Here is a 168,482-nt window from a genome sequence, read left to right on the forward strand (position 1 = left end):
TGCTTACTGCCTTTTTTAAGATATCACGTTCCATTTTTACATCTCGTAATTCTTTTTCTAATTCCTTTACTCGTAATTGTTCTGTACTCAATTCCTGTTTTACAGTGAATTTACCAGAGGTAGATTCATAGGATTTACGCCATTTACGGATCATACTTCCATCTAAATCATATTCTGAACTCACTTGCTGTACGCTTTGACCTGATTGTAATAACTCTACAATCATAAGTTTAAAATCGTTACTATGTTTTCGCTTTACCATAATTCAAATATATTTAACATTATGGGCTATTTAAAATCGTCCTAACAAAACTAGATATTCCAATCTTCTTTCTATACTTAAATTAGATTACAGTGAGTAGGACTCTTTTTTTTTCAATTACATTAGTAGCTCAAAAAAAAAGATTATTATGACGCTTACAATGAGTATCCCTGCATTATTGTTTCCTGCTATTTCCCTAACTATGTTAGCCTATAATGCCAGATATTTGGCGATTGCAGCATTAATCCGACAGTTGTATGAGGAGTATTTAGTCTCTTCATCCAAAAATACCGTGCTACAAATTAAAAATTTAAGAAAAAGATTATCGCTAATACAAAACATGCAAGCGATAGCCATCTTAAGTTTTTTAACTAGTGTGATTACTATGTTTTTGCTATATATTGAAAAATTAGTATGGGCAAATCTGGTATTTGGTATAAGTTTACTTTTACTAATGATCTCTCTTTTTTTGTCGTTTATAGAAGTTCAGATCTCTACCAAAGCTTTGGCGATTCGGTTAGATACAATTGAAGAAAATAGGTAATAAATTCTTATCTTGTTGAGATAATTACTTTTCAAAACCTTTTTAATGCTTCAGAATGAACTTTTTAATACTGTAATACAGGATTTCAATACAGGGTATTGGGAACTGCATAAAGATCCAGAAAGAGAAATTTGGTCAGAAAAGTTCTGTAATAGTTTAGGCTATACAATAGAGGAAATAGAAACTACCATCGATTATTTTTTAAAGTACTTAATAGATCAAGAAGATGTTGATGTTTTTAGAGATAATTTTTTTAATTATAGACGTAATGCTGTTGATTTTAAACAGTATATAAAAATTAAATCTAAAAAGGGTAACTATAAACTATTTAGATGTGCTACCAATGATGAATTACCAGTAAATATGAAATTGGAATCTCATCTAATTTTTTTTTTCGAAATAAAAATAGAGCCAGAATACGCTACTACAAAAGACAATTTTTATTATAAAGAAACGGCTCAAATGACAGCCACAGGTAGTTGGCATGTAGATTTTATAGAAAAAAAAAGCTTTTGGGATTTTGAAACCAGACGCATTTTAGAATATCCAGATGACTATATACCCTCTCTCAAAGATTCTGCATTATACTATGCAGAAGAGTCACAAGAAAAAGCAGCAGATTTGTTTTTTAATTGTGCAATGGTAGGAACACCTTTTAATACCGAAATCAAAATGATAACGGCAAATAAAAGAATATTTTGGGTTAAAGCCATAGGGAAACCAGTATATAATGAAAACAAAGAAATAATTGGAGTTAGAGGTGTTTTTCAAGATATAGATGAAATCAAAAAAAAAGAATTAGGATTACAAAAATCTATAGATATAATAGCCTCTCAGAACTCTAGGCTATTTAATTTTGCTCATATTGTATCTCATAACTTAAGATCTCATACTAGTAATCTATCTCTATTAGTACAATTAATAGAAGATATAGAAGATCCAAAAGATAAAATAGAATTTATCGAACAAATTAAACAAATATCCAATAGTTTAAATATAACAATTGAACATCTTAATGAGATTGCAGCAATCCATACTAATAAAGCTCAGGAAAAAAAAGTAATTAAATTTCAAGATGCCCTTAATGTGGTTACCAACGGCATTGGTCAAACAATTTCTATCAGTAAAACTAAAATTAATATAGATTTTAGCCAACTGGATAAGATTAACTATATACCTGCATATTTAGAAAGTATATTGTTAAACCTGATAACCAATGCAATAAAATACAAGCATATAGATAGAGACCCAATAATAGATATAAATACCTATATAAAAAACGACAAAAAGTACTTAAAAATATCAGATAATGGGAGAGGGATCGATTTAAAATTGTTTAAAAACAAAATATTTGGAATGTATAAAACGTTTCATCGTAACAAAGATGCAGTAGGAATAGGGCTTTTTTTAACAAAAAATCAAATAGAATCACTAAATGGTAGAATTACTGTAAAAAGTGAGGTAGATAAAGGAACTACTTTTATAATTGAATTTTAAAATGAAATAGCATATTGATTATGAGAAAAAAAATAGGGTTAACTTGTATAATAGATGATGATACTATGTACGTAAATCTTGTAAAAAAGATTGTAGAAGCAAAAAGTCTTTGTAAAAATTTAATGGTATTCCAAAATGGAAAAGAAGCTCTTACTTATTTTGAAGCAATTTTAACCAATTTAGACAAAAAAACGATTCCAGATATTATTTTTTTAGATTTAAATATGCCTGTTATGGATGGATGGGAATTTTTAGAGAACTTTACTAAAATCAAAAACAAACTCGAAAAAAAAATTATATTATATATAGTAAGTTCTTCTATTAACCCAGTAGATATAGAAAGAGCCAAGAGTATTAATACCGTTAAAGATTATTTGGTAAAACCAGTTACTTTAAAAGAATTAGAATCCATTTTTTTAAAAGAAGCCTTATAAAAAAAATTAACCAGATTCGAAAAATATTTTTCATATCTGGTTAATGAAAGTAAACCTAAAGCTACATTATGGCTTTAAAAGTTATTTTATATTTGAGAAATCCTAAGAGTGTTTACCATTCCTTTTGCAGTAATAGGCATTGCAGCTAAATTTACCAACATATCCCCTTGTTCTACAAATCCACGATCCAATGCAATTTTGTTAATATCCTCTACCGTTTCATCTGTACTTACAAATTTATCATAGAAAAAAGCCTTAACACCCCACAAAAGGCTAAGTTGTGATAAAATCCTATGGTTACTGGTAAAAACTAAAATGTGAGCATCAGGTCTCCAGGCAGAGATCTGAAACGCTGTATATCCACTATTTGTTAATGTACATATAGCTTTAGCATCAATATCATTGGCCATATGTGCAGCATGATAACAAATAGATTTGGTAATAAATCTATTTGTTCTTATGTGCGGTGGGTTTTGAGGAACTGTTATTAAATCCGAATTTTCTACGCTTTTAATAATTTTAGACATGGTTTCGATAACCTGTACTGGATATTTACCTACAGATGTTTCGCCAGATAGCATAACAGCATCAGCACCGTCCATTACAGAATTAGCGACATCGTTTACCTCTGCTCGAGTAGGTGTTAGACTGTCAATCATAGTTTCCATCATCTGTGTTGCTATAATCACAGGTATTCTGGCTGTTTTTGCCTTTAAAACTAATTTTTTCTGAATTAATGGAACTTCATGTGCAGGAATTTCTACCCCAAGATCCCCTCGAGCAACCATTAAACCATCACAATAAGCTACAATATTATCAATATTATCAACTCCTTCAGGTTTTTCTATCTTAGCAATAATAGGTATTTTATGCTCGCTATGTTCTTTAATTAGATCCTGTAATTTAATTAAATCATCGGCATGACGTACAAAAGATAATGCCATCCAATCTACACCTTGCTCACAAGCAAAAATGGCGTCTTTTATGTCTTTTTTTGTCAATGCGGGTAAAGAAATATTAGTATTCGGAAGATTAACGCCTTTTTTTGACTTTAAAGGACCTCCTTGTATTACTTTGGCAGTAACAGTATCTTTTTTATTGGTAGAAACTACCTCAAAGATTAATTTTCCATCATCCAAAAGAATTTTTTCACCAGCTTTTACATCTTTAGGAAAATCTTTATAATTCATATAAACTTCTTCTGATGTACCTTCAAATGGTTGTCCTGTTATAAAGTTTATAGTATCTCCATCATTTACAATAATATCTCCTTTCATAACACCAACCCGTAATTTAGGGCCTTGTAAATCACCAAGTATTGCAGCATTATAACCATGATCTTTACTTAGTTTTCGTATGTTTTGTACACGTTCTTTGACATCTTCATAGTCCGCATGAGAAAAATTTATTCTAAACACGTTTACACCTGCATCGAGCATTTTTTTTAAAATCTCTATATTACTTGTAGCGGGACCAAGAGTAGCTACTATTTTAGTTCTTTTACGTTTAGGCATTATTCGAATATTAAGTTGTTCTTTGATTTAAGCGCTGCATAATCTAAAATGTATGCAGTCATAATTTGAGAAATGTTCAGCATGTTTAATAGTAAAGATTTACTAGAAAAGTTAGATGCTTCCGTTTCAATTTTTAGAAAATAATCTACATTTTTTAATTCTGGGATTAGATATTTTGTTACCAATGTATCCTCTGCCGAAGCAGTAAATAATCCATTTGTGATATTGTTTTTTTGTTCTGTTTTAGCCTGAAATTTATTTCCAAAAAGACTATATGTGGTATATTGAAAATGATCTTCAAATTGATATAACGGAAAACTGGCGATTAGATCATTATGCGAAAAAATAATATCTTCTTTTTTTCTAAAAAGCCTTAAACTTAAGTTTTTATTTAATAGAAATGCTAACCTGTATGAAGCTAATGAACAGTGAATGGCAATAAGTTCATAATCATCATCTGCAAAGGTATCTAATACTAACCGTTGAACAGCCACTTGGATATTTTTGTTTCAAAATTAACTCGAAATATACAAATAAAATCATCTAACAAGTTTAATTAAACATAAAGATATTTTACGAAAACGATTGCGTTAGTATCTTTTTACTCTAAAAAAATACACCTTCATTAAATGAAGGTATATTTTAAGGAATCGGGGTTTTATTTTTTAAGGAATATAAACCAATTTATAAAGGTTTTGATTACGTTTATTTAGTGTGGTTTTTAATTTTTTTATATAGTCTTAATAATGTGTTTTTATAAAATGCAGCTTTACCATCTATAATATCTAATACTGGGTTCATTTCTAAGAGTACTTTGTGGATAATTTCTTTAGAAACATGTGCATACTCTGACAACCTAGTAATAGCAATTTCTTTTTCTTCCGGATTCAATTTTTTGTAATTTTTATTGAGCATAAGCAAGGTGTTCAAAAAATTTGATGAATTAATATTTTGGAGCAGCATAAGTTCTTAAAATAAAAAGACGTCTTGCTCTGTAAATATACTCTATGGTTTCCTCACGATTTTTACCATTTTGATATAACTTATTTATCCAGTTATATATTAAAACTTCATACGGTTCTTTTTGTACAACATCATAGAAAAAAATATTAGGTTCTAAATGAAGTGTTTTTAATACTTCATTCATAAATCTATAATGGGCTTCGTTTTTCTTTATACTCATTTGGATATTGCTGTCTGATATGGTGCAAGTTACAAATTTTTTTATTAAATACGTATTATATGCCTTAAAATTGCGGTATATAAACCGTAATTTTTTAACATGCGAATACTGACTTTTGTGAAGATCGACATTAAATGTCACTGATTATGAACGAACAGAACAAATTACAACGCATTAAGTTAATAGGAGAACGTATCAAACAGTTAAGATTTGATGCTGGATATACAAGCTATGAAACATTTGCTATGGATAAAGGATTAGACAGAAAGCACTATTGGCGTTTAGAGAAGGGTTCTAATTTTACATTAAGTACTCTTATACGCATTTGTGATATTCACAATATTTCTTTGAAGGATTTTTTTAAAGATATTGATTAATTATAGCTTTTTTAATAATTAGGGATTTCTAAAGCACCTAACTATCTATTTTGGCTTGAAATGCAAAATAAGCTCTTTTTGATGCTTTTTCTTCTGCCTTCTTTTTTGATGTAGCTCTTGCTTTAGCGACTACTTTGTCGTTTATCCAAAGTTTTACAGCAAAATGCTTCATTTCATCTTTTCCTGTATCTTCATACACTTCGTAGTTGAATATCTTTTTCTCTTTTTGACACCATTCTATGAATAAGCTTTTGTAGCTAATTATTTGCCCTTCTAAACTTTCAATATCCACATATGGGTCAATTACTGCTTCTTTAATAAAGCGCTCACAATATCCATAGCCACGATCCAAATAAATAGCTCCTATTAAAGCTTCAAAAAGGTTTCCGTGTATATTTATTCCAAATTGAGATTTTGGAATATTAGTTTTTACTAATTCAATTAGTTTTAAATCTTTACCTAACTCATTAAGATGTTTTCTGCTTACTACTTTCGCTCTCATTTTGGTAAGATAGCCTTCATTGCCTTCGGGAACTTCTTTAAACAAGTGTGAAGCAATAACACTACTAAGCATAGCATCTCCAAGAAACTCAAGTCTTTCAAAATTAACAGCATTTCCTTTTTTATCTTTTAGATTTAAAGACCTATGAGTAAATGCTTTTTCGTAGGGTCTAATATTTTTTGGTTTAAAACCTACAATTTTTTGAATTTTAGAAAAAAAATTCCCGTTCTTTTCAGAGCGGGAATTTAATATGTTGCGAATAACATTCATTATTCGTTCAGTTTTTTAAATAATACACAAGCATTATGACCTCCAAAGCCAAAAGTATTACTCATTGCATATGTAATTTCACGTTTTTGAGCTTTGTTTAAGGTCAAATTCAATGAAGGGTCTATGTTTTCATCCACAGTAGTGTGATTGATAGTAGGAGGTACTATACTTTTTTGTATTGCTAAGATAGAAGAAATTGCTTCTATTGCTCCAGCAGCACCAAGTAAGTGTCCGGTCATAGATTTTGTTGAATTGATATTGATATTGGATGCATGATCTCCAAAAACTTTAGTGATAGCTTTTAATTCTGCGACATCTCCTAATGGAGTGGATGTCCCATGAGTGTTTATAGTATCTACTTGTTCTGGTGTTACACCCGCATCTTTTAAACAATTAAGCATCACGCGTTCTACACCTATTCCATCAGGGTGTGGAGCTGTCATGTGATATGCATCACTAGACATTCCGCCACCAACGACTTCGGCATAGATTTTAGCACCTCGTGCTTTTGCGTGTTCATATTCTTCAAGAATAAGAGCTCCACTACCTTCACCAAGAACAAAACCATCTCTGGTAGCGTCAAATGGTCTGGAGGCAGTTTCTGGGCTTTCATTTCTTGTAGATAAAGCGTGCATTGCATTAAATCCTCCCATACCAGCAATAGTTACTGCGGCTTCACTTCCTCCTGTAATAATAATATCACAATGTCCTAAACGTATATAGTTTAAAGCATCGATCATAGCATTAGCAGAAGAAGCGCAGGCAGAAACAGTGGTATAATTAGGTCCCATAAAACCATTTCTAATAGAAATATGCCCAGGAGCTATATCGGCGATCATTTTTGGGATAAAGAAAGGATTGAAACGAGGTGTTCCATTTCCATTGGCATAGCCAATTACTTCTTCCTGAAAAGTTTCTATTCCGCCAATTCCAGCACCCCAGATTACGCCAACTCTAAATTTATCGATTTTTTCCATGTCGATAGCAGCATCTTTTATAGCTTCTTCTGAAGATACTATAGCATACTGTGCAAATTTATCTAGTTTGCGTGCTTCTTTCTTATCAAAATAATCTGTAGGAGAATAATTTTTGACTTCGCAAGCAAATTTAGTCTTGAAATTTTCGGTATCGAAATAAGTAATGGGGGCGCAACCGCTTTTACCATTGATTAATCCATTCCAATATTCATCAATATTGTTACCGATAGGCGTTAATGCCCCTAGTCCTGTGACTACAACTCGCTTAAGATTCATATTCTGTTGTGAAATTATTACTTTGCGTCTTCAATATACGATATTGCTTGACCAACTGTTGCAATGTTTTCAGCTTGGTCATCTGGAATTTGAATATCGAATTCTTTTTCGAATTCCATAATCAATTCTACAGTGTCTAATGAATCAGCGCCTAGATCGTTTGTGAAACTAGCTTCATTCACAACTTCGTTTTCGTCTACTCCTAATTTGTCAACGATTATCGCTTTTACTCTTGATGCAATGTCTGACATAATGTTTAATTTTAATTTTTTAATTAGGTGGCAAAAATAAAAAACTTTATTTTAAAACCCCACAATCCCACAAAAATGTATTTGTATTTTATCAAATATAGCGAAGTATTGCCTTTTTGCTGCCTAAAAATGAATAATTATTATTTTTTTTGTGCTCTCTAATTAACAATTTTATCCTGATTTATTATGAAACGTATTATAATTTTTGCTTCCGGCTCTGGTACTAATGCCGAAAATATAATTAAATATTTCCATGAGCAAAAAATTGCCGAGGTTACACATGTGTTCTCTAACAACCTGCGTGCCAAAGTACTAAAACGAGCTCATCTACTGAAGGTAAAGGCATTACACTTTGACAAAGAGTCATTTTATGATACAAATGAGGTACTTAATGTCTTAAAAGATGCCAAACCAGACATAATTGTGTTAGCAGGATTTTTATGGATTTTTCCTAAAAAAATCATAGATGCTTTTCCTAACAGGGTTATAAATGTTCATCCAGCCTTATTGCCAAAATATGGCGGAAAAGGGATGTATGGTCATCATGTGCATGAAGCTGTAGTGAAAAATAAAGAAAAAGAAAGCGGTATTACTATTCATTATGTAAACGAACATTATGATGAAGGCGCTATCGTATTTCAGGCCAAAACTCCAGTATTAGAAGGAGACACTGCAGAAGATGTTGCAAATGCAATTCATCAATTAGAATATAAACATTTTCCTGTAGTGATAGAAAAATTGTTATTTCCAGAAGTGGATGCTTCCTTATAAGGATGAGTTTTAGGATAAATGAGAGAAAAAATAGTAATGTTTGAAGGGGTATCGGTATTTTTTTAGTATTCTTCGAGAACCTCAGAATATTAAAAAGAGATATTATTACTGTCCTCAACACAAAAATTATCTAGAAGATATATTTATCAATAAATAAACAATAATAAAGTAATGTCAAAAAAAGAAAAATTTTATGTTGTCTGGGAAGGGCATAGACCAGGGGTTTATACAAAATGGGAAGATTGTAAGGCAGCAGTAAATGGTTTTGCAGGAGCTAAATACAAATCTTTTGATTCTTTTGACGTTGCAAAAAAAGCATATAAAGAGGACTATGAAGATTATAAAGGAAAAAGTAGCCCTAAAAAAGCTTTAACAGCAGAACAATTATCAAAAATAGGAGAACCTAACTTGTATTCTATAGCAGTAGATGCTGCCTCTAGTGGTAACCCGGGTAAAATGGAATATAGAGGAGTAGATACCCAAACGTACAAACAACTTTTTCATCAAGGTCCGTTTCCTGAGGGAACAAATAATATAGGAGAATTTTTAGCTCTTGTACATGGGCTAGCGTATCTTAAAAAAATAAATAGTGATCGTATACTATATTCTGATTCTAGAATTGCTATTGGGTGGGTAAAACAAAAAACCTGCAAAACCAACTTAGTAAGAACATCCAAAAACACCGAAATGTTTGTATTGGTAGATCGTGCAATACATTGGCTTAAAAACAATACATACACCACCAAAATTGTAAAATGGGAAACCAAAGCATGGGGAGAAATCCCTGCGGATTTTGGCAGAAAGTAACATAGTTTTTGGATCAAAAATCAATAAACGTAAAAGTATTGTGGTTTTCCATCATTACAAAATAAGAATTTTATTCTATATTGGCATATAAATTATCCTATCCTAAAAGTCAGTATCTAGAGTAATCAATTATCTAATAATTGTCTCAAAATAGATATGTATAAAATCAATGAATACTATTATGTATGAACTATCTTTTATATAAGGATAGAAAATAGTTGTTGCGCAACAATATTTTCTAAAAAACACTACTCAAATTTAGTGTTCTATCTATTATAGTTCTTGTGTTATTATCGTTTTTGATTAATATATTAGTATTGTTGCTTATTGCTTTAGGTTTATGGATCACAGGATCGTTTATAACAATTTTATTAACAGAAATGCATTTAAAAGAGCTACATAAAAAATGAAAAAAAATATTTTGATATTAGTATGTTGTTTAAGTTGTTGTTTTTGTTATGCGCAAGATTTTACAGGGATTTGGGAAGGAGATTTAGAAGTTCAAAATACTAAAATACCATTAGTTTTTAAAATAAAAAAAGATAGTGTTTACACATCTACAATGGATAGTCCAGATCAAGGTGCTAAGGATGTTTTAGTAGATGTAACAACTGTAAAAGGATCTGTAGTTACTTTTTCAATAAAAAATTCGGGTATTTTTTATGAAGGAAAGATAGAAAACGATAGCTTAATTTCAGGTACATTTAAACAAGGGGTTGCTATACTACCTTTGGATCTTATAAAAAAAAAGATAAATCCAAAAGAGTAAACAGACCACAAGAACCAATACCGCCACATTCCTACAAAAATGAAGACGTTACTTTTAAAAATAAACAAGGTGTAAAATTTTCTGGAACCTTATCATTGCCAAATAAAATAGATGGTATTTTTCCAGCTGTCATTTTAATTAGCGGTAGTGGACCACAAAATAGAGATTCAGAACTTTTTGGGCACAAACCTTTTCTTGTTATTGCAGATTATTTGGTTAAAAGAGAAATAGCAGTATTGAGGTTTGATGATAGAGGTGTGGGCCTGTCAAAAGGAAATCATAATACTGCGACAACGCTCGATTTTGCAGATGATGTTGAAGCTGCTTTTTCCTTTCTTTCCAAAAGAAAAAACATTGATTCAAAAAAAATTGGTCTTATAGGACATAGTGAAGGTGGTATGATAGCATCAATGATTGCTTCAAGATTAAAAAATATTGATTTTATAGTTTTACTAGCGACACCGGGTTTACAAGGGGATAAAATACTCTTGTCTCAATCAAAATTATTGTTAACTAAAACTGGAAAAAATAAGGAGGATATTGATAAAATATCTCGCATTAACAAAAAATCGTATAGATTGATTCAAAAAAACAAAAATGTTGATCAATTAAAAATTAAATTGGTATCTCATTTAAATAGTTCTCAGAAAAAGTATAATTTCCTGTTAGATAAACCAAAACAAATTAATAGCGACGATTATGTAAAATCTTTAATTAGTCAAATGATTTCTCCTTGGTTTACTTTTTTTATAAACTATGATCCAAAAAATGCTTTAGAAAGGGTAAAATGTCCTGTATTAGCCATTAACGGTAAAAATGATGTTCAAGTAGCCTCTGGAAAAAATTTGAATGCTATTAGAAAAGCGCTTCAAAAAGGAAAAAACAAAGACTATGTCATCAAAGAATTACCAAAATTGAATCATTTATTCCAAGAAAGCAATACCGGATTTCCACATGAATATTCAAGAATTGAACAAACATTTTCTCCTATTGCCTTGAAAGTAATGGGGGATTGGATAGAAACAAGAGTAAATAAGCCTAAGTTAGATAAGTAATAAAAAAAGCCCTGATATAGATACCAGAGCTTTTTAAAAAATATAAATATTATTTATTTCTTAATTTAAAGGAGGGAACACTGCATTACTTTTTGTTGTTGCAGAAGATGTACCACATGCTCCAAGATTATTCCATGATGTTGCAGTTCTTTGGTATAAATTTCCTTGATAAGTTACCTTAGCACCAACAGAATAAGACGTATTACTATTATATGCAGCTACGCCAGCACAAATGTCATTATTAGGAGTACTGTCACATGCTCCAAGATTATTCCATGATGTTGCAGTTCTTTGGTATAGATTTCCTTGATAAGTTACTTTATCACCAACAGAATAAGACGTATTACTATTATATGCAGCTACACCGTCACAGTTACCACCAGTAGTAGATCCAGGATATATTCTAGCAATAAAAGACTTATCTGTTGTAGATAATTGAGAATTACTTCCTACGGCAACACCGTCTGTTGTATGTGCTGCAGGAATAGGATAATGCATAATAGATTTTGGATCATAGACACTGTAGTTAGAAATATTTGCTTCATAACGTCTGAACAGATTATTATCTACCTGTGCTCTACTCCAGTTATTAGGTGGTCCTGCATAATATGCATACACTGCTTCTTTATCCCAATTAATTCCAGCTACAGGGTTTTGGTGTTCATGAATTAAACCAAGAGCATGCCCAAATTCGTGGATTGTAGTTCTTCTAAATTCGGTTTCTGAGGTATTATTATTGAACCATCCAAAATGCATACTATGGTTATAGTTATTAGAATCTGTTCCTAAATAAGACCAAGATCCACCATCATTTGCAAATTGACCTTCTTTAAAACCAATTTTAATGTTTGCACTGCTATTTGAAGATACCCATTCGAATTTAATATTCGCATGACTTTCCCATGCTACAGCATATTGTTTAACTTTAGATTGTACATAACTATTTCCATTTAAGAATTTTACACGGATAGTTTGTCCAGCCTGCCATTGTTTTGCTTTAAGACTAGCGGCTTTTGAATTGTTATCACCAGTATTCCATTTTTCGACACATACGTGAGCATCGCTTTTTGCATTTACGTCCTGACTTGTTTCGGCTGTAAATTCAGAATCTTTTTCACAGTTGAATAGTAAAACAGAAAGTGATGTAACTAAAAGGAGTTTAGTTAAATTTAATTTTTTCATAATTGTTGTAAGTTTGAGTTTGTATTGAGCAAATAACGTAATTTTTTTAAGTTTATTTTACACATTTATTTTTTTTTAAGCTTCATATTAGGATTTAATCCACATTATGGAGTTTAATTCTCTGAGGCTTTTCTCGAAAGCAAAATATATTTTTAGAAATATACTTTTGTGATATCCAATTTTCTTGGTCAAGATATCTTGCAGAATATAGATTCTTTAATGAGAACAAAGAAGACTTTGATTTTGATGGATTTGCTTGAAAAGTAAAACGTATATTTGCAAAAAAAAATCACGCTATTTTATGAGTAAATTACTTATTGTAGGCTCTATCGCCTTTGACGCTATTGAAACTCCTTTTGGTAAAACAGATAAAATATTAGGAGGGGCAGCACCTTATATAGCACTTTCTGCATCTAATTTTAACGTTTCTTCCGCGATTGTTTCTGTAGTTGGTGAAGATTTTCCTGTAGATTATCTTGAAATGCTTAAGGCAAAGAATGTTGATATTTCTGCTGTAGAAATAGTTAAAGGAGGAAAAACTTTTTTTTGGAGTGGTAAATATCACAACGATTTAAACTCGAGAGATACATTAGATACACAACTTAATGTACTTGCAGATTTTAATCCAGTCGTTCCTGAAACGCATAAAAATTCAGAGATTGTAATGTTAGGAAATTTAAATCCTTTAGTGCAATTAAGTGTTTTAGAGCAGCTTACTACAAAACCTAAGTTAGCGGTATTAGATACTATGAATTTTTGGATGGAAGATGCTTTTTTAGGAGATCTTTTAAAAGTGATTGCTAAAGTAGATGTGATTACTATAAATGATGAGGAAGCCAGACAGTTAAGCGGAGAATATTCCCTTGTAAAAGCGGCAAGAGCGATCGAAAAAATGGGGCCAAAATATGTGGTGATTAAAAAAGGAGAACATGGAGCATTGTTGTTTCATAAAGAACAGATTTTCTTTGCTCCAGCTTTACCATTAGAAGAGGTTTTTGACCCTACAGGTGCAGGAGATACTTTTGCAGGAGGTTTTTCAGGGTATTTAGCCAAAACTGGTAATATTTCCTTTGAGAACATGAAAAAAGCAATTATTCATGCATCAAACTTAGCTTCTTTTTGTGTAGAAAAATTTGGAACAGAACGAATGGAAAATTTAAGTATGGATGAAGTACAAAAACGACTTCGTCAATTTAAAGAATTGACACAATTCGAAATAGAATTATCTTGACATAAAATGTAGCCCTAAAGCGATTGTTTGGGGCTTTTTTAATTATGGTATACGTAACACAACAATATTTAGAATTTTTGGAACACAATGAGTGATGCATTAAAACACGAATGCGGGATAGCATTTATCAGGCTGTTAAAGCCATTAGAGTATTATAAAGAAAAATACGGAAGTGCATTTTATGGGGTAAATAAAATGTATTTGATGATGGAGAAACAGCATAATCGTGGTCAGGATGGAGCAGGTTTTGCAAGTATTAAATTAGATACAGATCCAGGAGAGCGATATATTAGTAGAGTTCGATCTTGTGAATCACAACCTATACAGGATATTTTTGCTCAGATTAATGATAGGATTAATAAAGAGTTAGATGAAAACCCAGAATATGCATATGATGTTGATTTGCAGAAAAAAAACATACCCTATATAGGAGAAGTGCTTCTTGGACATGTTCGATATGGTACATTTGGTAAAAACAGTGTAGAAAGTGTTCATCCTTTTTTGAGACAAAATAATTGGATGCATCGTAACCTTATTGTGGCTGGTAATTTTAATATGACAAACAATGATGTATTGTTTGATAATCTTGTAAGATTAGGGCAGCACCCTAAAGACAAAGTGGATACGGTTACTGTGATGGAGAAAATAGGACATTTTCTAGATTCTGAAGTAGCTAAACTATATAAAAAGTTAAAAAAAGAAGGTTTTAATAAAAACGAAGCCTCTCCACAAATTGCAGACCGACTAAATGTTGCAAAAATTCTTAAAAAATCATCAAGAGATTGGGATGGAGGTTATGCTATGGCTGGTATGTTAGGCCATGGAGATGCATTTGTATTAAGAGACCCAGCAGGGATAAGACCAGCATATTATTATAAAGACGACGAAGTAGTTGTAGTAGCATCAGAAAGACCAGTTATTCAAACAGTTTTTAATGTTGCTTTTGAGGATGTAATGGAATTGGATCCAGGGAAAGCAATCATTATTAAAAAAAATGGAGAAACCTCAATAAATAGAATTATGGATTCTTTAGAACGAAAAGCTTGTTCTTTCGAACGTATTTATTTTTCTAGAGGAAGTGATGCAGAGATTTATGAAGAAAGAAAAGAATTAGGAAGATTACTTATGCCTCAGGTGCTAGAAGAAATAAACCATGATACAGTTAATACGGTTTTTTCTTTTATTCCTAATACCGCAGAAACTTCATTTTATGGTATGGTGGAGGCTGCTCAAGATGAGCTGAATAAGCAGAAGAATGAAACTATACTTTCTGAAAAAGATACGTTGACAGATGAACGACTTTCTGAAATTCTTTCTTCTAGATTAAGAACAGAAAAAATAGCTATCAAAGATGCTAAACTTCGAACCTTTATTACAGAAGATAGTAGTAGAGATGATTTAGTAGCTCATGTTTATGATGTAACTTATGGAGTAGTAAGAAAAGAAGATAATTTGGTAATAATCGATGATAGTATTGTTAGAGGTACTACTCTTAAGAAGAGTATTATTAAGATGATGGATAGATTAAAGCCAAAGAAAATAGTTATTGTTTCTTCAGCACCACAAATTCGTTATCCAGATTGTTATGGAATCGATATGGCAAGACTAGAAGGGCTGATAGCATTTCAAGCTGCATTAGAACTTTTAAAAGAGAATGGAAACTATGATCTTGTAGAAAAAGTTTATGAAAAATGTAAAGCACAAGAAAATTTAGCGGATGCTGAAGTCCAAAATTTTGTAAAAGAAATTTATGATGGATTTTCTGATCAGGAAGTAAGTGATAAGATATCGGAACTGTTGAGCGATACCTCGGTAAAATCTACGGTAAAGATTATTTATCAAACAGTAGGCAATTTACATAAGGCTTGTCCAAAAAACCTTGGAGATTGGTATTTTACAGGAAACTATCCAACAGCAGGAGGAAATAGGGTTGTAAATAAGGCGTTTATAAATTTTTATGAAGGTAAAAATGAAAGAGCGTATTAAAAAACAAAAATGTTTGTTGTTAAAAACGGTTAATTTGTGTATTTCAACAAGTATTTTGACCTTTCATCTAAAACATTTTTTCACTATGAAATAACGTATTATATTAGCAAAGCCATAGCATAAGTAGGTTAAGTTCATGGTAGATTTGGGGCAAAAAAAGGTGGATCTTCCACCTTTTTTTATTTTATAACAATTCGTAAAATTTATATCATAAAAAAAGCGCCAAGTAAATTAATTTACTTGGCACTTTTTTATTTCTATTTTTTTAAACTATTTTCCTTGGGCATATCGCTTAGAAACTTCGTTCCAATCAATTACATTAAAAAATGCAGATACATAATCTGGACGACGATTTTGATAGTTTAAGTAATATGCATGCTCCCAAACATCTAGTGCAAGGATAGGAGTACCTCCGCAACCAATACCTGGCATTAAAGGATTATCTTGATTAGGAGTAGAGCAAATTTCTACTTTTCCTCCTTGATGAACACATAACCAAGCCCATCCAGAACCAAATCGAGTGCCTGCGGCTTTTGAGAAAGCCTCTTTAAAAGCATCAAAAGATTCATAAGCCGCTGTTATTGCATCAGCAAGCTCGCCAGAAGGTTTTCCTCCTCCATTTGGAGACATTATTTCCCAAAATAAATTATGGTTATAATATCCACCTCCATTATTTCTAACACCTCCATTAGACATATCCAGATTAATAAGAATATTATCAATGGTTTTACCTTCAAGATCCGTTCCTTTAATGGCGTTATTTAGGTTGTTGGTATATCCCGCATGATGCTTATCATGATGAATTTCCATGGTACGGGCATCTATATGAGGTTCTAACGCATCAAAAGCGTAGTTTAATTTTGGTAATTCGAATGACATATGTTATTATTTTGATTAATAAAAAATAAAAGTGACACCAAATTTAATAATTAGAGTGGTGAATAAAAATTTATAATTGTTATAAATTAATTAAAACCAAAAGCAGTATAAGATCCACGGTTCTGTTTTGGATAATTTCTGCAAGTAGGTACTATAAGAATCTCGGGTTTTAGTATTTTAGTAAAAAAAAGAATTGAGCGCTACTACTGCATTTACCGTCTATAACGCTGCTGCTGGTGCAGGTAAAACATATACTTTGGTTAAAATGTATTTGATTACTTTGCTAAAAGGCGAATTTAAAGATAGTTATAAGAATATTTTGGCAATAACCTTTACCAATAAGGCTGTTGCAGAAATGAAAACAAGAATCTTAGAAAACCTCGTAGCTATTAGTGCTTCTAATACTCCTATAAAGTATCAAGGATTGTTACAAGAGTTAATTTCTGAAACGGATATAGCAGAAAAAGAACTTAAACAAAAAGCAAATAGAATGCTTAAGAGTATTCTTCATAATTATGCAGCATTTGATATTGTTACTATTGATACATTTACGCATAGGATAATTCGAACATTTGCTCATGATTTAGGAATACCTATGAATTTTGAAATCGAAATGAATACAGATTCTTTAATAGAAGAAGCTGTAGATGCGGTAGTAGCTAAAATTGGGTTAAATGAAGAGCTTACTAAATTGATTATCGATTTTGCAATTAGTAAATTAGAAGATGATAAAAGCTGGGATATTACTATAGAGCTTAATAAGGTGGCTAGGCTTTTATTTAGTGAAAACGATAGAAAATATCTTAATAAACTTTCAAATAAAGAGATTAGTGATTTTGAAAAGCTAAAAAAGCTATTGTATCAAAAAACTAAAGATTTAAAAAACATAATCATAATTTCTTCAAAAAAAATTCTAGATCAAATATATAGTCTAGGATTAGAAAATAAAGATTTTAGCAGAGGTACTATTCCTAATCATTTTCAGAAGCTTAGTGATGGAGTAACTAAACTAGATTTCAAAAAAACGAAATGGGCTCAAAATATTGAGACTGCCGATTTTTATACGAAGACCTTAAAAGAGGATAAAAAAGAGAGGATTGATGGTATTAGATCTGCCATTGAAACCGCTTTTTTAGTAACAAAAGATCAGTTATTACAACTTTCTTTGTTAAACAATATACTTAAAAACATAACTCCATTATCCGTACTAAATGCAATTAATAAAGAATTGATAGAAATCAAAAAAGAAAGAAAAATTCTATTAATATCAGAGTTTAATACTATAATAAGTAAAGCTATTCAGGGACAACCTGCACCATTTATATATGAACGTTTAGGAGAACGATACAGAGATTATTTTATTGATGAATTTCAGGATACTTCAGTATTACAGTGGGATAATCTAGTACCGCTTATAGATAATGCAGTTTCTACAGAAACTTTAACAGGAAAAAGAGGGCAAATTACCATTGTTGGAGATGCAAAACAGGCTATTTATAGATGGAGAGGTGGTAGAGCAGAACAGTTTATAGAGCTCTCTTCAGAAAAGAATCCATTTTCTGCAAAAGAAAAGCAAGTACATAATTTACCCAAAAATTATCGAAGTCACGAGGAAATTATTAAATTTAACAATCAGTTGTTTACCTTTTTGTCAAATGATTTTAGTGATGAAAAGCATCGTGAATTATACGTGTCTGGTAATAAGCAAGAAACAAACTTAAAAAAAGGAGGGTATGTAAACATATCTTTTATTAAAGCTAAAAATGTAGCTGAAGAAAATGAAGTATATCCAGAAAAAGTTTATGAAATAGTAAGGGATCGTGTAGATAATGGATATACACTTAATGAAATCTGCATTATTGTTAGAAAACAAAAAGAAGGAGCTGCAATAGCAGATTTTCTTACTCAAAAAGGATTGTCTATAATTTCTTCAGAAACATTATTGATAAATAATGCTCCTCAAGTAGCTTTTATAGTAAATATACTTACTTGGCACACCTATTCAGATCACTTACAGTCTAAAATAGCAGCACTACACTTTTTAACAGAAAGATTTTCTGTACAAGAAAAACATTTGTTTTTGAAAAAAATGACAGATAGTGCACCAGATGCATTCTGTGCAGAACTAAAAAATTTTGATATTGATTTTAGTTTTACAAAGCTTGTAATAAAACCTCTTTATGATGCGGTAGAGTATATAATAGCAAGTTTTTCTCTGGCAGATAATACTACGGCATATACACAATTCTTTCTGGATGCAGTATTTGCATTTACTCAAAAATATACAGAGGGTATTGTTGGGTTTCTGGCGTATTGGGAAACCAATAAAGAAAAATTAAGTATAGTAGCTCCAGAAACAGAACAGGCAATTCAGATAATTACAATACACAAAGCTAAAGGACTAGAGTTTCCTTGTGTGATATATCCATATGCCAATATTAATATTTATGATGAGATTGAACCAAAGACTTGGTTTCCTGTTGATAAAGAAAAGTATGCTGATTTTGAAGAAGTATTTATTAATTATAATAAGGAGATATCAGATTATGGTATAGCTGCTGAAGAAATAGTTCTGCATAGGCAAGCACAATTAGAACTAGATACATTTAATTTATTATATGTAGTACTTACCAGAGCGAAAGAACAATTGTATATCATTTCTAAACTAGAGTTAAATGCTAAGGGCGAAAGTAACTCTAACACCTTTTCAGGTAAACTAATCTCCTATTTAGATCATCTTGGAATATGGGATTCTGAAAAGACAGAATATGATTTTGGAAGCCCTTTACGACCAAAAATAGAAATTGCTAATTCAGAAAATAAATCAAAAGTCATCAATCTCTCTAAATTTCAGAACATATCTGGAAAATACAAAATAAACATAGTTACTAATTCTGGAAAATTATGGGATACTTCCCAGCAAAATGCTATAGAAAAAGGAAACTTAATACATGACCTTATGGCTTCTATATATGTTTATGAGGATGTTGAAAAAGTTATAGAAGAAGCATATATGACAGGAAAGATTATGTTTTTAGAAAAAGAGACACTCTATAACGAGATAAAAAATATTGTAGACCATCCAGAGCTTTCTCAATATTTTTCTAGAGATAACACCATTTATAATGAAAGAGATATTATTTCTAAAGGAAAATTGTTTAGACCAGATCGAATAATAATTGATAAAAATAATTTAACCACTATATTAGATTATAAAACAGGTATTCATAACGCTTCATATTCTAAGCAAGTAGAAGAATACGCTATTCTTCTTGAGGATTTAGGACATACGATAAAAGACAGGGTTTTAGTTTATTTTAATGAAGCAATTACTTTAAAACATGTATAAATAAACAGTCATTTTTAGAATTACTAAAAGAAATTATAAGATAAAAGATATTTTTATCTTATAATTGTAACATTATTATAAAGATAAACACTATAACTTTTTCTAATATAGCTAAAGTCATTATTTTTTTCGGGATAAAATGATGTTGAATTAGACTGAAATTCCCTTGAAAACTATGATAGATACTGGCTTGTTAAGAAAAATTTATTAGATTTATCTTTGACAGTTATTTTTAACATATTACATTTGCTCTAATTAACACTTAAAAATTAAATTATTGAATATGAAACATCTTAGCAGATTTTTAGTGGCTTCGTTACTAGTACTTGGATTTAGTACGGCGAATGCACAAGATGAAAACAATCCTTGGGCGGTTTCTATAGGTATTAATGCCGTTGACATCTTTCCTACTGGGGGAGACCTTATTAATCAGGGAGAAATTTTCGATGAATTTTTTAATGCTAGCGAACACTGGAACATACTTCCATCTGTATCCAAATTATCTGTTGGAAGATATATAGGAGATGGTTTTTCTTTTACAGTTGCTGGGTCAGTTAACAAGATAGAAAAATTTGGAGAAGAACTTAATGGAGACACAAAGGCAGTTAATGACCTATCTTACTATGCAGCCGATGCAAAAATTGGTTACAGCCTAAAAAACGTATTAAAAACAAAATGGTTTGATCCTTACCTAGGAGTAGGTGGAGGTTATACTTGGATTGATGAAGTAGGAGCAGGAACTTTAAATGGTTCTGCTGGAATAAACTTTTGGTTAACCGAAAACTTAGCTTTTAACGTTCAATCAACGTATAAGCATGTATTTGAAGATTATGAAACTGGGGGTTATATCCCAACACATTTCCAACATTCTGCAGGACTTACTTTCGCTTTTGGAGGTAAAGATACTGATGGTGACGGAATATATGATAAAGATGATGAGTGTCCAGACGTTCCTGGTTTAGCTGAATTTAACGGTTGTCCTGATACTGATGGCGATGGAATCACTGATGCTAAAGACGAATGTCCTGATACTGCTGGTTTAGCTGAGTTTAATGGATGTCCTGATACTGATGGTGACGGAGTTCCAGATCCTAAAGATGAGTGTCCTACTGAAGCTGGATTAACTGGACTTAATGGTTGTCCTGATGCTGATGGTGATGGAATTGCTGACGGTAAAGATGGTTGTCCAAACGAAGCTGGTCCAGCTGCGAACAACGGATGTCCTTACCAAGATAAAGATGGTGATGGTGTATTAGATAAAGATGATAGTTGTCCTGATGTTGCTGGTACTGTTGCAAACAATGGTTGTCCAGAAGTAACTGAAGAAGTGCAAAAAACACTTAATAACTACGCAAAAACGATCTTATTTGATACAGGTAAATCTAGTATTAAAGCAGAATCTAACAAAGTGTTAGGAGATATTATTGGTATCTTAAAAGAGTATCCAAATGCTAAGTTTACAGTAGAAGGACACACAGACAGCGTAGGTAGTGCTACACTTAACCAAAGATTATCAGATTCAAGAGCTAATTCTGTAAAAAATTACTTAACAGAAAACGGTATCGATCAATTTAGATTATCTGCTGTTGGATATGGTGAAGACAGACCTATCGCTTCTAACAAAACTAGAGCTGGTAGAGCAGAAAACAGACGTGTAGAGATCAATTTACTAAAAGAATAAGTAATACCTCTCACAACATAAATAGTAAAAACGTCCCGAAAATTTCGGGACGTTTTTTATTTTTAGAAAATTAACCAATTATTACATTTTTTTGTTTATAATTCCACATCTGTTAATTCCTTTAAAACCCTAACATTTGAAAAGTTTTCTAAAAGAAGTATTATTAGAACTATGTAGTGCTAATGAGGATTTAAGCGATCTGCTTTTTATTGTCCCTAGTAAGCGAGCAGGACTTTTTCTTAAAAAAGAACTTGTAGAAATCTATGCAGATACTACTCTATTTGCGCCTATAATCCTTAGTATTGAAGAATTTATTATTCAATTATCCGGTTTACAACAAATAGATAATACACAAACATTATTCGAGTTTTATGAAACCTATCTAAGTACTCATCCTGATGTAGAGAAAGAAAATTTTGAAACGTTTAGTAATTGGGCGCAGACACTAGTATACGATTTTAATGAAATCGACAGATATTGTATTGATCACAAAAGTTTTTTTACGTACTTATCTGGAATACAAGATTTAAACCATTGGTATTTACAGGAAGAAAAAACAGAGCTAGTTAAAAATTATATTAGGTTTTGGGAAAGCCTTATAGATTACTATAATAATTTTAAAAACAAGCTTTTAGAAAAAAAAATAGGATATCAGGGATTGTTGTATAGGAAAGCCTCAGAAGACATACAGTCGTATATTAAAACCGAAAAGAGAAAACATATTTTAGTAGGATTTAATGCTTTAAATAATGCAGAGCAAATTATTTTCCAATCTCTTTTAGAGGCAGATATTGCTCAAGTCTATTGGGATGCAGATCAGTTTTTTTTCGAAAACACCTATCACGAAGCATCTTTGTTTTTAAGAACATATAAAAATCAGTGGGAGTATTATAAAAAGAAACCTCTTCAATGGATAAATAATAATTTTTCTTCAAAAAAAGATATTACTCTTATTGGCGTTCCTAAAAATATTGGTCAAGCAAAATCTGTTGGACAATTGTTAGGAAAGCTTTCTGGATCCGAAATGGAAAAAACAGCATTGGTACTGGCTGATGAAAGTATGTTACAGCCATTGCTCAATTCGTTGCCAGATGTTGTTAAATCCCTAAATATTACGATGGGATTACCTTTAAAAGAAGTTCCGACAGCTGCATTTTTTGAATTATTATTTAATCTACATAAAACGTCAACTAATCCTAAAGGGTTTTATTATAAACAAGTATTAGAGATTTTAAATAGCTTACCTGCATATAGATTACTCGGTCTTAATGCGAAAAAATTGATTCACACCATATCTAGAGACAATATAATATTTATAACACTAAAAAAATTACAAGACCAAACTACCGAAAAAGAAAAACAAGTGCTTGCACTGCTGTTTGAACCTTGGAAAGATGTTACTACAGCTTTAGATAATTGTAGAGAAATAATACAATTACTAAAAAATAGCCTGGATAAAGAAAAGAATGAATTAGAATTAGAATATGTATATCATTTTCATTTAGTATTTAATAAAGTTTCTACTTTACATACTAAATATCCATACTTAAGTAGTTTAGGATCTTTGTATACATTATATAAGGATATTTTAACGACAGAAACATTAGATTTTTCTGGAGAACCATTTAGTGGATTACAGCTTATGGGTATGTTAGAATCTCGTTGTTTAGATTTTGAAACCGTAATAATCACTTCTGTAAATGAAGGTACTTTGCCAGCAGGAAAAAGCATGAACTCTTTTATTCCTTATGATCTTAAAAGAGCATATAATCTTCCTACTTATAAAGAAAAAGATGCAATATATACCTATCACTTTTATAGATTAATACAAAGAGCCAAGAAAGTGTATTTATTATACAATACAGAAGATGAAGGATTTGGAGGAGGAGAAAAAAGCAGATTTTTACTTCAGTTAGAGATAGATAAAAGACCAAATCATAAACTCTCTAAATATATGGTATCTGCAGAAGTACCCAAATTAATAAAGCAGCCCTTACAAGTTGATAAAAACCAAGAAGTACTATCTAAATTAAAAGATATAGGAGCACATGGGTTATCTCCATCAGCATTAACAACATATATAAGAAATCCAATGGATTTTTATTATAAGTATGTTTTAGGAATTAAAGAAACAGAAGAAGTAGAAGAGACTATTGCCGCAAATACATTAGGAACAGTAATTCACAATACTCTAGAAATATTTTATAAACCTATAGAAAATAGATTTCTTAGTATCGAAGATATTAAAGAAATGAGAGGGCAAATAGATAAAGAACTTAATAATCAGTTTAAGCAAGAATACACAAAACTAGATATTACGCAGGGTAAAAATCTATTGATTTTTGAAGTAGCAAAAAGATATATTTATAATTTTTTGAAAGCAGAAGAAGCGCTTTTACAGAGGGGGTCTCAATTAAAAATTTTATCTATAGAAAGCAATCTAAAAACCAAATTAGAAATCCCGGGTTTAGATTTTCCTATTTATATAAAAGGAAAAGTAGATAGAATAGACTCGCTAGACGGGCAAATAAGGATAATAGATTATAAAACAGGAAAAGTATCTCGTAACGATGTTGTTATTATGGATTGGGATACTATTATAGAGGATTATAAATATAGTAAAGTAATACAGGTTTTAGCATATGCCTATATGCAACATAATGAAAACCCAATATCAGAAGGTTTTCAGGCAGGTATAATTTCATTTAAAAACTTACAAGAAGGGTTTCTTAAGTTTGGAACAAAAGAAAATATAAGAGGTAAAATAAACGATGAAATTACAGATTCTGTATTCGAGTCTTATCTAATCCAATTACATAAGTTAATTATAGAAATTTTTGATATTGAAATTCCATTTACCGAAAAAGAAGTAGGATGATTTAAAGTGAAAATAATATTTATATTTAAGCTTTATAGAGGTTTAGCTCCTGATCAGGCTTATATTAGAATAAGATATAGTTTGAGGAAATAAAGTGATATTAATGAATAAAGTATCAGTTCATGATTGTGAAAAATAAAAATATACAATTAGAAGGAAAACATCAAAAACCTATTTTAACAGATGTTTTTTATAAAGAAGAACAATTTAAAAAACCTGTTGTTATTTTTTGTCATGGATATAAGGGGTTTAAAGATTGGGGGGCTTGGGATTTAGTAGCCACTACTTTTGCAGATGCAGGATTTTTATTTGTTAAATTTAACTTTTCGTATAATGGAGGGACTATACTGCAGCCTATAGATTTTCCAGATCTTGAGGCATTCGGAAATAATAATTACATCAAAGAGTTAGATGATCTTAACACCGTTGTAGATTGGGTTACTTCTCCAAATTTTGAATTCAAAAATCAAATAGATAGCTCTAATATTATTGTGGTAGGGCACTCTAGAGGAGGAGGGATTGCAACTATAAAAGCAGCAGAAGACTCCAGAGTTACTAAATTGATTACTTGGGCTAGTGTTTCTGACTATAAAAGTAGGTTTCCAGAAGGAGAAATTCTCGATAAATGGAGAGAAGATGGAGTTATGTATATAGAAAATGGAAGAACAAAACAAAAAATGCCACATTATTTCCAATTTTACACCTCTTATATACAAAATGAAGAAAGGCTTAATATTGCAATAGCTGCTAAGAAAAATAAAATCCCTCATTTAATCATTCATGGCACAAAAGATCCAACAGTTAATGTGCAGGAAAGCAGGCAGATTAAGGATTGGAGTACTAATAGTGAATTGTTTTTAGTTAAAGGAGCAGATCATGTATTTGGGATAAAACATCCTTGGGAAAATAAAAGCTTATCAACAGATCTTGAGGTAGTATTACAGAAATCAATTGATTTTGCGAGCCTTTAACACTTTATTAATTAAAAAATACAATAAGCAATCCTTTTTTTTCGTTTATTTGTCATAATGAAGTTTAATAGACAAATATTAGCATCTATATTTTTGATACTTTTCGGTATCATTCAATTAGCAGACTTGCATATTGTAAGTCATGATGATAATGATGTAGACTGTTCTCTTTGTAAATTTACTTTAGATAATCATAATACTAATTTTACTTCTCCAGATACGATTACTGTTTCAGATGTAATACTTGTTCCTACAGATGTTGTTAGGATTACTTACGTTAACCAATATTTTGGATCTGGATCTACCCATACATTTTTAAATAAAGCCCCTCCTGTAGCTTAGTTTTTCTAGAGCTATTTTATTAAGGACAATTCAACTATTAGTATAATCTTACTAATCAGTTATTACTTATTATTTTTTATAGATGAAAAGATACACTTGGTTACTTGTGTTTCTTCTCGGGATCAACCTCTTATCTTCTCAAGAATGTGATAAAACACTTTCTGGTAGAGTTATAGATTTTCATGATGGGGTTCCTCTTGAAGCAGCAACAATAACATTTAACAATCGTACAATTGTAACAGATGCAATGGGGGCTTATGCTATTAGTGAGCTTTGTGAAACAGCATATGCTTTTACAGTATCTCATGAGAAATGTAACTCTCAGGTTATAACATTGGATATAGCTAAGGTGTCTTCAAAGGATTTTTATTTAGAACATCATCTTAATGAATTAGAGGAAGTAAAAGTAGCTGGAGCTAATATTAATAAAACAACTTCTGGGGAAGAAGAAACCATTGATTCTGATATTATTGAAAAATATAGTAGTGCTTCTCTTGGAGATGCGTTAAAAGAAATTACAGGTGTTTTTTCGCTAAACACAGGATCTACTATAGTAAAACCGATTATTCAAGGGCTTAGTGGTAGTCGAGTATTGATTATGAATAATGGTGTTCGCATGCAGGATATGGAGTGGGGTGATGAACATGCTCCTAATCTAGATGTTAACACAGCAGGTAATGTTACTGTTGTTAAAGGAGCCTCAGCTTTGCGATATGGAGGAGATGCTATTGGAGGAGTTGTTATTATAGAGCCTAATAAAATACCAGCAAGAGACACTTTGTATGGTAAGACAATGATAACAGGAGGATTGAATGGAAGAGGAGGGTCTTTTTCTTCAGAATTGATAAAAGGTTATCAAAACGGATGGTTTTTTAAGGCGCAAGGAACGATGAAACGATTTGGCGATGTGGAATCACCAGATTATATTCTATCTAATACAGGAGTATTTGAAAAAGGAGTATCTGTATCTCTTGGAGTAAATAAATTTACACATGGTTGGGATGCATATTACTCGTTTGTTGATAACAAAATAGGAGTATTGGCAGCTTCACATATTGGTAACATAGATGATCTCATTAATGCTATCAATAATCAAAATCCTGAAATTATTAGAGATTTTACTTATGAGATAAATAATCCAAAACAAGAAGTTACTCACCATTTAGGAAAATTACGATATTTTAAACGTTTTGAAGAACTAGGGAAATGGAGTACTCAATATGATTTTCAGTATAACCAACGTTTTGAGTTTGATGTTCGCAGAACCGAAGAACTTAGTAAGTTGCCTAGTATTGATTTAGAACTAAAAACACATACAGTAACATCAGATTTTAATTTTGATTCGAACCCCAATTTTTTATGGAATATGGGAATGCTATTTAGGTATCAAAATAACTTTGCAAATCCAGATACAGGAGTAAGAAGGTTGATTCCTGATTATAATAAGTATGATGCTGGTGTATTTATTACTGGAGAATATAGTATAACCAATGACATCATGTTAGATATGGGTATTCGATATGATTATAACCGCATGGATGCCGAAAAGTTTTATCTAAAATCTAGATGGGATGAAAGAGGTTATGACAAAGATTTTGCGGGGTTTATTAAGGAAAATTTTAATTCACAATGGCTTACTAATCCTGTTTTTGATTATCATAGTATTTCTGCAACTACTGGTATGCAATATATTTTTAAAGAAGATTATCAATTTCGATTTAATTATGCATTAGCACAAAGGGCTCCAAATCCATCAGAACTTTTTAGTGATGGTTTACATCACTCTGCTGCCAGAATAGAATTAGGGGATTTGACAATAGATCAAGAAACATCACATAAAATATCTATAGCAGCACAAAAGAATACAGAAAAATTGGGATGGGAAATCGCACCATACGCCAATGTAATAAATGATTATATTTTATTAGAACCTGTAGCTGTACAGCTATCGATACGAGGAGCTTTTCCTGTATGGGAATACAGACAATCCAGTGTTACACTATTAGGATTGGATACAAAGCTTTATTTTAATTGGCATAAAAATTGGAGAACAGATCATAGTTTTTCTATTGTAAAAGGGAGTGAGAATAAAAAGAGTATACCACTAATTAATATGCCTCCTCCCAAGTTTGATAACGGTATTACGTATAAAAATGAAGATTGGTTTGGTTTACAGATGTCTTTAGAGAATCAATATTTTTTTAGACAAAATGAATATCCTTCTAATATATCTGTATTTTCTCCTCAACAAGCCAAAGATGTCTTTTTAGATATTAATACCCCTCCAAAAGCATATCATGTTTTAAATGTAGATACTAGTATGAAGTTTGAGATAGGAGAAAAAAACAAGTTAAAAGTTGGAGTAGCTATAAACAATATATTAAATAATAATTACAGAAATTACTTGAATCGTCAGCGATATTTTGCGGATGATCTGGGTAGGAATTTTTTACTAAGAGTATCTATAAACTATTAAATTATAAAAATAATGAACACACGTAAATTTTTATCAATACTTACTGTAGGAAGCCTTTTATTTGCATCTTGCTCTAATGATGATGATAACCCTGTACCAGTTAATGAAGAAGAATTAATAACTAAAATGACAGTGTCTCTTGTAGGAGGAGGACAAACTATAAATTTGATTGTAGCAGATGAAGATGGAGAAGATGGCCCAACACCACCAAAAGTGACCGTTTCAGGAAATTTAGCTGTTAATACTGTATATACTGGTTCTGTAGAATTACTTAACGAATCTGTTAATCCTGTAGAATTAATTAATGAAGAAATCGAAGCAGAAGCAGATGTACACCAGTTTTTTTATACTGCTAATTCTTCGTTAAATATTGCAACAACCTATAATGATAAAGAGTCTGATTATAATAAAGAAGATGGAACTGCTTTTACCTCTACTAATCCTGTAGGATTAAAATTTACAGTAACGACTACAGATGCAGGAACAGGGACTTTTACGGTTACTTTAAGACATGAGCCTAATAAATCTGCAAGTGGAGTTGCCAATGGAGATATTGCAAATGCAGCAGGTAATACAGATATAACTCAAACTTTTGAGATAAGTGTACAATAATATTAAAATAATGATTGAGACTATATACGTTATGTAAGTTGAGTTTGTGTAAAAATTGCATAATTAGTTTCAATTCTGACCCCTAGGAGTAGTTACCTAGGGGTTTTTTTAATCAGGAAATAAAGAAATATTGGCATAAAATTTGATTCAATAAAGAAATTAATAACGGTCAAATGAAGTTTTATAAAGATCAGATATGAGAATATAGTCATAATAAAAGTTAAACAAATTAAAAAAATATCATAAAAACTGATTTTCAATGCATTAATATCAATGATTTTATCAAGATATTATCACATCATTAAATGTTGATTATTAACCGAAAAAGGTTGTAATCTTTGAGGTATAGGCATTACCTTTGTGGCATAAAATCTAACCTAATAACAATACAATTGAAACTATCATAATTAGTATAAGTTGAGTTTGTGTTAAATACAATTAAGTTTCAATTCAGATCCCTGGGAGTAGTTACCCGGGGATCGCTTTTTTAAATATAAAGAGAAGTTTTTTAAAGGGGCTATCCATTCTTATGAGATAAAAATCGTAAGTAATCTATAATAGGAATCTATATTTATAGATAAGTAACTTCGAGAGCTATATTATATAGAATAAGGCCAGACTAAAAAAATAGAATAAAGGTGTTATATTTTAATACAATAGCTCCATTTGGAGCTATTGTATTAAAATATAGTTTATGTGGAGAAGATGGGATTCGAACCCACGACCTCTTGACTGCCAGTCAAGCACTCTAGCCAACTGAGCTACATCCCCAGAATTTTTAATATAATTCCTTTAAAACTAATAGCGTAATTCTGCTTAGATCTGTATTAAAATCTCTACTATATTTCGCCATTAAAAGTACTTAAAAATTCTTTTAAAGAAGAAAAAGCATTTCTTTTTTTAGTAATATTAGAACTATATTTTCTTAAAGTTTTTTTAAATAGAATGTACTGCTATTATCTACAATATAAAGTTAGTACTTTTGGGTTCTATTCATAAAATATGATTCGAAAAGCCTTACCATCTGATCTTAGTTCTATATACATATTAGTACAGTCCTGTGCCAAAGCTATGATAGCAAATGGGATTTATCAATGGAATGAACATTATCCCACTAAAGAACGTTTTCAAAAAGATATAGAGTTACAAGAACTATACGTATTAGAAGAAGACAATGCTATTAAAGGAGTTATTGTACTAACAGATTTTATGGATAAAGAATACATCCCTATAACTTGGTTAACTAATAATGAAAATAACCTATATATTCATAGATTGGCAGTCCATCCTGATTATTGGGGTAAAGGATATGCACAGCGATTAATGGATTTTGGAGAAGATTTTGCAAAAAACAATGCTTACCAATCTGTTCGATTAGATACTTTTAGTCAAAACAAAAGGAACCAGAAATTTTATGAAATAAGAGGATATCAACGATTAGGAAATATCTATTTTCCAAAACAAAGTGAACATCCGTTTTATTGCTATGAACTCCTTACATGAATAAAGTAATCAGTTTTAAAAATATAAATCGTTTGGCAATACCTGCAATTGTTGCGGGTATTGCCGAGCCGTTACTTTCTATAACAGATACTGCTATAGTAGGAAATATACCCCATTATGGTACAGAATCTTTAGCCGCAGTAGGTATTGTTGGGTCATTTTTATCTGCGTTAATTTGGATTCTTGGACAAACTCGTAGTGCAATTTCTGCTATAATTTCTCAATACCTGGGAGCAGGTAAGATTGAAGAAGTAAAAACATTGCCAGCTCAGGCTATATTTTTTAATGTAAGTCTTAGTATTTTGATATTACTTTCTACAGTGTTTTTTGTAGAAGAAATTTTTAAACTTTACAATGCTTCAGGATTGATTTTAGAATACTGTGTTTTATATTATGATATTAGAGTTTGGGGATTTCCTTTAACATTATTCACTTTTGCAGTTTTTGGTATTTTTAGAGGGCTTCAAAATACATTTTGGCCAATGATAGTGGCAATAATAGGAGCAGTAACTAATATAGTGCTGGATTTTATTTTAGTATATGGTATTGAGGATATTTTGGAACCTATGGGAATTAGTGGAGCAGCATGGGCAAGCTTAATTTCGCAGTTTCTTATGGCTATTATTGCGTTCGCTTTATTAATAATTAAAACCAATGTTAGTCTTAGGTTAAGATTTCCACTAAATAAAGAATTAGGAAGATTGGTAACCATGAGCCTTAATTTATTTGTTAGATCTATCGCATTAAATACTGCATTATATTTTGCAACAGCAAATGCTACACAGTATGGAGACGAATATATTGCTGCGTATACCATAGCTATGAATATCTGGATGTTTACTGCATTTTTTATTGATGGATATGGCAGTGCGGGTAATATATTAAGTGGTAAGCTATTAGGGGCAAGAGATTATGACTCGTTATGGAAATTAAGCAAGAGGGTAAGTGGCTACGGTATTGGAGTAAGTATGATTCTCGCAATTGTAGGATTTATATTTTATTATAAAATAGGAGAGATCTTTACTAATGAAACTATAGTATTAGACACTTTTTATAGTGTATTTTTTATAGTTTTAATTGTACAGCCCATCAATGGTCTTGCTTTTGTATTTGATGGAATTTTTAAAGGCCTTGGAGAAATGGGTTTTTTAAGAAATGTATTGCTCGGCGCAACATTTTTAGGATTTATACCTACGCTTTATATATGTAATTTTTTTGACCTTAAGTTATACGGAATTTGGATAGCTTTTACTATTTGGGCACTTTTTAGAGGAGTAGTATTGGTTATCAAATTTAGGAACAAGTTTTTACCTTTGATTATTTCATAAAACATAAAAAAGCATACATAATAAGGGTATATACATAAGTATTAATAAAACCCCGATTCGTAAGCTGTTTTTTTGAAAAAAATGTTCTAGTGTTCTAATCATAAATTAATAACCTTGGTGTGAACTCTCGAAAAATGTATTTTGTTTTGGACAAACCCTTACTCAGTTAAACCGTAATAAAGGGATTAAAGACTATAGAGTCCTATCTTAGAATAAAGACTTTTTATTTTACCTATAATTACGTTTTTCTTTTGTAAGGCTTATGATTTTATATAATACAACTAAAAATCATATCTTTAAACATGCAAAATAAATGCAGTAAATCTTCTTACTCTAAATTCAAACAACAATGATGCCAAGACCAAACGGAAGTTTATATACCCATATTGAAAACAACATTGCTACTATAGAATTTGGTCATCCCTCCAGTAATTCTTTTCCTTCAGAATTATTAGAAAGATTGGCTAAAGCTTTTGATACCCTTTCTAAAGATGTATCTACTAATGTTATTATTCTTAAGTCTGAAGGAGGTAAAGCCTTTTGCGCAGGAGCTTCTTTTGATGAATTAGTCGCAATAACTAATTTTGAAGAAGGAAAACAGTTTTTTTCTGGATTTGCCAATGTGATTAATGCTATGCGAAGGTGTAAGAAACCTATTATAGGAAGAATACAAGGCAAAACTGTGGGAGGAGGTGTAGGATTGGCTTCTGCTTGTGATTATTGTCTGGCAACCGAAGCAGCTTCGATTAAACTAAGTGAGCTTACTATAGGTATAGGTCCATTTGTGATAGAGCCTGCCGTATCCAGAAAAATAGGATTAGCAGCTTTTGAAACCTTAACTTGGGATGCATCTCAATGGCAAAATGCCTATTGGGCAAAAGAGAATGGTTTATTTGCTCGAGTTTTCGAAACTATAGCCGAATTAGATAACGAAATACAATTATTTGCTGAAAAATTAGCAAGTTATAATCCCCAAGCTACACAGCAAATGAAAAAAGTAAATTGGCAAGGAACAGAGCATTGGCAGGAACTGCTTATAGAGCGAGCTGCAATTTCTGGAGAATTAGTGCTTTCAGAATTTACTAAAAGAGCATTGGCAAAACATAAAAAATAAATAAAGAAGTTGTTTAAAATAAGCTTGCTAAAAATTATTAATTTAAATTCTAGCAAGCTTATTTTTGGTAAAAAAATATAAAGAATAATTTAATGAATATTCATTTATAGAAAATCTCTTCGTAAAACATCTTCTAATGTCTCAGGATCTGTTCCGGTTAGAGTTTTTATGCTATCCTAGTATTCTTAATATTTCCATTTTTGATTAAGCTATATATAGAAATCATATAGTCTGAAATAAAATCTGGTACTCCAGACTCTTTGAGTACTTTACGATACATACCTTGATCGGGGTTAGCATATAATATAGGAGTACCTAAAATAGTGGTAAGTAATTCGGCAACCTCAAAATGAGAATACGCTTTTGGCCTTGTTAAAATATGTGTTTGATATTTTCTGTTTACATCGGTAAGTAATGTAGCAATAGATCTCGCTATATCTCTAGAGGATACAAAAGGTGTTTTTTCTTCTCCTGCTGGGGAAATAATACACTACGTTGCTCAATATTTTCTCTTTCATAATTACCAAAATTTTGCGTAAAGAAACCTGGACAAACAATATTCCAGTTAAGATTAGAAGTCTTTAACTTATCTTCCATTAAACCATGAAAAGGCATTTCTTTTAGAGCATCCATGCCATAACCAGATAGATATACTACTCTGCCTGTATAATTATCTTATAGATAATTTACAAAAGGCTCTAGCAATTAAAAAAACGCTTGGGAGGAATTACTCAAAAAATGTTAACCCAACAATTACGAGAGTTAGAGGCAAATAATATTATCTTGCGTAAGATATTTCCAGAAGTATCACCAAGAGTAGAGTACAGATTATCGGATCACGGCAAAAGCCTTGCGCCTTTACTTAATGAAATGGCAAACTGGAGAGCTAATCATAATAAAACTAAAGAAGAATAACATTAATTTTTTTACTATGGATATATTAAACTTTTTAGGCGGCAATGGATTGTTCTTGATTTTAGGAGTTGTTTTGGTTGTAGTTTATTTTATAAATAAGCGCAAGAGGCGATAATTAATTATCTTGTTTTTAACCATCCTGTAATACTAAGACGTTCACTAGCAGTTACAGGTTTTACCTCATGTTCTATAATTTGACTTTCAAAAATTACCACTCTTCCTGGTAAAGGAAGAATTGTTTTGCAAGTTTCTTTATCGTTATCTTGTAGATATAAAACTAATTCTCCTCCATTATTGGGATCCCAATCTAGATCATTTAGATAACAAACAAAGGATAGTTTTCTTCTATCATCATTCATAAAAGTATCTATATGTCTTTTATAAAAAGTGCCTTCAGGATAAATAGCATAATGAAATTCTTTGTATAAAATACCTAAAAAACAAGTTCTGTTTAAATAAGAAACCAGAGTATTTATTTTATTAAAAAAATAATTTTCGGCTTTATTAGTTTTATTTTCATTAATCCAAAAAATAAAATCACCTCGAATAGATTGTATAATACTTTCATTTACTCTATTACCAATAGCTGCTTTTTTAAACTTATCTTTCTCGTATTTTTCTAGCAAAGAGGAACGAAGTAAATCTACTCCAGAGGGATCAAAAAAAGAATCAATAATACTGTATTTGTCTTTTAAAAGATCATCAATTATTTTTTCGAAAATGGGATTTTGGTCAAAATCAAGTTGCTCATACAAGTAATTATCGGTCATTCACTATTTTTTTTAAGGAGAGCCAAATGTAACTCCTATTTCGACAAGTAGTATTCAAAAAACTCATAATAAAAACAAGTATATTTGTACCCATAAATCTTTATAGAATGAGTAAAATTAGGATCACCAAACAATTCTCTTTTGAAACAGGTCACGCCTTGTATGGGTATGATGGTAAATGTAGAAATGTTCATGGGCATAGTTATAAATTGAGTGTAACAGTAATAGGAACTCCAATTACAGATACTACGCATGTAAAATTAGGAATGGTGATTGATTTTGGGGATCTTAAAAAGATTGTAAAAGAAGATATTGAAGATGTTTTTGATCATGCTACCGTATTTAATAAAAATACACCACATCTGGAGTTGGCAAAAGAACTAAAAGATAGAGGACACAATGTAATTTTGGTAGATTACCAACCTACTAGTGAGAATATGGTAATTGATTTTGCTGAAAAAATAAAAGCAAGACTTCCAGAAAACATAGCATTACATTCTTTAAAACTACAGGAAACCGAAACATCGTATGCAGAGTGGTATGCATCAGATAACGAATAAGTCATTTAGATAAACCTTGAGGATCTCTAAGATTTTTGAGGTTTTCGTGCGTTTTTACTTTTACCTTAAACAAATTAAATATGAACCTTCCTGAAGGGAAAAAAATCTATTTTGCCAGCGATAATCATTTAGGAGCTCCAACACCAAAAGAGAGCTTCCCTAGAGAACAAAAATTTGTACAATGGTTAGATGAGGTTAAAAAAGATGCTGCTGCCATATTTTTGTTAGGAGATCTTTTTGATTTTTGGTTTGAATATAAGACCGTAGTTCCTAAAGGGTTTACCAGAACTTTAGGAAAACTGGCTGAAATAACAGATTCTGGAATACCTGTATATTATTTTGTAGGAAATCATGATTTATGGATGAATGGGTATTTTGAAGAAGAACTGAATATACCAGTATACCATAAACCACAAGAGTTTACTTTTAATACTACTACTTTTTTTATTGGCCACGGCGATGGATTAGGACCTGGGGATAAAGGCTATAAACGAATGAAAAAAGTATTTACCAATCCCGTTGCAAAATGGTTTTTTAGATGGATGCATCCAGATATTGGTGTAAAATTAGCACAATATCTATCGGTTAAAAATAAATTGATATCAGGAGATGAAGATGTAACTTTTTTAGGAGAAGATAACGAATGGCTTGTACAATATTGTAAAAGAAAATTAAAAAGTAAACATAGAGATTATTTTGTGTTTGGTCACAGGCATCTCCCAATGGAGATAGAACTTAATGAGAAATCCAGATATACTAATCTAGGAGATTGGATTGGGTATTATACGTATGCTGTTTTTGATGGAGAGGATTTAAAACTGTTATATTATAAAAAATAACTAAATTCTATGTCTGTTTTTAAGAATTTCATCTGGTATGGTAATTCTAATCATTTCTGGAGCTTTTAGTTTATAAGGGTGATTGAAAAATAAAATAGTATTATCCAGTATCGCTTCCGTAAGGTAATAGTTGCCATTAAAATACGTGTTTTTTACTCGTACTTTAATTGTTGCATTTGGGTCGGTTTTTATTTCATGCGGGTATACTAAGATAGTGTCTTTATTATCTAGTGTAGTAAAAGAAGAAAGTTGTATTCTATTTACTTCTCCAAAAAGAGAAGCTATATAATAATCGGTAGGATTTTGATATAAACTAATAGTGTCTTTTTGAGTTAAAATTTCGCCTCTTTGTATAACTATAGTTTGATCTGTATATGAAAGAATATCTGTTTTGTCATGTGTAGCAGTAATACTTGTGATTTTATTTCGCTTTAAATATCTAAACAAATTTCTTCTTAAAGAACTACGTCTAAAATTATCAATATTACCAAATGGTTCATCCAATAGTAATAACTCTGGTCTTTTTGCTAATGCTTTTGCTAGTGCAACCCTTTGTTTTTGACCACCACTTAAGTTTTCTACCTTAGTATTTGCAAAACTTGTCATTTCTACTATTTCTAGTAGCTCCTCTACTCTACCTTGTTTTAATTCTGGTTCAAAGTTAGATAAATACTGTCCAATATTTTCTGATACATTTCGATAGGGTTGTAACTCAAAACCTTGAGAAAGGTATTTCATGTTTTCTTCACCTGGCACAAGATTAAAAAGTGGACCTAATAATTTTTTAGAATCCCAATATAGTTCCCCTTCCTTTACATTTAAAGTGCCATAAATGATTTTTAATAAAGTGCTTTTTCCACAACCACTGGCTCCAATAAGCGCTATATGTTGGCCTTTTTCGATAGTGAAGTTGATGTTTTTTAAAACAGGTTGTGTATTATAAGCAAAAGATACATTTTGTACTGTTAGCATATGTATTGGTTCTTTTTTTAGTTATCATACCGATAATCAACACCGATTTATATAAATCTAATGTAAAACATTTAAAAAGATATAAATGAGATATACCTTTTTTTTAATAAAAAGGGTAGTACTCCAAAGATATTGAACTTTAATAAAAAAACCCGTTTCTTTTTAGAAAACGGGTTTTTTTAATCCACATTGTGGAGTTTAATTCTCCTAGGCTTACTTCGAAAACAAAATATATTTTTAGAAGCATACCTTGTGAGTTTGCTCCGAGGTTATTGATTTTCCCATAGATTAATCTTTTAAGAAGTATCTTTTATAAACTAGCTTATTAAGATTATTAATTTCTTTTGAGATCAATATGAATACTCAACACGATTGTGTTAAGAATATAATTTGTTTTTCATCTAACTTAGTTTAACGATATTAGGTAAAAACTTAACCTTTTACAGCCTCTGTAATTTTTTCAGGTAATACTTCATACCCCATGTTATATAGAGTAAACCCAAAAATATCAGCGTATTGTTCAATAGTTTTACTTACTGGTGTTCCTGCACCATGACCAGCATTAGTTTCAATACGTATCAATGTAGGGTTATTACCAGATTGTTTTGATTGTAGTTCTGCAGCAAATTTAAAAGAGTGTGCAGGTACTACACGATCATCATGATCTCCTGTAGTGACCATTGTAGCGGGATATTGAACTCCTTCTTTTATATTGTGTACTGGAGAGTATTTTTTTAAGTAGTCGAACATTTCTTTGTTGTCCTCGGCAGTACCATAATCATAAGCCCATCCTGCTCCCGAAGTAAAGGTATGATAGCGTAGCATGTCTAAAACGCCAACCGCAGGTAATGCTACTTTTATAAGGTCTGGTCGTTGAGTCATTGTAGCTCCTACAAGCAACCCGCCGTTAGATCCTCCACGAATAGCAAGGTAATCACTAGATGTGTATTTATTTTCTATTAAATATTCTGCTGCTGCTATAAAATCATCAAAGACATTTTGTTTCTGCAATTTTGTTCCTGCAATATGCCATTTTTTACCATATTCACCACCACCTCTTAAATTAGGTACTGCATAAACACCACCTTGTTCCATCCATACTGCATTAGCAATACTAAAGGAAGGAGTTAAACTAATATTAAAACCACCGTAGCCATATAAGATAGTTGGGTTTTTACCATTTAATTCTATCCCCTTTTTATAGGTAATAATCATTGGTACTTTTGTACCATCTTTAGAAGTATAAAAAACCTGTTTGCTTTCATAATTTTCTGGATTAAAATCAATTTTTGGCTTTCGGTATAATTCTGAAGTGCCTTCAGCAATATTGTATTTGTAAATGCTTCCAGGTGTTTTATAATTAGTAAAGGAGTAATATAGGTCTTTTTCTTTTTTCTTAGCACCAAATCCGCTAGCACTTCCTACACCTGGTAATATCACCTCTCTAATTAATTTACCATCATAATCATACTGCAGCACTTTAGAAACAGCATCAACCATATATCTTGCAAAAAAATAGCCACCTCCTGTATTAGGGCTTAGTACATTTTCTGTTTCAGAAATAAAATCTTTCCAATTTTCTGGAGTAGGATTAGATGCATCCGCAGTTACAATTTTTTGATTAGGTGCATTTAGGTTAGTAACTAAATATAAGGTCGAACCTACATTTTCTATTACATAAGTGTCACTTTCTGTAGAATCTAAAATAGTAATTAGTTTACTTTTAGGGTTTTTAAGGTCTTTAATAAATAATTTATTTCCAGAAGTAGAAACACTTGCTGATATAATTAAATATTGATCATCTTTGGTAACTGTAGCACCTACATATCTGTGTTTTTGATCAGGAGTACCTCCAAAAATCAAAGGATCTTCTTTTTGCGAAGTACCTAATTTATGATAATATACTTTGTGTTGGTCTGTTTTAGCAGAAAGTTCGCTTCCTTTTGGTTTGTCGTAGCTAGAATAATAGAAACCTTCGTTACCTTTCCAGGACATTCCAGAAAATTTAACATCAATAATCGTATCTTCAATTACTTCTTTAGTCTCTGTATTTTTGATAATTATTTTACGCCAGTCGCTACCACCTTCAGAAATTGAATAAGCTACAAGTTTTCCATTTTTAGAAAAATTAATGCCTCCTAAGGATGTTGTGCCATCTTTACTAAAAGTATTTGGATCTAAAAAAACTTCTGGCTCATCACCTTCTGTTTTAAAACGATAAATCACATATTGATTTTGAAGTCCGTTGTTTTTGTAAAAATAATTATAATCTCCTTCTTTAAAAGGAGCTCCTACTTTTTCATAATTCCAAAGATTTGATAAACGTTTTTTTAAATCCTCTCTAAAAGGAATTTTCTCTAGATAATCAAAAGTAGTTTTATTTTGTATAGAAACCCAATTTTCGGTTTCTTTGCTTCGGTCGTCTTCTAACCAGCGATATGGATCCTTAACGGGAGTACCAAAATAAGTATCTACTGTATCTACTGTTTTAGTTTCAGGATAGTTCAATGCTATAGTAGTTTTAATAATTTTTTCTTTAGTTTCATTTTTGCAACCTATTAGTAATGTAACAATAGATAATACAAATATTATTTTTTTCATAATGCAATTTGTTAATATGGTTCACAAATCTATCAAAAGATATAACTATATATGCTAAATAAAATATAAAAAAGACTGCCCTGTAAATTAGTTAGGTTTCTTTGATATTGCTTTGGGGTATAGCAATATGTTGGATTAACATACGAGGACAGTCTGAGTTTTGTTGTAAGAAACAAAAATATATAATGGTTCTGGTTTTTGAAAACCAAGAAAAGGTTTGAGAAGAAAAATTGACTAGGTTTTATATTTAGAAGATATAATATAGTATAAAAAATTATGTTCGTTGAAATAGGCGCAAGTAGTATTTAATAGCTATAAAATACAAAAGGACTAAATTCTTTGTTTTAGAATTTAGTCCTTTTGTAAAAGTTATTGATAGATTATCCTATAAGGTTATTTTCAACCAAATATTCTCCAATCTGTACAGCATTTGTTGCTGCTCCTTTTCGTAAATTATCTGCTACAATCCACATATTTAAAGCATTTTCTCGAGAGTGATCTCTTCTAATCCTACCTACGAATACATCATTTTTACCTTCGGCATATATAGGCATTGGGTAAGTATTTGTATCTGGATTATCTTGTACAGTGATTCCTGGAGTTTCGTTTAAAACTTTTCGAACATCATTTTCATTAAAGTCAGTGTCAAATTCTATATTTACGCTTTCACTATGACCACCAACAACAGGAATACGAATAGCTGTTGCGGTAACAGCAATAGTGCGGTCATCCAAAATTTTTTGAGTTTCGTTAACCAATTTCATTTCTTCTTTGGTATACCCATTTTCTTGAAAAACATCACAGTGTGGTATGGCATTACGATGTATCGGATATGGATATGCCATTTCTCCTTTTTCACCAGCATATTCATTTTCTAGTTGCTGTACCGCTTTTACACCAGTTCCAGTAATAGACTGGTAAGTAGAAACTACTACACGTTTAATCTTATATTTATCATGTAATGGTCCTAACGCCATTACCAATTGTATAGTAGAGCAATTAGGATTAGCAATAATTTTATCTTCTTTAGTTAATGTTTTGGCGTTGATTTCTGGAACTACCAGTTTTTTAGTAGGATCCATTCTCCATGCAGAAGAGTTATCAATAACAGTGATTCCTGCTTCTGCAAATTTTGGAGCCCAGTCTTGAGAAGTACTTCCTCCTGCAGAAAATAATGCAACATCTGGTTTCATTTCAATAGCAGTAGCAAGTCCAACTACAGGAAATGTTTTGCCTTTATAAGTAATTTGTTTTCCAATAGATCGCTCGGATGCTACAGGGATTAATTCTGTTACAGGAAAATTTCTTTCCTCTAATACTTTTAACATAACGGTTCCTACCAGACCGGTAGCACCTACTACAGCTACTTTCATTAGTTTATATTTATTTTCGCATAAGTGCGAGGGTCATGAACTATTTAAACTCATACAAATTTGAGGAATATTTCCTAGACAACAAGTGTTTATATTAAAAATATAGAAATTTACATCAATTGTTAAATATGTAACAATTGTAAAAAATAACCGCCCTTTTTGGGGCGGTTTACAGTTAGAATATGTAGTATAGCGGTAGCTATAGATAATACTATAAAATTTATTAAGAATTCTGCTTTTTAAGTAAATCTCTTATTTCAGAAAGTAATTCTTCTTGGGTAGGTCCCGTTGGTGCTGGAGCAGCAGCCTCTTCTTTTTTCTTAGATTTTTCGTATGCTTTAAGTACAACGAAAATAAACAGACCAACAATAATAAAATTAATTATTGCTTGTATAAGATTACCATAAGTCATAACGGCAGCTCCTGCTTCTTGTGCAGCGGCAAGTGTTGCATATTCTCCACCATCAAGAGCAATAAACTTTTGAGTAAAATCTGTTCCACCAGTTAGGATACCAACAACAGGCATTATAATGTCTGCAACGGCAGAACCAACAATTTTATTAAATGCTCCACCAATTACAACTGCAGTAGCTAATGAAACAATATCTCCTTTTAAAAGGAAAGATTTAAAATCTTTAAAAAAACCCATAGTCAATGATATTTAGTTAGTAATGTACTAATTTAACAAAAAATTAAAATATCAATTAAAATAATTGGAGTTAATACAGTGATTTTTTCGATAAAAATCAATTATCATCGACAACAATACGTTTTACTCTGGTAGAAATAGCAGTAAGTAGTTCATAAGAAATCGTTCCTGTGTTTTCAGCAATCTTTGCAGCACCAGAGTTTGCGTCAAAAATAATAGCCTCATCTCCTTCTTCACAATCAATATCTGTTATATCCACCATAATCATATCCATACAAACATTACCTATAATATATGCTCTTTTATTTTGTATAGTAACAAAGCCTTTTCTATTACCGTATTGTCTACTTATTCCATCAGCATGACCAATTGGGATAGTGGCAGTTTTAGTATAATCGGTAGCTATAAATGCTCTGTTATACCCTAATGAATCTCCTGGTTCTAGTTCATGAATTTGAGAAATTATAGATTTTAAGCTAGCTACAGGTTTTAATTTCGTATCATATTTTACGTCATTACCATATCCATATAATCCTATGCCAGTTCGAACCATATCAAAATGGGCTTCGGGATAGTTAAGAATTCCAGAAGTATTTGATTGATGAAGAGTAAGAGGATATCCTACTTTCTTAATCATCGTATCTGCTATTTTTTTAAAAGCATCAATTTGTTGTATCGTAAACTCTTTTTCGTTACTATCTTCACTGGCTGCTAAATGAGAAAGGAGCGCTATAGGCTTAATTGCTTGGGTTTGACTTAGAGTATCGAGAATAATACCCAATTCATTTTTGCTAAAGCCAATTCTATTTAGTCCCGTATTAAATTTAATATGTACAGGATATTCTTTTTGATTCAGTATAGAGGCTGTTTCTATAAATTGGTTAAGCACTCGTAAACTATATAAACTAGGCTCTAGATTATACTCAATTAGTTTTTTAAAATTTACAGGTTGCGGGTGTAATACTAAAATAGGGAGTTTTACTCCAGATTCTCTAAGTATAACACCTTCAGATACATAGGCAACAGCAAAATAATCGGCTCCAATCTTTTCTAAGTGTTTTGCAATTATAGAGGCATCACTACCATATCCAGAAGCTTTTACCACTGCCAGCATTTTGACATTAGAAGAAACTTTGTTTTTAAGATAGTTAAAATTATGAGTAAGATGAGCCAGATTAATTTCCAGAACAGTTTCTTGTATTTTACTCATTAGGGTTTTCGTTTTTTTTAGATATTATTTTGGGATCTGTAACCTCTATTTGCTTTACTTTTTCTTTAAGCATAGCTTTATAATATGCAGCTCTGCTAAGAGGTTCGTATTCTTCAGTTTCTCCTAATAAAACCAAATTATCATTTGTTGATTTTCTGTAACTAAACTGTGCAAGGTTTCCTGTTCTGGTACAAACAGCATGAACTTTGGTAACATATTCGGCAGTAGCCATTAATGCAGGCATAGGGCCAAATGGCTTTCCTTTAAAATCCATATCTAGTCCAGCTACTATAACCCGAATTCCTTTATTAGCTAAGTCATTACAAACCGCTACAATTTCATCATCAAAAAACTGTGCTTCGTCTATGCCAATTACATCACAGGTATCTGCAAGTATACGAATATTAGCTGCTGCAGGAACGGGAGTAGAACGAATTTCATTAGCATCGTGAGAAACTACCATCTCATTATCATAGCGAGTATCAATGGCGGGTTTAAAAATTTCAACATTTTGTTTAGCAAATTTGGCGCGTTTTAGTCTGCGAATCAGTTCTTCGGTTTTACCCGAAAACATAGAACCACATATTACTTCTATCCACCCAAATTGCTCTTTATGATTTACCGTATTTTCAAGAAACATTTTGTATTTTTCAGCATCAATTAAAGAAATCCCTTCTCCTTACTCTAAAGATGAGGTAAATTTATTAAAAAACTAAAAGCAGTATTAAAAACGAAGAAGAAAGTTATGAAGAAGAAATTAGAAGCGGAACTTATAAGTATTGCACATAGGATCCTTCAACTTAAGGATAAAACAACATTATCCCAGTTACAGGAAGAGGCAAGACAGGTTTATGAAAAGTTAACTATTCTTACCTTTTCTGAATCTTATTTTGAAGGCCCACAGCCTACTATCGGTCAAATCAGATCGATTTTAGATACAGATTTTCCGAAAAAAACAGAACAAGTAGAAGAATTACAAGAAATAAAAGTAGCAGAAGAAGAGATTAAAGAAAGTACTCTTGTAAAAATGACTACTGAAATAAAAGATCCAGAACCAAACATTTTTTCTATTCCTGTACAAGAATCCAATGAAAAAACCGAAAAGATAGTTCATCAAGAAGATAAACCTGAGATTGTTATTGAAGAAATTAATGCTCGTGTTACCGAAGATCTTTTTGTTCCAGCAAATTCTATACCTCCTCCATCATCGTATCTAAAAAATGATATGGAAGATGTTACTCCCACTGTTCAGGATATATCTTTGTTACCTAAAAAAGATACCGACGAAAAACCTAAATCTCTTAATGATCAGCTTAGAAAAGAAATTCATATTGGATTAAATGATAGATTAGCTTTTATTAAATATCTTTTTGATGGCAGTTCATCAGATTATAATCGAGTATTATCTCAATTAAGTACGTTTAGAAGTAAAAAAGAAGCAGAAGCATTTATTGCTACAATGATTAAACCAGATTATAATAATTGGAGAGGAAAAGAAGAATATGAAGATCGTTTTATGGATATTGTTTTAAGCAAATTTAAGCTATAAGAGGAGCAAATAATATAGAGCAATAAATATCCTTATGGTAATGTTCTACGAAGAATTTCGTCTGATAATAGAAAACAATAAAAAACAAAACAGATGAAGATTGTATACTGGATTACAACGGTTGCTATGTGTGCTATTATGTTATACTCTGCTCAAATGTATTTTTTTAATACAGAAATGGTAAAAGGATTTTTTGAGAGTTTTAATTATCCCTCCTATATTGTAATACCTTTGGCAATTGCTAAAGTAATGGGAGTACTAGCTATTCTTATCAATAAAATAAAATGGATTAAAGAGTGGGCGTATGCTGGTTTTTTCTTTGATTTGGTATTAGCAATAGCAGCACATTACTATGCAGGACATCCTGTTGGTTTATCTGTTTATGCAATTTTAATTCTAATTATTTCATATACTGTCGGTAAAAAAATAAGACCTTAATGTCAAAACTATACATTGTACCTACACCTATTGGTAATCTTGAAGATATGACTTTTAGAGCGATAAAAGTTTTAAAAGAAGCAGACCTTATCTTGGCTGAAGATACTAGAACGAGTGGTAAACTTTTAAAGCATTATGAGATTAATACCCATATGCAAAGCCACCATATGCATAATGAACATAAAACGATAGATCGTATTGTGCAAAGATTGCAAAGTGGCGAAGTTGTTGCGCTAATAAGCGATGCAGGAACTCCTGCAATAAGCGACCCTGGGTTTTTACTTACAAGAGCGTGTGTAGAAAAGGGTATAGAGGTAGATTGCCTTCCTGGTGCAACAGCTTTTGTTCCTGCTTTAGTAAATAGTGGACTGCCTAATGATAAATTCGTTTTTGAAGGATTTTTGCCTGTGAAAAAAGGAAGACAAACCAGATTACAACTTTTGGCAGAAGAATCCAGAACGATAATTTTTTATGAATCACCACATAAATTACTTAAAACTCTGGGTAGTTTTGCAGAGTATTTTGGTGCAGACCGACAAGTTTCGGTGTCCAGAGAGCTAAGTAAGCTGCATGAAGAAACCATACGAGGAACGGTAAATGAAGTTATAAAACATTTTGAAAATAAACCTCCAAAAGGTGAGATTGTAATTGTTCTGGGAGGTAAAAAGTAAAGTATGAAGATATCTAATTTTTTAAAAAAACTAAGAACGAACCCAGAAGAAATCTCTTTTGAAGATACGATGAATGTTATTGAAGCAAATTATAATTTTTTGCCAACAGAATTTATAAATGGAAATCAAAATAATGCCGAAGGACAAAATTCTGGTTCTTGTAAACTATTTTATTTTGCTAAGATCCATGACTTAACAAAACAGGAAACTTTACATTGTTTTGGAGCTTATTATAGAGAAGATGTATTGCAAAATCCCAATGCTGAAGATCACCAAAATATTCGAAATTTTATAAAAACAGGATGGCAAGACATTTCATTTAAACAGCAAGCATTAATTGAAAAATAAACCCAAGTATATTATTTTTTTGGTTGCTATTGTCGTATTTGTTATTTGGCAATTACCATATTTTGGATGGGTACAATATCCATTTATATTACTAGGAACTTGGTTTCATGAAATGGGACATGGACTCACTGCTATACTTGTGGGTGGAAGTTTTAAATATCTCGAAATTTATGAAAATGGTGGTGGAGTAGCATATTATACCATAAGCGATAGTTATATGCCTGTTTCTATTGCAAATGCACTAATAGCAATAGGAGGTTTGCTTGGACCTGCAATTACAGGGTCTGTATTGATTATTAGTGGAAAATCACCTAAAATAACAAGGATAGCCCTAAGAGTTTTAATAGGAATCATGATACTGTCATTAATTTTATGGATTCGATCTTTTTGGGGGATGGTTATATTGATATCCTTTATAGTTTTTTTGACAGGAATTACTTTTTTTAAAAACCAAAAACTAGAGGTAATAACCATATTGTTTTTGGGATTGCAATCTGTATTGAGTACATACCTTCAGTTAGATTATCTGTTTACCAAACATTTTGAACGAGATGGTGCAATTCAAATATCAGATACACAAGCTATTGCTGAGAATACTATTGGCACTTATTGGATATGGGCAATATTAATTGTATTAATTAGTGTGTATTTACTTTGGAAAAGTTTTCGATATTATTTAAGAAAATGATCTTATTTTTTTAATTAAATATAACATTTCAAACTTGTAAGGATTTTAAAAGCCTCTCAAGTTTAAAATGTTATCTAAAAACTAAACATGTTTTCCTTTTTCCCAGCCATGTTTGCCAAGATACTGCTCTCCAGATTCAATAGCACCTTCTTCTACCATTGTACCCATAGAGTCGTTCCATCGGTTTAAATATCCAAATAAAGAAATTACACCCAGCATTTCTACAATTTCACCTTCGTCCCAGTATTTATATAATTCTTCTTTAATTTTATCATCTACTGCATTAGGAATTACGGATGCTGCTAGAGAAAAATCGAGTGCTGCGCGTTCTGCATCACTAAAAGCAGGGTGTGTTTTATATTCCCAAATATTATCTAATTGTTCTTGCTCTGCACCATATCGTTCTGCTGCTCTAATCGCATGAGCCTGACAATATCTACATCCTGTAGCATTACTGCTTACCCAAGCAATCATACGTTTTAAAGCAGAGGTTACCTGTCCTTCGTTTGCCATTACTGCTTTATTAAGATTAATAAACGCTTTAGAAATAGCAGGTCTTCTTTGCATAGTAAGTACAGAATTAGGGCAAAATCCTAATGTTTCATTAAAAAATGCTGCCAATTCTCTGGTTTCTGGATCATGATCTGCAGATAATGGAGTAACTAATGCCATGGATATTTGTGTTTTATAGGTTTATAGTAAATCGATAATCTCGAAGCGAGCCTCGAGAAATTAAGTCTCTAGGTTAGAGAATTAAAGTAAAGCAAAATACAAAACTAAAAGCAAATCAGTAGTGGTCAAGATGTTTTTTGTACTTTGGGTTTTTTAAATATTAGAATTTACTACACGAATGAGATGGACACTACAACCTAAGCCAGATGCTTCTATTATTAAAAAGTTATCCCAAGCGCTTAATGTAGACATTATAATAGCTTCCTTATTAGTACAAAGAGGAATAGAAACTTTTGATCAGGCTAAAAAATTCTTTAGACCATCCTTCGAGGATTTACATGATCCGTTTTTGATGAAAGATATGGATTTTGCTGTTTCCAGAATTGAAAAAGCAATTACTCAAGGAGAAAACATCATGGTATATGGGGATTATGATGTAGATGGTACTACATCGGTAGCATTGGTATCTTCCTATTTAAAGACATTATATACACAGATTGCTACCTACATTCCTGATCGATATGATGAAGGTTATGGAGTATCTTATAAAGGGATTGATTATGCCCATGATAATGATATATCTTTGATTATTGCTTTGGATTGTGGTATTAAAGCTATAGAAAAAGTGGCGTATGCCAAGTCAAAAGGGATTGATTTTATTATTTGTGACCACCATAGACCAGGAGATCAATTACCAGATGCAGTTGCCGTTTTAGATCCTAAACGCGAAGATTGTGACTATCCATATAAAGAGTTATGCGGTTGTGGAGTAGGGTTTAAATTAATTCAGGCATTAGCTGTTGGTCAAGGACAAACGATAAAAGATTTAGTGCCATATTTGGATTTGGTAGCTACTGCAATAGGCGCAGATATAGTGCCTGTAACAGGAGAAAATCGTGTTCTTGCGTATTATGGATTACAAGTTATTAATACAAATCCTCGAATTGGTTTTAAGGCAATGATATCTAATGTAAATAAAGAAAGCTTAACGATAACCGATGTGGTATTTATAATTGCTCCCAGAATTAATGCGGCAGGAAGAATGAAACATGGATTGCATGCTGTTAATTTATTGACAGAAGAGAACATGGAAACAGCATTGCAATATGCTGCAGAAATTGAACTTTATAATAGTGAAAGAAAAGATGCTGATAAAAAAATTACAGAAGAAGCGCTAACACAAATACAAAGTAATAGAGAAGAAGGTAAAAATACTACAGTAGTATATGAAGAAAACTGGCATAAAGGTGTAATAGGTATTGTAGCATCCAGATTAACCGAAACGTATTACCGACCAACTTTGGTTTTTACTAAAAGTGGAGAAAAATTAGCTGCTTCAGCCAGATCTGTAAAAGGATTTGATGTGTATAATGCATTAGATGCTTGCTCGGATCATATCGAACAATTTGGTGGACACAAATATGCTGCGGGCCTTACATTATTAGAAGAGCAATATGAATCCTTTAAACAAAAGTTTGAAGAAGTTGTTTCTTCTACGATAGATAAGAAACTCTTGGTTCCCGAAATATCTGTAGATATGCAAATAGAATTAGAGCAAATAACCCCAAAATTTTACCGTATTCTTAAGCAATTTGGACCTTATGGACCAGGTAATATGACTCCTGTTTTTATAACCAAAGAACTAAAAGATACAGGGTATGCAAAATGTGTAGGTGCAGACGAAAAACATTTGAAATGTAGAGTTGAGAAAAATGGAAAGACAATAGGATGTATTGGTTTTAATCTTGGAGAAAAGTATAATTTAATTGCTAAAGAGCAATTTTTTAAAGCAGTATATACGATTGATGAGAATGAGTGGAACGGAGAAGTGTCTCTTCAATTAAAGTTGAAAGATATAAATTAACTTATTTTTATTTAGATTTATTATAAATAGTTATTATTTTTGAATTAAATATGAATTCAGGATGAGCGCTATAAATAAAATTTACAGTAACGATTTAGGTATTTCTTTTTTTTGGAAAAGAGACGAATGTATTTCTACACCCAAAATACAATTGGTATTTAGAGATATTGGATTTTTACTTTCTTTACCTGAGCTTAAGGATTTTTCAGATTCTTGTAGTGCTACAATTAATTCTAGTTGTTGTAGTCAATGTGAAAATCCACAACATTGCAGATCTTTGCTATTACGAACTCCTTCAGATAAAATAGATCTTGCAGTAAATAGACAAGAATTATATCAAATACGAGAATTAATTAATGGTACTATTTATAGGGTTGAGTTAAAGTATTGGACACGAAATTTGTGCCTTAATTAAATATAATTTTATCGTTTAAGATTCTATAAATAATAAGAATTAATTTTCTTTATTTAAAAAATCTATAATCTTATACGAAATTTCTTTTGCTTTTGTTTCTTGTAAAAAATGCTTTTCGTCTATAAAATGGATATCTTCTCCATTTACTTTTAATGCATTAGTTGCTCTGGTTTGTTGGGGTGGCCACTGTAGCATGGTGTCATGTATTCCCCAAATAACAGTAACAGGAACGGTAATGTTTTCAAAAACAGAAGAGTAATCTGGTAGCTCGTTGCATGTTTGACTATAAAAATAGTACATAGCATCTGTTTTACCTTCTAACATTGGTGTTTTGTAACCTTCAATATCCAGCGAATTTAGAGTATTTTCTTTAAGACCTTGATTAAATAGGTTTTTTAAAAGTGTATTGGTTGTAACTCCATTTCTATAGCCCCACATTGCTGTTTTTGCTAGCCCTCCTGGTTTCATGCGTACAGGAGGATAAAATCCTGCATCATAAATGATGGTATTAAGTACAATCAATTTTTCAATCTTTTCAGGAGCTTGTTTCATAAGTTCCCATGTCCATAAACCACCGGCATCATGCATTACATGCGACCATTTTTCTATACCTAATGCTTCCATAAGTAGCAAAAGGCGTTTAGCATGATTTTCTGCATTATAAATTTCAAAACCTTCAGGAGAATCACTAGAGCCATAACCCAGCATATCTGGTATGATAACACGATATCCATTTGCAACCAAAGGGTCTATCATTTTGCGATATAACCATCCAGAAGTTGGTACCCCATGTAGTAGTACAATAACAGGGCCTTTTCCTTTATCTATATATTTTATTAAACCATCATCGGTAGGATATAATCTTTGATCTGCTCTAAAATCCTCGTAGGTGATTTGATTTTTTCTAATCTTGGTGTTCTGATATGGTTTACACGAAAAAAGAAACATCCCCATTAGGGTTAGTATAAAAAACTTCTGCATGAGACTACTGATTTATGTGTTCGCAATTTACTTAAAATCATTTTTGTATGCTACTCCTAAAAGAATTTGATAAAAAAAATGCGATTTTAGAATTTCTAAAATCGCATTTATCTCTACAAAAGAGGTGCTTAAAATTATTTTCTTTTAAAGATAATTTTTTCTGTTACCGTTATATTACCATCATTATAACTATCTGTAATAACCAGCTCTCCTGCAATTATTTCGATTTTTGCTGCTTCAAAATAAACAGATCCGTCAGGATATTCTTCACTTTCTGCTGCATTTATTAAATCCTCATATTTAAAATCTACTACGGTTATAGTCTTTTTTTCATTATCATAAGACCAGTTACCCGAGTATTTATCTTTATATTCATATGTTTCTGTATACACTGCTGTACAATTAAGAGAAGAGGCTTGTGCATCCAATCTTTTTCCTTTTTCATCGTAGGTCTCATAGTAAGTGCCATCTTCATTTAAAACGAAAACCCATTCGTCTTTTTCTTCCATATTATAAGCAACATCTGTAAGAGTGTTTCCATTTTCACATTCGATAGTGGTAGTAGCTCCATTTTCTATATCAGCAGGCTCTTCTCTGTCAAAAATCCACTCGCCTACAATTGCAGAGTTACCTCCCCAGGAATTAACTTGTACACATACTTCTTCTACTTGACTTATGTTACCATTAGCATCATAAATACAAATTGCATAACAAAATTTTCCAACAGGAACAGATTCTTTAAAATCTACGTTAATTTGAAGATCTCCTTCTCCATTAATTTTTGTTCTTAAAGAAACTTTCTTTTTCCCATTAATGGAAGAAATTTTTACTCCATCAGAATTACCAAAAGCCTCCTTTGGGACATCATAATAGCCGTTAGAATTATTACCATTTACATCCTTAAATTGAATGTAAGCTCCTTTAATTTGACCAGTAGATGCAAACGAAATATTGAAACCATTGTTTAAGAAACCATCTTGTTCTGTTTTACTTATTTCAAAGTTTAGCAAACCAGTAGGGCTGGGAGGTGTTCCTGTTTCTAGTTTTGCACCAGCAATAGTAACACCATTTGTAATTTGTTCTATAGAGATTTGATTGTTTTCTGACTCTCCGGAGTTACCGTTATCGTCACTACTACAGGATAACAAAAACGTACTCACTAGAAATACAGTTGTAAACAATAGATTTAATTTTTTCATTAAGGATAATTTTTAAATTTATAGTCCAATTTTTGTTTTTCAACTTAATTTTTAAGTTTTTGAAAGTAGCAAATATATAATTATTATATTTTCTGATATTAATAGATTGTTTTGATTTCTATGGTATTATCTCTAAAGTGGATCTTATCTCCAGCAGCTTTGCCTAAAAGAAGGTTTCCGATCGGAGAGTTTGGAGCTATTGCAAAATAAGAAGTCCTACTAACGATTAGTTGTCCAACAGAAATACTTATAAAATAATTGTTTTGTGTGGTAACAATCAAGCTGCCTAAACATATATGCTCTTTGTGAGATAGAGTAAGTTTCGACAAAACTTCTTGTAGTTTTTGCACTTCGGCTAGTTGTTTTCCTGCTTTTTCGCGTTCTAGTTGTAACATAGCCCGCCCTGTTTCATGTTTATCCCCTGCGGTACTTTTGGTTTCAGAAGTTAAAGATTCCTGAATATCAGAAATAGTATTTTGAATCCTTTGCAATCTTTCATTTACATATTCCTGACATTGGTTTAGTAATTCTTCTTTTATCTGTTTTGGATTCATTATGGGTTTATGATTTAATAGTTTGTAGTATATCTAAGATCTTAAAAGAAAATACAAGGGATACTCCAAAGCGTATGTTTCGTTAAATACTTTAAAACCAAGTTTTTTATAGAAATGCATATTGCTTTCTGTGGTGGTTTCTAGATATATAGGTTTTGTTTTGCCATAATACTCCAATACTTCTTTTAGCAATTTAGTACCAATGCCTTTTCCTTTAGATTTTGGTATGGTACCCATGATCCATAAGTGTAAAAAAGGTATTTTTGGGTGATTTTTCTTTAGAATTTTTTCTCTTAGGATTACTTTATAAACATTTTTAATACCAATGCAATTAATTACTAGATTAATATCCCAAAGAATTGTTTTTAGCGTTATTTTTTTCTTTTCAGGATGTAAAAACAACACACAACTTTCCTGATCATCACTAATAAATACTTTCCCAAATTTTAAAGCCATTTTACATTGATATTGCATCAAATGACGTATCCTTTTGGATCTATTTTTATCTTGCTTTACAACAAAGTTTATAGAATTAGGAAAGGTTTCTGTTAAAAACGAAGAATGTAAGATGGTTATGATTGTGTTTATGTCTTTAAAAGCAGCTATTTTCATTCCTATTCTTTTTTTAGCACTAAAGTACCATAGTTACGCATTTGCGTCTTAATCCATTCTTTTCTTTTTTGTATATATCCAGAGGGTGGATTTGCTAAAAATCGTATAGGGTTAGGTAAAATTGCAGCTATTGCAGCAGCTTCATCTTTGTTTAATGCATTAGCCGAGGTGTTGAACCAGAACTTGGCTGCTGCTTCGGCTCCATAAATTCTATCTCCCATTTCTATACTGTTTAAATATACTTCGAGGATGCGTTTTTTGCTCCAAAAAGTTTCGATCAAAAATGTAAAATAAGTTTCTAACCCTTTTCTAATCCAACTTCGTTGTGGCCATAAAAATATATTTTTGGCTGTTTGTTGCGATATCGTGCTGGCACCTCTTAACCGTTTTCCTAATTTGTGTTCTGCCATTGCTTTTTCGATTGCTTTTTTGTCAAAACCATGATGGCTTATAAATCTTTGATCTTCGCTACAAATTACTGCCAGTTGCAATGCTTTGGATATTTTGGATAGTGGAACCCATTGATGTTTAATAACGTATTCGTTTTTGGATTGTAATTTTCGAATTACCATCATAGGGGTTACAGATACATTAGTATATTTATAAAATAATACCCAAAGGATACTTAACAAAATAAAAGCGAGACAACTTTTAAATATAAAACGAAAGTATTTTTTCAAAGTATAGGATTAAGAGGTTTATAAAAGGTCTGCTAATTCTGTACCAACCAAACTACCAATTGCAATTCCCATTCCACCTTGGCGCACACCACAAAATACATTTTGGGAGATTTGCTTAACGATAGATTTTTTTTGATTCCCAACACCCATAATTCCACTCCAGCGTTGGCTAATTTCAAAATCTGTTTTGGGTAAAATTACGGTTCGCAGGATTTCTTCTAATTTTTTTTGAACTAATTCTGTTTGTCCTAATTCTGCGGTTTCTTCTGCTTTAAAATCCAGATTTCTGCCTCCGCCAAATAAAATTCTATTATCGATATTTCTAAAATAATAATATCCTTTATCTAAATGAAATGTTCCTTTAATATGTAAATCTTTAATTGGTTGTGTGATCAAAACCTGTGCTCTGGCTGGTCGTACCTTTTTAATTCCTAATTGCGAAGCAAAACCATTGGTTGCAATGAATACTTTGTTTGTGTAAAACGTAAAAGTATCCGTTTTTATTTCAACATTCGTATTTGTATCCTGATACTCTTTTACATTGCAGTTGTTTAGAATTTTAATATTAGAAACTTGTGCTTTTTTTAATAAAGCTTCCATCATTTTTCCTGTATCGATTTGACCTTCAGATGAGTTAACGATATATTGGGGTTGAATGTTTTTGAAATTAAAAGAGTTTTTGTGTGCGCTAAAAACAGTATCGTTAAAAATTGGTTGTAATAGATGATTAACTTCTTCTATTTTAGAAAGACAGTATTGGTATAATATATTATCATTTTTGGTAAAAAGTTCATATCCGCCATGTTGAAAATAATCTATAGTTTGGTCTCCTACATGTTTTCGTAGTAATTGAAGCCCATGATGCCTTTTCTTTACAAGTTCTAACACTTCTTCTTCCTGATGTGTACTCAAGTCATCTAAGATTTCAGAAAGACTTCCAAAACAAGCAAATCCTGCATTTTTGGTACTGGAACCATTAGGCAACATACCCCTCTCCAGAATAAGGATTTTAGCAACAGGATATTTATGTCGTAATTTTAAGGCACAGCTAAGCCCTACAATTCCACTACCAATAATAGTAAAATCTATATTAGATAACCAAGTTTTGTGTTCCCAATAGCTTAGCATTTATTTTTTTAATATCTGTGTGAGAGCGTTTATAGTATTCTCTTTAAAAGTAATAATTCCTTTTAAATCTATAGACTGTGCTGCTACTTTTTTTGCTTTTATATCTATACTGGTCATAGAAGAGATATATGGATTAATGATAGGAAAATGATTTTCTTTCAGTAATGGATCTATTAAAATCAGAATTCTAAAAAAGGTAGTAGATATTTCTGTTTTCTGAAAAGATGCCATAAAATCTTTTGAGGTACTTATCTTAAATTCATTTGCTTTTTGTTTTGCATAGTATTGGTATAATGGCATTTGTTTTACAAATCGATTCTCACTAATAATTCCTTTGTTTTTTAGAAAGGACTCTATACTATTAGTGCTATCTGTTTTAAAAGAAAACATCATTTTAGGCACTTTTTTTTCTTTTATAGATACTACTGGTACTTTCTCAAAATCATCGGTATACTCGTATGTTATTATACTATCTTTTTGTAGAGTATGTCCTTTTAACTGAAAAGATAGAAGACCATTATAATTTTTGAATAGAGGAGTTGTGTCCCACCTAAGTATGTTTTCTAATTTATTTTGTAAGTAGACATTATCTTTAATATCTCCAGCAATATACATTTGAATACTGGATTTTTTTGAAAAAGAAGGTACTTCTTGCGTTTCTTTAATATGAATATATGAAGAGTTTTTAATCTTACTTGTAAATTCTATTTTCCCATCTTTACTATCCAGAGAAAGAATACTGTTTTTCTTTTCTAGAATGCTTAAGTGATGTTCTTCTTTTTTTGCTTTCTGTAATAAATCATGAGTTGGCATCATATATTTTTTGTCTACCAAAAGATCTTCAAAAACTTTTGATGTACCTTCTTTTTTATAAGAAAAAGCAAGAATAATAGTTTGATCTAGCTGGGCTAAAGAAATTGTACCTTTTTTATTAGTTCTATGATAAAACTTTTCTTCTTTTATATCTTGAGATAACCCTAATTCTTTGCTTAGATAGGATATAGCTTGCGTAGAGTCTGAAATTTGTAACGTGCAAAACACTGTATTCGAAGCTTTTGGTACAGTGTATAAAAACAGGTTGGCAGGAATATTGATTCCGTTTTCTTTTTTATGGGTACTTTTTATAGAATCTATATCTTTTGAGGAATAATATTTCCAATTTCCCAGATAATCCCATGCTATTGTTTTTCCTAATGCAACCAGATTTATTTTTATGATAGTAGTTGCATCTGTATGTACTGCATCTTTATAGGATTTATTTTGCCAACTAGTATATAAAACAAGCAACACTACTAATACTATTAGTAGTGTTGTTATAATGCCAAGTTTATATTTTTTCATTTAGGTTATTTATTCATCTCTTCTAAAAGAGTAATAAGATATTGTAATCCATTTTTATGCCCAGTAGGCAACTCCATTTTTAAATCGATAGACATTTTATTATTTTTAACTTTGGAGGTTGTTAATTGGATATCTTCTACATTATTAAATAGGTATTCTAATTTTCTCTCTGTTTTTTTACGACTATTATAAGCTTTGGCTACTTTAACTATTTCTTGTGTATTTATAAAAATGCTACTACTACTGTTTTGTAAAATTTGTTTATGTTTTTTAGATACTTTTTTATTTATAGTATTATTTTTAATAACTCTTTCTTTATTGTTACCTATTGTTATTATCTCTTGATTAATGTTAACATAGATTTCTGTTGGTAGTGTTTTATACTTAATACGATATACCCCATTTTCAAGAGAAACTATTCCTTTTTCTTGTCCATAGTCAAATATTTTTTTAATTAGATCTGTATCGCCAGAAGACAATAGTAATAAAAAATCAGGAATGGTTTCGGTTCTGGTTTTTTCTATTTCTTTATAATTATATTCCTCATCATACTCATACGTTTTGTAGGCAACTTCTTTATCATTTAGGTCATACATTAAAAATAATGCATCTCCTTTAATTACTTTACCGATAGCTTTTTCATCTAATACTATAGATAATAGGTCTGCCAAAATATCTGTTTCGGTTTTATAAAGATCTCCAAGAGTATTTTGTATCATTTTAGGATATTCTGTTAAGAATTCTTCTGTATTTATTACATACGAAGCATACCCTAATATCTCCTCTTCATTAATATAATTAAGAAACTTTTTGTTTAAAGAATTGCTATAGATTTTTTTCATTCTACCTCCCATTTCTTTATCCATATGATAAGTAATGTTGGCTTTTATTTCTTTTTCTTCTAAAAACATATGTCCAGAAATATCTTGGTTTCCGTATTTTCCGGAATAGATACCATTTAATAATAATGCTGAATAACGATGTATATTAGATTCTTTTAATATATTAGAATATACTTTCATGATATCAGAAACCCAAATAGAAATTTCTGCATTTTTATTTTGCGCTTTTAGGTAATCTCGATTTGAAAGTATAGATTCTTTACTGGGCAGAGGAGTATTAAAAATCTGATCTATTTTATCTGTGAGATATTGAAAAGTAATATCTTTTTCTTGAGATCTGCTTTCAAAAATATCATAGTACCCATATTTATGTAAATGGTTTTCGTTTTCTATTATAGGTAAGTCATATTGTTTTCTTACTTTATTGTTAGAAAAATAAGATTTGGATACTTTACCATTAATAAAAAGCATCATTTTATCATTCCAAACCATTATAGATGTTTTGTCATACTTTTTATAAAAAGCTTTTTGACCTTTGATTGTTGTTATTTTTTCAGGTCTACTAAATAGGGATTCAAATTGATTGCTGTTTTTTATAGGAACTAATGCGCAATGATATTGTATGCTATCTGTTGCTTCATAAAAATAATACCCAGTAGAAGCAATATCAATGCCTGATTCTAAAAGGGTTTTTGATTTTTCTTTTCTTGAAAGTTCTTTTTCTATTTTTTTTCCAAAAACCGTTTTTCCAAAATCTTGTATAGAAAAAAGCTCGGTAAGATTTCCACCTTTTATAGAAACTACAGCGTTTACTTCTTTAGGTATCTTATTTGCTAAATCTTGCGCATTTAGGGGTGTTATACTTAGTAATATACTAGTTGTTAGTAGATATAGTTTATTCATTATAAAGTAATTATTTTGCTAATTGAATTTTGGTGTTGCTACTAGAAGTTCCTTTTAATAAATCGATTATGTTGATTTTAAGCATTGCTGCTTTTTTTGATTTAGAGATTTTTACTTTTGTATTGGAAACCGATAGGATTTCTTTATAAAATCTATAAATACTGGTATATAAAGCATTTTCGAATACTTTTTTACTATCTAAGTTCAGCTTATTATATTGCTTTAATATTTCTGGATCATAGGTATAACTCTTTGTAAATATTTCTTTTGAGGTGTTATATTGATAAGAGTTGTAAGATTCGATTTTTACTTTCTGCTTACTTAAAACTTCTTTAGTTAGTTTATTAATACTTGTAATATCTTTAAAAGAGCAACGCACAGAAAACACGTAGTTTTCATAATCTTCTTTTTTACTAATATTGTATATCCCTTCAGTTTTTTGCAAATAGGTTACTACATCGTTCATTCCTTTTTGAACCTCTTTTTTTGATGGTATTTTATGTCCACTTACACTATCTAATAGCATAATAGAAGTGATTTTTGATTTACTCTGACTTAAGTTTACGGTAAGAGTAAAATCTCCTGATCCATCTTTATTGAGATTTACTTCTTCAAGGATCTCAAAACAAGAGGTAAGAGATAAGAGGGTTAGTAGTATTAAAAATTTTGCTGTATATTTTTTTAGCATAATTATTTGTTCAAAAATCAATATGGTATACAAAAATGCTGCAAAAAAATGGTAATTCTCACACTATTTTACGTGAAAACACCCTCCCTGTTTTCAGGGAGGGTGTTTTTATTAATTTTAAAAGATTTTGTTTATTATAGTTCTGTTTTCATTTCAAAATCTTCCATAAATTTAGTAGTATAATTACCTGCTACATAGTCTGGATGATCCATAAGTTGTCTATGAAACGGAACGGTAGTTTTTATTCCTTCTACTACAAATTCATCTAATGCTCTTTTCATTTTGTTAATTGCCTCTTCACGTGTTTGCGCAGTGGTAATAAGTTTAGCTATCATAGAATCATAATTAGGAGGGATACTATATCCGCTGTATACATGAGTATCTACTCGAACACCATGACCTCCTGGAACATGTAAATTGGTGATTTTACCAGGGGATGGTCGAAAATCTTTGTGAGGATCTTCAGCATTGATTCTACATTCTATAGAGTGTAATTGCGGGAAATAGTTTTTGCCTGAAATTGGCACTCCTGCAGCGACTAAAATTTGCTCTCTGATCAAGTCATAATCCACTACTTGTTCTGTGATAGGGTGTTCTACTTGAATACGGGTATTCATTTCCATAAAGTAGAAATTACGGTGTTTATCTACCAAAAATTCTACGGTACCAGCACCTTCGTATTTAATATATTCTGCTGCTTTTACTGCTGCGGCACCCATTTTTTCACGTAATTCATCTGTCATGAATGGAGAAGGGGTTTCTTCAGTAAGTTTTTGGTGTCTTCGTTGTATAGAACAATCTCTTTCTGATAAATGGCATGCTCTACCATTGCTGTCTCCAACAATTTGTATTTCGATATGGCGAGGCTCTTCGATAAGTTTTTCCATGTACATACCGTCATTTCCAAAAGCAGCTGCGGCTTCTTGGCGAGCACTGTCCCATGCTTTTCTTAGGTCTTCTTTTTTCCAAACAGCTCGCATTCCTTTTCCACCACCACCAGCTGTAGCTTTTAGCATTACGGGGTATCCCATTTCTTTAGCTAGCTTTTCTGTTTCTTCAAAAGATTCCAGAATTCCTTCACTACCTGGGATTGTTGGCACTCCTGCAGCTTTCATGGTAGCTTTTGCAGAGGCTTTATCTCCCATTTTATCAATCATTTCGGCGCTTGCTCCAATGAATTTGATCTCATGTTCTTCACAAATTTTGGAGAACTTAGCGTTTTCAGAAAGGAAACCATATCCAGGATGTATAGCATCTGCATTGGTGATTTCTGCTGCGGCTATAATGTTAGACATTTTAAGGTAAGATTCACTGCTGGGAGCAGGTCCGATGCATACCGCTTCATCTGCAAAGCGTACATGTAAACTTTCTGCATCTGCTGTAGAGTAGACCGCAACGGATTTAATTCCCATTTCTTTGCAGGTTCTGATTACTCGCAAAGCAATCTCCCCTCTATTTGCAATTAGAATTTTTTTAAACATAACTTCTTAGAAATTACAATATTCAAAAAAAACAAATTCCAGTTTTTGCGTATGTTGGATTTTGAATTTTTGAATTTTTGGGTTTAACTACGATGGGTCTACTAAGAATAGAGGCTGATCAAATTCTACTGGAGAAGAATCATCCACTAATACTTTTACAATTTTACCAGAAACTTCACTTTCGATTTCATTAAAAAGTTTCATTGCTTCAATAATACAAAGTACATCTCCTTCTTTTATAGAGTCACCGACTTCAACAAATGTCGGTTTATCTGGGGATGGTTTTCTATATAAGGTTCCTATAATAGGAGACTTAATAGTGATGTATTTTGAGTTTTCATCAGGTACACTTTCTGTCACTGGAGGCGTACTAGAAGCTGTTTGTACAGGAGTAGCTACCGGTTGAGGTGCAATTGCATTACCTACAGGTATTTGTTGTACAAATGTTGTTTCTTTACTTTCGTCTGATGCGGTTTTAATGGTGATTTTAATATCATCCATTTCTAACTTTACTTCGCTGGCGCCTGATTTGGCTACGAATTTAATTAAATTTTGAATTTCTTTTAAATCCATAATGTTTGGGTATTGTGTGTTTAGTTGTTTAGGAATTATAGGCCCATTTAAAATAAATAGAACCCCAAGTAAAGCCTCCACCAAATGAAGCAAATACTATATTATCTCCTTTTTTAAGCTGTTTTTCATAATCATGTAACAATAGTGGTAAAGTGGCAGAGGTAGTATTACCATATCGTTGAATGTTCATAAGGACTTTGTTGTCATCTAGTTCCATTCTTTTTGCAGTAGCGTCAATAATCCGTTTATTTGCTTGATGCGCAATAAGCCAATTTACGTCGTTACCGGTTAGATTATTACGTTCTAATATTTTGGTGCTGGCGTCAGCCATATTAGAAACGGCATATTTAAACACGGTTTTTCCGTCTTGTCTAACAAAATGAAGTTGTTTAGCAACAGTTTCTTCTGTAGGAGGTAATAAAGAACCTCCTGCTTCGATTTTTAAAAATTCTCTTCCAATACCATCGGTACGCAGGTATTCGTCTTGTAGTCCGAGGCCTTCATAGTTGGGTTCAAAAAGGGCTGCGCCACCTCCATCACCAAAAATGATACAAGTTGTACGATCGGTATAATCTATAATAGAAGACATTTTATCTGCTCCTATTACTAATACTTTTTTATATCTTCCGGATTCTATATAGCTGGCTGCAGTAGACATTCCATATAAAAAACTGGAACAGGCTGCTTGCAGATCATAAGAAAATGCATTAACGGCACCTATTTTAGAAGCAGTGTATGCCGCGGTTGCCGCAACGGGAAGATCTGGTGTAGCGGTAGCAAAAATCACTAAATCTATCTCTTTAGGGTCAAGATTCCTTTTAGCAATTAGATCTTCTGCCGCCTTGATACCTAAGTAAGAAGTTCCCTTATCCTTATCTTTTAGTATTCTACGTTCTTTAATACCTGTACGACTGGTTATCCATTCGTCGTTAGTGTCAACCATAGTTGCTAATATATCATTAGTTAACACATAATCTGGCACGTATGCGCCTACAGCTGTAATAGCGGCTGTGATTTTACTCATATCTTAGTTTTAGTTTCGCAAACTATAGCGCAAAAATGCGCTGAAAAATTCGTTGAAATTACTAAATTCTACACAAATATGGCGCAAAATAACTGGATTTTGACACATATTCAACTAAAAACAAAAAAACTCTCACATTTGTGAGAGCTTTCTTTAAGATTTTAACAGTATCTTTAAGCTACTTCTTCTTCAGTATTATCGATAACGATCTGTCCACGGTAATATAATTTACCTTCGTGCCAGTGTGCTCTGTGATATAAATGCGCTTCTCCTGTAGTAGGGTCAGTAGCTATTTGAGGAACGGTAGCTTTATAGTGTGTTCTTCTTTTATCTCTTCTGGTTTTCGATATTTTTCTCTTAGGATGTGCCATTGCTTAGCTATTATTTATCGTTTAATAAGTTTTTTAATTTATCCCAACGAGGATCTGTTTCCTCATCTTCGTCTACTATTGTTTTTTCTTTTGGACTTAATTCTTCTAGTTTTTCAAGTATGTCGGATTGTAATGTACCGTTTTTTACCCCTGGATGAACTCTTTTGGATGGTATAGCCAAAACAATAAGTTCATAGATATATTGTTGAACGTTTATTTCATATTCTCCATAAGGAAGTATAAGTAGCTCCTCGTTTTCATCATTATATTCTTCTCCAAACTTTACTACTAAAAAAATTTCATTTTTAATAGGCAAGTCAAAGGGTTCATTAGTAAGGTCACAGTTTACATTTACAGTTCCTGTTGCTGTAAACTGAAGTTCTAACATCGTTGTTTTTTTGTTAAACTCCAGAGCAACATTTATTGCAGATGCATTAAATTCGTCGTACTCAAAATGTTCAAAGAACGTATTCTCAATTTGAAACTCAAACTGGTGTAATCCTTGCTTCAGCCCAACAAAAGGAATAGTATACTCTTTAAGTTGTTTCATTTCATCATCAGTTTCAAGGGCCTATCGATTTGATAAAGGCGGGTGCAAAGATAATAAAATTTTGTTACGAAAGTATTTTTGTAAACAAAATTATATCAGATTGTTAGTTATTTAGTTTGTCTGTTTATTTTTGAATGCTTATGTGTTGTAGGTATTTTTATATTTAAAGAGAAAAGTAACCCTGTTCTATACCTTGTTTATACATATTAATGAGCGTCTATAATTTACTCTCTTGCACCTTTATTTTGTACTTTTCTGGGTTGTCTTTTCAAGGGGTTTTTAGTTAATTCGAGGTATTCTTGTCTGTTTTTGTAGATTTTTAATGCGGCAAAAACTGCCTCTTTAAAAGAACTGTTATCAGCTTGATTTTTACCTGCGATTTCAAAAGCAGTACCATGATCTGGAGATGTTCTTACCTTGTTTAATCCAGCAGTATAGTTTACTCCTTTGCCAAAAGAGAGTGTCTTAAAAGGGATTAGTCCTTGATCGTGATACGAAGCAACTATGGCATCAAAAGACTTATAGTTATTGGATCCAAAAAAGCTATCTGCTGCATATGGGCCATATACTAATTTACCAGATTCATTAATTTTTCGAATGGTTGGTTTTAGAATTTCTTCATCCTCTTTGCCAATAACTCCATTGTCCCCGCTATGTGGGTTAATGCCTAGTATGGCTATTTTTGGTTTTGATATAGCAAAGTCTTGTTTAAGTGCTTGGTAAATGGTGTTTATTTTTTGTTCTATTAATTCTGGAGTTATAGTATCTGCAATATCTTTTACAGCAACATGATCGGTAAGTAAGCCTACCTTTAGGTCTTCTGTGATCATAAACATTAAGCTGTTTCCTTCTAGTTCCTGGTTAAGATAATCTGTGTGTCCAGGAAATTTAAATTCTTCGGATTGGATGCTGTGCTTATTAATAGGAGCGGTTACCAATACATCAATTTCGTTGTTTTTTAGAGCTTGAGTCGCAGCGGTAAGAGATTTGATTGCATAGCTTCCTATTTTTTCATCTTCTTGTCCAAAATTAATATTTACAGCTTCTTTCCACACATTAAGAACATTTACTTTACCGTCCAAAATCTGAGAAGTCTTATCTATGCCATGAAGGTTTGTAGTGCTTTTGTAATGTTTTTTTAAAAAAGAAAGAATTTTTACTGAGGCAAAAATTACCGGAGTACAGAAATCTAACATTCGCGAATCTTCAAAAGTCTTAAGCACTACTTCGCTTCCTATGCCATTTAGGTCTCCAATAGAAATTCCTAATCTTATTTTTTCTTCTTTCTTCATTATATAAACTACTTTATCCATATTTTTGAAATCTAAAATCAGACCTCAAAGGTTATGGCTACAAATTTAACTAAATAATTTGCATTTATGTTTACAGGAATCATCGAAGAATTAGGAACAGTTACTTCTTTAGTTACTAATAAAGGAAATCTGGATATAACTATACGTGCTAATTTTACTTCAGAATTAAAGATTGATCAAAGTGTAGCACATAATGGAGTTTGTTTAACAGTGGTGTCTATACATGGGGATACCTATACTGTAACAGCTATTAAAGAAACTTTAGATAAAACAAATCTTAGTGCTCTTACTACTGGTACAGTTGTAAATCTAGAAAGAGGTATGAAATTAGGGGATCGTCTGGATGGACATATTGTGCAAGGGCATGTGGATCAGACTGCGATATGTACTGCTATCAGCGAGGCTGACGGTAGTTGGTATTTTACTTTTAGTTATGACCCTACGTTGTATAATATTACTATCGAAAAGGGATCTATAACAGTAAACGGAGTTAGTTTAACAGTGGTTAATTCTAAAAAAGATTCGTTTAGTGTAGCGATCATTCCTTTTACTTATGCATATACTAATTTTAATACTTTTAAGGAAGGAACAGTGATTAATTTAGAGTTTGATGTAATCGGTAAATATGTAAAGCGAATTACAGAATTAGCATAAAAAAGTAGATCGGTAGTTATACTAATTCTACTTCATTAAATTTAAAAAGTGAAACTCTGTTTGTTTCTATTTTTAAAAGAACTCCTCCTAAATCACTTAAAGTAGCGCAGGATTCGAAATCCAATACTTTGCCAAAATATTGGCTTTTTGCATCAATTACTTTGTACTGCATGGTTTTATATTTTGATTTGTTTTCTCTTTTTTATAACAGTGGTTCTTTCCCCAAAAAACATACTATACTTATATCAAAGATTAAAGTAAATGTAAGAGTCAAATTTGATATCTAAAAATAAACTTATTATGTTTTATTAACAGATATTGTGTTTTTGTAGTTTTTAAATATCTGTTTTTTAGTTGATTGTATATGTTTTTGATAATGTGACATGGTAGGTAAGGTGAGTTGTTTTGAAAAAAACAAGAGCATAAATTCTTTAAATATAGTTGGAATTATTCCAAATTTTGTATTTTTACAATGGAATATTTCCATATGTCTATTTGTTGATTTATCAAAAATTTAAGTCTTTTTGCTTTTTATTAGGTTTATTTTTTAGACTCTTGGCATGTGTTTTGTAAAACCTGAAATAATCTAAAAAAAGCGTATGACTATGGTAATATAAATACCTAATGTAAATGATTCTTATGATATGAGTGGTGTTAATTATGAAATACAAAATAGAAAACTACAATCGTATAAGCATACTTTTGATTATAATTTTTGTAAAAAAAAGTATGATGAATATGCGTGTATGTCTTTAAAAAAATTCAGAGAATGTTTAAAAGATTCTCAAAAATTGGGGGAGATAGGTCATTTATGCTGTTTTATTTTATGGGTAAAAAACAAAGCAAAGCATGAGTATAGGGATAGTCTGGGAGATTATGGTTTAATTCATCTGCTTTTTCATTGTATAGAAGATAAGCATCATGTAGAGGTGCATGCAGAATATATACATATGTTGTTTAAAGAGGATATTAAGTTGGTGTAGTTTTTAATAGGGTCTATTAAAGCCTTCAGAGCCCAGTTTAGAGGTGTAAGAAACGTAGGTTTCTTCTTATTTAGGCTATCAACTATTTTTGCTTAAGTGCTAAATCCCACAACTTTTGGGCTTGATCCGTAATTAGCTTGCAATATTGAGAACGAATGTATGCAAATCGTATGCGCATTAAAAAAGCCTTACATCTCTGTAAGGCTTATAGTTACTTGTGGTCCCACATGGGCTCGAACCATGGACCCCCTGATTATGAGTCAGGTGCTCTAACCAGCTGAGCTATGGGACCTAAAACGAGCGCAAATTTAAACATTTGATATAAACACGCCAAACATTTTTTATATAATTTTGAATATCTTTTTTATACCGGTAAGTAAAATCCTGTAGATGCTTTAGTTTTCTCCTTGATTTACAGGTTTTTCCTGACATAATTCTATCAAAACCCCATTGGTGCTTTTTGGGTGTAAAAAGGCAACTAATTTGTTATCGGCACCAGATTTAGGAGTTTTGTTGATTAATTGAAAGCCTTCTTTTTCTAATCGATCCAATTCTATTTCGATATTTTCTACATCAAAAGCAATATGATGTATACCTTCTCCTTTTTTTGCTATAAATTTTCCGATAGGGCCATCCTCATTGGTGCTTGCCAATAACTCTATCTTACTGTCGCCTACTTTAAAAAAAGAAGTAAGTACGGCTTCGCTTTCTACAGCCTCTTGTTTATATGGGGGTACTCCCAAAAGTTTTTCATATAGTTTATTTGCTTGCTCTATATCTTTTACAGCAATGCCTAAGTGTTCTATTTTCTTGATAGGATTCATTTTTACTGTTTATAACGTATCCAATAAAAGTACAATTATTCTTGTTGGTAGCACAAAACTGCATAAAAACATTTTTTTATATCTCTAAACCCAGTATGAACTCATTACATAGCCTATATTTTATAAAAAAAACAACTCCCGAGGTAACTAATCTCAGGAGTCTAAATTGAAACATAATTGTATTTACACAAACTCAACTTATACTAATCATGGCAGTTTCAATTGTATTGTTATTTCTACAAACTTGTGTTTTTTACTTTAAGTATATTTGTACGTATATAACGTATTACACTTACGGTTACCCTATGCTTTTTAATGATTTTAGCGAATATTTAACATTTTTCATTTATTTTAAGTACCGATAAATAAATTCTTTTTTAAAGCTTTAGCTAAAAAATCCTATGAAACAACAAATGCTTTAATTTATTATCTTTTTTGAAAGGCCTTAATCTATCCCATTTCGAGTGCTTACGACAAAATTCAAACAACAAATGATATAATCTAAGTTTTTAAAAACAAAACCGCTCTATGTCTTAATGATTTTAATATGTATTTTTGTGCTATGGAAACAAACAGACAGAAAAAAATTGCAGGAGTATTGCAACAAGATGTAGCAGATGTAATACAAATTGCGTTGCGAGAAGCAGGAGTGCAAGGGATATTGGTTTCTGTAACCAAAGTAACTGTAACAACGGACCTATCTATAGCAAAAGTGTATATGAGTATTTTTCCGCATCAGGAAGGTGAAAAGGTATTAAAAGAAGTAAATGCGGTAAAATCACAAATAAAACACAAAGTAGCACAGCGCACCAAGCACCAGTTGCGCCGTATGCCAGAGCTATCGTATTTTATAGACGATTCTTTAGAGTATATTTCTAATATAGAAGAAGCAGTAAAAGGTAAAGACGATCCTATAAATAATCCCGAACTTCTGGAAAGACGTAAAAAGAAGTGAATTTTTCGTACTACATCGCAAAGCGATATTTATTTTCACCTGGTAGCAGTAATGCCATTAATATCATTACCATTATTGCAGCTACAGGAGTGGTAATAGGTTCAATGGCTTTGTTTTTGGTACTTTCGGGATTTGCAGGGCTTAAAGATTTTAGTCTTCAGTTTTCTACCTATTTTGATCCCGATCTAAAGATTTTTCCAGAAAGTGGAAAAACATTTACGTTTACCAAAACCCAAAAAGAAAAACTTACTAAGTTAGATGGTGTTGCCCATTTTTCTGAAATTGTAGAAGAACGTGTCTTTTTAGACTATCGAAATAAACAAAAAACTACATTTATAAAAGGAGTAGATGTTAATTACCCTAAGGTTATCTATACCGATAGTATTATAATGTATGGAGAGTGGTTGACCAATAACGATTTTCAGATAGTTGCAGGTAATAGTATTAGTAGAGAACTTAGTATGGTGCCAGAGCAAACCTATACCAATTTGCTTAGCATCTACGTTCCTAAACCCGGAAAAGGTATCCCTAGTGATCCATCTAAAGCATTTAGTTCAGAAAAAGCAGTAACCATTGGTATTTATAGTGTAAACGAGGAGCTGGATAAAAAATATATTTTTGCTACTATAGGTATGGTTCGTAAGTTGCTGGAGTTGTCAGAGAATAAAGTAACCCATATTGAACTTAAATTGTCTCCGCAAGCAAATGAAGAGGAGGTTAGGCAAAATTTACAATCCATACTGGATACTAAAGTGATTATAAAAAACAGGATGCAGCTTAATGATACGTTGTATAAGATGCTAAATACCGAAAATTTGGTTTCCTACCTGGTAATCACCTTGATCGCCGTTATTGCATTGTTTAATGTTGCGGGAGCTATTATAATGATGATTATTGATAAAAGAAGTAATGTAAAAACATTATACAATGTTGGAGCATCTTTGGTAAGTATTAGAAAAATATTTTTGTTTCAAGGTTCTCTTATGACTGTTTTAGGAACTTTACTAGGATTACTTTTAGGATTAATACTCATTGTGTTGCAGCAACAATTTGGGCTATTAATGATCACTCCATCACTGCCATACCCAACTCGCATAACCGTTATGAGTTTTATTGTTGTATTTTTTACAATTACTGTAATCGGTTTTATAGCTTCATTATTAGCATCTAGTAGGATTAATCAAAAACTGGTTAGTTAATATTGATATATGTATTTGGGTGTTCGGACGGGCTATCCGTTTTTACTCCTCGATACGTTGCTCCCTCGCCAAGCTTATTCTGATTTTGCCGAAAGGCTTAGTGTAAATAGTGCTCTGAGGTAACTCGAAGGGCAAGTAAACATTTAACTTTATTATGTTACATTTTCTGGTTTTACATTTTGTCTCCTAAAATAGATTCCATTCTTCAACGGAATGACAATGACTGTGTATTCTTTATTACTTTTTAGTACAATACATTCAATTTTTTGTCATTCCAGCGTAGGCTGGAATCCATTTAGCGTTAGGATTATTAACAATAGATTCCAGCCTACGCTGGAATGACAAAAACCAATAGTGCCCTGAGGTAACTCGAAGGGCAGAATAGTAAAGTGCTTAGGGAAAGGAAACTGAAAGAGCAATGTTTCTATACAAATTCGAATCCTTTAAACGTAGATTCTACTTCATCAAAAGCAGCAAATACATCTTCAGGTAAATCGCTGGTTACCATCTTGGTTCGATGCTCTTTAAAATGCGGAATCCCTTTAAAGTAATTAGTATAATGTCTTCGGGTTTCAAAAACACCTAGTTTTTCTCCTTTCCAGTCTATTGCCATTTGCAAATGTCTGCGTGCTGCAGAAACACGCTCCTCTATGGTCGGAGGAGATAAGTGCTCGCCTGTCTTAAAGTAGTGTTTAACTTCTTTAAAAAACCAAGGATAACCAATGCTTGCCCTACCGATCATAGCACCATCTAAGCCATATTGATCCCTCATTTCCATAGCGCGTTCTGGAGTATCCACATCACCATTGCCAAATACAGGAATATGCATTCTAGGGTTATTTTTTACATCGGCAATAGGCCGCCAATCCGCATTACCTTTATACATCTGCGCTCTGGTTCGACCATGTATGGCGATTGCTTTGGCTCCTACATCTTGTAATCGTTCTGCTACTTCTATAATTTTTATAGAATCATGATCCCATCCCAATCGGGTCTTTACCGTTATTGGTAATTTAGTGTGTTCTACCATCGCTTTGGTAAGCGATACCATAAGATCTATGTCTTTAAGTATCCCCGCTCCAGCACCTTTACTGACCACTTTTTTTACAGGGCATCCAAAATTAATGTCAATAATATCTGGTCCAGAAGCTTCTACAATCTCTACAGATTTTAACATCGAATCTAGATTGGCACCAAAAATCTGAATTCCCACAGGACGTTCTTTTTCATAAATATCCAGTTTCATTACACTTTTTGCCGCATCTCGAATCAGCCCTTCGCTGGATATAAATTCGGTGTATACCACATCAGCACCTTGCTCTTTGCATAATGCGCGAAAAGGTGGGTCGCTTACATCCTCCATTGGTGCTAGCAACAAAGGGAATTCTCCTACATCTATGTCTCCTATTTTGGCCACGGGATTTGTTTTTTTGGCAAAAGTACAAATTCTTTCAGACCTCACAGGTCTTCAAGACCTGTGAGGTCTAAAAATATAGTAGGAGATAGTATAAACCTTCTAAAATCGATTATATTTGCAAGTCATTAAGAGCGTGAATACTGCGTGAGGGATAGAAGCAAGCTACCATGTAGCGCGTATAGCCCGACCTGTAATGCAATGTAAGGTCATGCCCTTAATTATTTTGAAAAAAGATGAATTACCTTTAAACAGGTACTTAAATTAGGATTAGCATACCAAACGAAACGATTATGTAGAGTAGATGGTATATAAGACAAGAGAAACCATACATGAAAAACATTAGAAATTTTTGCATTATAGCACATATCGACCACGGTAAAAGTACGTTGGCAGATCGATTATTGGATTTTACAGGTTCTGTAACTGCTCGCGAAGCACAAGCACAACTTTTGGATAGTATGGATCTGGAACGGGAGCGAGGTATTACTATCAAAAGTCATGCGATACAGATGGAGTATATGTATAAAGGTGAAAAATATATTTTAAACCTTATTGATACTCCTGGTCATGTGGATTTTTCTTACGAGGTTTCCCGATCTATCGCAGCTTGTGAAGGAGCTTTGCTTATTGTAGATGCTGCACAAAGTATACAAGCACAAACCATTTCTAATTTATATCTGGCATTAGAGAATGATCTGGAGATTATACCAGTACTTAATAAAGTAGATTTACCTAGTGCAAATCCAGAAGAGGTAACCGATGATATTGTAGATCTATTAGGGTGTGATCCAGAAGATGTAATTCCTGCCAGTGCCAAGACAGGTATTGGGATCGAAGAAATATTAACTGCAGTTATCGAACGAATTCCTGCGCCAAAAGGAGTAGAAGACGAACCATTACAAGCATTGATTTTTGATTCGGTATACAACCCTTTTAGAGGAGTAGAAACTTATTTTAGAGTAGTAAACGGAGAAATTAAAAAAGGACAACAGATAAAATTTGTTGCTACAGGGAAGAACTATTTTGCAGATGAGGTTGGAACTTTAAAACTAAATCAGGTTCCTAAACAGGTTATCAAAACTGGAGATGTAGGGTATCTTATTACAGGTATTAAAGATGCTCGTGAGGTAAAAGTAGGAGATACTATTACCGATGCTAAAACTCCTACAAAAAATGCAATTGCTGGTTTTGAGGATGTAAAACCTATGGTGTTTGCGGGTATATATCCTGTGGATACCGAAGATTATGAAGAACTTCGTAGTTCTATGGAAAAACTACAACTTAATGATGCATCTCTGGTATTTGTACCAGAAAGTTCTGCAGCCTTAGGTTTTGGTTTTAGATGTGGGTTTTTAGGAATGTTACACATGGAGATTATTCAGGAACGTCTGGAACGCGAATTTAATATGACCGTTATCACTACGGTACCTAACGTATCCTATCATGCCTTTACTAATAAAGATCCAGACGATATAATTATTGTTAATAATCCATCAGATTTACCAGATCCATCTTCGATGAATCGTGTCGAGGAACCTTATATTAAAGCTTCTATTATTACCAAATCTGATTTTGTGGGTTCTGTAATGTCGTTGTGTATCGAAAAACGGGGAGAGATTACCAATCAAACCTATTTAACTACAGAGCGAGTAGAATTAACTTTTGATATGCCATTGGCAGAGATTGTTTTTGATTTTTATGATCGTTTAAAAACTGTGTCCAAGGGGTATGCCTCTTTTGATTATTCTCCTATTGGTCTTAGAGCTTCTAAATTGGTAAAAGTAGATATCTTGCTTAATGGTAATATTGTAGATGCATTATCTGCATTATTACATAAAGACAATGCCTATGATATTGGTAAAAAGATATGCGAAAAGTTAAAAGAATTAATCCCTCGTCAACAATTTGATATCCCTATACAAGCAGCGATCGGAGCTAAGTTTATTGCTCGTGAAACGGTAAAAGCCCTGCGTAAGGATGTAACGGCAAAATGTTATGGAGGAGATATTTCTCGTAAGCGTAAATTATTAGAAAAGCAGAAAAAAGGAAAAAAACGTATGCGTCAAGTAGGTAACGTAGAAATCCCTCAAGAAGCATTTATGGCAGTCCTTAAGCTTAACGATTAAACTATAAATACACACCGTAGTAGATCGTTTTTAATCTGTATTGGAATTATAATTTCATAAAGGTTACATTCAAAAATCAAAATATATTTTTGCAAGAACATTATGTGGTCTTGCAATAAATCAGGATAGGGATTACTATAAGCATATACAAAATCCTTAAAAATAGGAATTGGTTTTTATCCAAACTAAAGATACATGACAGAAAGAGATAAATATTTTATGGGTAGAGCTATTGCGGTAGCCGAACAAGGAATGAATTCTAATACAGGAGGCCCTTTTGGAGCTGTAGTTGTAAAGGATGATCAAATAATAGCAGAGGGATGTAATAGTGTTACCTCTACCAATGATCCTACTGCTCATGCCGAAGTGGTTGCTATACGAGAAGCGTGTAGAAAATTAAAAACATTTCAGTTAGAGGATTGCATCATTTATACTTCGTGCGAACCTTGCCCGATGTGCCTTGGTGCAATTTATTGGGCAAGACCCCAAAAAGTGTTTTATGGTTGTACAAAAGAAGATGCAGCGGCTATTGATTTTGACGATCAGTTTATTTATGATGAATTAGATAAAGGAATAGATAACCGACAAATCAATTTTATTGGGTTAATGCGCGAAGAAGCTGTTGCAGTCTTTAAACAATGGGAAGAAAAAATGGATAAAACCGCATATTAGTATATGTTAATATGCAGTTTTTTGATTAAAAATAATTTATATATTAATCAAAGCTTTTTTGGCTAGAATCATTTTTTCTAACATATATTCTACCCCATTTTCATTATTACTTTTTGTAGTGTAGTTGGCAATAGCTTTAACATTGGGATGTGCATTTTCCATTGCAAAACTGTATGTAGCTCTGGTCATCATCTCTATATCATTATTATAATCTCCAAATACCATAGTTTCTTCTGGGGATATATTATAACTTTCTTGTAGTTGTTGTAATGCATAACCTTTATTGGCAAGATTGTGAGAAAGATCTAGCCAAATCTCTCCAGACACCTTTACTTTTAAACTATTTTCGAGATGTTTAAAAGCTGGATACAGATATTCTTCTGCTCCTTTTTGATTACAAATAGCAATTTTAAGGTATTGATCATCGGTGATATCTGCAAGATTTTCAACTATTTGATAGCGATCATAAAACTCGCTAAACATATCTATAAAACTTTGTTCATGGTTATCGACGTACCCGCATTTTCGCCCACATAAAACAACTTGTGAGCCTTTTAGAGTTTTAATAATCTCTAATAATTCCAGATACGTTTGGCGATCAATCTCTGTAGTTTGCAATTCATTATCTTGTCGCATAGTTAATGCACCATTTTCTGCAATAACATAAATATCATCTTTAATAGGTTTTAGCTTATTGATAATACTATAATATTGTCTACCGCTAGCAGCAACAAAAGTTACCCCAAGGCTACGTAATTCTTCAAAGAGTTCAAAGAAATGTTGACTTACTTCTCCTTTACTATTAAGAAGTGTGCCGTCCATATCTGTAGCAACCATTTTAATCTTAGCTAAATCCATATTGATTTATAATTTATAAGATGCAAAGGTATGTAGTTACCATAAATAGAATATGGTGGCACTGTGAAATTTGTATTAAATTAGCAAAAACTTATAAAATATTATCTTTTATTGAAAATTCTACAATTTGAATAGGTTTTTAAGCCTAATACAATTTGTGAAGTAGTATGTTTTTTTGTTTTTAAGATAGATATATTTATCAATATGTATTTTATACTCACTTAAATTTGGAAATCTTGCAATAATAAACGGTACAGATTCTAAGGGAATAAGAAATACGATAATTTAAAAAATAAAAATAGGAAATGAAATTTTTTCAGAAAGAGATCCAATTCTCTCCTTATCCAAGGGGATTTCACCTTATAACCAAACAGGTAGTTACAGAAATTACTGAAATCAAAGATATTAAAATAGGCCAATTACAGGTGTTTATTAAACACACTTCTGCCAGTATTACTATAAACGAAAATGCAGATGCTACAGTACGTGAGGATTTTGAAAGCCATATGAATATCATGGTTCCTGAGGGAGCACCTTATTATAAACATACCTACGAAGGGCCTGATGATATGCCAGCTCATATTAAAGCTTCATTACTAGGAGCTTCGGTTCTTATACCAATTACGAATGGGAGATTAAATATGGGAGTTTGGCAAGGTATTTATTTGTGTGAGCATAGAGATTATGCAGAAGGCAGAAGTTTAATTTTAACTGCTTATGGAATGGGGTAATTTGTTTCGAAAGCCTAAAAAACCCTTCACAAATCACAATTTTGAGCGTTCTGAAGGGTTTAATGTTATACTTGATTTCAAGATATATGTTACTATTTTAAAACCAATTTGCCCAAGGAATTCTGGATAGCATAAGAATCCATGCAATAGTATAAAAAATAGCTAATATTTTAAATTTTGGTGTAGAGGTAAGCTTTTTCTTGTGTTTAGAATATCCCATAGTGATAAAAACAATAGTTAAAATCATTACCATAGGATGCTCTACATTATATAATCGTAGAGTAGCATCTTTCATGATTTCGCCTACTTTATGAGTTCCTGAGAACCAGACAACAAGGGGGGATACAAAGAAAATAATAATACCTATTAAAAGTTGAATATGCGTTACAATAAGCGCAAATAAAGAAATTCTAAAATCTTTTGGGCCATATTCTTTTTTGGTAAAGAACCCAATAAGTGCATTGATTGTAGCTAAGGTAACAACAAGAACAACAAGATAAGCCCAATAAGAGTGAACGATTTGAATAGCTTCGTACATAATGAGGTGTTTAGTTTATTCAAAGGTACATATAATGCATAAAAAAACCTCGTTTTTAAAAAAACAAAGAATTATGATTATTATGTATTTCTCACAAAACAAAAAGATCTTTTATTGGACTAAAACTATAAACAGATGCTTCTTACTCTAGTGCTTCTTGTGGGACTTCTCCTGTTAAGGTTTGTAAAAACAAATGAATCTCATTTACTTGTTGTGAACTCAATTTTTGGTTTAATTGCGTCTCTCCCATAATAGCAATGGCTTTTCTAAGATTTTGGACACTACCATCATGAAAGTAAGGTGCGGTTTTTTCAATATTACGTAATGATGGAACTTTAAATACATATTTATCTGCTTCATTTTTGGTAAGATCAAATTTACCATTATCAATATTTTTGCTTTTTGTGTGATCCCAATAATTTACGGTAAGTCCAAATTTTTGGTACATATCCCCTCCTAATAATGCTCCAGAATGACAAGTGGTACAGCCAACACTTATAAAGGTTTCCATACCTTGTTTTTCGTATTTATTTAATGCAGAATTTTCGCCTGCTATATAAGTATCAAATTTAGATGGGGTAATTAGTTTTCGCTCAAAAGCGCCAATGGCTTTTTCTATATTTTTATAGGTTATAGGTTGTTTTTCCTTGGGGAACGCTTTGCCAAAAAGCTCGATGTATTCGTCAATTTTAGATATTCGATCTACCACTACTTTTTCGCTGGGCATTGCCATTTCTATAGGGTTTAAGATTGGGCCTCCTGCCTGTGCTTCTACATCGGGTTCGCGTCCATCCCAAAATTGGGATATATGTAGTGCAGCATTAAGAGTTGTAGGAGAGTTGCGTCCTCCTGGCTTACCATCATTACCTATCGAAAAAGATAGGTTGTCTACCCCATACGTTTTTAAATTATGACAGGTATTACAACTTTGTGTATTGTCCTTAGAGAGTCTTTTTTCATAATACAATTTTTTACCAAGAACTACTTTTTCATGAAAAATGGGATTGTTTTTATTTTCGGCTATCTTGGGCAATGCTCCAAAGGTTTTCCGAGCTTTTTTGTCGATTTCTGATGTTGTCTCTGATTTAGTTCCAATAGAAACCGGAACATAGTCTTTGTCTTTTTGTTTGGAATCCTTTTTGCATCCTATGCACAGTGCAAGGATAAGAACCCATTGAAATACGTTTTTCATGTTGTTAATTTTGTGTTAGATATATATGTCAAAGTTGGTTTTCTTACTGTCGTTATACTATAGTAATGCTTACAAAATAATTGCTGTTTTTTTAGAAAAAATATAAATGCTTAAAAAGTAAAGCCTCAAACGATTTTGAAGTAGTTTATTTCTTTTGGTTAAAAAAGAATAATGAGGATTAGAAATTAAAGTATAAAAATGCTATTTTTTTAAGTAGCAATTGGGGGTAGGGGGATAAATAAAAAGCAAAGGAAACAAGCTCGAAGTACTGAGAAACAACCCCAGAGGGCGAAGAAACATACTCGGAGTGTTAGGAAACCTTACAGGAGAGCCAGGAAACATGCTCGGAGTATCAGGAAATATTACAGGAGAGCTAGGAAACATCCTCGGTGTGTTAGGAAATAAGGTCGGAGTCCTGAGAAACTTCTTCGGAGAGTCAAGAAATAACCTCAGAGTCCTAAGATATAAGGTTTAAGTATCAGAAAATATACCGAAACGTTTAAAAAAAATGTAAAAAAGATGGGGTAAAAACACAAAGTTCCGAAAAATGAAACTAATATATTTTAATATTGTGCTGTTAAACATAAAATAATAACTTTTAAAATTTACTTTATTTATGAAACAGACACAAATCAATCGGTTAGAAATGGCTCAAGCAACCGATAACCATCTAAATTTGCATACAGCTATATGGAACACTATTCCTGTTTTTGGAGAAACCAAAAATAGATTAGCACAGCTTATTTCTGAAATCAAAGAAACGGCCAAAGATCAAAATGAAGCTCAGGTATTTATAGGAAGTTCACAGCGTGAAATTAAAAAAACAATTGCAGATAAAATGGATATTATCGATGATGCAATCCAATCGTATGCCGAAGATACCGAAAACGCAGAGTTACTATCCCGATCCAGTAATACCGCTTCCGATTATTTTAAGTTACCTAACGAAGACTTCGAAACCAAAGTGCTTGCTATGATTCAACTTTCTGAAGATACTTTGCCAGCAATGCAAGAGTATGGAGCGACACAAGAAGAGATCGAAGATGTAAAAATCTTGGCAAATAATTTTCTGGAAAAAAGACAAAAACCAAGAGCTTTTCAAATAGCTTCTAAAGTAGCTACCTTAAGCTTGGACGATCAATTTAAAGAAATAACACAAATCTTAAAAAGACTGGATAGGTTAATGAAACGATTTAAATCCTCTCACCCTACATTTTATATAGGATATAATTCTTCTAGATTAGTGGTAGATAAGTGATATCCAAAGGGGTATAAAAGCAAAAAACCTCGTTCGATTATCGAACGAGGTTTTTTTTTAAATATAATTTTTATATCTTAGAAGTTGTAACGTAAACTTACATTCCAAGTCCGACCATAACCAAAACGACCATTGTTTGAAGTATTAACACCTTTATAATTCTCTTCGATATTTGAAGAAGCTTCTTCATTACCAAAAACAGATTCTAAATATACTTCATCAAATACATTATTTAAATTAAAACGAAATTGTATGGAATTTTTATCTTCCTTTCCAACTAAAACTTTGTATGACAAGCCAGTGTCAACAGTGTTATATGAAGGTAATGCTAATGATTTTTTAGTTAAAGATCCTTGAGAATATAGATCATTGTACCAATTCCAATTGGCATCTATTACAAATCTTGGGGCTATTATGTATTTTGAAGAGATTCCAGCAGTAACCTGAGCTGCTCCTCCAACTTTAAAGCCATCAATTTTAATTTCTTCTTTTTCTCCTTTTTCAGTTCCATTTCCATCAAAAGTTCTTTGACTCGCATTTCCATCATATACCCAATCTCCTATAGAAATGAATCCATTTAATCGAAGGTTTTCAAAAGGACTTGTCAGTACCTCTAATTCAACGCCTTTATGTATTTGTTTTACACCTTGAGTTTGGTAAGACTCATATTCCGTGGTTTCTTGATCTTCACCGTTGTTATCTAATACGGTTCTGTTATCCCAGATTGTGTGATAAGCATTTAAGTTTGCAGAGATTTTTTCTCCTTTAAATTGATATCCTACCTCAAGTCCAGTAATAGTCTGGTTGTCAACAGCAGGGTTTATTAAATTTACAGATTCTCTAATATTATCAAATAAATCATCATGAAATGGTTGACGAGAATAATATCCTGCATTAGCAAATACTTTATGGGCATCAGATATTATATAGGCCGCACCTCCTTTTATATTATACCCTATATTAGATACTTTATCGGATTTTGTTTCTTTTTCATAGTTAAAAGAGTCTGTTACTTGATGATCCTGATTAGATATAGATCCTTGAAAAAAAGCAGAGAATGAATCTTTCGAATATTCTAATTGCCCAAATGTACCATAATAGGTTATTATCTCTTCATAGTTATATCCAAAACGTTGGTTATTATCTTTATTTGGGTTAAATACCATATTCCAAGGGTTAATACCTCCATAAGAATTTGTTAGAGAATACTCACCTAAGAGTTCGCTGTTTGCATCGACAGATTGAACCCCGATGAATTCAGTTACCCCTCTAAAGTGGATACCATTATAAGTTCTTACATCTGCACCAAAATTAAATTCAAGATTATCACTTAATTGTCTATTATAATTAGATATAACACCATACCAGTTGTGATTGTTATAAGAACCTCTAGCATATTGAAGTTCCCCTGTATCACGATCTGTTATAGCAGAAGCAAATGCTCCTCTCCCTAATGAACCATATAGTACTGTAGATAAAGAAGATTGTTCATCTATAGTCCAATCCCAAGCTAAGTTTGAAACAGGTTTGTGATATATATTTCTACCACCTGGATATAGTCCTCCTTCAATTTTATTTGGACTTCCAGCAGCATTGAAATTCCATGAATTATATTTTCTGCCATTTTCTAAAAATTCAGCTATGCTGCCTCTACCAGCTGAAGCATGCCATTGAGGAGCTCCAGTAAGAAGAAAGTTAATAGAATGATTTTCATTTGGTTGATATCCTACCGAAAAAAAGTAAGTTTGCCCTTGTCCCGAAGTAAAGTCAACATAACCATCTCCTTGCCAGTGACCAAATAAAGCAGAAAAAGACCATCCTTTTTCATTAACTCCAGTTGAGTAATATGCTGTAGATTTAGTATAGTTATCATTACCTACCATTTGCTGTATAAATCCTCCTTCTTTATTATCAATAGTCTTAGTAACAATGTTCACAGTACCTCCTACTGATGAAATAGCTAATTTAGAAGATCCTAATCCACGCTGAACCTGTACAGCATTTGCTACATCTAGAACTCCAGACCAGTTAGACCAATACATTTTACCATCTTCCATTCCATTTATAGGTTGACCGTTCAATAAGAAAGCAGTATTTGTTTGATCAAAACCTCTTAAAAACATACTTCCGTCACCAAATCCTCCTCCTTTTATGTTTTGAACAGATGGTGTAGATTTTAGAATTTCAGGAAGATCAAAATTCCCGGTTTTTTCTTGAATTTCAGAAGCTTTGATGGTAGAAACTGCAATTGGTGTTTTTCTGTCTTCTGCTAAATCAACTATGCCAGATCCTACAATCACAATTTCTTCTAAAGAATTGTCAAGGTCTAAACTAATAGTTCCAAGATCCTGATTTCCGTTAGTTACATCAAAAGTGATGTTTTTAGACTTAAACCCTACATAAGAAATATTAATTGTTCCTGTTGGATTGTTTACTTTAATAGAAAATTTTCCATCAAAGTCTGCTGTAGTTCCATTAGAAGTTCTTGCTTCTAAAATATTTGCTCCTGGTAGTGGAGCATTTGATTCGGCGTCAAATACCGTTCCTGTTACTACCCCCTGTGCAAACGTCTCCCCAACGATTGCCATAAGGATTACAACTAATAAAAATGTAATCTTTTTCATGAGTGTTGTTTAATTGTTTGTTTTTTAACTTTTAATAAAAAATAACATAATACTACGTACTTCAAAAATTGTTTAGATCGTACCCAGTTTTATGCTAATTTATAAGATGAATACTCTTTGCAAAAAAACGAATCTTTATGCGCGCATAGTTTATCTTAATGTTAAGTTTTTAACGGATTTTTATTAAGGTTTTCGAGTTGATTTTTGCGCATATAATGTTGGCTTTTAGCAAATTAAAAGTAGTAAAAAGTTATCGTTCAAAAAAATATTAACTAATATTTGATGAATTTTTGCAACAATTATAAAAAAAGGGAGTTAGAGGGTTTTGATTAATCTTCCTTATGTGTTGTAAAGGGTATTAATGACAGCCTCCTTATATACAATATCCTTTGTTAACTATCGAGTTCTTAGATTTATTTTACTCAGTAGTATTAACTAGATATAGAAAGAGTATATCATAAAAATTATCTATTACTTTTTTTCATATATCTTTCTAAAAGTGCATTGGTCGAAGAGTCGTGACTTCCAATTTTTTTACTGCTGATTTCAGATAATATAGAAGTAGCTAATTGCTTACCTAGTTCTACTCCCCATTGATCATAGCTAAAGATGTTCCATACTATTCCTTGTACAAAAATACGCTGTTCATACATCGATATTAATGCTCCTAGATTTTTAGGAGTAAGGGTGTCGATTAAAATGGTAGTAGTGGGTTTGTTGCCTGTAAAAACTTTAAATGGGATTAATTGTTTTAATTTTTCTGGAGATAAGTTTTTGGATACTAAATCGCCTACGACTTCTTTTTCTGTTTTACCATACATCAAGGCTTCTGTTTGTGCAAAAAAATTAGCCATTAACTTATCTTGATGTTCTTGATCTTCAAATAAAGAGTTTTTAAAACCTATAAATTCTGAAGGAATTAGTTTAGTGCCTTGGTGAATTAATTGAAAAAAAGCATGTTGTGCATTTGTTCCGGGTTCTCCCCAGATAATAGTTCCTGTTTGATAAGAGATAGGTTTTCCATTACGATCTACGCTCTTTCCGTTACTTTCCATAATACCTTGTTGTAGATATGCTGGTAGCCTATGTAAGTATTGGGAGTACGGTATTATAGCTTCACTTTCTATATTAAAAAAGTTGTTATACCATATACTTAACATCGCTAGTAATACAGGAATGTTTTCTTCAAAAGGAGTGTTCTTAAAATGTTCATCCATTTCATAAGCTCCTTGTAATAGGGATTCAAAATTTTCAAAACCTACCGATAGACTTATGGATAATCCAACCGCACTCCATAAAGAAAAGCGACCGCCTACCCAATCCCATAGAGGAAAGATATTTTCTTGAGTTATTCCAAAGTTGGTGACATTAGGGATGTTGCTCGATACGGCTACAAAGTGTTTGCTGACAGCATCTTTTGGAGCATTTTTGGTAAACCAGTTTCTTGCTGTAGTAGCATTAGATAAAGTTTCTTGTGTAGAAAAAGTTTTGGATACTACTACAAATAAAGTGGTTTCTGGGTTTAGTTTTTTTAGATTTTGATGTACATGATCCCCATCTACATTAGAGATAAAATGTATGTTAAGATGGTTTTTGTAAAAAGCTAAGGACTCGGTGATCATTGCAGGACCAAGATCGGAGCCTCCAATACCGATATTTACAATATCGGTAAAAGGTTTATTGGTATATCCTTTGCGATCCCCCAAAATGATTTGATTGCTAAAGGTTTTTATTTTTTCTTTTACTTCAGTGATTTCTGGAACTACATTTTTACCATCAATTTTTATAGAATTGGTAGAAGGGGCTCTAAGTGCGGTATGCATAACCGCCCGGCCTTCGGTTTCATTAACAATACTTCCATTAAAATAAAGCTGTATGGCTTCATCAAGTTTTACTTCTTTGGCAAGATCTACTAGTAGCTTTTTGGTAGTAGAGTCTATTCTGTTTTTGGAATAATCTACATAAAAATCTTTCCATATAATCGAAAAATCTTGCGCGCGACTAGGGTCTTGTTTAAAAAAATCTTTGAGATGGGTGTTTTTTATTTTTTGATAATGTGTTTTTAGTGCTTCCCAAGATTTTGTGGTGGTAGGGTTAATAGTTGGTAAAGTCATAATGGATTATAAAATTTCTTTTGGTTTAAAAATAATGTTGTCTAACTCTACTTTTAAAGGTTCAATATGTTTGTAAAATGCTGGTCTAAGACTATCGGCTAATGGTTTTGACGCAGGAAGATCTTCTCTAAATGGGTCTACTTCTTTACCATTTTTCCAGAATCTATAACAGACATGAGGGCCTCCAGTATTACCGGTCATACCTATGTATCCTATAACATCTCCTTGTTTAACAAATTGACCTACTTTTACTGCTTGTCTGCTCATATGCAGGTATTGTGTGTCATAGGTAGCATTATGTCTTATTTTTACATATTTACCATTACCACCTTTGCGTTCGGATTTGGTTACAATTCCATCTGAAGTTGCTAATATAGGGGTGCCAATAGGAGCGGCAAAATCGGTTCCTCTATGCGGTCTTACTTTATTGCCATAATATTTTATTCTACGTTTAAGGTTATAGCGAGAAGAAATTCTACTAAATTTTACTGGAGCAGTAAGGAATGCTCTCCGTAAATTATTTGCCTGGTCATCAAAATAATCGAATACTTTATGAATCGAATCATTCATAAATCTAAAGGCATAAATTGGTTTACCTCTATGTTCAAAATAGGATGCTTTGATTTTATCAACTCCAGCAGGAATGGTATCGTCAATAAATTTTTCGGTATATACTACTTTAAATCTATCTCCCGCCTGTAATCTTGTAAAATCTATAGTCCAAGCATAAATATCTGCCATATTATAGGCAACCAAAAAATTAAGATCCATATCGTCAAATGTTTGCATCAAACTACTATTTATAGTTCCAGAGGCAGTTTTTTCTACGAGTTTTATAGGTTTTTTTCTTTTTTTGGCAATAATACTATCTCTAAAATCAATTACGGTATATTCTATTTTATTATTTTGATATACAAACACTTGGGCTTTTTGTGTAGTGTCTTTGGTTTTAAGAAGCATATAGGGTTTTCCTGCTTGGATTCTGGCGACGTTAAATGTATCTTTAATGGCATTAGTAATTTGAAAAACTTTTGCTCTGCTTATCCCATGAGTATCTAGGATTTCACCAAAGCTATCCCCTGGTTCTATGGTGTCTTTTACAACATTGAAATCATCTAGGATATAACCAAATTCTTTTATTACAGGAGGTTTTTTTTTTGCCTTAGTAATTTCGGGAACTATAGTTTTTTTTTCTTTTTTTTCTGTATTACATGAAAATAATACTACCATTATAAGTAGTAGGTGACCAAATTGCTTCAACTGACGACTGTTTTATTTTGTGGTATTAAATTGATGGGTAACCCATTGCTGGCCCCAGTTTTCTTTTTCTTCCACACTCCAAAGTGTAGGAAAAAATTGTATTTTTTGAAAACTGGGAGGTAAGAATTTTTTCCAATTTGTTCCTCCTGTAGCCAAAACTTCTCCTTTCTCTTTATTGAGATACCTAAAGGCGGCACCCATGTGCATTAATAACCAATTAATATTCACATTAGTGTCAAAAGTACGTAATGCTTCGATAAGGTGCACATTATTTTGCTCTTTTTCTGGTAGTTCAAGGTATTTATGATAAATAGTACTACTTTTTACTTGATGAGCAATACGCATCATTCTTGGAGTGTATCGGTATTCAAACTGTTTTAGAGTGAGTGTTTTTTCTCCAGTTTCTTTATCGGTAGCGCCAGATTTCCAGTATAAATGTTCAAAGATATCTTCTAGAGACTTATTTTCTGAAAACAGTTCTCTTTCTTTAGTATTTACAAGATTAGCTAGTGGAGTAGAATAAATTTCGATTAGTCTAAATTGTACAGATTGAAAACCACTAGCAGGTAGGAGAGACATTCTGTATTTAAGAAACTGTTCTTTATCCATCCCTTTAATCATAACATCAAAAGAATTTATGAGTACTTTAAAATAGCGATTTATTCTATGGATCTTTGTAGTAAAAAATTCTGCAGTTTGTAATTTATCATCCACAATTTGTTTTAGTTCGTGGATAATTAATTTAAAATAGAGTTCTGTAATTTGATGATAGGTAATAAATATTTCTTCGTCAGGAAAATGTGTTTTTGGTATTTGTAAACTTAACAAAGTATCTAAATGAATATAATCCCAATAGGTTAAATATCTATCATGAAGTAATCCATCTAGATATGACCCTAGATCCTGGCCAGAATTTTGAAATTTTTTTTCTAGTTGCTTTATCTTTTCAGCAATCTCAGGTTTTATAATATCATTCATTAATCTACTACAATTTTAAATGGATGCTTAAGCCCTTTAAAGGCGTCTAAATCTGCTTTTATAGAACCTACTAATATATCTGCTTTTATTCTTACTGGCATACGATTATCATCATCACTTATCCATACGGTCATACTTTCTTCTTCTTTAAAAACCCTATCTGCCTGAACGTATGGTCTAAATTTTAAACAAGCAATTTTACCCATTTTTGTTTTAATAATTTCTCTACCCAAGAATTTTAACTTAAAAGGATAATTTTCGTTATCAAAAAACATATTTACATATTGTTCATCTCCTTTTTTTAAGGAGGATGTATTGATCTTATTTCTCAAGTAATAAAATGAGGACATCATGTCTTGCACACCTGGTTTTATAGAGAAATATTTTTTGGTATTATGTTTTTTGTTAAATACTAAAGCTTCATTTTTTTGATGATTAAAGTTGATTTCTATGTCTTTAGTATGTCCTCCTTCATTTATTTTTCGAATAAATCGGTATGGTTTGACCAGGTTTTTATCGATATAAGTTTCGTAATAATCTTCTACTTTAAAAAAGACACTTAAAAAGCCAGAGGACTTACCTATACCAACTATATGATGTACAGGAACTCCATTAAGTTTTTCATCTTTAATTTCAAGTGTAGCATAACTTGCGGTAAATAATCCGTAGTGAATCCTGAATCTAAACCATTCGCCAGAATCAAATGCTTTATGGTTTTCTTGTGCTATAGCAGAAATTGAACTTATTACTAAAAGTAATATTAGGATATACTTTTTCATAGTTTAGGGCATTATTATAATTTAACATACATATAATTAATTATGTAATTACAATATCCATTCCAAAAGTACTATTTAATGTGAAGAGATAAAAATGAATATTGTTATCAAATCTAAAAATATAAACAAAAAGAGAGCCACCACAGCTCTCTTTTTTACTTTTATTAACCAACTAAAAACTTAAATTATGAGAATAATTATTGTTTTAGATATAGGTAGTAACCACTCCACCTACATTTGCAAATGTGAACTTTTTTTGCATAATTATCAAACGAAAACGTTTTTTTATTATTGATTTTAACAAAAAATTATATTGATTGCTTTAAAAATTACATTTTTCTCAAATTTTGAGAAAAATGTAATTTAAGTAAAGAGAGATTTTTGTTATTTAGGACATAGGTTTGTATGATTTTACTGTTTGATCTATTTTTCCAAAAATAGAATTACCTGTTTCATTTTTCATTTCGATTTCGATACGATCTCCAAAACTCATAAAAGGAGTAGAGGCTTTACCATTTTTTATGATTTCTAAACAACGAACTTCTGCTAAGCAACTAGACCCATTAGGGCTACCTTGGTTTGCTACGGTGCCAGATCCTATTATGGATCCCGCCATTAGGGATCTTGTTTTGGCTGCATGAGCAATTAATTGTGCGAAATTAAATGTCATATCAATTCCAGCATTAGGAGAGCCTATGATTTTAGAATTTAATGTAGATATTAATGGTAAATGTACTTTGGTATCACTCCAGGAGTTACCAAGTTCGTCTGGGGTAACTACTACAGGTGCAAATGAAGTCCAAGGTTTTGATTGATAAAACCCAAATTGTTTAGATAGCTCGTTAGGGATTAGATTTCTTAAAGAAACATCATTAATAATTGCTATAAGTTTGATGTGTTTTTGGGCATTTTTTACACTTACTCCTGCGGGAACATCGTCTGTGATTACTGCTACTTCAGACTCAAAATCTATTCCCCAATCTTCATTTTCGATTTTAATGTCATCATTTGCACCAATAAATGCATCTGAAGCTCCCATATATATTAATGGATCTGTCCAAAACGTCTCTGGTAATTCTGCATTTCTGGCTTTTCTTACTAACTCAACATGAGTTACATAAGCACTACCATCTGCCCAATGATATGCTCTTGGAATTGCAGCCATTGCCTGTGTAGGATCAAAATCAAAAGTGTTGGATGCTGTTCCGTTTTGTAATTGTTGATAGATTTTTTCTAGCTTAGGAGCGATAGTATCCCAATTATCTATTGCTTCTTGTAATGTTTTAGAAACCTCAGAAACTCTTATAGCTTTGGTTAAATCTCTATTTACTACTACTAATTGTCCGTCTCGGGTGTCGTTTTTTATTGTTGCTAATTTCATTTTAATATTTTTTTTGGAAAGAGATTACCTGTTGTATACCGTTATTAAGTAATTTATTTTACAGAAAATCTTATGTTTTTTTAAATAAATACAGATTTCTTGTTTGTCAATTATTATAATTGACAAACAAGAAAGAGTAAAAAATAAGGTATTTATAGAGTGCCTCTTTGTTGCTGTTCTCTTTCGATAGCTTCAAACAAGGCTTTAAAATTACCTTTTCCAAAGGATTGCGCTCCTTTGCGTTGTATGATTTCGAAAAACATGGTTGGCCTGTCTAGAATAGGCTTTGTAAAAATCTGAAGTAAATAGCCTTCGTCATCACGATCAATTAGAATACCTAATTCTTTAAGGGGAGCAAGGTCTTCATCTATTTCACCTACTCGATCCAAAACAGTTTCATAATAACTGGCAGGTACGGTAAGAAATTCTATTCCTCGATTTTGAAGTATTGAAACAGTTTCTATAATATTATCTGTAGCCAAAGCCATATGTTGTACTCCTGCTCCGTTATAGAAATCTATATATTCTTCGATTTGAGATTTTTTTCGTCCTTCTGCGGGTTCATTGATGGGGAATTTGATTCGCCCGTTGCCATTACTCATCACCTTACTCATTAAGGCAGTATATTCTGTAGAGATATCTTTATCATCAAAAGATACTAATTGGGCAAATCCCATTACTTTGGCATAGAACTCACACCATTTGTTCATTTCGTTCCAACCGACATTACCGACCATATGATCTATAAATTTTAAACCAGTAGGCTCTGTTTTGTATGGTTTGTTTACTGGCATATATCCAGGTAAAAAAGAACCGTTATAATTTTTTCTTTCTACAAATATGTGAACAGTTTCTCCATAAGTGTGAATTCCTGAAAAAATAACGCTACCATTTTTGTCTTTTTCAACCTTAGGTTCTAAATAAGATTTAGCACCTCGTTTAATAGTTTCTTCATAGCTTTTAGTAGCATCATCTACCCAAAGGGCTATTACTTTTACACCATCTCCATGGGCATTTATATGATCATTAATATCCCCATCGGGTTGTAAAGGAGAGGTAAGAACCAATCGTATCTTATCTTGTTGCATTACATAAGACACACTATCCTTACGTCCTGTTTCTAGACCGGCATAAGCTACTATTTGGAAACCCCAGGCTGTTTGGTAGTAATAGGCGGCTTGTTTTGCGTTACCTACATAAAGTTCTACATAATCTGTTCCTAAAAGAGGCAAAAAATCTTCTGCTTCAGGAATGATTTTTTCTAAGTTTTGAGGTGGTATATTAGTGGACATATTATTTTGTTTTTAATGGTTTAATCCCTCACAGAGGGTTTTTAATTGTTCGAGGATTTTCTCGAAAACAAAATGTGTTTTTGAAAACATACCTCAGAGTTTGTTCTGAGATCGTTGATTAAAAAAATGCGATAGATTTTGTTATGAATAATTAGATTCAATACAACTTACCACATAGCTCTTAAGTGTGCAGTAATATCTTTTCTATAATTTAGCATAATAAATATTTTTAGTTAAAATATTTTACGTTTATCATTCCAACCAAGATTTATGATATTCTTCATCTGCTATCTTCATAGCTTCATCGGTAATCATAAGTGGCTTAAAGGTGTCTACCATAACAGCTAATTCATCTGTTTTGGTTTTACCAATGCTTCGTTCTACTGCTCCTGGATGTGGCCCATGTGGGATACCTGCAGGATGTAAAGAAATATGGCCTGAATCAATGTCATTTCTGCTCATAAAATCTCCATCTACATAATACAATACTTCGTCACTATCAATATTACTATGATTATATGGAGCGGGAATGCTATCTGGATGATAGTCATATAATCTAGGAACAAAAGAGCATACTACAAAAGCATCTGTTTCAAAAGTTTGATGGACAGGAGGTGGCTGGTGTATTCTGCCAGTGATAGGCTCAAAATCATGTATAGAAAATGCATAAGGAAAATTAAATCCATCATACCCAACTACATCAAAAGGATGTGTGGCATAGATCATGTCAAAAATTTCATCCTGTTTCTTTACTTTGATTAAAAAATCTCCTTTTTTATCATTGGTTTCTAACTCATATGGTGCTCTAAGATCTCTTTCGCAATATGGAGAATGTTCTAATAATTGACCAAACCAATTGCGATATCTTTTTGGAGTATAAATAGGTCTTCTTGATTCTACAATAAAAAATCGATTATCTGTAGTGTCAAAATCGAGTTTATAAATAGTTCCTCTAGGAATAAGTATATAGTCTCCGTATTTAAAGTCGAGATTACCTAGATGACTTCGGAATTTTCCACTGCCTCGATGCACAAAAATTAGCTCATCTGCATCGGTATTTTTATAAAAGTAATCCGACGTAGATTCTTGAGGTGCAGATAAAATAATGCTAACATCACTATTAGTCAATATATTTTTTCGACTTTGTAAGTAATCTTTTTCTGGAGATACTTTAAAGCCATGGAGTCTATATGATTTAATATTGTTTTTAATAGCTAATTTTGGAGCTATATTATAGCTCCCTTTAATTTCTTTTACCTGTGTTGGTCTATGACAGTGATATAGATTCGTAGACATCCCGTCAAAACCTATTGTGCCAAATAATTGTTCGTAATATAGGTTGCCATCTGGTTTTTTAAAGATGGTATGGCGCTTGGGTGGTATTTTTCCTAGAGAGTGATAAAAGGGCATGTTGTTGTAAATTTAAGGTATTAACTACTTTTTTTTATAAGACAAATACATAACAATTTTATCTTATTCAGTGTTTTCGTTTAATAAAGTAATGTAATAATAGTAAATCCTGCCAGAACAAGTTGATAGCATTACAAATGTCGTAAATTTTTCTCTTCTTTTAAGGATATACTTGTTTTAAAACCAAAAACCTATACTGAAAAACCAGTTACTTTCATCTAGTTCTGGAGAAAAAGAATATTTGACTTGTATCGGTCCTGCAAAAGTTTCTAAACCATAACCAAGGGCATATCCAGAAAACTCTGCACTTTCAAGCCATTTGCCTGTGCTAAACAATTTATTGCCTACATTGGCAAAGTTAGCAGATAGGTTTATATGATTATTTTTAAACATTTCATAGTCTAACGATATTAAGCTTTTAGCAAAGCTTTGCCCTGTGATGGCTAAAAAATCGTATCCATAAAAAGGAATAAAATTGTTAATTGTTTTTGCTCCAAAACCTCCCAAAAGAAAATCAAGGGAGTTTAGAGAAGCATCACCAATTTTTGTACCTGCTTCTAAGCTGATATTCATTGCAAGATTACCAAATAATGGTGTAGCATATCCAAATTCTGCTTTGGCAATAGAAAATTCATTAAAATTATTAGTAAAATCAGTCGAAAAAAGATAAGTATGTATGTCTCCTTCGAATAAAAATCCGTTTTTAGGAAAATATTTATTATCGTAGGTATCTAATTTAATATATCCAAAGGCACTCCAGTAATCACTATCATCAAATATAGTTCTTGGAATTTGATTTTCATCTTCCCCAAATGTTTCAGAAATAATGCTAAGACGTTTGTATTCTGCTCCTAAACCAACAGAGAAATTTTGTTGTAATAATGTTTCTGCATAAGCTTGAGCATTAAGGTTACTGTATTCTATATCTATGGTGTTTATATTTAAATCGGGTATTTCTCTAAATCTTCCGATAAAATCGAAATCAATTGCTTTATTAAATTTAGTATAGCTAGCTTTTAATCCAGTACTCCAATAAAAACCTTTATCTACATAATAATCCAAGTTATATCTTATGTTGTCTCCCAGAACGATATCAGCAGAAAGCACATCGTTATCTACAAACAAACTTTTTCGAGTTACATTTACTAAAGCAGCTGTTTGGTATAGATCATCATAATGAAGTGCAAATCGTAATAACATTTTGCTTTCACTTTCTTTTACGTTAAGAATAAGTTCTTTACCTTGTTTTGTGTCTATTAATCTATGATTTACGCGATCAAAATTTCCTGTAGCGGATAAATTATTGACTCCTTCATTTAATTTTTCATAAGTTGTAATGCTAGGTGTTTTTAGTTTTAATTTTCCTTTAATATATGCTCTTGTATATCTTTCGTTTCCTAAAATAACTAAGCTATTCACGAGTATGCTTTTTGAGCTTTTAGGAATAGTATTTTTTTTTGGATTTGATTTTTGTTGCATTGCAATTTTTTTTAAATCCTCATACTTTGCAAAAGCTGCTTTTTCTCCGTTAGCAATGATTTTGTCGATTTGATCAAAGGATAGTACTGAAAAATCTGCTATCGAAGGTTTGATATATAGGTCTGTTTCAGAAATTTTAGCTCTCATAGCATCATAGGTCTTAAAATTGCTAATTTGTAGCATGATATTAGTTACAGAGTTTAATTGTTCTTTAGACATCAAGCTATCTTGCACATCAATTCCTATTACTATTTCAGCTCCTTTTTCTCTAATTTCTTTTATGGGGTAGTTGTTGGCTACACCTCCATCGGTCATTAAAATATTATTTAATTCGACAGGGTTAAAAACAGAAGGCAAAGCACCACTTGCTGCAACTGCTTCTGGTAAATATCCTTTGTCTAAAAGAACTTGTTTTCCTGTTTCAATATTTGTAGACATACAAAAAAAAGGAATCGGCAAGTCGTTAAAATCTTCTATATCGTTTACATGAGCTGTAAATCTTGAAAATTGGTTATAAAAATTTTGCCCTTTAGATAACCCTTTGGGCAAGTCAATTTTAAATTTATCAAAAGGTAGGCTTACCACGTATTTTTCTGAATCTTCTCGTTCATAAAAAGTTTTTGCGGCTCTTGGTAATTCATCTTGTATAAAAGCGTTAAAATCGACGGCTTTGAATATAGAATCTAATTCTGCGGCATTGTATCCAGATGCATAAAGGGCTCCTACTATTGCTCCCATACTTGTGCCTCCGATATAATCAATACGTACCCCAGATTCTTCTATTATTTTTAAAGCACCAATATGTGCAAGCCCTTTTGCTCCACCACCACTCAATACCAAGCCTACTTTTATGTCTTTTATAGAGGATACATCATGAATTTTTTCTTCATGAATTTCTTTTTCTTGTGACCAAATTATATTTGGAATAAGTAATACTATACATGTTATGAGGCTTAGAAATAATCTTGAGATATTGTGAATGACCACTTTTATTCTTTTTTAGAAAGATAATAATTATATACTTTGGTTGCTCTAGAATCGCCAATTACTTCGGCTAATTCTTGCTTAGAAACCTCACTTATTCTTTTTACAGATCTAAAGTGTTTTAATAACTCTATTACTGTTTTTTCTCCTATTCCTGGTATTGTATCTAATTCTGTATCTAAAGCAGCTTTACTCCTTTTTTGTCTATGAAAAGTTATTCCAAATCTATGTGCTTCATTACGTAGATGCTGTATGACTTTTAGGGATTCTGATTTTTTATCGAGATATAAAGGTATGGAGTCTCCTGGATAATAAATTTCTTCCAACCGTTTTGCAATACCTATAATAGTTATTTTACCCCTTAATCCTAATTCATCCAAAGCCTTTAATCCAGAAGAGAGTTGTCCTTTTCCTCCGTCTACAATTACGAGTTGTGGCAGTGGTTGTTCTTCTTCGGTTAAACGTTTGTATCTGCGGTACACAACCTCTTCCATCGAAGCAAAATCATTGGCTCCTTCTACAGTTTTGATATTAAATTTTCTATATTCTTTTTTGCTTGGTTTTCCATTTTTAAAAACCACACATGCAGCAACTGGATTGGTTCCTTGGATATTAGAATTGTCAAAACACTCAATATGTCTAGGTTCTTCAGGTAACCTTAAGTCTTTTTTCATTTGTGCCATCAATCGATTTGTATGTCGATCGGGATCAATAATTTTGATTTGCTTAAAACGTTCTTGTCTGTAGTATTTAGCGTTTCTTATCGATAAATCTAAGATCTTTTTTTTATCTCCTAATTGTGGAACAGTAATTTTTAGATTTTCACCAACGGCTACTTTAAAAGGCACATATATTTCTTTGGAGGTACAATCAAAACGTTGTCGAAGCTCGATAATAGCAAGTTCTAAAAGCTCTTTGTCAGATTCTTCTAGCTTTTTTTTGATTTCTGTAGTATGGGATCTAATAATTGAACCATATGATAATTGAAGGAAATTAATGTATCCATAAGACTCATCTGATATAATAGAAAAAACATCTACATTACTTATTTTAGGATTGACTACCGTTGATTTTGCTTGATAATTTTCAAGTATTTGTATCTTTTCTTTAATTCGTTGCGCATCTTCAAACTCCATTTTTTCAGCATGAGCAGTCATTTGATCTCTAAAACGATTTAGAGAATCTTTGAAATTGCCTTTTACAATTTGTCGAATAGCTTCCAGGTTTTGAGTATATTCTTTTTCATCCTGCAAATCTTCGCAGGGCCCTTTACAATTTCCTAAATGGTATTCTAGGCACACCTTATATTTGTCATTATTTATTTTTTCCTGAGATAGATCATAAGAACATGTTCTAAGAGGATATAGTCCTTTGATAAGATCTAAGAGAATATGTACTGTTCTTACAGAGGTATAAGGGCCAAAGTATTCTGATCCATCTTTAATAAGGTTTCGGGTAAGGAATACTCTAGAAAAACGTTCTTTTTTAATGCAGATCCATGGATACGTTTTATCGTCTTTAAGCATTACATTAAAACGAGGTTGGTGTTTTTTAATTAAATTGTTTTCAAGAAGCAGGGCATCGGTCTCTGTTTCAACAACAATATGACGTATATTTTTAATTTTTTTTACAAGAACATTTATTCTATAACTATCATGATTTTTTGTAAAATAAGAAGTTACTCTTTTCTTTAAATTTTTTGCTTTCCCTACATAAAGTAATTTATCTTCCTTGTCATAATATTGGTATACGCCAGGACTGGTGGGCAATGTTTTAATCTGTATGTCTAAAGTTGCTTCTTGCATATTATGATGGTAAAGTTAAGAGTTTACCTTAATTGAAAGGCAAATATTAAGAGGTTAAATTTTGTTAAATCCATATTAAAAAGCTGTTTTTTATTAAAAAGAATGGATGTGTTATAATGCTAATTGATTTTTATTACTTTAGTAGCCTTTATAGGAATTTATTTTTTTGAAAAAAGAAAGTAAAAAAGAGCAATAAAACAAAGAGCTATATATTTGGATTGTTTATAATTTTAATATAAGGTAAGTTAACCAATTGTTATATTACCTCTTTTTTGATGTTGTATATAAAAGATATAATAGTAAAATATTTATATTTAATAATTATAGAATATAGTGGTAAGAATCAATATAAAAATTAAGAATACTATTAAAAAGAAAACTATTTTTTTTATAAAACACTATCTTATAAATCCCACACTATCTCTTTATAAGAGAATTTGTAATCTAATATACTCGGATCATAAATTTTTAAGCAGAAAATTTTTAGTGGATTCACAACTATAAAATTAGTCTTATAACCAAAAATCATCATGAATATAAAAATATTGTCGCGAAGTGCGAGTTTGTTTTCTACGGATGCACTTGTTCAGGCAGCAGTAAAACGGCGACATAATGTACAAGTAATTGATCCACTTAGTTGTGATATCGTAATTGAAAAGAAAAAACCCGAAATTTATTATCGAGGTAAAAAGTTAGAGCATGTAGATGCGGTAATTCCAAGAATTGGTTCTTCTATAACTTTTTATGGTACTGCTGTGGTTAGACAATTTGAAATGATGAATGTCTTTACCACAGTCCAATCACAGGCTTTAGTGCAATCTAGGGATAAATTAAGAAGCTTACAAATATTATCTAAAGCAGGTCTAGGATTGCCAAAAACAGTGTTTACTAATTATTCTAAAGATGTTTCTGAGGTTATTTCTCATGTAGGGGGAGCTCCATTAATTATCAAGCTTTTAGAAGGAACACAAGGGCTAGGAGTTGTATTGGCAGAAACAAAAACAGCGGCAGAGTCTGTACTGGAGGCATTTAATGGTTTACAGGCAAGAGTAATCGTTCAAGAGTTTGTGAAAGAAGCTAAAGGAGCAGATGTTAGAGTGTTGGTAGTTGATGGACAGGTCATAGGAGCTATGAAAAGACAAGGAAGGGAAGGAGAATTTCGATCAAACTTGCATAGAGGAGGGAGCGCATCTATTATTGCCTTGACTGATGAAGAGGAGAATGCTGCAATAAAAGCAGTTAAAGCTTTAAAATTAGGGGTTGCAGGAGTAGATATGTTGCAAAGTGCAAGAGGGCCATTGATTCTCGAAGTAAATTCATCTCCTGGCTTAGAAGGCATCCAAACGGCAACAGGAAAAGATATAGCAAAAAGTATTATTCGTTATATAGAAAGAAGCATATAAACTATATGGCAAAGAGAAAAGTAGAAAACATACTTAATATTCTTGGTAAAGAGGTATTGCCAGGAACCAGTACAACAATAAATTTTAATATTGCTAAGCTGTATACATCTACCAAAGTAGAAATACCTATTATTATCGAAAGATCAAAGGTGCCAGGCCCTATAGTGCTTATTACTGCGGGGATTCATGGAGATGAGATTAATGGAGTCGAAGTGGTAAGGCAAATTATTGCAAAAAAAATCAATAAACCTGTCAAAGGAAGCATTATATGTATTCCTGTACTTAATGTTTTTGGTTTTTTAAACATGGATCGTTTTTTTCCAGATGGAAGAGATTTAAACAGAGTTTTTCCTGGAACCAAAAAAGGATCTTTAGCAAGCCGTTTTGCGTATCAGTTTGTTAACGAAATTTTGCCAGTAGCAGATTTTTGTTTGGATTTTCATACAGGAGGCGCCAGCAGATTTAATGCGCCGCATATTAGAGTGGACCCCAAAAATGAAAGATTGGTAGAGATGGCAAAAAAATTTAATGCCCCTTTTACTCTTTTATCTAAAAATCTAGATGGTTCTTATCGTGCTGCCTGTGCTAAAAAAGGAAAAGACATATTATTGTTTGAAGGAGGGAAGTCTCAAAACAGTAGTAAGGAAATTGCTATAGAAGGAGTGAAAGGTACAATGCGTATATTACATCATTTAGAAATGTTGGATACAAAGTTTGAAGTACCAATAAGAGCTTCAGATAGCATAATAATTAAAAACAGTTTTTGGGTACGTGCAAAATACAGTGGTTTACTACATATAAAGATACCTATAAGTAAGCATGTAGTAAAAGGAGAGATTTTGGCAACAATCACAGATCCGTATGGTAAACTTAGACATGTAGTTAAATCTACTAATGATGGATATGTGATTAATCTAAATGAAGCGCCAATTGTATATCAAGGAGATGCTATTTTTCATATAACCAAAGAACTAGTTAATGAATAAAAAACAATTAAGAGCTAAATATAAAGCTTTAAGATCAGACTTAAGTGATACGCAAATTGAGGATTTAAGTATTGATATAGCTAATCAATTACTAAAATTACCAATTTGGGAAAAATCATTTTATCATGTTTTTTTATCAATAGATCAGCATAAAGAAATTAATACAGAGTATATATTAAACATACTTCAAGGAAAGGATAAGAATGTAATTATATCTAAAAGTAATTTTGAGGATAATACATTAGCTCATTTTTTACTTTTAGACACAACAGTGTTGAAAAAAAATGAATGGGGAATTCCAGAACCAGTAGATGGAATCGAAATCCAGGAAGATAAAATAGAGGTGGTTTTTGTTCCATTATTAGCTTTTGATACTAAAGGAAATAGAGTGGGGTATGGTAAAGGGTTTTATGATAAATTTTTAGCAAAATGCGGTTCTGAAACTCTTAAAATAGGACTTTCATTTTTTGAAGCTGAAGCCGAAATCAAGGATGTAAACGATATAGATATACGTCTTGATTTTTGCATTACACCCTTAAAAACTGTGCGTTTTAATCCGCTATAAGAACTTACTTGTAGATTTTTTTTGAAGGTCTCGAAAATAGATTTCAGTACTAAAAATCTATTCTAGATAGCCCTGCTGAGCTTGCCGAAGTATAATTTTCTCCATGTCATCTCAAGCCTTTCGGCAGATTCAAGACAGGATTTGTCGAGATTTTTATTCGTAAATCGTATTAAACCCATTTCATGCAGTAGAACTTCGTAATGAAGCTTGAAGAAGCCATAAATACAGTCATTTTCTTGAGTTTAGCATCGCATCTGGATTTGTAGCAGCTACAAGATGTAATAGATTTTCTACTGCATAAAATGGGTTAAAATAGGCTTACAGTTTTCAAATTAATTTGAAATGCGCCAATTTAAGACATGCAAATAGTAATCGGAACGGAGGGTAATAATTAGCAACCAATTTTTAAAGTTATACCATTTGTAGTTTGAGTTTACTTGAGGCGAAAAAAGAACATTTTATTACGGTAAATTCAAATTGTAAATGGTATTAAGCTGGGGTTATTGTTTAGGAAAAGCTTTTTTGTTAAAAATAATAAGTAGAAACACACCTACACTTATTGCAGAATCAGCAATATTAAATACAGGGTCGAAGAAAGAAAAATGTTCACCACCCCAAAAAGGGATCCACTCTGGTAAAATATCATCATAAAAAGTAAACTGGATCATATCTACAACTTTACCATAAAAAACTCCTTCATATCCTCCTCCTTCAGGTAAAAATGTTGCAACCTCTATAGCTGTACTTTCACTAAATAGAAGACCATAAAAAATAGAATCAATGATATTTCCGAATGCACCTGCAAAAATTAACGCTATACAAAATGTAAGTATTGGGGCGCTATTTTTGCGTACAGAATCATAAAGCCAATAGCCGATACCTGTAATTGCAACCAATCTAAACAGAGTAAGGATTAGTTTTCCATAATTTCCAGGAAGCTCAAACCCCCAAGCCATTCCTTTGTTCTCTACGAATATAATTCTAAACCAATCAAAAACTTCTACATTATCGTGGATGGTAAAATGAGTTTTGATATAAACTTTAGAGATTTGATCAATCAGTAACACTAAAATTATAACCAGAATAGATTTCTTTATAGACATAGATACATTAGTTTGCTTGGATACTAAAAGCGACGGACAAAAATAGTGTTTTATTAGTGAAACTCAAATTCAAAATTCTTACAATATAAATAGACTTTAATTTGGTTTAAAATAACAGATAAACAGCATGAATTTTTCAAAAGGTAAACCTTGTTATATTTACAATATCTTAAGTTTTTGGTTAGTTTCTACTACTAATAATCTGAGTTCGATTCATCTGAAATGTGTCCGTTTTTAATCCATCTTGTGGAGTTTAATTTTCCGAGGTTATGGATTTTACTAATTCTTTGTAAACAAATATAAAGGAGTGAAATTCTGCTAAGAATTTTGTATCGAAAATTAGCATTTCAGTGCTAAAAACCTATTTTTTTTAAATCACAGGTTATTTATATTTTGCTATAAGATAAAAAGCCTCACAAGTTTTGTACTTGTGAGGCTTAGTGTGTATTATTTTATTAGAATTTATCCCTGCATATTTTTTGCTTCAATACTTAATGTAGCATGCGGAACTAGTTTTAAACGTTCTGGATTGATTAATTTTCCAGTAACACGGCAAATACCATAGGTTTTATTTTCAATTCTTAGTAGAGCGTTTTTTAAATCACGCACAAATTTTTCTTGTCTAATTGCAAGCTGTGTATTAGCTTCTTTAGACATTGTTTCACTACCTTCTTCGAATGCCTTAAATGTCGGTGAGGTATCATCCGTACCATTATTCCCATCATTTTTGTAAGCACTTCTTAGCAAATCCAAATCTTTTTTAGCTTTTTCTACTTTGTCAAGGATTATTGCCTTGAACATTGCTAAATCAGCGTCGCTGTACCTTACTTTGATATCGTCTGCCATACTTCTTTAATGTTTTTTAATTATCAATTGGGTTGCAATGTCGTCAAACGCAATTTCTGTACCATTTATTACATTTGCTACAAATTCAATTGTCTCGGTTAAGGTTTCATTTTTAATATAATCCTCATTCGTAGCAATAGCTTCTCGTATAGTTACATTTTCCTGAAATACAATTTGTATTTTATCAGTTACTTCCAAGCCACTATCTTTACGAATATTTTGAATGCGATTTACAAGTTCTCTGGCAATACCTTCTTTTTTAAGCTCTGGACTTATAGTTACATCTAATGCTACTGTTAAAGCACCAGAATTTGCTACTAACCATCCTTCTATATCTTGCGAACTTATCTCTACATCATCGGTACCTAATGTAATAATTTTATCATTAATTTTTACATCAAAACGCCCAGTTTGATCAAGAATTTTGATTTCTTCTTGATTAAAAGAACGTATACTATTAGCAATCAGCTTCATGTCTTTTCCAAAACGAGGGCCTAATGTTTTAAAATTAGGCTTAATTTGTTTTACTAATATTCCAGAAGCATCGTCAATAAGTTCTATTTCTTTGACATTTACTTCGCTTTTTATAAGGTCAGCTATATCATTGATTTCATTTTTTTCTGCATCGTTCAGTACAGGGATCATGATACGTTGCAGTGGTTGGCGAACTTTTATTTTTTCTTTTTGTCTTAAAGAAAGGGTTAAGGAGGAGATAGTTTGTGCTTTTTGCATCTTATGCTCCAATAATCTATCTACAAAATTCTCATTATATTCTGGAAAACTTGCCAGATGAACACTTTCAAAAGCTTCTTTTTTTGTTCCTGCTATTAGATCTTTGTATAATCGATCCATAAAAAATGGGGCTATTGGCGCTCCAAGTTTAGAAACGGTGAGCATACAAGTGTATAATGTTTGATAAGCAGAGATTTTATCTTGTTGATAATCTCCTTTCCAAAATCTTCTTCTGCTTAAGCGAACAAACCAATTACTTAGGTTTTCCTGCACAAAATCTGAGATTGCTCTTGCTGCTTTTGTGGGTTCGTAATCTTTATAAAAAGAATCTACATTTTTAATTAATGTATGTAGTTCGCTTAATATCCAACGATCAATTTCTGGGCGTTCTGCTAATGTAATATCTGCTTCGCTGTAAGTAAAATTATCAATATTAGCATAAAGAGTAAAGAACGAATATGTATTGTATAGTGTGCCAAAAAATTTACGACGAACTTCAGCAATTCCTTCAGAATCAAATTTTAAATTGTCCCAAGGGTTTGCATTGCTTATCATGTACCATCGAGTAGCATCTGGTCCAAACTCTTTTAGGGTTTCAAATGGATCTACAGCATTTCCTAATCGCTTAGACATTTTTTGCCCATTTTTATCTAATACCAGACCATTAGATACTACATTTTTGTAAGCAACATCATCAAATATCATGGTTGCAATAGCATGTAAGGTATAAAACCATCCACGAGTTTGATCTACTCCTTCGGCTATAAAGTCGGCTTTTCTTTCTCCACCTTCAACTTTTTCTTTATTTTCAAAAGGATAATGCCATTGTGCATAAGGCATGGATCCAGAGTCAAACCATACATCAATCAAATCACTTTCCCTTTTCATAGGTTTTCCTGATGCAGAAACCAGAGTAATTTGATCTACTACGTTTTTATGAAGATCTATTTTATCATAGTTTTCTTCACTCATATCTCCTATATTAAAATCTGCAAATATATCTGCTTCTAGAACCCCAGCTTTTATAGCTTTTGTCATTTCAGATTTTAATTCTTCTATAGAACCTATAATAAGTTCTTCTTTGCCATCTTCTGTCCTCCATATTGGTAATGGAATTCCCCAAAAGCGAGAACGAGATAAATTCCAATCATTTGCATTTGCCAGCCAATTACCAAACCTACCTTCTCCTGTAGCTTTAGGTTTCCAGTTAATACCAAGATTAAGTTCGTGCATTCGATCTTTAAAATCGGTAACTTTTATAAACCATGAATCTAAGGGGTAGTATAAAATTGGTTTGTCTGTACGCCAGCAATTTGGATAACTGTGCACATATTTTTCAACTTTAAAAGCTTTGTTTTCTGTCTTAAGCTGTATCGCAATTTCTACATCTACCGATTTCTCAGGAGCTTCTCCTTCATTATAGTATTCATTTTTTACATATTTACCACCAAGATCTCCCATTTGCTGGATAAACCTTCCTTGTAAATCTACAGTTGGTACCAGGTTATCATTTTCATCCATTACTAACATGGCAGGTACTTCTGGGGTAGCTTGTTTAGCTACCAAAGCATCATCTGCACCAAAAGTAGGAGAGGTATGTACAATACCGGTTCCGTCTTCTGTAGTAACAAAATCACCAGCAATTACCCTAAATGCATTTTCGGGATTATGATATGGTTGTACATAATCGATAAGTTGCTCGTAACGAATGTCTACAAGGTCTGTTCCTTTACATTCTTTTAAAACAAGGTATGGTATCTTTTTGTCTCCTTCTTTAAAGGAGTTTACTTCTTCTTCAGTTTCAACAGTACTAAATTTACCAGTAAACTGTTTTCCTACTAAATTTTTAGCAAGAATAACATAGATGGGCTCAAAAGTATATTGGTTAACTGTTTTTACAACAACATAATCAATTTTTGAACCTACAGTTAATGCGGTATTCGATGGTAATGTCCAAGGAGTGGTGGTCCATGCTAAAAGATAAATATCTCCATCTATATCTTGTAAAAAAGATGGTAACGTATCTTTTATGGTTTTAAACTGAGCTACAACAGTAGTGTCTGTAACATCCTGATAGGTTCCGGGTTGGTTAAGTTCGTGTGAGCTTAATCCAGTACCAGCCTTAGGGGAATATGGTTGTATGGTATATCCTTTGTACAATAACCCTTTCTTATAAATTTGAGAAAGTAGCCACCATACACTCTCCATGTATTTAGATTTGTAGGTAATGTATGGATCTTCCATATCTACCCAATATCCTATTTTTTGAGTCAGATCGTTCCAGATATCTGTATAGCGCATTACGGCTTTTTTACAAGCTTCGTTATACTCCTCTACAGTAATTTTTTTACCAATGTCTTCTTTGGTAATTCCTAATTCTTTTTCTACACCAAGTTCTACAGGAAGCCCATGGGTGTCCCATCCTGCTTTACGTTGTACTTGATATCCTTTTTGAGTTTTATAGCGGCAAAAAATATCTTTAATTGCACGAGCCATTACATGGTGAATACCAGGTAGTCCATTTGCTGAAGGAGGTCCTTCAAAAAACACAAATGGTTCTGCTCCATCCCGTTCACTAATACTTTTTTCGAATATATTATTCTGTTGCCAGAAATCTAGTATTTCATTAGCTAATTTAGGTAAGTCAAGTCCTTTGTACTCAGGAAACTTCGTGCTCATTTTGTCGTTCTTTCTATTAAGCTTGCGAAAATAAGGATTTTCTATAAAAAAGAAGACGTAATTTGAATTACGATATAAAATAATTGTTAGAAGAACATCAACTTTTAACTTTTTGTTGAAAAGAACATTCAAGATATATAAATTAAGCTAGAGATGATTTAAAATATGGATATCTAATTAACAACAGGATTTAACTAATTAAAAAAAATATTTTTTAGAGATTAGATTTTAGTATTTTTAAAGATCAATAGTAAAGATGATTAAATGGATATAATATAGAATAATTATAGATGAAAGAAACTTTAGAAATAGCATTAATTCAATCTCACTTGGCTTGGGAAAATCCAGTGCAGAATCGTGCCGCTTTTACTCAAAAAATAAATTCAATTACTCAAAAAATAGATTTGATCATTTTGCCAGAAATGTTTACAACAGGTTTTACTATGAATGTTAATGAAATGGCAGAAACAATGACTGGAGATACTGTTGATTGGATGAGAAAAATGGCTAAAGAAACAGATTGTGCAATTACAGGAAGTGTTATTATAAAAGAAAAAGAAAATTTTTATAACCGTTTGGTTTTTATGCTCCCCAATGGTACTTGTGAGATCTATGATAAGCATCAGCTGTTTACCTTAGCCAAAGAACAAGAAGTGTTTACAGCAGGACAGAGGGAGGTAATTGTGGATTTTAAGGGTTGGAAAATTAAACTTTTAATTTGCTATGATCTTAGATTTCCTGTTTGGGCAAGAAATACTTCGGGCTATGATATGCTGTTATACGTAGCTAGTTGGCCAAAACCTCGTATTAATGCTTGGGATGCATTGCTAAAGGCTAGAGCGATAGAAAACATGAGTTATTGTATAGGAGTAAATCGTATAGGATTAGATGGTAAAGGGTTTGAATACAATGGGCATTCTAATATTTATGATGTTTTAGGAAACACCATTTTAAAAGAATCTCCTGTAGAAAAAGAAACTATTATATACGCCACTTTAGATAAGTTCCATATCAAAAGTAATAGACAAAAATTATCTTTTTTAGAGGATAGAGATGCTTTTCAGTTAATCTAGAATAAAAGTTTGTTTTATTTCCCAGTTTGCTCGCACATCAATGGGTTCAGCAAGATAACGAATCTCTTCAGGTTGTACTCCTTTTAAGAAACTACCTGTGTCCCATTTTCCGTTGTCATTACTATCAAAAATTACTCTTACATAGTATTTGTTAGGGTCGAGATAATCAAAAACTAGAGTTTCTTGGGTTCGAACTATTTTTTCTGAGATTACTTCTTCTTTTTCATTAGTAACTTGAACCAGAACAGGGTAGTTTTCTACATTTTGAAGGGTCAAGAAAATAGTGCCATAGTCGGCTACTTTTTTTGTTCTAAAATTAATGTTTATAGTGTCATTAACATTTCCTATAAAATCTTTAATCGCTTCTGGCAGAAACTGCAATTGATACGCGTTATTTTCTGTTTTTTCGAAAGTAAGTTCTGCTTCGTTTTTATAGGTGTCTAATACTATAGAAAAAGGAATATCTAAAGTGTCTTTATCGGTTAGAGAAATTAGTTTTTCATTAATACTATCCAAAGGAGTATTTGCAGAAAAAATAAAATTTTTATTAGGCGCAAGAATAGATCCTCCAGTAGAGTTAATCAGAAGAGAATCTTTGTACTGATCTTTAAACCTAGCGATTAGGGTATCTTTGTAATTTGTAGAATTACTAACCTCAAATAGTAAAGAATCTGCTTTAAAAAATGGTTTAAACCAATAGTGTAATGTGTCTTTTTCTTTATCTGGAAATATTCTTGTTTCAAAAGTTTCAGGAGTATTACTTAATAATGCTACTTTCATGCTGTCGCGTATTCCTTCATAAGAAAACAGGAACTTGTTTTTTGAAACTTGTTTTGGGTTTAATGCTTTAAATTCAAGAGTTTCTTTAAATAGAGTAAGGTTAAAAACTTTAGCAGTATCTTCAGGAAGAGTAATAATCTCTTCGTAAAATCCTATTTTATCCTGTTTTGGTTCGTATAAATAATTATTAGAAACATCTTTTAGGGCAATTAATTTAAATTTTCCTTCCTTTAGATTGTGTAGGCTAAAAGCGATACTGTCTAAAGTGTTGGTAATATATCGGGGGACAGTTTTGTATACTAATGAGTCAGAGTATTCTTCGTCGATTTCATATAGCGCGACTGTAATGTAAGAATCTGGTTTTTTTTGAGTAGCATCTCCTACAGTGCCTTTTATACTTAGAGAATCCAAAAAATCTCCTGTAGAGAACACGTATCTAAAAAACGGATTAGCATTTCCTTCGTTATTGTCTACTACGCTTTCTCCAAAATTTATACTATAGGTTGTATTAGGAAGCAAAGTATCCAGAAATTCTATTTTTATATATTTACTTGCACCTCCAAGAGGGGTAATAGTTGGTTTAGGATCCATGGGTGGAGAAACAATGATTTGTTTCTGAGGATCTTTTAATTTAATATATTCATCAAAATATATACGGATTTCATTTTTGTTGAAATTTGTAGAAAAATTAGGAGGCAAAGCTTTTATAAAAACCGGAGGTTTTTCATCTTTAGGACCACCAGATATCGAACCCTTTTTGGCACAGCTAATAACCATTACCAATAAAGTTAAAATAAGGAGTATCGTATTTATTCTTTTACTCATAATCTCCAGGATAATTTTTAAGACACAAAGAAACAACTATATTTAAAAAACAAAAAACATAATGAAACTCTATTTAGAAACCATATTAAAACAGAAGTAATATTTAGTTTATAACAGAATTCTAGATCTTAATATAGCATTATCTTTTGTCTCTAACATATATATTATTCTGTTATTGCCATTGTTGCAATGCTTATTTTAATGCCAGGTATATGTTTTAATACATTCACACAAGACTCTATAGTTGCACCAGTAGTTACAATATCGTCAACCAAAAGAATGTGTTTATTTATAAGTAAAGACTCTTTTTGTGTTCCAAATGTTTCAACAGTATTTCTCCATCTATTCTTTAGTTTATGTTTAGATTGTTTTTTATTATAGGAAATTTTTTTCAATACACAATTTATGTACTCGGCATTCAGTGTTTTAGCAATTTCAATTCCAAATTTTTCTACTTGATTATACCCTCGTTGTCGCATTCTTCTTTTGTGTAAAGGAACAGGAATTACTATGTCAATGTCTTGGTATTTAGTAGATTGTTGTAGTTCTTGTCCTAGCCATTTTCCTAATTCAATCCCTATTTCTTCTTGTCCTCTATATTTTAAATTGTGTAATAAGTTTTGAACTAAGCTATCTTTGTAAAAAATAAAAAGAGAAGTGGCATTTTCAATTTTGACACGACCATAAAATACTTTTTCAATTTTTTTTGCGTTTACGTTATGAAAATTCCCTAATGGGAGTTGATGTCTGCAAGAAGTGCAAAGCAATTTTTCGTTTTTATATAATGGGCTGTCACATGCTCCACAACATATAGGAAAGAACAAATAAGCTAAGTCTTTTAGCATTTTGATAAGGAGATTAACATTAATTATTATATTTAGCCATTAAAATAACCATCAAAAATTATAAATTTTAATTATGACAACTCAAAACAATAACTTGACCCTTAAGATTCTAATTGGTGTTTTAGCAGCGCTTTTGCTTATTTTAGGGATATTTACGTATAAGTTTTATAACGAAGAGAAGCAAAATAAAGCAATTTTGCAACAAGAAAAAGATCTTATTGAAAGCGAATTAGGAGAATTAATTACAAAGTATGACAATGCTATTGCTCTTAATGAAGTAATGGACGACCATTTGCTTAAAGCAAAAGAAAGGATTGTAGTCTTATTAGATAGTGTAAAAGACAATGATGCTAACTTAGCATTAATCTCTCGCTACAGAAGAGAAGTTGGTAAACTTAAAAAAGAACGTGAAAGATTATTTAAACTAGCCGATAGTTTAACAGTAGCAAACACTCAATTGACAACAGATTTAGATAGTACTTCTGTAGCTCTTAATCAAAGAATTATCTTATCAGACTCTTTACAAACGCAAAACAGCAAGTTGGCTGAAATCGTTGAAAGAGGAGCTGCTCTTACTGCTGCTAATATAAAAGCAGAAGGAGTAAGAGTTCGTAACAACGGTAAAATAACAGATGCTTCTAAAGCTAGCAGAGCAGAAAAAGTAAGAGTTTGTTTTACGCTTTCTCCTAATAAGTTAACAGAAAAAGGAGATAAAGAACTTTTTGTACAGGTTATTAACCCAGAAAACAATCTTATTGGGGATAAAATATCTGTAAATTTTGATGATGCAGTACTTACTTATAGTGGTCGTAATAAAGTGTTTTATGAAAATGAAGCTTTAGACGTTTGTGTATTAGTAGATGCGGCAGAAGGAGAACTTGTTAAAGGGAACTATGTAGTAAACCTTTTCTCTGGACCAAGAATGATTTCAAATACACAATTTGAATTGAAATAGTATTTGTAGAAAAGTAAAAAACCGTCATGTTTTATAAAAAAAATATGACGGTTTTTTTATGCTTTTATCAGAAATTACTTTTAAAGAACATTAATTCTATAAATTCATTTTCAATTTATTTTAATTCAGTTATTTTTGCGGAATGGCACAACAAGAAGATAAATTTAAAAAGGTGATTTCCCATGCTAAAGAGTATGGGTATATTTTTGGTTCTAGTGAGATTTATGACGGACTTAGCGCTGTATATGATTACGGGCAAAATGGTGTAGAACTTAAAAAAAATATAAGAGAATATTGGTGGAAAAGTATGGTGAATATGCACCAAAATATTGTAGGGCTTGATACCGCAATATTTATGCACCCTACAACCTGGAAAGCTTCTGGGCATGTTGATGCTTTTAATGATCCTCTTATTGATAACAAAGATTCTAAAAAAAGATATAGAGCAGACGTGCTTATTGAGGATTATGCCGAAAAACTATATCAAAAAGCACAAAAAGAAATCGGTAAAGCCAAAAAACGTTTTGGAGATGATTTTGATGAAGCACAATTTATAACCACAAACCCAAGAGTTGTAAAATATCTTTCACAAAAGGAAGAAATAATACAACGTATGGCAAAGTCTTTAGAAAACGAAGACCTTGCAGATGTAAAAGCATTGATTGAAGAGTTAGGAATTGCAGATCCAGAAACTGGATCCAAAAACTGGACAGAAGTGCGTCAATTTAATTTGATGTTTGGTACCAAATTAGGAGCATCTGCAGAATCTGCTACAGACCTATTTTTAAGACCAGAGACAGCACAAGGTATTTTTGTAAACTTTTTAAACGTGCAGAAAACTGGTCGTATGAAAATACCATTTGGTATAGCACAAACTGGAAAAGCATTTAGAAATGAAATTGTAGCAAGACAATTTATTTTTAGAATGCGAGAATTTGAACAAATGGAAATGCAGTTTTTTGTTCGCCCAGGAGAAGAAATGAAATGGTACGAGTACTGGAAAGAAACTAGATTAAACTGGCATTTATCTTTAGGTCTAGGTAAAGAAAACTATCGTTTTCATGATCACGATAAATTGGCACATTATGCAAATGCAGCAGCCGATATAGAATTTAACTTTCCGTTTGGATTTAAAGAGTTAGAAGGGATACACTCTAGAACAGATTTTGATCTTAAAGCACATGAAAAGCATTCTGGTAAAAAACTACAATTTTTTGATCCAGAACTTAAAGAAAGTTATGTTCCTTACGTAGTAGAAACTTCGGTAGGATTAGATAGAATGTTTTTAGCAGTATTGGCTACAGCTTTACAAGAAGAAGAATTAGAAGATGGTACTAGTAGAGTAGTATTAAAATTACCAGCAGTTGTTGCGCCAGTAAAAGCAGCAATACTTCCATTGGTTAAAAAAGATGGCTTACCAGAGATTGCAGATAAAATTGTAGAAGATCTAAAATGGAAATTTAATGTTATCTACGACGAAAAAGATGCAATAGGTCGCCGATACAGAAGGCAAGATGCTAATGGTACTCCATTTTGTATTACTGTAGATCACGATACTATAAAAGATAATACAGTTACTATTAGAGATAGAGATACCATGGAACAGAAACGAGTGCCCATTGCAGATCTAAAAAACATTATTGCAGAAAAAACCGATGTAGAGTATTGGTTAAAATAATTTTCAAACTAAAAAAAGCTTTCTTTTAAAAGAAAGCTTTTTTTTAGTAATAACTTGGGATAAAATGTTTTGTAATTATCATATTCTGAAGTTAAGTCGTATTTTAGACGTAATAAAAAAAATCAGGTATTAAAATTATCACCTATGTTATTTAAGAAAATTATAGTTGTTTCCTTTCTGTTTTTTGTGACAATAGTTTTTTCACAAGAAAAAAAAATAATGAAAGCGAGTAAGGTTACTACCGCTACCTATATGAAAGAAGTGCAACCACTGGCAAAAAGAAAATTAATGCCTGCACAGCCAAGAAAAGGAGATATTAATCCAAGAAGATCAGACGCTAATAAAATTGTTCCTGGTAAAGGATTTCCCAGAGGTACAGATCCATTGCTTGTACGTCAAAAAAATAATCAAAATATAAGAGCAGGAAAAGCACCATCTCTTACATTTGATGCTACTTCTAGCTCTCGATCACCCACAGATCCTACAGGGGCTATAGGGCCTAATCACTATGTTAGTGCAAGAAACTCTGCCTTTGCTATACATGATAGAAATGGAAATACAGAAGTTGCTTCTTCCTCATTATCTAATATTTTTTCAGGCGAAATTTTAGGAGATCCTATTGTCTTTTATGATCATTTTGCAGATCGTTTTGTGATAACACAATTTTCAAATACTCCAGATGGCTTTTTGGTAGCAGTTTGTCAGGGTTCAGATCCAGTAAATGATAAATGGTATACCTATAGATTTAACACAGATGCTTTTCCAGATTATCCAAAGTTTTCTATCTGGTCAGATGGATATTATGTGACTACCAATAAAAATCAAAATGCAATAGGAGATAATGAGGTAGTGTATGTAATGGAAAGAGATAAAATGCTGATAGGCGACGAAAGTGCTAAAATGATTGGTTTTCCTCTTCCAGGAGGAAATACAGGTGGTTTTTATAGTACAGCTGCTTTTAATGCCTTAGGAAACGAATTGCCTCCTGATGGAGATGCAAGAGTAGTTTATTTTCAGGATGATGAGTGGGAGGATGTAAACCAAGATGCATTAAAATTCTGGAAAATAGATGTTAATTGGTCAGCTCCTCGTCAATCAACCATTATAGAGGCAGAAAATATAGCAGTTACACCATTTGACTCTGTGTTTGATGGAGGATCGTTTAGTAATATTCCACAACCAGGTGGTACTGGTCAAGATATAGATGTGCTACAAGGAGCAGTTATGTATGCTACTAATTACAGAAGGTTTTGCGGGTATAACTCTGTAGTGCTTAATTTTGCAATAGATATAGACCCAGTAGCAGATAATATATCAGGGATACGATGGTATGAGTTACGCCAAAATGGGGATGGGCAACCTTGGACTGTTTTTCAAGAAGGAACTTATACCTCTCCAGATGGTAAAAGTGCGTGGTGTGGTAGTATGGCTATGGATATTTTTGGTAATATAGGTATGGCATATACCACAATGGGTACTATAGCAAACGGAGCAACAGCAGATAGCTTTGTTTCTATTCGATATACAGGCAGATTTGCAGAAGATCCTCTTGGAACAATGACTATTTCAGAGCAAACGATTAAAGAAGGAACTGGAGCTCAGGTTAATGGAGGAGAACGTTATGGGGATTATGCACATCTTACGGTAGACCCTTTGGATGACCAAACTTTTTGGCATATTGCAGAATACTTTGAACCTGTAGCAGAGAATGCTAGAAATGTAGTAGGAGTTTTTAAAGTAGCAGAAGTTGTTACAACAGATGTAGGAGTAGTACGTATGGATACCCCAATAGGAGATGCTAAATTTAGTACAGCAGAAACAATTACGGTAACTATTAAAAATTTTGGAACTACTACCCAAAGTGATATTCCAGTTAGTTATTCTGTTAATGGAGCTATAGCGATTAATGAGTTGTTTGCAGGGCCTCTTAATCCAGGACAAACAGCTTCTTTCTCTTTTGTAGCAACAGCAGATCTTAGTGAAAAAATCACACATACTATCGAAGTGCAGACAAATTTGACTGGTGATGTTACGCCAGAAAATGATTGTACTACCAAAAAATTAAGAAATTTATTTCCTGTAGATGTAGGAGTATCAGAACTGGTTACACCAACATCAGATAGTGGGGTTTCGACTGCTCCAGAGCAGGTAACTGTAACTATTTTTAATTACGGTAGTGAATCTCAGTCCAATATTCCTGTATTTTATATTTTGAACAATGGAGATACTATAAGTGAAGTATTTTCAGGAACTGTACCATCACAAGAGTCTGTAAATTATACTTTTACTGTAGACGCAGATGTAACAGGGATTGGCAGCTTTGAATTTAGAACAGGAACAGAATTACGAGGCGATCAGGATACATCTAATGATGTTATTACAACAACGATAGAAAGAGTATTTTGCAGACCAACTTCAGATTGTAATCAATTTGGAGATGGGATTACTTATTTTCAATTATCTAATGTTACGAATGCACCTATTATTTGTAACACTGGGTACGAAGATTTTACTAAAGATATAGATTTCAATATTAAGTTAAATCGTTCTGTTGGAGCATATGTGCTAACCATACAAACAGGATTTGCAAATGCAGATGGGGCAGAACGTTTTTCTTTATGGATCGATAGTAATGATAATACAGTTTTTGAAGAATCAGAACTACTATTAGATAATATAATTGTAAAAAAAGCAAATACAAATCAAGATATTATACTTTCTCTTACTAAAGAAATTCCTTTAGGAAAGCATATTCTTAGAATTCGTGCAGGAGATGTCGATACAAATAATGGTGCGCCTTTAAATGAGCCCTGTGGCTCTATGCAACAAGGTACAACTCATGATTATGCGGTGACTATAGGAGAGAGTAAAAAGGCAAGTACAGAGGTGTTTGTGGTTAATAATTCAGACAACCAGTTTTTGATCACTAAGCAAGATACTGGATTAGAAAAAGAATTACGCGTATATATTTTTAATGTACTAGGGCAAATAATTGCTTCTAATCTGGTTCAAAAAGATGCTAATGACAGATTTGCATATAGTATAGATATGTCTTATGCAAAAACAGGAGTTTACTTTGTTAGATATGGGGAAAAGAAAAAAGGATACTCTGCTAAGTTTGTAGTAGAGTAATTTATTCCTTTCTTTTATGAATTTCTGAAATCGAAACGGGGCGAGCATCATTGCATCTGCTTGGCATTCTAAGGCTGGCAAATTTTATCCAAACTTGTTCAGGGATTTCGGTTTTAAAAAACTCATTAATATTAATAGGATCAAGATTGTCTTTATACGCTTCTACATTTAGGATATAAGGACAATCTTTGGATTTATTAACAAGTATAGTTCCTTTTGCAAACCCTTTTTCTTGCATATCTGTAGCATTTTCGTTTTTAGCGATAACAGGAGAGTTACTAGTATTAGCAGTATCTTTCCCTCCTTTTGAAGGAGCACAATTATAAGTACTAAGCAGCAGTAGTGCACAAGCTATTTTAAGCATATTCTTCATGATTTGTGGTATTATCTATAGACTAGAATTATAAAGATCCTAAAAAATAATTAGAATAGAACAGGATTTAGCAGATTAAAAAATATCGATATAGTATTCATTTTCTTTCATAAGTTTTATTTTTACTAAAAATTAAAATCGAATACTTCCATGAAAATCGCTTCATACAACGTAAACGGAATCCGAGCAGCAATAAACAAAGGTTTTTTAGAATGGTTACAACAAGCAGATCCAGACGTAATCTGTCTTCAGGAAATAAAAGCCAATAAAGAACAATTAGATCTGGATATGTTTGCAGAGGCAGGATACGCTTATAATTATTGGTATAGTGCCCAAAAAAAAGGATATAGTGGTGTCGCTATTCTGTCTAAAAAAGAACCCGATCATGTAGAGTATGGTACCGGGATAGAATATATGGATTTTGAAGGGCGTAACTTGCGGGCAGATTTTAATGGCGTATCTATAATGAGTCTTTACTTGCCAAGTGGTACCAATATAGATCGCTTAGAACATAAGTTGCAATACATGGCAGATTTTCAGACCTATATAAACGATCTGAAAAAAGAACGACCTAACCTTGTTATATTAGGAGATTATAATATTTGTCATCAGGCAATAGATATACACGATCCGGTGCGTAACAAAAACGTATCTGGGTTTTTACCAGTAGAGCGAGAATGGATAGGAAACTTTATGGATAGTGGTTTTATCGATTCGTTTCGACATTTTAATACAGAACCAGACCAATATTCCTGGTGGAGCTACAGAGCAAATGCCAGAGCAAATAATAAAGGCTGGCGATTAGATTATGGTATGGTATCTACGCCATTACAAGATAAGTTAAAAAGAGCCGTTATTTTATCAGAAGCTAAACATAGTGATCACTGCCCTATTGTTGTCGAGTTAGAGGTGTAATTTTAATAAACAAAAATAGGTAGTAAAGTAGATATTAAGCTTCTTTATTTTTATAGTAAAAACAACCCCATAAATTAATAAAAAATGATTAAAAAAATTCTATGTATGATACTTGTAGGAGCGTTAATGACCTCTTGTGTAAGTACCAAAGTATATAAAGAATTAGAAAGTAAATATGCTCGTCTTAAACGCGAAAATCGCAAAACTAAAGATCAGTTAGCAGGTTTAGAAAGAACCAGTGAAGCAGATAAAAAAGCACTGGAGCAATTAGATGCTGAATATCAAAAGCTAAAAGCAGAAAGAGACGATCTGCAAGGAAACTATAATGCTACTTTGGCTAATTATGAAAACCTAAAAGACTCCTATGACGCTTTAGAAAAAAATAGCTCTAATGCCATCGCCGCCAATAGCAAAAAAAATAGAGAGCTGCTGGCAAGGTTAGAAGAAAAAGAAAGAGCCCTTGCCACAGAGCGTAACCGTTTGGATGCGTTAGAAAAAGAAATAGCAGCACGCTCTAAGCGAGTTAACGAGTTAGAAGGACTAATTGCAGCAAAAGATGCCAAAATGCAAGCATTAAAAACCGCGATATCCAAAGCCCTGCGCAATTTTGAAGGAAAAGGACTAACGGTAGAAGAACGTAATGGTAAAGTATATATCTCTATGGAAAACAAATTACTGTTTGAGTCTGGTAGTTGGGCAGTAGGGACACAAGGAAAAAAAGCAGTACAGCAATTAGGAGAGGTATTGGCAGAAAACCCCGATATAGCGGTGTTGATAGAAGGGCACACCGATGATGATCCTTATATTGGTAACACACAAATAGCAGGCAACTGGGATCTGTCTACCAAACGGGCTACGGCAATTGTAAACATTTTGTTACAAAATAAAGATATAGACCCACAAAGTCTTACTGCAGCAGGTAGAGGGGAGTTTGCCCCTGTAGCGTCTAATGAGACTACCGATGGTAAAAGTAAAAACAGGCGTATAGAGGTAATCCTAACTCCAAAACTGGATGAAATTACCAAATTGTTGAATGATATATAGTAGACTTAAAAACCTATACATATAAAAACAGCGACCTATTTGGGTCGCTGTTTTTGTATGTAAAGATTTGTTTTAGTTAAACAAATCTTTCAATATATTTTCTACATCAGCATCTTGATTTTCTGCCAAAGAATTTTTTAGTTTTAGGAGTTTAGCTTGAAAAGTTTCAATTACACGTTCAGCATTCATTTTATCTAATAAGATACTTTTTCCAGCTGTAGTTAACAAAAGATATTGGTAATGATTTAAATCCTTAGGTTTAGATGTGTCTAATTTTTTTTGTACAGATATAGTTCCTTTGCCAGTAATTACAGAAATTACATTACCAGCTGCGACAACTTTATCAGTTTGTTCGCCAAGATCTGTAGCTAATGAATATACTTGATCAAAAACTGTAGTAAGTACTCTCCAGTCTTCTTGAGCTTGAGAAGTTAATCCTGCGCCTAGCATAAATAGTAGTAGAAATAATTTTTTCATAATGTTTGGGTGTTTAATGTATTATAAGTTTATAGGTTAATTACACCGGTTATTTAACGAGACAAAATGCTTTTTATTGTTAAAATAACCTTAAAAATCGACTCAAATTAGGCAATTTATTTCATAAAAACCAAAAAGCATGCCACGAATTTAGTAAACAAAAATAAAATCCTTAATTATGCATCTAGTAAAAAAACAAACTATTTTTACATAAAAGTTTAAAAATAAGGAAAACAGGTAACAAAAGGACGTTCCCAAACGTTTATTATACCCAATTAATTTAAAACTATAGAACAAATGAAGAGGCTACCCATTTTTATAATGTTACTAGTATCTGTGATCAAAGGAGTAAGCCAAGAAAGCGAAGAAGGCTATCCAAATGAAGAAGAAATACAGAGTGAAGAAGAGGTGCAGGAGGATGAAAAAGAAGAAAATAACTACTTTGACATCTATGAATATTTTAATTTTACCAATGATGAATATTCTAATGCTATGGATAAGGTGAATGATATGGATCCAGAAGATCAAAATACCCTATATGCATTGGTAGTAGAGGTTCAAAAAGATAACGTATTAAAAGATCGTTTGTTTGGGGAGTTGATTGCAAAACCCAAAAAAAAGGAGCCTTTCAGTGGTAAAGACAGCCCAGGGTTTACCTGTGTCCTAAAGGGCCTTATAGAAAACAAAACCATATATAATGAGGTTATTAAGGATGGAGGCTCTGAGGATCAGGCCAGAAATGCCGCAGCCCTCGCCGAAAGAACTGTCCGTAGAAAATGTGGTATCGCCAAAAAAGTGAATAAGCCATAACACGAACTGTTTCTATACTCCAGTAAATTTGAGGTCACAGGCGATGTTATATCCATATATTGGCGAAAAGCACAACCTCTCCTGCTACTCCAATCCAAGTATAGCTTAAGTTTTGATAAAATATATACGTTTACCACGTGTTGCACACGTTCTTTGGTAGAGGGTATACTCCATAGTTTTTGAATTTATGTTTAAATCAATAATCTCGGAGTAAGCTCAATGTCATTAAATTAAGAGTTTAAATTATTGATTTAAAGTTTGTTAATAGTGGGTTCCTGCCTTTGGTTTTTCCTGAGCGTAGTCGAAAGGTTAATGACAAAATAACCAAAACACAATGCTTTCTGCTTGTCATTCCAGCGTAGGCTGGAATCCATAATGGAAATAAAGAGGTATTTTGCTTTTACAGATGTTTAATCCACATTGTGGAGTTTAATTCTCCGAGGCTTGCCTCGAAAACAAAATATATTTCCCAGAAGCATACCTCGTGAGCTTGCTCCGAGGTTATTGATTCCTCAAAAAGATACAGCTTAACGTAATGACATTGCCTGAGCCTGTCGAAGCACTAAGGATGAAAACAGAATTATTTTTAATCTGGTAAGAAATCTGTTGCTCTTTTTTAGTTTCTTTGTTAGTACTTATATATCTCTTATGAAACCTATATTCTCATTTTTTAATACTTTTTGTTTAGTCGTTGTTTTTTTTATAACCTCCTTACATACTATCAATGCACAAACAGCAAAGGATACGTTATTAGCATACCAATACTATCAAAAAGCAGATTCTTTATTTGCAGATAGAAAGTTAAATGATGCTATTACATATTATCAAAAAGCATTACCTATATATAAAAAGGCAAAAGCTTGGGAAAGGGTGGCAAGTTGTTATAATCAGATTTCAGAAAACCAATGGAGAAGTAGGAAGTTGGAAGAATCCTTAACCAACGCTAAAAAAGCTTTAGAGATTAGTACTACGTATTTGGCGAAAAATAATATAGAAGCGGCTATTGCAAATAGTAATATGGGATCAACATATTATGAAAAATCCGATTTAAAAACCTCTCTTATATACCATCAAAAATCTCTTGCAATAAAACAAAAAATGTTTCCTGTAGACGATAAAGGTATCGCTGTAACATATAGTAATCTAGGGATATTGTATAATGCTATTTCTGAATATGAAAAAGCGATCAGTTTTCATCAAAAATCTTTAGATATCAATATTAAACTTTTTGGAGAAGAACATACAAGAGTTGGAATTGATTATTATAATCTTGCTAATACTAGTAGTAATTTAGAAAAACATTCTCAAGCCCTAAATTTTTATCAAAAAAATTTAGATATAACAATTAAAAACAAGGGAAGTAATCATATTTTAGTAGGCTATAGTTATGTTGGTTTAGCTAGTTATTTTAATGATTTAAAACAATATGATAATTCTTTAAGTTATTATCAAAAAGCATTATCTATTTTTCAAAAGCACGAAAGTTTATATCCATTATTTGTTTCTTATATAAACATTGGGCTTGTCTTAACCAATAAGGGAGAATATAGTAACGCTTTATTATATCATCAAAAGGGCTTAAATATTGGATTAAAAATAGTGAATAAAAATCATCCCAGTCTGGGTTTAAGTTATTGGAATATAGGTTTTATTTATGACAAAAAAGAAGAAAAAGATATTGCTTTAGACTATTATCAAAAAGCGTTGGAAATAAGCAAATATAATTATGGGGAAAATCATGTAGATATTGGAGATTTGTACATAAACATAGGTAGTAGTTATATGGACAAAAAAGATTATGAAAAATCATTAGCATATTATACGAATGCATTAAATATATATAAGAAAGTTTTTAAAGATGAGAATTCAGAGCATTCAAAATCATATTTAAGTCTTTCAATACTTTACTTAAAGCAAGATAATTATGAAGAAGCACTGGTAAATGCAAAAAAAAGCTTAAAAATATTAGAATATTTATATGGAGAGCAAAACCTTATAGCTGTTGAATCCTTAAATCAAATAGGAACCGTTTATACCAAACTAGAAAATTTTCAAGAAGCAATTGTTTATTTTGATAAGGCCATATTAGCGAACACCAAAAAAGAGGAACGTATAAACCCTAAAAGTGTTTTTGATCCCAATCGATATTATAATGTAAATCAGTTATTAGAAACCTTACAAGGAAAAGCCAAAACATTCCAATCCCGATATTTAAAAACCAAAAACATATCCGATCTGGATCAAAGTCTTTCTATTTATGAGCAAGCAGATACAATTATTAATCATATTAGACAATCTTTTCAGGACTATCAAGATAAAATTTCCTTTGGTAACATAGCAAAAGAAGTATATCAAGGAGCGATAGAAGCACAAATATTACTCTATAAACACAAGGAAAATCAAAAAGCACTAGAACAAGCGTTTTATTACGCCGAAAAAAGTAAAGCCAATACGCTTATAGATTTGTTAAACGATTCTAATGCCAAAAACTATACAGGATTGCCAGCAGACCTCGTAGAATTAGAAAAAAGCCTAAGAGTAGATCGTGCTTTTTATCAATCCAACATTAGTAAAGAGCAATCCAATACAAATCAAGACACTTCTAAAATACAAGAATACGAAAACAAGCTGTTTGACATTAACAGAAAGCAAGATTCTGTAACCAAAATCTTAGAAAAAAACTATCCTAAATACTACCAGCTTAAATATCAAAACAATATTGTAAGTGTTAAGCAGATCCAGAAACAATTAGAGGACAACACAACTTTGTTAGAGTTTTTTACAGCAGATAGTACTACCTATGCATTTACCATATCCAAAAATGATATGGCAGTACACGAGCTGGTTACCCCGCAACTTACCGATAAAGTAGAAGCACTTCGTGCTAGTGTTATCTCTAAAGACGTAGCAACGTATAAAAAACAGGCACACCTGTTATATACTACTCTTATAGCACCTGTTGCTAATACATTAGTAGGCGATAACCTTATCATTATCCCCGATGCCTCTTTATGGCATCTTAATTTTGATCTGTTACTAACAAAAAAGGATGATTCTAATAACCCCGCGCTTTTATCGTATATGCTGCGGGAGTATGCAATTACATACGCCAATTCTGCAAATCTGTTGTTTCAGGATTTTAAAAACGATCTACAAACAAAAACAAATCCAGAGTGCCTTGCCTTTTCTTTTTCAGATAGTACACAAATAACGCAGGCGCAAACCATGCGTCTGGCAGCTCTTAGAAATACAGGAGCAGATCTGCCGGGCACTCGTAAAGAGATCAAAGCAATATCTAATATTATCGATGGGGAGTATTATTTTGGATCCAATGCCATAGAAGCTAATTTTAAAAAAAATGCAGATAGATATGCGATCATACACCTTGCCCTACATGGCGAGGTAGATAACGAACATCCTGAAAACTCAAAGCTGTTTTTTACCAAAACCAAAGACACCCTAGAGGATAATAACCTGTATAGCCATGAGCTGTTTGCTTTGGATATACCAGCAGAATTAGCAGTACTTAGTGCATGTAATACAGGAACAGGCAAAATCGCTAAAGGCGAAGGTATAATGAGTTTGGGTACAGCTTTTCAATATGCAGGCACCAAAAGCTTGCTACTAACCAGCTGGGAGGTATCGGATAAAACTACTCCAGAGATTATGCAGTATTTTTATACCAACCTTAAAGCGGGTATGAATAAAGGAAAAGCATTACAGCAAGCCAAATTACAATACCTTACCACAGCAAATATAAACCGTACCTATCCTTTTTATTGGGGAGGGTTTTATCTGGTAGGAAATCCAGACCCCATGCATTTTGCAGATAATACGCTTGTATACTGGATCCTTGGATTGGGCATTTTAAGTATTCTTGTTTTTGTTGGATGGCAGTACAGGCAACGATTAAAAAACAGATAATTATACTAATTCAAGTTAAATACCTACTTTTGTACCAGTTCTTTGTAAAAACAAACCATACTCCATAGTTTTTGAATTTATGTTTAATTTTAAAACTATATATGATGAATTGGAAAATTCAAAAGCTATTGAATGGCGAGACTATCGTCTCTAAAGAACCTGGTAATTCGATGTTACCTATTTTGAAATCAAAACAACCTGTACTTTTAGAACCAGTAAATTGGGAAGATTGTGAAGCAGGAGATATTGTTTTTTGTAAAGTAAGAGGAAACTGTTTTACGCATTTAGTAAAAGGAAAAAATGTAAAACGAGGACTCCTTATAGGTAATAACCGTGGTCGCCTTAATGGCTGGACCAAAAATGTATACGGCAAAGTAATAGAAATATTACCCGTATCCTAAAAGTAGCGCGAGGAGCGCTTTTTTTGTTTCTACTAATCCCATTTAATTTTCCACATTGTGGAATTTGATTTTCCTAGTCTTGCCTCGAAAATCACTCCTTGACGGTCTTTAGGGTACATCCAAATATTAATCGAACTCGCGATTAATCCTACTTTGTCATCTTAGATTTAAAAATATATCCATCCCAACCTTCCTTCAAAGGAAGGAGTAAAAGCCTCCCTTTGAAGAGAGATTTAGAGGGATGTTAATGGTACATATAAAAATCAAATAAAAGCAGATATAAGATGACAAATTAGGGTTGATAGCGTGCTCAATACCAGTGTCTTGAATTTTGAAAAACATAACATTTTAGTTCTTTTACCCCATACCTGCAAGGGGGTACCCCCTTGCAGGTATGGGGTAAAGCCCACCCAGAGGTGGTTCGAGCCGATAATTTATCGCTTCGAAGGGTCATTGTGCCCCCCTTTGGCCCATAAACAGACCCTTATAAGGGATAATTTTTGGGCTAAAGGGCTTACCAGAAGGGGTAAAAGCGATATATTTTGGGGTTAGAGCCCGCTCCAAGGTACTTCGAACTACCTCTGGATGGGCTAGAAGTACTTCGGTGACCTTTCGAAGAACCTTGACAATCATTACTACCTTAGTTGGGTATAAGAAATTGAAATAAAAAACCGTTAGATTGAGCAATTCTCTGTCAAAACAAGGTTTCCCTAATTCAAAATAACCGTTCCCTCATTCGATATTTTATAAAAAAGGTTTGATTGTTACTTTTGAGTAAACCAATGAATATATGCACACTTTGCTCTAATGCATGACTTTAGAAAAAAGGAATTTCAAATAAAGTAAAGGGATAAGATAAAATTGTAGTAGGTGCAAATAGAGTAAAATTTACATAGATTCTCTAAAATTTATAGGATGGATGTTGGAGGAAATAATTTTAGGTTAGTTAGTTGAAAAGAAACGAATGGGGCAATGGGGTAGTCCTGTTCGTTTTGATCAAAAAGAGCTTCTTTAAGTAGAAGCTCTTTTTTTTAGGTTATAAGTGTAATGAAAAAAACATGTGATAATGGATATGTTTATTTTTTAGGAGTAAACCATTCTCCTCTAGAGTTGGTGTATGCCGTTTTTGTACTGTTATCCATTGTCAAAACCAATTTATAATTACCAGTTTTGTCGGTATAAGCTTCAGAAATAGTTGCCCCCGGAAAATCTTTTTCTACAGCAGCTTTAATAATTTCAGAAAGTTTATCTGTAGGAAATTCTTCATAATCTTCTTGGTTGGTAGTGGCTTCTGTTTTTGTGATAGGCAAAACTTCTTCTGCTTGTTGTGCAGATGTAATTGTAGAGGATAACGATATAGCGCATATAGCTAAAAGAACAGGTATCTTTTTCATAGTATATTAATTAAGTTATTTATTCAGATACTACTACTATAGAAATTATCATTCCAGAATATATAGACAGTTATATCGTGCTTCTAAGTGATTTATATATAGCATATTGAAATCATATGTCAATTTCTAGATATTTTTAGACTGTTGATTTTTCGATGTAAATTGTAGAGATATTCCACAGATAATTTCAATTCAGAAATGGTGTAAAAACAAATAAAACAGAGGAGTATTTATTTTGCTTCTTGTAGTATTATGATAATTTTTGCAATAGTTTACTTCGATAGTTTCTACTTTTGAAAATAAAATAGCAATACTTCAAATTAGATATTCCACTTCAATTGGATATTAACGTAAAGAAAAGAGAAAAATGAAATATACTACATTACCTGATACCGATATAAAAGTTAGTAAAATATGTTTGGGTAGTATGACTTGGGGAGAGCAAAATACAGAAGCAGAAGGACATGAACAATTAGATTATGCTATCGATCAAGGGATTAATTTTATAGATACAGCAGAGCTGTATTCGGTACCCGCAAATAAAGATACACAAGGTAGCACCGAAAAAATTATTGGCTCCTGGCTGCATAAAACTGGTAAACGAAAAGAATTAGTTATTGCTACTAAGATTGTAGGACCAAGAGATTTTGTAGAACATATTCGTACAGGTGGTTTTACCAAAGATGAATTTACGGATGCTATAGATAAAAGTTTAAAACGCCTGCAAACCGATTATATCGATTTATACCAGTTACATTGGCCAGAAAGAAACACCAACTTTTTTGGAGTAAGAGGATATGTGCATGACGAAGAAGAACGGTGGAACGATAACTTTAAGGAAGTACTGGGGTATTTACAAGATTTTATAAAAGCAGGAAAAATAAGACATATAGGGCTCTCTAACGAAACCCCTTATGGAGTTATGCGATATGCTGAAGAAGCTCGAAATGGAATGCCAAAAATGATTACCGTTCAAAATCCATATAGTTTATTAAATCGAAAAGATGAGGTTGGACTTACCGAGGTTTTACATCGCGAAAACATAGGGCATCTACCATATTCTCCTCTTGGGTTTGGACAACTTACAGGAAAATATCTGGACGAAACTCCAAAAAATGCAAGGGTAACCTTATTTCCTCAGTTTTCTAGATATCATAATGAAAAATCATTTGAAGCTACCCGAGCATATAACCAAATAGCCAAAAATCATGGAATTAGTTTAGCACAAATGGCATTGGCATTTGTAAATCAACAACCTTTTGTAACCAGTACTATAATAGGAGCAACATCTATAAAACAGCTAAAAGAAAACATTGGTAGTATAGATATAACTCTTTCTGATGCTATTATAAAAGAGATAGAAGCAGTACATGAAAATAATCCAAATCCTGCACCGTAGGTAAACCAGAATTATGCAGTAGAATTTCGTAATAAATCTTGAAGATGCCATAAAATACAGTCGTTTTCTTGATTTTAGCATCGCATCGCTAAACGAAGCAAAGCATCTGTATTTGCAGTAACGCTACAAGATGTAATGGATTTTCTACTGCATAAATAGGTTTAAGGCGCTTCTTTCTTCAGTAACAATAGATAGTATAATAGATAATATTTAGGCAATGTGGTTAATCCACATTGTGGAGTTTAATTGTCCGAGGGTATTGATTTACTTTCTATTATTTTGGAAGGTATTTTAAAAGAAAGGCTTTTTCTAAAACCCCATCTCTTGTATTTGGGTTAATAAAAGATGCTGATACTCTTGTAATTCTAAAGTGATTGATCTCATATTTTTCACTCCAAGAAATGGTGTCTTCTGGGATATCTTTTAATTGATAATCATATAAAAATAACCAATCTCCATTTTTTAGTGTTTTAGTAATCTCATTAATAGTAACAACTGGTGTAATTCTATTGGTATAAAAATCTAAAGACCAACTTGGTTTTCCTGCAAGTATAAAAACGCTCTCTGGATTAATATTTTCGGTTTTAATAATATTGGCAGCATTGTTTCCTGCTTGATACAACAATAGTTTTGGGTAAAATTGTGTGTTTAAACAAAAATTAATCAACACCATAAAATAAACAGAAATCAATACTAATTTTCTATACACATTCATCTGTTTTGTAACAACATAACACAATCCGGTAATTAAAAACAGATAACATAAAATAATACCGATATCGGGCATAGTAAAACCCCAAAAGATCAAAAACAGAACCAGTATGCTTCCGGATGTTAAAACAAAGTATTGTATACCAAGAATAATTTTTGCTATATTTTTCTTACCTATTTCAAATAATTGCACCATATATCCAGCAACCAATACCGATATCACAGGCAATAAACTATTAAGATAGTGTGGTAATTTAAATTTTGAAAAACTAATAACAATCATTACTAACAAAAATCCAATAGATGTTAGAATTTCAACTCCTTTTATATACCTAAATCTTGTTATAAATACGAGTTTTAATTTTGCAAAAAGCGCCATATATGTTATTAGTGACCAAGGTAAAAATGCCCATAATAAGGTATGGAAGAAAAAAAAATAATCCGAACTTGTTTTCTCAAATCCACTTGCTGTAAGCCTATTAAAGCTTTGATCCCATAAAATAAACCATATTCCCGAAACATTAGATTGCCCATGGATGACTTTTTCTGGATGTAAATCAAACTGAATATAATATGCATATAAAACGGGAGAGATCGAAATCAAAAAGGCAAAAAAAGCGGCACCTATTTTCCAAGACCATAACACCCTCCATTTTCTATTATATGCTAAATAGCTTAGTATACAAACCCCAGAAATAAAAACGCCTAATTGTCCTTTTGTAGAAAAAGCTATCGCTACACCAATAGCACCCAGTATGGAATGTAATAGTTTCTTATTGTTTATATATAATACAAACTGCCAAATGCCAAAAATAGTTGCCCCGGTAAGAACTGCATCTGTTCGTACATCGTGATTAGACAAAAAAATTGCCTGTCCAGATAAAAATACTAAAGATGCTATGTGCGCTGCCTTGTTGCCATAAAACTCTTTTGCTAATCGATTGCATGAATATGCTCCTAAAATAGTAAACAAAAGTGCTGGAACTCGATACGCCCATTGTGATATCCCAAAAACCTTAAAGGATAATGCTGCTAGCCAAAAATGCATATGGGGTTTATCTAAATAATCATTTCCTCCTTTGTAGATATTAATAAAATCATTTTCAAGATACATTCGCATTGCCATAGTTGCATGTTGTGCAGAGTCGTTCTCCATTAACGGAATCCACATTCCTGAAACATAAACAATGGCTAATAATACATATAATAGTATATAATCTCTTTTTAATAAAATGGTATTCATATAGGATTTAAAAAATTCTTGCAATTCGACCAAAAGTAATTTAAGAATAGCATATAAAGTGTTTGAAAATCGGCTCTTAACAATTTTATAATCCTAGAAGTATTCCTTATCAATTTGTTATCAATTACCAAATATTAAATTGATGTGTTACTTCTATTTTTGCAAATTAATACAAGGTACAGTATGCGTATTTCTCCATTTTTATCCATAGTAATTCCAGTATATAACGAGCAAGGAAACACCAGCTTATTAACAGAGGCTATTGAAAAAGCATTACACGATTATAAATATGAAATAATATATGTAGACGACTTTTCTACAGATAATACAAGACAAGAAATTAAAGCGTTAAAAAATCCGAATGTAGCTCTTATTGAGCTTAAAAGAAATTATGGACAAAGTTCTGCTTTGGCTGCCGGAATAGAATATGCAAGAGGAAATTATATTGTTACCTTAGATGGGGATATGCAAAATGATCCGTCTGATATTCCTAGAATGTTAGAAATAGCGATTCGCGAAGAGTGGGATCTAGTAACAGGAATACGACAAAAAAGAAAAGATAATTTTGTTAGAACACTACCTTCAAAAATAGCAAATTATATTATTAGAAAAGCAACCAAATTTCATATTACAGATGCCGGATGTGCTTTAAAAGTAATGACTGCAGAAACAGCAAAAGGGATTCCACTTTATGGCGAAATGCATCGATTTATTGCATTAAACGCCCACATAGATGGCGCACTTATTACTGAGGTTCCTGTAAGGCATCATCCCAGAAAATTTGGAGTATCTAAATATGGATTAGGGAGAACTTTTAAAGTAATGAATGATCTTTTGCTTATTCTTTTTCAACGTAAGTACCTACAAAAACCGTTATATTTATTCGGCAATATAGGAATGTTGTTTTTTGGGACAGGAATGTTAATCAATATATACCTTATTATAGTTAAACTAATGGGTAATGATATAGGAACAAGGCCTTTACTGCTACTAGGTATTTTATTGATATTAGTAGGAATTCAATTTTTTACTATTGGGATCGTCACCGATCTTTTAATGAGAACCTATTATGAATCTCAAAATAAAACACCTTATAATATAAGAAAAATCACCACTTTTGAAAACAAAGAAAAAAAAACTGCTCTCCACGTTTTTTAAAATTGGGGTAACCGTTTTACTACTATATATTATTTTTACTAAAATCCCATTTGATGAGGTATGGAGTACTATTAAAAAATCAAACACTTTATATCTTAGCCTTGCTATACTTTGCTTTATTTTATCACAATGGATTTCTGCCAAAAGATTATTAGTTCTTTTTAAAGCAGTACATTTTTATCTATCTGCTAGAAGTAATTATATTCTATATCTAATAGGAATGTTTTATAATTTTTTTATTCCTGGAGGAATAGGGGGTGATGCGTATAAGGTATATATCCTAAACAAAAAATTTAAATGGTCTATAAAAAAACTATCTGCTGCTGTTTTATTAGATAGATTTATAGGGTTAACTGCTATTGGTATTCTACTTATTATCCTATTAGCATGTGTTCCTTTAGTTATAAAACTAAATCTAATTTGGGCGGCTCCTTTTGTTTTAATACTTGGGGTATTGGGGTCTTACCTCTTTACTAAACAAATGTTTCCTTCCTTTTTATCTGTATATCCAAAAACATTACTATTATCTGTTTGTATACAATTATTACAATGTATTTGCCTTGTATTTATTGTTAAGAGTATTTCTCCCGTAGAAACAGATCAATATATTACTTATGTTATTGTGTTTTTAATTTCTTCGGTTTTATCGGTTTTCTCCTTTTCTGGTATTGGAGTAAGAGAAATGATTTTTTATCAGGCATCTTCTCTGTTTATATTTAATAGTACTACAGCAGTTACTATAGGTGTTTTATTTTCTATTATTACAGCTTTTATTTCTCTATTTGGTTTTATTTTTCATGTCAAAAAACCAGAATTAAAATGTATAAACACAAATTATATTACCAGTTTAACTCGCTTTGTGCAGTAGAACTTCGTAATGAAGCTTGAAGATGCTATAATACGATTTATGAATAAAAATCTCGCATATAATCGCATTCTTTTTCTACTATATTTTCTTCATAAAATGAAACAATAGGCTATGACTATTCTTTAATTTGATTCATCAATCTAGCGAAAAACCTTTGCAATTACTTATACGCAATTCTCATCCGTAAATCGTATAAGATGTAGTAGGTTTTCTACTGCATAAAATGGGGGCAATGGTATAGTCTATACTCTGGAAATTGATAAGGGGTTAAAAATAATTATACCTAGCCAAAATTTATACCAAAAAAAACCCTTGTTAATGGCCATTAACAAGGGTTTTTAATGATAATTATTTAGAAAACTTAGTCTGCTAGAATAATTACTTTATTATCTTTCATTTCAATAGTTCCTGAAGAAATAGAAAGTAGTGTCGATCCATTTTCACCTTTAGTAAATTTATTGTTTACTTCTTCCTCTAGATTCATATCTCCGTATATTTTGATATTTCCTTTTCCTAATAAAGAAATTATAGGTGCATGGTTATCTAACATCTGGAACTCTCCATTTACTCCTGGCACTGCAACTGAAGTTACTTCTCCGGTAAATAATACGGCTTCTGGAGTTACTATTTCTAAATACATATTTTTAAAGTATTAAGTATTGAGCAATTAGTACTTAGGTAATAAATAAGAGAGAAACTAATCTTCTTTCTCAATTACTAACTTCTCGCTACTATTTTATGCTTCTGCTAACATTTTCTCACCAGCTTCGATAGCTTCTTCGATAGTACCTTTAAGGTTAAACGCAGCTTCTGGAAGGTGATCTAACTCTCCATCCATAATCATTGTAAAAGCTTTAATGGTATCTTTAATATCTACCAAACATCCTGGTATACCAGTAAACTGTTCTGCTACGTGGAATGGTTGAGATAAGAAACGTTGTACACGACGAGCTCTTCCTACCGCTAATTTATCTTCTTCAGATAATTCTTCCATACCAAGGATTGCGATAATATCTTGTAATTCTTTATACCGTTGTAATAATTCTTTTACTCGTTGTGCACAGTTATAATGCTCATCTCCTAAGATATCTGCCGAAAGAATTCTAGAAGTAGAATCTAATGGATCTACCGCTGGATAAATACCAAGTTCAGCAATTTTACGAGACAATACTGTAGTTGCATCTAAGTGAGCAAAGGTAGTTGCCGGTGCTGGATCGGTAAGGTCATCCGCAGGTACATAAACTGCTTGTACCGAAGTTATCGATCCTGTTTTGGTAGATGTAATACGTTCTTGCATTACTCCCATTTCTGATGCTAGAGTAGGTTGGTATCCTACGGCTGATGGCATACGTCCTAAAAGTGCTGACACCTCAGAACCTGCTTGTGTAAAACGGAAAATATTATCTACAAAGAAAAGTACATCTTTTCCTTGTCCATCTCCGGCTCCAGCTCCATCACGGAAATACTCAGCTATAGTAAGACCAGAAAGCGCTACACGTGCACGTGCTCCTGGTGGCTCATTCATCTGTCCAAACACAAAGGTAGCTTTAGAACCCTTCATTACTTCTTTGTCTACTTTAGAAAGATCCCATCCTCCATTTTCCATAGAATGCATAAAGTCATCACCATATTTGATAATACCAGACTCTAACATCTCTCTAAGAAGATCATTTCCTTCACGTGTTCTTTCTCCAACTCCTGCAAATACAGAAAGACCACCATGTCCTTTTGCTATATTATTAATCAACTCCTGGATCAGTACTGTTTTACCAACTCCAGCTCCTCCAAATAAACCTATCTTACCACCCTTTGCATAAGGTTCAATAAGATCAATTACTTTAATACCTGTAAATAAAACTTCTGTAGAAGTTGATAAATCTTCAAATTTAGGTGCTTGACGGTGAATAGGAAGACCATCTTTTCCTGCTTTCGGAAGATCCCCAAGACCATCAATTGCATCTCCAATTACATTAAATAGACGTCCATATACATCTCCTCCTATTGGCATCTGGATTGGAGCTCCTGTTGAAACAACCTCAACACCCCTGCTTAATCCATCACTGGAATCCATTGCAATAGTACGTACAGTATCTTCCCCTATGTGAGATTGAACCTCTAACACTAGCTTACTACCGTCTGTTTTGTTAATTTCTAACGAATCATAAATTCTTGGTAATTCAGTACCAGCTACGAATTCTACATCGATAACCGGACCTACAATTTGAGATACTTTACCTGTAACTTTAGACATTATATAACTATTTAATGTTTAGTATTAATTATATTAAAAAAAACTAAGAACTCAACAGTACTGAATACTAGCTTTTTTCAGGCTGCAAATATAGTCTTTTAAAATGAAAAAAATAACTCATTTTCTTTTGTTTTTTGAAAGGATGTATTCTCTTTTGTTTTAAATCAAAAAATATACTTTTTTCTGAGACGAGGCATTGGCTTTTAATCCACATTTCGGAGTTTAATTCTCCGAGACTTGCCTCGAAAACAAAATATATTTTTGGAAGCATACCTCGTAGCTTTCTCCGAGGTTATTGATTCACACTATACATCTGTTTTTGGAATAGACATAATTATTTATCATAGTAGTAAAGAATATAATTTGGTATGTGTGTTACACCAAAATGTTGCAGCAATAGTTTCTTATATATTTATTTATATTGCTTAGTATTGGTACTATTTCAGTAGTAGTATTTATTACTTCTATCCATTTCCTCTCTCAATTTTGGTATCACAGAATACAAGATATGTCTCTGAAAAATTTTTGCTTTAAAGGAAACTTCCAGGAATGAAAATCTCAACAACGGATTAAGTCTCATTCCTTTTGCTCCTCAACTTATATTTATAAATTATTTATAGATAAACCTATATAATACTGAGATCCTATAAACCCTGTTCCAAAAGCTGTAAAATACTCGTCTCCCCCAAGGTTGGTTCCTCCAACTTTAAGGGTAGTTTTTAATTTTGGAATTTTATAATTTATTTGTGCATCAATAACAGAAAAAGAAGGTATATCTCCATCTCCAAATGATGCTTCCCAAAGATAACTGTCACTCCATCTATAACTTGTATTAAAACCAAAATTTTTAAACAAATCTGTATGTCCAAAAGTAGCTTTTACTTTATGCTCTGGAGTATTAAATTCAGCTCTAAAATCTGGGTCTTTCTTTTTATCAAAATCTTGTTTCGAGTACGTATAATTAACTCCTAAATCAAAATCTCCAAGGATTTTAGTATTTACTCCTATAGTGCCTCCAAAAGATTTTATATCTACATCTGAGTTAGTATACGCCTGATATACCTCGACATCATCATTTTGTAAAGCCAGTAAAGACAATGTTCCATCCCCTACCTTACCATATAAAGGTACTAATACACTTTCTGTAGATATAAAATCTTTATATTGGTTGTAATATCCACTTAAATCAATAACAAATCTGCTTATTTTGCTACGATATCCTAGTTCAAAGGCAGTAATTTTTTCTGGTTTTACTATAGCTACATCTGATGCTTCTGGAATCCCATTTCGTACAGAATTTACCGAAAATGAATTTTCATAAGCATCTCTACCTGTAATAGCAACCGAACTAGAACCTATAAGATTTTGCCCATTTCCACTTACATCAAATGTTCTAATATCTCTATCTAGATTATCCTCTGCAGAACCCACTAAGATTGCTCTTCCTACATTTAATCCTATATACAAATCCTGTGTAGTAGGATTTCTAAACCCTGTTTGTACAGAAGCACGAATATTATGATTTCTTTCTGCACCAAGTGTATATCCAACAGATAATCTAGGAGAAAAATTACCATCAAATAATTCTGATTTATCATAACGAACAGATCCAGTTAATTTCAACCTGTCATCCATCATTTTTTTTTGAACTTGAGTATATATCCCATATTCTGCGTATTGAATGGGGCCATCAAAATCAGTAAAAATTGTACCCGAAGAATTTAGTTTGTATTCTCTAAATGATCCTCCTACCTGTATATCTGCAAAATCCTTTGTTATATGTGCGAAATTATAGTTAGCATCTACATGTCGTAGTTGAGTTTCATCCTGAAATTTTGATCCTGTAGCCAAATTAGGGTCGCTGGTAACCTGATTAAAGACCTGCTCAAACTCAGGTGTGCCTGGCAATAATCTACCTGTATCCGCAGTTTGTCTTGCAAGAAGATGTGCTTGTTCTGGCAACTGCCCCGCTAAGGTTGCTTGTACAAATGCTCCTGCATATTGACCAAACCAAGCTTGATCATCTTTCCATTTTCTATTGATATTTATACCTGTAAATCTTGTATCGTATGAATCTCCTGCGTCTTCATCTGTTAAGTATCCTCTTATAAAAAAGTTGTTGTTTTTAAATTCTAATTTATGTTGTTGCAAGAAAAAATTACGGATTGAATATCGGTTTGCACCTTGATAAATAGTTGTTCCTTTTCCTATTTTTCCGTTATAAATAATTTCAAAATCATCTGCAAAAGGTCTATAGTGCATTGCCGCATCAAATTTTATACTTTCCGCTCTATACTCATTTAAATCCTGCTCATCATATCCTGTTCTACTAACACTTTGATTTGGCAATAGATTTTCTGCTCCTGCGGGCAGAACCCCTAAATTCACTAAAGCCACTCCAACTCCTCTAATATTGGCACTAACCTCATCTCCATATACATTTAGCCCATCATAATTAGGATCTGACCTATCTGTATTTGCGTTTAGAACATTAATTCTATTAGATGCAAACCAATCTGTACCTCTTAGGTAAGAGAAATTGGCTTTTGCAGCAAACTTATCTGAAAATTTATGCGCCATTCTTATTCCGTAATCATAAAACTCATTGTCTCCAGCGGCTTCTTGAGAAGTAATACCACCTTTAAAATATGCACTTATACCTGAATGATCAAATGGGTTTTTGCTTGTCATAAACAAAATTCCATTAAAAGCATTTGCTCCATATAAGGCAGAAGATGCCCCTGGTAATAATTCTACACTATTGACATCCAATTCTGTCATTCCTAATAAATTCCCTAAAACAAAATTAAGAGCAGGAGCAGTATTATCCATTCCATCTACCAGTTGAACGAATCTTGTATTTGCAAATGTAGCAAACCCTCTGGTGTTAACAGATTTAAAAGTTAAGCTATTAGTGTTAACATCTACCCCTTTTAAATCTTCTAATCCTCCATAAAAATCTACCGAAGGAGTGCTTTTTATTTCTTTAATCCCAAAACGTTCTACACTTACAGGAGACTCGAAAATACGTTCGGGAGTTCTAGATGCAGAAATAACAACTTCATCCAATTCTGTTCCTTCTTTTAATACAATAATTAAATCACTGATTTGTGAAGTTATATCTGTAAGTGAAGATTCAAACCCTACGCTACTAACTTCTATAGCAAAAGGAGGAGATTCCTGAACAGTTAAAGAAAAAAAACCATCAAAATCCGTTACTGTTCCCGAAGAGGAATTTTTTAAAGTAATATTAGCTCCTGGTATAGGTTGATTATTATCATCTATTACCTTACCGCTAATTGTTGTTTGTGCTGTAGCAACAAAGCAGCTTGCCATTAGCAAAATCACTAATGTAATTTTTTTCATGCCCCAAAATTTTAAATTATTATAATAACAAGATACGTTTTTTTACCATTGCTATAGCAAAAACGTTAAATCTATACTTATTTCACACAGAAAAATATGATAATTATATAGTTTTTTGAAACTAGTATTTGATATGAAATGAAGTATCCTAATATGAGTTCTATGTATCTAAATTATCGGATAACATTTCTGTATTCTTGGAACTTGTCGATAGTTGAACTAATTAATCTAAATAAATTTCAAATTTGGGTACAAGTTTAAGTAAAGCTGACCTAAAATTTATAACAGGAGGAAGAACAATTATATTTACTTCAGACGGCGAAGGAGACTGCACAAAAGTTATTTTTAATAACGAAGGAAACATCATTAAATCTAAAAAATAAAGATCGTTATACTGGAAGATGTTATCTCATTATAAATGACAATATCATTTTAATTTTGAAATAGTATAAGAGAAATAAAAAAAACCTGTCTGAAAATTTCTTCAAACAGGTTTTATCTATTTTGTATACAAAAACTTGAATTTACACAAGTAGAAAAAATTACTCTACTGTTACTGATTTTGCAAGGTTTCTTGGTTGATCTACGTTTTTACCTAACATTACGGCTATATGATAAGACAGTAATTGCAATGGTATTGTTGTAAGAAGGGGAGTTAAAAACTCTTCTGTTTCTGGCACCTCAATTACATGATCTGCAAGATTTTTAACCGTTTCATCTCCTTCTGTAACAATTGCTATAATTTTTCCTTTTCTGGATTTAATTTCCTGAATATTACTTACTACTTTATCGTAATGACCTTTTTTGGTTGCTATTACAACCACAGGCATTTGTTCATCTATCAAAGCAATTGGCCCATGTTTCATTTCTGCTGCCGGATACCCTTCTGCATGAATATACGATATCTCTTTTAACTTTAAAGCTCCTTCTAATGCAACAGGAAAATTGAAACCTCTACCTAAATACAAAGCATTTTTTGCTCCTTTATAGGTGTCGGCAATAAACTTAATATGATCGTTAGACTCTAATGCTTGTTTTACCTTTTCTGGTATTCTTTCTAACTCTTGTAAATAATAATGGAAATCACTATTAGAAATTGTTCCTTTTCGTTCTGCTAATTTTAATGCAATCAAAGATAGAACTGTAATCTGCGTAGTAAATGCTTTAGTCGAAGCAACTCCTATTTCTGGTCCTGCATGCGTGTATGCTCCTGCATGAGTTTCTCTAGAAATCGAAGATCCTACAACATTACATACACCAAAAACAAAAGCTCCACTTTCTTTAGCTAACTTAATAGCTGCCATAGTATCGGCAGTTTCTCCACTTTGTGATATTGCAATAACTACATCATCTTGATGAATTACAGGGTTTCTATATCTAAATTCCGAAGCATATTCTACCTCTACTGGTATACGAACTAATTCTTCAAAAATATATTCTGCTACCAAACCAGCATGCCAAGATGTACCACAAGCTATAATAATGATACGCTTTGCATTTAAAAGTTTTGCTAGATTATCATCAATCCCTGCCATTTTTATGATTCCTTCTGCCACTCGCATTCTTCCTCTATAGGTATCGCTAATAGCATTAGGTTGCTCATAAATTTCTTTAAGCATAAAGTGATCATAACCTCCTTTTTCTATTTGTTCAAGGTTAATTTGTAGTTCTTGCAAATATGGTTCAACTAGCTTATCATCTTTGATATTTCGTACTTTAACCCCTTTTCTTCTGCTTACAATGGCCATTTCGCCATCTTCCAAATAAATGGCATTATTGGTATACTCTATAAAAGGAGAAGCATCAGATGCTATAAAAAACTCATCCTCTCCTACACCAATTGCAAGTGGACTACCTAATCTTGCTACAACAATTTCATCTGGTTTTTGTTTGTCAAAAACTGCTATTGCATAAGCTCCTACTGTTTGGTTTAATGCAATCTGAACAGCTTTACCAAGCTTTACGTTTTCTTTAGTTTTTACATCCTCTATCAGATTTACTAATACTTCTGTATCTGTATCCGAAGTAAATGTATATCCTCTATTCGATAATTCTTTTTTAAGAGATTCATAGTTTTCAATAATCCCATTATGAATTATAACAAGATCTCCAGAATTAGAATAATGTGGATGGGAGTTTACATCATTAGGAACTCCATGAGTAGCCCATCTGGTATGTCCTATACCGATAGTTCCTTTTGTAGGAATTTCTTTTATTAATCTTTCTTCAAGATCTGCTACTTTGCCTTTTGTTTTAGATAATTTAATATCCTTACCATCAAAAAGGGCAATCCCTGCAGAATCATACCCTCTATACTCTAATCTTTTTAACCCTTTTAATACAATTGGATAGGCTTCTCTATGCCCAATGTACCCTACAATTCCGCACATGATTTAAGTTTTTTAAAATATTGTTAGTTTTTTTTAGACGCTGTATAAAAAATATCAAGTTTTAAACGTTTCTCTTCAGGAACATTTTCTCCATTTCCGTAGAGGATAGTTCCTTCATGTGAAATTATTGATGAGGAGGGTATAATCTCATCTTTAGGGGTATTGTTTTTATTTTTAACTACGCCAACTGCGTTTATTGTTGCATTTACATTTTGAGATACGGACACTCCTAAGCTAATATTATCTACTTCTTCGTCTCCTAAAAGATCAATAATATGCCTAGTAAGCCTAATCTTATAGTACTCTCCTTTATCATCAGAGCCTCTTTTAATTCTGCCTAAATGACTAAGAATAGAGTTTACTGGCTCTTCCTCGTTCTTTAATTGAAAACCTACATCAGACGCATAATCTGCAAGAACAGAGCCTGTTTCTTTATTAAATACATATATTCTTTCTGGTTCTGTCGCTCCTCCTGATGTCAATGCACTTTGATTAACATAAAATGTAAGAACTGCATCATTGATCAACCAATTTTTTCTTCTTAAATAACTAAGTTCCTTTTCTAGCTCTCCATTTTCATTAAGAACATTTCCTTTAAATAAATCAATTACAGCATATGCTCCATCTCCTCCTTTTATATATAAATTATCATTTCCTTTAATCGAATCCTGCACATCTATCTTCAATTCATTTTCAATACTTGGCTTAATATCTGTTTTTATAGAGTTAACAATATTATTAGTAAAAGATAATTGTAAGGTTTTTTGTTCTCTTACTACAGGTGTTCCTGCTCCAGAAGTGTAATGTAATGTTATTCTTCCTTTACTCATATCAAAAAGAACCATGTTTCCTAAAGCTCCAGATGCTTCTGCCTTAAAATAGATTCCTCTAAAATAATTAAAGAAGTTGTTTGAATTACTTAATTCAGAACTACCTTGCTTATCCAAAAATTGTTCTTTAAAACTATTTTTAACAGCATCAGAAAATTTAATTCTTAATGCTGGGGGTGACTTAGTAACATCTTGATTCGTGTCCTCATCTGGGCCATCAGGACCAAGCAAAGTTATTTCTGAAGGAGATGGCACAAAAGACTCATTGGTATATAAATTGAGTTTCTCTATTTCTGAACCAAATTTAGTTACAGCATCATCTGAGTAGTACAACTGTCTATCATTTGTTTCTGGATCAAAATCTCTTAAAAAATAGTTGGATTGATATATCGATAACTTAAATGGTCTACTGCCATAAACGGAATCTAACTTATATGTTTTTATAGTTACATTATTACTAGTCGACGTGTTTATTTCTTTACTAAAATAAGGCAAGTTAAGAACCACACTATCTAGTACGGGATTTTCTCCAAAATTAGGGTTATCCGTTGCTAATCGCACTTGTGATAATATGCTATATATTGATTGTCCATAAGCAGGATCCTCATAAACTCCAAGCAAATTAGCGTGATTAACTAATTGATTATTAGAGCCTATTTCACGAACTAATCTACTCGTTTGAACCCTCTCTAACCTCCTGCTATACGCTATAGGTATCGAACTATATTGGCTGTCTTCAAAATTAACATCTCCTATAATTTCACTACCAACAGAATTAAAGTCATTATCACAGGATAAAAAAGTAGAAATAACAACTACTATAGTTGTTATTTTAGTAAAAATGTTTATTAATTTCATAAATAATTTTCATCGTTACGCTTATACTAATACTTCCGTTTTATAGAAGGCTTCATAAGCTTCGGCAAATTCATCTGGTTTTTTATATTCTAAAACAGGTTGGTTGATAGTCTTTAAATGCTCTACAAGTTCTGCGGGAATTTCTTCTGAGCCTACAATTACAGCATCAGAATTATCTACAGCAACTTTCATAAGGTTGCTATATGTAGGTTTAGCCAAATCACTAATCTTTTCTTCTCCTATACCATCAAACTTTACTTTTGCCATCATATTCTTATCTAATGCTCCATCAAAACCACTATTATACACAGAGGTTACAATTTTGCTATGGCCAAAAAGAGGTTCATTAGCATAATAATGTTTTAGATATAATGGTAAAAGAGAGGCTAGCCATCCATGCACATGTATGACATCTGGTGACCAGTTTAATTTTTTTACCGTTTCAATAACTCCCTTAGCAAAAAAGATCGCTCGCTCATCATTATCAGGAAACAGTTTCCCTTCTTCATCTGTTAAAGTTGCTTTTCGTTTAAAATAATCTTCATTATCTATAAAATATACTTGCATCCTCTCTTTAGGAATAGAAGCCACCTTGATAATCAAGGGCATATCTAAATCATTTATTACCAGGTTCATACCTGAAAGCCGGATAACCTCATGTAATTGGTGCCTTCTTTCATTGATATTCCCATATCTTGGCATAAAAATTCTTATTTGCCCTCCTTTGCTATTTACCATTCTTGGCGCCTCAAAAGACATAGATGAAATTTCAGTCTCTGGCAAGTAAGGTATTACTTCTGATGATACGTACAATATCCTCTTATCTTTCATATAATCGATACTTTTATCGTCCTCCTTTTGGAATTAATTTTGCAAAATTACGAAAATTTATGCAGTCTGCCAGTAATATCTTATTTTTGCACGCCTTATAAGTTTATATGTCAATGCAGGTACACGAAAAAAGACTAGATATATTAGTAGATGTTGCATCTATTAAAAAAAATAAGAAAACCATTGGTTTTGTTCCTACTATGGGAGCTCTTCACCGTGGACATCTTGCTTTGGTAGAGAAAGCTTTAAAAGAAAATGACTATGTGATAGTTAGCATTTTTGTAAATCCCACTCAGTTTAATAACGATGCAGATTTGGTTAATTATCCTCGTACTTTAGATTCTGACATTGAGCTTTTATCTGGTTTATCCAAAAATATAATTGTTTTTGCGCCTACGCCCAAGGAGATATATGGAGATAAAATGTTATCTACTAAATACAATTTTAATGGGTTAGAACATGAAATGGAGGGTAAATTTAGAGCAGGACATTTTGATGGTGTTGGTACTGTGTTAAAACATTTCTTTACGATCGTTAATCCAGATAAAGCATATTTTGGAGAAAAAGATTTTCAACAGCTTCAGATTGTTAAAAAGTTAGTTGAAATTGAAAAAATGACAGTGCAAATTATTGGCTGTCCTATCTATCGAGAAGAAAATGGCTTAGCTCTAAGTTCTAGAAACAAAAGACTTAATACAAAACAACTCGAAGCTTCTCCATTTATTTATTCCGTTTTACAACAAGTTAAAAAAGACTTTGGCACAAAAAGTGCTTTTACTTTAAATAACTGGGTATTAGGTCAGTTTAAAAATCACGACGAGTTAAAGCTAGAATATTTTGAAATCGCCAAGGTGTCAGATCTAAAATCCATTAAACGAAAACAAAAAGGCACAAAATACAGAGCTTTTATAGCTGTATTTGCAGGAGAAATAAGACTTATTGATAACATTGCCCTAAATTAAAAATAACTAACTTTGTAATATGTTTGTACACGTAGTAAAATCAAAAATTCATCGCGTTAAAGTAACTGGTGCTGATCTTAATTACATTGGCAGTATTACTATTGATCAAGATCTAATGGATGCCGCCAATATTGTTGAAGGAGAAAAAGTCCAGATTGTAAACAACAATAACGGAGAACGCTTAGAGACATACGCAATACCAGGCCCTAGAAATAGTGGAGAAATTACACTTAATGGTGCGGCAGCCAGAAAAGTAGCAAAAGGAGATGTTCTAATACTAATCACTTATGCTATGATGGATATCGAAGAGGCTAAAGATTTTAAACCAAGACTTCTTTTTCCTAACGAAGAAAATAATCTATTAAAATAAATAGTGAATCCTAAACTCATAAAATTTCTTAAAATAATACTCCCATTAATAGTGGGAGTTTTTTTAATATGGTATTCGATCTCGTCTGCCACTCCCCAAGAAAGACAAAAGACATTTCAATATATCATGCAAGCAGATCCTAAATGGATTCTATTATCTATTACGTTAGGTGTTATTTCTCATCTTGCCAGAGCATATCGCTGGAAATTTTTATTAGCACCATTAGGGTATTCTGTTAAATTATCCAATAGCTTTATGGCTGTTATGATAGGGTATCTTGCTAATCTGGGGATTCCTAGATCTGGAGAAATACTTAGAGGGGGCACTATATCTACGTATGAAAACATTCCTTTTAAAAAAGCATTCGGAACCATAATCTCTGAAAGAGTTATCGATTTGCTTATGTTATTACTGATTATTGCTATAACTTTACTTTTTCAATCAGAACTGTTGCTATCTTATTTGCAAGAAAAAATTGCAAGTCCATTTATTTCACTGGCTATATTAATAGGACTATTAATTTGTGGGATTATATTTCTAAGAGCTATAAAAACCTCAACAAACCCTATCCTTATAAAACTTAGAAATTTTGGTGATGGTCTTTTAGAAGGAGTAAAAAGTATTTCAAAAATTAAACAACGAAAAGCTTTTATTTTTTATACCTTTCTTATTTGGGGATTGTATATTTGTATGTTTTATGTAATTAAATTTACGGTTCCTGAAACAGCATCTTTACCCATTGGACCAATACTTGCTACTTTTGTTGCAGGATCTTTTGCGATGTCTACCACTAATGGAGGAATTGGGGCTTTCCCTATAGCAATAGCTGCAATTTTACTGCTTTTCGGTATAGAAAAACCTGCAGGAGAAGCTTTAGGCTGGATATTATGGGGGTCTCAAACCGCAATAAATATAATTATAGGAGCGTTATCCTTTTTATTTCTTCCTATTTTAAACAGAGAAAAATAAGGAAATAATTTATATATTGTCCCTTGCTTAATCTTAATCTTAATTACTTATGAAAAAAAGTGTAACTCTTATTATAGCTTGTCTTTTTACCTTTTCTGGTTATAGTCAAGCAATCTATGAATCTTTTAGATCCATCAAATTAGATCAAAATAGAGAGTTAAAAATACAGCTCCCTCGTAATTATAAAAAAAATGAAGATAAGATATACCCTCTAATTATTGTTTTAGACGGGGATTATTTATTCGAACCTGTTGCTGGTAATGTAGATTATTTCTCCTATTGGGAAGATATGCCAGAATCTATAGTGGTAGGTCTTAACCAACGTAAAACCAGACAAGAAGATTGCCAATATGATACTGCAGAGTTTTTACCAGAACTTAAAGGAGCAGAGTTTTTTGAATTTATTGGTCAGGAGCTTATTCCTTATCTGGATCAAACCTATCGTACTGCACAATTAAAAATTATTGTAGGACACGACTATACCGCCAATTTTATAAATTATTTTTTGTTTAAAGACAATCCAATTTTTCAAGGGTATATAAGCCTTAGCCCAGAATTGGCACCACCAATGGGAGAACGTATTGAAAGTAAACTTGCAGGATCTTCTGATATTTGGTATTATTTGGCCACCGCAACCAATGATGCTGATAATATTAAAAATGATCTTATTGCTTTGGACGAAAAATTATCTGCAATCGAAAATCCTGAAATGAACTATTTCTTTGATAATTTTGAAGAATCTTCACATTATACCTTAGTAGGAAAAGCAATACCTCATGCTTTAGAAAACATATTCGAGATGTATCGTCCTATTAGTAAGAAAACATATAAAGAGGTTATTCTTCCATTAGAAACTTCTCCTTATGAGTACCTAGTAGATATATACAGAACTACTGAAAAATTATATGGTATAAAACGTAAAATAAGAATCAACGATTTTATTGCAGTCTCTACTGCTATTGAAAAAAATGAAAACTGGGCAGAATTAGAGCCTTTAGGTAAACTAGCTATCAAAGAACATTCTGATCTAATGTTAGGATATTATTATCTAGGTATGTTTTATGAACAAACAGGAGAGCCTAAAAAAGCAATGAGAGCTTATGAAAGTGGTTTTCAGTTAGCTGAAGTTGCTTTTTTAACCAAAGATTATATGCTGGATAAAGTAAATAAGATTAAAGAAGATTTTGGCTGGTAAAAGTAAATCAGTTTTTAAGACCTAAAAAGGAAGCTTGTCAATATATATTGACAAGCTTCCTAGGATTTTAATCTAAAGAACTCTTCAAAACTCTGTCTCAGGAATTATTTATATTCATTAGCAGCAGCTCATGCATCGCAAGTAACACACTCCAGAGTTGTTTCCAGCGTTTATACATTCTACCATGCACTTAGTCTTATCCAAACTACAACAGGCAGAATTGGGAGAACCTCCGTTAATTTCTTTTTGAGCAATTTTATTAATTAGTTTTACTCCAGTTAATTTTAGAATTTTCATAATGGTATAATTTTATTGGTTAATAAAAAATATTCAGAGAGAGGTCTCTGAACACTATATAAAGTTACTATATTTTCGATTAAGAAGATTGATTTTTTTAATTCGAACAAAAATATTTGATGCTTGTTTTAAGAGTTCATTTTTGTTTATGGTATTATTAAAATAATAGTATTTTTACACTCTTATCAATCTTCTATGGCTAAAACCAAAACTGTATTTTTCTGTCAAAATTGTGGTGCACAATATGCTAAATGGCAAGGACAATGTACATCCTGTAAAGAATGGAATACTATTGCCGAAGAGGTAGTTCAAAAAGCAGAAAAAAGTGACTGGAAAAACGCTACTTCTAGTCCAAAAACAAATAAGGTAGCCAAGCCTTTACGAATTTCAGAAATTAACACCAGTCAGGAAGCTCGTTATAACACAGACGATGCAGAACTAAACAGAGTATTAGGAGGTGGGCTAGTACCAGGTTCTTTAACTTTGTTAGGAGGAGAGCCAGGAATAGGAAAAAGTACCCTTTTATTACAAATAAGTCTTAAACTACCTTATAAAACATTATATGTTTCTGGAGAAGAAAGTCAGCAGCAAATAAAAATGCGAGCAGAACGAATACATTCTAAAACAGATAATTGCCTGATTTTAACAGAAACCAAAACACAAAACATTTTTAGGCAGATTGAAGAAATACAACCAGATATTGTTATTATAGATTCTATACAAACCTTACATAGTGATTATATAGAAAGTAGCGCTGGTAGCATTTCTCAGATTCGGGAATGTACTACAGAGCTTATTAAATTTGCTAAAGAAACCGCAACTCCTGTTTTGTTAATTGGACATATCACAAAAGATGGTAATATTGCTGGTCCAAAGATTTTAGAACATATGGTAGATACTGTATTACAGTTTGAAGGAGATCGTAATCATGTGTATCGAATTTTACGTGCATTAAAAAATCGTTTTGGATCTACATCAGAGTTGGGTATTTATGAAATGCAAGGTAGTGGTTTACGAGAAGTAAATAATCCTAGTGAAATCCTGATCTCTAAAAACGATGAAGAATTAAGTGGTACCGTTATAGCATCTACGGTAGAAGGTATGCGACCGCTTATGATAGAGATACAAGCCTTGGTAAGCACCGCAGTTTATGGCACTCCACAACGTAGTGCTACTGGTTACAACCTAAAACGTCTTAATATGATCCTTGCCGTTTTAGAAAAGCGAGCTGGTTTTAGGCTAGGAGCAAAAGATGTGTTTTTAAATGTTACAGGAGGAATATCTGTAGACGATCCTGCTATTGATTTGGCAGTAGTTGCAGCTATTTTATCCTCTAATGAAGATATCCCTGTACCAAAAGATTATTGCTTTGCCGCAGAGGTTGGATTGGCAGGAGAAATACGCCCAGTAAACAAGGTAGAACAACGAATACAAGAAGCAGAAAAACTAGGTTTTTCTACCATATTTGTCTCTAAATACAATAAAATATCGCTACAAAATGCGCAGATCAAAATCCAATTAGTTACTAAAATCGAAGATGTGGCAGAACACCTGTTTGGGTAATAGGTTAAAAAGGATGTAATACGATTTACGAATAAAAATCTCGCATATAATCGTATTCTTTTTCTACTATATTTTCTTCATAAAATGAAACAATAGCTATGGCTATTCTTTAATTTGATTCATCAATCTAGCGAAAAACCTTTGCAATTATTTATACGCAATTCTCATCCGTAAATCGTGTAATACCAATTTAACCATAAAATGTTGTATCTAAATTTATCCATTTTATTCCAGTAAATTCAAATGATAGATGGTATAAAAGCCTATTTGCGAGAGCTTTTCTGAGCTTGCCGAAGTATAACTTTTCTTCATTTTTTCTATGAAAAATCACTCCATTTGACGGCTTTTTTAGACCAAATCAATTATTAAATGTTGTATTTTTAGATTGATAGAAATTAGCTTATATCTGCAAATTCAGAATAGACGATATAATATTGAGAGATAGTATTAAATAATTTCTTTAATCTCATTTTTGTTTTTAATCTTATAAGAAATATACCAGTTCACAAAATGCTTAACTCCAGTTTCTATATTTGTTTTTGGGGTGTACCCAACAGCAGTGGCTATACTAGATATATCTGCGTATGTTTTGCTAACATCTCCGGGCTGCATAGGTAAAAATATTTTTTTTGCAACAGCTCCTGCATTTTTCTCTATACAATTAATAAAATCCATTAATTTTACAGGATTACTATTTCCAATATTATGCAATAGATAAGGAGCTATTTCAGGGCTTTTTGGTTTCGGAGGGTTTTTATTTACTTTTAAGATACCTTCTACAATATCATCTATGTAAGTAAAATCTCTTTGCATATCTCCATTATTAAAAATATGTAAAGGTTTGTTATTAATAATGGCATCGGTAAATAAAGATGGAGCCATATCAGGTCTTCCCCAAGGACCATATACTGTAAAAAAGCGAAGCCCGGTAGTAGGAATTTTAAAAAGATGGCTATATGTATGTGCCATTAATTCGTTACTCTTTTTGGTTGCTGCATATAAACTTATGGGCTTGTCTACGTTGTGTTCTACCGAAAAAGGGATTGTTTTATTGTTTCCATAAACCGAAGAACTGGAGGCGTAAGTAAGATGTTTTACTGGGTAATGTCTGCAAGCTTCTAAAATATTAAAAAAACCATCTATATTACTTTTAATATATGCATCTGGATTTTCGATACTGTATCGCACACCAGCCTGAGCGGCTAAATGAATCACAGTGTCAAAGCGTTCATAACGAAATAAATCCATAATGGCAGCCTTTTGTGTTAAGTCCATCTTTATAAAACGGAAAGCTTTGTGTGTAGACGAATTTACGTATTCATTATCGATTACTTTTTTACGAGTTATGCCTACCTCATCTAACCTATCGTATTTTAAGGAAGTATCGTAATAATTATTAATATTATCAAAACCCAAAACCTCATGACCTAATAGTAGTAGTTTTTTAACGGTATGAAATCCAATAAATCCTGCAGCACCTGTAACCAAAATTTTCATAAGGATAAATGTGTTTTTTGATTTTATTTTTTGATTTCTTCACTTTTGGTTTCTTCATTTTTGATTGCAGTAGTAGCAACAAACTCATCATCCTTATTTGATTTATAAACCTTTAACCATTCTCCTTTTGGTGTGCCATGATCAAAAGGACTTAAAAAGACAGGAACTCTTGTTTTTAATCGTGCTTCTTCATTAGAGAAGCCTTCGTACTCAATTCGATATAGGGCACTGTATAGAACAGCTCTTCCGGTGCCATGATGGCAATGGATTAATATAGGGTAAGAAATATCCTGATCGAGTACTTTAAAAAATTCTTTAAGGTTTTCTTCGCTAGGTATTTGTTGTGAAGGAATATTAATATGTTTTGTGCCTTTTATTTTTTCTACAGCTATTTTTTCTTTTGTGATATCCGAAGATAAACTAGGGTTTAGAGGATCACTAACTTTCCCTACCCTAAGATCAATAACTGTTTTGATACCGTGTTTCTCGATATAATTATGAATTTTTTCAGGAGGTATAGCAGCAGATCTATAAACCTTATTTTCAGTTACTTCTAGAAATCTATAATTAAAATGAACATGATATACATAAATAGCAGTAAAAATAATAGCTACTCCTAATATCGAAAAAATAAACCTCTTTGTGGTTTTCATAATAAATCTGATTAACAATTTATTTTTCGAAATTATAGAATATTAATGCTAAAAAAGACCTGGTAAGCTAACCCTAATGATAATATAAAGGTATGGGAATATTGAGCCTAATAATTTTCATAGACCATAACATAAAGATAACAATGTGTTTTTTAAGAGTTTGAAAATAACCCGAATAAGAGTTTAAGATGCTTAGAAGTAAGTGATTTGTTGGTTATAAATAACAAAAGAGGCTAAGGGTTAATATTTATATTATTACTTAGATTGTTTTGTTGCAATAAAACAGATCTTTTAACCTGAATTATGGAGTTTAATTCTCCGAGGTTATTGATTGTATAAATAATTGATTTTTAGATAAAATTATGTTAACCTCTCCTTTTTTAGTAAAAAGGTTTTATATTTTTCCATAGGATATAAAAGCACTCTAATATTAAAACCTTAATTATGACCCCAAGGCTGATTACTTTTGTCTTTCTTTTAGTTACTTCTTTGCTTTCTTCACAGAAAAAAACTTTGACACATACCGATTATGATTTATGGAAAAATATTACAGATGTAAAAATATCAGAAAAAGGAAAATTGGTGGTAACCACCATAGAAACTAATACAAAAAGAGGAGATGGGTATATAGAAATATATAATACCCAAAACAAAGAAAAATTTATATATCCTAACGGGTATGAAACTTCCATATCTTTAAATGAGAATTATGTGGTTTTTAAAAAAAGACCAAGCTATCAGTTAATAAGAAAAGAAAAGAGGAAGGAAGTAAAAAAAGAGGATAGGACAAAAGATATGCTATTTGTTTATGATGTAAAAAATAATAAAATCTATGATTCTATTTATAGAGTGAAAAGATACCAAATGCCCAAAAAACAAGAAGGGTGGTTGATCGTAGAAAAGTTTAAAGAAGTCAAAGAAAAACAAAAAAGAAAAACAGAGGATAAACAAGGTAAAAAAGATACTTTAAACAGAGATATTCCTATGATATATAAGCAAAATTATGCTTTGATATATAATTTAAAAACCAAACAAAAAGATACCATACACCAGATAAAAGATTTTATTTTGCCAGAAAAAGGTCAGATCTTTTATTTCTCATTAAAAAATAAAAAAGAGAAACAAAAGGATATTGGGGTATATGCATATAATTTGTTGTCTGCAAAAAAAACAGTTATCGATACCACAAAATACATTTATGATAAACTAGCAATAGATAGAGATGGCAGTGAATTTGCGTATTTATCAGCCGCAGATTCAACAGCATTAGATTCTCTAAAATTCGAACTATACTATTATAAAAATGAGATAAAGCAAAAGCTTGTAGATTTTTCAGGAAACAATCTTAGAGAAAATTGGGAATTAAGTAAAGACAAACACCCTTTTTTTTCAGATAATGGTAATAGATTATACTTTTACTCTAAGCCAAAAGTTGTTTATTTAAAAGATACTACAATGCTGGAGGATGAAATCCCCCAAGTAGATGTATGGAACTGGCAGGATAAATTGATTCAACCAGAGCAAAAATCAAAGTTTGAAGAACTTAATAAAAAAGCATTTGTATCTTATTACGATACTACATCCAAAAAATATATCCACATTCAGGATCAAACGATTGAAGATCTTAATTTAGACAAGACTAAAGAACACCAATTTATACTGGGTTCTGTTACCTCACCTTATGATACAAAACGTTCTTGGGATTATCCATGGACAAAAGATTATTATAGAATTGATACCTATACAGGAAACAAAAAACTAATTCTCAAAAATAAAGGATTGAAACCTATACTCTCTCCGGATGGGCAATTTGTATTACATTATGATATGAAACAAAAGAATTGGTTTTCTATAAACTTATCTACTAATGAAAAAACCAATCTAACAAAAGATCTCGACGTACCTTTTTATGATGAAGATGATGATCATCCTTCATTACCTTCTCCTTATGGTTTTGGAGGTTTTGATATAAATCAAGAGGTGTTAATATTTGATAAGTTTGATGTTTGGAAGATTTCTTTGTCGGGCAAAGACAAACCAATGAACTTAACCCAAAATGGAAGAAAAGAAAATATAACCTATAGAACAGAAATGCTGGATCCTGAACAGAAAACTCAAGCAGCTTATATTAATAAAGAATTATTGATTACAAGTTTTGATAATACAAGCAAGGTTTCTGGATTATATACTCTTAAAAAAGGAGAACTTATCGAGAAAATAAAACCCTCTGAGTTTCGTATAAGTTCTTATAAAAAAGCAAAAGAGGCTAATGTCTTCACCTACAGAAAACAAAATTTTACCACATTTCCTGACCTTTATGTTACTACTAATACATTTAAAAACACAAATAAGATAACTCATATAAATCCACATCAAACACATTTTAAATGGGGAACTGCAGAGTTGTTTACATGGCAGACAAATGATGGCAGAAAACTAGAAGGGATTGTTTATAAACCAGAAGACTTTGACCCTTCAAAAAAATACCCTTTGATTACGTATTTTTATGAAAAAAGGTCTGATAGTTATAGAGATTATCATATTCCAAGTCCAAGTGCTTCTATTGTAAATCCTTCATATTTGGTAAGCAATGGTTATGTTATGTTTGTGCCAGATATAGTGTATGATGAGGGTAAACCAGGGGCTAGTGCATATAATTGTATTGTTTCTGGAGTAGAGGCTTTAGAGGAGTCTGGGTATATTGATAGCGATAATATAGGAATACAAGGGCAAAGTTGGGGTGGGTACCAAGTGGCATATTTGGTAACAGTTACTAATAAATTTAAAGCAGCAATGGCTGGTGCTCCCGTAAGTAATATGACTTCTGCTTATGGAGGTATTCGATGGAAATCTGGTCTAAGCAGAGCTTTTCAATATGAAAGAACACAAAGTAGACTAGGTAAAAATTTATGGGATGGTTTTGATCTTTATATAGAAAATTCACCGCTTTTTGGTATTCCTAAAATAGAAACGCCACTACTTATTATGCACAATGATAATGATGGTGCAGTGCCATATTATCAGGGAATAGAGATGTTTATGGGGATGCGAAGATTACAAAAACCAGTCTGGCTTTTGGTGTATAATGATGAAGCTCATAATTTAAAAAAAGTAAAAAACAAACAAGACCTATCTATTCGTATGATGCAGTTTTTTGATTATTATCTTAAAGGAAAATCAGCACCTAAATGGATGACCAGTGGTGTTCCCAGGATACAAAAAGGAAAAGATTTTGGATATGATTTAGAGAATGCCAGAACATCAACATCTAATATTATTGCCAATCCCAATAAATAAGATGCCATTGTATATTATTTGATTGGTATGTGATTAATGTCTTAAAACCTATGGCTTGGTGGGCTTGTAAAGAACGTATGTTATTAGATGCTACTTCGGTGATTAAGAAATCATATTTTTTTTCCAACTCATTTTTCATAGCTTGATATAAACCTCTAAAAATCCCTTGCCTGCGATACACTTTGTCTATACATACTTGTCCCATTACAACATAAGAAGAAGAAAGGTCCAAATGATTGTCAATCATAGCAAACATAGGTTTAAGAATTTCAATATCATCCTTAAAATCTTTTAGCATAGATAGAGCGTAACCAACAACTTTATCCTTATCCTTTGCAACGATATGAGGCTGTTTACTATTCATTTTTCTTAGAATAGATAAGTCATGTGTTACCGTAACAAAACCTTCTGCTTCTTTTTCTTTTTTAGAAATAAAAGAAGGTAAATTATTTTGTTGAAGTTTTATTATTTGCTCTAATTCTTCATCACAAGTAGTTAGGGTGTAGATAAGATTCATCATTTTGCTTGTAACCATTTTTTACGTTTTTCTAATACCTTTTTATCAGGATTTTGTTGCGCTATTATTTCAATATTTGGATCTGCCGTAAAAATAATTTGGGTAGTGATTTTTTTTCCTAGTCTTAGATAAGTAATAGGTGTTTTTTTATCTAAAGTAATTTTTGTCATAAGATTTAAAAATTCTTCTGGATTCTTATAAGGATTTCCATTTATAGTTAAAATAATATCTCCTTTGTCTAAACCTGCATTGTATGCCGGTCCTTCTTTTTGAGGATAATTAGAAATAACAGCATTATTGTTTTCATCAAACTCAATAAGAGCGCCGTAGTATGCTTTTTTAGGATCATTATCCATCAAAATTCCAAAATCAGCAAATAAAGTTTTGTAATCTGGTATTTCGCTATGGTTAATGTATTTGTCAAAAAAATCATTAGCAAATGTATCCCCTGCATATTCTTGTAATGCAGTAAACAGGTTGTTATGAGTGTATGGTATTTCTTGCTTACCATATTTTTTCCAGATCATTTTCATGTAATCGTCAAGATTTAGAGAATTTTTATAATTTCTTAAAGATAGGTCAAGAGCCAAACCAAGCATACTACCATACGAGTAATAAGAAATAAATGTATTTTCTCGATTAACAGGATCTACAGATGTTGCAGCATCTACAAAAGGAGCTTGATAACTCATTTCAGTAGGGTTAAAATAAGCTCTTGCAGGAGAGTTCCATACATAGTTATAGGTTTCTGTTAGTCCATTTATATATTCCTCAGGACTAATTAGTCCCGCTCTGCATAAAATTAGTTTAGTGTAATAGCTTGTAAACCCTTCTGCAAACCATAATTCTCCAGACATATTTGCTTTTTCAAAATCAAAAGGTTCTAATGTTTTAGGTCGAATACGCTCTACATTCCATGCATGAAAAAACTCATGAGAAACAGTGCCTATGTTTTTTTTCATTCCGCCATCAGCAAGGCTATTGGTACTAGTAAGGATAGTCGAATTTCTGTGTTCCATACCATCACGGGATACCTGAGGCATATAACAGGCTAAAAAAGTATATGTCCCATTATCAAATTTTGGATATTCTCCAAATACTTCTTTTTCTTGTACTACAATTTTTTTTATTTTTTCAAAATACGTATCTACTTCTTGTTCGGTGCCAAGATGATGTATTGCAAGTTGTATAGTATATTCTTCCCCTTCAGAGGTAACCTTAAATGATCTTGTAGAGTGGTTGCTAATCTCTACAGGGCTGTCCATAAAATACTGTAAATTAGGAGCAGTAAATGTGTTGTTGCCTTCAGGAATAAGTTGCGTAGCTATTTTCCAGTTAAGATCCTTTCTAACATTAAAAACTACTTCTATAGATCTTTTTTTAAGGGATGGAGCATATATAAAAGTAGCAGGAATATTAAGGTGAGCATGGGTTTCATCGATTTGAGAATAAGTTCCGTCTCCTCGATCTGCAAATAAGGTATAAGAAATTTTTATGGTACCATCGTGGCCAGAAATATCCCATTGATGAGGATTAGGACGAACAACTTCAATTTCATTACCATGTCCATCGGTTACAACGACATCGTATACGTTTTTTGCAAAATCATGTATTGCATACCTTCCTGGGGATGTTCTACTCATTCGTAAAGAAATAGTATCGGTCTTTAAATTAGAAAATATAGCCTCTATTTTTGCTTCATGATGAACTGCATTATCAAAAGATACAGAGTATTGATTTTTGAATTGTGCGAAGCCTGATTGAACAAATAGTATGGTAATTAATATTTGTGCTAATTTCATCTTTTTTAATTTTATTTTACTTAGGATTTTCTAATCCGGTTTATAGGATAATCATTATCGGTTAAACTAATAGTTTTAGATAGATTATCATTATGATTGATTTATGAACGGATTGATAAAATCAAATATAAGTATTATACCCACATAAAATTATCAGATATGTATATAGTGTATCGATTACTTAAAAAAGTAACATTATTTAAGTAGCAATTGTTTTATTTTTGATTCCATATTATGAAATTACCAGAAAAACTTCAGAAAAAACTTGAGGATAGAGATGGCAGTAATTCGCTTCGTACACTCTCTATAGATAAAAAAAGAATAGATCTTTATTCTAATGATTATCTTGGTTTTGCAACCGAAAGAAATATTTTTGATAAAGCGCATAAACTTTTAGATACAAAAGGAATTTATAAAAATGGAGCCACAGGGTCCCGTTTACTTTCTGGTAATTATGATTTGTATGTAGAAGTAGAAAAAGAGTTGGCAAAATTTCATAATGCAGAAGCAGCATTATTGTTTAATTCGGGATATGATGCTAATGTTGGATTTTTTTCTTCTGTTCCGCAGCGAGGAGATATTATTTTGTATGACGAGCTAATACATGCTTCGATTCGGGATGGTATTAAAATGAGTACTGCTACCTCTTATAAATTTAAACATAATGATTGGAGTGATCTGCAAAAAAAACTTCAATTCGTTAAGTTTGATAAAGCAGGTAAAAATGAGTTTTTAGAAATATATATAGTAACAGAATCTGTTTTTTCTATGGATGGAGATGTCGCAGATTTGCAGAGTCTTGTAGCAATTTGTAGAGATCATAATTGCAATCTGGTTATAGACGAGGCGCATGCGACAGGAGTTTATGGAGAACAAGGCGAGGGGTTATTACAAGAATTAGGTCTTGAAGACATGATTTTTGCCAGAATCCATACCTTTGGTAAAGCAATGGGATGCCATGGAGCAGTAATTTTTGGGAATGAAGAATTAAAAAAATATCTGATTAATTTTGCCAGAAGTTTTATATATACCACAGGCTTACCGCCACATTCTCTGGCAACTATACTGGTAGCATATCAGGAACTTCAAATAACCTCCCAAATCAAAAAACTGAAAGAAAACATTACTTTTTTTAATCAAAAATTAGAATCTATTAATCTAAAAACAAAATTTATACAAAGTAATTCGGCAATACACTGTTGCATTATCCCTAGCAATGAAAATGTAAAAAAAGTAGCATTCCATATACAAAAGAAAGGATTTGATATAAAACCAATTTTATCCCCAACCGTTGCAAAAGGTAAAGAAAGGCTGCGTTTTTGTTTACATTCGTACAATTCTAAAGAAGAAATCTCTGAAGTCTTAGAACTACTTACTACTTTTGTATAGGCATGAAGGAAACATTTAAAACAGTTGCGGTTTTTCAGTATTCTGCAGAAGCACTGATTGTAAAAGGAAGATTAGAATCAGAAGGGATAGAGGTTTTTACTACAGATATGCATACCATTGATACAGACCCTTTGGTAAGTAATGCCATAGGTGGTGTAAAATTGAAGGTAAGAACAGAAGATGAGGAACAAGCACTTCAAATTATACAAAGTATACATGAGTATTCTATGAACGATGAAGGAAATCCAATTCATTGTCCAGAATGTAATGGAGAAAAAATAATTCTTGCTTCCACCATAGATAGTTTTAAAGGGTTGCTTTTTTTTCTCTTTGGTTTTATTTTATTTTTATTGCCGATGTATCAAAAAATGAAGTACCGGTGTCAAGATTGTAAAAAAGAATTTAATATAGATGAGTAAAAAAATATTTGTAACAGGTATAGGCACCGATGTTGGTAAAACTATAGCTTCGGCAATCGTAGTAGAAGCGTTGCAAGCAGATTATTTTAAACCAGTACAAGCAGGGGATTTAGAATATTCAGACACACATAAGGTACAGGAATTGGTGTCTAATCCAAAATCAAAATTTCATGACAACAGCTATGCTTTACATACACCTATGAGTCCGCATGCTGCTGCAGAAATTGATAATGTTACTATACAAACAGATAAAATAAATATTCCTAAAGTAGATAATAATATCGTTATTGAAGGAGCAGGAGGTATATTAGTTCCTTTAAATGATAAGGATACTATTTTAGATCTTATACAATCCGATTATAAAGTAATTGTGGTTTCCAGGCATTATTTAGGAAGTATCAACCATACCCTAATGACCATTAAAATTTTGAAAGAACAAGGATATAATGTTTCTGTGATTTTTAATGGAGAAGAAAATAAAACTACTGAGGATATTATCAAAAAAATGACAGGTGTTTCTATACTGGGCAGAATAGATCAGGAGCCTTATTTTGATAAAGTTGTAGTAGCAGAATATGCAGAATTTTTTAAAGAAAAATTAGAAAACCTCTAATTTTATTTTTTGACTTTAGGAAAATATAAAAAAAATAATAAGATTTTCGCTTTTGCGTAAACACAGTACAGATGACTTTAAAAGAAAGAGATAAAAAACACCTTTGGCATCCACTTACACAACATAAAGTTCATCCAGATGCATTACCAATTATAAAAGCAAAAGGAGCTTTGTTATTTGGAGAGGATGGTACAGAATATATAGATGGGATTGCCTCTTGGTACACAGCAATGTATGGGCATTGTAATGATTATATTCTAGAGCAGGTGCAGCATCAAATGCAACAGTTAGATCAGATCGTATTTGCTGGTTTTACGCATGAACCCGCAATTAGATTATCAGAAGAGTTAATTAAAATTTTACCAGATAATCAAGAAAAGATTTTTTTCTCGGATAATGGCTCTACAGCAAATGAAGTAGGGATTAAAATGGCATTACAATATCATTTTAATAAAGGCGAAAAACGCAATACCATTATTGCTTTTGAGGATGGTTTTCATGGAGATACATTTGGAGCCATGTCAGCCTCTGGATTATCGGTTTATAATGGGCCTTTCGAAGATTTTTTTATAGATGTAAAACGAATACCTACTCCAAATTCTGAAAATATAGACTCTGTTCTACAGCAATTACAAGAGTATATTAATACTCATAAAGTGGCTGCTTTTATTTATGAGCCTCTGGTACAAGGAGCCAATGCAATGCATATGTATAAGGCTATGTATTTGGATCAAATCCTTAGTGTTTGTAAGAAAAATAATGTTATTACCATCGCAGATGAGGTAATGACGGGTTTTGGAAAAACAGGAAGAACTTTTGCATCCGATTATATAAAAACCAAACCAGATATTATATCCATGTCTAAGGCCTTAACAGCTGGTTTTGTACCAATGGCAGTGACCAGTTGTACACAAAATATTTATGATGCCTTTTTAGATGATTCTGTAGGTAAAGCTTTTTTTCATGCCCATACCTACTCTGCCAATCCTATAGCATGCTCTGTAGCTTTAGGCGCAATAGAGCTATTGCATACCGAAGAAATTCAAAATGACATACAAAGGATAACCATGTCTCATAAAAATTTTGATGCTAAAATAAACAATCATCCAAAAGTAAAGACCACCCGGCAACAAGGAGTAATATATGCATTAGATCTGGATATCCAAATGGATCGTTATGGCGAAAAAAGGTATGAGATCTTTGATCATTTTATGAAAAACGGGGTAGCACTAAGACCATTGGGGAGTACGGTGTATATTTTACCCCCTTATGTGATAACACAACAGCAGTTAGAAAAAATTTATGATACCATTGTAGAGCTGTTAGATCAGATTTGATTTTATAAGCATAATGTTTCAAGAGTAGTTTTAAACTTCTCTTTTTGATCTATATAAAAAGCTATTTTTTTATACTTTTTTTGGGTTCCGTACAGCCCAAAAAGTGTGTTCTCGGTTTTTAAAGTAATTAAGATATTATGACTTTCTAACTCCCCAAGTGGGGATAATTTTCGAGTTTCGGTGTTAAACTCTAAATCTTTAGTAGTAATTTCAATAGATTCAATTTCATTAATATTTATGGTTGTTTCACTAAGGATACCATAACGAAGTTGTATCTGCTGCTTTTCAATACATATGGGTCTTTTTAGAATAGATTTCAAAAAGCCAAAGATCTGGAGACTAGAATACATACTTAAAACACTTGCAACCCAAGCAGCAATAGTACTCCATTTTAGTAGGAGAATATGAATTACATAGGTTTCGACTCCTATAATAAAAATAAAAGCTACTAATAAAGAAATGGTGCCACTGTTTTTATGGTAGGAGAATTCGTTTTCTTTTAGAACTCTTTTTTTCCAGACTATAAACCCATAATAAAAAACAGCAAGTTCCATAGCAAGAAATGTAGCTATTCTTTTTGGTAAAATATCAAAGCAGGTTTGTTTCAAAGCAGTAAAAAAATCCTGCTTGTCTTTTGTGGTAGCTTTATATTGTTTTAAGGTTTGTCTAACTTTGTGAAAGACAAAAATAACCACTCCAATTTCTACAAGAGGAAACACCCAGGTTTTAATCCAGTTAAGCAAAAACTGATGTTCTTTAGGAATACTATAGGAAGCTACCCATATCCCTAAAACAAAAAAAGGAATTACAGTAGTTTTTGGTATGTTTTTCTTTCTAATCAATAAAAAATAAAAAAAAGGGATAGTAAAAAGCAGATCTAATGTTATCCCAATAGATAAGGCATTGCTATTTGTTTCAAACAAGAGATCTCTAGAGATTAAAATCACAGATAAAATCAGAAGCAATGGTGTTCCAAAAACGATTAAATAATTATGGGTTTTCGTTGTATTCATCTTGTTGATATCCTAATAAATCAATTTGCTCATCGGTTTCTTCAATAATCACATACATTTCTGTATAGGTCCATTGGTCATTTTCTTTAGTACCTACTAAGTATAGTTCTGCTCCCCCTTTAGGACCCTTAATTGGTATCGATATATCTGCCGATCCTTGGTTGTTTTCATAAGATAAACTGCCATTCATCATACCATCCGTTTCTATAGGTTCTCCTAGAATATTTATAACATACTCATCTTCGTTTACCTTTTTAATAGCATCTTGATAAGGAACAGATTCGGAGATTAATTCGCTTACTCCAAATATCAAAGAACCTAAAAAAATAAAAAATAAAATAATGATAGTTAAGCAACCACCAACAGGAACTGCCCATCCCCAGTTTCTGGCAAACCAACTTTTCTGTGGTATATGATCTTCCATAACATGTATATTGTTGTAAGTATAAGTATCTAAAATCTATATTTTGTTACTTAATTATGCTCTAAAATACAGTAAAAAGTATAATAACTATTGAACAAGATAGAACAAACCTGTACATTTGCCAAAACTTATAAATTGCAACAAATAGTATCTATAACGGGGATTTCTTCCATATCTCCTTTAGGATTTTTTTCTAAAGATATCTGGAATGCCTACAGAGATCCATCCCATCGTATTTCTACTAAAAATTTTGATGGAGAGAAAGCACTTGTAGCTTTCCTTTCTGAAGAAGCAAAACAAATAATCGAAGAATTAAGGCAAGAAACAGATCATTATAAAAACTTAGATGATTCCGTTCTTTTTGGGATCTATGCTGCAAGGCAAGCAGTAGTAAATGCAGGGTGGGATAAACAAAGTAATTTTGGAATTAATATAGGTTCCTCCAGAGGAGCAACAAGTCTTTTTGAAAAATACCATCAGGAATTTCTAAAAACAGGTAAGTCTTCTACATTAAGTTCTCCTACTACAACGCTTGGTAATATATCCTCTTGGATAGCACATGATTTACAAACCAACGGGCCAGAAATAAGCCATTCTATAACCTGCTCTACGGCATTACATGCAATCCTTAATGGGGTTGCCTGGTTACAGTCGGGCTTAGCAGAACAATTTTTGGTAGGGGGGAGCGAAGCACCATTAACCCCTTTTACTATTGCACAAATGAAAGCGTTAAAAATATATGCTTTGGATGCAGAATCTGCTTACCCTTGTCAGGCAATGAATTTAGATAAAAAGAAGAATTCTATGTTTTTGGGAGAAGGAGCTGCCGTTGTTTGTCTGGAAAAAGAAGTAAAAGATAATGCCATAGCTTTAATAAAAGGTATAGGATATGCTACAGAACCTTTACAACATAATATATCGATATCTACAGATGCAGATTGTTTTCAGAAATCAATGAAAATGGCTTTGGGAACAACCCCGATAGAGGATATAGACGTTATTGTAATGCATGCACCAGGAACAGTAAAAGGAGATATGGCAGAATATAATGCCATTAAAGCCGTTTTTAAAGATACATTACCAGCTTTAACCACTAATAAATGGAAAATAGGGCATACTTTTGGGGCTAGCGGAATTTTAAGTTTAGAATTAGCAATATTGATGATGCAGCATCAAGAATTTATTCCCGTACCCTTTATAAAGAATAAAATAACCCCTAAACAGTTGCATAAAATCATAGTTAACGCTGTTGGTTTTGGAGGCAATGCGGTAAGTATATTATTAGAACTTCCTTAAATATTGTGAAATAAATATAATTGAAAAAGAAGTAAATAAATGAAAACACAAATCACTTTTCTTTTTATAAGCTTTGTTTTAGCTATTCAGGTTAAAGCACAAGAAACCACCATTCATGATCAATTTGAACCTAAATTTATAAATATTAATGGGTATCAAATTAATGTAGAAACTAAAGGTAAAGGAAACCCAATCGTATTTATTGCAGGAGGCCCAGGGAACTCGCACGATTATCTACAAGGTAACTTTGGGAAATATCATACTTCTGCGCAAGTAGTGTTTTTTGATGGATTGGGCAGAGGTTTGTCTGAAGATGCTAAGGATAAAAAAGAATACTCTATACAAGGGGATGTAGAAACACTAGAAGGGATAAGAAAAGCATTAGAGTTGCCAAAGTGGACACTTGTAGGACATTCTTACGGAACCGTAGTAGCACAAGCCTATGCTATAAAATACCCACAGTATACAGAAAAAATGGTTTTGATTAATGGGTTTCATAGTGGATTAATGTGGCAGGCAAATTGCGATAGCTATAACCACTATGCCAAGACACATTTTCCTGAAAAATGGAAAGCTGTGGATTCTTTAAGAGCAGTAGGTTATGTGTCTTCTGATCCTGAGTTTTTAAAAGTATATGGTGATTTTCCAACCAAATATATATACTATCATAATACAGAATTAAATCAACCTGTGCCCAAAAATGTAAAACGCTCATGGAATCTAGATGTATATTATAATATTGTAGGTCGAGATGGAGATTTTCATGTTACAGGAGATATGGGAGATACAGATTTTAGAAGGAAGCTAAAAGAAGTGAAGTCACCAACATTAGTAATTGCTGGTAGATATGATGGCGTCTCTACACCAGAGTTTGCAATACAATATAAAACCTATATGCCACAAGCAGAGTTTGTAATGTTCGAAAAAAGTGGTCACAATCCATATTTAGAAGAACCAGAGAAATTTTTTAAACTATTTGAACAGTTTTTAAGTATAAAAAAATAAACTTTACTATTTTAGTTTAGCACTTTAATGGCTACCATACCAGATTTTATTACATTTGATTTTTTTAGATTTAGATGATATATGAGCGTTATTAAACACAATTGGACAAAACAAGAAATTCTTGACATTTATAACTTACCATTAATGGATTTGCTGTATAAAGCAGCTACCATTCACAGGGAGTACCATGACCCAAATACAGTACAGGTATCTACTCTTTTATCTATTAAAACAGGAGGGTGTCCAGAGGATTGCGGATATTGCCCGCAAGCAGCAAGATATCATACCGATATTGAAGGCAATGATCTTATGAGCGTGCAGCAGGTAAAAGCACAGGCTCTTAGAGCAAAGTCATCAGGTAGCTCTAGAGTGTGTATGGGTGCTGCATGGCGTAATGTTAAAGACGGACCAGAGTTTGAAAACGTATTAGAGATGGTTCGTACCATAAATAAGTTGGATATGGAGGTATGTTGTACCTTAGGTATGATAACCGAAAATCAAGCACAACGACTTGCAGAAGCAGGTTTGTATGCATACAATCATAATTTAGATACCTCTGAGGAATATTATAAAGAAGTGATTTCTACCAGAGGATATGAAGATCGTTTACAAACGATTGATAATGTTCGTAAAACTAATGTTACCGTATGTAGTGGTGGGATTATTGGTATGGGGGAAGAGGTGGAAGATCGCGCAGGAATGCTTGTCGCATTATCTAAGCTAAATCCACAACCAGAATCAGTGCCGATTAATGCATTGGTTGCTGTAGAAGGAACACCAATGGAAGATGAAAAGCCTGTAGTAATATGGGATATGATACGAATGGTAGCTACTACAAGAATCATTATGCCAAAAACTCAGGTAAGACTATCGGCAGGAAGAACTGAAATGAGTAGAGAAGGACAAGCAATGTGTTTCTTTGCAGGAGCTAATTCAATTTTTGCAGGAGACAAACTACTAACCACCCCTAATCCTGATGTAAGTGAGGATATGGAAATGTTTAAAATGCTAGGGCTTAACCCACAAAAACCATTTGTTAAAAAAGCACAGCCAGAAACAATAGAAGCAAAAGATTCTAAATACGAACCTTTGGGAGAAAAACCTAAATGGTCGAGACCAGACCATACTATCGAAAAAAATGAAACTGCAAAACAAAAAGGAAAAGAAGTAGCAGCAGGCAAATAGTATATGCCACATTGTTTTTTTAGAGACTAGTATACAAAAGGATGTATCTTTTAAAAGTGTATTAACGATGTTAGATTCAATATTGTTTAGTTAACAGATATATTTAAATTCCTTGTTCATATTCAGTTTGTCGAAGTGATTTTAAATTTACGTTTTCTAATGTTTTTAACAAGCTCTGACTGACAACTAAACGACATTAATTTTAGATTTACAATTAGGATGCTGTTTGTTTAGATCTGGTAGTACTATAAATCGATGGCATATTTTTGGCAAATAATAACTTAATTTTTAGCTCATTTTATACATAAGTGAAATTAAACTTAGAGCAAATACCAAGGGTAAATACAATTACCAAAGAAAAATTTCTTAAGGAGTATGTTCATTTACAAAAACCAGTTGTGGTCGAAAGACTAATCGAAGATTGGCCAGCATATAAGAAATGGGATCTTAATTATATAAATACGTTGGCAGGCGAAAACATCGTGCCTTTATACGATGACAGACCTATTTCATCTCACCACAAATTTAATGAAGCGCATACTAGTATGAAAATGAGTGACTACATTAATTTACTACATAGTGGGCCTACAAATTATCGTATTTTTTTATATAATTTGTTAAAAGAAGTTCCTCAGCTTCAAAAGGATTTTAGCTACCCAGATATTGGCTTAAAATTAATGAAGAAATTACCATTTCTTTTTTTTGGAGGCACAGGTTCTAAAGTGTTTATGCACTATGATATAGATTATGCTAATATACTTCATTTTCATTTTCATGGCGAAAAACAATGCATACTATTTCCTCCTTCGCAAACTAAATATGTATACAAATTACCACACTCTTTATTATCTCATCAGGAGATCGATTATGCAAATCCAGATTTTGATAAATGGCCAGCATTACAAAATGCAAAAGGATATATAACCAATTTAAAACATGGCGAAATGTTATATATGCCCGAAGGATACTGGCATCAAATGACCTATCTAAGCCCTGGGTTTTCTATGAGTATTCGTTCTGTTACTAAAAGCAAAATTAGATTTGTAAAAGCTATGTATAATGTTTTTGTATTAAGGCGTGTAGATAATTTTATGCGAAAAATCCAAGGGCAAAAATGGATAGAATATAAAAATAAAGAGGCTATAAAAAGGACTACTAAAAGAGTGAAAAAAGTGCTTTAAAAATTGTATTATACCCTATCCTTATTCATTATTTTTTGCTTTTAGATATCTGTTCTGCCAATACTAATGCATTATAAGCGTTGACTACTTTGCCAGATTTGGAGAGTTCAGAAAAGGGAATCATTTTTTTAGAGTCATCTTTTTGGAACATCTCTACATCAATATTATATGAAACTCCAGATTTCATGAGTATCTCTTTTATTTGAGAAGCTTTTAAATCTGGATAATGAGACATTAATAAAGCTGCTACCCCAGATACTATTGGTGTGGCAATAGATGTTCCCTGACTATATCTATATTTATTATTGGGTAATGTAGTATATACTTTATATCCAGGGGCAAATAAATCTACATTATTCTTCCCATAATTAGTTAAATAGTATCTTAGTTTCTTATCTAATGTGTATGAGTTCGCTCCTACCATCATAAAGTTATTACTTATTTCCTTTTCATTACTATCATTGTCATTTGGATAATAGTTATTTTCTTTTTCATCTAGAAGAAGGGCATTATTACCCGCTGATGTTATAAAGAGCACATCTTTTTTAGCAGCATATTTTATGGCTTCGCTAACCCAATGTCGATTCATAGATAATAGCTTACCAGAACTCATGTTGATTATTTTTGCACCGTTATCCACAGCGTATCTAATTGCTAATGCTATATCTTTATCCAATTCATCTCCATTGGCAGAGACACATAGTGTCATAATTTTTACTTCATTAATAACACCATCAATTCCTTTATTATTATCTCTTTTGGCTGCAATGACACCAGTTACAATTGTCCCATGATATAGTTTATCTAGATTTCCAGAAACATTATTATTTCCATAGGCTATATCTTTAATCTCATTAGGGTTATCACCAGTAATTTTTCTTTCTTGATAATCCAAATTTGCACTCAATTCTAAAGCCCCATTGTTCTGTTCTATAAATCCTAAAAGAGATTCTTCTGTAATTCCTCTATTTATATAATCAATTATTTTTTTTGCCTGCTTCTCTGCTATTGTATCTTCCGTCTTAAATTCTAAAAGATTCTCTTTTGTTATACTTCCAGTAGCAAAATAATGTTTTAAACCATTTATAGCATCTTTTATATCTTGTTGATACTTTTGTATTGTTTTAAGCTGTTGTTGTTTTGATTCTATGTTTTCCTTTAACCTCCTCTTTGCTTCTTGATAGATTTTATAATTTTCTTGTTGACTTACCAAACTGGTATCTATCGTTTTGTTTTCAAATATTGGTTTAAACTTTTTTATTAATCGTACAGATTCATAACTAGTATAAATTATATTTTCTCCTTTTTGATTTCCTAAAAAATTCCAACCATGTATATCATCAATATACCCATTATGATCATCATCTTGTCCATTATTAGGAACTTCCTTCGTATTGATCCAAAACTGCTTTTTTAAATCTTCATGATATATATCTACCTCTGTATCGATTACAGCTACAATAACTGTATCTCCTTTTTTTCCTCGTAAAATCTTATCATAAGCTTTATCTAAACTTATACCAGGGATAGTATCCTCGATAATATCTTTATAATGCCAGCTTTTAAGCTCTTCTTCCTTTAGCTTTTGTTTTTTTACAACTCCATTAAATGCTCTAGGGAGCAATTGGTTTTTATTTTCTTGCGTATACCCCAATAAGAAACTGATGAAGAGCAAAAAAAGAAATAGTTTTTTCATAATTTGTATTCTTTTTGCTATTCCATAAATATAAATAGCAAAAGGATTAGTGATTTAAAAGCAATTATTATTTAGGCTGATAATCTGGGTGACCAGTTTGAGAAAGAGCAAAAGCTATTCTTCTTGCTATTTTTGTTAGTGTTTTTCTTTTAGAATTTTCTCTACCATGCCCAGATTCAAAATCTACTGCGAATAGTATAGGTTTATTCGAAATACTATATTCTTTTAAACGAGCAATAAACTTAGTAGATTGCCAAGACGCAACCCTTACGTCATTAAAACCTGTAGTAACTAAAAATGCTGGATAAGAAGTGTTCTTTTCTAAATTATGATAACTGTCCATTGCAAAAAGGGATTTAAACTCTTCTGGGTTTTTAATGGATCCAAATTCTTTTACATTGTTTTTGCCATTTGGAGCAAATTCTGATCTTAATGTATTAAGAATTCCCGAAGTAATGATCGTAGCAGAAAACAAGCTAGGTTCTTCTAAAACAGCTCTACCAACAGTAATTCCTCCCGCGCTTGCACCCCAAGCAACTGTTTTTTTTGGTTTTGTATAACCCTGTTTTTGAAGATATTTCACACAACTAATTAAGTCCTTCCAACTATTTGCTTTGTTTAATTTTTGTCCATCCATATGCCATTCATAGCCTTTTTCCCCACCACCACGAACGTGAGCTACTGCATATGCTCCTCCTTCATCGATCCAATTAGATATTAAAACTGTTGATTTAGGATTTATACTTCTTCCATAGGCTCCATAAGCTGTAATAAATAGAGGACAGCTTCCATCTTTTTTAAAACCTTTTTTATATATCAGAGATAGGGGTATTTCTTTTCCGTCATGAGATTGTACCAAAATTTCCTCAACAATTACATTATTTTGCTTTAATTCAGATATTTCTTGTTCTAATGTAAAAGATTTTGATTCTATATTATAAAAGTATTTTGTAGAGTTATTTGCCCATCCTTCTATTGTTATCCATAAATCACTTTTTGTTGGACTCTTAGTTTGTAGGCTAATACTGCCTGCTTTTACAGGAAGATCAATTTGTTTTAAAACCCCAGTATTATCAAGAAACATTAGCTTGGCTTCTACACCATTTTTAACTTTTACAAAGTATATACCATCTGTAGTAATTGCAAAACTTGTTATTATTTCTTCGGTGTATTCGGGTACTAATATATCAGGATTTGTAAAATCTGGCTTATGGATTGGAGTTTTGCATATTTTAAAATTTGATGCATCTTTAGCCGTTAAATATATCAGTTCATCTTTTAAAAGAAAAAATCGCTTTACCTTATCAGAAACTTTAAACAAAGGTTTCCAGTCATTTTTATTTTTTGATATCATTTTCAGAGATGCTACATAAGCATCTCTATATTTTGTAACACCTGCAACTGTTCCTATGAGATGTTTATTTTCTTGATAATCAAAATATAAAAGAGGAAAATCTTCTTCTTTAAAAGATATAGAAGGATTGTTTGATTTTGAAAAAAGCACTGTTTTTTCTTCGGTATTTTCAATATCAAAATAAGTAGCTTCAGTATTAAATAAATAACCTTTCTTGTTTTTATCGGTTACCGGAACATGAGTATAATATATACCATTACAGCCCGCATTCCATTTAACACCTCCTAGAGCACCTGGCCATGACTTTTTATCGGTTTCAAATATTATTACTCTAGATTTTACATCTATAACTATGATATTAGAAAATTCCTTATCATTTTCAGTAATTCCTAAAGCAATCTTTTCTCCTGTCCAACATGGGCTAATATGATTAATAGTATATTTAATACTATCATTAACTTTATATGATTTTGGATCAAAGACCAGAATTTCTTTTCCGTTTTTCTCTTCTTTGTAAAATAATTTTGAATAATTCTCTTTGGGATTCGTTTTAAGATAAAAATATAGATCATTAGTGGTAATTACAGTTGAAGATATATCAGAATCTTTTTTTTCATAGGATTGTAAAACTTTATTAAGATTCTTTTTTGTTGATCCAATTTTTTCAAAATAATAATCAGTTACCTTATTATTTTGTTTTAACCAACTTATTACTAGACTATCGTCGGGATTTTCAGTGTATCTATAAGGGTCATCTATAACGACATTATGATACTTTTCCATCAACTCGTTTTTTTTTAAAGGCTTCATATCATTTTGCAAAAGAGATAAGAATATGACAAAAGATAGTAGATACAGGATAAAATTAATTCTGAAAGATTTCTTAATTCAAAATTAGTATAAGGATATTGATGATACTTCTTTTTATCAGTCTATTGATCTACGTTTATAAATTAACAATTCTTTATTCATAAATTAACAACATTAAAATGCTAATACTAAGTAAGTTTTTTATTTTTCATGTTTTTTAGATTATTTATAAAATGAGATGGATATATGCCTGTTTTTTTATAAAACGCTTTAGAAAATGCTTCTTGTGATTTAAAACCAACCTCATTTGCAATGGCTTTAATAGAGTATAATCTAAATTTTTTGTCTTCGGTTAATTTTTTAATACTATACTGTATCCTTAAATCACTTATGTATTTTGAAAAATTTTTCTTTTTAGATGAGTTTATGACAAAAGAAAGATAAGAAGTATTGGTTCCTAAAAGAGTTGCTGTTTGTTTTAAAGATATGTTTTTATCTAAGAATTTGAATTCTTCTTCAAATATATTTAATCCTTGTAAAATGCTTGTTTCTATTTCTTTAGGAATAGACCCTTGTACAGTGCTTCTGGCTTTATTTTTAGTATTGTTTTTAAAATTTGATTGATCTTTAATTAATTCTTTAAAACGAGCTTGATAAACTCTCTTCTTTTTATAAAATCGATAAATTATTAGAATAGCGAATAATACAACTGTTATTAAAATAAGATTTAGATATAAATATTTGTTCTTTCGTCTATCTAACTTTTTAATTATGCTTTCTTTTTCAGATATTAAGTTTTTACCCTCATAGTTTCTAGCTATATCTTTATTTACATTCTGAAATTTTATATCAAGAACGCTATCAACCTCAATTAGTTTGTTCATAAAAGATAATTGCTTCTCAAGATTTTTGTTTCCTCTATAGAAGTTAACTAAAGCTTCATACGATATTTTAGTTTCTTTAATAATTTCAGGATGGTTCGTATATATGGAGTCAATTTTAAGAAGGTAGTTTTCGTATTCATTATAATTACCTTTTTCACGATATATTTTAGAAATAATTAAATATATAGATGCTAGTCTGGCTTTTCTATTATTTATTAATCGAGCACTTTTTTTAAGACTATCTAATGCTTTTTCTTTTCTGCCAGATAGTTGCATTGTGGAGCCATAACAAGCTAGAAACATTGGATACATATATTTATTCTCAGATTTAAGAGATTCTTTAATTCCTATTTTATTAATAATCTCAGCAGAATCTAATTTTTTAAGTACATTATAAATATTGGCTAATCTGAATAATGATTTCAAATATTGTCTTTCCTGTTCGTAACCTTCTTTTTTTTCTTTTGTATTAAAATATTTGATATTGTCTCTGAATATCTCGAGAGCTTCTTTTCTTTGATTAGTAACATTTTTTAGATTACCTATGTTATGTCGTACAACAATTTGCTGAAATTCGTTTTTTTCTTTAACAGCAATTTTTTGTGCCTCTAAAAACATGGATAATGCTTCATCATAGTTTGCCAAGTAATAATAATTGATACCTTTTTGAATATTACCCTTGATTAATAATTCTTTATTATTGCTTTTGTTGCCATATAATAATATACTGTCTGCTAATTCTAATGCTCTTTTTTCAGTAGAAATTTGTGACAAAAGATAATAACCATTGGCTATTTCAATATTATTTGTATTTTTTTTAGCTCTTTTTATATATGCATTTGCATATATACCAGCAAGAGTAAAATTATTACCACTTTTATAATAGCCTTTTTTAAGATATTTATAGGCTTTTTCTTTTAAAGAATCACTTTCTATAATTTGAAAATTAGATTTTATCGTAGAGGGAAAATTTGCTTTGATTATTGTAAAAAACAATAATCCAACAAATAAAAAAGATGTATCAAGTAATTGTTTTTTTGTCACTCTACTTTTATTTATAAAATTAAAACACTTTTTGTAATGGTATCTTTATAAAAGATGTGGTAAATTAAAATTATTTTTTTTAAAGTATTCGTTTTTAGATTTTTATGATAAAAGTATAAAGCGTTATTTATAAATTGACATTTGTTTATTTATAAATCACTCCATAATCCCCTTGCAACAACGTAAATCTCTCCGTTATATTTGACTCCACAAAATTAACCAACGATGGAGTATTTAGAGTATCACCACAAACATAAGTTTATGTTGTATGTATTAAAAATGTTACACCTTAAAACCGATATTTTTATGTACAATCTGGCACATCAGTATCCTTATGAGCTATTAGTATATAGCTGGATCAACAAATTATACGAAAAAGGCATCCCTCAAGAAAAAGCCGTACAGCTTATCTATAAAGCACGAAATATAGTATTGCTTAACCCAAAAAATAGATCTGTAATGCGCCATAAAGCCCTTCGAGAGCCTCAGGGCATCGCCCTTAACAAGTACGCTGAGGCATTGTGTACATAAATAGAAAGCAGCACCTAGTGTCCTTCGAGAACCTCAGGGCACATCTATAAAAAGTAGTACACTGAGGCTCTCGAAGTGTACCTCCAATAAAACCAAAAGCATAATGTTTACACCTTATATACATCTGGATACGGATCAAAAAGAAGTAGTATGTATAAAAGTTGCTATACGAACCAAGGCAGCTGTAAAAATTGTAGAAATAGCATTGGGATTGGTAAACCCCGAGTAAAAATTGTAGATGTTGAGGTAATTATCACATACGAAATACTTAAAAGGATCGAATAAGAGGTAAAAAATTTATAGTGAGTTCATTAGTTAGTGAATAGGTAGTCGGAATGGGTCAGAAGCCAGATGTAAGAAGAGTGAAGTTTGAAATCCAAAATTTGAAAAAAAGTTAATTGAGTTTGTGTGGGGAGTCGATAATCAAAGTAGACTTTGTGCTTTAGGCTCCCTTTTTTAGCAGTGAAGTATTAAGTTAAGTCCGTGAGTATTGTAGTCTTTCAACCTTGCATCTCTGCGTCTTTTAGAAGGAGAGAAGTATGAAGCTAAAACCTAACAACCAACAGCTAGAAATAGAAACAGAAAAACAATTAAATACATATAATAATGAGCGAATACAACAGAATCAGTAAAGTATTAACAACCGAAGAGGTAACTACGATCCAAACCAGTCTTACCACCTTAAAACAAGAATTGGATTTTTTACAAAACCTAACGCCAAAAGAGCGTAAAAACTTACCAAAGATCAATAGCTCTAACAAGATTTTTGCCGAAGACAGCATCCATATTTTAGAAGGCAAACCAAAATGGATACCAGATGCATTAACTGCCGAAGAAGCCCGTAAAGACCTTACCCTTTTTGAGCAATTAGACCCTGTTATTTTAGAACTGGATATCCTGCTACGGCAATTAAAAGATACGCAGACTATAGCGGGTAGCGAGGTGTACCGTGTAGCATTATCAGTTTATAGCCTTGCCGATGCAGCCCGTAAAATGCCGATGGAAGGCGCACAAAGTGCCTACGAACTATTAAGAACCCGTTTTACACAAAGTATCAATGCCACTCCTGTAGAAGAGAAGGAAGAATCTAATACACCAGAGTAACAGGCAAAATTTGCTATGTAAGGAGCAAAAAACACAGGCGCACTATCCTTTTTTGCAGGCTGTATCCCAAAAAAGAGGAGGTAGATATCAAAAATTACAAGCGGTACCTCAAAATTTGCCCTATCGATAGCAAAGTTACCCCAATGACTCAGTAATGAAGTGGGTACACTCGCAATCCCAAGTGGGTGAACTGACAAAGTTACATAGAACCCCCGGTTCTGAAGTACCCCACCCCCAGTAATGAAGTGGGTAAACTGACAAAGTTACCGCAAGCTTTAACAGTTGTAGTACCCCGGGGTACTTCGTAAGTGGGTGGGGGTACTTATATAAGTGGGTAGGGGTACTTGCTAAGTGGGGTATGCCATAAAACAGTAAATCCAAAAGTAGGGAAAGGGATAAAGAATATGCAGATAACAAACGTAAACCCATCGCTGTATTGTGCTCTCCTAGAGAGGTGTAGTCAACAATAATTAAAAAATAAAATACACATCGTATGGATATCATGATAAGACAAATACAGATTATAGAACGTATGGATCAATTTATTAGAATGCGGGCTACAGGTGGCCCAGATGAGTTTGCATCCCGAATGGGGATTTCTAAAACTAAATTGTATAGAACCATACAGCTTATGAAAAAACTAAATGCGCCTGTAGCGTATGATATAGCTGAGCAAAGTTATGTATATGCAGAAGCAGGAGAGTTTACTTTTGGGTTTTGTGCAAAAAATAAAAGTATACGAGAGTTTGGGGTGAGTTTGTGAATCTTGTAAAAACTCTTCTCTTTTTAGGAAGGGTTGGGGACTAAAGAATAAAAGTTGGAAATGTGAAAAGCGAGGGAAGTTTGGTGTCTGAAATCTGAAAATGAGTTTGCGAATAAAATAACAACTATTAACCACCAAAAATGATAACACACAAAGATAAAATCATCCAAAACCTGTTTAAACAAGTAAACGGCATGGATAAAATTGAGGTATATGATATCCTGCTTAAAATCGAAACTATGCTTAGGGATTTTAAAAGCCCTATCCAGTACGAAGAGATTAAAAAGCAGATAGAAAATATCTCCATAAAAACAAATATCAGTGCAGCAGATCGCTATGGATATTGTTATCTGCATGACCATTGCCAGTATATGAAAGTTTATAAAATCAAAACCTTATTGCCCAACTTTTTGGGTGGCGAGTATCTATATTTTATCACGCCTTGGCAATTAAAATTAATGGAATATAATAGGGATAACTTACAAATAACCTTTGCAGAATCACATCTGGAAGCTATAGCCCTTGATTTTTTGAAAAAACATCCCCCAAAAAGCAAGAACCCCGTAACGGATCGTTTACGGTTATTAGAGTTATTAGATCAAATCGACTCCGATTAATGTTCAATAGTATACCTAAAAACGCTAATAAAACCAATGGTTATGGAAAAATCATAAACTTGTTACGCAGCCAAAAAGATCCAGATTATTTTGCGTTATTTTGTGTTCCCAAAACCTATTTTGTTAGCTGAATTTACACTAAAATAATTCGATAATAACAAGATACATACCTACAATGGGCATACTAGCTAAACTTACCATTTTTGGTCAGGTACGAGAGTTACAAAACTGTACCATGCTCTACCAAACACTTATAGACAAAAAAGGAAAACCTGCCCCTATGGTATTGGGTGGATTAATAGAATGTACTTTTATAACAGGCTATAACGAGGAGGTGTTTTTGTACTTTATGCAAATGCCATCGGTACATAATAAAAAAAATGAAGATTTTTATTATTTAAGCGAAGGAGAGGTGGTATTTTACTTTAACTCTTTTGATAATCCACCTTTAAAAAGATATAAATTTAATGATGCTGCCATAGTAGAGTATAGAGAGGTTTTTGCTACTAATGGCGAAACCCCAATGTTAACCACGATTACGA

At 32.0% G+C, this 168,482-nt stretch carries 148 protein-coding genes, 2 tRNA genes and 1 pseudogene; 74 read left to right on the forward strand and 77 right to left on the reverse strand.

The features are described 5' to 3' along the window. Nucleotides 1-262: IS3 family transposase (locus tag H527_RS0105705; protein WP_027411811.1), on the reverse strand; the 262-nt coding region annotated here is incomplete at its 3' end. 148 nt (nt 263-410) lie between these two features. On the opposite strand from H527_RS0105705, the gene H527_RS0105710 reads away from it, so the two are divergent. From H527_RS0105710 to H527_RS0105720, 3 genes are read left to right on the forward strand one after another with little or no spacing between them, the layout of a single operon-like run. Beyond that, nucleotides 411-806 carry a DUF2721 domain-containing protein gene (locus H527_RS0105710; protein ID WP_027411812.1) on the forward strand — a complete coding sequence of 132 codons (396 nt, stop codon included), beginning with the start codon at nt 411-413 and terminating at the stop codon, nt 804-806. A 45-nt stretch (nt 807-851) separates the two neighbouring features. Next, nucleotides 852-2,303 carry a PAS domain-containing sensor histidine kinase gene (locus H527_RS0105715; RefSeq protein ID WP_027411813.1) on the forward strand — a complete coding sequence of 484 codons (1,452 nt, stop codon included), beginning with the start codon at nt 852-854 and terminating at the stop codon, nt 2,301-2,303. Between the two features lie 20 nt (nt 2,304-2,323). Continuing rightward, nucleotides 2,324-2,737: a response regulator gene (locus H527_RS0105720; protein ID WP_027411814.1), complete on the forward strand. Its 414-nt coding sequence runs from the start codon at nt 2,324-2,326 to the stop codon at nt 2,735-2,737. A gap of 86 nt (nt 2,738-2,823) precedes the next feature. Here the strand turns inward: H527_RS0105720 and pyk are convergent, their stop codons facing one another. The 4 genes from pyk to H527_RS0105740 all read right to left on the reverse strand — a co-directional run bounded on the left by pyk (nt 2,824) and on the right by H527_RS0105740 (nt 5,434). Further along, the gene (gene pyk, locus H527_RS0105725) at nt 2,824-4,251 is read right to left on the reverse strand and encodes a pyruvate kinase (RefSeq protein WP_027411815.1); all 1,428 of its coding nucleotides are present in this window, start codon (nt 4,249-4,251) and stop codon (nt 2,824-2,826) included. Next, the gene (locus tag H527_RS0105730) at nt 4,251-4,745 is read right to left on the reverse strand and encodes an IPExxxVDY family protein (protein ID WP_027411816.1); all 495 of its coding nucleotides are present in this window, start codon (nt 4,743-4,745) and stop codon (nt 4,251-4,253) included. The genes pyk and H527_RS0105730 overlap by 1 nt, the downstream gene beginning before the upstream one ends. A gap of 211 nt (nt 4,746-4,956) precedes the next feature. Further along, the gene (locus tag H527_RS0105735) at nt 4,957-5,142 is read right to left on the reverse strand and encodes a hypothetical protein (protein WP_155837815.1); all 186 of its coding nucleotides are present in this window, start codon (nt 5,140-5,142) and stop codon (nt 4,957-4,959) included. Nucleotides 5,143-5,194: 52 nt separating this feature from the next. Then, nucleotides 5,195-5,434, reverse strand: a complete 240-nt coding sequence (locus H527_RS0105740) for a hypothetical protein (protein ID WP_027411818.1) — start codon at nt 5,432-5,434, stop codon at nt 5,195-5,197. A gap of 146 nt (nt 5,435-5,580) precedes the next feature. On the opposite strand from H527_RS0105740, the gene H527_RS0105745 reads away from it, so the two are divergent. Then, entirely contained in the window at nt 5,581-5,811 is a 231-nt protein-coding gene (locus H527_RS0105745; protein ID WP_211235726.1) for a helix-turn-helix domain-containing protein, read from the forward strand. 37 nt (nt 5,812-5,848) lie between these two features. Here the strand turns inward: H527_RS0105745 and rnc are convergent, their stop codons facing one another. The 3 genes from rnc to H527_RS0105760 are packed head-to-tail and all read right to left on the reverse strand — an operon-like array spanning nt 5,849 to nt 8,087. Then, nucleotides 5,849-6,583 (reverse strand): ribonuclease III, encoded by a 735-nt coding sequence (gene rnc, locus H527_RS0105750; RefSeq protein ID WP_027411820.1) that lies wholly within the window; start codon nt 6,581-6,583, stop codon nt 5,849-5,851. Beyond that, nucleotides 6,583-7,836: a beta-ketoacyl-ACP synthase II gene (gene fabF / locus H527_RS0105755; protein ID WP_027411821.1), complete on the reverse strand. Its 1,254-nt coding sequence runs from the start codon at nt 7,834-7,836 to the stop codon at nt 6,583-6,585. Before fabF ends, rnc begins: the two co-directional genes overlap by 1 nt. 17 nt (nt 7,837-7,853) lie before the next feature. After that, on the reverse strand, nt 7,854-8,087 hold the full coding sequence (locus tag H527_RS0105760) for an acyl carrier protein (RefSeq protein ID WP_024768509.1): 234 nt from the start codon (nt 8,085-8,087) through the stop codon (nt 7,854-7,856). 186 nt (nt 8,088-8,273) lie between these two features. Between H527_RS0105760 and purN the strand changes: the two genes are divergently transcribed. The 4 genes from purN (at nt 8,274) to H527_RS21530 (ending at nt 11,489) form a co-directional block, all read left to right on the forward strand. Next, nucleotides 8,274-8,858: a phosphoribosylglycinamide formyltransferase gene (gene purN / locus H527_RS0105765; protein WP_027411822.1), complete on the forward strand. Its 585-nt coding sequence runs from the start codon at nt 8,274-8,276 to the stop codon at nt 8,856-8,858. A gap of 171 nt (nt 8,859-9,029) precedes the next feature. Beyond that, nucleotides 9,030-9,665 carry a ribonuclease H1 domain-containing protein gene (locus tag H527_RS0105770; protein ID WP_027411823.1) on the forward strand — a complete coding sequence of 212 codons (636 nt, stop codon included), beginning with the start codon at nt 9,030-9,032 and terminating at the stop codon, nt 9,663-9,665. A gap of 406 nt (nt 9,666-10,071) precedes the next feature. Continuing rightward, nucleotides 10,072-10,434, forward strand: coding sequence for a hypothetical protein (locus H527_RS24540; protein WP_035087518.1), 363 nt, complete (start codon nt 10,072-10,074; stop codon nt 10,432-10,434). A 95-nt stretch (nt 10,435-10,529) separates the two neighbouring features. Continuing rightward, a complete protein-coding gene (locus H527_RS21530) occupies nt 10,530-11,489 on the forward strand; it encodes an alpha/beta hydrolase family protein (RefSeq protein ID WP_229809233.1) in 960 nt (319 codons plus the stop codon). Nucleotides 11,490-11,549: 60 nt separating this feature from the next. Here H527_RS21530 and H527_RS21535 read toward each other — a convergent pair whose 3' ends face one another. Further along, the gene (locus H527_RS21535) at nt 11,550-12,671 is read right to left on the reverse strand and encodes a carbohydrate-binding protein (protein ID WP_051316655.1); all 1,122 of its coding nucleotides are present in this window, start codon (nt 12,669-12,671) and stop codon (nt 11,550-11,552) included. Between the two features lie 301 nt (nt 12,672-12,972). Between H527_RS21535 and H527_RS0105790 the strand changes: the two genes are divergently transcribed. After that, nucleotides 12,973-13,902 (forward strand): PfkB family carbohydrate kinase, encoded by a 930-nt coding sequence (locus H527_RS0105790; RefSeq protein WP_027411824.1) that lies wholly within the window; start codon nt 12,973-12,975, stop codon nt 13,900-13,902. Between the two features lie 87 nt (nt 13,903-13,989). Then, nucleotides 13,990-15,888, forward strand: coding sequence for an amidophosphoribosyltransferase (locus H527_RS0105795; RefSeq protein ID WP_027411825.1), 1,899 nt, complete (start codon nt 13,990-13,992; stop codon nt 15,886-15,888). Between the two features lie 270 nt (nt 15,889-16,158). Here the strand turns inward: H527_RS0105795 and H527_RS0105800 are convergent, their stop codons facing one another. Beyond that, the gene (locus H527_RS0105800; RefSeq protein ID WP_027411826.1) at nt 16,159-16,767 is read right to left on the reverse strand and encodes a superoxide dismutase; all 609 of its coding nucleotides are present in this window, start codon (nt 16,765-16,767) and stop codon (nt 16,159-16,161) included. A gap of 193 nt (nt 16,768-16,960) precedes the next feature. Between H527_RS0105800 and H527_RS0105805 the strand changes: the two genes are divergently transcribed. From H527_RS0105805 to H527_RS0105835, 7 genes are all read left to right on the forward strand, one after another. Then, nucleotides 16,961-20,116: a UvrD-helicase domain-containing protein gene (locus tag H527_RS0105805; RefSeq protein WP_027411827.1), complete on the forward strand. Its 3,156-nt coding sequence runs from the start codon at nt 16,961-16,963 to the stop codon at nt 20,114-20,116. Between the two features lie 283 nt (nt 20,117-20,399). After that, nucleotides 20,400-21,797 (forward strand): OmpA family protein, encoded by a 1,398-nt coding sequence (locus tag H527_RS0105810; protein WP_027411828.1) that lies wholly within the window; start codon nt 20,400-20,402, stop codon nt 21,795-21,797. Nucleotides 21,798-21,933: 136 nt separating this feature from the next. Further along, complete coding sequence (locus tag H527_RS0105815; RefSeq protein WP_027411829.1) at nt 21,934-24,675, forward strand: PD-(D/E)XK nuclease family protein; 2,742 nt, start codon at nt 21,934-21,936, stop codon at nt 24,673-24,675. A gap of 122 nt (nt 24,676-24,797) precedes the next feature. After that, nucleotides 24,798-25,646, forward strand: a complete 849-nt coding sequence (locus tag H527_RS0105820) for an alpha/beta hydrolase family protein (RefSeq protein ID WP_027411830.1) — start codon at nt 24,798-24,800, stop codon at nt 25,644-25,646. Between the two features lie 57 nt (nt 25,647-25,703). After that, a complete protein-coding gene (locus tag H527_RS0105825; RefSeq protein WP_027411831.1) occupies nt 25,704-25,988 on the forward strand; it encodes a hypothetical protein in 285 nt (94 codons plus the stop codon). An 82-nt stretch (nt 25,989-26,070) separates the two neighbouring features. Continuing rightward, nucleotides 26,071-28,464 (forward strand): TonB-dependent receptor, encoded by a 2,394-nt coding sequence (locus H527_RS0105830; RefSeq protein WP_027411832.1) that lies wholly within the window; start codon nt 26,071-26,073, stop codon nt 28,462-28,464. Nucleotides 28,465-28,476: 12 nt separating this feature from the next. Then, nucleotides 28,477-29,076 (forward strand): hypothetical protein, encoded by a 600-nt coding sequence (locus H527_RS0105835; RefSeq protein WP_027411833.1) that lies wholly within the window; start codon nt 28,477-28,479, stop codon nt 29,074-29,076. A 697-nt stretch (nt 29,077-29,773) separates the two neighbouring features. On the opposite strand, the gene H527_RS0105840 is transcribed toward H527_RS0105835, so the two are convergent. Continuing rightward, nucleotides 29,774-29,847, reverse strand: a tRNA-Ala gene (locus H527_RS0105840). Nucleotides 29,848-30,078: 231 nt separating this feature from the next. Between H527_RS0105840 and H527_RS0105845 the strand changes: the two genes are divergently transcribed. From H527_RS0105845 to H527_RS0105855, 3 genes are all read left to right on the forward strand, one after another. Then, on the forward strand, nt 30,079-30,579 hold the full coding sequence (locus H527_RS0105845) for a GNAT family N-acetyltransferase (RefSeq protein WP_027411834.1): 501 nt from the start codon (nt 30,079-30,081) through the stop codon (nt 30,577-30,579). Further along, a complete protein-coding gene (locus tag H527_RS0105850) occupies nt 30,576-31,907 on the forward strand; it encodes an MATE family efflux transporter (protein ID WP_027411835.1) in 1,332 nt (443 codons plus the stop codon). The genes H527_RS0105845 and H527_RS0105850 overlap by 4 nt, the downstream gene beginning before the upstream one ends. 349 nt (nt 31,908-32,256) lie before the next feature. Continuing rightward, complete coding sequence (locus tag H527_RS0105855) at nt 32,257-33,021, forward strand: enoyl-CoA hydratase/isomerase family protein (RefSeq protein ID WP_035087521.1); 765 nt, start codon at nt 32,257-32,259, stop codon at nt 33,019-33,021. A 432-nt stretch (nt 33,022-33,453) separates the two neighbouring features. On the opposite strand, the gene H527_RS0105860 is transcribed toward H527_RS0105855, so the two are convergent. Continuing rightward, nucleotides 33,454-33,654: a hypothetical protein gene (locus H527_RS0105860; protein ID WP_027411837.1), complete on the reverse strand. Its 201-nt coding sequence runs from the start codon at nt 33,652-33,654 to the stop codon at nt 33,454-33,456. An 81-nt stretch (nt 33,655-33,735) separates the two neighbouring features. On the opposite strand from H527_RS0105860, the pseudogene H527_RS21540 reads away from it, so the two are divergent. Continuing rightward, nucleotides 33,736-33,936: pseudogene (locus H527_RS21540) on the forward strand (winged helix-turn-helix transcriptional regulator); the annotation flags it as partial. A 119-nt stretch (nt 33,937-34,055) separates the two neighbouring features. Here H527_RS21540 and H527_RS0105870 read toward each other — a convergent pair. Beyond that, nucleotides 34,056-34,706: a 2OG-Fe(II) oxygenase gene (locus H527_RS0105870; RefSeq protein WP_027411838.1), complete on the reverse strand. Its 651-nt coding sequence runs from the start codon at nt 34,704-34,706 to the stop codon at nt 34,056-34,058. A gap of 107 nt (nt 34,707-34,813) precedes the next feature. Here H527_RS0105870 and H527_RS0105875 point away from each other — a divergent pair, with 107 nt between their 5' ends. Together H527_RS0105875 and H527_RS0105880 are read left to right on the forward strand one after the other, a co-directional pair. Beyond that, nucleotides 34,814-35,266, forward strand: coding sequence for a 6-pyruvoyl trahydropterin synthase family protein (locus H527_RS0105875; RefSeq protein WP_027411839.1), 453 nt, complete (start codon nt 34,814-34,816; stop codon nt 35,264-35,266). An 80-nt stretch (nt 35,267-35,346) separates the two neighbouring features. Next, nucleotides 35,347-36,105 carry a UDP-2,3-diacylglucosamine diphosphatase gene (locus H527_RS0105880; RefSeq protein WP_027411840.1) on the forward strand — a complete coding sequence of 253 codons (759 nt, stop codon included), beginning with the start codon at nt 35,347-35,349 and terminating at the stop codon, nt 36,103-36,105. On the opposite strand, the gene H527_RS0105885 is transcribed toward H527_RS0105880, so the two are convergent. The 6 genes from H527_RS0105885 to H527_RS0105910 form a co-directional block, all read right to left on the reverse strand. Next, the gene (locus H527_RS0105885; protein ID WP_027411841.1) at nt 36,106-37,077 is read right to left on the reverse strand and encodes an ABC transporter ATP-binding protein; all 972 of its coding nucleotides are present in this window, start codon (nt 37,075-37,077) and stop codon (nt 36,106-36,108) included. 432 nt (nt 37,078-37,509) lie between these two features. Then, complete coding sequence (locus H527_RS0105890) at nt 37,510-39,678, reverse strand: prolyl oligopeptidase family serine peptidase (protein ID WP_027411842.1); 2,169 nt, start codon at nt 39,676-39,678, stop codon at nt 37,510-37,512. 380 nt (nt 39,679-40,058) lie between these two features. Beyond that, on the reverse strand, nt 40,059-41,051 hold the full coding sequence (locus tag H527_RS0105895; RefSeq protein ID WP_027411843.1) for an aspartate-semialdehyde dehydrogenase: 993 nt from the start codon (nt 41,049-41,051) through the stop codon (nt 40,059-40,061). A 223-nt stretch (nt 41,052-41,274) separates the two neighbouring features. Continuing rightward, on the reverse strand, nt 41,275-41,700 hold the full coding sequence (gene mscL, locus H527_RS0105900; protein ID WP_027411844.1) for a large conductance mechanosensitive channel protein MscL: 426 nt from the start codon (nt 41,698-41,700) through the stop codon (nt 41,275-41,277). A gap of 97 nt (nt 41,701-41,797) precedes the next feature. Continuing rightward, a complete protein-coding gene (gene alr / locus H527_RS0105905) occupies nt 41,798-42,910 on the reverse strand; it encodes an alanine racemase (protein WP_027411845.1) in 1,113 nt (370 codons plus the stop codon). Then, nucleotides 42,903-43,550 (reverse strand): thymidine kinase, encoded by a 648-nt coding sequence (locus H527_RS0105910; RefSeq protein ID WP_027411846.1) that lies wholly within the window; start codon nt 43,548-43,550, stop codon nt 42,903-42,905. The genes alr and H527_RS0105910 overlap by 8 nt, the downstream gene beginning before the upstream one ends. 105 nt (nt 43,551-43,655) lie before the next feature. On the opposite strand from H527_RS0105910, the gene H527_RS0105915 reads away from it, so the two are divergent. From H527_RS0105915 to H527_RS0105935, 5 genes are all read left to right on the forward strand, one after another. Continuing rightward, nucleotides 43,656-44,459: a hypothetical protein gene (locus tag H527_RS0105915; protein ID WP_027411847.1), complete on the forward strand. Its 804-nt coding sequence runs from the start codon at nt 43,656-43,658 to the stop codon at nt 44,457-44,459. 93 nt (nt 44,460-44,552) lie between these two features. Continuing rightward, the gene (locus H527_RS0105920) at nt 44,553-44,897 is read left to right on the forward strand and encodes a DoxX family protein (protein WP_027411848.1); all 345 of its coding nucleotides are present in this window, start codon (nt 44,553-44,555) and stop codon (nt 44,895-44,897) included. Beyond that, nucleotides 44,897-45,568: a 16S rRNA (cytidine(1402)-2'-O)-methyltransferase gene (gene rsmI, locus H527_RS0105925; RefSeq protein WP_027411849.1), complete on the forward strand. Its 672-nt coding sequence runs from the start codon at nt 44,897-44,899 to the stop codon at nt 45,566-45,568. The genes H527_RS0105920 and rsmI overlap by 1 nt, the downstream gene beginning before the upstream one ends. Nucleotides 45,569-45,571: 3 nt before the next feature. Further along, nucleotides 45,572-45,916 carry a HopJ type III effector protein gene (locus tag H527_RS0105930; protein ID WP_027411850.1) on the forward strand — a complete coding sequence of 115 codons (345 nt, stop codon included), beginning with the start codon at nt 45,572-45,574 and terminating at the stop codon, nt 45,914-45,916. Beyond that, complete coding sequence (locus tag H527_RS0105935; RefSeq protein ID WP_027411851.1) at nt 45,906-46,604, forward strand: M50 family metallopeptidase; 699 nt, start codon at nt 45,906-45,908, stop codon at nt 46,602-46,604. The genes H527_RS0105930 and H527_RS0105935 overlap by 11 nt, the downstream gene beginning before the upstream one ends. Nucleotides 46,605-46,685: 81 nt before the next feature. Here the strand turns inward: H527_RS0105935 and H527_RS0105940 are convergent, their stop codons facing one another. After that, nucleotides 46,686-47,276: a carboxymuconolactone decarboxylase family protein gene (locus H527_RS0105940; RefSeq protein WP_027411852.1), complete on the reverse strand. Its 591-nt coding sequence runs from the start codon at nt 47,274-47,276 to the stop codon at nt 46,686-46,688. Between the two features lie 178 nt (nt 47,277-47,454). Between H527_RS0105940 and recJ the strand changes: the two genes are divergently transcribed. Both recJ and H527_RS0105950 read left to right on the forward strand, forming a co-directional pair. Beyond that, a complete protein-coding gene (gene recJ / locus H527_RS0105945; RefSeq protein ID WP_027411853.1) occupies nt 47,455-49,140 on the forward strand; it encodes a single-stranded-DNA-specific exonuclease RecJ in 1,686 nt (561 codons plus the stop codon). Nucleotides 49,141-49,201: 61 nt separating this feature from the next. After that, entirely contained in the window at nt 49,202-49,555 is a 354-nt protein-coding gene (locus H527_RS0105950) for a hypothetical protein (RefSeq protein ID WP_027411854.1), read from the forward strand. 39 nt (nt 49,556-49,594) lie between these two features. Here the strand turns inward: H527_RS0105950 and H527_RS0105955 are convergent, their stop codons facing one another. From H527_RS0105955 to pdxA, 15 genes are all read right to left on the reverse strand, one after another. After that, nucleotides 49,595-50,536, reverse strand: a complete 942-nt coding sequence (locus tag H527_RS0105955; RefSeq protein ID WP_027411855.1) for an alpha/beta fold hydrolase — start codon at nt 50,534-50,536, stop codon at nt 49,595-49,597. A gap of 134 nt (nt 50,537-50,670) precedes the next feature. Beyond that, nucleotides 50,671-51,735, reverse strand: coding sequence for a hypothetical protein (locus H527_RS0105960; protein ID WP_027411856.1), 1,065 nt, complete (start codon nt 51,733-51,735; stop codon nt 50,671-50,673). 98 nt (nt 51,736-51,833) lie between these two features. Then, nucleotides 51,834-52,289, reverse strand: coding sequence for a 3-oxoacyl-ACP synthase (locus H527_RS0105965; RefSeq protein WP_035087523.1), 456 nt, complete (start codon nt 52,287-52,289; stop codon nt 51,834-51,836). Nucleotides 52,290-52,322: 33 nt separating this feature from the next. After that, on the reverse strand, nt 52,323-52,901 hold the full coding sequence (locus H527_RS0105970; protein WP_027411858.1) for a GNAT family N-acetyltransferase: 579 nt from the start codon (nt 52,899-52,901) through the stop codon (nt 52,323-52,325). 2 nt (nt 52,902-52,903) lie between these two features. Further along, nucleotides 52,904-53,581, reverse strand: coding sequence for a monofunctional biosynthetic peptidoglycan transglycosylase (gene mtgA / locus H527_RS0105975; RefSeq protein WP_027411859.1), 678 nt, complete (start codon nt 53,579-53,581; stop codon nt 52,904-52,906). A gap of 18 nt (nt 53,582-53,599) precedes the next feature. Continuing rightward, nucleotides 53,600-54,709: an NAD(P)/FAD-dependent oxidoreductase gene (locus tag H527_RS0105980; RefSeq protein ID WP_027411860.1), complete on the reverse strand. Its 1,110-nt coding sequence runs from the start codon at nt 54,707-54,709 to the stop codon at nt 53,600-53,602. Next, nucleotides 54,710-56,050, reverse strand: coding sequence for a hypothetical protein (locus tag H527_RS0105985; protein WP_027411861.1), 1,341 nt, complete (start codon nt 56,048-56,050; stop codon nt 54,710-54,712). Between the two features lie 5 nt (nt 56,051-56,055). Next, a complete protein-coding gene (locus H527_RS0105990) occupies nt 56,056-57,795 on the reverse strand; it encodes a hypothetical protein (RefSeq protein ID WP_027411862.1) in 1,740 nt (579 codons plus the stop codon). Between the two features lie 10 nt (nt 57,796-57,805). Further along, nucleotides 57,806-58,483: a hypothetical protein gene (locus H527_RS0105995; RefSeq protein ID WP_027411863.1), complete on the reverse strand. Its 678-nt coding sequence runs from the start codon at nt 58,481-58,483 to the stop codon at nt 57,806-57,808. 134 nt (nt 58,484-58,617) lie between these two features. Next, nucleotides 58,618-59,964 carry an acetyl-CoA carboxylase biotin carboxylase subunit gene (gene accC, locus H527_RS0106000; RefSeq protein ID WP_027411864.1) on the reverse strand — a complete coding sequence of 449 codons (1,347 nt, stop codon included), beginning with the start codon at nt 59,962-59,964 and terminating at the stop codon, nt 58,618-58,620. An 87-nt stretch (nt 59,965-60,051) separates the two neighbouring features. Continuing rightward, nucleotides 60,052-60,537, reverse strand: coding sequence for an acetyl-CoA carboxylase biotin carboxyl carrier protein (accB, locus tag H527_RS0106005; RefSeq protein WP_027411865.1), 486 nt, complete (start codon nt 60,535-60,537; stop codon nt 60,052-60,054). A 28-nt stretch (nt 60,538-60,565) separates the two neighbouring features. Beyond that, nucleotides 60,566-61,561 carry a beta-ketoacyl-ACP synthase III gene (locus H527_RS0106010; RefSeq protein WP_027411866.1) on the reverse strand — a complete coding sequence of 332 codons (996 nt, stop codon included), beginning with the start codon at nt 61,559-61,561 and terminating at the stop codon, nt 60,566-60,568. Between the two features lie 173 nt (nt 61,562-61,734). Further along, a complete protein-coding gene (gene rpmF / locus H527_RS0106015) occupies nt 61,735-61,932 on the reverse strand; it encodes a 50S ribosomal protein L32 (RefSeq protein ID WP_025743674.1) in 198 nt (65 codons plus the stop codon). Between the two features lie 10 nt (nt 61,933-61,942). Continuing rightward, the gene (locus H527_RS0106020) at nt 61,943-62,482 is read right to left on the reverse strand and encodes a YceD family protein (protein WP_027411867.1); all 540 of its coding nucleotides are present in this window, start codon (nt 62,480-62,482) and stop codon (nt 61,943-61,945) included. 224 nt (nt 62,483-62,706) lie between these two features. Continuing rightward, entirely contained in the window at nt 62,707-63,774 is a 1,068-nt protein-coding gene (gene pdxA / locus H527_RS0106025; RefSeq protein WP_027411868.1) for a 4-hydroxythreonine-4-phosphate dehydrogenase PdxA, read from the reverse strand. Nucleotides 63,775-63,861: 87 nt separating this feature from the next. Between pdxA and H527_RS0106030 the strand changes: the two genes are divergently transcribed. Further along, nucleotides 63,862-64,449 (forward strand): riboflavin synthase, encoded by a 588-nt coding sequence (locus H527_RS0106030; protein WP_027411869.1) that lies wholly within the window; start codon nt 63,862-63,864, stop codon nt 64,447-64,449. Nucleotides 64,450-64,465: 16 nt separating this feature from the next. Here the strand turns inward: H527_RS0106030 and H527_RS23875 are convergent, their stop codons facing one another. Then, nucleotides 64,466-64,621, reverse strand: a complete 156-nt coding sequence (locus H527_RS23875; RefSeq protein ID WP_155837816.1) for a hypothetical protein — start codon at nt 64,619-64,621, stop codon at nt 64,466-64,468. Nucleotides 64,622-65,093: 472 nt separating this feature from the next. Between H527_RS23875 and H527_RS0106045 the strand changes: the two genes are divergently transcribed. Further along, complete coding sequence (locus tag H527_RS0106045) at nt 65,094-65,432, forward strand: hypothetical protein (protein WP_027411871.1); 339 nt, start codon at nt 65,094-65,096, stop codon at nt 65,430-65,432. 218 nt (nt 65,433-65,650) lie between these two features. Here the strand turns inward: H527_RS0106045 and H527_RS0106050 are convergent. Further along, nucleotides 65,651-65,724: transfer RNA gene (locus H527_RS0106050), tRNA-Ile, on the reverse strand. Between the two features lie 103 nt (nt 65,725-65,827). Next, complete coding sequence (mce, locus tag H527_RS0106055) at nt 65,828-66,247, reverse strand: methylmalonyl-CoA epimerase (protein ID WP_027411872.1); 420 nt, start codon at nt 66,245-66,247, stop codon at nt 65,828-65,830. A 571-nt stretch (nt 66,248-66,818) separates the two neighbouring features. On the opposite strand from mce, the gene rbfA reads away from it, so the two are divergent. Further along, on the forward strand, nt 66,819-67,211 hold the full coding sequence (gene rbfA, locus H527_RS0106060; protein WP_027411873.1) for a 30S ribosome-binding factor RbfA: 393 nt from the start codon (nt 66,819-66,821) through the stop codon (nt 67,209-67,211). Continuing rightward, nucleotides 67,208-68,410: an ABC transporter permease gene (locus H527_RS0106065; RefSeq protein WP_027411874.1), complete on the forward strand. Its 1,203-nt coding sequence runs from the start codon at nt 67,208-67,210 to the stop codon at nt 68,408-68,410. The genes rbfA and H527_RS0106065 overlap by 4 nt, the downstream gene beginning before the upstream one ends. Before the next feature lie 424 nt (nt 68,411-68,834). Here H527_RS0106065 and dusB read toward each other — a convergent pair whose 3' ends face one another. Further along, the gene (gene dusB / locus H527_RS0106070) at nt 68,835-69,827 is read right to left on the reverse strand and encodes a tRNA dihydrouridine synthase DusB (RefSeq protein ID WP_027411875.1); all 993 of its coding nucleotides are present in this window, start codon (nt 69,825-69,827) and stop codon (nt 68,835-68,837) included. 329 nt (nt 69,828-70,156) lie between these two features. Between dusB and lepA the strand changes: the two genes are divergently transcribed. After that, nucleotides 70,157-71,953 (forward strand): translation elongation factor 4, encoded by a 1,797-nt coding sequence (lepA, locus tag H527_RS0106075; protein ID WP_027411876.1) that lies wholly within the window; start codon nt 70,157-70,159, stop codon nt 71,951-71,953. Between the two features lie 195 nt (nt 71,954-72,148). Then, the gene (locus tag H527_RS0106080; protein ID WP_027411877.1) at nt 72,149-72,625 is read left to right on the forward strand and encodes a nucleoside deaminase; all 477 of its coding nucleotides are present in this window, start codon (nt 72,149-72,151) and stop codon (nt 72,623-72,625) included. A 36-nt stretch (nt 72,626-72,661) separates the two neighbouring features. Here the strand turns inward: H527_RS0106080 and H527_RS0106085 are convergent, their stop codons facing one another. Continuing rightward, the gene (locus tag H527_RS0106085; RefSeq protein ID WP_027411878.1) at nt 72,662-73,483 is read right to left on the reverse strand and encodes a Cof-type HAD-IIB family hydrolase; all 822 of its coding nucleotides are present in this window, start codon (nt 73,481-73,483) and stop codon (nt 72,662-72,664) included. Nucleotides 73,484-73,788: 305 nt separating this feature from the next. Between H527_RS0106085 and H527_RS0106090 the strand changes: the two genes are divergently transcribed. Continuing rightward, on the forward strand, nt 73,789-74,214 hold the full coding sequence (locus H527_RS0106090) for a secondary thiamine-phosphate synthase enzyme YjbQ (protein WP_027411879.1): 426 nt from the start codon (nt 73,789-73,791) through the stop codon (nt 74,212-74,214). 97 nt (nt 74,215-74,311) lie between these two features. Here the strand turns inward: H527_RS0106090 and H527_RS0106095 are convergent, their stop codons facing one another. Continuing rightward, the gene (locus H527_RS0106095) at nt 74,312-74,752 is read right to left on the reverse strand and encodes a hypothetical protein (RefSeq protein WP_027411880.1); all 441 of its coding nucleotides are present in this window, start codon (nt 74,750-74,752) and stop codon (nt 74,312-74,314) included. A 142-nt stretch (nt 74,753-74,894) separates the two neighbouring features. Further along, on the reverse strand, nt 74,895-75,944 hold the full coding sequence (locus H527_RS0106100) for a cytochrome-c peroxidase (RefSeq protein WP_035087525.1): 1,050 nt from the start codon (nt 75,942-75,944) through the stop codon (nt 74,895-74,897). A gap of 616 nt (nt 75,945-76,560) precedes the next feature. On the opposite strand from H527_RS0106100, the gene H527_RS0106105 reads away from it, so the two are divergent. Continuing rightward, complete coding sequence (locus H527_RS0106105; protein ID WP_027411882.1) at nt 76,561-77,202, forward strand: hypothetical protein; 642 nt, start codon at nt 76,561-76,563, stop codon at nt 77,200-77,202. A gap of 77 nt (nt 77,203-77,279) precedes the next feature. Here the strand turns inward: H527_RS0106105 and H527_RS0106110 are convergent, their stop codons facing one another. From H527_RS0106110 to uvrC, 10 genes are all read right to left on the reverse strand, one after another. After that, complete coding sequence (locus tag H527_RS0106110; RefSeq protein ID WP_027411883.1) at nt 77,280-79,826, reverse strand: TonB-dependent receptor; 2,547 nt, start codon at nt 79,824-79,826, stop codon at nt 77,280-77,282. A 464-nt stretch (nt 79,827-80,290) separates the two neighbouring features. After that, complete coding sequence (pgi, locus tag H527_RS0106115; RefSeq protein WP_027411884.1) at nt 80,291-81,940, reverse strand: glucose-6-phosphate isomerase; 1,650 nt, start codon at nt 81,938-81,940, stop codon at nt 80,291-80,293. 6 nt (nt 81,941-81,946) lie between these two features. Beyond that, on the reverse strand, nt 81,947-83,200 hold the full coding sequence (locus H527_RS0106120) for a M23 family metallopeptidase (RefSeq protein ID WP_027411885.1): 1,254 nt from the start codon (nt 83,198-83,200) through the stop codon (nt 81,947-81,949). 12 nt (nt 83,201-83,212) lie between these two features. After that, nucleotides 83,213-84,178 (reverse strand): tryptophan 2,3-dioxygenase family protein, encoded by a 966-nt coding sequence (locus H527_RS0106125; RefSeq protein WP_027411886.1) that lies wholly within the window; start codon nt 84,176-84,178, stop codon nt 83,213-83,215. After that, nucleotides 84,178-84,957 carry a DUF3108 domain-containing protein gene (locus H527_RS0106130; RefSeq protein ID WP_027411887.1) on the reverse strand — a complete coding sequence of 260 codons (780 nt, stop codon included), beginning with the start codon at nt 84,955-84,957 and terminating at the stop codon, nt 84,178-84,180. The genes H527_RS0106125 and H527_RS0106130 overlap by 1 nt, the downstream gene beginning before the upstream one ends. A 388-nt stretch (nt 84,958-85,345) precedes the next feature. Further along, nucleotides 85,346-86,338, reverse strand: a complete 993-nt coding sequence (locus tag H527_RS0106135; RefSeq protein ID WP_027411888.1) for a fumarylacetoacetate hydrolase family protein — start codon at nt 86,336-86,338, stop codon at nt 85,346-85,348. A 152-nt stretch (nt 86,339-86,490) separates the two neighbouring features. Then, nucleotides 86,491-87,630 (reverse strand): 4-hydroxyphenylpyruvate dioxygenase, encoded by a 1,140-nt coding sequence (hppD, locus tag H527_RS0106140; RefSeq protein ID WP_027411889.1) that lies wholly within the window; start codon nt 87,628-87,630, stop codon nt 86,491-86,493. A gap of 252 nt (nt 87,631-87,882) precedes the next feature. Next, nucleotides 87,883-89,040 (reverse strand): homogentisate 1,2-dioxygenase, encoded by a 1,158-nt coding sequence (locus H527_RS0106145; protein ID WP_027411890.1) that lies wholly within the window; start codon nt 89,038-89,040, stop codon nt 87,883-87,885. A 177-nt stretch (nt 89,041-89,217) separates the two neighbouring features. Continuing rightward, nucleotides 89,218-91,506, reverse strand: coding sequence for a patatin-like phospholipase family protein (locus H527_RS0106150; protein ID WP_229809234.1), 2,289 nt, complete (start codon nt 91,504-91,506; stop codon nt 89,218-89,220). 2 nt (nt 91,507-91,508) lie between these two features. Beyond that, on the reverse strand, nt 91,509-93,308 hold the full coding sequence (gene uvrC / locus H527_RS0106155) for an excinuclease ABC subunit UvrC (protein WP_027411892.1): 1,800 nt from the start codon (nt 93,306-93,308) through the stop codon (nt 91,509-91,511). A 530-nt stretch (nt 93,309-93,838) separates the two neighbouring features. Here uvrC and rimK point away from each other — a divergent pair. Genes rimK through H527_RS0106170 form a run of 3 tightly spaced genes read left to right on the forward strand, consistent with a single transcriptional unit; the run spans nt 93,839 to nt 96,262 of the window. After that, nucleotides 93,839-94,711 (forward strand): 30S ribosomal protein S6--L-glutamate ligase, encoded by an 873-nt coding sequence (rimK, locus tag H527_RS0106160; RefSeq protein ID WP_027411893.1) that lies wholly within the window; start codon nt 93,839-93,841, stop codon nt 94,709-94,711. Between the two features lie 5 nt (nt 94,712-94,716). Next, nucleotides 94,717-95,697, forward strand: coding sequence for a succinylglutamate desuccinylase/aspartoacylase family protein (locus H527_RS0106165; RefSeq protein ID WP_027411894.1), 981 nt, complete (start codon nt 94,717-94,719; stop codon nt 95,695-95,697). Then, a complete protein-coding gene (locus H527_RS0106170; RefSeq protein ID WP_027411895.1) occupies nt 95,690-96,262 on the forward strand; it encodes a 5-formyltetrahydrofolate cyclo-ligase in 573 nt (190 codons plus the stop codon). Before H527_RS0106165 ends, H527_RS0106170 begins: the two co-directional genes overlap by 8 nt. Nucleotides 96,263-96,762: 500 nt before the next feature. On the opposite strand, the gene H527_RS0106175 is transcribed toward H527_RS0106170, so the two are convergent. The 3 genes from H527_RS0106175 to ileS all read right to left on the reverse strand — a co-directional run bounded on the left by H527_RS0106175 (nt 96,763) and on the right by ileS (nt 101,622). Further along, nucleotides 96,763-97,365, reverse strand: coding sequence for a lipoprotein signal peptidase (locus H527_RS0106175; protein WP_027411896.1), 603 nt, complete (start codon nt 97,363-97,365; stop codon nt 96,763-96,765). A gap of 462 nt (nt 97,366-97,827) precedes the next feature. Continuing rightward, nucleotides 97,828-98,211, reverse strand: coding sequence for a TraR/DksA family transcriptional regulator (locus H527_RS0106180; RefSeq protein WP_027411897.1), 384 nt, complete (start codon nt 98,209-98,211; stop codon nt 97,828-97,830). Between the two features lie 6 nt (nt 98,212-98,217). Then, nucleotides 98,218-101,622, reverse strand: coding sequence for an isoleucine--tRNA ligase (ileS, locus tag H527_RS0106185; RefSeq protein WP_027411898.1), 3,405 nt, complete (start codon nt 101,620-101,622; stop codon nt 98,218-98,220). A gap of 290 nt (nt 101,623-101,912) precedes the next feature. Between ileS and H527_RS0106190 the strand changes: the two genes are divergently transcribed. Then, a complete protein-coding gene (locus H527_RS0106190) occupies nt 101,913-102,695 on the forward strand; it encodes a nitrilase family protein (protein WP_027411899.1) in 783 nt (260 codons plus the stop codon). Here the strand turns inward: H527_RS0106190 and H527_RS0106195 are convergent. Then, entirely contained in the window at nt 102,687-104,300 is a 1,614-nt protein-coding gene (locus tag H527_RS0106195; RefSeq protein WP_027411900.1) for an Ig-like domain-containing protein, read from the reverse strand. The two genes, H527_RS0106190 and H527_RS0106195, sit on opposite strands and share 9 nt — an antisense overlap. Before the next feature lie 164 nt (nt 104,301-104,464). Then, on the reverse strand, nt 104,465-105,145 hold the full coding sequence (locus H527_RS0106200) for a ComF family protein (RefSeq protein ID WP_027411901.1): 681 nt from the start codon (nt 105,143-105,145) through the stop codon (nt 104,465-104,467). 73 nt (nt 105,146-105,218) lie between these two features. Between H527_RS0106200 and H527_RS0106205 the strand changes: the two genes are divergently transcribed. The 3 genes from H527_RS0106205 (at nt 105,219) to H527_RS0106215 (ending at nt 110,910) form a co-directional block, all read left to right on the forward strand. Continuing rightward, nucleotides 105,219-106,100: a hypothetical protein gene (locus H527_RS0106205; RefSeq protein WP_035087528.1), complete on the forward strand. Its 882-nt coding sequence runs from the start codon at nt 105,219-105,221 to the stop codon at nt 106,098-106,100. A 142-nt stretch (nt 106,101-106,242) separates the two neighbouring features. Next, the gene (locus H527_RS0106210) at nt 106,243-107,778 is read left to right on the forward strand and encodes a glycine--tRNA ligase (RefSeq protein ID WP_027411903.1); all 1,536 of its coding nucleotides are present in this window, start codon (nt 106,243-106,245) and stop codon (nt 107,776-107,778) included. 219 nt (nt 107,779-107,997) lie between these two features. Then, nucleotides 107,998-110,910 carry a T9SS type A sorting domain-containing protein gene (locus H527_RS0106215; RefSeq protein WP_051316659.1) on the forward strand — a complete coding sequence of 971 codons (2,913 nt, stop codon included), beginning with the start codon at nt 107,998-108,000 and terminating at the stop codon, nt 110,908-110,910. 1 nt (nt 110,911) lies between these two features. Here H527_RS0106215 and H527_RS0106220 read toward each other — a convergent pair whose 3' ends face one another. Next, nucleotides 110,912-111,283 (reverse strand): hypothetical protein, encoded by a 372-nt coding sequence (locus H527_RS0106220; RefSeq protein WP_027411905.1) that lies wholly within the window; start codon nt 111,281-111,283, stop codon nt 110,912-110,914. Nucleotides 111,284-111,433: 150 nt separating this feature from the next. Here H527_RS0106220 and H527_RS0106225 point away from each other — a divergent pair, with 150 nt between their 5' ends. Together H527_RS0106225 and H527_RS0106230 are read left to right on the forward strand one after the other, a co-directional pair. After that, nucleotides 111,434-112,198, forward strand: a complete 765-nt coding sequence (locus tag H527_RS0106225; RefSeq protein ID WP_027411906.1) for an exodeoxyribonuclease III — start codon at nt 111,434-111,436, stop codon at nt 112,196-112,198. Nucleotides 112,199-112,282: 84 nt separating this feature from the next. Then, nucleotides 112,283-113,242, forward strand: coding sequence for an OmpA/MotB family protein (locus tag H527_RS0106230; protein ID WP_027411907.1), 960 nt, complete (start codon nt 112,283-112,285; stop codon nt 113,240-113,242). Between the two features lie 72 nt (nt 113,243-113,314). On the opposite strand, the gene H527_RS0106235 is transcribed toward H527_RS0106230, so the two are convergent. Further along, complete coding sequence (locus H527_RS0106235) at nt 113,315-113,719, reverse strand: hypothetical protein (protein ID WP_027411908.1); 405 nt, start codon at nt 113,717-113,719, stop codon at nt 113,315-113,317. A 321-nt stretch (nt 113,720-114,040) separates the two neighbouring features. On the opposite strand from H527_RS0106235, the gene H527_RS0106240 reads away from it, so the two are divergent. The 3 genes from H527_RS0106240 to H527_RS0106250 all read left to right on the forward strand — a co-directional run bounded on the left by H527_RS0106240 (nt 114,041) and on the right by H527_RS0106250 (nt 118,854). Beyond that, on the forward strand, nt 114,041-114,529 hold the full coding sequence (locus H527_RS0106240) for a hypothetical protein (RefSeq protein ID WP_027411909.1): 489 nt from the start codon (nt 114,041-114,043) through the stop codon (nt 114,527-114,529). A 648-nt stretch (nt 114,530-115,177) separates the two neighbouring features. Beyond that, nucleotides 115,178-118,453 (forward strand): CHAT domain-containing protein, encoded by a 3,276-nt coding sequence (locus H527_RS0106245; protein WP_027411910.1) that lies wholly within the window; start codon nt 115,178-115,180, stop codon nt 118,451-118,453. Between the two features lie 104 nt (nt 118,454-118,557). Next, nucleotides 118,558-118,854 carry a hypothetical protein gene (locus H527_RS0106250; protein ID WP_211235727.1) on the forward strand — a complete coding sequence of 99 codons (297 nt, stop codon included), beginning with the start codon at nt 118,558-118,560 and terminating at the stop codon, nt 118,852-118,854. 1,076 nt (nt 118,855-119,930) lie between these two features. Here the strand turns inward: H527_RS0106250 and H527_RS23070 are convergent. Next, nucleotides 119,931-120,248: a hypothetical protein gene (locus H527_RS23070; protein ID WP_051316660.1), complete on the reverse strand. Its 318-nt coding sequence runs from the start codon at nt 120,246-120,248 to the stop codon at nt 119,931-119,933. A 367-nt stretch (nt 120,249-120,615) separates the two neighbouring features. On the opposite strand from H527_RS23070, the gene H527_RS0106265 reads away from it, so the two are divergent. Then, nucleotides 120,616-121,647 (forward strand): aldo/keto reductase, encoded by a 1,032-nt coding sequence (locus tag H527_RS0106265; RefSeq protein ID WP_027411913.1) that lies wholly within the window; start codon nt 120,616-120,618, stop codon nt 121,645-121,647. Nucleotides 121,648-121,921: 274 nt separating this feature from the next. Here H527_RS0106265 and H527_RS0106270 read toward each other — a convergent pair whose 3' ends face one another. Next, nucleotides 121,922-123,601, reverse strand: coding sequence for an ArnT family glycosyltransferase (locus tag H527_RS0106270; protein ID WP_051316661.1), 1,680 nt, complete (start codon nt 123,599-123,601; stop codon nt 121,922-121,924). Between the two features lie 183 nt (nt 123,602-123,784). Here H527_RS0106270 and H527_RS21550 point away from each other — a divergent pair, with 183 nt between their 5' ends. Together H527_RS21550 and H527_RS21555 are read left to right on the forward strand one after the other, a co-directional pair. Continuing rightward, the gene (locus tag H527_RS21550; RefSeq protein WP_035087530.1) at nt 123,785-124,759 is read left to right on the forward strand and encodes a glycosyltransferase family 2 protein; all 975 of its coding nucleotides are present in this window, start codon (nt 123,785-123,787) and stop codon (nt 124,757-124,759) included. Next, nucleotides 124,719-125,627, forward strand: coding sequence for a lysylphosphatidylglycerol synthase transmembrane domain-containing protein (locus H527_RS21555; protein WP_051316662.1), 909 nt, complete (start codon nt 124,719-124,721; stop codon nt 125,625-125,627). The genes H527_RS21550 and H527_RS21555 overlap by 41 nt, the downstream gene beginning before the upstream one ends. Before the next feature lie 361 nt (nt 125,628-125,988). On the opposite strand, the gene H527_RS0106285 is transcribed toward H527_RS21555, so the two are convergent. From H527_RS0106285 to H527_RS0106300, 3 genes are all read right to left on the reverse strand, one after another. Further along, a complete protein-coding gene (locus H527_RS0106285) occupies nt 125,989-126,267 on the reverse strand; it encodes a F0F1 ATP synthase subunit delta/epsilon (RefSeq protein ID WP_027411915.1) in 279 nt (92 codons plus the stop codon). A 96-nt stretch (nt 126,268-126,363) separates the two neighbouring features. Then, entirely contained in the window at nt 126,364-127,878 is a 1,515-nt protein-coding gene (gene atpD / locus H527_RS0106290; RefSeq protein WP_027411916.1) for a F0F1 ATP synthase subunit beta, read from the reverse strand. 603 nt (nt 127,879-128,481) lie between these two features. Then, entirely contained in the window at nt 128,482-131,244 is a 2,763-nt protein-coding gene (locus tag H527_RS0106300; protein ID WP_027411918.1) for a TonB-dependent receptor, read from the reverse strand. A 245-nt stretch (nt 131,245-131,489) separates the two neighbouring features. Between H527_RS0106300 and H527_RS23880 the strand changes: the two genes are divergently transcribed. Continuing rightward, nucleotides 131,490-131,627 (forward strand): hypothetical protein, encoded by a 138-nt coding sequence (locus H527_RS23880; RefSeq protein ID WP_155837818.1) that lies wholly within the window; start codon nt 131,490-131,492, stop codon nt 131,625-131,627. A 159-nt stretch (nt 131,628-131,786) separates the two neighbouring features. On the opposite strand, the gene glmS is transcribed toward H527_RS23880, so the two are convergent. The 3 genes from glmS to H527_RS0106320 are packed head-to-tail and all read right to left on the reverse strand — an operon-like array spanning nt 131,787 to nt 136,153. After that, entirely contained in the window at nt 131,787-133,634 is a 1,848-nt protein-coding gene (gene glmS, locus H527_RS0106310; RefSeq protein WP_027411919.1) for a glutamine--fructose-6-phosphate transaminase (isomerizing), read from the reverse strand. Nucleotides 133,635-133,657: 23 nt separating this feature from the next. Beyond that, nucleotides 133,658-135,322, reverse strand: a complete 1,665-nt coding sequence (gene bamH, locus H527_RS0106315; protein WP_027411920.1) for a BamH family beta-barrel-assembly machinery protein — start codon at nt 135,320-135,322, stop codon at nt 133,658-133,660. Between the two features lie 21 nt (nt 135,323-135,343). Further along, a complete protein-coding gene (locus tag H527_RS0106320; protein WP_027411921.1) occupies nt 135,344-136,153 on the reverse strand; it encodes a glycogen/starch synthase in 810 nt (269 codons plus the stop codon). Between the two features lie 113 nt (nt 136,154-136,266). Between H527_RS0106320 and panC the strand changes: the two genes are divergently transcribed. From panC to H527_RS0106340, 4 genes are read left to right on the forward strand one after another with little or no spacing between them, the layout of a single operon-like run. Next, entirely contained in the window at nt 136,267-137,115 is an 849-nt protein-coding gene (panC, locus tag H527_RS0106325; RefSeq protein WP_027411922.1) for a pantoate--beta-alanine ligase, read from the forward strand. A 19-nt stretch (nt 137,116-137,134) separates the two neighbouring features. Next, a complete protein-coding gene (panD, locus tag H527_RS0106330) occupies nt 137,135-137,485 on the forward strand; it encodes an aspartate 1-decarboxylase (protein ID WP_027411923.1) in 351 nt (116 codons plus the stop codon). 3 nt (nt 137,486-137,488) lie between these two features. After that, complete coding sequence (locus tag H527_RS0106335; RefSeq protein WP_027411924.1) at nt 137,489-138,454, forward strand: lysylphosphatidylglycerol synthase transmembrane domain-containing protein; 966 nt, start codon at nt 137,489-137,491, stop codon at nt 138,452-138,454. A gap of 49 nt (nt 138,455-138,503) precedes the next feature. Beyond that, nucleotides 138,504-139,649: an alpha/beta hydrolase gene (locus H527_RS0106340; RefSeq protein WP_027411925.1), complete on the forward strand. Its 1,146-nt coding sequence runs from the start codon at nt 138,504-138,506 to the stop codon at nt 139,647-139,649. 117 nt (nt 139,650-139,766) lie between these two features. Here the strand turns inward: H527_RS0106340 and H527_RS23885 are convergent, their stop codons facing one another. Beyond that, nucleotides 139,767-139,946: a hypothetical protein gene (locus tag H527_RS23885; RefSeq protein ID WP_155837819.1), complete on the reverse strand. Its 180-nt coding sequence runs from the start codon at nt 139,944-139,946 to the stop codon at nt 139,767-139,769. A 195-nt stretch (nt 139,947-140,141) separates the two neighbouring features. Here H527_RS23885 and radA point away from each other — a divergent pair, with 195 nt between their 5' ends. Next, entirely contained in the window at nt 140,142-141,509 is a 1,368-nt protein-coding gene (radA, locus tag H527_RS0106345) for a DNA repair protein RadA (protein ID WP_027411926.1), read from the forward strand. A 447-nt stretch (nt 141,510-141,956) separates the two neighbouring features. Here radA and H527_RS0106350 read toward each other — a convergent pair whose 3' ends face one another. Further along, nucleotides 141,957-143,006, reverse strand: coding sequence for an NAD-dependent epimerase/dehydratase family protein (locus H527_RS0106350; RefSeq protein WP_027411927.1), 1,050 nt, complete (start codon nt 143,004-143,006; stop codon nt 141,957-141,959). 23 nt (nt 143,007-143,029) lie between these two features. Continuing rightward, nucleotides 143,030-143,659, reverse strand: coding sequence for a dual specificity protein phosphatase family protein (locus H527_RS21560; RefSeq protein ID WP_081414560.1), 630 nt, complete (start codon nt 143,657-143,659; stop codon nt 143,030-143,032). A gap of 444 nt (nt 143,660-144,103) precedes the next feature. Here H527_RS21560 and H527_RS21565 point away from each other — a divergent pair, with 444 nt between their 5' ends. Further along, on the forward strand, nt 144,104-146,956 hold the full coding sequence (locus H527_RS21565; protein WP_051316663.1) for an alpha/beta hydrolase family protein: 2,853 nt from the start codon (nt 144,104-144,106) through the stop codon (nt 146,954-146,956). Here H527_RS21565 and H527_RS0106365 read toward each other — a convergent pair. Next, nucleotides 146,934-147,491: a GNAT family N-acetyltransferase gene (locus H527_RS0106365; protein ID WP_229809235.1), complete on the reverse strand. Its 558-nt coding sequence runs from the start codon at nt 147,489-147,491 to the stop codon at nt 146,934-146,936. The two genes, H527_RS21565 and H527_RS0106365, sit on opposite strands and share 23 nt — an antisense overlap. After that, nucleotides 147,473-149,275, reverse strand: a complete 1,803-nt coding sequence (locus H527_RS0106370; RefSeq protein ID WP_027411929.1) for a M61 family metallopeptidase — start codon at nt 149,273-149,275, stop codon at nt 147,473-147,475. Before H527_RS0106370 ends, H527_RS0106365 begins: the two co-directional genes overlap by 19 nt. Before the next feature lie 234 nt (nt 149,276-149,509). On the opposite strand from H527_RS0106370, the gene H527_RS0106375 reads away from it, so the two are divergent. The 4 genes from H527_RS0106375 to bioA all read left to right on the forward strand — a co-directional run bounded on the left by H527_RS0106375 (nt 149,510) and on the right by bioA (nt 153,033). Continuing rightward, complete coding sequence (locus tag H527_RS0106375) at nt 149,510-150,664, forward strand: aminotransferase class I/II-fold pyridoxal phosphate-dependent enzyme (protein ID WP_035087535.1); 1,155 nt, start codon at nt 149,510-149,512, stop codon at nt 150,662-150,664. A gap of 2 nt (nt 150,665-150,666) precedes the next feature. Then, nucleotides 150,667-151,083 carry a putative signal transducing protein gene (locus H527_RS0106380; RefSeq protein WP_027411931.1) on the forward strand — a complete coding sequence of 139 codons (417 nt, stop codon included), beginning with the start codon at nt 150,667-150,669 and terminating at the stop codon, nt 151,081-151,083. Next, nucleotides 151,076-151,696 (forward strand): dethiobiotin synthase, encoded by a 621-nt coding sequence (gene bioD, locus H527_RS0106385; protein WP_027411932.1) that lies wholly within the window; start codon nt 151,076-151,078, stop codon nt 151,694-151,696. Before H527_RS0106380 ends, bioD begins: the two co-directional genes overlap by 8 nt. 71 nt (nt 151,697-151,767) lie before the next feature. Continuing rightward, on the forward strand, nt 151,768-153,033 hold the full coding sequence (gene bioA, locus H527_RS0106390) for an adenosylmethionine--8-amino-7-oxononanoate transaminase (RefSeq protein ID WP_027411933.1): 1,266 nt from the start codon (nt 151,768-151,770) through the stop codon (nt 153,031-153,033). A gap of 2 nt (nt 153,034-153,035) precedes the next feature. Here the strand turns inward: bioA and H527_RS0106395 are convergent, their stop codons facing one another. Further along, a complete protein-coding gene (locus H527_RS0106395) occupies nt 153,036-154,046 on the reverse strand; it encodes a hypothetical protein (protein WP_035087537.1) in 1,011 nt (336 codons plus the stop codon). Further along, a complete protein-coding gene (locus H527_RS21570) occupies nt 154,024-154,470 on the reverse strand; it encodes a cytochrome c oxidase assembly factor Coa1 family protein (protein WP_035087539.1) in 447 nt (148 codons plus the stop codon). Before H527_RS21570 ends, H527_RS0106395 begins: the two co-directional genes overlap by 23 nt. Nucleotides 154,471-154,560: 90 nt before the next feature. On the opposite strand from H527_RS21570, the gene H527_RS0106405 reads away from it, so the two are divergent. From H527_RS0106405 to H527_RS0106420, 4 genes are all read left to right on the forward strand, one after another. After that, nucleotides 154,561-155,766 carry a beta-ketoacyl synthase N-terminal-like domain-containing protein gene (locus tag H527_RS0106405; RefSeq protein WP_323054114.1) on the forward strand — a complete coding sequence of 402 codons (1,206 nt, stop codon included), beginning with the start codon at nt 154,561-154,563 and terminating at the stop codon, nt 155,764-155,766. A gap of 39 nt (nt 155,767-155,805) precedes the next feature. Next, nucleotides 155,806-156,771 carry an alpha/beta fold hydrolase gene (locus H527_RS0106410; protein ID WP_027411936.1) on the forward strand — a complete coding sequence of 322 codons (966 nt, stop codon included), beginning with the start codon at nt 155,806-155,808 and terminating at the stop codon, nt 156,769-156,771. 81 nt (nt 156,772-156,852) lie between these two features. Further along, the gene (gene bioB, locus H527_RS0106415) at nt 156,853-157,956 is read left to right on the forward strand and encodes a biotin synthase BioB (protein WP_027411937.1); all 1,104 of its coding nucleotides are present in this window, start codon (nt 156,853-156,855) and stop codon (nt 157,954-157,956) included. Between the two features lie 308 nt (nt 157,957-158,264). Continuing rightward, complete coding sequence (locus H527_RS0106420) at nt 158,265-159,137, forward strand: cupin-like domain-containing protein (protein WP_027411938.1); 873 nt, start codon at nt 158,265-158,267, stop codon at nt 159,135-159,137. A gap of 28 nt (nt 159,138-159,165) precedes the next feature. Here H527_RS0106420 and H527_RS21575 read toward each other — a convergent pair whose 3' ends face one another. From H527_RS21575 to H527_RS0106435, 3 genes are all read right to left on the reverse strand, one after another. Beyond that, complete coding sequence (locus H527_RS21575) at nt 159,166-160,833, reverse strand: S8 family serine peptidase (RefSeq protein ID WP_081414561.1); 1,668 nt, start codon at nt 160,831-160,833, stop codon at nt 159,166-159,168. A gap of 67 nt (nt 160,834-160,900) precedes the next feature. Beyond that, the gene (locus H527_RS0106430) at nt 160,901-162,997 is read right to left on the reverse strand and encodes a prolyl oligopeptidase family serine peptidase (protein WP_051316665.1); all 2,097 of its coding nucleotides are present in this window, start codon (nt 162,995-162,997) and stop codon (nt 160,901-160,903) included. A 188-nt stretch (nt 162,998-163,185) separates the two neighbouring features. Continuing rightward, nucleotides 163,186-164,925 (reverse strand): helix-turn-helix domain-containing protein, encoded by a 1,740-nt coding sequence (locus H527_RS0106435; protein WP_027411940.1) that lies wholly within the window; start codon nt 164,923-164,925, stop codon nt 163,186-163,188. A gap of 225 nt (nt 164,926-165,150) precedes the next feature. On the opposite strand from H527_RS0106435, the gene H527_RS0106440 reads away from it, so the two are divergent. The 6 genes from H527_RS0106440 to tssD form a co-directional block, all read left to right on the forward strand. Next, nucleotides 165,151-165,456, forward strand: a complete 306-nt coding sequence (locus H527_RS0106440; RefSeq protein WP_027411941.1) for a hypothetical protein — start codon at nt 165,151-165,153, stop codon at nt 165,454-165,456. Nucleotides 165,457-165,559: 103 nt separating this feature from the next. After that, on the forward strand, nt 165,560-165,685 hold the full coding sequence (locus tag H527_RS24680) for a hypothetical protein (protein WP_262891707.1): 126 nt from the start codon (nt 165,560-165,562) through the stop codon (nt 165,683-165,685). Between the two features lie 377 nt (nt 165,686-166,062). Beyond that, nucleotides 166,063-166,560: a hypothetical protein gene (locus tag H527_RS0106450; protein ID WP_027411942.1), complete on the forward strand. Its 498-nt coding sequence runs from the start codon at nt 166,063-166,065 to the stop codon at nt 166,558-166,560. Between the two features lie 493 nt (nt 166,561-167,053). Further along, nucleotides 167,054-167,323, forward strand: a complete 270-nt coding sequence (locus H527_RS0106455; protein ID WP_155837820.1) for a hypothetical protein — start codon at nt 167,054-167,056, stop codon at nt 167,321-167,323. A gap of 140 nt (nt 167,324-167,463) precedes the next feature. Beyond that, entirely contained in the window at nt 167,464-167,940 is a 477-nt protein-coding gene (locus H527_RS0106460) for a hypothetical protein (RefSeq protein ID WP_027411944.1), read from the forward strand. Between the two features lie 175 nt (nt 167,941-168,115). Then, nucleotides 168,116-168,482 (forward strand): type VI secretion system tube protein TssD (gene tssD, locus H527_RS0106470; protein WP_027411945.1); only part of this gene is annotated, 367 nt, incomplete at its 3' end.

It is taken from the genome of Aquimarina muelleri DSM 19832 (genome assembly GCF_000430665.1).
GTDB classification, from domain to species: domain Bacteria; phylum Bacteroidota; class Bacteroidia; order Flavobacteriales; family Flavobacteriaceae; genus Aquimarina; species Aquimarina muelleri.

What these genes read in the sequence shown, in the direction of transcription:
- H527_RS0106450 (WP_027411942.1), top strand. Translation starts at nt 166,063, where the DNA reads ATGAGCGAATACAACAGAATCAGTAAAGTATTAACAACCGAAGAGGTA.
- H527_RS0106045 (WP_027411871.1), top strand. Translation starts at nt 65,094, where the DNA reads ATGAGTGGTGTTAATTATGAAATACAAAATAGAAAACTACAATCGTAT.
- H527_RS0106320 (WP_027411921.1), bottom strand. Translation starts at nt 136,153, where the DNA reads ATGAAAGATAAGAGGATATTGTACGTATCATCAGAAGTAATACCTTAC.
- H527_RS0106180 (WP_027411897.1), bottom strand. Translation starts at nt 98,211, where the DNA reads ATGGCAGACGATATCAAAGTAAGGTACAGCGACGCTGATTTAGCAATG.
- H527_RS0106430 (WP_051316665.1), bottom strand. Translation starts at nt 162,997, where the DNA reads ATGAAGCCTTTAAAAAAAAACGAGTTGATGGAAAAGTATCATAATGTC.
- H527_RS0105710 (WP_027411812.1), top strand. Translation starts at nt 411, where the DNA reads ATGACGCTTACAATGAGTATCCCTGCATTATTGTTTCCTGCTATTTCC.
- panC (WP_027411922.1), top strand. Translation starts at nt 136,267, where the DNA reads ATGCAGGTACACGAAAAAAGACTAGATATATTAGTAGATGTTGCATCT.
- H527_RS21560 (WP_081414560.1), bottom strand. Translation starts at nt 143,659, where the DNA reads ATGAAAACCACAAAGAGGTTTATTTTTTCGATATTAGGAGTAGCTATT.
- uvrC (WP_027411892.1), bottom strand. Translation starts at nt 93,308, where the DNA reads ATGCAAGAAGCAACTTTAGACATACAGATTAAAACATTGCCCACCAGT.
- H527_RS0106195 (WP_027411900.1), bottom strand. Translation starts at nt 104,300, where the DNA reads ATGAGTAAAAGAATAAATACGATACTCCTTATTTTAACTTTATTGGTA.
- H527_RS0105810 (WP_027411828.1), top strand. Translation starts at nt 20,400, where the DNA reads ATGAAACATCTTAGCAGATTTTTAGTGGCTTCGTTACTAGTACTTGGA.
- H527_RS0105970 (WP_027411858.1), bottom strand. Translation starts at nt 52,901, where the DNA reads ATGAAAATAGCTGCTTTTAAAGACATAAACACAATCATAACCATCTTA.
- H527_RS0105745 (WP_211235726.1), top strand. Translation starts at nt 5,581, where the DNA reads ATGAACGAACAGAACAAATTACAACGCATTAAGTTAATAGGAGAACGT.
- bioB (WP_027411937.1), top strand. Translation starts at nt 156,853, where the DNA reads ATGAGCGTTATTAAACACAATTGGACAAAACAAGAAATTCTTGACATT.
- H527_RS0106455 (WP_155837820.1), top strand. Translation starts at nt 167,054, where the DNA reads ATGGATATCATGATAAGACAAATACAGATTATAGAACGTATGGATCAA.
- H527_RS21550 (WP_035087530.1), top strand. Translation starts at nt 123,785, where the DNA reads ATGCGTATTTCTCCATTTTTATCCATAGTAATTCCAGTATATAACGAG.
- H527_RS0105995 (WP_027411863.1), bottom strand. Translation starts at nt 58,483, where the DNA reads ATGCTAAAAAAATATACAGCAAAATTTTTAATACTACTAACCCTCTTA.
- pyk (WP_027411815.1), bottom strand. Translation starts at nt 4,251, where the DNA reads ATGCCTAAACGTAAAAGAACTAAAATAGTAGCTACTCTTGGTCCCGCT.
- H527_RS0105795 (WP_027411825.1), top strand. Translation starts at nt 13,990, where the DNA reads ATGAGTGATGCATTAAAACACGAATGCGGGATAGCATTTATCAGGCTG.
- H527_RS0106095 (WP_027411880.1), bottom strand. Translation starts at nt 74,752, where the DNA reads ATGTACGAAGCTATTCAAATCGTTCACTCTTATTGGGCTTATCTTGTT.
- alr (WP_027411845.1), bottom strand. Translation starts at nt 42,910, where the DNA reads ATGAGTAAAATACAAGAAACTGTTCTGGAAATTAATCTGGCTCATCTT.
- H527_RS0106265 (WP_027411913.1), top strand. Translation starts at nt 120,616, where the DNA reads ATGAAATATACTACATTACCTGATACCGATATAAAAGTTAGTAAAATA.
- H527_RS0106085 (WP_027411878.1), bottom strand. Translation starts at nt 73,483, where the DNA reads ATGGATTTAGCTAAGATTAAAATGGTTGCTACAGATATGGACGGCACA.
- H527_RS0105800 (WP_027411826.1), bottom strand. Translation starts at nt 16,767, where the DNA reads ATGTCATTCGAATTACCAAAATTAAACTACGCTTTTGATGCGTTAGAA.
- atpD (WP_027411916.1), bottom strand. Translation starts at nt 127,878, where the DNA reads ATGTCTAAAGTTACAGGTAAAGTATCTCAAATTGTAGGTCCGGTTATC.
- H527_RS0105950 (WP_027411854.1), top strand. Translation starts at nt 49,202, where the DNA reads ATGAGCGCTATAAATAAAATTTACAGTAACGATTTAGGTATTTCTTTT.
- H527_RS0106090 (WP_027411879.1), top strand. Translation starts at nt 73,789, where the DNA reads ATGAAATTTTTTCAGAAAGAGATCCAATTCTCTCCTTATCCAAGGGGA.
- H527_RS0106245 (WP_027411910.1), top strand. Translation starts at nt 115,178, where the DNA reads ATGAAACCTATATTCTCATTTTTTAATACTTTTTGTTTAGTCGTTGTT.
- H527_RS0106210 (WP_027411903.1), top strand. Translation starts at nt 106,243, where the DNA reads ATGGCACAACAAGAAGATAAATTTAAAAAGGTGATTTCCCATGCTAAA.
- H527_RS0105740 (WP_027411818.1), bottom strand. Translation starts at nt 5,434, where the DNA reads ATGAGTATAAAGAAAAACGAAGCCCATTATAGATTTATGAATGAAGTA.
- H527_RS0105870 (WP_027411838.1), bottom strand. Translation starts at nt 34,706, where the DNA reads ATGACCGATAATTACTTGTATGAGCAACTTGATTTTGACCAAAATCCC.
- H527_RS23885 (WP_155837819.1), bottom strand. Translation starts at nt 139,946, where the DNA reads ATGAAAATTCTAAAATTAACTGGAGTAAAACTAATTAATAAAATTGCT.
- H527_RS0106410 (WP_027411936.1), top strand. Translation starts at nt 155,806, where the DNA reads ATGAAAACACAAATCACTTTTCTTTTTATAAGCTTTGTTTTAGCTATT.
- rnc (WP_027411820.1), bottom strand. Translation starts at nt 6,583, where the DNA reads ATGAATGTTATTCGCAACATATTAAATTCCCGCTCTGAAAAGAACGGG.
- H527_RS0105875 (WP_027411839.1), top strand. Translation starts at nt 34,814, where the DNA reads ATGAGTAAAATTAGGATCACCAAACAATTCTCTTTTGAAACAGGTCAC.
- H527_RS0105850 (WP_027411835.1), top strand. Translation starts at nt 30,576, where the DNA reads ATGAATAAAGTAATCAGTTTTAAAAATATAAATCGTTTGGCAATACCT.
- rsmI (WP_027411849.1), top strand. Translation starts at nt 44,897, where the DNA reads ATGTCAAAACTATACATTGTACCTACACCTATTGGTAATCTTGAAGAT.
- H527_RS0105990 (WP_027411862.1), bottom strand. Translation starts at nt 57,795, where the DNA reads ATGAATAAACTATATCTACTAACAACTAGTATATTACTAAGTATAACA.
- H527_RS0105830 (WP_027411832.1), top strand. Translation starts at nt 26,071, where the DNA reads ATGAAAAGATACACTTGGTTACTTGTGTTTCTTCTCGGGATCAACCTC.
- H527_RS0105820 (WP_027411830.1), top strand. Translation starts at nt 24,798, where the DNA reads ATGATTGTGAAAAATAAAAATATACAATTAGAAGGAAAACATCAAAAA.
- H527_RS0106460 (WP_027411944.1), top strand. Translation starts at nt 167,464, where the DNA reads ATGATAACACACAAAGATAAAATCATCCAAAACCTGTTTAAACAAGTA.
- lepA (WP_027411876.1), top strand. Translation starts at nt 70,157, where the DNA reads ATGAAAAACATTAGAAATTTTTGCATTATAGCACATATCGACCACGGT.
- H527_RS0106080 (WP_027411877.1), top strand. Translation starts at nt 72,149, where the DNA reads ATGACAGAAAGAGATAAATATTTTATGGGTAGAGCTATTGCGGTAGCC.
- H527_RS0106285 (WP_027411915.1), bottom strand. Translation starts at nt 126,267, where the DNA reads ATGTATTTAGAAATAGTAACTCCAGAAGCCGTATTATTTACCGGAGAA.
- H527_RS0106240 (WP_027411909.1), top strand. Translation starts at nt 114,041, where the DNA reads ATGTTACTAGTATCTGTGATCAAAGGAGTAAGCCAAGAAAGCGAAGAA.
- H527_RS0105885 (WP_027411841.1), bottom strand. Translation starts at nt 37,077, where the DNA reads ATGCTAACAGTACAAAATGTATCTTTTGCTTATAATACACAACCTGTT.
- H527_RS0106130 (WP_027411887.1), bottom strand. Translation starts at nt 84,957, where the DNA reads ATGAAAAAGTATATCCTAATATTACTTTTAGTAATAAGTTCAATTTCT.
- H527_RS24540 (WP_035087518.1), top strand. Translation starts at nt 10,072, where the DNA reads ATGAAAAAAAATATTTTGATATTAGTATGTTGTTTAAGTTGTTGTTTT.
- H527_RS0106395 (WP_035087537.1), bottom strand. Translation starts at nt 154,046, where the DNA reads ATGAATACAACGAAAACCCATAATTATTTAATCGTTTTTGGAACACCA.
- H527_RS0106175 (WP_027411896.1), bottom strand. Translation starts at nt 97,365, where the DNA reads ATGTCTATAAAGAAATCTATTCTGGTTATAATTTTAGTGTTACTGATT.
- bioD (WP_027411932.1), top strand. Translation starts at nt 151,076, where the DNA reads ATGAGTAAAAAAATATTTGTAACAGGTATAGGCACCGATGTTGGTAAA.
- H527_RS0106235 (WP_027411908.1), bottom strand. Translation starts at nt 113,719, where the DNA reads ATGAAAAAATTATTTCTACTACTATTTATGCTAGGCGCAGGATTAACT.
- H527_RS0105920 (WP_027411848.1), top strand. Translation starts at nt 44,553, where the DNA reads ATGAAGATTGTATACTGGATTACAACGGTTGCTATGTGTGCTATTATG.
- H527_RS0106165 (WP_027411894.1), top strand. Translation starts at nt 94,717, where the DNA reads ATGGCAAAGAGAAAAGTAGAAAACATACTTAATATTCTTGGTAAAGAG.
- H527_RS0105895 (WP_027411843.1), bottom strand. Translation starts at nt 41,051, where the DNA reads ATGAAAGTAGCTGTAGTAGGTGCTACCGGTCTGGTAGGAACCGTTATG.
- H527_RS0105860 (WP_027411837.1), bottom strand. Translation starts at nt 33,654, where the DNA reads ATGGATGCTCTAAAAGAAATGCCTTTTCATGGTTTAATGGAAGATAAG.
- H527_RS23070 (WP_051316660.1), bottom strand. Translation starts at nt 120,248, where the DNA reads ATGAAAAAGATACCTGTTCTTTTAGCTATATGCGCTATATCGTTATCC.
- H527_RS0105715 (WP_027411813.1), top strand. Translation starts at nt 852, where the DNA reads ATGCTTCAGAATGAACTTTTTAATACTGTAATACAGGATTTCAATACA.
- H527_RS0106270 (WP_051316661.1), bottom strand. Translation starts at nt 123,601, where the DNA reads ATGAATACCATTTTATTAAAAAGAGATTATATACTATTATATGTATTA.
- H527_RS0105940 (WP_027411852.1), bottom strand. Translation starts at nt 47,276, where the DNA reads ATGGCATTAGTTACTCCATTATCTGCAGATCATGATCCAGAAACCAGA.
- hppD (WP_027411889.1), bottom strand. Translation starts at nt 87,630, where the DNA reads ATGTCCACTAATATACCACCTCAAAACTTAGAAAAAATCATTCCTGAA.
- H527_RS21565 (WP_051316663.1), top strand. Translation starts at nt 144,104, where the DNA reads ATGACCCCAAGGCTGATTACTTTTGTCTTTCTTTTAGTTACTTCTTTG.
- H527_RS0105930 (WP_027411850.1), top strand. Translation starts at nt 45,572, where the DNA reads ATGAAGATATCTAATTTTTTAAAAAAACTAAGAACGAACCCAGAAGAA.
- H527_RS0105955 (WP_027411855.1), bottom strand. Translation starts at nt 50,536, where the DNA reads ATGCAGAAGTTTTTTATACTAACCCTAATGGGGATGTTTCTTTTTTCG.
- H527_RS21570 (WP_035087539.1), bottom strand. Translation starts at nt 154,470, where the DNA reads ATGGAAGATCATATACCACAGAAAAGTTGGTTTGCCAGAAACTGGGGA.
- ileS (WP_027411898.1), bottom strand. Translation starts at nt 101,622, where the DNA reads ATGAGCACGAAGTTTCCTGAGTACAAAGGACTTGACTTACCTAAATTA.
- H527_RS0106010 (WP_027411866.1), bottom strand. Translation starts at nt 61,561, where the DNA reads ATGAGTAAAATCACAGCCGCTATTACAGCTGTAGGCGCATACGTGCCA.
- H527_RS0106365 (WP_229809235.1), bottom strand. Translation starts at nt 147,491, where the DNA reads ATGGTTACAAGCAAAATGATGAATCTTATCTACACCCTAACTACTTGT.
- H527_RS0106220 (WP_027411905.1), bottom strand. Translation starts at nt 111,283, where the DNA reads ATGAAGAATATGCTTAAAATAGCTTGTGCACTACTGCTGCTTAGTACT.
- H527_RS0106380 (WP_027411931.1), top strand. Translation starts at nt 150,667, where the DNA reads ATGAAGGAAACATTTAAAACAGTTGCGGTTTTTCAGTATTCTGCAGAA.
- H527_RS0106370 (WP_027411929.1), bottom strand. Translation starts at nt 149,275, where the DNA reads ATGAAATTAGCACAAATATTAATTACCATACTATTTGTTCAATCAGGC.
- H527_RS0106440 (WP_027411941.1), top strand. Translation starts at nt 165,151, where the DNA reads ATGGAGTATTTAGAGTATCACCACAAACATAAGTTTATGTTGTATGTA.
- H527_RS0106300 (WP_027411918.1), bottom strand. Translation starts at nt 131,244, where the DNA reads ATGAAAAAAATTACATTAGTGATTTTGCTAATGGCAAGCTGCTTTGTT.
- H527_RS0105960 (WP_027411856.1), bottom strand. Translation starts at nt 51,735, where the DNA reads ATGAAAAAATTAAATCTATTGTTTACAACTGTATTTCTAGTGAGTACG.
- purN (WP_027411822.1), top strand. Translation starts at nt 8,274, where the DNA reads ATGAAACGTATTATAATTTTTGCTTCCGGCTCTGGTACTAATGCCGAA.
- accB (WP_027411865.1), bottom strand. Translation starts at nt 60,537, where the DNA reads ATGGATTTAAAAGAAATTCAAAATTTAATTAAATTCGTAGCCAAATCA.
- H527_RS0105835 (WP_027411833.1), top strand. Translation starts at nt 28,477, where the DNA reads ATGAACACACGTAAATTTTTATCAATACTTACTGTAGGAAGCCTTTTA.
- H527_RS0105770 (WP_027411823.1), top strand. Translation starts at nt 9,030, where the DNA reads ATGTCAAAAAAAGAAAAATTTTATGTTGTCTGGGAAGGGCATAGACCA.
- pgi (WP_027411884.1), bottom strand. Translation starts at nt 81,940, where the DNA reads ATGACTTTACCAACTATTAACCCTACCACCACAAAATCTTGGGAAGCA.
- H527_RS0105760 (WP_024768509.1), bottom strand. Translation starts at nt 8,087, where the DNA reads ATGTCAGACATTGCATCAAGAGTAAAAGCGATAATCGTTGACAAATTA.
- panD (WP_027411923.1), top strand. Translation starts at nt 137,135, where the DNA reads ATGTTTGTACACGTAGTAAAATCAAAAATTCATCGCGTTAAAGTAACT.
- H527_RS0106145 (WP_027411890.1), bottom strand. Translation starts at nt 89,040, where the DNA reads ATGCCCTTTTATCACTCTCTAGGAAAAATACCACCCAAGCGCCATACC.
- H527_RS0106135 (WP_027411888.1), bottom strand. Translation starts at nt 86,338, where the DNA reads ATGAAATTAGCAACAATAAAAAACGACACCCGAGACGGACAATTAGTA.
- H527_RS0106230 (WP_027411907.1), top strand. Translation starts at nt 112,283, where the DNA reads ATGATTAAAAAAATTCTATGTATGATACTTGTAGGAGCGTTAATGACC.
- H527_RS0106125 (WP_027411886.1), bottom strand. Translation starts at nt 84,178, where the DNA reads ATGAATGATATTATAAAACCTGAGATTGCTGAAAAGATAAAGCAACTA.
- H527_RS0105980 (WP_027411860.1), bottom strand. Translation starts at nt 54,709, where the DNA reads ATGCTAAGCTATTGGGAACACAAAACTTGGTTATCTAATATAGATTTT.
- H527_RS0105720 (WP_027411814.1), top strand. Translation starts at nt 2,324, where the DNA reads ATGAGAAAAAAAATAGGGTTAACTTGTATAATAGATGATGATACTATG.
- rimK (WP_027411893.1), top strand. Translation starts at nt 93,839, where the DNA reads ATGAATATAAAAATATTGTCGCGAAGTGCGAGTTTGTTTTCTACGGAT.
- H527_RS0106250 (WP_211235727.1), top strand. Translation starts at nt 118,558, where the DNA reads ATGAATTGGAAAATTCAAAAGCTATTGAATGGCGAGACTATCGTCTCT.
- H527_RS0105855 (WP_035087521.1), top strand. Translation starts at nt 32,257, where the DNA reads ATGATGCCAAGACCAAACGGAAGTTTATATACCCATATTGAAAACAAC.
- H527_RS0105790 (WP_027411824.1), top strand. Translation starts at nt 12,973, where the DNA reads ATGAGTAAATTACTTATTGTAGGCTCTATCGCCTTTGACGCTATTGAA.
- glmS (WP_027411919.1), bottom strand. Translation starts at nt 133,634, where the DNA reads ATGTGCGGAATTGTAGGGTACATTGGGCATAGAGAAGCCTATCCAATT.
- H527_RS0105880 (WP_027411840.1), top strand. Translation starts at nt 35,347, where the DNA reads ATGAACCTTCCTGAAGGGAAAAAAATCTATTTTGCCAGCGATAATCAT.
- H527_RS24680 (WP_262891707.1), top strand. Translation starts at nt 165,560, where the DNA reads ATGTTTACACCTTATATACATCTGGATACGGATCAAAAAGAAGTAGTA.
- H527_RS0106030 (WP_027411869.1), top strand. Translation starts at nt 63,862, where the DNA reads ATGTTTACAGGAATCATCGAAGAATTAGGAACAGTTACTTCTTTAGTT.
- H527_RS0105965 (WP_035087523.1), bottom strand. Translation starts at nt 52,289, where the DNA reads ATGAATCCAAAACAGATAAAAGAAGAATTACTAAACCAATGTCAGGAA.
- fabF (WP_027411821.1), bottom strand. Translation starts at nt 7,836, where the DNA reads ATGAATCTTAAGCGAGTTGTAGTCACAGGACTAGGGGCATTAACGCCT.
- H527_RS0106190 (WP_027411899.1), top strand. Translation starts at nt 101,913, where the DNA reads ATGAAAGAAACTTTAGAAATAGCATTAATTCAATCTCACTTGGCTTGG.
- H527_RS0106215 (WP_051316659.1), top strand. Translation starts at nt 107,998, where the DNA reads ATGAAAGCGAGTAAGGTTACTACCGCTACCTATATGAAAGAAGTGCAA.
- bamH (WP_027411920.1), bottom strand. Translation starts at nt 135,322, where the DNA reads ATGAAATTAATAAACATTTTTACTAAAATAACAACTATAGTAGTTGTT.
- H527_RS0106340 (WP_027411925.1), top strand. Translation starts at nt 138,504, where the DNA reads ATGAAAAAAAGTGTAACTCTTATTATAGCTTGTCTTTTTACCTTTTCT.
- H527_RS0106100 (WP_035087525.1), bottom strand. Translation starts at nt 75,944, where the DNA reads ATGAAAAACGTATTTCAATGGGTTCTTATCCTTGCACTGTGCATAGGA.
- mscL (WP_027411844.1), bottom strand. Translation starts at nt 41,700, where the DNA reads ATGGGTTTTTTTAAAGATTTTAAATCTTTCCTTTTAAAAGGAGATATT.
- H527_RS0106350 (WP_027411927.1), bottom strand. Translation starts at nt 143,006, where the DNA reads ATGAAAATTTTGGTTACAGGTGCTGCAGGATTTATTGGATTTCATACC.
- rbfA (WP_027411873.1), top strand. Translation starts at nt 66,819, where the DNA reads ATGGAAACAAACAGACAGAAAAAAATTGCAGGAGTATTGCAACAAGAT.
- H527_RS0105825 (WP_027411831.1), top strand. Translation starts at nt 25,704, where the DNA reads ATGAAGTTTAATAGACAAATATTAGCATCTATATTTTTGATACTTTTC.
- pdxA (WP_027411868.1), bottom strand. Translation starts at nt 63,774, where the DNA reads ATGAAGAAAGAAGAAAAAATAAGATTAGGAATTTCTATTGGAGACCTA.
- H527_RS0105845 (WP_027411834.1), top strand. Translation starts at nt 30,079, where the DNA reads ATGATTCGAAAAGCCTTACCATCTGATCTTAGTTCTATATACATATTA.
- H527_RS0106200 (WP_027411901.1), bottom strand. Translation starts at nt 105,145, where the DNA reads ATGCTAAAAGACTTAGCTTATTTGTTCTTTCCTATATGTTGTGGAGCA.
- H527_RS0106375 (WP_035087535.1), top strand. Translation starts at nt 149,510, where the DNA reads ATGAAATTACCAGAAAAACTTCAGAAAAAACTTGAGGATAGAGATGGC.
- H527_RS21535 (WP_051316655.1), bottom strand. Translation starts at nt 12,671, where the DNA reads ATGAAAAAATTAAATTTAACTAAACTCCTTTTAGTTACATCACTTTCT.
- H527_RS0105985 (WP_027411861.1), bottom strand. Translation starts at nt 56,050, where the DNA reads ATGAAAAAATATAAACTTGGCATTATAACAACACTACTAATAGTATTA.
- bioA (WP_027411933.1), top strand. Translation starts at nt 151,768, where the DNA reads ATGACTTTAAAAGAAAGAGATAAAAAACACCTTTGGCATCCACTTACA.
- H527_RS0106170 (WP_027411895.1), top strand. Translation starts at nt 95,690, where the DNA reads ATGAATAAAAAACAATTAAGAGCTAAATATAAAGCTTTAAGATCAGAC.
- accC (WP_027411864.1), bottom strand. Translation starts at nt 59,964, where the DNA reads ATGTTTAAAAAAATTCTAATTGCAAATAGAGGGGAGATTGCTTTGCGA.
- H527_RS23875 (WP_155837816.1), bottom strand. Translation starts at nt 64,621, where the DNA reads ATGCAGTACAAAGTAATTGATGCAAAAAGCCAATATTTTGGCAAAGTA.
- rpmF (WP_025743674.1), bottom strand. Translation starts at nt 61,932, where the DNA reads ATGGCACATCCTAAGAGAAAAATATCGAAAACCAGAAGAGATAAAAGA.
- H527_RS0106105 (WP_027411882.1), top strand. Translation starts at nt 76,561, where the DNA reads ATGAAACAGACACAAATCAATCGGTTAGAAATGGCTCAAGCAACCGAT.
- radA (WP_027411926.1), top strand. Translation starts at nt 140,142, where the DNA reads ATGGCTAAAACCAAAACTGTATTTTTCTGTCAAAATTGTGGTGCACAA.
- H527_RS0106110 (WP_027411883.1), bottom strand. Translation starts at nt 79,826, where the DNA reads ATGAAAAAGATTACATTTTTATTAGTTGTAATCCTTATGGCAATCGTT.
- H527_RS0105890 (WP_027411842.1), bottom strand. Translation starts at nt 39,678, where the DNA reads ATGAAAAAAATAATATTTGTATTATCTATTGTTACATTACTAATAGGT.
- H527_RS0106225 (WP_027411906.1), top strand. Translation starts at nt 111,434, where the DNA reads ATGAAAATCGCTTCATACAACGTAAACGGAATCCGAGCAGCAATAAAC.
- H527_RS0106205 (WP_035087528.1), top strand. Translation starts at nt 105,219, where the DNA reads ATGACAACTCAAAACAATAACTTGACCCTTAAGATTCTAATTGGTGTT.
- H527_RS0105910 (WP_027411846.1), bottom strand. Translation starts at nt 43,550, where the DNA reads ATGTTTCTTGAAAATACGGTAAATCATAAAGAGCAATTTGGGTGGATA.
- recJ (WP_027411853.1), top strand. Translation starts at nt 47,455, where the DNA reads ATGAGATGGACACTACAACCTAAGCCAGATGCTTCTATTATTAAAAAG.
- H527_RS0106020 (WP_027411867.1), bottom strand. Translation starts at nt 62,482, where the DNA reads ATGAAACAACTTAAAGAGTATACTATTCCTTTTGTTGGGCTGAAGCAA.
- H527_RS0105915 (WP_027411847.1), top strand. Translation starts at nt 43,656, where the DNA reads ATGAAGAAGAAATTAGAAGCGGAACTTATAAGTATTGCACATAGGATC.
- H527_RS21575 (WP_081414561.1), bottom strand. Translation starts at nt 160,833, where the DNA reads ATGAAAAAACTATTTCTTTTTTTGCTCTTCATCAGTTTCTTATTGGGG.